The organism is Yersinia intermedia (assembly GCF_900635455.1).
In the GTDB taxonomy this organism is placed as follows: Bacteria; Pseudomonadota; Gammaproteobacteria; order Enterobacterales; family Enterobacteriaceae; genus Yersinia; species Yersinia intermedia.
Window position 1 is genome coordinate 2,076,045 of record NZ_LR134116.1, and the last position, 230,686, is coordinate 2,306,730.

A 230,686-nucleotide genomic window follows, 5' to 3' on the forward strand; every position below is an offset into this window, starting at 1 on the left:
AAAAAAAACAAATCTGAAGAAAATCAAGCGGCTTAATTTGCCAACTTTCAGCAGAAAGTGAAAAAGGGATCTAAAATGAATCGTGAAATCACCTTCTTTCGCCGATTTGAGGCGGATATCCTGGCAGATCGTAAGACGATCACCATCCGGGATAGCAGTGAATCCGATTTCCGCCCAGGGGAAACCCTGCGCGTATGTCGCAATGAAGATGGCGTATTCTTCTGCCACATTATGGTCAAATCAGTCACGCCAATCACTCTGGAGGCACTGTCTGACCGTCACGCTGAGCAAGAAAATATGTCATTGGATGAGCTGAAAAAGGTGATTAAGGAGATCTATCCTGGGCTGGAACAGTTTTATGTGATTGAATTTACGCGGTGTTAATTAAACGGCGTTACCATTATTACCCTGCAACGCTGTTCACTCTGTAACCTACCTTTCAATCATCGTTCCTACCAAGGATAGAAATAATAATATTTGGAGGAATGATGAGAAAGACAGGATTAGCCTTGGTATTGGTTACGGCATTGGCCGGTATCACTGTGGGTGTACAGGCCCAAGAGCCACGAGTCGCGAAATTACCTGCTTGCTCCGGTTTAAATCAATCTCAGGTAGCAACGCAGGTTAAGCGAGACTTTCTGCAAAACAGAATTACACGCTGGGAAGCGGATAAGAAACAATTAGGCACTGATAAGCCGATCGTTTGGATTAGCGCGGTAGACATTACAGGCAAAGATGATGTGTGGCAGGTGCCAATGACTGTTCGTGGCAACAAGGGCGACAAAACCTATCAAGTGTTACTTGACTGCAAAGCTGGCACCATTACCTATAATGGCCCTAAATAGTTATGAGTGGAATAACGTCAGCGTAAAGCTAATCGCTACCAATCAGGTGTTTGAGGCAACGTATCAGGCACCTGCTTATCCCTCCAAGTCAAAACTCTCTCGGGTATCTTTTATAATTATATTTATCATTTAATTAGATCCCCTTCGCTAAATTATAAGCATATGCTGATACTTGGCATCCACAGGTAATCGTGTCACTCTCGCGGTAACGAACACAGATGGATAATTCAAATAATGACCATACCTCCAAAGGCGAATAAACGCCCTTATCCAATAACTATGCACGGTGATACCCGTGTAGATGATTATTATTGGCTGCGTGATGATGAGCGTACTGACGCTGATGTTCTGAACTATTTGCAAGCTGAAAATGACTTCACTAACGCGGTGTTACAACCGCAACAAACCTTGCGTGAAACCCTGTATCAAGAGATGGTTTCCCGCGTCCCGCCACAAGAAGAATCCGTTCCCTATATTCGCAACGGCTATCGCTACCAAACGCGTTTTGAGCCGGGTAATGAATATGCTATTTATGTGCGTCAACCCGTTTGGGCTGATAGCAGTTGGGAGACGTTACTGGATGGCAACCAACGAGCGGCAGATAGTGAGTTTTATACCTTGGGCGGGTTAGATGTTAGCCCGGATAATCATCTATTGGCAGTTACAGAGGATTTCTTATCGCGTCGCCAATATGATATTCGGGTAAAACATTTACAGAGTGATGTTTGGCACGAGGAGGTTATCAGCAATACCTCAGGTAACTTTGAATGGGCCAATGATTCGAAAACGCTCTATTACGTGCGCAAACATGAAAAAACATTACTGCCTTATCAAGTGTATCGCCATGTAGTAGGAACCGATCCTCAGTTGGACCAACTTATCTATCAGGAAACTGACGATACATTTTACGTGAGTTTAGAAAAAACCACGTCTGAACGTTTCATTGTTATCCATCTGAGCAGTACCACAACATCTGAAGTATTGTTACTGGATGCTGATAAGCCTGAACCACTACCACAGATGTTCGCACCACGTCGTAAAGACCATGAATACGGTTTGGACCACTATAAGCAACATTTTTATTTACGCTCGAATAAAGATGGTAAGAATTTTGGTTTGTACCAAATCGCTGAGGCAGGTAAAGAACAAAGTGATTTTGCCGATGAATCTCAGTGGGTACCATTAATTGCACCAAAAACAGATGTTATGTTGGAGGGGTTCAGCTTATTCCGTGATTGGTTGGTAGTAGAAGAGCGCAGTGGCGGGTTGACGCTTTTACGGCAAATTCACTGGACCACTGCCGAAGAGAAATTCATTACTTTTGATGATCCTACCTACGTTACCTGGCTGGCATATAACCCAGAACCAGAAACAGAATTGTTGCGCTATGGCTACTCCTCGATGACCACACCAAGTTCAATGTTTGAACTTAATATGGATACCGGCGCACGCGAGTTGCTTAAGCAGCAGGAAGTGAAGAACTTCACCCCGGAAAAGTATCGCAGCGAACGCATATGGGTCACTGCAACCGATGGCGTAAAAGTGCCGGTTTCATTGGTTTATCACCGTGACCATTTTGTTTCAGGTAATAATCCACTGTTGGTTTATGGTTATGGTTCATATGGCAGCAGTATGGATCCTGCATTCAGTGGTAGCCGATTAAGCCTATTGGATCGCGGTTTTGTCTTTGCTCTGGCACATATTCGGGGCGGTGGGGAGTTGGGCCAGCAATGGTATGAAGATGGTAAATTGCTCAATAAATTAAATACATTCAACGACTTTATCGATGTCACCAAAACGCTGATAACCGAGGGCTATGGCGATGCTAACCGTGTGTTTGCCATGGGGGGCAGTGCTGGTGGTTTATTGATGGGAGCGGTCATCAATCAGGAACCCGCGTTATATAAAGGTGTTGTGGCGCAGGTGCCGTTTGTTGATGTGGTAACCACGATGTTGGATGAATCGATACCTCTTACTACTGGCGAGTATGACGAATGGGGCAACCCGAACGATAAGGCGTATTACGATTATATTAAGCAATACAGCCCTTATGATCAGATCAAGGCTCAGGATTACCCGCACATGCTGGTGACTACCGGCTTACATGATTCACAGGTTCAATACTGGGAACCGGCAAAGTGGGTCGCCAAGTTGCGTGAAATGAAGACAGATGACCACCAATTACTGCTTTATACCGACATGGATTCAGGTCACGGCGGTAAATCAGGGCGCTTCAAAGCGTATGAAGACATCGCTTTGGAATACGCATTCATACTGGCTCTGGCTTAACCTAGTCAGGGATCTTACGTCAGGTAATGGGCTAGGGTATAGCGCATATCTGGCGTAAGATCAGATATTGAAGCTAACATCCAGCGCAGATAATCTGGGTCTTGCCGGGCTATTTGCTCAATACTTTTGCCTCGATATTTTCCGAATTTAAATGTCTGTAACAGCAGCGGTTGCTGCGTTATTTCGGCCATTTGTTCGGCATTCCAACCTGAGTCTTGCATAATGCGCTGTAATAACGCGGCCGTGACATAACAATCGTATAAAGCACGGTGCGGGTATAGATTATCCGGTACTGAAACATTCAGTCTCAAGGCGTAACGCAGATATTGATTACTGTGTTTGATGTCAGGATAGAGCATTCTGGCTAGCTTGAGGGTGCAAATCCATTGGCCACCCATCTCCGGTAATACTCCACGATCAAAAGGCGCATTATGGGCAACATAATATGGGCTGCCTTGATATCTTCTAATCGCAACCGCAATCCGTGGTTTGCCTTCTACCATTTCTTCAGTGATATGATGAATCACCATTGCATCAATACTGATTGGCCGGTCTGGGCTAATCAAATCACTCATCGGGTTAGCTAATGCCCCATCAACCAGGTCAATCGAAGCGACCTCAACAATACCACCGGCTAAACCGCAGGTTTCGGTATCGATAATACGAAAATACATTTTTATCTCCCACCGACTATTGCTAAATAATAGCAACAAAAAACCCGCCTAATATGGCGGGTTGACTGACGAGACGAAAAGCCCGTTTATTCTGCGCTGGTAGAAGATGACTTCTTAGCGCGTTTCTCAGCTTTTTTCTCAGCCGGAGTTTTTAGTGGCTTTTTCTTCGCGTTCTTTTTGCTGTCCATTCCCTTACTCATGGCTTGCCTCTCTTTACCTTCGGTTAGGTTGGTACGCCCACCTATTAACCACCTTATGAGGGTAAGTTGCAAGGAGATAAAGCATCGATGCCGTTAATGTATTGTTTAACAACAGCATTATTAAATCTTAATCTATATAGTTACCGTTTAAATCGTACCATCTCGCGATATAACGGCGGATAATCTATTGAGATATGGCGTAATTATCACCAGTTGGAGTAATTAATTGGCTGATTGATGTAAATGTGATGTTTTATCGTTGACCCTGCGTGCTGTATAGGCTTTGATAACTTTAATGTCTAATAACAAACATGGAAAAATAATGGAACAATTACGTGGGCTTTATCCCGCATATGAACCCTACGACAGTGGTTTATTAGACACCGGCGACGGGCATCAGATTTATTGGGAACTTTGTGGTAACCCAGAAGGTAAACCCGCCGTGTTTATACATGGTGGCCCTGGAGGTGGTATTGCGCCTTATCACCGGCAACTATTCAACCCCAAAAAATATAAAGTGCTGCTGTTTGATCAACGTGGATGTGGCCGCTCAAAACCCCATGCCAGTTTGGACAACAATACAACCTGGCATTTGGTTGATGATATTGAACGGCTACGCCAAATGGCGGGTATAGATAAATGGCTGGTATTTGGTGGGTCATGGGGCTCAACACTCGCACTGGCTTATGGTGAAACGCACCCCGATCGGGTCAGTGAAATGGTGCTACGTGGTATTTTCACGCTGCGCAAAAAAGAATTGCATTGGTACTATCAGGATGGCGCTTCACGTTTTTTCCCAGAGAAATGGCAACGTATACTCTCCATTTTATCACCAGAAGAGCAGGGGGATGTTACCGCCGCTTACCGTAAGCGACTGACTTCACCTGACAAGGCTGTGCAACTGGAGGCTGCCAAGATTTGGAGTTTATGGGAAGGTGAAACCGTTACTTTATTACCGGCCAAAAGCTCGGCATCCTTTGGAGAGGATGATTTTGCTCTGGCCTTTGCTCGTATTGAAAATCACTATTTCACTCATTTAGGTTTTTTGGACAGTGATAACCAACTGTTGGATAACGTGACTCGTATTCGCCATATCCCAGCAGTTATTATTCATGGCCGATATGATATGGCTTGCCAGCCACAGAATGCGTGGGACTTAGCGCAAGCCTGGCCAGAGGCTGAATTACATATTGTCGAAGGTGCTGGTCATTCCTTTGATGAACCGGGCATTTTGCACCAGTTGATTCTGGCTACAGATAGATTTGCTCGTAAGCCATAACTGTTTTATTCGCACACTCCCGCAACTTGATACCTGCGGGAGCTTTTTGTTGCTTATTTTATCTTAGGTTCATACGGTAAACGTGAGAATTTAATTGATTCAGTACGGTAGTGAGCCAAGCGTTGCAAAAAGTACTCACGCAGCTCATCAGGCTGTTCTCTGGCGATCATTTCTGCAATCACCGGCATATTGTAGCGCTCTTTAAATGCTACGCCTGAAGCGGCTAGGTCAACATTCATTTTTGCTGTTTCTTCTTCAGAAAGCTCCGTCAGATTATATCCCATAGTTTTCTCCTTCTTGGGCCGTGGGAGGTTATGGGGCAAAAGGTAATGCAGACAATGGGTATTGGCAAGCCGCTAATGTGATCGAACCAGCACATTAATGAGCTATTTGCTTGGCATAATATCAGTATCCAGTGTGAGCAGTAATTATATCTGGTGGAAATTAAAATAAGAATCATTCCTTTTAGTATTTAGTTTGCAATATTAATGATTTTTATAATAATTAATTCAGTGCCTATCGGATTTTATTTATACAATAAAATCAATGTGTTGAATTATTTTATCTTTGTCACAATATTATTGTGAATAGAGTGTTCTTATTTTGTTTTTATCTTGGCATAATACACCAAGATAATCGTTACTTACCTGCATTATAAAAATAAGGGAATTATTATGTTAAAAACCGAAATGGCTCAAAAGCTCAATGAGCAACTGAACCTGGAGTTTTACTCTGCGAATCTTTACTTGCAGATGAGTGCCTGGTGTAGCGATAAAGGTTTTGAAGGTGCTGCGGCATTCTTAAAATTGCATTCTCAAGAAGAGATGCAACATATGCAGCGTTTGTTCGAATACCTCAGCGGGACAGGCTCTATGCCGGTCTTGGGTACCATCACCGCACCACCAATTGATTTTGCTTCTCTGGCAGATGTATTCAAACTGACTTACGAACATGAGCAGCTTATTACTACTCAAATTAATGAACTGGCTCATGCAGCAATGGAAAATCACGATTATTCCACCTTCAATTTCCTGCAATGGTATGTAGCTGAGCAACATGAAGAAGAAAAACTGTTCAAATCCATTCTTGATAAGCTGGCGCTGGTGGGTAACAGCGGTAATTCATTGTTCTTCGTTGATAAAGATCTGAAGACAATGGCAGCTCAAAGCCATATTTAGGCTTAATTTGTATTACTAGTGTGTTTTCCGCAGTTTTTGATTCCCGATCAACGGAACCAAAAACTGCGGTTTCTGTTATTTCCTCGCAAGCTTATCTGTACCACTTTCCTTCATCTTGTTGTTTTCGTGCTAATTACATGCTGTTTGGCTATGGTTTCTCGACTTGCCATATTCAAATCGTTATCATTTGCACTACCGACATGGCAGTGAGTTGAATTGCTGCTCAATTATTGGTGATATTTCAATCGCCACTCAGAATTTGGCGTTTTGTTTTGTGTGCTATCTCACAGGTAGTGCAATTGACTGGAAGTGATAGGGGTTCGCGCTGCCAATATAGGATATGGTTGGTAGCAGATTGATTCTTCACCCCCATTGATTAAGGGATACTATGTTTATTCGCAAAGTACGTTCTTCTTGCCGCATGCTTTCGGCGCTTATTGTGTTGTTTGTTGGGTTATCCAGTCAGCAAGCTCTGGCTCACGCACACCTGAAGATAGAGTCACCGGCTGCCGATACTACTATCGGTTCAGCGCCAGAAGCACTGACGCTGGGGTTCTCTGAAGGTATCGAGCTAAACTTCAGTGGTGTGAAAGTGACTGGTCCAGATAACAATATAGTGAAAACCGGTGCGTTAACATTGGACCCGGTGAATAATACACAGCTGATTCTGCCGATTGACCATGCATTAACTGCTGGGAAATATAACGTTTCATGGCATGTCGTGTCTGTTGATGGTCATAAAACCAAAGGCACATACAGCTTCACAGTGAAATAATATGTCTCTGGCGACTCTATTCGTTCTGTGTCGCTTCTTGCATTTTTGGGCGGTGATGCTGATGTTCGGCATCAGTATATTCACCGCCTTGTTAGCACCAGATCGATTCTCTTTAATACTGAAAAACCGTCTGTCCCCGCTACTTATCTTCAGTACTTCCCTGGGGCTTATCTCTGCTGTCGGGCTTTTAGCCGTTCAGGCAGGAATGATGGGGAATGGTTGGGCTGATACCTACAGAATGACCGTTTGGTGGTCGGTATTTGGTACTCGTTTCGGTCAGGTGTGGCAATGGCATCTTGGCTTATCCATTTTGATTATGTGGATAGTGTTGCTGGGTTCAACCCGTAGCAACTACCGGCTGATTGCAGGTTGCTCAACGCTGTTACTCGCGAGCCTTGCTTTTACCGGGCATGCGGCGATGCATGCTGGGCTAGTGGGATGGATTCACCAAACCAATCAAATCATACATCTGCTCAGTGCGGGTTATTGGTTGGGTTGCCTACCGGCACTTCTGATTTGCCTTGCTTATGCTCACAATAATGATGTTAAACATGAAGCCATCACTACGCTGATTCGATTCTCAAGCTGGGGACATTTGGCCGTAGCATTGATACTGGCGAGTGGTGTTATTAACAGCATTATTATACTGGGCGATACCGCGCTGACGCTGACATCTACCTATCAGATACTTCTGCTCTGCAAAGTGATATTGGTGATGTTTATGATTATTGTTGCGCTGATTAATCGCTATATCATCGTGCCACTGCTCAGACAATTACCTGCTAAGGCTCACTATTGGCTTGTCATAAATAGTTATGTCGAAATTATCCTTGGCGCGGCGGTATTACTATTAGTCAGTATTTTTGCGACTATGGCTCCGATATAGAATAAGACTATAAACAACAGATATTGCTTCCAAGCTTGCATCGATCCCTTGGGATGCGAGAAAATCTAAGCAATCAGTTAATTGAGGATAATCTAGATGAAAGGTTTTGTGCTGACGTTATCGTTGCTGATGCTATCCGTTAACGCTATTGCTGCCGGGAAGATAGTGACTGTCAGTAAGTTTGAATTTGGCAAGCAATGGGCATTTAATCGGGAAGAAGTGATGCTGGAATGCCGCACGGGTAACGCTTTGTTTGTTATTAACCCGAGTACGTTAGCGCAATATCCCCTAAATGATATTGCAACTGATCAGATGAAGTCTGGTTATGTTTTAGCGAAACCGCTAGATGTTTTGTTGCTAGACGACAGTGACAAGCCCGGTCAGAAGATGAGTTTGGAACCTTTCCAGCAGCGCGCAATGTCACTGTGTCAAAAATAAACTTGGGGTTGTGAGATGCACTGATACTAGCCTTTATTTTTCAAATGGTTACCTTCTTTGCTACCCGTTTGGGTTTTCACCCTTCAGATTAGTTTACAACCGTAATTAATTAGTTCCATTGCCAAGTTGGCTAAACACATGTACTCGACTACGCTTAAGGAGTACGGCTGAATAAGCCTACGTTAATTAATGCCAACTTTTAGCGCACGGCTCTGTCCCAAGAGCCATTTCCCTAGACCGAATATAGGAATCGTATTCGGTCTTTTTTTAATTTGTTGATTTTAAGGGTTTTTTTTTGGCTCTCCCGAAATCCCCCGAAATTTCCCCGAAATCCTATACTCGGCCTAAATCTCAACCCACTCATTTTTACGTGAATCCAGGTATACATTCGTCATTTTCATCGATTTATGTCCAAGCAATTTCTGTGCAAATTCCTTACCGTATTCCGCTTCATACAACCGCGATGCCAGGCTGCGGATCTCGTGAAAGCTGGGAGGGGATATGTCATAAACCAGATCCGTTGCTTTCAATGCTTTAACAAATGCTTTGGTGAGTGAGTCCGCATTTAATGCACCTAGCTCCCGGCCTGATTTTCTACTGGACGAGCAAATGAGATATTCACTTTTGCTGTTATTCAGGCACTTTTCTATAATTTCCCCAACCGTGGTCTTCATTATTTCCAGCCGTAATGATAGCGATATCGCAATCTGCATCTTGGTTTTACTCTGGACTATCCAAAGTTTGCCGTCATGAACATCGCTTCTTTTTAATTGCCGCACATCGTCACGGCGTTGGCCGGTAATCAGTGCCAGAGCCAGGCTGAGTTGAACCCAGTTCCGTTGTTGGCCAGCAGCCTCATAAATTTTGCAAAAGGCGGCATAGTCAAGTCGCTCCCGCTTAACTTTTGGTGATGGCGTGCGTGTTGCTTCCACTGGATTGCTGCTAATTAAACCATCAGCTATTGCTTCGCGAAAAACATCAGACAAAACAGAACGTAGATTTACTGCCATTGAACTTTTACCGCTATCGACATAGGTGTTAATAAAATCAGCGATATGCTTGGTGGTAACGGCCTTGAGCGGCTTATCTTCAAATTCTTGGTTAATATATCCGATTTGCAGGACTCTCATTTTCATGGTGTTCTCAGCCAGCTCGCGATGCTTTAATAGCGCTGAATAACGCTTTAGCCGCAGGAGTTGGGGCAGAACTGGCAGTCGTTCAAGTAGGACTACTGGCTGAAAGTTTGATTCAATATATTGTGAGCCTGAATAGCTTGGGATATGGCATCTCTACGGGTGATTTGTCACAGAGGAATCTCTTTTTCAGTAAGTGGATTTCGCCAGTAATAAGATTTGTAATATCGCTGATATGCCCGATTTTTAGGTAAGACGGCATCATATCGTTTTGGCCTTGATGCCATGATTAATTATCTCTATCAGGGATGAATTTGTACTGGGGGATTTTTAAGTCGGTCCTATCCAATACCCTGCGATTTCAGCAGGGTTTGGGAGGGAACACATTATGCCAGGTTTAACGAACGACAAGAACTGAGCATTCGGCGTGGCGGACTATCGCCGCGGCATTCGAGCCCAGTAGATAAGTCATTATGCCTGGCTGGTGTGACGCGATGACAATCAAGTCGGCTTTAATGTCATTAGCAAGCCTGAGTATCTCATCTTTGGGGGAGCCAGAAGCTATATGTTTTTTTATCCTGTCTTTCGGTATATTAAATTTATCAATGATTTCAGATAATTTTGCTAGCGCTTCATTTTTAATCTGTTCCTGGTCGGGAGCCTCTCCCGCATAAGCTAACCCAAGAGAAGCGTAATAGGGAAATGTCGGAATAACCGTTAGGAAATGAACGTGAGCGACATCAGTCAGATTTGATTGTGTTTCAACGTGGGCAATGACCTGCTGGGTAAACTCAGGATCTGAGATGTCTATGGGGACTAGAATAGAGTGATACATACATCCTCCTATTTGTTTTATTACCTCTTATAATATTATAGCCACTATCTTGAAATGACATTATATGGTGAACATCTAAATTGTATCGGTGTGAATCCGGTATCAAGAAATTCCAGATGTTAGATTGCAGACTACAATTGGTTCCGATTTCCACTGTATAATTTTTAGGCTGAATTCACCGGGGCGTTAGCCCTGTTGGCGTCGTATGGCCGCGATGGCATAGCGCATCAAGCGAAAGGTCATATGATTGCCAGGGGGAACTTTGATATTCGATCCGCGCGTAAACGTATCCGCCCTACGTGTGCGATTTTAGCGAGTAAAGTCCGTCAGAATAGTAGGGGGCGTTATCATCGGACGATGATAATCAGAGTACCCTTGTGAACAATGGCTCAGGGTCATTTTAGGACAAACATTTCAGGCTGCATCTTGATCAAAACATTGAGAGAAGTAAGGCAACCGGGAGGCTCAAGGGCCAGGTTATACCGATAAGAGATGCAGATAACCACCTGACTAATAAGCTCTGATCACGCGTGAGGGGGAAGATGATGAAAGTAGAGACAATAACGCCAACTACGTAAATCCAGAACAGGATAAATCCGGTGTCCATGGGGCAATTTTCCTTTTGTCCATGTAATTTACTTATTATCGCATGAAAGTGCCTACATATTTGCAAGTAATTCAACTATGGGGCTGCGCTATCAATATAGGCTTTTTTATAGCACCCTGCCAAAATCAATCATCCCCTAATAAGTCTTTATCTTAATGGGTCACAGCGGCGAACAATTTCTACACCATAGCGCTTGACCAGGCAGCGAGGAACAATAGGATACGGCGTAGCTGCTGAGTCCTTACTGGACTCAGCCTTTCGATGATGAACCTGCATTGGCGGCTTTTTTGCAGTAAATCTTTGGTGTCACTCGCGTAGTTAACAACACAGTTAATAATGTTGAATCCTAACTATTTGAGGGAGTTGCGAGTGTTAGCATATTACGCATATCGTAGCTACTTGGCGTTTGGTGGATACGCAGATCAAACTCACTTGCGATGGCAAAGATATGATCAAAAATATCTGACTGAATACCTTCATATTCTGCCCAGACAGTCGTATTGGTAAATGCGTAAATCTCCAAGGGCAGGCCCTCTGGAGTGGGGGCCAGTTGGCGCACCATTAGCGTCATTGATTTATGAATACCAGGATGATCGCGTAAATATCCTGTTAAATAAGCGCGTAGCGTACCAAGATTAGTTAGACGTCGGCCATTTAGCGGCGAACTCAGATCGAGAGCAATTTGCTGATTATACTGATTCAGTTCCTGAGATTTTTCGTTAAGGTAACGTTGTAACGATGGATGGCGATTAAGGTTTTGTTGTTCTTTCTCTGAGAGAAAATGCACGCTGGTGGTATCAATATTTATGCAGCGTTTGATACGCCTCCCGCCGGATTCAGACATCGAGCGCCAGTTTTTGAAAGAGTCGGAAATCAGTGCGTAAGTTGGAATAGTAGTGACGGTATTGTCCCAGTTTCTGACTTTTACTGTGGTCAAACCAATGTCTATCACGGCACCGTCCGCACCGTATTTTGGCATTTCCAACCAGTCGCCTACATTTAGCATATTATTGGCTGAGAGCTGAATACCGGCTACCAAGCCTAGAATTGGGTCTTTGAAAACTAACATCAGTATTGCCGTCATGGCACCCAAGCCACTTAGCAACAATAAGGGGGATCGCCCCATCAACAGTGAAACAATCATGATACCGATAAATATCGCTGCGATTAGCTTTAACCCTTGAAAAATACCACGCAAAGGTAGTTGATGAGCGATTGAATTTTGGCGTAGCAGTGCGAGCAACGTATCAAGCAATGAAAATAGGGCTAGTAGTCCGAAGACCATGATCCACACTTGCGCGGCTGTCGCGATAATCACCTGCGCTTGGCTATCGTTTTGTAACCACAGAACTGCCTGAAGATTGATGATAATCCCTTGCAGCAATAATGCCATGCGCTGAAAAAGTTTGTGTTGGGTGACAACCCGTTGCCAGAGGTGTTTCGATTGTTGAGTGTTACGTTGGAGGGATGCCAATACCACGCGGTGTAGTATCAGATGGATGACAACAGAAATTAATAAAATAAGCCCAATAACCATTGTCAGTGACATCAAATCGCTGAATTCCAATCCCAATCTTTCCAACCATTGACTTATTCGTTGTTGCATTACGCTTCCTGCTTAAGTCTAAAAAATATTAGCCTAAAGGCTAAGAGCCATGATGTAAGCTTGTTTACCCTTTTTTACACTTCACAGCGGTAAAGGCCGTTAAAAAAACAGACGATATAGAGATATATAGGCATTTTATCGTGATCATGAGCGGTCACTTGTTGAAGAACGCATCGTTTAGTGGCATAAGAATGGCAAGCCAAAAACGCGATAAATACACGCTAGCAGAAATAATGTCGCTATGACTCTGCTTTATCTCTGTTAAGCTACTCTGCTGGCTCTGTAGCCTAACGTGGTATCGTCTTATTTTTACGGAAGAATTATGCTGACCAACTCATCCACCCGTCTTAACAAATATATTGGCGAGAGCGGCATCTGCTCTCGTCGCGATGCCGATCGTTACATCGAACAAGGGCATGTTTTTATTAACGGCAAGCGTGCTGCTGTTGGCGATCAGGTATATTCTGGGGATGTAGTCAAAGTTAATGGTCAGCTTATTGAACCTCGTAACGAAAATGACTTGGTGCTGATCGCGTTGAATAAACCGGTTGGTATTATTAGCACCACGGAAGAGGGTGAAAGCGATAACATCGTTGATTTCGTTAATCACAGCAAACGTGTATTCCCCATCGGGCGTTTGGATAAAGACTCACAGGGGTTGATTTTTCTGACAAATCACGGCGATTTGGTCAACAAGATCCTGCGAGCAGGGAATGATCACGAAAAAGAATACTTGGTGACGGTCAACAAACCGGTGACTGAAGAGTTTATTCTCGGCCTGGGTGCTGGTGTGCCGATGATGGGTACGGTGACTAAAAAATGCAAAGTGAGTAAAGTCGCGACCTTTGTGTTTAATATCACGCTGGTGCAGGGCTTAAATCGCCAAATTCGCCGGATGTGCAAACACTTTGGCTATGAAGTCACCAAACTTGAACGCACTCGCATCATGAACGTCACCCTGAAAGGGTTGCCAATGGGCGAGTGGCGAGATTTGACTGATGATGAGCTAATCGAATTATTTAAGCTGATTGAAAACTCATCATCAGATGAAAAACCGGTGAAAAAAGTACAAGCTAAGTCTGTTGCAGATAAAAAACCGAGAGTTAATGGGGTGAAAAAACCCGAAAAGTCCGACAGTAATTCGGCTCCCCGCAAGCGCTTTGCCCAGCCTGGGCGTAAGAAAAAAGGGCGCTAAGTTCACATCATTATCATCAGTCTCTGTACTTGAGCATGTAAACTCGGCGGTGGCCGAGTTTTATGTGATGAAACATTCGACGTGAAACCCATCATCAGTCCTTTCCCTCATTTCCGGCCAAACCTGACGTTATGGCTGGGTACGGTATTAGTTTTCAGCATTTAATATAGAGCATTCCTTTTTTGCTTATATTGACGCCGCAATAATAGTAGGTAGACTGGTATACCTACATCCAATCAAAGCAGGAAGAAGTTTGCCATGTCCTCACGCGAATTATCAGAAAGTGCCCGAGATCGGCTGCTGAGTGCTGCAAGGGTGTTGTTCTATAACGATGGAATTGCGGCAACCGGTATTGATGCCATTGTTAAAAGGGCTGGTGTTGCCAAGAAAAGCCTCTACAACAATTTTGCGTCCAAAGCAGAGCTTGTTGCGACTTATTTACAGATTCGCCATGAAGAGTGGCTCGCACTGTACGCTAATCGTTTGCAACAAGCGGCGAGTCCGAAAGAGAGCGTGATGGCTGTTTTTCTTGCTTATGCAGACCATGCTGAATTTGCCTATGAACGTGGATTCAGAGGGTGCGGGCTACTCAATGCTGCGGCTGAACTGCCCGCTGGGGCACCGGGTAGGCAGGCAGTGCGCGGGCACAAAGAGCAGGTAGAGTCGATTTTGACTGAACATCTTTGTGTGCTTCTCTCTGGTGATAAGCAACGTGCCATACGGATGGCCAGGCACTTTTCATTTTTACTTGAGGGGAGTATGTCCCGCGCGGGTTTGGAAGGTAATGGTGAATGCGTTCGTCAAGCAATGGCAATGACCGCCGACATGATGGAGTCGCTATGACGGTTACTCAGAAAGAGCGCATGCTGGGCATGGTGGGGGTGTTGATTGCTGCCATACTGTGGGGAACAACCGGAACAGCGGCAACATTTGCTCCTGCGGTCAGCGCCGTTGCCATAGGCGCTGTTGCGATGGGTTTTGGGGGGCTACTCCAGGCGATGATAGCCGCTGGGAGTATCACCAGATACATCGATAAACTATTTCAACAGTGGCGTTTACTGCTGATAGGGGGCAGCGCCGTTGCCATTTATCCACTGGCGTTCTATGCCTCTATGCATTTAGCGGGTGTTACGGTCGGCACTGTAATCTCCATCGGGTCGGCCCCCTTGTTATCTGCTTTTATTGAGTATGGATTGGAGGGGCAGAAACTGACGGTTCGCTGGATGTTAGGGGCCATCCTTGGTGTTGCGGGTATGATATTGCTCAGTATGGCTGAAAGTACCGGCCACGACACCTTAGTCCAGTCATCCAATGTCATGTTCGGTGTTATTCTCGGTCTTCTCGCTGGTTTTACTTATGCGCTGTATTCGTGGGCTGCTCGCCGCATGATGCAACAAGGCCTTCCTTCTAAAACAGCTATGGGGGCGATTTTTGGTCTTGGCGGTATGTTGCTAATGCCGGTGCTTTTTGTTACTGGCGCGCCGCTATTAGCATCATGGAGTAATGCTGCGGTAGGTATTTATATGGCTTTGGTCCCGATGTTTATTGGCTATATTTGCTATGGATATGGGCTGGCACGAATAACAGCAAGTATGGCCACGACGATCACCCTTATTGAGCCAGTGGTTGCAGCCATATTGGCAGTAATTATAGTGGGAGAAAGGCTGCCTATTATGGGGTGGGTAGGGATCGGGCTGGTGGTAGCTTGCTTGATATTTATTACCGTTCCGCTAAAACATATACCAATCGTTAGGATAAGAGTAAACAATAGCCTGTGTGGAGTTAAAACAATTCAACGAAATAGTAATAGGACTTAATCTGACTGCCAATATCAGAACTGAATTTTATCAATAAATACAGGTTAAATTTAACTCGGCGGGCCATTTAACTATTATAATTAATGGCTGGTGAGTGTGGGTTTTCAAATGTCATACAGAATAGATGTAGAAAATAAACTACATCTTCAGATACCAAAAACTAACGGGGTGAAGCCACTCAATTAGATTGGTCACTATCAGATTGGCGGTATACTTCCCCGCAAAGCAAGATCACATCAGGCCTTCTTGCATGAATGCGAGCGGCTACCTCCATACATTCGTGGCGTGTTGTGTAGACATCATCGGTCACGGGCAGTGCCTCGCAAGCATCCATTCCGCAGGTGCTAACCAATAAAACAAATCCTATGAGCATATATTCTCCTTATTTATAGGATTTATATGAGTATAGCGCGTTTATAGAAGAAGTTGCGCTCTCCTTTTTGAATAAATGACATTCTAATTATCTGGTGAAATATTAGCCAAACTTGGTTACTGCTACACCCAGCATAATAATGGCACTGGCGATAAGGCGTAACATCGAGGGTTTCTCTTTTAGCATCCAGATAGAGATTATCATGGCGAACAAGACACTGGTTTCTCGCAGAGCGGCGACCAGGGCGATGGGCGTGCTTTTCATGGCCCAAATGACAATACCATAAGCCAGTAACTGCATCGCACCGCCGATAACTCCATGTCGCCAGTGCTGGCGTATTTCGCGAAAAACCACATTGCGGTGCATTATCCAAAGTAATACAAACATAGTTATCCCATTGCACATAAACAACCAAAGGATATAACTAAGCGGTTCAATGCTGGCACGGCTACCAGCCCCATCCGATAGGGTATAGCAGGCGGTAAAAGTAGCAGTAATTAATGCATAAATAATAGCTCTGTAACTGATTTTTTTAGGGCCGCAGCGGCCATCAAACGTCATCATAATGACACCGGAAACTAAAATAGCAGCACCAACTAATGATAAAGATCGCGGAATCTCCGACAAAATTAGCCAAGAGAGTAGCGCACTTAGCAGCGGGGCAATCCCTCTAGCGATAGGATAGATTTGACCAAACTCAGCTTGTTCATAAGCTTTACTTAGAAATAGGCAATAACCGGTGTGAAAAGCAACCGATAGCAGCAACCAAGGAAGTGCGCCCAGCGAGGGTAACCCAACAAAGAAAACACCAAACAGTGAAATCACACCGGAGAAAATGGCCATCAATGAGATTGCGACAAACCGATCACGGCCAAATTTGACGAGAGCATTCCAGCAAGCATGTAACAGTGCAGCCCCCAGCACCGCAAAAAATATTTCACTATTCATTCTGTCCCCTTGTTTAGGGGCTTAAGTTTACCTTAATTGCATTTATTTTCACGTCTGTAACCGGTGAAATCTGCACCAGATAGCTGATTTTTTGGGGCGGGCTAAAAGAACTTAATATGCAGATTTATCGCAGGGTGAATATAACTAACCAGTAATCTATTTCTTATACCATTTGGTTTATTAGGTAATAACTAAGCGCTGATTAGTTTTAATCTATTTTAGATGGACGAAAATAAAACCGGCGGACACAATTAAAAAGCAATAGATGATTATAAAAACGAACTGGCTATTATTTCGGCATCGACAATTACGTTTAATATGACTAAGGTTTTAGCTGGAGGTATATGAATGTTAGCAGGGAAACACTATTTCTTTAAAGTTAAAAAATAGTCATTAGTCAGGTCAGTTATTTTTATTGTGTATAAATAGATGGAAAGTAACAAAGCTTACCTGAGTAAGTTGGCACTTTTCTTATTTCCAAATCAACGTTGCCGCATGCAAACGAGAGGGACTGTACGGCTAACGCTTCCTAAAATAGCTATAAATTGGCATCATATAGGCATGTTGTGTTTTTTTAGGATGAGTAATGAAACAGTTCCCTTTCGATAAACGTTATGAGATTGAAGATGCCAGCGGCGTTGTTGAGTATTACATTGATGGTGATGAGTACATCCGTGGCCAAGATGGCGTACCGGGCTATCGAATCGCAGGTTATGAAGTGTATGAGCATGGTGCGGAGGCTAAACTCGTCGGTTTTCTCGAAGGGAAGCATATAACAACCCCGGATGCAGATATTCTGCTGACGATTTTAGATGATCAGCAAGCTGCTGATTAATTGTCGCTGTTTTGATTTTCGGCTGTGGAGTGTTGCGATACAAAGATTATCTATTGTTTTTAAACCGGGGAATATGGCGTTATTGCCCATGATGATTTTTTGCAAAAGTCGCTATTCAATCAGATGAAAACCGATTAACGTCAATCTACTTAGTGATAATCAAGCGGGAGTTTCAATGAGTCAGAAAACTATTACGTTGTATACAGATTCGGATTTTTTCAGTCCTTACGTGATGTCGGTATTCGTCTCATTGGTAGAAAAAGCTCTCCCTTTTTCATTACATACCATCAGTTTGTCTGCTGGGGAGAATTTGCAAGAGGCTTATACTCGGCTGTCGGCGACACGCCGGGTACCGACACTGGTTATTGATGATTTTCAACTATCGGAGTCTTCTGCTATTTCAGAATATTTAGATGAACGTTTCCCTGCACCAGAGTATGCGCGGCTTTATCCGCAAGATAAGCAAGAGCGTGCCAGAGCGCGTGAAATACAGGCGTGGTTGCGCAGTGATTTTATGCCGATCCGCACCGAACGTTCCACTGAAGTGGTCTTCGCCGGGCTCAGGTTGCCTCCTTTGTCTGACAGTGGCCAACAGGCGGCGAATAAGCTTATTTCTGGATTGGAGCGCTTGCTGTCGGATGGCCGGAGATATCTATTCAGTGAATGGTGTATTGCAGATACTGATTTGGCACTGATGATTAATCGGTTAGTTCTGAATGGCGATAACTTACCTGAGTATCTTCGTCAGTATGCAAGTTATCAATGGCAGCGGCCTTCTGTGCAGCAATGGCTGGCATTATCACAGAAGTAGAGGGAATAAAACGGAAGGTGGGGAGCGCGCCCTCACCTTGTGCCAAAGTAGGATGAGCATCGATAGAATGAAAAATGTTATCGAGTTCGAAACTGAGCGTTTGCTGCTACGTCAGTGGCGGCCATCAGACCGGGTACCTTTTGCGGCAATGAACGCGGATCTGCGTGTTATGGCGTGTTTCCCAGCCCCGCTGACCCGTGCTGAAAGCGATGCGATGGCAGATCGTTGTCAATTATTAATAGCGCAGCGCGGCTGGGGGCTGTGGGCTGTTGAACTTAAAGCTACCGGGCAGTTTGTGGGTGCGTTGGGGCTACATATTCCGACAGTTAAGTTGCCTTTTTCACCTTGTGTCGAGATCGGCTGGCGTTTCGCTTTTTCATTTTGGGGGCAGGGGCTGGCAACGGAAGCTGCATTGGCAGTATTGAAGGTTGGTTTCGAGCAATTAAAACTGGCCGAAATTGTCTCTTTTACTGCTTTAATTAACCTGCGTTCACAAGCACTGATGGAGCGCATCGGCATGGTGCGCGTGCCAGGCCATTTCCCCCACCCAAATGTCAGCCCTGACAGCGAGTTAAGCCAGCACTGTCGGTATACTCTCTCTCATCAACAATGGCATAACAGATAGTATTATTTTGTGAAAGTATCATTAAATTAGTCTACGTTTAGTCAGTAACATGTGGCCACATCCGCTAGGAAATAGAATGATAATAAGCTGGAAATTAGGGCGTGCCATGGCGTTGCTAACCGGGTTTTCTTTATTGGTGGCCTGTAGCCAATTACCTAGAAACCCAGTGCCAGTGGAATTAATGCCAGCAGCGGAAATCCCCGGAATGCCGAATATTCGTGCAGGGGCAGGGCACATTAGCCCCATATTTGAAGCAGATCTACTGCAATCTTATAAAGACGAATCTAAAGAGATGTTCCGAGCTGCGGATGGCACATTGGTTTATCCCCACCTGGCATTATCTGGTGGTGGTCCAAATGGTGCCTTTGGTGCCGGTTTTTTGAATGGCTGGACCAAAACAGGCAAGCGCCCAGTTTTTAAAGTGGTTAGCGGGGTTTCTACTGGCGCGCTGATTGCACCTTTTGCCTTTTTAGGTAGCGATCACGATCAGGCATTGCATGACTTTTATACCACCACCACCACGCGTGATATTTTCCATCTGGATAATCTACTATTTCGCCTCTTCTTCCGTGAGTCGTTAGCCGATACCAGCCCGTTATCTAAATTGATTGATGGGCACATTACACCTGAATTAATGAGTGAGATAGCCAAGGCTCATCAGCATGGTCGGCGGTTGTATATGGGGACGGTAGATCTCGATTCGCAAAGATTTATGGTCTGGAATATGGGGCTGATTGCGGCGAAAGGTACTCCTGAGGCCCTAATGCTATTTCGAAAAGTGATGCTGGCTTCTTCTTCCGTCCCGGTCGCATTTTCTCCGGTGTTTTTTGATGTAGTCGCTCAGGGTAAACATTACGACGAAATGCATGTTGACGGCGGTGTGGCGGCGCGGGTCTTCTACAATGGCGGCGTGTACAGCTCAAAAGTTGTTCGTGCCAGAGCAGGGCTGATAGACAGTAAAGAAGATATTTACATCATTCATAACGGCCAACTTGGCCCACAACCAGAACCGACACCACGGCTGGTGCGTAATATTGCCCTGCGTACTCTGGACTCGACCAGTAAAGCGGCATTGGTCGGGGATTTATATCGTATTTATGCATTCTCTTTGGCTGAAAAATCGGGGTTCCACTGGATAACCATTCCATCGAATGTTGATACAAACGGCGCAGAGATTTTTGATCCAATTAAGATGGAGCGTTTGTATCAGGCGGGTTATGCCGAGGCATTACAAGGGCCAAAATGGTCACTGCGTCCACCAGGCGTTATTGAGATGGGCGAGTTATTACAAGATGCTGCTGTTACTCACAGTAACTGAGAGGTGGATTTGGGGCTGAGGATTACGCCAAGGCCTGGCTCGCACACGGTTTACATTAGACTAAACAGTGGGAGCGAACCATCAATGACTGCGGCGGTGATATAGATAATAAATAGTGAGTAGAGAAATAAATTGCTGACCATTTGGCCCCTCAGTTACCCGAACAGGTAAGGTATTTATCATGATAACACCATGACAATATAGCACGAGAATTGACTAAAAAAGGCACTAATTGTGAATAAGTAATGAAACTTGTATTACAGTTTTATACTGATAGGTGCTTTTTAAGCAAGTTCTGAGAGACGGGAGAGAGTTTTAGTATGTGTTAATGACAATGCGAAGGCTGAGTGCCCTGTTAGGTTTGATTTAATCTACTGTGATATCAAAATGTTAACTTCAATTGAAAACAATTTAAGCAGCATATGATCAGAGAGGAGCTAATTGTGCTACACTATGCGACCGATAATCAAGGATAAAACATGAAAAAAGTCTCAATCATTGCTCAGTGCTTAATAAACGCTAAGAGTTTCAGTGAGATGTCTGAAGCTGAATCCTCGATAAAAAAGGTTTTCAACGATAGTTACGCAGAACATTCATTTGATGAATGGAATACCGACGTTTCTACGTTGAGTGCTAACCGTGTTATCAGCTTGGTTGCGGGTGCTTCCAAAGTTCGGGTCAGAGGATTGATCCAAGAATTATGGAATCACTGATCCCAGACCAAAGGTTTCCAACAACCCGCCCACCACGTCACTACGCTAAGCATGCAAGCCATGCTGCGTGGTGAATGTTTTCCCCGTACTTTTCCATTTTCTGCTTGTTTTTTTCCGTTGTCTCCCGCAAAAACCGGCTATTTTCGCGAAAAAAATCTGGCCCGGTAGAGATAATATGAGTAAACGCTGACCACGCCACGGTTTATTGCCGCTGGTTAACGTAGTCTAACGAGGTTGTACAACTGAGAGGCGAGCATATGTCATTTCTTGATAGCGTCAGAAGATTGGTTAGCAGTGCCAAAGTAAATATTAAGTGCCCGGATTGTGGTGCAGCCTCTGAGCAGAGCTCAGAAAAAGTACACAAAAATACGGCATTAGTATGCCCGAAGTGTGGCTGCTTATTTTTACCTAAAGACAAACGCTAGTGGTGGCAATATCAGCCAAAGATCATCGACGCCCACCGCAGCAGCATTAATGCGCCACAGATACAGAGTAACACCACAAACATCTTCCAATGTTTCGTATGCAAGCGTTTGGTCACCATAGGGTCCTTAATATTATGTCTGATTGGGTCAGCTCTGCGGAATTCATTTGTTTACTGCGACGCTGGTTACTTTAGGTATAGTAGCGAAAATTTATGCTGATGCGAGAGTTAGTCAGTTCGTGCCAGTTAAGATAAAGTGTAATATGCGCTGCATCAATAAGATGACGAATAGGAATAATGAAACTATGGCTACAGTCCCACAAAAATATCAAGACGCCGAACGTTGGGCATTTGGTGATACTGAACAAGTGGCAGATGATTTGTTGGCATTAGTACTGAATGGTACAAAAACAGCGACCTGTGCTGCACTGGATGAAGATGGTGTACCGCAGGCGGGGGATATGTTTGTTGTGGTCGATGGCCGCAATGAGCCGGTTTGTGCGGTAGAGTTGACCGATGTAGAATTGAACACGTTTGATCAGGTTGATGAATCCCATGCCCTAGCTGAGGGTGAGGGCGATCGAACGCTGGCGTATTGGCGTAAAACACAGCAGCGCTTTTTTGAAGAATACGAGATGTTTTCCCCAGAGATGATGTTAATCTGTATGAAATTCAAACTATTAGAGAAGTTCTGATGGCTGATTTTAGTAATCAGTAATCTGATTGATTTTGCATGACAGGTATTATCGGATCACGAGAGAAGAAACCGTCACTCATAAATTGTTGCTATGGGTTGACGGATCTTCTTATCGCAGCAATTACGTTACCCTCATCACCCAGGCATCCTGATGTTGATCATAATGCTGTTTGAAAAGCAGCCGGTCTTTACCATCTAACGTTGCGGGAATACTGGTGTGTTCATCCCATCCATCTAACTGCATGCACAAGTCAGGGTCCGATTTACAAGGGATACTGAGTGTGTTTTCGCCTTTTGTCAGTGGTGCAGAGAGCTCTGCGTCATCAACTTCAAAATCTCTGATTTTTACCACGGTTTTTCCCATAAAGACTCCTTACCCACCAAGTGGTATGAGGTATGACCAGATTGGTCGCCTTATTGAGAATAGCCGAGCCAGAAAAAAGTGCCAGAGACGGCATCGAAAAAATATTGTCTTAACGAAACATTTAGCCATATAGGGCGTGGCGGCCATCATTATTTAATACCGGTTATTTTTACTCAGAGTAGCCGGTTCGGCCGCATTAGCAGGGGAGTTCAGCTAAGTTAAATTGGTTACGGCCGTTCTTTTTCGAGTAGTAGAGTGCTTGATCTGCCGCGAGCATTAAATCTGCCTGATCCGTAGTGCCAACATGCTGATTGGCCTGGTAAATGGTTAGACCGAGACTGATGGTAACCTTACGGAATTTACTGTCACTGTGCTTGATACCCATAGCACGGATAGATTGCAAGATATGCTCAGCTACCAGGCTGGCTCCCCGCTGATCGGTATCTGGCAAAATAGCGGCAAACTCTTCCCCGCCATAACGAGCAACAATATCGGTACTGCGTTTTAGTGATTTACGTAATGCTCTGGCGACCAACCGCAGACAGGCATCACCGGAGATATGACCATAACAATCATTGAAATTCTTAAAGTAATCGATATCAATCATTAACACTGCCAGCGGAGAATTTGAGCGTTTAGCTCGCATAAACTCATGAGCCAGTACTTTTTTGAACGCTCTGCGGTTAGGCAATTTAGTCAACGAGTCAGTTCGGGCCTGAATTTCCAGACGCCGATTAGCTTTAACCAGCTTAAGCTCCAGTAATTTTCGTTCATGAATATCTTCAGCGGTTCCGTACCAACACAATACATCGCCATTATCATCTATGCTGGGGACCGCACGGATTCGCATCCAGTTCCATCCCTTTTCTACATGACAAAAGCGAATTTCAACATCGAGTGGCTGCCGTGTTTGTAAGGCTTGTTCCCAACGGATCAACGTAGGGTGGCGATCATCTAAATGGATGGTACGGAGCCACTTATCAGCCAGCGCTTGTTCGCGGGTTAATCCCGTAATTTTTTCAAAGCGTGAACTGACATCGGTAATCATACCGTCCGGCGAGGCAGTCCAAGGAATTTGTGGGTTCAGCTCCACCATGTTGCGGTAATGCTGTTTGCTGCTGCGCAGCTTTTCTTCCATCTCTTTCAGCGGCGAAATGTCGATCATGGCGACTGACAGCCCACTAACCTGACCATTGGGATATCTGGCCGCATTTATCCGCATAAAGAAGACCCGCGTTTTATCGGGCATCTGAAATTCAGCATCGGGGATACTTTCATTGCAATAGGCTTTCAACAAAGCACTTTGCAAAATAGGAATAATGCTAGGTAGGAAATCGGCAATTTTTCGCCCATTGATCTCTAGAGTGTTTTTACCCAAGAGTTCAGCCAGATAATCATTTACCGTAACGTAGCGCAGAGTAGTATCGATAAAACACAGGCCCGCAGGGGCACTGGAATAAATCGACTCCAACTCGAATAAGCGCTTACCTGCATCATTAGACAAATTGCTCAGGTTGCGATCAATTCCGCGATAACCCTTGAATTCACCATTATCATCAAACAGTGGGACACCACTGGTTTCAACTAAAACTTCACTACCATCGGCACGAATATTGCGGTTTTGCAAACCGGAAAAAGGGATACGTGCAGCCGTAATCTCCGCAAATATCTTTCCTACCCGGTGGGCTTCATCCTTCGGCATAAAATCAAACGGTGTTTTACCGATCACTTCATGGGGTAGGCGGCCCAGAAGCTCGATGGATTTTGTGGATGAAAACGTATAACGGCCAGAAGTATCAACTTCCCAGAACCAGTCTGAATTGTTTTCGATGATATCCCGTAAGCTGCTCATTTCTTTTAACAGACCAATGTTAGCTGATTCTTCCCGATTATCGTAGTCAGTCATGATGCCCACTCCTGTTTAATAGCGGCTTTCCTTAGATAGAAATATGTCGGCTATTATTTAAGCCCGCAGATTGTATAACAGGAGCAGATTTAGTACAGCCCAATCGGATTTTTCTTATAAATAAACAATAACTAAAAATTTTAACCCTCAAAAATCCAAAACGAAAAATTGAATATAGTTAATAAAAACAAGTGGTTAATTTAATATCTTCTGTGATATTTCAGCTCCACGCTAGTATTCCAGTACTACACTGACATTATCTTGGGATTTTCTGGCATGAATCCATTCAGCAAAATAAGGATACACTGAGTCTCATATCAAAGAGCCTGGTTATTGATTAGATTTTCTTTTTGAATGTATTGCAGAAATAGCTAAAGCAACCCCGCCTAGTAGGGCGGCTATGCGGTAAGTAAACTGCATTCCCTGAGTGATGTGATCCACAGTTGCTAATTGAATATCTTGTTGGGCGGAGGCAAAGGCGAAAATAGCCCCCATGACAGATGCGCCAGTAATCAGACCGAGATTGCGCGAAAGATTCAGCATGCCGGAGGCAATGCCTCGCTGTTGCGCGCCAACAGATTTAATCACCAAGGTATTATTTGCGGCCTGGAAAATAGCATAGCCCGCTGTAATCAGGCAGACCGGCAGTATATAGCCGGGCAGGCCAGCAACTGGCCCCAGCATCGACAGCGCAATCGCCCCGGTAGTGATCGCCGTTAATCCTATAATCACCATCATTTGAGCACCTAATCTGTCGACCAGATAACCGGCAGGAACCCCGATGAGGGCCGCGACTATTGGGCCGGCGGACATCGACAATCCAACCCATTGTGTACTCATGGCGAAAGCTCGCGAAAGATAGAATGGCCCAACGACTAAGGTTGCCATCATGATCGTGGTGACCAATGCACTGACTATCAATGCGCTACGCAACCGTGAGTGGCGCAACATAGCGGTTTGAATTAATGGGAATGCTGCGTTCTTTTCTACCCTAACGAATAACCCGATACCGATTACTGCACCGAGTAATAACACGACATTAAGTGTGCCGAAGGTGCCGTGGCCAAGCGTCATGGCAAGGGCATACAGTGCCAGAGTCAGGCCCAGTAGCAGCATCCCAAGGGGATCAAAACCGCTATGGGATTGTTGTAACCCATTGTTGTCAATGGCTAATGATTCGGGTGCGGGTAAATAACGTGATAGTAAAAATAGGGCTAACAACCCCAACGGAATGTTAATCAGAAACATCGCTGGCCAACCGAATTCGTTGATTAACATGCCGCCCACTGATGGCCCAAGTGCCGTACCGACAGCCGATACGCTACCGAGTATGCCCATCGTACGCCCGATTTTTTCCTTACAGACAGCTTCACCTACCAGCGCCAGAGTCAGAGTCATCATAGTGGCGGCCCCCAATCCCTGTAACACACGGGCAGCGATTAGCACTCCGATACCAGGAGCTAACGCGCAACCTATAGAGGCTACTGTGAATAAACCAATCCCCGCATTCAACAATCGGCGTTTGTTAGTGATATCCCCCAAACGTCCAATGCTAATGGCCGAGGTGGTAATCGCCAGTAAATAGGCTAAAACGACCCATTGCACCGCTTGAAAAGAGGCACTGAAAGTGAGTGTTAACGTGGGCAAGCCTACATTAGCGATGCTGGTTGCTAATGAGGACAGCAGCATCGGCAGTGAGAGGCTGATAACTATTCTGCTTAGCGCACTGTTGGCGATGATGTCACTATCGATGTTTTCGGTATTGATTTTCATTAATGGGTTAACTCCTGAATGACTTGTTCAGGAGAGACTAGGGCATTACATCATAAGGCGGAAGACGCATGAAATGCAGTTTATCCATGCATATAACGCCATGTCAGCATAAGGTTATGCTAGAGTTAGTGCATGACAAAACCCGATCTCAATTTGTTAATCACACTCAATGTTCTGCTTGCCGAGGGGAGCGTGGCGCGAGCTGCCCAGCGATTAGGGCTGAGCCCATCGGCAATGAGCCGGGCGTTAGCAAGATTACGTAAAACAACCGGTGACCCCTTGCTGGTTAGAGCAGGGCGCGCCTTAGTTCCCACACCAAGAGCGCTTGAGCTGCGTGAACAGGTCAGCCAATTAGTACAAGAAGCAACATCGGTGCTGCGTCCTGCGGCGAAACTGGATCTCGCACAGTTGATGCGTACCTTCACTTTGCGTACCAGCGATGGCTTTGTCGAAAACTTCGGTGGCGCATTGTTGACCCGGATTCATCAACAAGCGCCCAATGTGCAACTGCGTTTCATGCAGAAATTGAATAAAGACAGCGCATTGCTACGCGATGGTATGGTGGATCTGGAAACGGGGGTTGTGGGTTTGGCTGCCAGCCCTGAATTACGCACACGGGCACTTTTCCGCGATCGCTTTATGGGGGTGGTGCGTGTTGGTCACCCGTTATGTGGAGAGGAAATCACCCCCGTGAGCTATGCGGCTCAGGGGCATATTGTGGTTTCACGGCGTCAGGGCCATAAAGGACCGATTGATGAGGCGCTACAATTACTCGGGATTGAACGGAATATTGTCGCCTCGGTTGATGGCATATCCACCGCATTGGCGCTGGTGAGAGAGACGGACTGTGTGGCGACTGTTCCTGAGCGGCATACACAAAATCTGCGTAGAGGGATGTACAGTTTTCCTCTTCCTTTAACATTACCGACTATCACAGTTTCGATGCTGTGGCATCCGCGCATGGATGCCGATCCGGCGCACTGTTGGTTGCGACAATGTGTGCTGGAGGTGGTGGTGGCACCGAGTGAGCCGCAGATTGCACACGAAGATTAATCTTTACGTAGAAATGCAGAAATAACGTAGGGGAATAACCAGGGCAGCCCAATGTGAGCTACCCTGATGACTAGCTAAAAGCGAGGGATTGCTGTCCCCCAATTGCGCCAATCCTTAGGCTCTTCAGCGTTAAGCAAGAAGTGCTGATTCACGCTGGCTTTCGGGGCCAATGGCGTAGTCGGTGGCGTCGCGAAAGCAATACCGCCGCGTATAAATTGCTGGAAGGTGCCGCTTTTCACCACACCACCGGTTAGGCCGAATTCAAGGTTGTAACCTGACGCCAGCCAGAAGACGCTATTTTGCCGCACCAACTGCTGGAATTTCTGACTGATCCGTATCGATACCTGCACGCGATCAGACATTGCACCAAGGTTAAGCCCGGTAACTGTACCCACTTCAAGCCCACGGAACAGCACCGGGGTACCAACCTGCAATGATCCTGCTTCGGCGGTATCCAGAATAATGCTCAGCCCATCAAGGTAGCGGGAATCGGTAATAGTGGCGGTTTGCAACTCAAAAGTACGCAAGGTGTCACCTTTACCCGGCTCGACATTAATGTAAGGTTGGAACAATGTGTCGAGATTATTGACCCCGGCGGCAGAGATCTCCGGCGACACAATGGAGAAGCGGGTACCGGCTCGGGTAAAATTCTGCACATATTCGGGATAGAGCACGGCTTTGGCTAATACTTCGTTGCGCTCGGGTGCCAACTTCAGCGATTCGACCTGACCGATATTGATACCTAAATAGCGAATCGGCATGCCAGTTGCTAGTTTGCTGGCATCAAAGGTACGCAATATGATCTGGCTGCCGACGGCACGGGCAGCAGTTTCATTGCCATACAAGGTTCGTGTGGCCCCTTTATCCAGTGTTACACCTTCCAGATTATCAAAGCTGATAGCGCCTTTTAAGGCGCGGTTCAAAGGCGATGCCTGCACCGTTAGCCCACCGCCGTTCAACTGAACTTTTGCTCCGCCTTCGGCCCAGAAAATGCTCTTATCAGTGAGTAAATTTCGATATTCAGGTTGAATATAGACCTCCACTTCAAACTCATTCGCTTTCGGTTTGATATGGGTGATTTCACCTACTTGAAACTTGCGATATAACACGACAGAGCCGGTTTGCACATCGGGCAAGCTGGCAGCGGTTAAACGTAGTGTTGTGGCGGGGGCGTTACCTAAAATGCCATCGGTGGCTTTGGCTACGCTGCTATACAGCGGATACTTATTCAGGGCTTCACCTTTACTGCCCGGCAGTATCAGAATGCCACCATCAATCCACTCCTGTGCACTGGCGCCCTGAATGTCAATACCATCAATCCCGAGCTTCACATCCAGCCGACTGTTAACCACAAACTTGCTGTCTTTATGCACCAAATCACGGTATTTGGCTTCAATTGCCGCCGTGAAGATAACACCGTCGGCTGATAACTCACGGGTCAAGACTTGGCCAATTTTAATCCCATGTAGGGAGAGCGGCTGGCCGATATCAATGCCATAACTTTGTGGAGCGGTTAATTGCAATTCGAGCACATTGGGCTGCTGCAATAGACTTTTACTGCTTGGTAGCACCGTAAAGTGTTTTTGTGGCGCCCCTTCACCTGGGATTAACTCTAATGTATTGCCAGTCAAGAGTTCACTCAGTTTGGCATCATTAAGGCTGATTCGTGGGCTGTTCATTTCAATGCGGCTGCCTGCACGCATCAAATCGACCACTGATGGATCAATGGTCAGTTCACCGCTCACTTTACTGTCCGGTTGAAGTGTCATTTTGGTCAGGGTACCCACCTGTAACCCCTGATAAATCAGCGGTGTTCGCCCCTCACTTAAACTACTCCCGCTGGGTAAATCCAGCGTAATCGCCACACCACGTTGGCTATGTGCTAAATCGGGGTAGAGTTGGAAGGGTTGATCCGGCTTCGCATGCTGGCTGTCTTTGGGGGAGTCAAAGGCAATAGCACCATTGACCAGAGCGGCCAGACTTTCCATTTGAACCGACGCGCCACTGAGACTGAAATCACCTTTAAAACCAGACACATTCCAGAAGCGGGTATCGTTTTTTACCAATTTGGCGAAACGACGGTCAATCAGTACATCAATGACAACGCCATTATTATCAGGTGCGATATTGTAATCATAGACTTTGCCAACCGGGATTTTACGGTAGTAAACCAGTGAGCCGTTATTGAGTGACCCCAAATCAGGGGCTTGCAAGTGAATCATTAGCTCGCCGGTATTCATACGAAACTTGGGCTGAGTATCTAATGCCGTAAAGTGGCTCTGCGGTTTGCCTTCGCCTGGCATCATCCCGATATAGTTACCACCGACTAGCGCGTCCAAGCCAGAAACCCCAGCCAAAGAGGCTTTTGGCGTCACTAACCAGAACTGTGTCCCTTCTCGCAATGAGTCTTCCATATCATTTTTGATACTGGCGGTGACTTTTATATTGCGCAGGTCATCATCCAGACTGATGGATTGCACCATCCCGACCTCAACGCCCTGATAGCGAATAGGGGTTCGGCCCGCCACAATACCGGCGGCAGACTGAAAATCAATAGTGACTTCGGTACCACGGTCCTGCCAGTTGTTATAAACCAGCCAACCGGCAATCAGCAGGGCAATAAAAGGCAGCAACCAGAAAGGCGATATCCGGCGTTTATGTTTAATTTGTGCCTCAGTCGGTGTACTCGGCGTTTCCTGTTGCATGTGCATCCCAAATCAATCGGCTATCGAGCCATTCAACAGCAAGGATAGTCAAAATGACCGCAGACCCAAAATAGAAGGCTGCCGGTCCCATAGTGAAGGAAAGGAGCTGATCACGATTAATCAGCGACATCATTAACGCAATAACAAAGAGATCTAGCATCGACCAACGGCCAATCCAGGTAATTAGTCGCAGTAATCGCATGCGTGTTTTAAGACTATGTTGTGTCTTCAGATGAATGCTGAGCAACAATGTTAGCAACACAATCACTTTAGTAAATGGGACTAGCACACTGGCGATAAACACCACTGCGGCGATGGGCAGGTTACCCGAAGAAGCCAGAGAAACCACGCCGGAGAAAATAGTATCCTCCATGCGGGTACCATTGGCATAAACAATTGATATCGGTAAAAGATTAGCAGGCAACAGCAGGACTATCGAGGCGATTAACGCCGCCCAGGTTTTTTGGATGCTATGGCGGCGGCGATGGCGCAAAGGGGTATGGCAGCGTGGGCAGCGGCCGCGTGCGTCGCAGTGCCCGGTATAATGGCATGACAGGCAAATGCGCAATGTTTCTCGTGGGCCAGGGGGCTGCTCTTGGGGATAAAATCGCTCCCACAACTGCTCCAGATTCAAATGCACTAGCGTCAGAATACTGAGTAACGTCAGAGCCAGAAACGCTATCAACCCGCCACCGGGCATAACGTCCGCATACTCTTTGACCTTAATACAGGCCACGGCCATACCGATAAGATAGATATCTAGCATGACCCATTCTTTTAGCCGCTCCAGCATCAATAACACCGGGCGCAGGTTCATACCAATCCGGCTGCCGATACGCAGATACAGAATCGATGCGGTGAGTGTAACGGGAGCACCAATAATACAAAATGCCACCATACTGGCAGTAATCGGGCCGCCCTGGCGACTCATCTGCCAAACCCCCTCCAGCAGACTGGCATCAATACGCGTGCCGAGCAGACGAATGGTAATCAGCGGTTCGGTAAAAGCAAATGGCATCAGCAGTAACATGGCAACCGCCATGGCGGTCAGGCGGGTAAGGGACCAATCGCGCCCATTGGCAATTTTTGCGCTGCACCGTGGGCAATAGGCTGTTTGTGTACCATTGAGCGGCGGCAGGGTAAATAGCGCATCGCACTGGCAGCAACGCTGAACCCTTGCAGTGGAGAGTGGCCGTTGAATGGCATGTACCTTCATATTATAAAACCCTGATGCTGACGCCGGTTTATAAAGAATAGCGCGGATGGTAGCAGAGCAATCGGTCAAAACAAGGGGCAAAACGGGCCAAACCCCCGATGTCGACAACTCTTTTACTTCGTTATAGCGGAATAACCTTGTAGCCAAGGGTATTTAATGATTACTTTATATAAGCTAAGCATAACTATCGCCTCTGGCTATTCTTAGGTTTCTAACGGTCATTACATGAAAAAAGCAGAATTCTACGCGGAATTAAAACGTGATTTGAGTGCCCTGATTGCAGGTGAAACGAATTTTATTGCTACTCTGGCTAACACCAGTGCCTTGCTTTATGAGCGCCTTGATGGGTTGAATTGGGCCGGTTTTTACTTGATCGACGGTAATCAATTAGTACTCGGTCCTTTTCAGGGGAAAATCGCCTGTGTACGCATTCCAATTGGGAAAGGTGTATGTGGAACCGCCGTGGCAGAAAACCGCGTTCAGCGGGTGGCAGATGTGCATGCATTCCCCGGCCATATTGCCTGTGACGCCGCAAGTAATGCTGAAATTGTGCTGCCAATCACTGCGAAGGGTAAAATTATCGGCGTTTTGGATATCGACAGCATTGTTTATGATCGCTTTGACGAAACCGATGAATTGGGCTTAATCTCAGTCGTGGCGGGGCTTTGCGAGCATCTTGACCTGTGTGACAGTGATAAATATGTCACACAGACTGCAAGTTGATATACGGATAACGTGGCAATTGCTGATGGCGTCATTATAATGACGCCTGTTCATGCCTGCGCTGGTTGGCAAACCCGTTGTAATCAGGAAATTTCATGGAAAATCAACCTAAGTTGAACAGTAGTAAAGAAGTCATAGCCTTTTTGGCTGAGCGGTTCCCGCTTTGCTTCACCGCCGAAGGCGAAGCACGTCCACTGAAGATCGGTATTTTTCAAGATCTGGTCGAACGTGTTCAGGGGGAAGAGAATTTAAGCAAAACGCAATTGCGTTCTGCGCTGCGTCTCTATACCTCAAGCTGGCGTTATCTTTATGGGGTCAAAGTCGGTGCTGAACGTGTTGATTTAGACGGCAACCCTTGTGGTGTGCTGGAAGAGCAACATGTAGAACATGCCCGCAAACAGCTCGAAGAGGCGAAAGCCCGTGTTCAGGCACAACGTGCTGAACAACAAGCTAAAAAGCGCGAAGCTGCCATTGCTGCGGGTGAAACCCCAGAGCCACGTCGCCCACGTCCGGCAGGTAAAAAACCTGCGCCGCGTCGTGAAGCGGGTGTGGCTTCGGAAAACCGCAAGCCTCGTCAGTCACCTCGCCCACCACAGGCTCGGCCACCTCGCCCACAGGCCGAGGAAAACCAGCCACGCCCTGTGCCGGTCACAGATATCTCTAAACTGCAAATTGGTCAAGAAATCAAAGTCAGAGCAGGTAAGAGCGCGATGGACGCAACCGTATTAGAAATCGCTAAAGATGGCGTACGGGTGCAGCTATCTTCCGGTCTGGCGATGATTGTGCGCGCAGAACACTTGCAGTTCTGATACGGAGGCCAACCTAGGCATGAACAAATTTGTCAGACTAACAGCAATCGCAGGCTTGTTACTGGCGGGGGCGAGTTACGCAGCGGATACGACGTATCGCATTGATCAGCTACCTCAACTACGTCAGGAACCCGAGCATGCAACCGTGAGTGAGCGCGTAACATCGCGCTTCACTCGCTCTCACTATCGCCAATTCGCTCTGGACGATCAGTTTTCCGCCAAAATATTTGATAGATTCCTCAACATGCTGGATTACAGCCATAACGTGTTGTTGGCATCAGATGTGGCACAGTTTGCGGATAAAAAGCAGTCGCTGGATGATGAGTTAAAATCAGGCCAGTTAGACACGCCTTTTGCGTTATTCAATTTGGCGCAAAAACGCCGCTTTGAGCGCTACCAATATGCATTGTCAGTACTGGACAGGCCGATGGTCTTTACCGGTAATGACACCATTGATATTGACCGAGCTAAAGCCCCTTGGCCGACCAGCGAAGCTGAGCTGAACAAGCTCTGGGACGCAAAAGTCAAATATGATCAGCTTAATTTGAAATTAACCGGTAAAACGGATAAAGAGATCAAAGAGACGCTGACTAAACGCTATCAGGCTGCCATTAAGCGTTTGACGCAAAGTAATAGCGAAGATGTTTTCCAGTTAATTATGAATGCGTTTGCGCATGAAATTGACCCTCATACCAACTATCTGTCGCCACGTAATACCGAACAGTTCAATACTGAAATGAGCTTGTCTCTGGAAGGTATTGGTGCTGTCCTGCAAATGGATGATGATTACACTTTAATCAACTCTATGGTTCCTGGTGGCCCCGCGGCGAAAAGTAAAACTATCGCCGTAGGTGATCGGGTAATCGGTGTGGGTCAAACCGGTAAGCCAATGGTGGATGTAATTGGTTGGCGTCTTGATGATGTTGTGGCGTTAATCAAAGGGCCGAAGGGCAGTAAAGTGCGGTTGGAGATTTTACCTGCCGGTAAAGGCACCAAACCACGTACTGTCACCTTGACCCGTGAACGTATTCGCCTCGAAGATCGCGCAGTGAAAATGTCGGTGAAAACTATCGGCAAAGAGCGCGTCGGTGTACTGGATATCCCTGGTTTCTATGTTGGCCTGACAGAAGACGTTAAGGTGCAATTGCAGAAGCTGGAGAAAGAGAATGTCAGTAGCATTATTATTGACTTACGCAGCAATGGTGGTGGTGCTCTGACCGAGGCTGTGTCACTGTCCGGTTTGTTTATTCCTAGTGGGCCAGTGGTTCAAGTGCGGGATAATAACGGCAAAGTGCGTGAAGACAGTGATACTGATGGCGTGGTGTACTACAAAGGCCCGCTGGTGGTGTTGGTTGATCGCTACAGCGCATCCGCTTCTGAAATCTTTGCTGCCGCTATGCAGGACTATGGTCGTGCATTAATTGTCGGTGAGCCAACCTTTGGTAAAGGTACTGTTCAACAGTATCGGTCGCTGAACCGTATTTACGATCAAATGTTGCGCCCGGAATGGCCAGCGTTAGGTTCACTGCAATACACTATCCAGAAATTCTATCGGGTAGATGGTGGCAGTACTCAGCGTAAAGGGGTAACCCCGGATATCGTGATGCCAACAGGTGTCGATCCGGCAGAAACGGGTGAGAGTTTTGAAGATAACGCCTTGCCTTGGGACAGTATCAATGCGGCCAGCTACGTCAAGAGCGGCGATCTGAAGCCACTGGAACCTGAGTTGCTGAAAGCGCATACAACACGTATCGCCGCTGATCCTGAATTCCAGCATATTCAGCAAGATATTGAACGTTATAAAGCGTTGAAAGAGAAACGCAACATTGTCTCTCTTAATTACGCTCAGCGTGAAAAAGAGAACCATGATGATGATGCCACGCGGCTGAATCGCTTGAATGAGCGTTTCAAACGTGAAGGTAAAAAGCCACTGAAGTCATTGGATGATTTGCCAAAAGACTATCAGGAGCCAGACCCTTATTTGGATGAGACTGTTCATATCGCTTTGGATTTAGCACATAAAGAAAAAGCGCAACCGCAGGTTGAATCACCACCGGCGGCAGTACCTGCTGCAAAATAAGTCAGCAGACAATATGAAGGATCCGGGCCTTAACGAGCCCGGATTTTTTTTGCGTTTTTCTTATCACGCAATTTATTAATTGGCGAAAAAATAGCAAAATATGTAATGAAAAGTATCCAAATTTGTAAAGTTATGTTGATTTACTCTGTTAGAACTTAACAAGCCTTGAAAATTTATCAGATGCCCATACGATCAGCGTATCTCAGTAGTAATTTGGCTAAGTCATCATTCAGGATTATGTCAATTTTGACTTAAGAACCATGTGACTCAACACAGTGTCGACTTAAAACAATAAGGAAATAAATTTTTATGATGCGTATCGCTCTGTTCCTTCTCACCAACCTGGCCGTTATGTTGGTGTTCGGGTTGGTACTAAGCCTGACAGGTATTCAGTCCAGCAGTGTACAAGGGCTGATGATCATGGCTGGTCTGTTCGGCTTCGGCGGCGCATTTGTTTCGTTGCTGATGTCCAAATGGATGGCTTTGCGTTCAGTGGGTGGTGAGGTTATCGAACAACCGCGCAATGAAACTGAGCGCTGGTTGCTGGATACGGTACGTCGCCAATCTCAGCAAGCCGGTATTGCCATGCCACAAGTTGCTATCTACCAGGCACCGGATATTAACGCCTTTGCGACCGGGGCTCGTCGTGATGCCTCTTTGGTGGCGGTGAGTACAGGTTTATTGCAGAACATGAGCCGCGATGAAGCGGAAGCCGTTATCGCTCATGAAATTAGCCACGTCGCTAACGGCGATATGGTCACCATGACCTTGATTCAGGGGATTGTGAATACCTTTGTGATCTTCATTTCACGCTTAATTGCGCAAGTCGCTGCCGGTTTCTTATCGGGTGATCGTGATAATGAAAGCAGTAGCGCCGGTAACCCGATGGTCTACTTTGCCGTATCAATGGTCTTGGAATTGGTCTTTGGTATTCTGGCCAGCATTATCACCATGTGGTTCTCGCGCCATCGCGAATTCCACGCTGATGCCGGCTCAGCGAAGCTGGTAGGGCGTGAGAAGATGATAGCCGCCTTGCAACGGCTGAAAACAAGCTATGAGCCACAGGAAGCAGGCAACATGATGGCTTTCTGCATTAATGGTAAGTCCAAGACTTTCAGCGAGCTGTTTATGTCGCATCCGCCGCTGGACAAACGTATTGAAGCGCTGCGTTCAGGCCAGTATCTGAAGTAGCCACAATAAGATCATCTGATTGAAAACCCCGCTCGCCAGCGGGGTTTTTTATGGCAGCCTGAGCCTAGCTACGTTTCTGGCTTATGCGCAGTACACTGACCAATGCGGCGATACTGGCAAAGCAGCCCGCCAGTACGAGTGAAGCATGAGTGCCACTGGTTGAAAACAGATTGAACATTAATGCCACTAATGCCGCTCCAGAGGTTTGCCCCAGTAAACGTGCTGTGCCTAGCATGCCACTGGCCCCACCGCTACGATGCTGCGGTGCAGCAGAAATAATGGTGTGGTTATTCGGTGACTGAAACAGGCCAAAACCGGCACCGCATAGCGCCATCCGCCAGATAATGTTCATATCACTGGGGTTGGCTGGTAACGATGCTAGCAGGAATAAACCACTGGCAAACACCGCCAAACCTATCCCACCTAATAATCCTGCATGATAACGTTCGACTAATCGCCCGGCTATCGGTGCTACCACCATGGTTGCTAACGGCCATGGGGTTAACAGCAGTCCGGTTGCTACTTCATCACGCCCCAACACAGTTTGTAAGAAGAAAGGCAGTGACACCATTGCCAGCATTTGTGCGGCAAAAGAGCAAATAGAGGTGCCGATCGAGAGTGCAAAAATAGGAATGCGCAGTAAATCAACCGGAAGCAGCGGGAAAGGCTGGCTAAGCTGGCGGCGTACAAAGAAGAAACCAATCAACAGCAATGCGATAATTTCGGCAGCAATGAGCGTCGGGCTTTGCCCCTGAGCAAAACCACTGATAGCGATTATCAGTAAACCAAAGGTCAGGGCATTCATAACACAACTGGTAAAATCGAAGCGGTTACCGTTACTTTTCATATTATTGGCGGGTAAATACTTCATACCTAATAACCATGCCAACAAGCCGATGGGGACATTTATAGCGAACAGCCATTGCCATGAGGCGACTGATAGCACTGCAGCGGCAATGGTGGGGCCAGCGGCGGCTGAGACAGCCACAATCAATGAATTAATGCCGATACCTCGGCCTAATTGCGCCCGCGGATAAATAATTCGAATCAATGCAGTATTAACGCTCATTAAGGCTGCTGCGCCAAGCCCTTGCAGCACACGGGCAAATGTTAGCGTCCATAAGGAATCAGACAGGGCGCAGAACAGTGATGTCACACTAAATACCAGTAAACCAGTCTGATAAACCCGCCGATACCCAATAATATCGCCCAGAGATGCCATTGAGAGCAACGACACAGTGATAGCTAACTGGTAAGCATTCACCACCCAAATAGACGTGGCTGGGCTGGCATTGAGGTCACGGGCAATCGTCGGCAAAGCGACGTTGGCGATAGTGCCATCCAACACCGCTATGGTAATACCGAGAGCAATAACCAGTATTGCAGCATAACGTTGAGGAACCGGCATGCCATCGCTTGATGATGGAGTCATAGGTTTTATCTGTAAAAATAAGGAGGTAGGTAAGTGTTTATATGCTAACCAGTATTGTGTTTGAATGCATCCTTGCCAGCCGGCTTATTTGTAAATAGCGATGTGGTGCTGGTATCGTAACCAGATTAACAGGCTGATAAACACAGTAATTTGGCTAAATCAGTAAAAACAGAACCGCGATCACGGAAAAATGAAACATCGTTTCTATAATGTGAGATAGTATTAGCCTAACAGGTTCCCTTGCGGGCAAATTTTAATTCTCTGATGATTTTAAGGACTTTCCTGATGGCCAAAGGTAAACAAATCCCCCTGACATTTCACACATATCAGGATGCCTCTACCGGTGCACAAGTTACGCGGTTAACGCCGCCTGATGTCACTTGCCACCGTAACTATTTCTATCAAAAATGTTTCACCCGTGATGGCAGTAAGTTGTTGTTCGGCGGCGCTTTTGATGGTCCGTGGAACTATTACTTGTTGGATCTCAACACGCAAGTGGCAACACAACTGACAGAAGGGCGTGGCGACAATACCTTTGGTGGTTTCCTGTCACCTGAAGACGACGCACTGTTTTATGTCAAAGATGGCCGTAACTTGATGCGAGTCTGTCTTGCCACATTGGAAGAGACCGTGATTTATCAAGTGCCTGAAGAGTGGGTGGGTTATGGTACCTGGGTCGCCAATTCAGATTGTACCAAATTGGTTGGTATTGAAATTAAACGTGAAGACTGGGTACCCTTGACCGATTGGAAGAAATTCCATGAGTTCTATTTCACTAAACCTTGCTGCCGTTTGATGCGTGTTGACTTGAAAACCGGTGAGTCGGCAGTGATTTTGCAAGAGAATCAATGGTTAGGTCACCCAATCTATCGCCCTTATGATGACAGTACGGTCGCATTCTGCCATGAAGGTCCACACGATCTGGTTGACGCACGTATGTGGCTAATCAATGAAGATGGTAGCAACATGCGTAAAGTGAAAACCCATGCCGAAGGCGAAAGCTGTACCCATGAGTTCTGGGTGCCTGATGGTTCGGCGCTGGTGTATGTCTCCTATTTGAAAGGCAGCCCGGATCGCTTTATCTACAGTGCGGACCCACAGACATTGGAAAACCGCCAATTGACCTCTATGCCGGCGTGTTCTCATCTGATGAGTAACTACGACGGTACGTTGATGGTCGGCGATGGTTCAGATGCACCGGTAGATGTACAAGATGACAGCGGCTATAAGATTGAAAACGATCCTTTCTTGTATGTATTCAACATGAAAAATGGCAGTCAGCATCGTGTTGCTCGCCACGATACCTCATGGCAGGTATTTGAAGGTGATCGGCAGGTGACGCATCCACACCCTTCTTTTACCCCTGATGACAAACAAATTCTGTTTACATCAGATGTTCATGGCAAACCTGCGCTCTATTTGGCCACTTTGCCTGAATCTGTCTGGCAATAGTTAAATTTTGCACTAGCCTCTTTCATGGAAAGAGGCTAATTTGCTGTCTGCAAGGCTAATATCTTATTATTCACATTGGTTTATTGCACAGTCTCGCAACTTCCCTTTATAATAAAACCACTGTTCTATTTTTTTTAAAACATATTGTTTTATGAAACACAGAAAACTGAGTAGGGTAACCAATAAATGGCTATTGCAGATCTAGATAAACAGCCCGACTCTGTGTCGTCGGTTCTGAAGGTTTTTGGCATCTTACAAGCATTGGGTGAAGAGCGGGAGATTGGTATTACCGAGCTTTCTCAACGGGTAATGATGCCAAAAAGTACGGTTTACCGCTTTCTCCAGACCATGAAATCCTTGGGGTATGTTGCCCAGGAAGGCGAATCAGAGAAATACTCCCTTACGCTGAAGTTGTTTGAGCTGGGGGCTAAAGCGTTACAAAATGTTGATTTGATTCGTAGCGCAGATATACAGATGCGTGAATTATCTAATGAAACTCGTGAAACTATTCACTTGGGCGCATTGGATGAAGACAGCATTGTTTATATTCATAAAATTGATTCTATGTATAACCTGCGGATGCATTCCCGTATTGGTCGTCGTAACCCACTGCACAGTACTGCAATTGGTAAAGTGTTATTGGCGTGGCGTGACCGTGGTGAAGTAGAGGAAATCTTGTCTCATATCGAGTTCACCCGTAGCACTAAACACACTCTGGATAGCGCGGCTGCATTATTGCCAGTGCTGGATCTGGTGCGTGAGCAGGGCTTTGGCGAAGATGTCGAGGAGCAAGAAGAAGGTTTACGTTGTATCGCTGTACCTGTTTTTGACCGTTTCGGTGTAGTGATCGCGGGTTTAAGTATTTCATACCCAACACTGCGTTTCTCTGAAGATAGCAAAAGTAATATTGTTAAATCTTTGCATCGCGCGGCACGTAACATCTCAGAACAAATGGGTTATCGCGAATATCCTTTCTGAGGAGAAAGCGAAATAGGGTAAATACTTTATAATTATTGGATATTTTTAATCGGCTGTTAATTATAACTATTTATTCCTTCCCACACCGGACGGCTCCTTTAACCAGGGGCCGTTTTTTTTGGCAAATACCTTGCCGCCAAGGTGTAAGTGATCCGACGGCCAGGTGAGTTGTTAAAACAGCCATAACGGTAATTAATTTCTATGTATAATTATTGATCTAATACTATTTCTTGTGCTTAGTATTATTCCATCTTGTGATTTGTTAATTAAATGTATTGTTGACAGTCCATTTAATTCGGTTGGGTCACTATAACCGTGCTTAATCATATTATAGGGAGAAAAATGATGAGGAAGTTATTAAGCGCGGGTTTGTTACTGCTATTGGCGGGGTGTAGTAGCCCTCACAGTGACCGGCCGCATAAACTGATCGACCGTGGTGAGTATAAAATCGATACTAATAATCCATCAGTGGCTCAAAATGAGCGGGTGCGGTTTTTAGTGCTTCATTATACTGCAACAGATGATGCTGAATCACTACGCATACTGACTCAGGGCGATGTTAGCGCTCATTATTTGGTAAAAACGCATCCTGAGAATGTTGGGGGTAAACCTGTTGTTTTGCAATTGGTGCCTGAAAGCCAAAGAGCCTGGCATGCAGGGGTGAGTTACTGGGAAGGGCGCACGAGTCTCAATGATACCTCTATAGGTATCGAAATCGTCAATAAGGGCTTCACTGAGAGGATGTTGGGTAGAAAGTGGTACCCTTACAATGAATCTCAGATTGAATTGATTGAGCGCCTTAGCAGAGATATTGTCGAGCGTTATAATATCGCGCCGATGAATGTCGTGGCTCACAGCGATATCGCCCCACAGCGAAAGTCTGATCCCGGCCCGTTATTCCCATGGAAACGTTTAGCCGAGCAAGGCATAGGCGCTTGGCCAGATGACGCAACAGTTGCTAAGTATATTAATGGCCGAAATAAGTATGATATCGGCTCTGTTACTGTTATTCAGCAGGCATTGGCCCGTTATGGTTATCAAATCCCACAAAACGGCGTGTTGGATAATGAAACCATTCAGGTTATTAAGGCTTTTCAGATGCATTTCAGGGCGCAAAATATTCGCGGCGTACCGGATATAGAAACTGAAGCTATCGCCTTAGCATTGGTTGAGAAATATCACCCCCAGGGCAGTTAACGATTACCAATTGGCCCGCGGCAATGGCTGTTTAAACGCAGAAAGCCAGTCATTTTACTGACTGGCTTTCTGAATAATGACAATAGAGTGGCTAATTAGCGTTGTTTATTGATGCGCTAAATCGCCATCGTCGTCACTGTTGAGAATTTCTTTATCTGTCTGTTTCATCAATTGGCTGGTAATGGTACCGGCGGTCATTGAACCGCTAACGTTCAGCGCGGTCCGGCCCATATCAATCAATGGCTCAACAGAGATCAATAAAGCAACCAATGTGACTGGCAAGCCCAGTGCAGGCAACACAATCAGTGCGGCGAAGGTTGCACCACCACCAACACCCGCAACACCGGCAGAACTGATGGTTACGATCCCCACCAGTGTGGCAATCCATACTGGATCCAGCGGGTTGATGCCTACCGTTGGCGCAACCATAACGGCCAGCATTGCAGGATAAAGACCAGCACAGCCATTTTGCCCTATGGTGGCACCAAAGGAGGCAGAGAAGCTGGCGATAGACTCAGGGACACCCAAGCGGCGGGTTTGAGCTTCCACATTCAGCGGAATACTGGCCGCGCTGGAACGGCTGGTAAAGGCGAAGGTCAGAACCGGCCAGACTTTGCGGAAGAATTTCAACGGATTGATGCCGGTCAATGACAGCAACACAGCGTGAACCACAAACATAATTGCCAGGCCAAGGTAGGAGGCAACGACAAAGCTACCTAGCTTGATAATGTCTTGAATGTTAGAGCCGGCCACAACTTTGGTCATTAATGCCAATACGCCGTAGGGCGTCAGCTTCATGACCAGACGAACCAGTTTCATTACCCAAGCTTGCAGTGTATCGATAGCCACTAATACGCGTTGGCCTTTCTTAACATCATCTTTCAGCAGTTGCAGTGAGGCAATACCGAGGAAAGTCGCGAAAATAACCACGCTGATAATTGAGGTCGGACTGGCTCCGGTCAAATCGGCAAACGGGTTTTTCGGAATAAATGACAGGATCAACTGCGGTACTGTCAAGTCCGTCACTTTGCTTAAGTAGTTACTTTCAATGGCACTCAAACGTGCCGTTTCTTGCGTACCTTGCACCAGACCTTCTGCGGTTAAACCAAACAGATTGGTAACCAGCACCCCAACCAGGGCAGCAATTAGCGTAGTGAACAGCAAAGTACCGATTGTCAGGACGCTGATTTTGCCTAGCGAAGAGGCATTATGCAGTTTAGCGACAGCGCTCAATATTGAGGCGAATACCAGCGGCATAACAATCATTTGCAATAATTGCACATAACCATTTCCGACAATATTAAACCAGGTGATGGACTCTTTCAGTACCGGGTTATCAGCACCGTATACCCATTGCAAGCCCAGACCAAATAGCACACCCAGTGCCAAGCCAACCAAGACTTTCTTAGCCAGACTCCATTGTTTATGGCGGGTTTGTGCCAATAGTAATAGCAGTGCTACAAATACCAGCACGTTAATCACAAGCGGAAGGTTCATCCCCATATCTCCAAATTATTATTTTAAATACTGGCTACATATTCTATTGCTATTTTTATCTAGAACAGAGCCAAGCACCGTCATGGTGCAATTAGCCGTATATGGTAGCAGTTCCTTTTCAGGCTCACTTATATCCAAAAAGAATGGCATATAAATTTTTCGCCTGATTTGTATGGAATATATTCAGATTGGTGATTATTCACCCATTAAAATGTGATCACAATCGAAAGTTTTTCAATTGTTCCATATAGGATAGCAGGGGAATGGTGGTATCAGTTTGCCAATAGACGGAAAAACAAACTAATAGAACACAGAATACGCGTTCTAATTGATTGCCTTTTTGTGGGCGTAATAGCGGAATACAGAATCGCCAGCGGCAAGGCCATAACAGCGGTACACCAGCAGGTGTGAGCATATCTGCCAGCAAATGGCTGAAATAGCCAATAATCATTGCATGGAACGCATCTGCGGGAATAATCCAATCGCGTGAGATGTCCATTTGAAATAGTGCCACACCACCGATAACTGCCAAGAGGCTATGGGTAAACCCACGATGGCCAAATGCGCGGGCAATGGGGGTAGAGAGCCACTTTAACCGCTGGCCAAGGATTGACTTTGGATGATCAATATCGGGTAGCAGGGAAGTTAGCAGGGCGCCAGGTATAATATGCCACCAGTCACCCTGTGCCAGTTCCGGTGTTAGACCGACTTTTTTGGCAAAGATAGCGCAGGCGACAGAAAAAATAAGGTGTCCTTCCCCTGTCATACTTGAATTCCGAATCTGTAGCTGTTGATTTATCCAGTATATGAGATTTATCTTGGCGTGGATAGCCGTTACGCTGTAACTAAATGTCTCATTTTTCTCTGGCTGAGTGCAGGGAGTTTAGCGTGAGTATTCAGGGGGGAAATATCAGGTCTAGGGCTGAAATGACGTTACATAGATAAAAAAAGGGGAAAAGTGACCGGGAGTCGACTTTTCCCCAAAGTAATACGGTATGGGCATAATTTAACAAATAATGATGAGGGTACTCATAACGACATAATACTTAGAAGCTGTACTGCACACCGACACGGTAGCGAGTTTGACGTTCGTCAGTCGTTTTGCTACCCGCTACGTTGCCGATAGCAACATATGGCTTCCAGTTTTTATCCCATTTGTAAGCAATTTTCAGATCATGACTCCATTCTTCTTTTTCTTTATTTGCCAGAATTTCATCTTCAGATTTCTTGTAGTTTAATTCGTATTCCGCTGAATAGTCTTTCAAGAAGCTATAAGCAAACAGCATGGTGAACTCATGGCCTTTTTCTGTTGCTTTGCTCTGAGCTGGCTGGTTACGCTTGTAATATGGGCGATAACGCAGTGAAGTAGAGAAATCATCAGTGAAGGACACTTTACCGCGCAAGTAAGGGCGATAGTTGTTCGAGTCAGATGATGACTCTAATGAGAAGCCAGGCTCAATCTGGAACGTTTTGTTGAATTGATAAACATAGCTGGCAACCACTTCGGTGCCATTACTGACTTGCTCATTAAACGGTTTATTCGGCGTAGTATCAGAGCTGTGCTGGCCCCATTTCCCTTCTAAAGATAAACCAAAACCATTGGCAAAACGGTTGGAGATCAATAAACGGTCTTTATGATCAGATTTACTGGTATCTTTCATTTCATGCCGATAGTCAATTGTTGTTGCAACAGAACTAAAACTGATAACAGATGCCACTGCCAAAGTAAGTAATTTAAATTTCATTTTTATGTAATCCCAGGGTTATGGTTATTTAAAACAACAATCATTAACAAATTTATAAAAATCAACACACGACTAAAAAACAATTCCACAATCAAAGAAACAACGTTTCACTTTATGTGGATTCATATTCTATTTATATAGATAATTATTTGTGTGATCCAGATCTTTCTTATCGATTAATTTTTTAATCAGATATTAATTTGTGATGGCGATCTAATTGGTTATTATTTTTTATTTATAAAACAAAATAACCCCGCCAAATTAATGGCAGGGTTTAATGACAACTTAAGTTAAATAGAATTACATATTATCTCATGGCGCGTTTCAGGATACGGTCACCTTGTTTATTAAAGTATTCCGCAGATTCTTCAACAGATTTCTGACCATAATCGATATATTGAATTGCATCCCGGAACAATGAAACGATTTGTGGGTCGTCAAAGTATGGTGATGTTTTCATTTCATGTGGTAGTTCTAATGCCATATTTAAACCAGCAACAGATGGATCTTCATCTTTAATCACGCCGCTGGCACGTAGTTGAGTTACAGCAGTCTTACTCAGTGGTACGCCACGCTCTAAGCCCATAGCATCAACACCTTCTTTGCTGTTAAGCAAGAAGTTGATAAGCATGGCACTTTCTTTAGGGTACTTAGTCGATTTACCAATTGAGAGCATTTGAGCTGGTTTAAAGAACAGACCTGCATCTTTGGCTTCTGGCAACATCGGATAAGGGCCAAGTATCAATTTTGCTGGTTTAGTCAGGTTATCGGAATACTTAGTAATGGTGGAGTTCCACATATAAGTACCCCCCCATTCACCATTAATCCACGGCTTCATTTCGTACATATTGCTTTTACCGAATGAGGCATAGTATTTAGTGGAAGGCATCACATGGTTATCAACCATTTTCTTATACATAGTAAAGAACTCAACCCACTGTTCTGGTGTATAAGCAAACTTTTTATTAGCTTCATCGATAGTCGGTGTGTTGTATTTTTGTGTCATGTAAGAGCGAATTAATGCCAGAGTATCCTGATGCTCTAATACCACAGGGTAATATTGGTCACCCAGTTTTTCTTTAAACACTAAACCTGCGTTAAGTAATTCGTCCCACGTTTTTGGATACGCTAAACCAGACTTAGCCCAGGTCGCGTCATTGAAGTAAAAAATACGCGCTGTCACTGAAATCGGGATACCGTTTAATTTGCCATTAACAGTAGTTTGTTGCAGTTCTTTCGGATCGAATTGAGCCAAATCCAACTGCTCTGACACTTTATTTAAGTCATAGAAGCCAGTGCCATCTTTGGAGAAGATTGGCAGCCAGTTCCAGTTTGTTTGCATAACGTCAGGTTCAGTTCCACCCGCAATTTGCGTTGTCAGACGAGAAAGGTGACCGTCCCAGCCTGTGTATTCTGCTTTAACATTAATGTTTGGGTGCTGCTTGTGGAACTCTTCCAGAGCTTTAAGTGTCATTTGATGACGCCCATTGCCCCCCCACCATGACATGCGTAGGTTAACATCATCTTGTGCAAAAGCCTGATGTGATAATAAAGCCAGAGTGGATGCTATCAGCGTGTGTAGGATCGCTTTTTTCATTGGGTACTGCTCCTGTTAAAGAGAGATATTTTTTTCTGTTTTTGCATCAAAGATATGGCATTTATCCATATCAAACTGGAAGTACACGGTACGATGCAGGCCACTTTCAATAATTGGCCGTGCTTCATCAGACGGTAAGCGACAAGTCAATTCAAAGTCGTCAACCTTGATGTACAAGAAGAATTCATGCCCCATGTTTTCCACACGAACTAATTCACCTTGCGAATGGTTATTGGCAAAGGGTTGTTGGGACATGCGAATAAATTCTGGACGTACACCAAAGAACACTTTTTCACCGGCATGGGCGGCCACTTTGGCTTGCTGCTTTTCACTCAATACCAGGGTGTACTGGCCAACTGTCAGGCCAATTTGCCCCTCTTTTTCTACCAGCGTACTCGGTTTGATGTTCATTTCCGGTGCGCCAATAAAACCTGCAACAAACATGTTGGTAGGGTAGTGGTAAAGATTGTCCGGGGTATCAACTTGCATGATATGGCCCAGTTTCATTACACAGATCCTGTCACCCATCGTCATGGCTTCAGTCTGGTCATGGGTAACATAAACTGTTGTTGCTGCTTTCCCGCTTTTTTTCAATTGCTTATGCAAATCTGAGATACGGATACGCATTGATGCACGCAACTTGGCATCGAGGTTCGACAACGGTTCATCGAACAAGAAAACATCAGGTTTTTTCACAATCGCACGGCCTACTGCCACACGTTGTGCCTGGCCACCTGACAACTGGCGTGGCAGCCTGTCCAGCAGATCTTCCAGCTCCAGAATTTTGGCTGCTTCTGCAACTTGTGCTTCAATCTGATCTTTTGGCAGCTTGCTCAGTTTCAGGCCAAAGGCCAGATTCTCTTTCACTGTCATGTGCGGATATAACGCATAGTTTTGGAACACCATGGCAATACCACGTGATTTAGGCGCCAGATTATTAACGACCCGATCACCAATTCTAACTTCGCCATCACTGATGGTTTCCAGACCTGCCAACATGCGCAGGGTGGTGGATTTAGCACAGCCTGATGGACCAACAATGACCATAAACTCGCCATCATGGATTTTCAGATCAATGCCATGAACCGCGCGGAAACCGTTGGAGTAAACTTTGCCTAATTTATTGAAAATGACTTCAGCCATGATAAATCCTCTATTAACCTTTAATTCCGCTGCTGGTTACGCCTTGCACGAAGTAGCGTTGAGCCAGGAAGAAAACAATGATGGACGGCAGAATGGAGATGCTTGCCATTGCCAGAATTTCGTTCCACGGTGCGCCTTCGGTGACGTCGATTGACATCTTCAGAGCCAGCGCTATCGGGTACTTATCTACGCTGTAGACATAAATCAGCGGGCCGATAAAGTCGTTCATTGACCACATAAATTGGAACAGTGCGACGGAGATAATGGCCGGCTTCAAGATTGGCACAACCACATACCACAACACCTGTAGCGAGTTACAACCGTCAATTTGTGCCGCTTCTTCCATATCGCGTGGAACACCACGCAGGAACTGAATCAGCATGAAGACGAAGAACCCTTGGGTGGCGAAGGCCGTCGGCAGATAAAGTGGTAAGTAACTATTCAGCATGCCCATTTCACGGAACATGATGTATTGCGGAATCAATAACACAGTACTTGGTAGCAACATGGTGGTAATCAATGTTGCGAACCAGAATTTCTTCCATGGGATCTCAAAGCGTGCAAAACCGTACGCCACGATAGTGGAAGAGATAATCGTCAGAATGACTTTCGGGATTACAAACTTAAAGGTGTTAAGCATGTAGTGACCGAAGTTATATTCAGTACCGGTTTTCCAACCATTAACGAAACCATCACGAGTTGCGTTTTCTGGCCATAATCCTAATGTGGTGAAAATTTCATTATTAGGTTTAAACGCCGCAGACAACATCCACAGCAGTGGATAAAGCATCATCAAACCGACAATAATCAAAATGATGTAGCGGAAAGCAGCACTGATTTTTGCTTTGCGTTCTGTGCGGCTAATTTCCGCATCAGCAATTTCCTGCGCCAGATCTAATTTCTTCTGGTTGGAAGTTTGTTGTACGTCAGTCATTTTTTCCTCCTTTATCGGCGGAGTAGAAGACCCAATATTTAGATGATTTAAATGCAATTGAGGCGAAGAGGGCGACTACCAGGAATAATACCCAGGCCAGTGCAGCACCGTATCCCATATCAAAGTATTTAAACGCTGTATCATAGATATAGAGCGAGAATAAATACGTATAGTGAGTTGGCCCACCGTCGGTAATAACGTACGGTGCGGTAAACTCTTGGAACGCCTGCGTAGTTTGCATAATAAAGTTAAAGAAAATAACCGGCGTGATCAGTGGCACGGTAACTTTCGTAAACATTTGCCATTTAGAGGCACCATCGATCATGGCTGCTTCATATTGTGACTGCGGTACGTTCTGCAATGCGGCAAGGAAAATAACCATGGCTGAACCGAACTGCCAGACACGCAGTAATGTCACAGATGTCAGTGCCAACGCTGGTTCTCCCAACCAGTTGATGGCGTCAAACCCGAACACACCAATAAAGCTGTTTAGCAGGCCATCAATGGCGAACAGGGCACGCCATAACACGGCAATTGCAACGCTGCTGCCGAGGATTGATGGAATATAGAAAGCAGTACGGAACAAGCCGATACCGCGTAATTTAAAGTTCAGTACAAAAGCGATCCCTAGAGCAAATGCCAGTTTTAAAGGAATAGTCAGAAAAACATAAGCGAATGTCACGCCCATGGATTTCCAGAATAAATCATCTTCAAGAAACATATGACGATAATTCTCGATCCCGTTAAATACAGGAGGGTTCATTAAGTCATACTCAGTAAAACTGAGAAAGAAGGATGATACAAAGGGGAAAGCCGTAAATATTATCAACCCAAGTATATAAGGTGATAAATAGGCTAACCCCAGCATTCTGTTTTCATTCATAATGCTTACCTATTTTTAATAACATGAAAGATAAATAAAATTACTGATTCAAAAGCGTCGGATAAATAAAATCGATATCATACAGAGTACGGTTTTCCCCGTTCACCCGATAATCTCCATGAATGTAACCACCGTTGGTAATAAATTGAGGCACAGCAGCAGACTTATTTTGTTTTGCTGCAATTAAGGTCAATATTGCTAATGCAATCGGATTGTCGATGCGGAAATAACGGTGTTGAGCCGATTCAACAAACAGGCCGCGATGGTAATGTTGTTTAAAGAGTTCATCGCCAACTTGCCAGGCTAACTCAAATAATCGGCTACATTGGCAGTGCTCCGCCAGTTCAATTAAGGCCAACAACAGGTGTGCAGTGGCAGCGGGTTTTTTACCCACCATCAATGATGCCCGGCGTTTTTGTTTATTCAATTCAGCAAACTGCCAACGGTGCAGTAATACACCAATTAGATCCAACAGCTCTTCATCTTCACTCAAGCGCCAGGCGCGAACTAATGGCAGTAAATAATCAACGTCTAATGGGAATGGCGAAATAACGGTACCTTTAGCGCCATAGTAGCCATCACGCTGCAACACATAACCGCTCATGTCTTGCCCATCGTTCCATAATGGGCGCAATGTATTGCTCTCAACGTCATAAGCAAAACGATAGTAATTTTTTAAGCCATCAATAACCCATTGCAGGACCTGGGCATCGGGTTGTTGACGCAAGATATCTAACATCGCCAATGGATTATCAATCAGTAGTGGGCGCATATCACGGAACAGCACATTTGCTTCGCGGGCAATGTCACCAAATTCTGGGCCAAACTGGCGCTTGGCACGATCGCCATACCAAGATTGGGTTTGGTTATCGTCCGCCGGGATAGGGCGACGCTGTTGTGGCGAACTGAACTGATAAACCGGTAAACCTGTTTCCGGGTTACGAGCTAACACATATTGGCGATAGAGGTGTTTCCCCCAAGCCGCTGCGGCGATATCACCCGTATATTCAGCATACTTATACGCGGCATAAATCAGGTCAGTACCCGCATTCACAAAGGTCAGGCCTTTGGTTTCAGGAAGACGTGGCAAGTCAGTAGGGTTAACCACATCGCGGCGTGCATGAGTGAACACATGCGGGTCGCGTAACTTGTCGTAGCTACCGTGGCGGCCCAGATCCAGTGTTTGCCAATCTTCTACATGGGCGTGCCAAAAGCCTTGCAAAAAATTAAGTGTTTTTTCCCGGTCAATAGTGACCAGAAAATCGTAATAAGGTAGATGATGTTTCAGTTCATGTACTTGTGCTTTTGACTCTGGCCCTTCGGTTGTTAACGTATCCAGATTCAGGAAACGATGGCCGCCCCAGTAAAACAGTCCGCTTTGGTCATGAACGCCATGCTGCATGAAATAGCTGCTTTGCACCCGTGCTTGTTGGTGATATTGCGGATCTTGAGTCACCAGACTGAGGGCATCCAATGTCCGCAGCCAGTTTTGCTGGCTGGCAAAGTTAGATATTGGTGTCTTGTGCCCATCAGGGAATTCCCACACTACTGGTTGATGAGTCAGTACATCAAAACCATCAGCTAACAGAGGTGTCGGGTTTTGGCTACTATGGCCAACAGACTGGACCAGATCAACATAGCTGCGAATAGCACAGAGCCAGTTAACCATCATTGCGTCGCTGCCTTTAATGTTGCCTACAAAATCCATCGCCATAACCCCATCATCAACTATCAGCATGGAACCGGTTTAAGGTTCCTTATAAATAGAAACGTCGTTTCACAATCTATTATATTTGTATTTACTGACGAGTCATTGAGCGAATGACAAAAGTGTGATCGAAGTCGGAACGTTGTTTTGAATTTTTTATTTTTGCAGTTTTAGCAGGAATTTATTGGCGAATTTATTTGTTAACTAATTGATAAATAAATAATAAAAAAGGCACAACAGAAGTTGTGCCTCGACGAGCCTTTGAGTCAAAATAGTGCGAATAACACCGCCTGATAGACCTTAACTCAAATTAGTCATGATTATCGGCTTAGCGAGCCAACCAACCGCCGTCCACTGCAATGGTATAGCCGCTGATATAATCAGATGCTTTAGATGCCAGGAAGACCACCGGGCCTTTCAAGTCATCAGGCAAGCCCCAACGGCCCGCAGGGATACGGTCAAGGATCTCTTTGCTGCGTTCTTCATCTTTACGCAACTGTTGGGTATTGTTGGTTGCCATGTAACCCGGTGCGACTGCGTTCACGTTGATGCCGTGTTTAGCCCACTCGTTAGCTAACAGGCGGGTTACACCCATGACTGCGCTTTTCGATGCGGTGTAAGATGGCACACGGATACCACCTTGGTAAGACAGCATTGATGCCACGTTGATAATCTTGCCGCCATGGCCTTGTTTGATGAACTGTTTGGCAACCGCTTGAGACATAAAGAACACGGTTTTGATGTTAACGTTCATGACATCGTCCCAGTCCTTTTCGCTAAAGTTGATCGCATCTTCACGGCGAATGATACCGGCGTTATTGACCAAGATATCGATTTGGCCAAATTCAGCGACTGCTTGTTCCAACAGGGCAGGGATGTGCTCAATTTTACTCAAGTCAGCAGTCAGGCTAAGGAAACGGCGGCCCAAAGCAGTCACTTTATCAATAGTTTCACGCGGCTCAACAATGTTGATGCCAACGATATCACAACCGGCTTCGGCTAAACCGATCGCCATGCCTTGGCCCAAACCAGTATCACAGCCAGTAACCAGTGCAACTTTACCTTTCAACTCAAAGGAATCTAAAATCATAGCTAACATCTCTCTCAAGGCGGTCAAAGATTGCCGCGATTTCAATATTGGGGAGAAAACCGTCCAAAGGACGGATTCGGTTGGTGACGCTTAACGCAATTCGCTAACAGCGATGTGGTCCATATCACCGAAGACTTGGTTTTCACCGACCATGCCCCAGATGAAGGTATAACGCTTAGTGCCCACGCCAGAATGAATCGACCAACTTGGTGAAATCACAGCTTGTTCATTGTGGACTAATAAATGACGTGTTTCCTGCGCCTGGCCCATCATGTGGAACACCGCTGTTTCTTCGTCCATATCAAAGTAGAAATACACTTCCATACGGCGCTCATGGGTATGACAAGGCATGGTATTCCACAGATTGCCCGGAGCCAGTTTGGTCAAACCCATGGTCAGTTGGCAGGTTGGCAACACGTCAGGCACGATGTACTTATTTATAGTGCGACGGTTACTGGTGGCATCATCACCCAATGTCTGCGGTGCCGCCTCTGCCAGCGTGATTTTTTTGTTTGGATAAGTGGTGTGTGCTGGTGCGCTGTTGTAGTAGAACTTGGCAGGTTTTGCGCCGTCGATACTGCTGAATTGCACTTCTTTCGCACCTTTACCCACATACAATGCTTCTTCGTTGCCAATGTCATACCGCTGACCATCAACAACGATAAGTCCTGGGCCACCGATATTGATTACACCCAATTCGCGGCGTTCCAGAAAGTAACTGACACCCAGTTGTTTACCGACATCATCACCAATACTGACCGCTTTGCTGACAGGCAAAATACCCCCGACGATGATGCGGTCGATGTGGCTATAGGTCATGGTGTACTTATCTGCGGTGAATATATTTTCGATCAAAAACTCACGACGCAAACCCGCAGTATCAAGCTGTTTCGCGTGGTCGCTATGGATGCTTTGACGAACTTGCATGTCAGTGCCTCTCTTACAGAACAGTATCTTGGTGGGTAAAACCCAGCGCAGAAAACAAGCCAGACGTGAACCAGCGCATGATGCCGAAATTGTTGCTGACAACCTGTACTGGTCTGACTTCTGACCGAGCGTTTCTTGTAATGCTGAGATGATAGTGTTTGCGGGAAGTTAATTCAATAAAAATGAAATGATGTTTTATTATTTTTTGAGGGATGTCATGATTTTTGGATTATTTATGGCTTGTCTGCCAATTTTGCCCGTAGAATGGGCAGAATTCAGCGTGAAACTGTGATTACGCTACATCAGAAACTTATTCTGCATAATGAGGTGTGACAATGAAGATGTTCTTTATTAATGATGAAACGCCATGGGAAGAGTTGGGCAATGGTATTAAACGCAAAGTAATGACCTGGAGCGATGATCTGATGATGGTCTGCGTTCACTTTGACAAAGGTGCCATTGGTACTGCACACAAACATGACATTCATGACCAGATTGCTTATGTTGCTGCAGGCAGCTTTGAAGTGGAGATTGAAGGGCAAAAACGCATATTGAAAGCGGGTGATGCATATCGTGCCGTGAAAAATGAGATGCACGGCGCGGTATCTCTGGAAGATAACAGTATTTTAATCGACACCTTTAACCCTAAGCGAGATGATTTCCTCTAAGGGTATTCGGGCGGTTGAGTCAGTGGCTCCACCGCCCTCTACGATCAACATGGTAATATTACGTTATATCTTTCTTACTCAATTGCTCTAATGATTCCAACTTAATATCAGACAATACCCAGCGCGGGTCTGCGCGATATTCGGGCGATGGGATCACGATAGAGCGCATTCGTGCCGCTTTCGTCGCAATCATACCGTTCACCGAATCTTCCAGCGTGACGCATTGTAACGGGTCGATACCAAGAGCCGTCGCAGCATTTAGATATACCTCAGGATGCGGTTTACTGTGAGGCAGATATTCGGCCGAAACCAGACAGTCGAACTGATCTCTAACGCCTAGCATGTCCAACACACGCTCTTGCATATGCAAAGGGGATGCTGACGCCAGACCAATTTTCAACCCTTGTTGGCGGCAAAGATCCAGTGCGTACTCAACACCTGGCAGCACTGGGCGAGTTTCTTCTACCAACTCTATTGCCCGGGCGATAATGCGGTTGCACACTTCCGCCTGACTCGGGCCTTGCCATGGCATGGTTTGGAACCAAAGTTTAACCACCAAATCGATGCGTAAACCCAGAGTATCGGGCAATGAATTACGCGAGGACGTGTCCAGACCAAGATTGGTGAAAATATCGAGTTCGGCCTGTAGCCATAATGGTTCCGAATCAATCAGTAAGCCATCCATATCGAAAATTGCGGCTTTAATCGGGTGAGGGGTTGCCATTTATCATCACTCCTGTGGTTTTTTAGCTACCAGTTGAATACTTTATCATTAACTTAATGATAAAGCGCCGCATGAGCCAGGCTTGAATTTGCGTTAAGGGTGAGAGTTAAAGCAAAAATTTTGCACAAAGAACGCATGTAGCGGGTAAACTAAAGCTACATAAGTTGTGGTATTTACAAGGAGAAGTCATGACCTATCAACAGGCTGGGCGCGTCGCTGTTATCAAACGGATTGCAGGGTGGCTCGTTTTTATTCCAGCACTGCTGTCAACATTGATCTCAATTATCAATTTTGCCTATCAATATAGTCAAAAAAGTAGCGGGATTAATGCGGTCATGTTGGATTTTATCCATGTGATGACCGATATGATTCGCTTCAATACCACTTTTCTGGATGTTTTCTGGTTCAACTCACCAGTACCTGATCTTCAGCAGGGCGTAACCGCCGCGAACATTATGTTCTTTATCATCTATATGCTGATTTTTGTCGGTTTGTCATTACAGGCATCCGGTGCTCGCATGTCGCGGCAGGTTCGGCACATTCGTGAGGGTATTGAAGATCAATTGATTTTGGAACAAGCCAAAGGTAGCGAAGGGCGCAGCCGTGAACAGTTGGAAGAGAAGGTGGTTTTGCCGCATCACACTATCTTCTTGCAGTTTTTTACCTTATATATCTTGCCGCTGGTGATTGGTGTGGTGGGGTATTTTGTTCTTAAATTGTTGGGATTGATGGCTCAAGGGTGATTCTGTAGTAAGCAAATTGGAGTAAGCAAGCCTTGCTGAGTGATAAATAGATGCATAAACAGGCCAGCGTGTGGAGCAGCATTTTGGCCTTTTTACTGCCTATTTAGTTGATATATAACGAAATTAATGTATTGAAAGAATTTTTCGAGAAACGGGTGGCGATACCCCTCTTGCACTCACACTATTCCTGATGTGATTCCCTTATGCTGTAGCACTCTTTCCTCTGTCATATCAGTAAAGTAATGAACGTTTTCATTTCCAAGAAAATGCGTAATTTTATTGTATTAGCCCAAACAAATAGCATGGCGAAGGCGGCTGAAAAATTACACATGACGGCATCACCTTTCGGCAAAAGCATTATGGCGCTGGAAGAATTGGTGGGTTATTCCTTATTTACTCGCAATGAGAAAAGTATCAGCCTCAATAAAGCAGGACAAGAGCTTTATCAGGAATTATTTCCTATTTATCAACGACTTTCAGCTATAGATAACAGTATCTTGGCCATGTCACAACGGCAGAAGAATATCGTGATAGGGGTTGATAACACTTATCCAACCATCATTTTTGATCAATTGTTCAGTCTTAGCGATAAATACGATGGGATTACGGCTCAGCCTTTTGAGTTTAACGAAAACAGTGTCATTGATGACTTACTCGATCGCCGGGTGGATTTTATTATCTCTCCTCAGCAAGCGTCACAGCGTGTCACCCATATTGATACCCTGCAAGCCACCGAGCTTCCCTCTTTACGGCTTGGTTTTTTAGTGTCACGTCGTTTTGAAAATATCCAGGCGATAGAGTTGTTGAATACATTACCTTGGTTGCAAATGCGCTTCCAAAATAGGGCAAATTTTGAGTCCCTACTGGGTGCGCATTTTCGTGCGATTGGGATTAACCCCACCATTATCTATCGCCCTTACAGCTTCATGGCAAAAATCAGTGCTGTTGAGCAGGGGCAGTTTCTGACGGTGGTGCCGCAGTTTGCTTATCGGTTAGTTAACCCCGCCAAACTGAAATATTTTGATGCGCCGAATCAGCCCATGTATATGCGAGAGTATCTTTATTCGCTCAAGAATAACCATCACATAGAAAAAGTCATGGGCTATATACATGCAGACCGAGAGGGTGATTAAGGTGCCAACATTGAGCCAAATTCGAACAGATTTTGGTGCAACTGGAATGCTTGCGCCAAATTGTGATGCAAGTGCCCGCCTTTGGCCTGTGCCAGATAACTATGCAGATAGTCACGATACATCGGATGCGCACAGTTATTAATAATCGTAGTGGCACGTTGCATGGGTGATAGCCCGCGTAAGTCAGCCACGCCTTGTTCTGTAACGATAACTTTTACGCTGTGCTCACTATGATCAACATGAGTACACATCGGCACAATGGTGGAGACCTTTCCACCTTTGACGATGGAGGGGGCCATAAAGATCGACAAATAGGCGTTGCGCTCAAAATCTGCACTGCCGCCAATACCGTTGACCAATTCTGTACCGGCAACGTGGGTCGAGTTGGCATGGCCATAGATATCAAATTCAAGCCCGACGTTAAGGGCAATAACCCCTAACCGACGAATGATTTCAGGGTTGTTAGATATCTCCTGTGGCCGCAACACAATGCGAGTAGAGAAAAAATCCATATTGTCATAAATTTTTTTCAGTGAAGCGGGGGAAACAGTCAAGCTGGATGCGCTTACTCCCATGACTTTTTCGGTTTCTAATAATTGAACCACCGACTCTTGCAACACCTCCGAATACATCATAAACGGCGGAATATCTGGGTTTTCCCCCAGACGTTTCATCACGGCGTTATTGATATTGCCTACGCCGCTTTGTAACGGGAGAAACTCTGGTGGAATACGGCCTAGTTTGAGTTCATTAAGTAGGAAACTCACCACATTGTCGGCGATCTTCTCGCACAGCGGGTTTTCGCGATCCAGGCTATTACCGGCATCAGGCAAATGGGTTTCAACGATGCCAACAATTTTGCTGGGGTCCACTTGTACATAGGGTTGGCCCACTTTATCCAGTGTATGGTAGATAGGTAGGGTATTACGCCGTGGTGGGGCACCTAGCATGATGATGTCAGCCAGTTCAGCGACGCGTGGGCTGTGGTAATGATTGAGTTCTATGATGATTTTCTTGGCTTTATGTAAAAAAACCGGCGCATTACCAATGCCGCTGCTGAGATACACCTTGCCATCAGCGGTTATCGCCGAGGCTTCGATAACTGCAACATCAATCTCACCAAAGAAGCCATAGCTGACCATTTGTGCCACTTCACTCAGATGCAGGTCAACAAAACTGACTGCACCCTGATTGATTTTTTCCCGCAATACAGACGCTGTCTGATAGGGCGCGCGCCAGGCGACCGCGTCAGCCTCAGCCATTTCATCATCAGCTTTGGCGCTAATAGATGCGCCGGTCAGTAAACGAATCTGAAACTCTTTTTGCTGCTGGTGATACGCCATGGCGCGTCGCGCAATGGCGGCAGGAAGCGCCTTAGGCGCTCCGGCTGGGGTAAATCCACTGAACACCACCATATGACCATGTTCAATACATTCGGCGGCTTCATCAGCGCTCATCATGCAATATGACCGTTTCATAAAGAGATCCTCTGGTTGAGAAGGTTTAATGCCCCAAAAAGTTAGGCTTACGCTTCTCCATAAATGCGCTCATGCCCTCAAGGTAGTCTTCACTATCGTAGACGGCACGCCGCAGACCTTGAATGCGCTCAAACTCATCTGAATTCATGGTGTGAGCTTCACCTAAAACCCGCAGTTCTTCTTTAATAACGGCGATTGCCAAGGGCGCTTTTTCAGAAATGACGTGGGCCAGTTTTAGGGTGAAATCCTCCAGGTCAGCGGGGTCAACGATATGATTGAGAATGCCAACTGAAAGCGCACGCTGTGCGGTTATTGGCGCGGCGGTGAAAATCAACTCTTTCACAATATGGAAGCCAGCATCGCGAATAAGATTGTGGATACCCACCAAATTGTAGGGAACCCCCAGATTCACTGGTGTCATCGAAAAGGTTGAGGTGTTACAAGCCACAATAATATCTGAGCTCATGATCATCTCGAATGCTCCGCCCCAAACGCTACCTTCGACCATGGAAATGATCGGTTTAGGATACTTTTGGATAGTTCGGGTGATTTGGCGCAGCGGGTCATCATATGACAGTGGATCACGTCGGCCAGTGGGTAATTCGTGGATATCATGGCCGGCGGAGAACACTTTTGAACCTTCGGGCGCGCGGAGAATTATACAGCGGATATCGGTATGATTGAGGTCATGCAATGCTTGCATCAAATCATCAATAAACACCTTACTTAAGGCATTGAGTTTGCGTGTGTGGTTGAACTCAATAATACCCACCCGATTGGCAATCAACACTTTGACATACTGATAAGACATGGTTATTCCCTTTAATTGATGATTTTTTGTGTAATAAAATGGGTTACATCATTAATACCGGCTCGCGGCGAGATTTGATTTTGACGTAGCAGATCTTCAATTTGTTGGTAGTGCTGGCGGACCTCGGGGTGAGAAAACAGCATTGCAAGTGCATTTGCCTCTACCTGATGGCGCACCCAACCAAGATTTTGTTGTTGGCGCAAGGTGGTGAGTTGCCCACTTTGCGTCATGACCGGCCAAAAACTTTGTACTGCCTGCCACACTTCGCGAATACCGCGTTTTTCCAACGCGCTACAGGTGAGAACCCGTGGCTGCCATGCAGGATATTTACGGCGAATGATATGCAGTGCGCTGTGATACATATGGCGGGCGATTTCAACATTGCTGTGGTTGTCGCCGTCATCTTTGTTAATCACAATAAAGTCAGCCATTTCCATAATGCCTTTCTTAATGCCTTGCAGGTCATCGCCAGCGCCGGCAATTTGCAAAGAGATAAAGCAGTCCACCATTTCAGCCACTTCGGTTTCCGATTGCCCAACGCCGACGGTTTCAACGATGATGACGTCGTAACCTGCGGCCTCACAGAGCAAGATCAATTCGCGGGTACTCTGGCTTATCCCGCCGAGGTGGCCCCCTGACGGCACCGGGCGCACAAAAGCATGCTCAGCGCGTGATAGATTCAGCATGCGGGTTTTGTCGCCCAAAATGCTGCCGCCACTGATGGGGCTGCTGGGGTCAACTGCAATCACCGCGACCTTATGCCCTTGTGCCAATAACTCTTCGCCTAGCGCCTCAAGAAAGGTGCTTTTCCCCGCACCGGGTGTGCCGGTAACCCCCAGCCGTTTAGCCTGCCCGGTATAAGGCATAATGCGGTCTAACAGCCGAGCGCTTAATGCCTGATGTCGGGGGAGGCGGCTTTCTGCCAGCGTCATGGCTTGCGCTAATGCGGCCCGGTCTCCCTGACGCAAGCGGTGAACGTAGTCCTCCATATTGTCGATATCAATCATGGCGGCGGCTGATGAGTTGTAGAACGTCACGCACGCTAACGAGCATTGGCGTACCCGGCCCATAAATTGCTGCCACACCCTGCTCACGCAAGAAGGCGTAGTCCTGTGGCGGGATAACTCCCCCTGCCACCACCAGAATATCTGGCCGTGCGTATTGACGCAGCGCTTCAATCAACTCAGGGATCAATGTTTTGTGGCCAGCGGCAAGGGAAGACGCACCGATAACGTGAACGTCATTTTCCACTGCCAGACGGGCGATTTCATCTGGTGTTGAGAACATCGGGCTAAGATCGACATCAAAACCGAGGTCAGAGTATGCGCTGGCAATGACCTTAGCGCCCCGGTCATGGCCATCCTGGCCCATTTTGGCAATCAGAATTCTGGGTCTGCGACCGTTTTCACTGAAGAAAATTTGGGTCTGCGCCACTATTTGATCAAATTCCTGAGCGTCTTTCTCGCTCTGGTGATAGCTGCGCGCAATGACACCGGTAACGCATTCGCTTGGTACCAGATAGCGGTCGAATACCATTTCCATCGCATCGGAAATTTCACCCAAGGTTGCACGCAGTCGTGCAGCTTGAACGGCGGCCTCCAGTAGATTTTCATGGTTTGCAGCCGCATGGCGCAGGTTTAGCAACGCTTGTTGAACCGCGTTGTTATCCCGCTCGGCGCGAATACGTTTAAGTTGTGCAATTTGTTCATTGCGCACTTTAACGTTGTCAATTTCCAACACTTGAGTTTCAGCTTCTGTCGCTAACTTATACTTATTCACACCGACAATAACGCGTTTACCCTGATCGATAAGTGATTGCTGACTGGCGGATGCTTCTTCAATCATGCGTTTGGGTAACCCAACCTCAATGGCTTTTGCCATGCCGCCCACATCATCGATCTGTTTGATAATGGTTCTGGCTTGTTTCACCATTTGATCGGTTAATGACTCAACAAAATAAGAGCCTGCCAGCGGGTCAATGGTGCGGCAAATCGCCGACTCCTCTTGAATGATTATCTGTGTATTACGCGCAATGCGTGCTGAGAAATCAGTTGGCAGGCCGAGAGCTTCATCAAAAGCATTGGTATGTAAAGACTGGGTGCCGCCGAGGGTTGCACCCAGAGCCTCAATGGTCGTGCGAATAATATTGTTGTAGGGATCTTGCTCGGTCAGGCTCCACCCTGAGGTTTGGCAGTGGGTGCGTAGCGCTAATGATTTAGGGTTGGTTGCGCCAAATCCACTGACTGCCTCACTCCAAAGGAAGCGTGCGGCGCGTAACATGGCAATGTTCATAAACAGATCCATGCCAATGCCGAAGAAGAATGAGAGGCGTGGGGCAAAGTCATCAATATTTAAACCGGCATTTAAGGCCGCTTTGATATATTCAATACCATCAGCAAGAGTAAAAGCCACTTGTTGCACGCAGTTGGCACCGGCTTCTCCCATATGGTAGCCACTAATGCTGATGGTATTGAAGCGCGGCATATTTTGCGAACTCCAGGCGATGATGTCGGAGATAATGCGCATGGAGGGTTTGGGGGGGTAAATATAGGTGTTGCGGCACAGATATTCTTTCAGAATGTCATTCTGGATGGTACCGGTCAGTAGCGCTGGAACTACACCTTGCTCTTCGGCCGCGACGATATAAAACGCCAGAATGGGCAGTACCGCACCATTCATCGTCATTGAGACAGACATTTTATCGAGTGGTATTTGGTCGAACAGAACCTTCATATCCTCAACGCTATCAATTGCCACACCTGCTTTACCCACATCACCAGAAACGCGAGGGTTATCTGAGTCATAACCGCGATGGGTGGCAAGATCAAATGCCACAGAAAGACCTTTTTGCCCCGCAGCCAGATTTCTGCGGTAAAAAGCATTTGATTCTTTAGCGGTTGAGAAGCCAGCATATTGGCGAATTGTCCAGGGCTGAGCGGCATACATCGTGGCTCTCGGCCCTCTAACGTAGGGAGCGAGACCAGGGAACGAACCGGTAACTTCTAACCCATCAAGATCACTGGCGGTATAAAGCGCTTTTACCGTAATACCTTCGGGTGTGTTGCTGCTCAAATCCTCTATTTTAATTCCTCGTTTGTTTAACTCTTTATTAGCGAGGTTTTCCCACTCACGAATATCCACCATTTGTCTTGCTCCCAATTACTGGCAATAGAATGCCTATCGAAGGTTATGAGATATTCCTCGACGAAGGCTTTATACCCGTCATACTTCAAACTGCATGTGCGTTGGCTGTCATCATTCACTCAAGTCATTGAGTTATCTCAACTCCTTGGGTTCATTTCGTTGCCGCCTTCCTGCAACTTGAATTATTTAGGGTATAGATTTTATTTAAGTAAGCGCTTTTTGCTGTGGATTGTCGCGGGCAAAAAAGAACAGGGTGTCACGTCATTATTAGACGGTGGGGATGCATCTAATCTGTGGTTTTGCTCATGTTTTTTTAGAAAAAACGTCTTCCGTTATGAGATATTGGTCATAAAAAAAGCACCCTTATTGGCTGACCAATAATGCGGTGCTTTTTATAGCCGGCTGGTTATTAGCACTAGCCGGCGTCTAGCGAGTACCCACTAAAAACGTTCGGGGTGCAACAAGTGCTCAACGGCTTTCTGCGCGTTAATCCAGTGCTGCCCGCCAAATAAATTACTGCGGTTCAATAAATAATAAAGCTGATAAATAGGTTGGCGATCAATAAAGTCGGCAGGGAGCGGCCAAACACTCTGATAACCATCATAAATCTGGGCGGGTAAGGCAGGGTAGAGCGGTAGCATAGCAAGGTCGCACTCGCGATCGCCCCAATAACAGGCGGGATCAAAAATCACTGGCCCCTGGGCACTGGCAGCACAGTTAGCTGGCCATAAATCACCGTGTAAGAGTGAGGGCTGTGGCTGGTGACCTTGTAAACGTTCTTGCACTAAGTCGGTTATCTGGTCGATATCACCAAAAGACATGCCTTTTTCCGCGGCCAACTGCAATTGCCAGCCGATACGCTGCTCAGCAAAAAATTGCCCCCAGCGGCGCTGCCAGCTATTAGGCTGCGGCGTGGTGGCCAGATCATTATCAAAATCCAGCCCGAATTGCAGTTGCTCGCTCCATTGATGCAAATGGGCTAATTGCTGGCCCAGACAATAGGCATTGTGGGCATCCAGTGGCTTCAGAGGGATATATTCAAGTAACAGAAAACTGTAATCGCGATCGCTGCCCACACCATAGACTTCGGGGACCCGGACTGTTTTACTGCGGGACAATAACGAGAGTTGATCAGCTTCAGCGGTAAATATAGGCAGCATCTCGCGGCTATCACATTTCACGAAAACCTCAGATTCACCATAACTGAGACGCCAGGCTTCATGGATATCCCCACCCGGCAATTCGGTTCTTTCCCGAATTTCGGCGGGGCCAAAGTATTCACCTAACAGACGATTCACTGCTTGCCACATGATTCACCCCCTATTAGCTGCCAGTTACACCCTTTGAAATTGAAATCACAGGGTTGTTAGCGACGGTAACTCATCCTAATTATCCGACTGCGTTAGCCATCAGGATTAATGAGCCTCATCCCTGGGACAAGCATAAATACTGTTAAAATGGACTCCTGAATGATTGGTTATTCACTTACAGCCTGCAAGACCTATTACTTTGACTACAGATCATTAGGTTAGCGTCTTTATGGTGTGAAGAACAAGAGCTGGCGCACAGGGATACCCGTGCCTGATCAAACAAAAGACGGATTCTACTGGTAAAGTGTTAGTCGTTTTGCTGTTTTGTTCATATTACGACAAAAATGGCATGTTAGAAAAACTTGCTACTGGTTGAGCCTGAATAATAAACATTGCCGTACAGCATAATTGCTATCCGGCATGTTTATTGGGACTTAATTGATTATAGCAGGTTACCTTTCGGCGTGTTTTTAGCGCTAGCGGCTGTGGACTGAGGGGCCATTTTGCGGCCCTTTACTGGTTTTATATGGCTATAAATTAGGGCTATCACAAAGAACAATGCCTGAATAATGACAATACAGGGGCCGGTGGCACCATCAATATGGAAACTTATCAGGGTACCCAGCACACAAGCGACTACTGACACCAGTGTGGCAACAATCAACATTTGATCAAAACTGCGGCAAACCATAAAGGCAATAATACCGGGTGCGATTAGCATGGCGATAACTAAAATAACCCCCACGGCCTGCAATGACGCCACGATGGTTAATGCCAATAGGCAAAGTAAGCCATAGTGCAGCAATTTGACCGGTAGCCCAATGACTCTGGCATGGTTTGGATCAAAGCAGTAGAGCATGAAGTCTTTACGTTTTAATAGCACCACCAACAGAGTGAAACCGGCAATCCACATGGTTTGTTTCAGTTCCGCCAATGAGATACCCAGCATATTGCCGAATAGAATATGACTGAGGTGTTGGTCTGTATCCATGCGGGAAAATAGCACTAAGCCAAATGCGAACATACCGGAGAACACAATCCCCATGACGGTATCTTCTTTGACCCTGCTATTGTCTTTTAAATAACCGGTGGCAATGGCACAGAATATACCGGAAACAAAGGCCCCGATAACCAGTGGAATACCGAGCCAAAAGGCCAGCACAATACCTGGTAGCACGGCATGAGAGATAGCATCCCCCATCAATGACCAGCCTTTTAATACCAGATAACAAGACAGAATTGCACATACCACACCAGTAATAATCGCGGCCACTATCGCCCGTTGCATAAAGGGATAGGCGAAAGGTTCGCTGACCAGGCTAAACAATGTATTCATACATTATCCTCCGGCTGGTGGGGCGCTGGATGGCGGCGTTTTTGGCGAGAACGGAAACGGGTCGCCAGTAATCCGTGTTTCGGCGCGAAGAAAAAGGCCAAGAGGAAGACCAGCGTTTGTAAGGTCACAATGACCCCGCCCGTTGCGCCGTCCAGATAGAAACTGAGATAGGCACCGAAGGCACTGGTAAAGGCACCAATGGCAATGGCTATCATTAGTAAGCGGCTGAAACGGTCCGTGAGCAGGTAAGCGGTTGCTCCTGGTGTCACCACCATGGCAATAACCAAGATCGCCCCAACGGTCTGCAAGGCCGCGACAGTACAGGCACTTAACAGGGTGAAAAACAGAATTTTCAGGCGTAAGGGGGATAGCCCTATCGACATCGCATGGCTTTCATCGAAAAATACCGCCAGCAAGTCTTTCCAGATCAGGCATAAAATTACAAAAGAAACCAAAATAATGATCTCTACTTGTAATACATCTTCATCTGCTATCCCCAGAATATTACCAAAAATGATTGACTGGACATTGACTGAGGTCGGGTTGAGCGAAACGATGAGTAAGCCAACGGCAAAAAAGGTCGAGAAGATGAAACCAATGATGGCATCTTCTCGCAGACGGGTGACATGGCGCACTAAGGTCATCGCCAATGCCGCGAGCATGCCGGTAAAGAATGCACCAGCAGCATAAGGTAGCCCGAGCGCGTAAGCACCCGCCACCCCTGGAACGACCGAGTGTGATAGTGCATCACCCATCAGCGACCAACCTTTCAGCATCAGATATGCAGATAAGAATGCGCAGACGGCACCGACAATCGCACTGACCCAGATAGCCTTGACCATGTAGTTGTAGTTAAACGGTTGCAGTAACAGTTCCAGCATTAGGGGTTTTTCTCCTTTGACTGGCTCTGTGCTGGTGGGTCATTCTTGGTATGACCATAAAATACCGCAGGGCGTTCATCATCGGTAATGACCGTGACAGTTCGTGGGTCATTATCATCGTGCAGTGCGGTACCGGAGAGATTGATATGGCGCAGAACACCACCGAAAGTCATTTCGAGATTCTTTTGGGTAAAGGTGGTTTCGGTCGGCCCGGCGGCTAGCACGGTTTGGTTAATCAGAATCACGTGGTCACAAAATTCTGGCACGCTACCGAGGTTATGAGTGGAAACCAGAATCAGGTGGCCTTCATCGCGCAGCGCCCGCAATAAATCAATAATGGCATTTTCTGTTTTGACGTCAACGCCGGTGAACGGCTCGTCCAGTAACAATACTGAGCCTTGCTGCGCCAGCGCGCGAGCCAGAAACACCCGCTTCTTTTGCCCCCCCGATAGTTCACCAATCTGGCGTGAACGTAATGCCGTCAAACCGACTCTCTCAATGGCTTTATCGACAATGGTTTTATCTTCACGGCTCGGGATGCGCAGAAAATTCATTTTGCCATAACGGCCCATCATAACTACGTCTTCTACCAATACGGGGAAGTTCCAGTCGACATCTTCGGTCTGCGGCACGTAAGCGATGGTATTTTGTTTTAAGGCATGGCTGATGGGTTTATGGCTCAGCTCTACTTTTCCGACACTGGGTTTAACTAACCCCATGATACTTTTAAACAGTGTCGACTTACCGCTGCCATTAACACCGACTAAGGCGCAAATTGTGCCGCCGGTCAGTGAGAAACTGGCGTCATAGATAGCAGTATGCCCGTTGTTATAAGTGACAGTGACATTATCCACTACCAGCTCTGGGCGGACAAAAACAGCATGACTCATTGACCAAATCCTTTCGCGATAGTTTGTACGGTAGTATTAATCAGATCGATATAAGTGGGGACCGGCCCCTTTTCATTCGACAGAGAATCTACATATAACACACCACCATATTGTGCACCGGTTTCTTTACTAACTTGTTTTGCTGGTTTATCGGAAATGGTACTTTCACTGAATATCACCGGGATTTTATTTGCCCGCATGGTATCGATGACGCGGCGCACCTGTTGTGGGGAGCCTTGCTCTTCAGCATTGATCGGCCACAAGTAAACCTCTTTAAAACCATAATCTTTTGCCAGGTAGCTAAAGGCACCTTCACTGGTCACCAGCCACCGTTGCTGCGCGGGGATGCGAGATAAGCGCTCACGTAACGGGGCATCCAGCGCGGCAATTTTTTCAGCATAAGCTTTGGCATTACGGTTATAGGTTTCAGCATGGGCGGGATCGTGCTCCACCAGTGCTTTCCGAATATTCTCAATATAGATTAAAGCGTTTGATGGTGACATCCAGGCGTGTGGGTTTGGAATACCTTTATAGGGCCCTTCACGGATAGGCAGGGGGGTGATGCCATCCGTAACCACAGCCGAAGGGACATCTTTAATATTTTCAAAGAAACGCTCAAACCAGCGCTCCAGGTTCATCCCATTCCACAGAATCAAATCTGCTGATTGTGCTTTCACGATGTCTCGTGGGGTGGGCTGATAGTCGTGAATTTCTGCGCCGGGTTTGGTGATTGACTCAACAACGGCCGCATCACCGGCGACATTCTGCGCAATATCCTGAATAATTGTGAATGTTGTCACGATTTTGAATTTTTTATCAGCGTCGCTGGGTTTATTTTCAGCCGATGCTGAAATGCTGATCACCGAGGAAAATGCAACGAGAGTGAACAGTGTCATGGCACGTAAAAAACGGGGGGTAACACGGCTAATGGGGTGCAGGTAGGGTATTTTTTGCTTAGTAAACATGGCGATGTTCCCTTTCTTTAAATGAAAATGATTATCAATATCATTAGCGATGAAGTCAAGCCTTGCCATACAATAAACTAAAACTTACCGATAGTTACTGAATATAGCCTGATCATTATGTTGATAATGGTCAAAATAGGCCAAAAAATCTATTTGGACGAGGTGACAACTTGTATATGCTACAAAACGGCTTATCAGCACGGGGAATACTGTGAATCCAAAAGTCGGTTGCCTAATGGCAATTTTATTGCTGGCGGGGTGTGCTAAACAAACTCCGTCACCACAAGCAAATAACGGGTGGCTGAAGAAAGCGCCACAGGGTGGTTTACTTAACGGACCGAAAAGCAGCGGCGGTTCAACTACAGTTGCTTATAGCGATGTAATTAAACAAGCAGCCAGCCATTACGGCGTTGATGAAACCTTGATTAAAGCCATTATTCAGGTGGAGTCTGGTTACAATCCTGATGTGGTGAGTACCTCGAATGCCGTGGGTCTGATGCAGATTAAAGCCTCTACCGCTGGCCGTGATGCTTACCGAATGAAAGGGCGTAATGGTCAACCGAGTTCAGGTGAACTAAAAGATCCGGTGAAGAATATTGATATTGGCGCGGCCTATATCAATATTTTGCAAAACCAGCAGTTAGCGGGGATAAGTGATCCGCAAACATTGCGTTATGCCACCATCGTTTCTTATGCCAATGGTGCGGGTGCGATGCTGCGGACTTTTTCATCCGATAAACGTCTGGCAGTGAATAAAATAAATAGTCTTAGCCCGAACGAGTTTTATCAGCATATACAAAAGAAACATCCGGCCGCACAAGCGCCACGCTATTTGTGGAAAGTAGATACCGCGTACCGGGCGATGTCAGAGTAATATTAAAACGCTAACCGATGTAGTCTTTCAGGCGCTGTAACTGTTATCAGTATAAACATCGGCTAGCGTTTCCCTCTTCAATCTCACTCTTGGTTATGCAAGTGCTGGATGATAGTTAGCAATAATGTCCAGTATGCCATTTATAATAAATTGTACGCCCATACATACCAGCAAGAACCCCATCAACCGTGAAATGGCTTCAATGCCGCTCTTGCCCACCCAGCGCATAATGGCCCCGGAGCTGAGCAGTGAGCCCCATAAAATCAATGAAACACAAAGAAAAATCAGCACCGGTGCGACAGTGACGACCCATGGGCTGAATACGGCATGGTCTTTCACCGATGCGGCAGAACTGATTATCATAGCAATCGTCCCAGGCCCGGCAGTGCTTGGCATCGCCAGCGGTACAAAGGCGATATTAATAGATTTCCGCTTCTTTAAATCCTGCGATTTTGCTTCTAATTGGGTATCTTCAGTCGACTGCTGTGGAAAAAGCATACGAAAACCGATAAATGCCACAATTAGCCCACCGGCAATACGCAAACCGGGAATAGAAATACCGAAGGTATTCATCACAACCTGGCCGGCATAATAAGCGATGGTCATAATAAAGAAGACATAGATTGATGCCATCTTCGATTGCTGATTGCGCTCCTCGCTGGTCATGTTGCCAGATAACCCAAGTAATAGGGCTACCGTTGTCAACGGGTTTGCCAGTGGCAGCAGTAATACCAAGCCTAAACCAATGGCTTTACATAATTCGAAAATATCTTGCATCAGTCTTACTCCGAAAATAACATCAAACGCCCCGATGAAAGTAAAGCATATCAGGCAATTAGTCGTACATTGGGTAAATATATTGCAACAGTGCATTATTCCCTACTTTGCCACTCTACGCGATACGTCAGGCAAAAGGCTATCGGGGATTAACTTGTGGCTGATGAATCACTGGTAAGTGAGCGGGTTGAGTGAATAAATGCTGCCAACGCTACGGTAACTTATATGTGATATAGATCAAATCTCTGGCGAGCAACAGTTGGTTCAATACCGCAGATCCAGAATAATCATGTCAGCATCAATTTCTGCAAGGAACTCGGTTTTGTGCATTTGTGATATCAGTGTTGAAGATGAATATACTCGTCAGCCGCTTTCTGCTTCTGCTGCATGGGTGTTAGATACACAAGCCGCGCGTGCGCGTGGTCGGTTACGTTTTTTAAAACCCAAGCGTGAAGCTCGGCCGCGCTGGCGTTTAGCACCATTAAAAGATACTTACGAGATTCGTTTTTATCCTAACCGTCTGCCAGAGCTATGGTTTTTCAGTGCGGAAAATGCGGCCAGAAAACGGCTTTAATAGTTAAATGTGGAGTAAGCTGATATGGCCTTTAACGCCGACGAACGTAGTGCGCTGTTAGCCGTCAAAGGAGTAGGGCCAACGGTAGTTACTCGGCTGGAGCAACTTGGTTTTACCTCCCTTGCGCAACTCAGTCAGGCTGATATGCGCGAAATAGTCGCCAGTGCGGCGGCCATGGTGGGTTCCACTTGTTGGAAAAATAGCCCACAAGCACGTTCAGCTATTCAGGCCGCCATAGAGTTGGCAAAAACGCACTCATCTGAGTGAATCCGTTTCAGCCACTCTCTTCTTACACCGATTTAATATCAGCATTCTCCCACCCAGCTTAATGCTTGTTCGGTGACTTATCTGGATATGGCAGGAGTAAGTCATCCAGTATTTGCATTCTTTCTGCTACCGGAAGATATAACCAACGCGTAAACCAAGGCGTTTTGGCTGTGCATTGTTGGTGTGTTTGTTGGAAGTAACGTTCGAGAGTTGACAGGTCGTCTGTAATCTTTTGCATCATATTTCTCCCCCTTGTTGACCAATGAACAAATCATAGGCAATAAAATACGGAAGAAAAACGGATGGAAAGCATTATTTTGTTCCGTATTTATCACTGCTGCGGCAAAGGCTAAACAGTGATAAATGAACAATAGGGATAGGTGACGCAGCTTTTGGTGAGAGAAATTGTGGATAGCCACCAAATAAAACGCCCCGATTGCGTGAACAATCGGGGCGGCGTTCCAGTAACCATTGCTACACGGAAACGGAAATTGATTATGAGCATATCCTGTTAAAATAGCAATACACCTAGCGCTACTCAAAAGCAATAGATCATAATGTAAATCATTGTTGGTGATGATAAACACCTTTACACAACCAATGTCAGCCGTATTTGTAGGTTTTTTGTTCCCCATTCATTTCAGCGTCAATGCCGTAATGTAGCCAAAGTCAAATTAGGCAGTGAGCCCCCCTTGCTGCATTCGTTGCTCAATCCAGCGGCGGGCCTGAACAATTTCTGCCACGGGTTCCTCTGCTTTCTCTGTCCACATTTCAATCAGGAATGCGCCGCGATAATTGAGCTGATTGAGGGTTTTAAACACATTGATGAAATCCACACATCCCTCGCCAAAAGGGACATCACGAAATTGCCCTGGTGACTGTTCAGTAACTGGATAGGTATCTTTTAAATGAATGGCTGCAATACGATCAATACCTAGCGATAACTCATTACTGACATCATTACCCCAGGCGCTAAGGTTGCCAACATCAGGATAAACCGTGAACCACGGTGAGGCGAGGCAGTTGTCCCAGACTTTCCATTTACTGATCGAGTTGATAAACGGTGTATCCATAATTTCGACAGCTAACATGACTTGTGCGGCTGCCGCCTGTTGCACCGCCCATTGCAGCCCCTCGGTAAAGCGCGCGACGGTGCCATCATCTTGCTCTTCATAATAGACATCATAGCCGGCTAACTGAATGGTGCGGATACCCACGTCTTTCGCCAGTTGAATCGCTTGTTGCATCAAAAGGTAGGCCTGCTTTCTCAGTTCGTCATCATGGCTACCAAAAGGGAAACGGCGATGGGCCGACAAGCACATTGATGGGATAGCGATCCCGGTTTCTAGCATGGCATCGACCAGGGATAAACGCTGTGCCTTGCTCCAATTGAGCCGCGCTAATCTTTCATCTGTTTCATCGATAGACATTTCTACAAAATCAAAACCACATGCTTTGGCTAAGGCTAAACGCTCAGGCCAGCTCAAGTGCTTGGGCAAGGCTTTTTCATAAATACCTAATGGATGTTGGCGCATATTACTTCCCCCAAATAGCGTCAATGGCGTGGTGGAACGCGGTGGCGGTGGCGACGGGATGCTTGGCTTCAGACAGTGCGCGCCCGACAATAAAGGCACGTACCGCAATGGCGTGGAAGAGGGGTAAATCAGCAGGAGTGATACCGCCGGTAACAGACAGTTCGATTCCTAGATCGGACAACGCTTGCATCCTCTCTAAATCAGCCTGGCTCCAGCTTTGTCCGCTGGCTTGAGCATCACGACCACGATGATAAATGGCTTGTGTTATTCCTAAGTCACGCCAGTTTTTAGCGTCATTTAGCGTCCAGTGGCCAAACAGTTCTATCTGGATATCGCCATCATGTTGCTTTGCCACCTCCAATGCGGCTGACATGGTGGCAAGAGGCGCTGCGCAAATCACCGTCATCCAGTTTGCGCCAGCAGAAAATGCTTGCTGCGCCAGTGTGGCGCCCGCATCAGCCACTTTAAGATCAGCGACCAGCGTATGGTGTGGATAAAGTTGACGTAGAGTTTTGACCGCCTGAATGCCTTCACTGATACACAAGATGGTTCCGGCCTCGATGATATCGACGTGAGGGTGTAGCAACGCGGTGGTCGCCAGTGCGGCATCAAGGCGGGTATGGTCCAGGGCGAGTTGTAATTGCGGCCTGAGGTGCTGAGTTGTCATAGTATCAATGTCCTAAATAGTGTCGATGCCGCAACCTTGCCTGAGCAATAGAAGCTCATTGCAAGGTGCCAAGAGCAGCAACCAATGCCTGATAGCGGAGATATTTATCGTGATATGCCTGTCTGGCATGTTGATCGGGTTGCAGAGTATGCAGTTGCGGGGTTAAGGCCTGCTGAGCATCGCTGAAGTCAGCGAAACGCCCCGTTCCAACCATTGCGGCCAGTGATGCGCCCAGACAACCGGTTTCCTCAATTTGCGGTAGCTCTACCGGTAACCCGCTGATATCGGCAAACATCTGCATCCATTGCGGTGATTGAGCCGGTCCGCCAGTAATCCGCAACGCGCTAACGTTCGGAAAGCGTTTCAGCATACGGTTGAGGTGGGTCATATGGCTGAATACCACACCTTCGTAGATGGCCTGCACCAGATGTTGGCGCTGGTGGAAAGATTGCATACCATAAAATCCGGCACACATTCCTAATCCAGCGTTGGAACCATATAAAAACGGTACAAACAGTAGTTTGCTGCCTGCTTTAGGTAACTGCGCCACCCACTGATTAAGTTCTTGGTAGTCTGCTTTACCACCTTCAGCGCCAATCCATTGCTGGGTAAACCATTCCAGATTAGCCGCAGAGGTCGGGCTGGCTTCATGCACAATATATTTACCCGCTTCGGCATAACGGCCGTAGACAAAGGGATATTCAACGTCAGCGTTAAGCTGGTCGGTAATTCCTGAGGTCACCGACCAGGTTCCCATCACTGCATTTAATCGGGTTTCATCTTTCAGGCCAGCACAGAGGGCGGTGGAGACCACATCAAACAAACCGCCGACAACAGGAAGGCCAACAGTGAGGCCGGTGGCATTAGCTGCGGCCTGAGTGATGGTGCCGACAATTTGTGCGGAACCCACAATTGGTGGCAGGGCCGTTATAACTTCAGGGATACCTAGCAGTTGTGCGAGTGCGGGTTGATAGCCACCTTCGGCCATCGGATAGAGATTAGATTCTGAAATATTGGTCTCTTCGCAACCTAAGTGACCGGTCAGGCAATAACGCAAATAGTCATGGGCCATCAAGATGCAGCCAATCTGATCATAACGGCTGGATTGATGTTCTTTTAACCAACGCAACAAGGATACCGGGTGCCCGGTCCACAACGTTTGGCGGGTGATCGGGTAGAGCATTTGCGGTATGCCATCTCGCTGCCACTGTTTAACCAATGACAGCGCCCGTTGGTCAGAGGACAATATGGCATTGCCCAATGGTTTTCCTTGCTTATCAAGCAAAAACAAACCTTTACCTTGAGCTGAAATACCAACGCCCTGAATGTGACGGGGGGGAACCGGGTGGCTGGCCAGCAGTTGGCGAATCACTGAACTCATTGCTTGCCACAGTACGGTCATATCGCGCTCAGCCCATCCCGGCTGGGGGCTGATAATGGCTAGATTTTGCCGCACGATCCCGCATTCGTTACCGTCTCTGTCATACAGACCCGCTTTAATAAAGGTGCCGCCACAATCGATACCCAACCAATATTCCATTTCAGCCTCCGGTCAGCTTTTTTGTTTATTTTGGGCAGCACAGTGCCAATAAGAAGGCGACAGCTAATGATATAAATATCAAATATATTTATATAAAAAGACGTCTTTCCTATGCGTTATTACGGTTTAAATTTAATGGGAATTAATTTTTCACCTGAGATTATCCCTCTGAATATTTATTTTAACTCTGATGATTAATTCATTAGCTAAATATGTTAAGAACCCATGGCCCTCCAGACCCCCTTCAAGATAAAATAATTATCTCACTGAATTTTATCGCTTTTAATTACAGCGCCAAGATTTTAGCCCAGACATTGTCATTAATAGGAATACCATCGCGTTGGTTTTCTGCTTTAACGCGTGGAAACTTATGCCCCGGTAGGCGAATAGCAACATCAGGGTTATCGCGCTCAGCTTGAGTGACATAATCACAAATACGTTTTAATTTTTCGTCGCGGGTTTTGCCATCAATCAGGCGGTCGATTTCAATAGCAATAAACACTTGTGAGATACAGAATTCATCTGATTTATCTTGCGTAACGTCGGCAACGGATAAACCACCAGAGAGTAGGGTGGCAATCATATCCAGCACAATAGATAAACCAGAACCTTTCCAATAACCCATCGGCAGAATACGCCGGTTTTCCTCAATAATGGCCGGATCCCGCGTGAGATTGCCGTCATTATCGAAACCGCCATCTACGGGCAATGTATTGCCCGCCAATCGGTTAACTTCCAACATGCCATAGGAGAACATCGACATCGACATATCGACCATAGTGATGGTTTCACCAGGAACGGCAATGATCAGAGGATTAGTGCCGATACGGCACTCTTTAGCTCCCCACGGCGGCATGACAGCAATTGAGTTTGTCCAACAGATGCCAATGTAACCTTGTTCTGCCGCTTGCCAACCGTAGGCACCACCACGCATCCAATGGTTAGCATTGCGCAATGCCACCACCCCAATACCATGCTGATCCGCTAATAGCATTGCGCGATCCATCATTTGTTTGGCGGTTAAATTGCCAATAGCCTGGTGAGCATCCCATTGCTCGATAGCCCCGAGTGCTAATGCCTTCGTTGGGATAGCATCAGGTACGATATCACCGGCTTCCAATTGTTGAATAAAACGCGGGAACCGATTTACGCCGTGGGAGTAAACACCGTATTCAGTGGATTGCGCAAACATCTCGGCACAGGCATCGGCGGTAGCCTCACTCACTTTTCGCGCCAATAGTACCCGCTTAAACTCGGCCTTTAACTGCTGGTAACTGACTCTCATCGCGCGCTCCCCTGAATAATTTAAAAATCGAATAGCATACTTTTGATGCTCTAAATTTCAATATGCAAAATCACATTTCAAATTAATGCTATACCTCCATAGAAGTGAAGTCAAAGCACTGCATTAGTTAAATATTATTTAAAAACAATCAGTTATATTGTTTTTCGCTAATATGTGATCACCACCTCGTTTTGTTGATTATTTAGGCACTGGCAGCGCACAAGCACGACGTGACCGTGCGCAGGATAATCCTGTTTTATTATAGAGTTACGAGGGTAAATGCCGGATGAATCCGGCATGGATAAGGGACTAAGCTATGGGATTTTCTCAGCCATAAGTATTCAGCTTGATGCGATACAGTGAAGTACCGGCAGTGATATAAAGCTCATCACCGTTCGGCCCGCCGAACGTGCAATTTGATACCCGCTCAGGAACTGAAATCTTACCCAGTAATACCGCCTGCGGGGTAAAAATCAGGACACCATCCGCACAACTGCAAAATAGATTGCCGATATGGTCGACACAGAATCCATCGGGGAAACCGGGTGTTACTTCTGCAAAAATGCGCCCATCCCCCAGTTGTAACCCTTTTACCGGATACACCCGTAACTGCCGCCGACCGAGGGTGGGGAAATCGACAATTGACATATCCGCCACATACAGCAGTTGTTCATCTGGCGAAAAAGCCAGCCCGTTTGGTCGTTGTAAGTCACAGGCGGCGATACGTAATGAGCTGTCTTTAGGATCAAAACAGTATAAATAACAGCCAATAACCTGACTTTCTGATTTATAGCCCTCATCGTCGCCGGTAATGCCATAAGGCGGATCGGTAAACCATAAAGTACCGTCTGATTTCACCACAATGTCGTTGGGTGAGTTAAAACGCTTGCCGTCGATACGATTAACCAACAGGCTGATATTGCCTTGTATATCAGTCTGGCTGATGCCGCGCCGGCCATGCTCACAACTGACAATACTGCCATTAGCCATACGGGCATTACCATTGGCAAAATTGGACGGCGACCGATAAAGACTGAGTTCGCCGTCGCGACACCAGCGGAACATCCGGTTCCCTTTTACATCACTGAATACCACGGCATTTTCTTGTGGTAACCAGACCGGCCCTTCCGCCCAAAGAGCCGGAGAGCACAGACATTCCAGTTGGCTATCGGCGGCCAACACCGCCGATAATTCACCGATACCTGCCTCAGCCAGCGTTAAAGTTGTCATGGTTGCTGCCTCCGACGCCTGACTTATTTCACGCCCCAGATAGTTTTATAGTGACCCTGATAATCGTTCTGTGGGTCGAACATCTGTTTATCACCACCGTCACTGCCAATATTGTCACGCGTAACCAAATGGGCAGGGGTTACATAGTCAGAAGGGGGCTGTTTAGCGAATGCACGGTTAAATTCATCCAGTAGCTGCCAGCCATGCAATTTCAACGGCTCCGGCACAGTAGCTGACTGGCTGTCGCCAGAGCGAATGCGTTGATAGGCCGAAATAGAGCCATCACCAGCCGAAATATTATAAGGTGCATTCTTGCCACCTTTGCCGGCGGTTTTCAGTGCTGGGGCCATAAAATCAAAGTAGAGATCGTTAATTGCTAAAGCGTACTGGAAGTTATCACCGTATTTTTGTAACAGGCTGAACGTCATCGCTGGCATGCGGTTGGCCGTATCTGCCAGCGGGGTATCAATAAATTCAATCACCTGGCATCCAGTGCATTTCTCAATGGTCTGCTTCATCACATTGGCTTTGTCCAACGCGATTTGATACAGCGAATCAGTGAAAATCAGTACCTTGGCCTGACCTTCTGATTTAGCTACGGCATACAGTGCAGCAATACGGGCTACATCATTGGAGTCGGAGGTAACATTATAAAAAATATTGTAATTCTTCACCGGGCCTGGCTCTGGGACGGCATGCCAGGCGGTCAGCACAATGCCTTGTGCAATGGCTTTTTTGAGTGGTATTTTCGCAACATTAGGGTTCCAGCCACCGATAACAATACCGTCAGGTTTTTGTGCAATCGCCTGATTTAATGACGATAACTGATCTTTAACCGAGCCTCCGCCATCAAGCGTTTCCAGCTTCCAGCCCGCCGCTTTGGCCGCTTGTGATAGCCCTTCTTGTACCCCTTGCACACCGCCGTTCTTCATATCAGAAGCAATAAAAATAATATGCTTATTGGGTTGCAGCGCGGGGCCGCTGGTGGGGCCATCCCATTCAGTTACCGTAGATGTGGCCTTACTGACTGCGGCCTTGGCTTCATCAAGGTAGCTATCAGCCCAGCTTGGTAATGCGGTAGCAAATACTGTGGTAAAAAGTAAGCCCTGTAGTATCAAATTGCGTTTCATATTCTGTTCCTTGATGAGGTTAAGAATTTGTGGCTTTTTTAGTATTGCCCGGCGCTTGGCTGGGCTTGACGGCTTTTTGATTCAATAATCTGCGCCGTTGGGCATAACCGGCTAAGGTGATGGAAAGCAGCAGTGTGGCACCGTTAAACAAAGGCTCAACCCAGAACTCGCCGCCGAATTGCTGAATACCTGCAATACCGATTGCCAGGATTGCGATACCCACAACCGTTCCCCACACATTGACCCGACCTGGGCGAATGGTGGTACTGCCGAGGAAGGCACCTACCAGTGCAGGTAACAGATAGTCCATACCGACACTGGCCTGGCCAACGCCTTGTTCAGAGGCGATGAGGATGCCACTAAATCCGGTCAACACGCTGGAGGCGATAAATGCGCCGACAGTAAAACGGTTGACTGAAATCCCGTTAAGCCGGGCGGCTGCGGGATTCCCACCTACGGCATACATACAGCGGCCAAGCGGGGTATGTTCGGTAATGAGCCACAGCACCACGGCAATAATCAATACATAGAACGCAACAATAGGAATGCCGAATATCTCGGTATGGTGCAGCGCAATAAAAGCATCAGGAAGATCACCGACTATCTGGCGGCCACCTGAGTGCCATAATGCAATGGCGTAAAGCACGGTGCCTGAGCCTAAGGTCGCAACAAAGCTATCAATGTCGGCCAATGCCACTAATATGCCGTTTAACAGCCCATAAAGTGCCGAAATTATCAATACGGTTATAACGGCAGCTTGCCAGGAAAAACCGTATTGCACTTGCAGGGTTATCGCCAGAATGTGCCAGAGCACAATACCGAAACCGACGTTTAAATCGATCTTGCCGACAATCATCGGAATAGTGGCGGCCAGTGCCAGCAAAGCAATTTTTGATTTACTGGACAAAATGGCCTGCAAAGTGAGCATGGAGGCAAACGACGGGGTGGTCAGTGAGAACACCAGCACCAATAAAATACACAATAGCAGTAAGCCGTAACGGGTCATGGCCTGCATGGACCAGGCACCGAAACCGTGTTCGCTCAGGCTGACTCGTTGTTCAAGCGCTGTCGATTTTATGGATGTTTTAGACATAACACTCTCCGAAACCTGAGCACTACAATGACACCGCGCAGGGCGATATCATCGTTAGCACAGGTCGCTGTTTTAAACGGATGTAACTTCCCCGGTGCTGGCAGACGCCAGCTCCAATAAATTAGCGAACGAGACCTGTTGATTACGCAGTTCACCAACCACTTCGCCACGGTTAAACACCAACGCCCGATTACAGATATGCGCGATCTCCTCTAAATCATTGGAAATCACCAAAACCGCCACACCTTCTGCTAATGATTTGTTTAATAAGTGATAAATTTCAGCACGTGCGCCAACATCCACGCCGGCTGTGGGATCTTCAAGAATCAGTAATGGCGCGCCCAGATGCATCCAGCGTGCCATAACCACTTTTTGTTGGTTACCGCCGGAAAGGGCGCTGATATCGATATTGACGTCTTTAGGCCGAACATCGAATAACTGCACCTTCCACCAACTTTCCCCCATTTCGCTACGGGTGCTATAACGAGAAAGTAATTTATGACCGCTGGCAATTGGGTTAATGAATAAGTTTTCGCGCACCGACATCGACATCACCAGACTTTCACCGGTGCGATCACCGGCCACCAATGAAACACCTGCCGCCATAGCTTGCTGCGGCGAAGAGGCGGTATAGGGGCGGTCGCGGAAAATAATTTCACCCTGATCACAATGGCGTAAGCCAAATAGCAGGCGGCCCAACTCCTCCTGGCCTGCCCCTCTTAGCCCCGCCAAGGCCAGCATTTCGCCTGGTTGCAGGCTGAAAGTAACCGGGCCAATCTCACCTACCATCACCTCGTTAAGCTGTAATACGGGTTTGCCTGCTTCCGGTAACGGTTCACGTTGGGAGTCACCCATGGCTTCACCAACAATCATTTGCACCAGATCGCGCAATGAATAGTCGGCGGTATTCCCACCTGCAACATAGCGCCCATCCCGCATCACACATACCCGGTCAGCAATCTCAATCACTTCATCCAAGCGATGAGTCACGTAAATCATGCCAACATGCTTATCTCTCAGGCGATTAATCACTTCAAATAGATGGCGGACATCGTTGGCAGGCAGAGAGGCGGTTGGCTCATCCAACACCAGTAATTCGGCATTAACCGCAACGGCGCGGGCAATGGCCAATAATGACTTTTCAGTACGTGACAGCTCGAACACCCGAGTATCGGGTGAGAGGTCAATGCCGATATCCTGCAAAGCACGACTGGCTTGCTGGCGAATAGCGGACCAATTAATCAAACCGAATCGACGTGGAAACCCCATCACCAGTGCCATATTTTCGGCAACAGTCATCCAGTCAATTAGCCCTAAATCCTGATGAATAAAAGCAATAGGCTGACGGGTATCACTTTTAAGTTCTGCGGCAGAACGTATGGTATTTCCCTGAAACAGAATATCGCCACTGTCCCGTGGGTAGACACCTGCCAATACTTTGATTAGGGTGGACTTTCCTGCGCCGTTTTCGCCGAGCAGTGCCACTACTTCGCCTGGCATGACATCAAGACTGACATCATTGACAGCAATATTACCGCCAAATCCTTTGATGATATGGCGCATCGAGAGAATAGGTTGGCCCAATTCAGTGGTATTCATCAGTGTGACGCCCCTTATCCGGCGAATGTTTTGAGTAAAAGCATTCGCGATTTAGTGGTTATCGAGCATAAACTAGACTTTATATTTCAACATGCGAAATCAGATTTCAAAAATCATATGCTGATATCTTCGCTAAAGCAAAAGAAGTGATGAATTAATTCTTTATAAAAAACAAATGGTTATTTATTTGTTTGTGGAAATGTGACGAACTACGCACTTCTTATGTTGGGTAAATGTTGCGAAACGCGATGCCTGCGATGATACCGAAACACTGTTTCGTGCTTCACACAGACTACGGCTTTGGAGTACCATTTCATGCTAAACAACAAGGATATTGTCTATGGCCCTTACACTCACAGATGACAAGAAAGATAAGCCGTTAGGCAGCCAAAGTCTGTTTCGCGGGCTGCAACTGATTGAGATATTAAGTAATTACCCTAATGGCTGCCCATTGGCGCATCTGTCTGAATTGGCCGGGATGAACAAAAGTACCGTTCATCGGTTATTGCAGGGGCTACATACCTGTGGCTATGTCACTCAGGCACCTTCTCCGGGCAGTTATCGGCTGACAACCAAGTTCATCTCAATCGGCCAAAAAGCACTGTCATCACTGAATATTATTCATGTTGCGGCCCCGCATTTAGAACAACTCAATCTTGAGCTTGGTGAGACAGTCAATTTCTCAACCCGCGAAGATGACCACGTTATCCTGATTTATAAGTTAGAACCCACCACTGGCATGATGCGCACTCGTGCGTATATCGGGCAGCATATGCCGTTGTATTGCTCAGCGATGGGTAAGATATTTATGGCATACGGCAAGAGTGACTATCCAGATGACTATTGGCAGAGCCATCAGCATGAAATTGAGCCGCTGACTCACAATACCATTACCGAATTGCCCAAGATGTACCAGGAGCTGGCGGATATTCGCAAAACAGGGCTGGCTATGGACCGGGAAGAGAATGAGCTCGGTGTCTCTTGTGTGGCAGCTCCCGTTTTTGACATTCAGCAGCGGGTGCCGTACGCCGTTTCCGTTTCTCTGCCTACTGCCAAACTGCAACAGGTGGGGGTGAAAACCCTGATTAAACCTATTTTGGCCACGGCTCAGCGTATCTCACAAGAATTGGGGTTTGTGACACCGTAACGTTTGACTTGCCTATATGGGTTATTCCAATGCAGAGATAACCCTCCTATCGGTTGTTTGTCTTTAGCTATTATCGAAATTCCTAATTCTAAAACAGACACATTTTTATCAGTAGAACGCGTTTTAGCCATTGGGAGCACGGCATGATTGGTCCGTTTATTAATAGTGCAGGTATTATTTTGGGGGGGATTGTTGGCGTATTACTTGCCCGTCATGTCCCTAAGCGGTTGCAGGAAGGGCTACCGGCCACGTTTGCGCTGGCTTCTATCTCCATCGGTATTGTGATGGTGGTAAAAGTCCATTTTATGCCAGCGGTTATTTTGGCGTTGATTGTTGGCACAGCGGTAGGGGAGTTATTATCCCTTGAGCAGGGCGTAAAATGGGGGGCGAACAAAACTCGCATCATGTTGGAGCGGGTTATACCCTCGCGCAGTACACTACCGCCGCAGGAGTTTGCGCAGAGTTTCACTGCGATGATTGTGCTGTTTTGCGCCAGTGGGTTGGGGGTTGTCGGCTCTTTAACTGAAGGTATTACCGGTGATTTTCAACTGCTATTTGTCAAAGCGTTAATGGATTTCTTCACCGCGCTGATATTTTCAATTTCACTGGGTATTGCGCTGGTGGCTATTGCTGTTCCGCAATTGTTGATTCAAATTGCGTTGGTTTTATTGGCCAAACTCATCATGCCGTATATGGATGATATTGCTTTTGCTGATTTTTCCGCTTGCGGTGGGATTATTATGATTGCGGTGGGGCTACGTATTGCACAAATTAAAATATTCGCGGTGGTGAATTTTCTGCCCGCGCTATTGTTTGTGGTACCCATATCCTATTTATGGCGTTACATGATGGGATAATGTGAGGGAAAAGATGACTTCTAAAACGGTAGGCTTCTCTGCACAGATTGATCATTGAAGCGACCGTTTCAGATTTATTTAGTTGACTGTTTTAATTGGTTATTTTTCTAATTAGCCAATTTTTCGGCACAAAAACTTACCCTTAATCACGCCATCAAAAAAACGACCTTTCGAAACCACGGACATAAAATTCTGATAAACACGCTCAGGGACACCAAGATACTGATAAATCCCTTGTTCACGGAACTGTATCTCCAACATGCGATTTTCAGGATCATAACCAATCGACAGAATTCTGGAAGATGTAACAGGTTGTCGCTGCAATAGTTGACCCTCAGTTGTACGGTATTGATATTATAGTGATCGTAGTGCAGTTTTAGCTCGATAACTTTGTCGGTGATCATTATCACCGTTTGGCTGTAGTATTAATAGGTTATTCGGCAGGTATTATTGTATCTGCGCTTACCGACTGCGGTGATGCACTCCTTTTAGTAACAGATACCATCATGAAAATATGAGTGATTGATACTCAATATGGATTTTGTTTTGCCCCTGTTGTTATTGGCGTTGAGTAGATGCTTGTCATTGTATTGAGTAATGATAATATGAGTTTCCTTTGTGGCTAACACTGTGGTGCAAAGGGAACGCTGTACACAGTTGCGTACCAATATAACAAACGTGGGTTAAATTGATGCCGCAACTTTTTGAAGTTAAACAATAATTACGTCTTGCATGTGATCTGTCGTGTGGGTCACCACTGTAGATAAGGAATTAGAATGCCCGTTATTACCCTTCCTGACGGCAGTCAGCGTCATTTCGATCACGCCGTTTCTGCTCTTGATGTTGCCTTAGATATCGGCCCAGGTTTAGCAAAAGCGTGTATTGCTGGCCGAGTTAACGGCGAACTGGTAGATGCCAGTGACCTGATCGAATCTGATGCCCAATTGGCTATTATCACCACCAAAGATGCTGAAGGTCTGGAGATTCTCCGCCATTCTTGTGCACACTTGTTGGGGCACGCAATCAAGCAACTTTGGCCTGATACTAAAATGGCTATCGGGCCGGTTATCGACAACGGTTTCTATTACGATGTTGATATCGACCGCACCTTGACGCAGGAAGACTTGGATCTGCTTGAAAAGCGGATGCATGAACTTGCCGATAAAGATTACGACGTAATCAAGAAGAAAGTCAGTTGGCAAGAAGCCCGTGACACTTTTGCTGCTCGTGGTGAAGATTATAAGGTGGCAATTCTTGATGAGAATATTAGCCACGATGATCGCCCAGGTTTGTATCACCATGAAGAATACGTTGATATGTGCCGTGGCCCGCACGTACCGAATATGCGTTTCTGTCATCATTTCAAATTGCAGAAAACGTCCGGTGCTTATTGGCGTGGCGACAGTAAAAATAAAATGCTGCAACGCATTTACGGCACGGCTTGGGGTGATAAAAAGCAACTAAATGCTTATCTGCAACGTCTGGAAGAAGCGGCCAAACGCGACCATCGTAAGATTGGTAAGCAATTGGACCTTTACCACATGCAGGAAGAAGCACCGGGTATGGTGTTCTGGCATAACGACGGTTGGACTATCTTCCGTGAACTGGAAACTTTTGTGCGTACCAAGCTCAAAGAGTACCAGTATCAGGAAGTGAAAGGGCCGTTTATGATGGACCGTGTACTGTGGGAAAAAACCGGGCATTGGGAAAACTATGCTGAGCATATGTTCACCACATCGTCTGAGAACCGCGAGTACTGCATCAAGCCAATGAACTGCCCAGGGCACGTACAGATTTTCAACCAAGGGTTGAAATCATACCGTGACTTGCCATTGCGTATGGCTGAGTTCGGTAGCTGCCACCGTAATGAGCCTTCAGGCGCACTGCATGGTTTAATGCGCGTCCGTGGTTTCACTCAGGATGACGCACACATTTTCTGTACTGAAGAGCAGGTTCGCGATGAAGTGAATAGCTGCATCAAGATGGTGTACGACATGTACAGCACCTTCGGCTTCGAGAAAATTGTGGTTAAGCTGTCAACTCGCCCTGAAAAACGGATTGGTAGTGATGATTTATGGACCCGTGCCGAAGATGATTTGGCCGCTGCACTGACTGAAAACGATATTCCGTTTGAGTATCAGCCGGGTGAAGGGGCATTCTACGGTCCGAAAATTGAGTTTACCTTACATGATTGTTTGGATCGCGCGTGGCAGTGTGGTACCGTACAGCTCGATTTCTCATTACCGGGCCGCTTAAGTGCGTCTTACATCGGCGAAAATAACGATCGTCAGGTGCCAGTAATGATTCACCGGGCTATTTTGGGGTCAATGGAGCGCTTCATCGGTATTTTAACCGAAGAATATGCAGGCTTCTTCCCTACATGGTTAGCTCCGGTACAAGTCGTGGTGATGAATATCACCGATAGTCAGTCTGATTATGTCCAACAAGTGACCAAAAAACTGCAAGATGCAGGGATTAGGGCAAAAGCGGACTTGAGAAATGAGAAGATTGGCTTTAAAATTCGTGAACATACGTTGCGTCGGGTTCCATATATGTTGGTCTGTGGCGATAAAGAGGTCGAATCAGGCAAAATTGCCGTTCGTACCCGCCGTGGTAAAGACTTGGGAAGCTTGGACGTCAACGTGGTCGTAGACCAGCTGCTAACAGAAATTCGCAGCCGTAGTCTTCATCAACTGGAGGAATAAAGTATTAAAGGCGGAAAACGAGTTCAACCGGCGCGTCCTAATCGCATCAACAAAGAGATTCGCGCCACAGAGGTTCGCTTAACAGGCGTCGATGGTGAGCAGATTGGCATTGTCAGTCTGAATGAAGCTCTTGAAAAAGCTGAGGAAGCTGGTGTTGATTTAGTAGAAATCAGTCCGAATGCCGAGCCGCCGGTTTGCCGTATCATGGATTACGGCAAATTCCTCTATGAGAAGAGCAAGTCGACAAAAGAACAGAAGAAGAAGCAAAAAGTTATACAGGTCAAGGAAATCAAATTCCGTCCTGGTACCGATGATGGCGACTATCAGGTCAAACTACGCAACCTGATTCGCTTTCTGGAAGATGGCGATAAAGCCAAAATCACCCTGCGATTCCGTGGGCGTGAAATGGCGCACCAACAGATCGGCATGGAAGTACTTAACCGTGTCAAAAAAGATCTGACTGAAGATTCTGATTTGGCCGTTGTGGAGTCTTTCCCGACTCGTATCGAAGGCCGTCAGATGATCATGGTGCTCGCACCTAAGAAGAGACAGTAAGGCACTCAAGTAATAGGCCTCTTCCTGCTTGCAGAGTAGGGGTCTGTTCGCCTAGCTAGCTCGTTGTAATTAACAATGCGAAGTGGATATATTCAATGCCAAAAATTAAGACAGTACGCGGCGCCGCTAAGCGCTTTAAAAAAACCGGTGCCGGTGGTTTTAAGCGTAAGCATGCCAACCTGCGTCATATTTTGACCAAAAAAGCTACTAAGCGTAAACGTCATTTACGTCCAAAAGGCATGGTATCTAAGAACGATCTAGGTTTGGTCGTAGCATGTCTGCCATACGCATAAGTAATTTTGGTTTGAATTAAGACGATAGGAGAAGTAAATGGCTCGCGTAAAACGTGGTGTGGTAGCTCGTGCACGTCACAAAAAAATATTAAAGCAGGCGAAAGGTTACTACGGTGCCCGTTCGCGCGTTTATCGTGTTGCTTTCCAGGCAGTAATCAAGGCAGGCCAATACGCCTACCGTGACCGCCGTCAACGGAAGCGTCAATTCCGCCAACTGTGGATTGCACGTATCAACGCAGCTGCTCGTCAGAATGGTCTGTCTTACAGCCGTTTCATCAATGGTCTGAAAAAGGCTTCTGTTGAGATTGACCGTAAGATCCTGGCTGACATCGCAGTATTCGATAAAGTGGCATTCTCTGCACTGGTCGAAAAAGCGAAAGTAGCTCTGGCGTAAGTCAGAATTGAAGAGGGAGCTTGTCTCCCTCTTTTAATCTTTATCTTCTTGGTAAGAAGGTCATTTTTATGATACATGCAGTTACTTTTCGCTTCTTTTTTTACTTTAGCGCCTGATTTCAGGAGGCTTGCGCGTAAGAATAGAAACGAAAAATAGCGCCTAAGCCTCCCATCGTGGAGGCTTTTTTGTTTTTACTCTACGGCACTTACAGTGACTAGAGTGCGGGTATCACAGATATAGTACCTTATTGATTTTGTGTAAAATATTCATTTCAATTATCGATTTTTAACTCATTACATATATCCAACGTTATTGGAGTTGCAGGTAGGTAGCAAGCAAGCGAGTAAATTCCGATAAGCTTACTCCTGTAAGTGATTCGGGTGAGTGAGCGTAGCTAACACCCTTGCCGCTTCAAGAACAAAGGATATAACTACAAGTGGGCCATACGGCCAGAGGAAGAGAAAACAATGCCACATCTCGCAGAGCTGGTTGCCAAAGCTAAAGCAGCCGTAGAAGATGCCCAAGATGTTGCCGCGTTGGATTTGGTACGCGTCGAATATCTGGGTAAGAAAGGCCATTTGACCCTTCAAATGACATCGCTGCGCGAGCTGCCAGCCGAAGAGCGCCCGGCAGCCGGGGCTGTGATTAACCAGGCCAAGCAAGAAGTACAAGAAGCGCTTAATGCTCGCAAGGACAGGCTGGAATCAGCCGTCATGAATGCCCGACTGGCAGCCGAAACCATTGATGTCTCTCTACCGGGGCGTCGTATGGAAAATGGAGGGTTGCATCCAGTTACCCGCACAATCGATCGTATTGAAACATTCTTTGGTGAGTTGGGCTTTTCCGTTGAGTCTGGCCCAGAAATCGAAGACGACTACCATAACTTCGATGCATTAAATATTCCGGCTCATCACCCTGCTCGTGCTGACCACGATACCTTCTGGTTTGATGCTACCCGATTGCTGCGCACGCAGACGTCCGGCGTACAGATTCGCACCATGGAAATCCAGCAACCGCCTATTCGGATTATCGTGCCTGGCCGCGTTTATCGTAATGATTACGACCAAACACACACACCGATGTTCCATCAAATGGAAGGGCTGATTATTGACCGTGATATCAGCTTCACCAATTTGAAAGGCACTTTGCATGACTTCTTGCGTAATTTCTTCGAAGAAGATTTGCAAATTCGTTTTCGTCCTTCCTATTTCCCGTTTACCGAACCGTCTGCTGAAGTGGATGTGATGGGTAAAAATGGTAAATGGCTTGAAGTGCTCGGTTGCGGCATGGTGCACCCAAATGTATTGCGAAACGTCGGTATTGATCCTGATATTTATTCAGGTTTTGCCTTCGGAATGGGGATGGAGCGCTTAACTATGTTGCGTTACGGCGTCACCGATTTGCGTGCATTTTTCGAAAATGATCTGCGTTTCCTCAAACAATTTAAGTAAGGCGGGATATCTCATGAAATTCAGTGAACTTTGGTTACGCGAATGGGTAAACCCAGCCATTAGTAGTGATGACCTGGCCCATCAAATTACTATGGCCGGTTTAGAAGTTGATGGTGTAGATGCGGTTGCAGGCGAATTTAATGGCGTCGTTATCGGTCACGTTGTCGAATGTGGTCAACATCCAAACGCAGATAAACTGCGAGTAACCAAGATCGATGTAGGCGGTGACCGCTTGCTGGATATCGTTTGTGGTGCACCAAATTGTCGTCAGGGCTTGAAAGTCGCGGTTGCAACTGTTGGTGCAGTGTTGCCTGGTGATTTCAAAATCAAAGCTGCCAAATTGCGCGGTGAACCATCAGAAGGCATGCTGTGCTCGTTCTCTGAACTTGCTATTTCAGATGATCACGATGGTATTATCGAGCTGCCTGCTGATGCGCCTATCGGTGTCGATGTGCGTGAATATCTACATTTGGACGATAAAACCATTGAAATCAGTGTCACACCAAATCGTGCCGATTGTTTGGGCATTATCGGTGTAGCACGCGATGTAGCGGTCGTGAATCAATTGCCATTATCTGAACCGGACATGACACCTGTTGCGGCATTGATTCCCGATACATTCCCAATTCACGTAGAGGCGCCACAGGCTTGTCCGCGCTACTTGGGCCGTGTGGTTAAAGGGATTAACGTCAAAGCGGCGACACCATTATGGATGCGTGAGAAACTGCGCCGTTGTGGTATTCGCTCGATTGATCCGGTGGTAGATGTCACTAACTTCGTTTTATTAGAGTTAGGTCAGCCAATGCACGCGTTTGATCTGGACCGTATTGACGGTGGGATTATTGTCCGTCTGGCGGCTGAAGGTGAAGAATTAACACTGCTAGATGGCACAAAAGCCAAATTGAATGCAGATACGCTGGTCATTGCTGACCAACATAAGCCACTAGCAATGGCCGGTATCTTTGGCGGCGAGCACTCTGGCGTTAACGAAGAGACCCGCAATGTTTTGCTGGAATCTGCCTTCTTCAACCCATTATCAATTACTGGTCGTGCACGTCGCCACGGCTTGCATACCGATGCCTCTCACCGCTACGAGCGCGGTGTTGATCCTGCGTTGCAGCATAAAGCGATGGAGCGAGCGACACGTCTGCTAATTGATATCTGTGGTGGTGAAGCAGGCCCGGTGATTGACGTGACTGCGGCGGCAGAATTGCCAAAATGCGCCACAATCACGCTACACCGTGAGAAGCTGGACCGATTGATTGGTCATCACGTTCCTTCTGAGCAGGTGAGTGACATTTTGCGCCGACTAGGCTGCCAGGTGACTGAACTTGGTTCTGATTGGCAGGCGGTGGCACCAAGCTGGCGTTTCGATATGGAAATCGAAGAAGATTTGGTGGAAGAAGTTGCCCGTATCTACGGCTATAACAATATCCCAGATGTGCCAGTTAAAGCTAATTTGGTGATGACTAAACACCGTGAAGCTGATTTGTCACTGAAGCGTGTAAAAATGGCTTTAGTTGATCGAGGTTATCAGGAAGCAATTACTTACAGTTTTGTTGACCCGAAAGTACAGGCACTTCTGCATCCACAACAAGACGCGTTAATCTTGCCAAGCCCTATCTCGGTTGAGATGTCTGCCATGCGTTTGTCATTGTTGACCGGTTTACTGTCGGCGGTAGTTTATAACCAGAATCGCCAGCAATCTCGCTTGCGTTTATTTGAGAGTGGCTTGCGCTTTGTACCTGATAGTACAGCAGATTTAGGCGTTAGACAGGATCTAATGCTGGCTGGTGTTATTGCTGGTCACCGTTACGATGAGCATTGGGATCTGGCGCGTCAGCCAATCGACTTCTATGATTTGAAAGGTGATCTGGAAGCAATTCTGGAACTTACCGGCAAATTATCGGATGTTCAGTTCCGTGCACAAGCGCATCCTGCACTGCATCCTGGGCAGAGTGCTGCAATTTATTTATCAGGGGAACACATTGGTTTCATTGGTGTAGTTCATCCTGAATTGGAACGTAAGCTGGATCTGAATGGTCGAACTGTGGTGTTTGAAGTGCAGTGGAACAGGCTTGCAGACCGCGCTGTGCCTCAGGCCAGCGAGATTTCACGCTTCCCAGCAAACCGCCGCGATATCGCTGTCGTAGTGGCTGAAAACGTTCCCGCAGAAGATATTTTGGCGGAGTGTAAGAAAGTTGGCGCAAATCAGGTAGTTGGCGTAAACTTGTTTGATGTGTACCGTGGCAAGGGCGTAGCAGAGGGCTATAAGAGTCTGGCTATTAGTCTGGTGTTGCAGGATACCGCACGTACACTGGAAGAAGAGGAGATCGCCGCTACCGTTGCAAGATGTGTAGAGGCGTTAAAACAGCGATTCCAAGCATCCTTGAGGGATTGAACCTATGGCGCTTACTAAAGCTGAAATGTCAGAACATCTGTTTGAAAAGCTAGGGCTTAGCAAACGAGATGCCAAAGATCTGGTTGAGTTATTCTTTGAGGAAGTACGTCGTGCTCTCGAGAATGGCGAACAGGTCAAACTGTCTGGCTTTGGCAATTTTGATCTGCGAGACAAGAACCAACGTCCGGGCCGTAATCCGAAGACGGGTGAGGACATTCCTATTACGGCGCGCCGTGTGGTGACTTTCCGTCCAGGGCAAAAGCTAAAAAGCCGGGTAGAAGGTGCTACTCCAAAAGAGTGAGTATCTACTCAAACAAAAGGCCGCGTAAGCGGCCTTTTTCTTATTTGTAATTCATTGAAATATAATTATTTTATTAATGTCCACATGCTGACCGCGATTTAAGGTCTTGTTGTCCTTTTGCCATGTTCTAATAGCGAGCGTGCATTGTTCCAGACAAGAAAAAACCCCGCATTGTAGGGTTCATAGCTGTAGCTAGATCTCATCAGCGTTCTCCCCATTCTGCGTTGGGATGGATGACGCCATCTGAATTCGCCGAGAAATCTGTCGATTGCCAGAATATACAGCTAACCTGAAGCCAGTTATTCCTGATTATGACTGGATCATATTCGGTGTCAGGGTCATTAAGTGTTAGAAAAGTATTAATATATCAACATACTAACAGATAGTCGGTTTTTTGTTTTTGATAAAGTTTGATTGAATAAGATGATTGACTTTAGAACAGTACTTATTAAATTGATAGTAATGGTTCTATTAATTATTAACTAATAATTAGTGTCGATATTTAAATTAGCAAGAGAATGGTTTTTTTATTATGGAAACCTACGCTAGCATTCAATGATTTTTTCTAAATAAATTAGAGTATTCTTATTGAATGCCAGTTTTATATTTATCTTATGGCTGTAATTTAATGATATGGATGGTTATCGTAGTGCATTCTTGGACCGCCACCGCCACCGCCACCGCCACCGCCACCGCCACCGCCACCGCCACCGCCACCGCCATGCGGCGGGAATATACAGCAAGCTGATAATGTGGCGCTTAATATGATTACTGTCACCATTAATGCTATAGACCGCATTTTGTTTGCTCTGCCTTTTATTTACCAGTTAAGTTTATCATAATAATTTAATATGATGATTATTACTGTCAGATAAACGTTAAGACATGTTAGTAATAGTGGTGAATAAAAATATCTGACATGTAAGATATGTATGGTTTTCGTAAGTGATATGAAGTGAAAGTGAAAAGGGTAGGTTGTCTGATAGAGGGTTTTTATTTTCACTGATATAAATTCATTAACTGCTAAATAATATATTTGGATGTGTATGAAAAAATATCTGCTATTACTTGGGGCGTTGGCATTAATGCCACAGTTTGCACAGGCAGAGGTGTCACTTGATATCAATATCCCTGGCGTCAGCGTGCACTTAGGGGATCAGGACAATCGAGGTTATTACTGGGATGGCTACGATTGGCGCCCGCCGCAGTGGTGGCATGAACATCGTGGCGGTCATATTGGTGATCGTAATGAACGTGGCTATTATTGGGACGGTGGTCGTTGGCAGCACCCACAAACACAAGATGGTCGTAATCCGTTCCGTGGGCAGCAGCATGGGGATCAAAACCATAATGAGCGTGGCGAACATGCTAATTCGCCACAGCACAATAATGATAATCGTGGGCGTGGTCAGTCGGCGAATGATGGACGCCAGCGTGCTGCTAAGCAAGGTGGGCCAAATAATGGCGGTGGTCAGCCACTCTATCCACCGCAAAATAGTGGTCAACGCTAACAGCAAATACGTGATGAACGCTAACTTTGCCTCTAAAATCAGCGGCTCAGTTAGCGTTTTCTCCCAGTAAACGTCTTATTCTTCATGCAAAACTTCCCCTTGCCGCGTTAACCCCCTACTATCAGTGCCTGGCGATGGGCATCAGGCCTAATCTTTATGAGACATCTTCAGGTTTATCCTGATACAGCGGCCGAGGATGTAATGCAGACCAGTCAGTTATTTACCTCACTTCAACAGCGGCAACAACAGCGGGATTACCGTTACCTTAAAGGGTTGGTTATTATACTTTTTTTGGCTCTGATAGTCAGTTTGTGTGCTGGCGATACTTGGATTTGGCCTCGCCAGTGGTTCAGCGAGCGTGGGCAGTTGTTCGTCTGGCAGTTGCGCTTGCCCCGGAGCTTAGCCGTGATGATGGTGGGTGCAAGTCTTGCGGTATCGGGTGCTGTAATGCAGGCACTGTTTGAAAATCCATTAGCTGAACCCGGTTTGTTGGGAGTGGCGAATGGGGCCGGCGTTGCATTGGTTATGGCGGTATTGCTAGGGCACGGATTGTTGCCTATCTGGTTTTTAAGTGGCTGTGCCATAGCCGGAGCCTTACTGATGACGGTGCTGCTACTAGGCTTTGCACGCAGGCGCTTATTAACTAATGCTCGTTTGTTACTGGTCGGTGTCGCATTGGGGATCGTGTGCAGTGCGGTGATGACATGGGCTGTCTATTTTAGCACTAGCCTGGATTTACGGCAGTTGATGTATTGGATGATGGGGGGATTTAGCGGCATAGATTGGCGACAGCAGGGATTAGTCGTGGCACTGTTGCCGATAGTTGTATGGCTATGTTGTCAGGGCCGAGTGCTCAACTTTATGTCATTGGGTGAGCAGCAAGCAAGGCAGTTGGGAATCCCTCTCCATTTGTGGCGGAACTTATTAGTGCTGGCTATCGGTTTGCTGGTTGGCATCAGCGTTGCCCTAGCGGGTGTTATCAGTTTTATTGGCTTGGTAATCCCCCATATCTTGCGGTTGACGGGCTTAACCGACCAACGCCGCCTACTAACCGGATGTGCATTGGCTGGCGGCGGAATACTGTTGTTTGCTGATGTTATCGCGCGTATAGCGTTATTCTCGGCGGAACTGCCAATTGGTGTGGTAACAGCAACCTTAGGTTCGCCATTATTTATCTGGTTGCTGACACGAGTGAAAAGTGTAAAGTGATCGGCCTTACACCTATTTTATCTTCTTGTAAGTTCACCTGTATAACATCGCTGAATAAGGATCCTTCCTGATGAGTAATCCAATTTATTCCATCCCTGTTAAAACCATTGAAAGTGAATCTATTCTGCTGGAAAAGTATAAGGGCTCAGTTCTATTGGTCGTTAATGTGGCTTCTCAATGTGGTCTGACTAAGCAGTATGAAGGGCTTGAAAACCTTTATAAAACATATCATCAGCAAGGTTTTGAAGTTTTAGGGTTTCCGAGTAATGAGTTTGCGGGGCAAGAACCGGGCAGTGATGAAGAGATACAAGCCTTCTGCCGAGGCACATTTGGGGTTGAGTTTCCGATGTTTAGTAAAATTGAGGTCAATGGTTCGCAACGACACCCTTTATACCAGCAATTGATTGCGGCTAAATCTGTTGCAGTAAAACCGGCAGGGAGCGAGTTTTATCAACGCTTAGCCAGTAAAGGGCGTGAACCAAAGCAACCAGGTGATATTCTGCGGAATTTTGAGAAATTCTTGATTAGTCGCGAGGGTGTCGTACTTGAACGTTTTGCTCCCGATATGACACCAGAAGATCCGATTCTAATCGGTGCAATGACTCAAGCGTTAGCCAACAACTAATTTCCGACAACAGGTTTATTTTGATGCTATTGCAACTCAGCAATGTCAATGTAGAAACACGCCTTGCCCCTTTTTCTGCTGAAGTGGCTGCCGGGTTGCAAATTCATCTGATAGGCCCAAATGGGGCAGGGAAAAGTACCTTGTTGGCGGCTTTGGCGGGCTTGCTGCCTGCGCATGGGGATATTTTACTGGCAGGGCAGCCGCTGACCCTTTATGCAGGGCATGACTTGGCCCGTTCACGAGGTTATCTAAGTCAACAGCAATCAGCCCTGACTTTAATGCCCGTTTTCCAATATCTCGCGCTTTACCAGCCTGTCGGCGCTGCACCAGATGCGGTAGCTGCAACGATTGGCTATCTCTGTCAAAAATTGCGCTTAACCGACAAATTGCCAAGAATGCTATCACAGCTTTCAGGTGGTGAGTGGCAGCGCGTTCGGTTGGCGGCAGTATTCCTGCAAGTTTGGCCGGATATCAATTCTGACAGCAAACTGTTATTACTCGATGAACCCTATACCGGACTCGATGTGGCGCAAAAAGTGGCGCTAGATGGGCTACTTGCTGAGTTTTGTGCGGCTGGGCGCAGCGCTATCATCAGTGCTCATGACCTTAACCATACTTTACAACAGGCCGATCAGGTTTGGTTGATGTCTAAAGGGAGCGTGCTTGCGCAGGGGGGGGCTAAACAGGTAATGGAGGCAAATATTCTGTCTGACGTATTTGAAGTGGACTTTCAAATTCACAGCTTTGAGCTTCAGAATTGGATTGTTACAAAAAGCATGTGACGCTTACATCTATTTATCAAGTTCTATTGGTAGTTGGAAATTAATTCCCTGCACTTTTAATTCACATTTCTATTATCTGCGGCGTTTACTTCTCACCTTACACGGATAAAGTCAATTAAATCATAAGCTTTGTACATTCTGTAGGGTTTTGTGTCAGTTGTTTTATTTTAAGATAAAAATCACTTCACGCTCGGTGATGGTGACCTTTCTGATGATCTCTGAGATAAAAAAGACAGTCTTAAGGTTTATTTAAGGTTAATGGACTAAAGTTGAGCTAGAAAACCATGCGTTTATCTGATTGACGTTTAGTTTTCGTTAACTTGCGTGGGCATATAGTTGCCGATAGCTCTAGTGTCCTAAGGGATTATTTAATGCAGAATTTTTTACCTTTCTCACGCCCGTCGATTGGTACGGAAGAAATTAATTCGGTCGTAAATGTATTAGGTTCAGGTTGGATAACCACCGGACCGCAGAATCAGCAATTAGAGGCTAATTTTTGTGATGCGTTTGGTTGCAAACATGCCATTGCTGTCTGTTCGGCTACGGCGGGAATGCATATCACCTTGATGGCCTTGGGTATTGGCCCAGGGGATGAAGTTATCACCCCGTCCCAAACGTGGGTTTCTACTCTCAATATGATTGTGTTACTGGGCGCTGAGCCGGTAATGATTGATGTTGATCGCGACACTTTAATGGTAAATGCTGCGGATGTTGAAGCAGCTATCACCGCAAAAACCAAAGCCATTATCCCAGTACATTATGCAGGCGCTCCCTGTGATCTTGATGCTTTGCGTTTAGTTGCTCAGCGTCGAGGTATCCCACTGATTGAAGATGCGGCCCACGCTGCGGGCACCCGCTATGGGAATCAATGGGTCGGAGAGAAGGGCACAGCCATTTTTTCTTTCCATGCCATTAAAAACATGACTTGTGCTGAAGGCGGTTTAATTGCCACCGACGATGATGAGCTAGCCGACAAAGTACGGCAACTTAAGTTTCATGGCTTGGGGGTGGATGCTTTTGATCGACAGCTACAAGGGCGCAGCCCACAGGCCGAAGTCATAGTGCCTGGCTATAAATATAACTTATCTGATATTCACGCAGCGATTGCTGTAGTGCAACTCAAACGTTTACCTGAAATCAATGCTCGCCGCCAAGAATTAGTCACTCAATATTATAAGGCATTGAATGACTCGCCCTTGCAACCCCTTGCTGTTCCCGGCTACGCCCATCAGCACGCATGGCACCTGTTTATGGTGCGCGTTGATGAACAGCGCTGTGGAATTAGTCGAGACTCTCTGATGGAGCGGTTGAAAGCGTTAGGTATTGGTACTGGCCTTCATTTTCGCGCAGCGCACACTCAAAAGTATTATCGCGAGCGTTATCCGAACCTGAACTTACCCAATACCGAGTGGAATTCCGCCAGATTATGCACATTGCCCCTTTTCCCCGACATGCTGGACAGTGATGTTGAGCGGGTGGTTGATGCATTGGCAACTATTATAGGGCCGCACCGTGTTTCAAAATGAAGAAATCAAAAAAGTATCAATAGTTATCCCTGTTTATAACGAGCAAGAGAGCTTGCCAGCATTAATAGAGAGGACATCGGCTGCCTGTAAGTTACTCACCCAAGCTTATGAAATTATTTTGGTTGATGATGGGAGCAGTGATAGTTCTGCTGAAATGCTGACAGCAGCAGCGAACGAACCAGAAAGCTGCATAATCGCAGTTTTGCTGAATCGTAATTATGGTCAGCATTCTGCCATTATGGCTGGATTCAATCAGGCTAGCGGTGATTTGGTTATTACACTTGATGCTGATCTGCAAAACCCGCCAGAGGAAATTCCGCGGCTAGTTAGTGTGGCCGAAGAGGGTTACGACGTCGTCGGTACGGTGCGCGCTAACCGGCAGGATTCACTGTTTCGCAAAACAGCCTCCCGTTTAATTAATTTAATGATTCAGCGGGCTACAGGAAAGTCGATGGGTGATTACGGCTGCATGTTGCGGGCTTATCGTCGCCATATCGTAGAGGCGATGTTACACTGTCACGAACGCAGTACATTTATCCCTATCCTGGCAAATACCTTTGCTCGCCGTACCACTGAAATTACTGTGCACCACGCAGAGCGCGAGTTCGGTGACTCAAAATACAGTCTGATGAAACTCATCAATCTAATGTATGACTTGATAACCTGTCTGACAACGACACCATTACGTCTGTTAAGCCTGGTGGGTAGTGTCATTGCGCTTTCTGGTTTTACTCTTGCAGTGCTGTTAGTCGTTTTACGCTTGGTATTTGGCCCAGAATGGGCTGGCGGCGGTGTCTTTACACTCTTTGCCGTGTTGTTCATGTTCATCGGAGCCCAATTCGTTGGTATGGGGCTACTTGGTGAATACATCGGTCGTATTTATAACGATGTGCGCGCGCGTCCACGTTATTTTATACAAAAAGTAGTCGGCGCAGAGCAGACCGACAATAATCAGGAAGTAGAGAAATGAAAGCGATTGTATTTGCCTATCATGATATTGGCTGTGTAGGCCTAAAAGCATTAGTAGAAGCAGGTTACGATATTCAAGCGGTATTTACCCATACGGATGATCCGAATGAAAATCGCTTTTTCTCTTCAGTTGCGCGTGTTGCTGCTGATTTAGAACTCCCTGTATTTGCGCCAGATGATGTCAATCATCCGTTATGGATTGAGCGTATTAAGCTATTGCAACCTGATGTTATTTTCTCTTTCTATTATCGTAATATGCTGTGTGAGGAAATTTTGTCATCAGCGCCGCAAGGAGGATTTAATTTACACGGGTCCTTGTTGCCTAAATACCGTGGCCGTGCCCCGATTAACTGGGCGCTGGTTAATGGGGAGACCGAAACCGGTGTAACCCTGCACCAAATGGTAAAAAAAGCTGATGCGGGGCCAATTGTGGGCCAGCAGAAAGTTATTATCAGCGATGATGATACTGCATTGACATTACATGCAAAAATGCGCGAAGCATCGCAAGAATTGCTGCGTGATATATTGCCTAAAATGAAGCGTTCTTCGCTGCATCCAACACCACAAAAAGAAGCTGATGCCAGCTATTTTGGTCGTCGGACTGCTGCGGATGGAGAGGTTAATTGGCACAAGTCAGCATCAGATATCAATAATTTGGTTCGCGCAGTGACTGAGCCATACCCTGGCGCATTCAGTTATCTTGGTCAGCGTAAACTTATCATCTGGCGTGCACGACCACTGACGGTAGCACATGGGAAGTTGCCTGGTACCGTACTCTCAATTTCACCTTTGGTTGTTGCTTGTGGTGAAGGTGCGCTGGAGATTGTTACTGGTCAGGGCGATGCTGGTTTGTATGTCCAGGGCAGTCGTTTAGCCCAAGAAATGGGTATTGTCACAGATGTGCGCTTAGCCAATAAGCCAAGTAAAGCTCTGAAAAGACGTACCCGTGTACTTATCCTTGGTGTAAACGGCTTCATTGGTAACCACTTAACTGAGCGTTTGTTGCGCGATAACCGTTACGAAGTATACGGTTTGGATATTGGTTCTGATGCTATTAGTCGTTTCTTGGATAATCCTTTCTTCCATTTCGTGGAGGGGGATATCAGCATTCATTCCGAATGGATTGAATATCACATTAAAAAGTGTGATGTTATTCTGCCGTTGGTGGCTATTGCGACGCCAATTGAATATACCCGTAATCCATTGCGTGTTTTCGAATTAGATTTTGAAGAAAATTTAAAAATTGTTCGCGATTGTGTTAAATACAATAAACGCATTGTCTTCCCATCCACTTCTGAAGTTTATGGTATGTGTGATGACAAAGAGTTTAACGAAGATAGCTCTCGGTTGATTGTGGGGCCAATTAACAAACAGCGCTGGATATATTCAGTATCCAAACAGTTATTGGATCGCGTTATCTGGGCTTATGGTGCCAAAGAGAACCTTAGATTCACACTGTTCCGTCCATTTAACTGGATGGGGCCACGCCTGGATAACCTTGATGCTGCGCGTATTGGCAGTTCCCGCGCCATTACACAACTTATATTAAATCTGGTCGAAGGCTCTCCTATTCAACTGGTTGATGGTGGCGCGCAAAAACGCTGCTTTACTGATATTCATGATGGCATTGAAGCGCTATTTCGCATTATTGAGAACAATGATGGCTGCTGTGATGGGCAGATAATTAATATTGGTAACCCGACCAATGAGGCAAGTATTCGTGAATTGGCAGAAATGCTACTGAGTAGTTTTGAAAAACATGAATTACGCAGTCACTTCCCTCCGTTTGCGGGCTTTAAAGATATTGAAAGCAGCGCATATTATGGCAAAGGCTATCAGGATGTTGAATATCGCACGCCAAGTATCACGAATGCGCGCCGTATTTTACATTGGCAGCCAGAAATTGCCTTGCAGCAAACTGTCACCGAAACATTGGATTTCTTCCTTCGCGGTGCTGTAGTTGAACTGAGTGAAACCCCAAAGGATGAGCATCACCTATGAAGCAAGTTGGACTAAGGATTGATGTGGATACCTACCGTGGAACAAAAGAAGGTGTGCCATCATTACTTGCTGTATTGGAAAAGTATGATATCAGTGCCAGCTTTTTCTTCAGTGTTGGTCCAGATAACATGGGGCGCCACTTGTGGCGCCTTTTCCGTCCCCGTTTCTTGTGGAAGATGCTGCGTTCAAATGCTGCGTCGCTTTATGGTTGGGATATTTTACTGGCAGGAACCGCCTGGCCGGGTAAAAAAATCGCTAAAGACCTTGGCTCATTAATGAAAGCCACATTACAAGCAGAGCATGAGGTTGGTTTACATGCCTGGGATCATCAAGGCTGGCAAGCTAAAGTTGCATCCTGGTCAACGCAACAGCTAACTGAACAGGTACAATTGGGTGTGGATGCATTGCAGCACAGTATTGGGCAGCCAGTTACGTGTTCTGCGGCTGCTGGATGGCGTGCTGACTCTCGGGTATTAGCCATAAAGCAGCCGTTCTCTTTTCGTTATAACAGCGATTGTCGTGGTACTCATCCTTTCCGCCCTCTGTTGCCTGATGGCAACCTTGGCAGCGTACAAATCCCAGTGACGTTGCCAACGTACGATGAAGTCGTCGGCAGTGAGGTTCGTGCCGAGGATTTTAATGATTTCATCATTGAAGCTATTTTGCGTGATAGAGGTGTCTCGGTTTATACCATTCATGCTGAAGTGGAAGGGATGTCTCAGGCGGCGATGTTTGAGCAATTATTAGTCCAGGCGAAAAAACAAGGTATACAGTTTTGCCCACTTCGAGAACTATTACCCGATGACTTGGATTCATTGCCAATAGGGACAGTCGAACGTACAACCTTTCCTGGCCGAGAGGGCTGGTTAGGGTGTCAGTCAGATATTAAGGATGTTGGATGAGATTATTAAAAGGTGGCGGAGCCGCCCTGCTGGCGCTGTTCTTTGCTCTTATTTATTTATTGCCAATCAATAGCCGTTTACTGTGGCAGCCTGACGAAACGCGCTATGCCGAAATTAGCCGGGAAATGTTGCAACGTGGTGATTGGATAGTGCCGCATTTTCTGGGGATTCGTTATTTCGAAAAACCTATCGCGGGTTATTGGTTTAATAATATTAGCCAGTGGATATTTGGTGACACTAATTTTGCCGTCCGATTTGGTTCCATTTTTAGTACCGCCCTGAGTGCAATATTAGTCTATTGGTTGGCGACTTTATTGTGGCGTAATCGCTCTACATCAGTATTGGCGACATTAATTTATCTCTCCATGTTGTTGGTATTTAGTATCGGCTCCTATGCGGTATTGGACCCGATGATTTCATTATGGCTGACCGCTTCAATGGTCTGTTTTTATCTCACATTACGAGCAGAAACCTCGACGCAGAAGGTTGGCGCTTACCTTTTGCTCGGCCTTGCCTGTGGCATGGGCTTTATGACCAAAGGTTTTCTCGCGTTGGCCGTGCCGGTTATTTCAGTATTGCCTATTGTCATACAGCAAAAGCGAATAAAAGATCTCATCATTTTTGGTCCGATCGCGGTATTGGGTGCGGTAATTTTGAGCTTGCCGTGGGCATTGGCAATTGCGCAACGTGAACCTGATTTCTGGCATTACTTCTTCTGGGTTGAACATATTCAGAGGTTCGCTGAAAAAGATGCTCAACATAAAGCGCCTATCTGGTATTACCTGCCTATTCTGTGCATTGGGGTATTGCCGTGGTTGGGGTTATTACCGGGTGCGGTACTTAAAGGATGGCGTGAACGGGTGGCAAAACCTGAACTGTTTTTCTTGCTCAGTTGGGTCATCATGCCGTTGCTATTTTTCAGTGTAGCTAAAGGAAAACTCCCGACATATATCTTGCCATGTATGGCGCCATTATCTTTACTGATGGCTGCATACGCAACAGACTGTGCCAGTAACATGCGTATGCGCGTACTGAAGATAAATGGTGCGATAAATCTTATTTTCGGATTAGTTTGCGCGCTGGCGGTGCTGGTTATTGGTTTGGGGTTAGTGGGGCACATGGTTGCTTATGGGCCGCAAGAGCATCAGAAAGTTATACTGGCGATAGTCGCCTTTGTTGGCTGGGGGTTAGTCGGGTTTATAACCTTGTATAATAACGCTCGTTATTGGCGTTGGGCTGCTGCCTGCCCATTACTGTTGGTTTTGCTGGTGGGTTATCTGATTCCTCAGCAGGTTATTGACTCCAAACAACCGCAAAACTTTATCCAGAATAATTTTGATGCACTGAGCAGTAGCCGTTATGTACTTACCGATAGCGTAGGTGTAGCGGCGGGGTTAGCGTGGCAACTGAAACGTAGCGATATACTCATGTTCAGCGAAAAGGGCGAGCTGTCTTATGGGCTGAACTACGCTGACAGCAAAGATAAATACATTAGCGATAAAGATTTTAGTGAATGGTTGGCTCATGCAAGGCGGCAAGGTGATGTATCGTTAGTTGTACAATTATCTCGCGGTGAGGGCATCCCTACCCATTATCCGGTAGCCGACAAGGTTAATTTAATGAATCGTTTGGCACTTTTGTGGTACCAAAAGACACCATGACAAGTTATCTGCTCTTGATAGTGGTTAGTTTATTGACCTGTGCGGGGCAATTGTGTCAGAAGCAAGCAGCGCAATGCTGGGATCGGCCAAGTGATAAACGGCTAGCCCCAACACTGCGTTGGCTTACCATTGCACTAATACTGCTTGGTTTAGGAATGTTATTCTGGCTGCGTTTATTGCAACATCTGCCTTTGAGTGTGGCTTATCCGCTATTAAGCTTTAATTTTGTGTTGGTGACCTTAGCCGCGCAGCTGTTTTATGGCGAGAAGACAACTTCTCGCCATTGGCTTGGCGTTGCCTCCATTATGTTTGGCATCCTTTTGATTAGTTGGTATTAATGAAAGGTTATCTATGGGGAATAGGCAGTGTAATATTGGTGACCATTGCCCAATTAATGCTTAAATGGGGGATGATGCATACCCCATTAATATCACTGGCAGATATTAATGTTCAATTTTTAGCTCATCATTTAACACAGTTAATAGCGGTAACTTGCGGGTTAACCGGTTATGCCTTATCGATGTTGTGCTGGTTTTTTGCACTAAGGTATCTGCCACTCAGTCGGGCCTATCCATTACTTAGTCTGAGTTATGCGTTAGTCTATTTAGCCGCAGTATGGCTACCTGAGTTCAATGAGTCGGCGACATTACTGAAAACGTTAGGGGCAGGTTTCATTCTATTGGGGATATGGTTGATTCATACAAAACCAATAAAGAATGATTAAATCTATTATCTCATTCATATAACTTGTTTTTTCCAAACTCGATAGCTAAATTAGCCATACTGGTGCCTATCTCTAGCCAGATGTAGCGCCGAATAGCTTGCTGTCTGGCGCATTGGCTAAGCCTTACCTTTGGTGATATCTCGATGCGGATGCGTTGCTGGATCTTTTTGATGAGTATGATTCTTGCTGGTTGTAGCAGCCATGCTCCAACACCAAGTGGTCACTTGTCTGATTCTATTGTGGTAGTTGCTAAACTGAATGAACAACTGCGTCAATGGGAAGGAACGCCATATCGTAATGGTGGGCTGGATCAAAACGGCGTTGATTGCTCTGGGTTTGTTTACCGCACTTTCCGCGATCGTTTTGATATGCAATTACCCCGGACGACTGTAGCGCAAACCACGCTAGGCACTAAAGTGGGTCGTGATGAGCTGATGCCTGGTGACTTGGTGTTCTTCAAAACCGGCAGTGGACAAAATGGATTGCATGTTGGTATTTACGATACGAATGATGAGTTTATTCATGCTTCAACGAGTAAAGGTGTGATCCGCTCATCGCTGGAGAATGTTTACTGGAAACGTGTTTACTGGCAAGCGCGCCGTATTTGATGCTTTTTTGCTTGAATCCTTAGTTAATACAGAATGAATCCTCGAACCTAAAGATATCAGTGTGGGTTATGTTATCTTAATGGCTGCTTATTTTGGTTCGGAGCCGCGTTTATGTCATCCCTTCGCTTACTCATTTCTGATTCTTATGATCCCTGGTTTAATCTGGCTGTAGAAGAGTGTATTTTCCGCCAAATGTCTCCAGATCAGCGAGTGCTCTTTTTGTGGCGGAATGCTGATACCGTGGTGATCGGGCGTGCTCAGAATCCATGGAAAGAGTGCAATACCCGTCGCATGGAGCAAGATGGTGTGAAGCTGGCTCGGCGCAGCAGTGGCGGTGGGGCGGTATTCCATGATTTGGGTAATACCTGTTTTACCTTTATGGCCGGCAAACCTGAATATGATAAAACAGTTTCCACTCAAATTATTCTTAATGCTTTGGCATCGCTTGGAATTCAGGCCACAGCTTCAGGTCGTAATGATTTGGTGGTTAAGAACGGTGATGATGAGCGCAAAGTATCGGGATCGGCTTATAAAGAGACCAAAGATCGTGGTTTTCATCATGGCACATTGTTATTGAGTGCGGACCTGAGCCGTTTGGCCGATTACCTTAATCCTGATCCGAAAAAATTGCAGGCTAAAGGGATTACGTCAGTTCGTTCTCGCGTGACTAATCTGGTAGAGCTGTTACCAGGGATTGACCACCAGCAGATCTCTGTTGCCATTGAACAGGCTTTTTTCGATTATTACGATGAACAGGTATCAGCGGAAATAATATCCCCACAAGTATTGCCCAACCTACCGGGTTTTACTGAGCAATTTGCCAAACAGAGTAGCTGGGAATGGAATTTTGGTCAGGCACCTGCCTTTAGTCACTTAGTTGATACCCGCTTTGTTTGGGGCGGAATTGAACTACATTTCGATGTATTACAGGGTGCCATTGATCGTTGCCAAATTTTTACGGACAGTTTGAATCCTGCCCCGCTGGAGGCGTTGGCTGAGCGCCTACAAGGGGTGATGTATCGTCCTGATACTATTAATGCGGTTTGCCTGCGATTAAGCGATGATTTCCCTGAATCATACGCCGAGTTGTTGCAAGTTCGTCATTGGCTGGCTGAGGTATTACGTTGATGACATCCTTTAAGGGCATTGAGTCTGATAGCAGTTCCAAAGCAGAGAACCCGTCTGAGTTTGAGGATGCTCCTCAATTTAATAATAGCTACGGGCAGCAACTCAGCGGTTTTTATACTTACTTGCAGCCAACACCGTTAAGGGGAGCACACTTGCTGTACCATAGTGCCCCTTTGGCGCAGGAGCTTGGGCTGGATGAGAGTTGGTTTAGTCTGCCGAAAGCCGCCATATGGGCTGGAGAGGCTTTGTTATCAGGTATGGAACCGCTGGCACAAGTATATAGCGGTCACCAGTTTGGTGTATGGGCGGGGCAGCTTGGCGACGGTCGTGGCATTTTGCTGGGGGAACAGCAGCTCAGTGATGGTCGCAGTATGGACTGGCATCTGAAAGGTGCAGGGTTAACACCTTATTCCCGCATGGGGGATGGGCGGGCAGTTTTGCGCTCAGTTGTCCGTGAGTTTTTAGCTTCCGAAGCATTGCATCATTTAGGAATACCTACCAGCCGCGCACTGACCATCGTTACCAGCGAACATCCAGTCTACCGTGAGCAAGCGGAGCGAGGCGCTATGCTATTGCGGGTGGCTGAAAGCCATGTTCGCTTCGGCCATTTTGAACACTTCTATTATCGTCAGCAGCCTGCACAGGTTAAACAGCTAGCGGACTATGTGATTGCCCGCCACTGGCCACAATGCGTCGGGCAAGCAGAATGCTACTTGTTGTGGTTTACTGATGTGGTAAAACGCACGGCGCGTTTAATCGCCCAGTGGCAAACAATCGGTTTTGCTCATGGTGTTATGAATACCGATAATATGTCGATTCTTGGTATTACTATGGACTATGGTCCATTTGGTTTTCTGGATGACTATGTTCCGGGATATATTTGCAATCATTCCGATCATCAAGGGCGCTATGCATTCGATAATCAACCAGCGGTCGCATTATGGAACCTGCATCGGCTAGGGCAGGCGCTGTCCGGCTTAATGTCGGTGGAACAGTTGCAGTTGGCACTGAGCGCTTACGAGCCAGAGTTAATGGCAGCTTACGGCCAACAGATGCGCGCTAAATTAGGTTTCGTCGAAAGCAGCAGTCAAGATAACGAACTACTGACAGAATTATTGAGTTTGATGACCCAAGAGGGCCGAGACTATACCCGCACATTCCGTTTGTTGAGTCAGGTTGAAATGCATTCGGCACAATCGCCGCTACGTGATGATTTTATCGATAGAGCCGGTTTTGACAGTTGGTACAGTCGTTATCGTGCACGTTTGCAACAAGAACCGATTGACGATGCTCAGCGTCAGTATTTGATGAAAGCAGTGAACCCGAAATATATATTGCGTAACTATCTGGCACAGCAAGCGATCGACCACGCCGAAAAGGATGATATTCAGCCATTGCAGCGCCTGCATCAGGCATTGCAGCACCCTTTTGCCGAACAGCCTGAATTTGATGATTTAGCTAAGTTACCTCCAGATTGGGGGAAACATCTGGAGATATCTTGCTCCAGTTAGTCACTATCGATGGCAGGGATATTCCCTGCCATCGTATTCCTCTGGGCACAAAGAGGGTTACAACCCGTGCAAAAACGCTTTCGTATCAATCGGGTTGCGCCGCAGCACGCAATTGTTTCATTACCGCTGGCGTGTGAAGGCCGAAACTCAATAATGCTCTATCATCCAGTATTAACACCTGACGTTGCTGACCCGCTGGGGTAAGCGCAATTCCGGGAATGCGCCAGACGTTATCAACCCCGCCCAGTGATATCACCCCATGAGTGGTCATAATCAGCAAATCTGGCGCACTGGCAATAATCCCCTCCTGTGACAGCGGGCGGTAGCCTGTAAACTCATGTATCGCATTCTTAAGTCCAGTACGACGAAATAAGGTATCGGCAGGGGTGTGCGTACCGGCCGCCAGTGGCGGGATCCCAGCATGACTCATAATAAATAAGACCTTGACCGGCAAAGGCGTAGACATGATCTCTGCCAGTTGTTGCTGATAATGCTGTATCAGTTGCTGGCCTTTTTGTGCTTGATTCAACGTGGCGGCAATCAGTTGTATTTTAGCGGGCACCCCTTCTGGCGTGGTATCCACTGGGATATAGACCACGTTGATTCCGCTTGCCTCAACTTGGCGCAGCGCGCTTGAAGCGGATGCGCGCGTGGTGCTTAACACCAGTGTCGGTTTTAAAGCGAGAATGCCTTCAGTATTGAGTTGCCGCATAAAACCCACATCCGGTAATTCTTTTAGCGCTTCAGGGCTAACACTGGCGCGATCTCTGGCAACAATATAGGCACCTACGCCTAATGCGTAGGTGATTTCAGAGACATCGTTACCGATAGTGATAATCCGTTGACTCGCCTGACAGTTTACCGCGATAACGACAGTAAATATCAACAACCATTTATTCATGTGTTGACTCTATAACCGTTAATTCTGCGAGTTGTTCAATCCACTGACTTTGCTCGGATTGACCTTCATTGCGCTGACCAAACACTTGTAAGATATGCTTACCCTGGTTATCGAGGAGTTCCAGACTTGAGATATAACCGTCCTTGGTGGGTTTGCGTGTTACCCAAATCTCTGCAATGGCATCTTTGTTTAAATACAGATTAAAGCGCTGATTAAGCACATTAATCGACAGTTGTTCGTCGGCATGTGTATTCCGTTCGACTATTAATTGTTCAATTACGCCGGTGAATATCTGTATACACCCACTGTTACCGACAAATAGCATTATCTCGTTCTGACGAGCTTGTGCCGCACGAAGTATTTGACTCAGTGACTGGTTATCAACCTGAAACGCCAAATCGTCGCCGACAGCACGGAAAGCCTGTTTACGGGTAATTTTGTGGCGTTTCAATAGCATAAAGAATTGATGGATATCATTCATTTTGCGCCACTCAGCATCAATAAGGGCGTTATTGAGAGGTGCTGTACCGCTGAGTTCCTGATCCCTGGGGTGTAGGACCAGCGGAGTGTTATCCGTGGCACGATATTTAGTCACTAATGCTTGCCAGGCATTAAGATCTGTCTCACCGATGCAATAGATTTGATGGATTGGATTACCCTGAAGATCAAAGCATTGAATACTATGTTGCTCACCTTGCGGTGTTGTCTCACACAGACTAAAAATGGCATCCCATTGGCGGAAAAACAGCCTTAAATCCAGGGCGCGTGGGTTAAGAATCAAGCCAAGGTGACCATGTAAACGCAAATTCTGATACTCACCGATTATCTCATGTCGCGCGCATTGATTGGCAGTGACCGACTTTGTTACCCCCACATGCGCTAATTCTGCCAACAATACGCTGGCACTGATATTTAAGCGTTCCATATCATGGCCGACACGGGCATATGCCAACTCTGCTTCGCTGACATTCAGGCTTTCTGCTAAATCACAGGTGGGTAATTGAGGGTTGAGCTGCTTTGCGCTCAGGTAACGTTGATACAGTGACATTTCCATTTATTCATTCCTTTAAGATAGTGCCGCAACCCGTGTTATCGGATACGGCAGGTGTCCTTGGAACCACTCAATATGGTTCGTTAAGTATGGTGGCTTTCCAGATCAGGCGCTATATACAGTTTGGGTGAAATATCACCATTGATAGCTGATCAGTAATTTGGCATTACGTCCATCCTGTGGGATTGCTTGTGGTGAGTAATGCACTTTATTGAATGCATTACCCAATACTGCGGTGGTGGTGATGCCATTCAAGGAGCCTTGCCCACGGTAGCTTAGGTAAAAGTCATGAACCGCATAGCCTGCTTGCGGCGCATAGGGGCGGCGTGACGATGTTTTGGCATCATTATTTTTCATAAATTTGGTGTTTTCAGCCATGGTTAATACCCAACCGGCGTTAAAACCGCTGCTCGCAATGGGGACATTAAGCCTGCTGGTGACGGTATCTGGATTGATACTGTTAATGAATTGGCGGGTGTCGAGATTAATAGCACGGGTACGGTTATAGGCCAGCGTCCAGTCAAACCATTGATTTTGGTAGTCCAGCGCTGCATCCCACCCCCAGCTTTTACTGCGCGGGATATTGATGTAGCCGGAGTAATTCTTACCAAAAAATTCGGTGTGGACTTCACTGGTGATACGGTCTTTGGCATCAATACTGAAGTAGCTGGCTTTGAATTCAACCGAATCATCATTGGACAATAATTGATCAAATGTCAAACCAAAACCCGCTTCGCGAGTGACGTTACTTTCGGGTTTTAGATTTGGATTGGGTCTCCAGCGATTGGCAAAAGGCCCCATAGAAAAATGGATTGAATCATTATAAAGCTCAGTCAGCGTTGGCGTACGGAACGCCTGACTGTAGGCACTAAACAACATCAGCCAATCAGTGGGTTTGAGGGTAACGGCTCCTTGAGTTGACCAATTTTTAGCTTCCCTATCAGCAAAACCGTTGCGGCTGTTTTTATAACTGTCGAAGCGGCTGCCTACCAGTAAGGTAATGGGTAAATCACGCAGTGTAACTTCGTCTTGTAACCAACCGGAGGAGAATTTGATTTCAGCGGGGGGGAAACTACGAATAACACCGCTCGGAACTTGCTCTTGATGATAGGTTTCGATGCCATAAGTGAATACATTTGCTGCGGGGCTGTGGGTAAATAGCATGCTGTTATTTTCCAGCTTTAAACCTCGGGTGATCTGTTTTCGGCGGCCATAGCCCTCACGATTGACGTTATCACTAATACTGATTTCGGAATGATAGAGTCGGGTGGTGGCATCCAGCCAGTCAAGGTGTTGTGGTTGCAGGCGGTAGGTTAATTCAGCATCACGTTGAAGGGTGGAACGATTCATCATTGGATTTTTATTAAATCTTAAGTCAGGCGCACTAAGATTAGCCATGCGCGGTTCTAGCGCTTGGTTATTGTAATAACGCAGGGCGGTGGTTAACGACTGGCTGCCAGAAAGAGCGGCGGTGCCTTTAAACATCAGGCTGTTAATCGTTTCATCATTCGGCGCTTCATTACCGTTGCCGTGGTAAGTATTGCCGACCTTACGTTTGCTTAGCGCGATAATGCCGTCAAGATGCTCTGTGCGGCCAAAAACGGACATCCCGGAGCCGATACTATGATAACCCGTGGCCCCATAGCCGCTAACTCGGAAGCCAAGATTTTGGCCATCTGCCAGCAAGTCGGCCGCATCAACAGTTTGGTAAGCAATCACCCCGCCCATGGCGCCACTGCCAAACCTTGATGTTGATGGGCTACGAATGACGCTGATTTGCTTTATCAGGGCCGGCTCAAGGAAGGTACCATTGATATTGGCACCATTAATGCCCTGACGAATACCATCGACCAGCACCATAACGCCATACTGATCATACCCCCTGAGATTTATATTTTGCCCGTTGGTGCGCCCAACACCGCCCACACTCACACCCGGTACGTTTTGCAGCATTTCTGCGGCGGTGGTGGCGGTTTGTTTTTGTGGCAATCTGGCATCAATGACGGTAACTGTGCCAGGGGTGCTAAAACTGTCCGTCACCGCTTGAGTTCCAGTAACCACCAGGGTGTGATTCTTACTCGTAGATGCTGAGTGAGCTGTTGCCAGTGGGGATAGCGCTACGGTTATCGCCACACTGCATAAAGACAAACGAAAAAAACGAAGCATAAGCAACTCTCCATATGTTATTAAACATAATCAATAAGTTGCTGGCTGCCTGAGTATTCAATATAAGGTGGCTGGCGTAGTGGAAATTCTTTCAAAATAGGCGCTAACGACCCAAATCACTTGGTCAGTATCAGTTTACCTGCTTTGGTTTGGCGCAAATAATAGAGCTGCCCTTGGTGATTGATCATCACTACATCATGTTGGCCAAGCAGTTGTCCGCTGTTGATACAGGATAATTGCAAAACAGCAGAGTTTTGCTCTGGTGCGCAGTTTACTGTTTGAATAGGATAGATGGCTTTGTGCATAAGAAGTGTTCTTTAGAGTACATATTTAAGTGATAATGATTATCATCTCCATGGGTGAATGGTTTCAATAACAATCTCTATTACTTTTTATGTTAATTCCTTTATTTTGCTTAGTAATTAATATTTTGGATAGATAGTTTAGAATTGATTTGTAAAAAGGGGGCTTGAGCGGAATGAGGGGGCGTAGACCATTTAATCCAGTGATAGAACAGACTCGCTATAGCGGTTAACCCATTCTATCACTGTGTGTTAATCAAAACCGACTACTGACCGCATCCGCCAGCAAGCTCAATAATTGCTCAGTATCCGCCCAGTTTAGGCACGGATCGGTGATGGACTGCCCGTAGGTCAAGGCTTGGCCTGCAACAATTTTCTGCGTGCCTTCAATCAGGAAGCTTTCAGCCATCACACCTACAATCGCGGTAGATCCGGCACGAATTTGCTGCCCGATATCAGCGGCAACTTCCAATTGGCGGCGGTGCATTTTCTGACAATTACCATGGCTGAAATCAACCACCAGATGTTCAGGTAAATCGAACTCACGCAGGCTGTCACAGGCAGCGGCAATATCTGATGCGCCATAATTAGGTTTTTTGCCTCCACGCATAATAATGTGCCCATGCGGGTTGCCACTGGTTTGGTAAATAGTCATCTGGCCGTTTTTATCTGGCGATAAAAACATATGACTGGCCTGTGCGGCACGGATAGCATCAATTGCAATGCGGGTATTGCCGTCGGTGCCATTTTTGAAACCAACCGGGCAGGAGAGGGCCGATGCCATTTCTCGATGAATCTGGCTTTCCGTGGTACGTGCGCCAATAGCCCCCCAACTGATCAGATCAGCAATGTACTGGCCCGTCACCATATCAAGGAATTCGGTGGCAGTAGGTAGACCTAACTCATTAACTGCCAGTAACAGTTTGCGCGCCATCTCGATCCCAAGATTGACCTGACATGAGCCATCCAACGCAGGGTCAGAAATCAGCCCTTTCCAGCCCACTACGGTGCGCGGTTTCTCGAAATAGGTGCGCATGACAATTTCCAAACGATCCTGATAGCGCTCACGCAATACATTCAGCCGCGTGGCGTAGTCAATGGCGGCATCAAGATCGTGAATCGAGCAAGGGCCAACCACCACCAGCAGGCGTGAGTCTTCACCGGTGAGTATTTTTTCAATTCGCTTACGTGACGCTGTCACGTTATCTGCTATCCCCTCGGATATCGGCAACTTTTCCGCCAGTTGTTGTGGCGTGATTAAGCTATCGATGCGCGCGGTCCGCAGTTCATCTGTTTTATGCATGGAAATTCTCTAAATCTGTTCTTCTCTGCGGCAGGAATACCGGGAAGTGATGGCGATCACAATAAACCAAAACTAAATGAATTCAACCGCCATGGCCTTCATTCATACAATTTATGATGAAATAAACTGTAAATAATATCCCAAGCAAATATTCCATCAAAACATGCGGCGACTCATGCCTAAAATATCCAGGATTTTGGTGGAGATTTCCTCAACGGAGTAGTTAGTGGAGTTCAGATAACGAATCTGATTTTTGCGGAATAATGCTTCCACTTCACCCACCTCCATTCGGCATTGGCGTAACGAGGCATAACGGCTATTTTCACGCCGTTCTTCGCGGATTGCCGCCAGCCGCTCAGGGTTAATCGTCAAACCAAACAGCTTTTGCTGAAAAGGCTTCAGCGCGGCAGGAAGTTGCAAATTGTCCATATCATCGGCGATAAACGGGTAGTTTGCAGCACGAATACCAAACTGCATGGCTAAATAGAGGCTGGTTGGGGTTTTACCACAACGGGAAACCCCCAATAGAATCACCTGTGCTTGGTCCAGATTACGTAGCGAAATACCGTCATCATGGGCCAGGGCATAGTCGATAGCCGCGATTCGCGCATCGTATTTACCCAAATTGCTGGCAGTGAGACCGTGAGTTCGGTTGAGCACCGGTTGGGGGTCGACCCCCAGTTCACTCTGTAGAGGGGCGACCAGTGCTTGCACAATATCCTGACAAAATCCCTCGCTGTGCTGAATGAGTTCACGTACTTCGGCGCTGATTATTGAATAGAAAACCAGCGGTCTAACGCCAGTTTCTTGATATATCTGATTAATCTTCTGGCAAACCTCTTGCGCGCGCGCTGCACTTTCGACAAATGGCAACGTAAAGGTGGTGGCTTTAACTGGGAACTGTGACAGAACCGCATGACCGAGCACTTCTGCGGTGATGGCGGTACCATCCGAAATATAAAACACACTTCTTTCCACGCTGACTCCTGAGTATTTTGCGGCCGGATTCGTTGTACTGCTAAATAAGCGTCTTATGACAAGTTTAACGCAATCAGTGTGCCTGATTCGGCTTATCGGTAAAGCGTTTGCTGTCAGAATCGCCTGAAAATAACTTTTCTTGTTGGGTTGATCGATTCACCTGTCCATGGGCTATGGATCATTGTGCTAGTCTGAAATGGCTGATTCGTCAGCCGTACACGTCCATCTGTACCCTAATGACCGTCCATAACTAATAGACAATGTAAAAAAGGATTGTTTCGATGTCCAACAATGGCCTAAATCTGTGCAATGTGCTTTGGTACAACCAGCTTGGCATGAATGATGTTGAGCGGGTTGGCGGCAAAAATGCCTCCCTGGGTGAAATGATAACTAACCTTTCAGATCTGGGTGTTTCGGTACCTAATGGTTTTGCTACCACCGCTCAAGCATTTAACGAATTTCTGGAGCAAAGCGGTGTTAACCAACGCATTTATCAGTTGTTGGATCAGACCAACGTTGATGATATTGCGGCATTAGCCAAAGCGGGTGCGCAGATTCGTCAATGGGTGGTTGAGACGCCGTTCCATCCGGAGTTTGAACAGGCTATTCATGAAGCCTACGAACAATTAGCGGAAGGTGAGCCAGAGGCTTCTTTTGCCGTGCGTTCATCGGCCACCGCTGAAGATATGCCAGATGCCTCCTTTGCCGGTCAGCAGGAAACCTTCCTGAATGTGCAGGGGATTGATGCGGTGATGGTTGCCATCAAACATGTCTTTGCCTCACTGTTCAATGATCGCGCTATTTCCTATCGTGTACACCAGGGGTATGACCACCGTGGCGTGGCGCTGTCTGCCGGTGTACAACGGATGGTGCGTTCTGATCTCGCGTCTGCGGGCGTGATGTTTACCATTGATACCGAGTCAGGTTTCGATCAGGTGGTATTTATCACCGCAGCCTATGGTTTAGGAGAGATGGTGGTGCAAGGGGCGGTGAACCCGGATGAGTTTTATGTCCATAAACCAACATTGCGTAATGGCAAACCCGCGATTGTGCGCCGCACCATGGGGTCGAAGAAAATTCGCATGATCTATGCTGAAAGCCAGGAACATGGCAAACAGGTGCAGATTGAAGATGTGCCAGAAGAGCAACGCAATCGTTTCGCTCTTAGTGATGACGAAGTGCAAGCGCTGGCGCATCAGGCATTATCAATCGAAAAACATTATGGTCGCCCGATGGACATTGAGTGGGCCAAAGATGGTCATACCGGTAAGCTGTTCATCGTGCAAGCTCGCCCGGAAACGGTGCGTTCCAATCAGCAAGTCATGGAACGTTATCTGCTCAATGCCCAAAGTGAGGTGTTGGTGGAGGGGCGCGCCATTGGTCATCGTATTGGTGCGGGGCCGGTTAAAGTCATTAATGATATTAGCGAGATGGATCGCATTCAGGCGGGTGATGTACTGGTAACCGACATGACTGACCCTGATTGGGAACCGATCATGAAAAAAGCGTCGGCGATTGTGACTAACCGTGGCGGGCGCACCTGCCATGCGGCAATCATCGCTCGTGAGCTGGGGATCCCGGCAGTTGTGGGTTGCGGTAATGCCACTGATATTCTGAAAGAAGGGCAGAATGTAACGGTCTCCTGCGCTGAAGGGGATACGGGCTATGTCTATCAAGAATTGCTCGATTTCTCAATTCAGAGTTCACAGGTTACTGAATTGCCAGATTTGCCGTTAAAAATAATGATGAATGTTGGCAATCCAGACCGAGCCTTCGATTTTGCTCGCTTACCGAATGAAGGCGTTGGCTTGGCGCGCTTGGAATTTATCATCAACCGCATGATTGGCGTGCATCCTAAAGCATTGCTGGAGTTCGATAGCCAGGAGCCGGCAATACAGGCGGAAATCAAAGCGCTGATGAAGGGTTATGACGATCCGGTTGAGTTTTACGTCGGCCGTTTGACCGAAGGGATTTCTACCTTAGGGGCGGCTTTCTGGCCAAAACGTGTGATTGTGCGTTTGTCTGATTTTAAATCCAACGAGTACGCTAATCTGGTTGGCGGAGAGGCTTATGAACCCCATGAAGAGAACCCGATGTTAGGCTTCCGTGGCGCGGGTCGTTATGTCGCAGACAGCTTCCGTGATTGTTTCGCACTGGAGTGTGAGGCGGTTAAGCGGGTGCGTAATGTGATGGGGCTGACTAACGTTGAGGTTATGGTGCCTTTCGTGCGCACGGTGGCTCAGGCAGAGGCGGTGGTGGCTGAACTGGCAAGGCAAGGGCTGAAACGCGGTGAGAATGGCCTGAAACTTATTATGATGTGCGAAATCCCCTCCAATGCGTTGCTGGCGGATCAATTCCTTGAGCATTTTGATGGTTTCTCTATCGGTTCCAATGATATGACTCAGTTAACATTGGGGCTGGATCGCGACTCCGGTGTGGTTTCTGAACTGTTCGATGAGCGCAATGAAGCCGTTAAGGCGCTGCTATCGATGGCCATTACGGCCGCAAAACGCCAAGGCAAGTATGTGGGTATTTGTGGTCAGGGCCCGTCAGACCATGAGGATTTTGCATTATGGCTGATGGAGCAGGGGATCGACAGTTTGTCCCTTAACCCGGACACCGTGGTACAAACCTGGGTCAGTTTGGCGCAACATACCAAGCATTGATCGGTATCGGGTTATACCGATAAAGGAACATTTAATTATCCGCAGCGTAGGTTGCGGATTTTTTTGCAATAATGAGTAAAAAAAAGCCCGTCTTAGATGACAGGCAAAGACTACACACAGCAATACGTATTTCGATTACAGATATTTAAATAACTCACTTGAAAATGAGTTATTTAAATGCCTTGGAGAAAGCACTTTCTAATAGATAATATTAAGTAAATTCCGTGGCTTAGTCATTAAGAATCCTCTGATTATAATAGATTAAATTAATGATTTTATGGAATTGATTTCATTCTGTTATTAATAATCATTCTATTTAATAACTAATGAAATACAGGTTGAGAATAGAGATAGAGGAATTAAACAGGGTTGTTCTTTATTGTTAATAGCGAATATCGCTAAATAATAGGGGTTCGGCAGCATAACCACCAAACCCCATTCAGGCTTAAAGCTCTTCTAAATGTTTGGCAACTTCTTGAATACTCTCTTCAGGTTCCGGTGCTTCGTTGACCCAAGCTGAGGTCAGACGATAGGAAATAGCTAACACCACCGGCCCAATAAACAAGCCAATCATGCCGAATGACAACAAGCCACCAATCACCCCGGACAGGATGAGAATCATCGGCATATCAGCTTCCATTCGGATAAGGTAGGGGCGCAAAACGTTGTCCATGGTGCCAACGATACAGCTCCAAATTAGCAGTGCGGTGCCCCAGGTGGTATCCCCCGTCCAATACAACCAGATAATCGCCGGGACCAGTATCAACAGTGGCCCAAGCTGAGCTACGCAGCAGATAAACATTAAGACAGTAAACAGTGTGGCGTATTGAATGCCGGCAATCGCCAGACCAATACCCCCCAGCACGGCCTGTACCAGCGCGGTAACCACTACGCCTAACGCAACGGCACGGATAGCTTTAGCGGCCAGCACCACGACGCCATCGCCACGTTTGTCGGCAGCGCGCACCGCGAAATGGCGGATACCTAAGCCGACTTGCTCACCATGGAAATAGAGTAAAACACTGAATAGCACCATTAGCGCCAGATGAATCAAAAAGTAACCGACGTGGGCGGCTTGAGCTACCAGCCAGGTCGCCGCCGCACCAATGTAGGGTTGAACTTTGGCGATCATCGCATTGCCACCACCAGCAACCAAAGTATGCCAACTACTGTAGAGTTTGTTCCCCACCATCGGAATCGATTGCAACCAGGTTACATCTGGCATGCGCAAATTAGACGGGCTGGATGCCCACTGGATAAGCGGGCCGCTGTTTTCCACTAAGCTGCTGACCAGCAATGCTATCGGAATGACAAACAGCAATATCAACAACAGAGTCATGACAATAACGGCCAGCCAGCGCTTACCCCAAAGGAGCTTTTGCAACCTAATCAGCAAGGGCCAGGTTGCAATAACGACCATGCCAGCCCAGGCAAAACCCATAATAAAAGGTTGTACCACCCAAAAACTGGCGATAATCATTATCATAATGAATATCACCCCAAACATCAGTTTAGGTAAATCGAAACGGCGCTGTTGTGGGTAATTCATCAGTGGGTTCTCACATCGAAAGTCATGGCAAGGTGGCCATCGCACTGTTTTCTCGGCACTCATTAGCTTTCGGACTAATCAAGTATCTGTAGTAATCATGGTGTATTTCTTAATGTTTTAACAGACAACACCGGATTTTACTGCTGTGATTTATTAAAAAAAAAGCATTAGCTTGGACACAATAAAACGCCAACTGCAACCAAAGCGCTGAAACAATGTTCTTTCGGGCTGATGCGGCTATTATTTGTACAATATATAATTTTGATACTTAATGATTTATTGCCGCATTTATCCTCGGCAGATACGCATCACTTTCTCATCATTCTGAATTGGCATAAATTATTCGACAAAGGTGATTGCTAGCAGATAATCTCTTGGCGGAACCCCAAACATACCTATTAGATAGGGTCACACTAATGATCCCACAGATTTCTCAGGCACCGGGTGTCATTCAGTTGGTGCTGGATTTTTTGGATGCTTTGAAGCAAAACGGATTCACCGGCGATACCGCCACTGGTTATGCCGATCGCCTGACTATGGCGACGGACAACAGTATCTACCAACTGCTACCCGACGCCGTGGTTTTTCCGCGTTCGACTGCGGATGTTGCCTTGATTGGCCGTCTGGCTGGTCTGGAGAATTTTAACTCTCTGGTCTTTACGCCACGCGGCGGCGGAACCGGTACCAATGGTCAGGCTCTTAACAGCGGCATTGTGGTGGATATGTCGCGCTACATGAACCGTATTTTGGAGATTAATCCCGAACAGGGTTGGGTGCGGGTTGAAGCGGGGGTCATTAAAGACCAACTCAACCAATATTTGCGGCCATTCGGCTACTTTTTTGCGCCAGAGTTATCGACCAGTAACCGCGCCACATTGGGTGGCATGATCAATACCGATGCCTCTGGGCAGGGGTCGCTAGTGTATGGCAAAACGTCCGACCATGTGTTGGGGTTACGTGCCATATTGCTGGACGGAACCCTGCTCGATACCCGCGCCATGCCGACGGCACTGGCGGAAACGATTGCGCAGGAAGACTCTGTAACCGGCCGTATTTACCATACTGTGCTGCATCACTGCCGTGAACAGCGCGCGCTGATTGTGGAAAAATTCCCTAAGTTAAACCGTTTCCTTACGGGATATGACTTGCGCCATGTGTTTAGCGATGACCTGCAAACCTTTGACCTGACCCGAATTTTAACCGGTGCAGAGGGCACGTTGGCATTTATCACTGAAGCCACATTGGATATAACGCCGCTGCCTAAAGTTCGCCGTTTGGTGAATGTGAAGTATGACTCGTTTGACTCCGCCCTGCGTAATGCCCCGTTTATGGTGGAAGCCAAAGCGCTGTCAGTGGAAACCGTGGACTCCAAAGTTCTCAATTTGGCCAAAGAAGATATTGTCTGGCACTCGGTTAAAGAACTGATTACTGATATCCCTGATAAAGAGATGTTGGGGTTGAATATCGTTGAGTTTGCCGGTGATGATAAGGCGTTGATCGATAGCCAAATGGAAGCACTTTGCCAGCGCTTGGATGACTTGATGTCTGCTCAGCAAGGCGGCGTTATTGGTTATCAGATTTGCAGTGAATTAGCTGGTATCGAGCGTATCTACGGTATGCGCAAAAAAGCGGTTGGTTTGTTAGGTAACAGTAAAGGCCAAGCTAAACCGATTCCATTTGCCGAAGATACCTGCGTGCCACCACAACATTTGGCTGATTATATTGTCGAGTTCCGCCAACTGCTTGATAGCCATAATCTGAGCTACGGCATGTTTGGTCATGTAGATGCCGGGGTATTACATGTGCGCCCGGCGCTGGATATGTGCGATCCACAGCAAGAAATGCTGATGAAACAGATATCTGACCAAGTGGTGCAACTGACGGCGCGCTATGGCGGCTTGCTATGGGGCGAGCACGGTAAGGGCTTCCGGGCAGAATATAGCCCTGACTTCTTTGGTGAGGTGCTTTACCACGAGTTACGGCGCATTAAATCAGTTTTCGACCCGGATAATCGCTTAAATCCGGGGAAAATATGCTCACCGTTGGGCAGTGATGCACCAATGATGAAAGTGGATACAGCCGATAAACGCGGCACCCTGGACCGGCGTATTCCGCTGGAGGTCAGAACGTCATTTCGTGGTGCGATGGAATGTAATGGTAATGGCTTGTGCTTTAACTTTGATGCACGTAGTCCTATGTGCCCATCAATGAAGATTACCGGTGATCGCATTCATTCACCCAAAGGTCGGGCAACGCTGGTACGCGAATGGTTACGGCTGTTATCCGAGCAAGGGGTTGACCCTGTTGCGTTGGAAAAAGGGCTGGCGACCAAGCGCCCCAGTCTGCGTGGCTTGATTGAGAAGACCCGTAATACCTGGGCTGCTCGCCAGGGGGATTACGATTTCTCACATGAAGTCAAAGAGGCGATGTCAGGTTGCCTGGCATGTAAAGCTTGCTCTACGCAATGCCCGATAAAAATTGATGTACCGGGCTTCCGTTCCCGCTTCCTTCAGTTGTATCACACCCGTTATCATCGCCCACTGCGTGACTATGTGGTGGCTGGGGTAGAGAGTTATGCGCCGTTAATGGCTAAAACACCGAAAGTGTTTAACTTCTTCCTCAAACAGCCGTGGGTCAGGGAGCTAAGCCGGAAAAGTATTGGGATGGTGGATTTACCGATGCTTTCCAGCCCTACGTTGAAGCAGTCGTTATCGGGTCATTATGCCAGCACGATGACCTTGGAACAGTTGGAGAAATTGCCTGAATCAGAACGCCGTCAACATGTGTTGATCGTACAGGATCCCTTTACCAGTTATTACGATGCTCAGGTTGTGGCCGATTTTGTTCGCTTGGTCGAAAAACTGGGCTTCAATCCAGTGCTGTTGCCATTCTCACCTAATGGCAAGGCGCAACACATTAAAGGTTTCCTGCAACGTTTTGCTAAAACGGCGCGTAAGACGGCCGATTTTCTTAACCGTATTTCGTTGCTGGGGATGCCGATGGTTGGGGTTGATCCAGCATTGGTGCTTTGCTATCGCGATGAATATAAAGAGATTCTTGGTGATGCTCGTGGTGATTTTACGGTGCAATTGGTGCACGAATGGCTACAGGTGGCACTGGCTGAACAGCCAGAGCAGCAGATGAGTGGCGAATCCTGGTATCTGTTTGGGCATTGTACCGAAACTACCGCGCTACCTGCCAGCAGCCAGCACTGGGCAGCGATATTCTCCCGTTATGGCGCCAAACTGGAAAACGTCAGTGTCGGGTGTTGTGGCATGGCCGGGACTTATGGTCATGAAGCGAAGAACGTCGATAACTCGCTGGGTATCTATGCGTTATCCTGGCAGCAGGCGTTACAAAAGTTACCGAGTAAACGTTGTTTAGCCACAGGTTACTCTTGTCGTAGTCAGGTTAAGCGTATTGAAGGCGGTGGACTGAGACATCCGTTACAAGCTTTGCTTGAGCTGGTTTAACCTGGCTGCCTAACTATGCTATTAACCTCATGCTACTTATAGCGGCCTAAAGCCCAAGGATGGGCCGAATAACCAGCGCCGCTAACACCGCTGTAATTTCAAGAACGGAAGGGAACAAGATGCTTTGGAAACGTACCGCAACGCTGGAACAGTTAAATCAGCAATGCCAAGACTGCATGGTCGGGCATTTGGGCATTGAGCTTACCCGGCTCTCGGATGATGAAATAGAAGCCACGATGCCGGTAGACCATCGGACAACTCAACCTTTCGGTTTGCTTCATGGTGGGGCTTCTGTGGTGCTGGCGGAGTCGCTCGGTTCGATGGCTGGGTATCTGTGCACCACCGAAGGGCAACAGGTGGTAGGGTTGGAGGTCAATGCTAACCACCTGAAAGCTGTACGTTCCGGGAAAGTGCGGGGTTGCTGTCGGGCCATTCATATTGGCCGCAGCCATCAAGTTTGGCAGATTGAGATTTTTGATGAAGAAAATAATCTGTGTTGTACCTCACGTTTAACCGTCGCCGTATTGTCCCGATAACTCCCGCTAAAGATTCGTGATTAGTCTACTCAGGGTCATTTAATGATCCTGAGTGGCTTCAATCGCTCACAGTGATCCCCCATCCCCTTTAGACTGTTTCATTTAGCCAATAAATGTGGCGAATCTCTATGATAGGTTTCCCCTGTGAGGGTTTTCAGCTAAAGTTAACAGAGAAATAGGTATTTTTTATGAATGTTTTAAATACTCAGAGACTGACTGCGATTAGCCTCTGAGATAGCAAGGGATTCGAGCATCGTCGGGGAATTTATTCATTTATTTCATGGCGATAAAAGTGCACATTTTCCCTCAGACCTCTTCAGGCCATCGCAGCATGCTTATTCGTTGCCGCCTCATTCGAGGTTCAAACGGCACTTTTCTTAATATCCCTGCAAAACAAACGGTTGAAGTGATAATTATTATCACTACCATTGTGAATAATCTGTGTTGGTTCTTCAATAATCAGCCAGCAAATTGTTAACCTGAAAACGATCAACCCAATGGGTGATTGCGAAATAGAAGGTAGGGCATATGCAACAGGAATCAGTCGGGACATTTTCACTCGACGAGAATGTCTGGCAAGGCGTTACGATAACAGATAGCGCGGCCGCGCAAATTACACGGCTCATGCAGCAAGATCCGCAAATTAAAGGGTTGCAGCTTGGGGTGAAACAATCCGGTTGTGCCGGGTTTGCTTATGTGATGGATATGGCTAAAGAGCCAGCCAGCGACGCTCTGGTTTTCGAACAAGGTAGTGCCAAACTCTACGTACCATTAAAAGCGATGCCGTTTATCGATGGCACCGAGGTGGATTATGTCCGCGAAGGGCTAAACCAGATTTTTAAATTTAATAATCCTAAAGCTCAGCATTCCTGCGGGTGTGGCGAGAGTTTTGGCGTTTGAGCGATGTAAACGAAATGACACGAAGCAATGTAGAGGTTCCAGATGATGTGCAAGCTTGGGTCAGTGAGAATCGTTACAAAGAGGGTTTTTTTACCCAGCTTGCGACTGATCAGTTAGCCAAAGGTCTCAACGAAGACGTCATTCGCGCTATTTCAGCGAAACGAAATGAACCTGAATGGATGCTGGAGTTTCGTCTTGGTGCTTATCGCAGTTGGCTCGAAATGGAAGAGCCACATTGGCTGAAAGCCAATTATAAAAGTCTGGATTATCAGGATTACAGTTATTACTCCGCGCCATCCTGTGGCAGTTGTGACGACAGTTGTGATTCGCAACCAGGGGCAGTGCAGCAATCATCGGCAGACAGTGCAGCACCACGTGATTTGTCTGAACAGGCGATGAATGAGTACCTCACCGCAGAGGTGGAGTCTGCGTTTGCCCAGCTAGGGGTTCCGGTGCGCGAGGGGGTTGAGGTAGCGGTAGACGCTATTTTCGACTCAGTTTCTGTTGCAACCACCTACCGTGGGAAACTCGCCGAACAAGGGATTATTTTCTGCTCATTTAGCGAAGCTATTCAGGAATATCCAGATCTGGTACGGAAATATCTGGGATCGGTGGTGCCGGCTAAAGATAACTTTTTTGCCGCGCTAAATGCGGCAGTGGCTTCTGATGGCACTTTTGTTTATGTGCCTAAAGGCGTGCGCTGCCCGATGGAGTTATCTACTTACTTTCGGATTAATGCGGCTAAAACAGGGCAGTTTGAGCGCACTATCTTGATTGCTGACGAAGACAGCTATGTCAGTTATATCGAAGGGTGCTCAGCGCCAGTGCGAGACAGCTACCAGTTACACGCTGCGGTCGTTGAAGTCATTTTGCACAAAAATGCGGAAGTGAAATATTCAACGGTGCAGAACTGGTTTGCAGGTGCCGATAGCACCGGCGGGATCCTTAACTTTGTGACCAAACGTGCTTTGTGTGAAGGGGCGGGTTCAAAAATGTCGTGGACCCAATCTGAGACTGGCTCCGCCATTACCTGGAAATACCCGAGTGTGATTTTGCAGGGCGATAACTCAATCGGTGAGTTCTTTTCGGTGGCGCTAACCAACGGCCACCAGCAAGCCGATACCGGCACCAAGATGATTCATATTGGCAAAAATACCAAATCAACAATTATTGCCAAAGGGATCTCTGCCGGACACAGCCAGAACACCTACCGTGGTCTGGTGAAGATTCTGCCCGGTGCGGATAACGCGCGTAACTTCACGCAATGTGATTCGATGTTGATTGGGCCGGACTCCGGTGCGCATACCTTCCCGTATGTGGAGGTGCGCAATAACTCAGCCCAATTGGAACACGAAGCGACAACATCAAAAATTGGCGATGACCAACTGTTCTATTGCTTGCAGCGTGGCATCAGTGAAGACGATGCCATCTCAATGATTGTCAACGGATTCTGTAAAGATGTGTTCTCCGAGTTGCCACTGGAGTTTGCCGTCGAAGCACAAAAACTGTTGGCTATTAGCCTGGAACACAGTGTCGGTTAAGTGTGAGTTGAAACACGCATTCGCAGAGTTTTGCGCTCTGGCGCACCAAGGAACCCTATGTTAAGCATTAAGAATTTAAAAGTCAGTGTTGAAGGTAATGAGATCCTCAAAGGTTTGGATCTGGAGATCAAACCCGGTGAAGTACACGCCATTATGGGGCCAAACGGCTCAGGGAAAAGTACATTATCCGCGGCATTGGCAGGGCGTGAAGAGTATGAAGTGACTGAGGGCAGTGTGACCTTCAAGGGGAAAAACCTGCTGGCGTTAGACCCAGAAAATCGCGCGGGTGAAGGCATATTTTTGGCATTTCAGTACCCCGTGGAAATCCCCGGAGTCAGTAACCATTTCTTCTTGCAAACTGCGGTCAATGCGGTGCGTAAATATCGCCAGCAGGAGCCATTAGATCGTTTTGATTTTGCTGATTTTATTGAAGAAAAGATTGAGTTACTGAAAATGCCTGCTGACTTATTGACCCGTTCGGTAAATGTGGGTTTTTCTGGCGGCGAAAAGAAACGTAACGATATTCTGCAAATGGCGGCACTGGAACCCTCTTTATGTATTCTGGATGAAACTGACTCTGGGCTGGATATTGATGCGCTAAAAATTGTTGCTAACGGGGTTAACTCGCTGCGCAATGAAAACCGTGCATTCATTATTGTGACTCACTATCAGCGTATCCTTGATTATGTAAAACCCGACTTTGTGCATGTGCTGTATCAGGGGCGGATCATTAAGTCAGGTGATTTCACCTTGGTGAAACAGTTGGAGGAGCAAGGCTATGGCTGGCTTACCGACCAACAGTAAAATGCTGGAACAGCAGCATCTGCAACAGAAACAACGTGCTGATGCTCTCAAGCACTTCGGTCAACTGTTTAATCTGCGCCAGAGTGGTCATTCAACACAGGCCAGTGCACACTGGCAACAGGTGTTGCAGTTGGGTTTCCCGAGCTTTAAACATGAAGACTGGAAATACACGCCGCTGGAGCGTTTGCTGGCCCATCGTTTCAGTTTCGCCAGCCCTGCGCAGGTAACGGCTAGCCAACGCGATGAACTGTCGTTGGTGCAAGATGCTCATCGTTTAGTTTTTATTGATGGCCGATATGCACCTGAACTCAGTGATATTGAGTGTGGCCCTTACCAACTGACCAATCTGAGTGGGAATACGCAGTTTCCTCCGGCGATCCAGTCTGAGGTGTTTTTGCATCTGACGGAAAGCCTGGCGCAGGAAAGTCTGCATATCCGATTGCCGGTGGGGAAACACAGTGAGAAGCCGCTTTATCTGCTGCATATCAGCTCAGGCAATGATTCTGACGTTGTGAATACCAGTCACTACCGCCACCATCTGGTGATTGAAGCTAATGCACAGGCTGAAGTGATCGAACATTTCGTCAGTCTGAATCAACAGCCTCACTTTACTGGCGCACGGCTCACCATTGCAGTAGGTGATAATGCTGAACTGCATCACTGTAAACTGGCATTTGAAGCCCCTCAGAGCTACCACTTTGCCCACAATGACCTGCTGTTAAGCCGTGATTCGCGGGCGCGTAGTTATAGCTTCCTGCTGGGCGCGGGGCTGACTCGTCATAATACCAGCGCCCAATTGAATGGCGAAGGTGCTACGTTGTCCATTAACAGCTTGCTGTTACCGATAGGGCGCGAAATCTGTGACACTCGCAGTTATCTGGAGCACAACAAAGGCTATTGCGAAAGCCGCCAGTTACATAAAACCATCGTGCGTGAGCGCGGCAAAGCTATCTTTAACGGCATGATTAAAGTGGCTAAACATGCGTTGAAAACTGACGGACAGATGACCAACAATAACTTGTTATTGAGTAAATTGGCGGAGGTTGATACCAAACCGCAGTTGGAAATTTATGCCGATGATGTGAAGTGCAGCCATGGCGCGACGGTCGGTCGCATTGATGCGGAACAGCTTTTTTATCTGCAATCGCGCGGGATTAATCAGGCTGATGCGCAACAGATGATTATTTTTGCCTTTGCTGCCGAATTAACTGAAGCCATTCACAGCGACGCCATTCGCAAAGTGGTGCTGGCGCGGATTGCTGAACGTTTGGCCGGAGAATCGCTATGAGTTTCCCTATCGAACAGGTTAGAGCTGACTTTCCATTGCTGAGCCGCCAGGTTAACGGCCAGCCGCTGGCCTATCTGGACAGTGCCGCCAGCGCACAAAAGCCACAAGTGGTCATCGACAGGGAGCTTAATTTTTATCGTGAGGGTTATGCCGCAGTTCATCGTGGGATTCATACCCTAAGTAGCGAAGCGACCCAACAGATGGAGGCGGTGCGCAGTCAGGTTGCTGATTTTATCAATGCAGCTTCTGCCGAAGAGATTGTTTTCGTTAAAGGGACCACCGAGGCCATCAATCTGGTGGCTAACAGTTATGGCCGTCATTTCCTGAGCGCCGGTGACAGCATCATCATCACCGAGATGGAGCATCACGCCAATATTGTGCCGTGGCAGATGTTAGCAACTGACTTGGGTGTTGAGATTCGTATCTGGCCGCTGACGGCAACAGGGGAGCTTGAGCTGGCCGCATTGGCGGGCTTGATTGATGACACCACCCGGTTGCTGGCGATTACTCAGGTTTCCAATGTCTTGGGGACCGTGAATCCCATACAGCAGATTGTTGCTCAGGCTAAAGCGGCTGGGTTGGTGGTGCTGGTGGATGGTGCGCAGGCTATCATGCATCAATCGATAGATGTGCAGGCATTGGATTGTGATTTTTATGCCTTCTCCGGCCATAAGCTTTACGGGCCATCGGGCATTGGTATCTTATACGGCAAGAGTCAACTGTTGCAGCAAATGCCACCATGGGAAGGGGGCGGTTCGATGATCAAAACCGTGAGCCTAACGCAAGGCACCACTTTTGCCGATGCGCCGTGGCGTTTCGAGGCCGGTTCGCCGAACACCGCAGGCATTATGGGGCTGGGTGCGGCAATCCATTATGTTACTGATCTTGGGTTTGCGCAGATCCAGCACTATGAGCAGTCGCTGATGCAGTATGCCTTGGATCAACTGGGTCAGGTAAACAGCCTGACACTTTATGGCCCGCAAGCCCGTGCCGGGGTTATTGCGTTTAATTTAGGGGAGCACCACGCGTATGATGTTGGCAGTTTCCTCGATCAATACGGTATCGCTATTCGTACCGGCCATCACTGTGCTATGCCATTGATGTCGTTCTACCACGTTCCTAGTATGTGTCGTGCCTCATTGGCACTTTATAATACCCATGAGGAAGTAGATCGCTTGGTGGCAGGGCTACAGCGCATTGAAACATTACTGGGTTGAGTGTTATTAATAAGCGCTGTATCTAAAATTCAACGATTACCAATGTCATTGATGTTGCAGCAAGCGAATGACCAATCGGTCGGGATCGATTTGAACGGTATTTATGCTAGCCACAAGGTGAGCCTCAAAGGTGAGGCTCCTTAATCCCATGCGTAATCACGTGATTTTGCGGGTAGGTAGGCGCGGCTAACTGCCCACGACATCAAGTATAAAAGGTATCAGGAAGCATGCTATGGCTGGTTTGCCAGATAAAGAAAAATTGATTCGTAACTTTTCCCGTTGTCTGAATTGGGAAGAAAAATATCTGTATGTGATCGAGTTAGGGGGGCAGCTAGCCCCACTGACAGAGCAACAACGCCAGCCGGAGAATCTGATTTCCGGTTGCCAAAGCCAGGTGTGGATTGCCATGACAGCCTCAGATGAGGGGCAAGTGGTTTTTGCTGGTGACAGTGATGCGGCTATCGTTAAAGGTTTGGTCGCGGTGGTGTTTATCCTTTATCACGGTTTAGCTCCACAGCAGATCATTGAGTTGGATGTTCGGCCATTTTTTGCCGATTTAGCCCTCAGTCAGCACCTGACCCCTTCGCGTTCACAAGGTCTGGAAGCGATGATCCGCGCTATTCGTACTAAAGCGGCAACTTTAAAAAACGGTTAACTCACGCCAACATTTTGTGCTTTATTCCTCAGAAGTTGACCATTTTTGAGTCATGGGTCACAGTCTTAAAATGGTGAAATTTCAGCAGGTTAAATCGGCTGCCATGCCGGATAAAGCATAATAAATTACTTTGTAACACCTTGATTTTTAGAGATATAAATTGCCTTTATAATAAGGGCTGTTACTATATGGTGGCCTTATAATTGGCTGCTAGAATTAACGTAGATATACCCGTCATCTTTCAAACTGCTGGTGTGTTGGCTGCTCTCATTCCCCCGAATCACTTACTTGCGTAAGCTCGCGGGATTCATTTGTTTGCCGCCTTCCTGCAACTTGGAATCTATTGGGTATAGCCGTGTAAACCGAATTTGAAGAAGTGATGTAGGAACTAAGCATGAAACGTGCATTAACCTTGATTGGTATGTTATTCGCAACTTGTATGGCGGGAAGTATTACCGCTGCCAATGCGACCGAGTATCCTCTACCGCCAGCCAATAGCCGTCTGATTGGTGAAAATACTACCTATACCGTTCCAAATGATGGCCGTCCGCTTGAGGCTATTGCTGCTGATTATAAAATCGGCTTGCTGGGGATGCTTGAAGCCAACCCAGGTGCTGACCCGTATCTGCCATTACCGGGTTCAGTGTTAACCATCCCAACCCAGATGCTGCTGCCTGATACCCCACGTGAAGGCATCGTCATCAACCTGGCTGAGCTGCGTCTTTATTACTACCCTAAAGGCCAGAGCAAAGTCATCGTGTATCCTATCGGTATCGGCCAGTTAGGGCGTAATACCCCTACTATGACGACATCTGTTAGTCAGAAGATCCCGAATCCAACCTGGACACCGACTGCAAACATCCGCAAGCACTACCTGGCACAAGGCGTTACCTTGCCATCAGTCGTTCCAGCTGGGCCGGAAAACCCAATGGGCCTGTTTGCTATGCGCTTGTCAGCCGGTGGCGGTGAGTATTTGATCCACGGTACTAATGCCAACTTTGGTATCGGCATGCGTGTTAGCTCCGGGTGTATCCGTTTACGTCCTGATGATATCAAGGCACTGTTCAGCTCAGTACCTAAAGGTACTCGCGTACAGATAGTCAACGAACCGGTTAAATATTCCGTAGAACCTGATGGTAAACGTTATGTTGAGGTTCATCAGCCGTTGTCCCGCGTGGACAGTGATGACCCGCAAACGATGCCAATTGCGATCAGCAGCGGCCTACAGAAATTTATGAGCGACAGCCAGACTGATGCACAAGTGGTCCAGGATGCGATTGTACGCCGCGCTGGCATGCCTGTCATCGTAACGGTAGGTGAGACAGCACCTGTGGAGGCTCCGGCCGCTGTAGCGCCTCAGGGCGAGCAACAGGCGCAACCACAGACTGAAGGGCAGCAACCGGCTAACGAAGCCGCATCTAAGCTGGTTCAGCCAGGTCCGGTCTACTCTGCCGCTAATTAAGTATTAGATACACCTTTGCCATGGCAATGTATCCGTCGTGGCAAAGCCTGTAGCCTCAACCGCAAGATGACAGAGTGAGTGAGTAGCAAAGGAAGGTAGCTATCAAGGAGGGTAACGTCAGGAATGCATTTTGGCGGGGTAAAAAAAATGGCGCACAATGTGCGCCATTTTTCATTTTCAGGAAGTAATATTACTTCTTGTAAGCGTGAGCTTGGTTGTCCAGACGTTGGTTAGCACGTGCTGCATCGTCTTTAGCTGCTTGAACGTCAGAACGGATTGCGTTCACGTCGTTGCTCAGTTGGTCAACTTTAGCGTTCAGAGTCTGAACGTCAGAAGACAGTTGGTCGATTTTAGCATTGCTTGAACAACCAGCCAGCATAGTTGAAGCCAGAATTACCGCGCCCAGTACAAGTTTAGTACGATTCATTATTAACACCCTCTAGATTAAGTTAATCTCCATGTAGCGTTACAAGTATTACACAAAGTTTTTTCGAAAGAGAATAAATTTTTAGTGTTAGAGGGGTTTATTTTGATCGTTCGCTCAAAGAAGCACCTTGTTTTAAAAAAAAGTTAAAAAAACGAGGCAAAACAGCCGGATTCTATGGGATAAGTCCTATTTGAAAAAATGGCTTTAACGCCGTTGTGATAAAGCAGATTTTTCAGAAAGATTATTTGGACGGTTTAAAAAAGAAAACGCCGCTATTGAAAGCGGCGTTTTTAATTATCATCCGAGAGGACGTGTTGGGGTTATAACACGTGTACCGAAGCAGTATTGGTGGTGCCACTTGCTACCAGAGCACCAGAAACCATAACTACAACTTCGCCTTTCAGTGCCAAGCCACTGGCCAGAGCGGCTTCTTTACCGATGCGGTAGAAATCATCAGTGGAAGCGATTTTATCAACCAGTTGAGTGACAACACCTTTGGTCAGGATTAATTGACGGGCGGTGGTTTCGTTGGTGGTCAATGCCAGAATGGTGGCAGTAGGGAAGTATTTACGCACTGATTTTGCTGATTTACCGCCGCCAGTGGCAACGATAATCAGTTTTGCTTCCAGTTTTTCTGCTGTTTCTACCGCGCCACGGCAAACGGCTTCGGTGATACGCATTTTACGATTATCATTCAGCGTATCAATGCGGCTAGGCATAATGCGGTCTGTACGCTCACAGATGGTCGCCATGATGGTGACAGACTCTAATGGGTACTTACCCTTGGCGCTTTCACCAGACAGCATCACGGCGTCTGTACCGTCCAGAATGGCGTTAGCAACGTCGCCAGCTTCTGCACGAGTAGGGCGTGGGTTTTTGATCATTGAATCGAGCATCTGCGTTGCAGTGATAACAACTTTGCGAGCGCGGTTACATTTCTCAATCATCATCTTCTGCGCGAAGATAACTTCTTCAACCGGGATCTCAACACCCAGGTCACCACGGGCAACCATGATACCGTCGGAGGCTTCCAGGATTTCGTCGAAGTTATTCAGACCTTCCTGGTTTTCGATTTTAGAAATGATTTGGATATGTTCGCCACCGTGCGCTTTCAGGTGTTCGCGAATTTCCAGCACGTCTGAACGTTTACGGATAAAGGAGGCAGCAACGAAGTCCACGCCTTGCTCACAACCAAAGATCAGGTCAGCTTTATCTTTTTCAGCCAGTGCGGGTAACTGGATAGAAACGCCTGGCAGGTTAACGCCTTTGTTTTCACCCAAATCACCGTTGTTCAGCACTTTACAGACTACGGCGCTTTCAGTGACTTCAGTCACTTCCATACCGATCAGACCATCGTCAACCAGAACGGTGTTACCAATTTTCAGGTCAGCAGCGAAGCCTGGGTAAGTCACAGCAACGATCTTGTCGTTACCGATAACACTTTGATCCGTGGTAAAGGTGAAAGTCTGACCAGCAACCAGGGCTGCATCTTTGCCGCCTTCCAGTTTCATGGTGCGGATTTCTGGGCCTTTAGTGTCCAACAAGATGCCAGCCTTGTGGCCGGTTTTTGCCATTACAGCACGAATGTTCTTGATACGTTGACCATGTTCTACATAGTCGCCGTGAGAGAAGTTCAAACGCATAACGTTCATGCCGGCATCAAGCAGTTTTGTCAGCATTTCTTCAGATTCGGTTTTGGGACCGATAGTACAAACAATTTTAGTCTTTTTGTCGTTCATGTTCATGAGGATTTTTCTACAAGTTGTGATGGATTAAAAACGAAAGTTCCGTTAATGAGATCAACGGAGTGGGATCTGATTAGTGTCTGGTGTAGCGAAACGTTACAAAGAAGCAAAACATTACTAAGGATAGATGACAGTTGCGGAAGTTGAGCGGAAAACTTTAGCACGAGGCTAAACGCATGATCGGTATACGATGGCGTAAATGTGAGTTGTATTTTTTTAGCGTATCGGCAGATCAAGATGCTGAAACCATTCAACTGAAACGACGGTTCGTATTATAAGCGGTAAGTAACGGGAAATGAAATAGAAAACAGAAACTCATTGCCGTTTTTTATAAAAAGGGGGAATTAGTCGCGCAAGTATTGCGAATATTTCTTAGTTTGTTGCGCAACTGGTGTGATTTTTAACATTTTTAGCCAATCCAGGGCTGATAAACAAGCAGAAGACATCGAAGGATTCGTTGAGCTCTATTGTATTATTGGGGTCATCTCTTGCAGAGAATTAGCTGGAATAGGGGGGCGTAAACAAGTATTGGGAAGATTAAGAAAACACAGAGTGAAGCGGAGTGGTGCGTTCTAATGGACTCGAACCATCGACCCCCACCATGTCAAGGTGGTGCTCTAACCAACTGAGCTAAGAACGCATCTAAAGATGATAAATCTGTGACCAGAGTGGTGCGTCCGAATGGACTCGAACCATCGACCCCCACCATGTCAAGGTGGTGCTCTAACCAACTGAGCTACGGACGCACATTACCCTACTTACTTGAAGTTACAGGACGACCGATTGCAACTCTTACTACTTTGGCTACTGAACTCACAACGTCTTTAACCACTACATCGGTGTAATAAATTTGGTGCGTCCGAATGGACTCGAACCATCGACCCCCACCATGTCAAGGTGGTGCTCTAACCAACTGAGCTACGGACGCATCTTTTTTATTACTCACCATCAATGCTGACAGCGGGGACGAATATTAACGAGCTGCCCGTCTGCTGGCAAGGAGAAAAACACAATATTCACCGCAAACTCACGTAATTGCTGCGCTTTTGCCCATTGCGCTGTTTTTTTCTCCACCTTGGTGTTTTTACGCTGGCGTGACTTGCTAATATGATTTCTGCCGGTCACGCCAGAGATTGCCAGTACTAATGTGCGGCTTTGCCCAAGATAAATGTCGCAGGCTGTTTTTGTAACCAGCGGATGCGTAGCGCCATTAAAATCGCCGCAGAGGTTAAGCCAATAACGAACCCAATCCAGAACCCACTTGGCCCCATGGCGGGCACGATATAATCGGTTAGCCCCAGCAAGTAACCACTGGGTAGCCCCAGTATCCAATAGGCAGTAAAGGTAATAAAGAAGATCGAACGTGTATCTTTATAACCCCGTAACACACCGCTACCGATTACTTGAATCGCATCAGAGAGCTGGTAAATAGCGGCCAGCAACATCAAGTGGGAGGCCATCATCACTACTGCCGGTGTTTTGTTGTACAGCAAAGCAATATGCTCGCGGAAAATAACGGTGAATACCGCAGTAACACAAGCCAGCATTAAACCCACGGCAATACTGGTATAGGCGGCGACCCTCGCTTGGTCAACCGAGCCTTGACCAAGACGGAAGCCAACACGAATGGTGGCCGCGACACTTAGCGACATAGGCAACATAAACATTAGTGAACTAAAGTTGAGCGCAATTTGGTGCCCGGCTACAGCGACAATGCCCAAAGGGGAAACCAGTAAGGCGACAACCGCGAACAACGTTACTTCAAAAAACAGCGCCAAAGCGACTGGCAGACCAAGGCCACCCAGGCGTTTCATTACTTGCCAGTCTGGTGCAGCGAACCCTTTTTCCAGTTTGATATCCTGTTGTGAACGCGCACGCGTGACATACCAGCGCATCATCAGGAACATCACCCAATAGACCGTGCCTGTAGCCACCCCGCAACCTACGCCACCTAATGCCGGAGCACCGAATTTACCGTAGATGAAAATATAGTTAACCGGAATATTAACGAGCAAACCAATAAAGCCGATAACCATCCCCGGTTTGGTTTTGGATAATCCCTCGCATTGATTACGCAGTACCTGGAAGAACAGATAGCCCGGTGCACCCCACATAATGGCATGCAGGAAACCAACGGCTTTATCTGCTAGCACTGGGTCAATATTATGCATTTGCTTAATAACGTGGTCGCTATTATATAGAACAAACATAATTAGCAGGGAAACGCATAAAGCCAGCCAAAAACCTTGCCTGACTTGATGGGCAATCTGATTGCGCCGCCCGGAACCGTTGAGCTGTGCAACTGTTGGGGTAAGTGCCAACAACAAACCATGGCCAAATAAAATAGCCGGTAACCAGATAGACGTCCCCACCGCTACTGCGGCCATATCCGTTGCACTGACAGAACCCGCCATAATAGTGTCAACTACACCCATGGCAGTTTGAGACAATTGCGCGATGACGACGGGAATAGCGAGAGCCAATAAGCTACGCGCTTCGACGATGTACTTCTGCACGTATGCACCTTTCTCTACCCGTCGCCCTTCAATATACAGGGGTGTTGGCTGCCCTTGCTCACTCCCGTCACTTAGTTATCTAAGCTCCTGGAGGTTCACGCGGTTGCCGCCTAGCTGTATCTCGAAGTAACTTGGGTATAACCTAGTTATGATTTCAATAACGACTGTTTATCGCGCAATGGGCGATAAATAAAATAGCGGAAAAACTATAAAGGATTGTACCTGCTCATCGCGCTTAAGCAATCTTTGTCGCTAATTATCAGCTAAATACCGCTTATCTGTTTTTTTAGTCTAAGTGGTTTGGTTTTCCTTATCTTCTGAGGCAAAATCAAGGCAGAGAATCTTTCTTTTTATAGATAACTGATAAGAGGCATGGCGTATGTTTACCGGTATTGTTCAAGGCACCGCGCCGGTGGTTGCCATCGAGGAAAAATCAAATTTCCGTACACATGTAGTAGAAATGCCAACGGAGATGCTGCCTGAATTAGCCTTAGGTGCTTCTGTTGCTCACAATGGTTGCTGTCTGACAGTCACCGCCGTTGAGGGTAATCGGGTTAGCTTTGATCTAATGAAGGAAACACTGCGCATTACCAATTTGGGCGATATCAAGGTTGGTGATACCGTTAATTTGGAACGTGCGGCTAAATTCAGCGATGAAATTGGTGGGCATCTCATGTCTGGCCATATTATTTGTACTGCTGAAATTGTCAAAATATACACATCAGAAAATAATCGTCAGATCTGGTTTCGTATGCCCAGCTTTGATTTAATGAAATATGTATTACACAAAGGCTTTATTGGCATTGATGGTATCAGCCTAACCATTGGTGAGGTCGTCGGGAACCGTTTCTGTGTGCATCTGATACCCGAAACACTGTCGCGTACCACATTAGGTAAAAAGCGTTTGGGGCATCGGGTAAATATCGAAATAGATCCACAAACTCAGGCGGTAGTGGACACAGTCGAGCGGGTATTGGCGCAGCGGGAGATGGTACATGCTACGCCGGTAGTTGATAAGGTCACTCACGGATAAACGTGGTCTTAACCGAGATAAAGTGATTAAGAATAGGACAGGGGAGTCAATATACCTGTCCTATTTTCACTTTTAACGCGGTACGCGAATCCCACCATCCACTCCGTTCGGGCTGAATAACACTTGCCACAGTTGGATATCTCTGGCGCGGAATGCCCCCGCACAGGCATTGAGATAATAACTAAACATCCGCTCAAATCGTGACGAGTAATTCTCCGCCAGGCTTGGCCACGCGGCTTGAAAACGTTCATACCACGCCATCAGGGTGCGATCATAATCAGCGCCAAAATTATGCCAATCTTCCATGATAAAATAAGGCTCACTGGCGTTAGCAATATGTTTTACTGACGGCAGGCAGCCATTGGGGAAGATATATTTATTAATCCACGGATCAATACTCAGATCGGTACGATTAGCGCCGATGGTGTGCAGTAAGAACAGGCCATCTGGCTTCAAATTGCGGTTTACGACATCAAAATAGGTGTGATAGTTCTTTGGCCCGACATGCTCGAACATACCGACAGAAACAATCCGATCGAATTGTTCGTTCAGATCACGGTAGTCTTGCAACAAAATAGTGACGTCCAAACCTTCACCGCGTTTTTGTGCCAGTTTTTGTTGCTCAGCCGAAATGGTAACACCGGAAACGGCAACCCCGTAATGCCTGGCGGCATAAGCGGCGAGGCCCCCCCAACCACAACCGATGTCTAGTAACGTCATGCCCGGAGCCAATTGCAGCTTTTCGCAGATCATCCGCAGTTTATTTTCCTGCGCTTGCTCAAGGGTCGTGGCATCTTTCCAGTAAGCGCAAGAGTATTGCATATTTGAATCAAGCATTAGGCTAAACAGATCATTACCCAAATCGTAATGTTCTTTACCGACAATCCAGGCTCTTTTCTTCGATTGCAAATTAATAATGCGCGCGGCAGCAATACGTAAAGTATCTTTGAAATGGTGTGGAAGTTGATGCTCCAGTCCAGCTCTGAGAACCCGTTGGAAAAAGATATCCAAGCGGTCACATTCCCACCAACCGTCCATGTAACTCTCACCTAATGCCAAAGATCCTTCTTGCAATACCCGCTTAAAAAAATCAGGGTTATTAACTCTAATGTCGAAAGGGCGAGGGCCATTAATTTCAATATCAGCCCGGTTCAGCATTTCTTGTATAATGCGAAACCACGGGGTTTCTTGAATACTCTGGTCTTCTATACAGGATGAACTCATAGCTTCTCCATCACTTTCTTCTGACTTATGACCCGCGATACATGCAGATTCATACCAATAAGGTTGTCGTGACCTTGGTGTCTAATATCCGTAACGGACAGAGGAAGATTAAGAAGAAACCCTAATAAAAATTGGTTTAGGGCAACTCATCCTTAAGAGTAAATGTGACGCAATCCACGCGCCCAGAAGGTACTTAAGTTAATGCTTTTTTTTAATGGTATTGTATCTGGTTAAATCGAGTATAGGCTTGCCGGGGCGCTTTCTCAATAATAAATCGTCCCCGGCTCGCGTGTTCCTTAGTGACTATTTCCATTGGGAATTAATTCACTTCACCTATGGCGCTACCGCTGTGTTAGCGGCGCTTGTTATTCGGCTCATCCTTGGGCCTCGCCTCGTTGAGGCCGCCACAAGCCGCCTTCAAATCGGTTTGCGACCGGTTTATCGCCCGAATTACTTACTTATCTAAGCACATCACGTCTCATCCGCTTGCGGCTTTGCTGTAATGCCGATGACTTTGGTTACCGGATTAGTATGATTTTTTTCTTTTCGCAATGCGTAGCAATGAATGCCATAACCTAAAAATGCCAGAACCACTGTTGATAGCATCACGGTCACTGTTGCCAGCAATGGCTGGCTGATATAGGCCGAGACCACCATACTGGCAACAAAACACAACCCAAGCTGAAGGGTATTTTGCAGCGCGGCTGCTTTACCTGTGTTCGCTGGAAAGGGCATTAATGCATTCGCTACGATAATAGGGTAGCAGGCACCATTAACCAGCGCCATTATGCAGAATGGAATAAGTAAGGTCAGTAGGGTCGGCGTGGTTAACGTTGCTATCAGATAAAGTGCAATCATGCTGACCGCATAGCCTGCCAACAGCCACGGCAGCAAGGTGTTGCCCTTGATCCGGGCAAGAGCACTGCGGCAACCAAACCCGCCTAACAGGAAGGCCAGGGTCTGGGGGACATAACTTAATCCGATGACATTCGGGCTATAACCCATATCACCGAGAATAAAAGGTGAACCGGTTAACCAGGCAAAGAAACCGGCACTACAGGCAGCAAACATCATCACGTTGCCACTGAATGTTGCCGACTTAAGCAACTGCCAGAAACTGATTTTGGTGCTAATTCGTGTCGCATTATCCTGAGCAGTTTTTTTGCGTTCGCTCAATCGTGCCGTCGGGATCAGCAGCAGCAGTGTAACGGCCAGTAATACGACAAAAATTGCACGCCAACTGAAGTGGTTTAATAACCAGGCTCCCAGCAGCGGGGCTAATGCAGGAGAGAGCGCCACTAACGGCATAATGGTAGCGAACACCCGATTGGCCTTGCCGTCGCGATACCGATCTACCACTAACGCCTGCCAACTCACGGCAGCAGAACACACCCCCACTGCCTGAATGAAGCGCAGGATGAGTAATTGTGTCGCATTTTCAACCCACAAAACCCCCAGACAGCCGAGGGCAAATAATCCCAAACCAGCTAGCAGAACCGGTTTGCGGCCTAACTTATCCGATACAGGTCCCCAGATAAGCTGAGCGATTGCGAACCCCGCGAGGAAGATACTTAAACTGGCGCTGATAGCGCCGGCAGATGCTTGTAGCTCTTGTTGCATTGCGCCAAAAGCGGGCAGATACATGTCGGTGGCCAGATAACCCAACATACTCAGACCGGCCAGATAGAACATAAAACCAGACGACGTTTTCATTCTTTATTTCTCTTTATATCCTTCGTCCTTGGAACCGCAGAGGTGCTAGTTGCCGCGCCAATGACGTTGGCTAAATTATAATTTTTGCAGGCAAAACTTCTGTTACTGAAAATTAATTGCGGTGGGCATTCTATCGATGAGAAATTCGGTTGTGAAACGCTAATATTTGCGCCATGCTGTTAAAAATTTTGATAGCAAATTTGTGATGGAAAAGGTGAAAAACAATGTGGTCTGAATATTCACTGGATGTGGTGGACGCAGTAGCCCGTACCGGGAGTTTCAGTGCTGCTGCGCAAGAATTGCACCGCGTGCCGTCTGCGATTAGTTACACGGTGCGTCAGTTGGAAGAGTGGCTGGCCGTCCCGCTGTTTGAACGGCGTCATCGCGATGTGGAATTAACCGAAGCGGGTGTGGTTTTTATTAAAGATGCTCGCGATGTTATCAAAAAAATGAATAACACACGCCGCCAATGCCAACAAGTGGCGAATGGTTGGCGTGGGCAGTTAAATATAGTGATAGATAAAATTGTTAAGCCACAGCGTAGTCGCCGCTTAGTGTTGGATTTTTATCGACATTTTCCTGATATTGAGCTGCGGGTACGCTATGAAGTCTTCAACGGTGTGTGGGATGCGCTGGTGGAGGGGCAGGCGGAAATGGCCATAGGTGCTACCCGCGCGATCCCCGTCGGTGGGCGATTTGTTTTTCGCGATATGGGTTTTTTAAGTTGGCATTGTGTGGTGAGCATCGATCACCCTTTAGCCCGGTTAACTGGGCCACTTAGTGATAATCAGTTACGGCCTTATCCCTCACTCTGTCTGGAGGATACCGCCCGCAACCTACCTAAGCGTGACACCTGGACTTTAGCTAACCAGCAGCGATTGGTGGCTCCAGACTGGGCAACGGGAATCGACTGCCTGTGTGCGGGGTTATGCATTGGAATGGTACCAGCGCACATGGTGTCGCCGTTGATTGAACAAGGGAAGTTAGCGGCATTGACGTTGGTAGAACCGCTGCCCGATAGCCCATGTTGTTTGGCGTGGCAGCAGAACAACCACTCGCCCGCATTGGCCTGGCTACTCGAGTATTTGGGTGACAGTGTCACGCTGAATGCTGAGTGGCTGAAAGATGACGGTGAATTATCATTCAATGAGCAAGAGGTGATTGCGCGAACTTAGCACCGGTAGCGTTGCATGCTACCGGCGAAAGAGCATTAACGGCGGTAGTCGCGGAACGGGCCATCGGCAACGGAGCGGCGCTCAACCAGTTTAGGATGTACCTCAATGGTCTGCGGATCTTCACGTTTGCTGACAATACGATCAAGTAACATGGCAAAGGCGGTTTCACCCAAACGCTCTTTTGGCTGGTGAATCGTGGTCAGTGCTGGCGAGAAATAGCGAGCATTACGCACATTATCATAGCCGATCACCGAAATATCTTGTGGTACCCGTAGGCCCAACTCATCAGCAGCACATATTGCACCCATGGCCATAATATCGCCGCCACAGAATACCGCTGTTGGGCGATGCTTTTGTGTCAGAATTTGATGCATTGCTTTATACCCGGATTCAGGCTCGAAATCCCCTTGCACCACCCATTCATCACGCAGTGTGATATTGGCCTCTTCCAACGCTTTCAGGAAGCCCTGATGGCGACCACCACCGGTATTACGGGCTAACTGACCAGGGATAGCACCAATGTCACGGTGACCGCGCTCAATCAGGTAACGGCCCGCTAAATAGCCACCTTCAAAGGCGTTATCAATAATAGAGTCAGTAAAATCGCCACGAGCCGTACCCCAATCCATAACGACCATTGGGATATTACGATAATCCTCTAACATCCCTAGCAGTTGTTCAGGATATTCTGAACACATCACCAGCAGCCCATCGACACGTTTTTGCGCCAACATCGCCAGATAGGCTTTTTGTTTGTCCAGATTATTATGAGAATTACATAAAATCAGGGTGTAACCCTTGCTGTAACAACTGTTTTCGACGGCTTCAATCACTTCAGCAAAATAAGGTGCTTCACTGGATGTTGCCAGCAAACCAATTGATTTGGTGTGATTGACTTTCAAACTGCGAGCCACAGCGCTGGGCGAATAATGCAGTTCTTTAATGGCAGCCCACACGGCAGCCTTCGTGTTTTCGGCGACGAAACGAGTTTTGTTGATAACGTGCGAAACGGTGGTGGTGGACACACCCGCGTGTTTGGCCACATCTTTAATCGTTGCCATAAAAAGAATGACTCCTAAGCTTACCGGTTACAGTAGGGTAAGTATTATGTTAATCGTTTGCCTGCAATACTCGAAAACCACTCAGACACAAACACGATATTAGGCTGGGAAGTTGAATCAGCGGGTTGTCTGAAAGTATTTATTGGACGTTATTAGTCGGTATGCAGTTATGAACTGCGAATTTTGTCTGATCTGGAGGAAAAGTGAAAGGGGTAATCAAAGTTATAAAGTGCGTAATGAGCACAAGATTTTTTTTCTGAACTGTGGGAAAATAATTTAACACACTAACTATGTGCCTTTATCTTACTACAAACTAACCGGCTAAGGAGTTTTTATGGATACCAATCTGAAAATGTCGCTGATTACGACTGTTGGTGCGCTGGCGATGATTATTGTCTTTAGCTTCGTGGCAGTAATGAATTAATTGAGCCGCTTGCCGGTGTGAAGTGATAAGTAGGGCGGGTAAACCCGCCCTTAATTATTGTTACGAGTAATGCGCCGGTCTGTTGTCGCCGTATCAGGCTAAATTTTTCTCAACGAAAGACCAGTTAACCAGTGCCCAGAAGTTCTCCAGGTATTTTGGTCGCGCATTGCGGTAATCAATGTAGTAAGCATGTTCCCACACATCGACAGTTAACACCGGTTTATCAGTGGTGGTCAGTGGTGTTGCTGCATTAGATGTACTGACAATCGCCAGCGTGCCATCTGCTTTTTTAACCAGCCAGGTCCAGCCAGCGCCAAAGTTTTTTACTGCCGCATCAGTAAACTGTGCTTTAAATTCAGCAAAAGAACCAAATGACTGATTAATAGCATCGGCAACCTTACCCGTAGGTTCGCCACCACCATTAGGTGACAGGCAATGCCAGTAGAAGGTGTGGTTCCAGACTTGGGCCGCATTGTTAAATACCCCACCATTAGAGGTTTTTACAATCTCTTCCAACGTCTTACCCGCAAACTCCGTGCCTTTAATCAGATTATTGAGGTTAACCACATAGGTGTTGTGATGCTTACCGTAATGGTATTCCAGTGTTTCAGCTGAAATGTGGGGTTCTAGCGCATTTTGCGCATAAGGTAATGCCGGTAATTCAAAAGACATAGCTCTCTCCTTTCGGGGTTGCTCAGGGTGTTTGCTCCTCAAATCACATCAATTGCCGTTGGCAGCTATGTGGCGAAGAGCGGTTAAAGCTTAATTGTTGTATTTTTGTTGTGGGTATTAATCTTAACAACTTTCATCAGGAATGACAGAGATAACCTCACTGTTTGATGAGCGATAGCGTGAAAGTCATACAACGGGTTTAACACGTGAAGGGGCTTATTGTGCTATAGGCACCCGGTGGTGCTACCGGGCGCAAACTGAAGTCTTAGCGGATGGTTTTTGGTGTGACCACGCGGCGTGCGCCAACGTAATGATCTTGCCAATAGTCATTGTCCAGCATGCTGATACGAATTTCTTCGCCGGTACGCGGGGACTGAATAAACTTGCCATTACCCAAATAGACGCCCACATGATCGGCGACACCACGGTTAGCAATATTGAAGAATACTAAATCACCGCTTTCCAACTCAGCACGTTTTACGGGGGCGGCGTCACGCAGGTGATACATCTCGTTAGCCGTGCGTGGCATCTTTATTCTGATCACGTCTTTATAGGCGTAATAGATAAGCCCGCTGCAATCAAAACCGGTATTAGGAGAGGTGCCACCCCAGCGATAAGGTTTACCAACTTGTTTCATTAGTTTGCTCATCGCGGTCTGCTTGGCATGTTGATAGCGTTTTTTATGTGCCGGACTGAGCTTAATTTTACTATTAGCGACTAATTCGCTAGCGGCTTTGCCTTGGGTTTTATTTCTGTGCCGGCCGTAAGCGACTTTTTCTGTTTTTTTAACTGTGGTCACTTTTTTATTGGCTGCGGTTTTAATATTGGTTTTTTTTGTCGTGGTTTTACTGACTTCTTGTGCTTTTTTCTTCATCGTTTTAGTGGCGTTGGCAGCAATTTTCTTTTTATCGTTGCTGGCCGCTGTTTTAGCCGTTGTCACTTTGCCCGAGGTGGTTTTAGTGTTGGCGACTTTTACTTTTTTGCTGCTTTTATCGGCTTTACGCTTTTTACGATCATCCGGGCTGGCCTGGCTGACCTGTCCTTTCTTCTGCTCAGCCGAGACGTGAGCCTGCGGTGACGCATGCGCCAAATTTAAAAATAGCTGGGTAAACAGCAGCACAAACAGCGTAAATATTAAACGCATAATAACGCTACCAACCTTGCCCTAAGATGAATATGAAGAGTCACAGTATTGCCGAAACTCACGATATAAAAAAGCGCAGAGCGACATGATTTTAATCGATATTGTGAGAAAACATTAATGAATGAGTAATTGCCGTTTTTTCACACGTCTAATGGCCTTAAATCAACCATACGTCAACGAGTTATGTCCTTCGTACTTGAATTTGCTGGGGGCGTTACTCTCACTCCCTGCGCAGATTAGCATAAATACGAGCCAAATCGGGTATCTACTGATGTGCCATTCACATGTAACTGACTTGCCATGCTAATTACTGTAGTCATAACAGCAAGTATTCTTAAGAGCCCCATAAAGAAGATAATAGTGAATTAGTGGGATCAAAAATGTTATTCTAAATGCATATATTTGTAGCTGACAATATAACCATTCGGCCATAGAGTAAAGCCCCTGCAAAAGATGGCGTTTTATTCCAGTAGTGACAGTCGCTACAATAGGCCGGATGTAATAATTAAATTGAGCAATAAGGGCCTATTCCAGTAGGCGTAATTGTTGTAGCCACTATAGGGCTTGAGGAAGCAAGAAATGACGACGATTGATAAAATTCAGCGCCAGATAGCAGAAAACCCAATCCTGCTTTATATGAAGGGTTCACCTAAGCTGCCAAACTGCGGTTTCTCCGCTCAGGCTGTGCAGGCGCTGTCTGCCTGTGGTGAACGCTTTGCTTATGTTGATATCCTGCAAAACCCGGATATCCGTGCGGAACTGCCAAAATATGCTAACTGGCCAACCTTCCCACAACTGTGGGTTGATGGTGAACTGGTAGGCGGTTGTGACATTCTGATGGAAATGTACCAGCGTGGCGAACTACAGCAGTTATTGAAAGAGACCGCTGACAAATACCGTTCATCAGAAGAAAAACCTGCCGCAGAATAGGGCATGGATGTTTTCAGTGAAAAATAAAAAGGTGGCCTTTGGGCCACCTTTTTTGAAAGTAAAATTGTCGCCTTTTATCTCATGAACAATCTTAGCTCATGAACACTGCGCTATTCGGATTCCCCAGCCGGTATCGGCCAGCCACCCAGTTTCTTCCAGCGATTAACCAGTTCACAGAATAATTTTGCCGTTTGCATGGTGTCATACAATGCGGAATGCGCCTGGCTGCTATCAAACGGAATACCTGCCGTCAGACAGGCTTTTGCCAGAACGGTTTGCCCCAACACCAACCCACTGAGCGCCGCAGTATCAAAGGTCGCAAAGGGGTGGAACGGGTTACGCTTCAAACTGGCGCGTTCAGCCGCAGCCATCACGAAGCTGTGATCAAAGTTGGCGTTGTGTGCCACGATGATGGCCCGGTTACAGCCTTGATCTTTTAGCCCTTTACGTACGGCTTTAAAAATGGCGTGTAAAGCATCATGCTCACTCACTGCACCACGCAAAGGGTTGGTTGGGTCAATGCCATTAAATGCCAGTGCTTCTGGTTGCAGATTGGCGCCTTCAAACGGCTCTACATGGAAATGCAGCGTTTCATCCGGCAGTAACCAACCATCCTTGTTCATCTGCAAGGTTACCGCAGCAATTTCTAATAATGCATCAGTTTGCGCATTAAAACCGGCGGTTTCCACATCAATTACAACGGGGTAATACCCACGAAAACGGCCACTTAGGGCGTTAAGGTCACTTTTATCTACCATCAGTTTCTTATCTTCATCGAATTCAGCGCGCATTATGTCAAATTTTAGCGCGGGATGCAGGGGGGATATCGCGATGAGAAAAAAGGCACCTTAGGTGCCTTGATGCTAATCAGTTGCCAAGGCCGTGTCCGGCGCTCTTATTCTCGATTAACTCGATTTTATAGCCGTCGGGATCTTCGACAAAAGCAATAATGGTATTACCGCCTTTTACCGGGCCAGCTTCACGGGTGACATTACCACCCGCCTGACGAATTTGGTCGCAGGTAGCGGCGACATCATCCACGCCGAGCGCCAGATGACCAAATGCAGTCCCCATATCGTAACTATTTACATCCCAGTTATAGGTCAGCTCAATCACTGAACCTTCACTTTCATCGCTATAACCGACAAAAGCCAGCGAGTATTTATACTCCGTATTTTCGCTGGTACGCAGTAAACGCATCCCTAATACCTTAGTGTAAAAATCGATAGAACGTTGCAGGTCACCAACGCGGATCATGGTATGGAGTAAGCGTTTCATAATACCTCTTTGTAATCAACAGTTTAAAGTTTTAAAATCATTATAAATCAAAACTGATTCATAATCATATAGTAATATCATCCTGCTCACTACCTTCACTCTTCTGATATTTGGCTATGATGTGAAGATCTATTTAGTGCATTCTCCCGTTAGCACTCTTGTGGACAATCATCCGTACCGGATACGATTGCGCCGTTTTCTCGCGTTATCCCACGTGCAGCCAAAAAACAAAACAGCCAGTCAGAGTGTTAATCTAACTGGCTGTTATTTAATGATTTAATTTACGGACAAATTACAGGGTAGGGTAGTCGGTATAACCCTTCGCACCACCGCCATAGAAAGTATCGCCATCTGGCTCATTCAACGGTGCCTGTTGTTGCAGGCGGGCCACCAGGTCTGGGTTAGAAATATAGCTACGGCCAAAGGCAACTGCATCGATAAATCCTTTTTCTATCAAGTCTTCTGCTTTTTCAGCGGTGTATGCACCAGCACCCACAATAACGCCTTGGAAGCGAGCGCGGACGGCATCACGGAATGCGTCAGAATAAGGTTTACCGCCGGCCCAGTCTGGCTCAGAGATGTGCAGATAAGCAATATGACGTTTGTTTAGCTCGTCAATTAGATACAGCGCCGCCTCTTCCTGATCTTCACCATTATCCAAGCCATTGAATGGCCCCAATGGTGAGATACGGATACCAATATGTTCAGCGCCCCATTCGGCTACCGTGGCATCAACCACTTCCAGCGTTAGACGGGTACGGTTTTCAATGCTGCCACCGTATTGGTCGGTACGTTGGTTGGATGCCGGAGACATAAATTGATGCAACAGGTAGCCGTGGGCTGCATGCAGTTCAATATAGTCAAAGCCAGCCTCGCGAGCATTAGCCGTTGCCTGGCGGAAATCATTAATGATGCCAGGGATCTCTTCTGTTTCTAGCGCGCGCGGGGTGGAGCAGGGAACGCGGACCCAGGCTCCTGTTTCATCGCGTACCGTGGTGCGGGTATCTGCGGCAATGGCCGAAGGTGCCACAGGGGCTTGCTGGCCCGGTTGTAACGTGTTGTGTGAGATACGGCCAACATGCCATAACTGCACGGCAATATGTCCACCTTCGTCATGCACCGCCTGCGTGATTTTTTTCCATGCGTTTAACTGTTCCTGAGTGTGTAACCCTGGTGCACCCGCATAGCCTTTCGCCTGGAAAGAAATCTGGGTGGCTTCGGTAACAATCAAACCCGCGCTGGCCCGTTGACGATAATATTCAGCCATCAGAGGGGTTGGTATATCACCCGGTTCAATGCTGCGCAAGCGAGTCAACGGAGCCATAAATACACGGTTCGGCAAAGTGAGCGCGCCAACTTTCAAAGGGGAGAACAGTTTAGCAGTCTTCATGGTGCATCCTATATTAATAGACCAGTCGACTAGCGGCTGGGTAAATTCTGACAAACGAAAGTGTTAGATTCAGAATCATTGGATTATTGGGCTGGTTGTAGAATCAGTTCGATACTTTCTAGCGCACAGGTCAGCGGAGCAACCGATCGTTTCACCTTCGCCCGCAGTGAAGCACCGAGCCACAAGGCATACAGTGTTTCAGCCGTTGCCGCCGGTGAGAGCGTAATGCGCAGTGAGCCTTCGGCAATACCGGCTTCAATGGCATCTTGCAAACGACCAATCACACGGGCTGTGCCAATATCCAACGCATGTCGCATGGGTTCGGATAAGTCACTTACCTCTGCTGAGAGTTTAACCGCCAGACAAGCATTGTGGCATTCACTGCCACAATAGTTAGCAATAGCTTGAGCAAAATAGTGCAGCAGATGATGGCGCATATCACCTTGCGAATGGGTTAGCAGGCTTTCCATTTCAGCGTCGTAACTATCAAAGTAACGCTGTAGCATCGCCTCACCAAAAACTTCCTTCGAACGGAAATAGTGATAAAACGAACCTTTAGGTATGCCCGCCGTGGTCAGTAACAGGCTGAGACCCATACCATTAAAGCCAAGACGCAGGCTAAGGTTCTCACCGGTTGCTAACAGATGTTCACGAGTGTCTATGTGCGCGTGCTGTATTTTGTTCATGTCGAAGAGCGTAATAGACCAATCGGTCTAGGTCAAGAAAAAAATGCCAGCGGAGGGGATCGCTGGCATCAAGGTCACTTTCAGGTATCAACTCTTTACGGACTTTTTTGACTGATTCTTTCGCCCTGGTTTCGGCATTTCTGTAGTAAATCTAGCGCTGACTGATATTCAGTGGTTTGAACATTCATCATGCCTAATAAGGTATGGAAAAGATTATCTTGCGATATTTCATCATGTTGTGCACTGGCAGATAAACACTGACGGTCAATGCTAAAGCTTTTTGTATATTCAGGAGATAACCACATTAAGAATGGTATATGTGTCTGCTGGCTGGGGGCGAACATATAAGGGGTACCATGCAAATACATACCATTTTCGCCTAATGACTCACCGTGGTCAGAGAGATAGACCAGCGCGGTGTTAAAGTTATTACTGTGTTGTTGCAACAACTTAATGGTGTTATCCAGCATCGCATCGGTATAAAGAATAGAGTTATCGTAGGTATTGACCAATTCCTGCGGGCTGCAATCCTGAATTTGGTTGCTATTACAGGTAGGAGAAAATTTACGTATCTCTGGCGTTGAACGGCGATAATAAGCCGGTCCGTGACTGCCCATTTGGTGTAAGACGATAACGCCGTTACCTTGTAGCCCATTGATATAATTATCTAACTTATACAGTAATGCGTTATCTAAGCAGACCCCGTTCTCACAATCAGTGGTGAGTTGCAGTTGGGTAACATCCTGATGTGGAATACGATCGCAGGCACCTTTACAACCACCATCATTTTCGCGCCATAAAACATTCAAACCCGCATGGGCAAGAATATCCATTAAGCCCTCTTGGTGGCTGGCAAGGGTAGCATCATAATTTTCGCGTGCCATATTCGAAAACATACATGGCACTGAAACCGCAGTTTCAGTTCCGCAAGATGATGCTTTACTGAAATAGGTAACATCTTGTTTTTTCAGGCGCGGATTGGTTTCTCGCCCATAGCCACCCAAAGAGAAATTTTCTGCGCGGGCGGTTTCACCTACCACCAAAATGACCAGCGTTTTCTTTGGTTGTCCGCTAATTAATGGGCCTTTATGGGCATCTTCACCAAGGGTGACCAGTGGCATATTACTGGTAAAATATTTGTGTTTGGCGAATTGAAAACTGCCACTGACAAAGTTTGATGGGGTTAACATTTTAACGATACTTTTGTTATTCCGAATCAACGATGCGTAATCTTTATAAAATAGTGTGGCGACCAACAGAATAACAACGGCAGATACCAAAATATTTGCTGCACGTAGCCCCAACATATACCACCATGGGCGGGTGACCCGAATACGGACAAAGCAGACCACAATGGCAGGAATGATACCCGCTACCAGCAGCCAAAGCGCCATACGGGGAGTAAAGAGAGCGGTGGCCTCCTGCGAGTTGGTTTCAAAGGCATTTTGCATCATGTTGGCGTCAATGACGGCACCATAACTGAACATAAAATAGTTTGCTGCTGCGCTGCCCAATAGAAAGAAAATAATGATGGGCTTATGCAGTAAAGGCACTGCTAACAGACTAAATATGATGTTCAGTGCACAGAAGATCACCACCGGAATTGTTGCGGCGAAGAGATAGCTGTCACTGCTGTCAAAATGGATCAGCGACCAGGCTTTTGCAATAAATAATGCGTTATGTGCCAAGGTGAAAAAGAGTGCGCTGGCCAGAATAAAGCTCAGTCCGTTACACTGTAACTTATGTCGAACATTCATTGTGAAAATGGAATCCTACGGTTCACTAATTACCTGAATGGTATCGAATGAAACTTAAGATAACCTTAGCCGTTAATGGCCGCGGCCAGCGTTGACGGAGGATTTTTACAACAGTAAACAAATTGAGCTTGCCAGCCGTGGTGAAGCAGTCTTCAATTAAAGTATCAGCCGCAGGAGGCACAGTGTCTCAGCAACTTGAGTTTTTCGACATTCCTAGCCCGTGCCGTGGTATCTGCCAAACAGATGACCGTGGCTTTTGTCGTGGCTGCCTGCGTAGCAGGGATGAGCGCTTTAATTGGATGAAAATGAGTGATCCGCAAAAACGGGATGTACTGCGTTTATGTCGCCAACGGCTACTGCGTTTGCAGCGTGGCAATAAACAACCGGATGAGCCATTACCGGAACAACCATCCTTGTTCTAATTCACCGCAACCTTGTCTCAAACTTTGACATTTCTGGCTATTTTAGCGCTAAGCCCCCGTTTGGCCTTTAATTGATGGTTCAGGGAGGATTTAACCTTGCCGTCGGTTGTGTATGCTTATAGGCAGATAAACAGATGAGGTAGCTAATAATGGATACACGTAGCCAACTGGCTCCGCTTGGACCTGAATTTTCACGTATGATTTGCGGTTATTGGCGGCTGATGGAATGGGGCATGTCGCCTGAACAATTGTTGGTCTTTATCGAACAGCATATTGAATTGGGTATTACCACGGCAGATCATGCTGACATTTATGGCGGTTATCAGTGTGAACAGGCGTTCGGGCAAGCATTGCGCCTTAAACCGTCCTTGCGTGACCAACTGGAGTTGGTGAGCAAATGTGGTATTGCCACCACGGCTAAACCAGAACATGCGTTGGGGCACTACATCACCGATAGTTCACATATCATTACCAGTGCTGAGCAATCATTGGCCCATTTGCATACTGACTATCTTGATTTGTTGCTGATTCACCGCCCAGATCCGTTGATGGATGCCGATGAGGTGGCAGAAGCCTTCACTCAACTGCACCAAAGTGGCAAAGTAAAATACTTCGGTGTTTCAAACTTTACCTCCGCGCAATTCAGTTTACTTCAATCGCGTCTGCCGTTCTCGCTGGTCACGAATCAGGTAGAAATTTCGCCGCTGCACCAGCCAGCTATTGTTGATGGTACGCTCGATGCCTGCCAAAAACTGCGCATCAAACCTATGGCGTGGTCTTGTCTTGGGGGCGGTAGGTTGTTCAGTGATCCAGAGTTCCAGGTGTTACGTGATGAGTTGCAGGCGGTAGCCGATGAAATGGGTGCTGCAAGCATTGAACAAGTGGTTTATGCCTGGGTTCTACGTTTGCCGTCGGCACCGTTACCGATTATTGGTTCTGGCAAGATAGAACGGGTTAAAACCGCATGGGCATCGCTCTCCTTAACGATGACACGCCAGCAGTGGTTCCGCATTCGCCGTGCCGCATTGGGGTACGACGTGCCTTAAGCCTTATCTTTGCGCCAGCAAAGCTCAGGCTGGCGCAGTTTTGTTTTCCTCGGCAGGTGGTGCCAATTGCAGTTGTGTCAGTGAGCAATATAATCGCCAAATCAGCCCTGCCAGTTCCCGCCCAGAAGCATCGGGGTATTGAGCCAAAATCGCACTCATCCGCTGTAACTCCTGTAACGTCGCGAGCAACGATTGGGGTTGCACACCTTTTTCGGTCATACACCCCTTCAGGCAGTGAATACAAACATCTCGCACCGCTGATAATGGCGCAGAGGTGGTTTGCCAATCACGTAATTGCCAGACCACGTGGCTGCAATTGAGCAATACCATCCCCCAACGCAGCAGCCACAGGCGAGCAGCTTGATCTTTACTGAGATTGAGTTGGCTAACGCGATGGTAAATCAGTGATTCAAATTGATTCTGACTTTGCTGCGGATGGCTACTGATTTGGTCAATAAAATCACGCCGTAGCATCCGAATGATACGTCGACTTTTGCGTTTGTCAGAACTGGGGCGCAATAGCTGAAACGCAACACCTGCTAACATTACACCGACTAATTTACCAATATTGTCATTAAGGAACTCTTGATAATCATAGCTTGGCGGGTTGGTCACACTCAGGAAAGAACCCATAAATACAATTAATTGGCCCCACAATGAAGCATAAGTTGGATGCTGTAGCTTCATCATTTGCATGGTGAGTAAAATGGGGAAGAGCAGCACCGCAAACTGCCAGAAATCATCAATTTGCACCATCACGCCAAATTTAAGAATAAAGCAGCCGATAGAAAGCAAAACAATGGCTTTCATTAGTGTAGCAATGCTGTCTGTTGGTGATGGAGTTGCGGAGTAAAGCACGCAACTCACTGCCGCCAATGCCAGAGCAGCACTGCCAGAACTCCACTGCGTATTTATCCAAAATGCGCAGCCGATAACAATACACACGAAGGTGCGCAGCCCGTTATAAGCCGCCTCATAGCTATCGGTATGGCGAGCCAGTGCGGTTACCGACGGTGGTGGCTGGAGGCCGGTGGTGGGTTCTTTATCTAACTGAGCCAGCCAGCGATTGACTTGCAAATATAACCAACAAAAATGCTGTAATCGTAACCAAAAGGCACGGTGCCGATAGTCAAATTCATCGTGTGGGGCGATTTGTTGCAGTATTTTGGCTAACTGATATTTATCGCAATCGGGCTGCTGTAGTGCCTGGAGCAACTGTGATAGTACCGGCATCAGATTTTCTGGCGGAGTTGGCCAGTTAACTAACATGCGCCGTAGGCTGGTAATCACGCTGGTTATACGCAATTGACGATGCAAAATAAAATTCAATACATTATTTTGTCGCCGCAAACGATAATGGCTCCAAAACGCTTGGATCCGCAATAAATTCATGGTCAGAATCTGGCCAATCAATCCTTCATGTGATGCGCGCAGTTGTGGGTTATGATCGGTTTGCCACAATAACTCGGCATGTTCCAGTAAGCGGGACTGCATGCGGCGCAGTGAGGTCAGTAGCGCTTCGCCGTCGGACGTGCTCGGCAGCAGCATCATCATCAGGCCACCACACAAAATCCCCGTAATCACTTCACAGACTCGCGCCTGTGCAATATCAAAAATCTGTTGTGTGCCCGCGGTGTTGACTGTCGAAAAGGCAATAATAGCAGTGGTATAACCGGCTAACGCAAATGCATAAGAAACATTGTTTTGATAGTGGTTGGAGACAAAAGTACACCAACCAATCCAAGCGGCGATTACCAAGGTAAACAGCCAGGGGTCATTCAGGCAATGGCCAGCAATTATCACTGATGCCGCCGCCCCCAGTAAGCTACCGATGATCCGGCCAATACTCTTGCTGATGACACCGCCGACGGTGGGGAAACTCACCACCGCTGCGGAGGTCATCGCCCAGTACGGCTCATCTAAATTCAACGCAAAGGCAATCCACAGGGATAAGCACATTGCCAGTGAGTTACGCAACGCATAGCGCCACTGACCGGCATTAGCTTTACCCCACGGGGTTTGTTGCCACAAGGGAAAGGAGATGCGCATTACTTAGTCAACCAGTGAAATCGTACAGGTAGTGCCCGCAATAAGCGTGACATCCGCCGGGACATCTAACAGTTTGATTCTCACCGGCACCCGTTGTGCCAGCCGTACCCAAGGAACATTAGGTTTTACATCCACCAATAAGTCGGTGCTGCTATCAACGCTTTGATCATAAATAGCGCGACCAATACTCTCTACCACACCGCGTAAAGGAATGTTGCCATTGTACAAGACGATTTTGGCTTCATTACCTTCTCTAATATGTTTCAGCTTGGTTTCTTCGAAATAACCCATTACATAGAATGAATGGGTATCTATTAGCGCGACTAATGGAATGCCCGCGGTTGCATAGTTGCCCACCCGTGTTTGTAAGTTGGTTATATAGCCATTAGTAGGGGCATAAATACGGGTCTTACTGAGGTTCCATTTTGCTTGCTCGACATTCACCAGCGCTCCCTGATAGGCCGCTTTCATGCTATCTGCAGTTAAGTTAGCAATGTCGAGATCTTCACCAGAAATAATATTTTTGGGTAAATTACGGCGGCGTTCTGCTTCATGATTCGCTTTGGCCAAATCAGCCTGTGCCTTGACCAAAGCGGCTTGGGCGTTATCCAATGCCAGTTGATAGGGCTGTGGGTCAATCACAAATAATAAGTTACCCGAGCTTACCAACTGGTTATCATGAACTACTATTTGAACCAGTCGGCCCGACACTTCTGGGGTAATGCTGACCAATTCAGCCCGAACTTTACCATCGCGGGTCCAGGGTGATTGCATGTAATAGTTCCACATCCACCACCCAGCACAAAGTGCGAGAGCGAATATAATGACAGAGGAGAAATATTTAAGAGACTGATGATTCATATCAATTTACCAACTGGCTAATATCCATAAAGAAACGCTGACCGCAATGACAAAAATTGATAGATCCATTAATATTGGATGCCAGATGTCACCAGAGTAGATCCAATTCCGTAGGACATGATGGATCAATAGCCAAAACACCAAACCTAGCATAACGGCCTTAAACAGCGGTGGAAAATAGATTGAGGCACCTAAAACCAAGTCTGTAAGCGGTGTATTTACGGGTAACACTGATACATACATAAGGTTAATCCTTTATAGGTATTTTTAGCAAAAACATCATTTTTGCTAAACTATTCGCCGTATTTATTGCTATTACCCTAGCATCGACGGTATATATACATTTGTGTTTTTAATGTTAATTACCCAAAATAGACGGGACTCTGGGAGTTATGCTAGCACGCTAATTAAAAGGAGGGGCAATTGGAATCGACATTAGGATCTGATTTAGCACGATTAGTTCGCGTTTGGCGCGCACTTATCGACCATCGGTTGAAGCCGCTGGAGTTGACTCAAACGCATTGGGTTACCTTGCATAACATTAATCGTCTACCGCCAGAACAGTCACAAATTCAACTGGCAAAAGCGATTGGTATCGAACAACCATCATTGGTTAGAACCTTAGATCAACTGGAGGAGAAAGGGTTAATCACACGGCATACCTGCGCAAATGATCGCCGTGCGAAGAGGATAAAACTGACGGAGCAGTCTTCACCGATAATAGAGCAGGTTGATGGAGTCATATGTTCCACCCGCAAAGAAATTCTTGGGGGGATTTCAACAGACGAGATTGAATTACTGTCGGGTCTGATTGATAAGCTTGAGAGAAATATTATCCAATTACAAAGCAAGTAATAATAAAGATTTACGACTCTATTCACAGCAGAAAGACATTTGTAGTAATAAAAAGCCAGAGTTCATCACGAACTCTGGCTTTTACATAAAAACAATAAGTGCAGCGTTATTAACGTGGGCTAACAGTCACTGTGCTGCCGTTGCTGGCTAGCATTACACGCTGGCCGACGCTAAAGCGGGTTGGGCCTTGTTTTTGCACCACCAAGATGGTTGTACCGTCATCTTTACGGACTTCAAGTTGTACGCCGTCGGTACGGTTCATTGCGCCCTGAACACCTTGCCCCGCCATACCACCAGCAACCGCACCTGCGGCTGTCGCCAGACTACGACCGGTACCACCGCCAACAGTATTCCCAAGGAAACCACCCAAGACAGCCCCGCCAATGGCACCCATAACATTGTTCTCATCGCCACCCTGAATAGTTACTGGGCGTACTGACAGTAAGGTACCGTAAGTCACGGTTTGCACTTGTCGGGCTTCAGATGCGCTGAATACATCACCAGACAGGGTGCTATTATTGGCACAACCTGTCAGAGTAACCGCAGCAATAGCAACGGCGATTAGTGGCTTGATCATAAAAACTCCTATTAAAGATGCACAACCGCATTACGGTTCAGTATGCCAGGGATATCCCAATCCAGTCCATTGATGGCCCGTATTTGCTCCGGGCCGGTATTTGTACAAAGTATGGCTTACCCAAATGTTTATTTCACTACTTACTTATTTTTAACTATCTGCTTAATTTTTCGACCGTCATCAATGGGTACGAAGCTTAGCGTTTTATACTTCAACCAATATTAAACGGCAGTTTAATTTTCTTAAAGTAAGAATTATCGTTGCGATAAATTAAAATGTAAGTAGTAGCGACTTTTATGTGACCTTTCCTACAAATAAAAAACCGAGTTTAGGACAGGCTCCTATAGCGGTATACACTTAAAAAAGTATATCTTTTCAGGGTGTTAATTTTTTATTCTGACTTGGCTCGCGGAAAGTCTTATTGCTATGTTGTCCTTTAATGGGGAATAAGGTCATTGCTATGAAATCAGGCCGTTTTATTGGAGTGATGTCAGGAACCAGCCTGGATGGGGTTGATGTCGTATTAGCTGCCATTGATGAGCGCATGGTGGCCCAGCAGGCCAGCTATAGTCACCCAATGCCGTTACAGTTGAAAAAAGATATCCTCGGCATGTGTCAGGGCCAGACTACGACCTTGTCCGCAGTGGGTAAGCTTGATGCCCAATTGGGTATCTTGTTTGCACAAGCGGTGCAGGGGTTACTGGCGAAAGAAGGCCTTAGCGCACAGGACATTACTGCCATCGGTTGCCACGGGCAGACTGTGTGGCATGAACCGCTCGGTGAACCGGCGTTTACAATGCAATTAGGTGATAACAACCGCATTGCTGCACTGACAAAAATTGCTACTGTTGGGGATTTCCGCCGCCGTGATATGGCTTATGGCGGGCAAGGTGCGCCTTTGGTACCTGCGTTCCATCATGCATTGTTAGCCCATGCTACAGAACGGCGCATGATTCTTAACATTGGTGGCATTGCTAATTTATCTATGCTGTTACCCGATTTGCCGGTGCGGGGGTTTGATACCGGGCCGGGGAATATGTTGATGGATGCCTGGATCTGGCGTAACCGTGCCTTACCTTATGATAAAGATGCGTGCTGGGCATTGTCGGGGCAGGTTAATCAGCCGCTACTTGAGCTGATGTTCAGTGATCCCTATTTCGCCAAGCCAGCGCCGAAAAGTACCGGGCGCGAATATTTCAATGCCGGGTGGTTGGATAAACAACTGGCTAAAGTGCCGGGGCTGAAAGCGGAAGATATTCAGGCAACGTTGGCTGAGTTAACCGCGGTATCAATCGCTGAGCAGGTTCAGTTAGCGGGGGGCTGTGAGCGGCTGCTGGTGTGTGGCGGCGGGGCGCGTAACCCTTTGGTGATGTCACGGATGTCAACCTTGCTACCGGGGACGGAGGTGTGTGTGACTGATGATTTTGGCGTGAGTGGCGATGATATGGAAGCACTGGCGTTTGCCTGGCTGGCATTTCGGACGTTGTCAGGTAAACCGGGTAATTTGCCATCAGTGACCGGAGCCAGTTGCGAAACCATTTTAGGAGCAGTCTATCCTGTATCGTCACGCTGAGGGTGTTAAGCTGCCATAGGGTACGGTGCCTTATTCCATCAACGAGGACGACACAATGAAACATTTATTTGTTGCAACTTCAGTATTTGGCGTAACAGCAGTATTGATGTTGGCAGGATGCAGTCTGGTTCAGCCCAAAAGTGAAACGCTGCATTATCAGTGTGGTACCACCCGTCTGACGGTTATGCAGGACAACCGACAAGATAAAGTCAATTTGGTGTTAGATGGCAAACAGTTGACCTTACCTCAGGTGCGTGCGGCTTCCGGTACTAAATATAGCGACGGCCATTATAGCTTCTGGTCGAAAGGAAATAGTGCTTTTGTTGAGCGTGATGAAAAAGTCATTATCAATGACTGTGTTTTGATCAAGTAATCAGGCTGTTGTCCGCTCTGAGTGATTGTGATTCTTGCGCTGCGAGGGCAGAATAATGATCACTGCTTTCCTGCGCGTTACAGAGCTTATATGACTGACAAAAATGAATTTGATGTTGCAGATTTGCGTCGCGAATATATTCGCGGCGGTTTGCGTCGCAGTGATTTAACCGAGAACCCGCTGGATTTATTTGAGCGTTGGTTAAAACAAGCCTGTGAGGCTCGGTTGCCTGACCCGACGGCAATGTGTGTGGCAACGGTGGATGCCAGCGGTCAACCTTATCAGCGCATTGTGCTACTGAAGCATTATGATGATCAGGGCATGGTGTTCTATACCAATTTAGGTAGCCGAAAAGCGCAGCAACTGGCGGAAAATCCACATATCAGCCTGTTATTTCCCTGGCATATGTTAGACCGGCAAGTCATCTTCCTCGGTACCGCAGAGCGGCTTTCAACCCTTGAAGTGCTGAAGTATTTCAGTTCCCGCCCGAAAGATAGCCAGATTGGTGCCTGGGTCTCCCAGCAATCATCGCGTATTTCTGCCCGTGGTGTGTTAGAAAGTAAATTCCTCGAGTTAAAGCAAAAGTTCCAGCATGGTGACGTGCCATTGCCCAGTTTCTGGGGGGGATTCCGCGTTAAATTTGATTCTGTTGAGTTCTGGCAGGGCGGAGAGCATCGCTTGCATGACCGTTTTATTTATCAACGGCAAGCAGATGCATGGAAAATTGACCGTTTAGCCCCTTGAGAACGATGAAATAATTGTGGTTAAGCCTAGCGCTCGTGTGACGGGCGCTTTATTCTATACCCTTCGTACTTGAAGCCGCAGGGGTGTTTGCTATTTTCGCTACTCAGCCCACCCCTGAGCCTCGCATCTGCGAGGCCACTGCAAGCAGATTTTTCACCCGAATCGCTTATTTCTTATTTGATAAGCTCATCGGGATTTATTCGCTTGCTGCCTGGCTGAAACGCCATGTTCTTTGGGTATAAATCCTCTTTTCCTCGTAAAAGATAATTTTTTGTAAAAGACAATTTTTGTGAAAAACAATGGAGTCGTTGATGACCAGCAGCAACCTGATTAAACAATTGCAAGAGCGGGGCCTCGTTGCCCAGGTTACGGATGAAGACGCGTTAGCAGAGAGACTGGCGCAAGGGCCAATTTCACTGTATTGCGGTTTCGATCCTACCGCAGACAGCTTGCATTTGGGTCATCTGGTTCCGTTGTTATGCCTGAAGCGTTTCCAACTGGCAGGGCATCGCCCCGTGGCGCTGGTCGGTGGCGCTACCGGTATGATTGGTGATCCAAGTTTCAAAGCCAGCGAACGCAAGCTGAATACTGAAGATACGGTGAACGAATGGGTTGAGAAAATCCGCCGGCAGGTTTCGCCATTCCTTGATTTTGATTGTGGTGAAAACAGTGCTATTGCGGCCAACAACTACGATTGGTTTGGTGGTATGAATGTGCTGACCTTCCTGCGGGATATTGGCAAGCACTTCTCTGTTAATCAGATGATCAATAAAGAAGCCGTTAAACAGCGCCTCAATCGCGATGACAGCGGTATTTCGTTTACTGAGTTTTCATATAACCTGCTACAGGCTTATGACTTCGCTTGCCTGAATAAAGCTCACGGTGTGGCTCTGCAAATCGGCGGCTCTGATCAATGGGGTAATATTACCTCGGGTATTGATTTAACACGCCGCCTCCATCAGCAGCAAGTTTATGGCCTGACCGTGCCATTAATTACCAAAGCCGACGGTACTAAATTTGGTAAAACCGAAGGTGGCGCGGTATGGCTGGATCCGAAGAAAACCAGCCCTTATAAATTCTACCAGTTCTGGATTAATACCGCAGATGCCGATGTTTATCGCTTCCTGAAATTCTTTACTTTCATGAGCATGGAAGAGATTAACGCGCTGGAAGACGAAGATAAAAATAGTGGTAAAGCGCCACGGGCGCAATACGTTCTGGCCGAAAATGTCACTGGGATGGTACATGGTGCAGAAGGCCTTGCTGCTGCAAAACGTATTACTGCCAGCTTATTCTCCGGTGATCTAAATGAGATGACCGAAGCTGACTTTGCCCAGTTGGCACAAGATGGCATGCCAACAATTGAACTGAGTCGCGATGCTGATTTACAACAGGCATTGGTTAATGCTGAGCTGGTTCCTTCTCGTGGGCAGGCGCGTACTATGATTGGTTCTAATGCTGTCGCCATTAATGGTGAAAAGCAAGCAGACCCAGAATACACCTTTACCGATGCTGATCGTCTGTTTGGGCGCTATACCTTATTGCGTCGTGGCAAAAAACATTATTGCCTGATTAGCTGGTTGTAAGAATGAAATAAAATAAGGGGCAGAAATGTCCCTTATTTTTTGGCTAATGTTTTGTTAGCTGATGCTTTATTCCGGTCAGCACTGTATTACAAAGTGGGCATGGGTGCCCTTAACTTTAGGCCGTTCCAATGAAAAATATACTTTCGATTCAGTCTCACGTTGTTTTTGGCCATGCGGGTAATAGTGCTGCTGAATTTCCTATGCGCCGAATGGGGGTCAATGTTTGGCCATTGAATACTGTCCAGTTTTCGAACCATACGCAATACGGTCACTGGACCGGTTGTGTGATGCCTGCCAACCATTTGACTGAGATTGTACAAGGCATTGCCGATATCGATCGGTTGAAAGATTGTGATGCGGTATTAAGCGGTTATATTGGTTCACCTGAGCAAGGTAGCCATATTCTGGCGGCGGTTGCGCGCGTAAAACAAGCTAACCCTAATGCCTGGTATTTTTGTGATCCCGTCATGGGGCATCCAGAGAAAGGTTGTATCGTCGCTCCTGGGGTCGCTGAGTTCTTTTGTAAAGAAGCCTTACCTGCCAGCGATATCATTGCGCCGAACCTGCTTGAACTGGAGCAGCTTAGTGGTGTGCGGGTTGAAAATGTCGAACAGGCCGTTAAGGTTGCTCGTGAGCTTTGTGCGCAAGGGCCAAAAGTTGTGTTAGTGAAGCACCTAAGCCGCGCCGGGTATCATGCTGACTGCTTTGAAATGTTATTAGTTACGGCGGATGAAGCATGGCATATCAGCCGCCCGCTGGTGGACTTTGGTACCCGCCAACCGGTTGGTGTCGGTGATTTAACCAGTGGTTTATTGCTGGTAAACCTGCTGAAAGGTGAAGTACTGGATAAGGCATTGGAACATGTTACTGCCGCAGTCTATGAAGTGATGCTGAAAACGCAGGCGATGGGTGAGTATGAACTTCAGGTTGTGGCCGCTCAGGATGGAATTGTTAACCCTGTCAGTAAATTCTCTGCCATCAAGTTATAACCCCTGCTATACAGTGCCCCTTAATGCAGGGGCACTCTAATTAATCAACTAGCTTATTTCTTAACGTCTTCTGCTGCTAACGCGGCTTTAACGGCTGGCCGTTCAGCCACGCGTGCCATATATTTATCCAAATTACTGCGCTGCGTAATATCAAGTTTCAGGGCATTAGCCCAGCGAGTGACAGTAAATAAATAGGCATCAGCTACGCTGAATTTCTTACCTAATAGATAATCATGTTGTGCTAATACGCTGTCTACATAACTGAATTGTTTATCCAACCGCTCACGGGCGATCACTTTATATTCATCTGGTGTTTTTGGGTTAAACAGTGGGCTGAAGCCCTTATGCAATTCAGTCGCAACGAAGTTTAACCATTCAATGGCATGATAGCGGGAAAGGGTTCCTGCCGGGGCAATCAGGTGGCGATCAGGCACAAGATCAGCCAGATATTGCACGATAGCAACACCCTCAGTGAGCAGGCTGCCATCATCCAGTACCAACGCGGGGACCTGTCCTTTTGGATTGATGCTTAAATAGTCTTCACCCGTCTCAGTTATCTTGGTCGCCAGATCGACACTTTCAATACTGAAGTCTAACCCCGCTTCACGTAATACGATATGTGGAGACAGAGAGCAGGCACCGGGTTTATAGAACAATTTCATCACAAACTCCTTAATCAAGCACTGAAAGAAAAAAGCTTCCTTAATCCTAAGGCAGACGAGGGAAAAATACAGCTAGCGGTGTAATATAATTGTGCGGGAAATAAAATCAGTTACAAAATAAAAATAGAAATAGAATGTTGTCCTACAGCAGTGAGTATCCACCGCTGTAGGTAATCCCTGCCAATTATTACTAGGCAGTGGAAATCAGTTACCGTGGTGGACGAGTGCTGATCGATGCGGACCAGCTAAAAGTGGTGGTGCTTGGTGCGGTTTTTTTGGTTTTTCTTTCTACGCGGGTTAACTTGGCGACTTGTTCCCGAGCGTTCATGATTTTATCTATTGCTTCTTCTCTTACTTTATTTTGTTCTGAGTTGGTTAAAGCCCTTCCTAAATTTATTCTGGCTCTGTCGAGTTGCGTTTTGACGTCACGTTGCTCACTTTCGGTCATTTCTTTTAATGTCAGCCTTTTCATTTTTTTCGCCTTGTTTGCATCAGTCTTACTCAGTGTACAACCTTATCCTGCGTGTGGATGTAAGAGATTGCGATCTGGACGACATTAATCACTATAAAAGCCTGATAGCGGCATTAGTCAAGCGAGATCCAATGCAGTACAGCCACCGCTCGGCGTAACTGCTACAGCGAGCGGTGTAAACAAGAGGCGGTTTGGGAGTCACAATAGCCGTGAACCGTAACCCCACAACAGTACCGTAAGACCAAGGAGTAATTCTAATACCAATACGCCGATGGCAAAGGTGGAACCTGAGAAGATAAAACCTTCTTGTCGGTCAATATTTAAGAAAGTGGGGATCCCCAGATACATCAGGTAGCCGGCATAGCAGAGTGCAATGATTCCAACCAGTAAGCACAACCAGATAATCGGGTAGAGGGCGACAACGCCAGCTAAAAACATTGGCGTTGCGGCATAACCGGCGAACAGGGTACAACTTTGCCAACTGGGCCGGCTCTCATAGCGGCGGGCCATCCAATAAATTACTCGGCCCATGAGTGCGACGGCGGCCAAAATCAGAACATAGAAAATGATGGCAGAATAGATAGCGGTAAGGGGAGCCAGCTTTATGACCTGACCATCGCCAAAGTTCCAGCCCACTTGAGTGGTGCCGATAAACGCACAAATCACTGGAATAGCAGCCATTAACAGAACGTGGTGGGCATACAGATGGCGGACACTTTCCCCCTCGCGTTTAATTTGCTGCAATTCCTGACTAGGGTGGGTCAGAAGCCCCCAGACATGGTTTATCATAAATCACCTCCTTGCCGGTTATTGACCGCAAATAACAGACGGGTTTCATTCTGATATCGCTCAAAATGGGGTTAACGCTGTGCGGTCTGTTATCAGTATAGTTTATTTTTTGCTCACAAATAATGTGATGAAGTTATCACTGATAAGGCGAGTGATATTCATCATCTCAGTAAATGTTTAAGATGAATCAGTGAATTAATCAGGTATTTTAAACAGGAGCCGTTTATGGGTATTCAGGGAAATGATAGTAGAATCGACAACATAGAATTTGCCGTCAGTGATATTGCTCGCTCGAAGGATTTCTATGGCAAGGTATTCAATTGGCGCTTTACTGACTATGGCCCAGGATATTGTGAGTTTACCGATGGCCGACTGACCGGCGGCTTCACCACCCTGAGTGACGTTCAGCCCAATGGCGGGCCGTTAATCATTCTGTATGCTGATGATCTTGAACAGACGCAAAAACGGTTAACAGAGGCAGGGGCTACCATTGTGCTGGCTACCTTTGCTTTCCCCGGTGGGCGACGTTTTCACTTTACCGACCCGGATGGTTATCAGTTGGCTGTATGGTCTGATAAATAAGTATTGAATTTAGGACTTATTGTATCCAAACGACAGGCTGCCTGAGTTTTACGTGGGAGTTGGCAGGATAAAGCGCCCAGAACGCGAGCTTTATCCTGCCGGGCAATTATGCGGCGGTTACTGGGGTCGCTTTATTACTCTCTGTTGGCGCGAGAGTCATGCGATACAGTTTTGGTGCAGTGAGCATCATCAATACTGCGATAATGGCAGTGACAATACCAATTTGCATAAATACATGGCTATAGATTGCCAGTGATGCATGGGCATCAGTAATATCACTTGGCACAGCGGTTAATGTTGCCACTTTACCGGCAATGAGGGCCGCCGCTGCCGTCGTCAGGAACCATGAACCCATGATGAAGCCCATCAAGCGCTGAGGTACCAACTGCGCAACCATCGCCAGGCCCAGGCCCGAAATCATCAACTCACCGATACTTTGCAATGCGTAGCTCAGGATCAACCAGTTAACGGACACAATGCCATGTTCGTTGGCGAAGCTGGCACCCCATGGTAGCACCAGGAAGGCCGCTGAGCAGAGCACCATACCGAACGCAAACTTGTGTGGCATTGGCAGGCGGTCACCCATCTTATTATAGATAGCCGCCAGTATTGGGCTGGCTACCATGATCCAGAACGGGTTCAGCGCCTGATATTGTTCAGGTTCGAAGGTAATACCAAAGATTGAATGTTCCACGTTATGGATAGCAAAGAAGTTCAGCGACGTTGGCATTTGGCTATACAGTACAAAGAACACCACCGCTTCCAGCATCAGTAAGAATGCAACAATCATTCGGCGGCGGGCAGTGCCATGCAGAGAGAAGGTCTCTTTGGCAAAGATACAGATGATACCCAGAGATACCAACGCCAACGCCCAACGTGCAACTATCTGGTTATGCAGCAACCAACTCGACAGCGTGACCAGTGCAACCACACCCACCAGCACCATCAGCAGTTTTTTAACTTGTAGTGGCGCAAAGTCAGGTTTAGAACCTTGGTTTTTCACCCATTTACGGCAGAACCAGAAGTTCACCAGCGTAATCAACATACCCACTACGCTCAGTGAGAATGCGACGCTCCAGCCATATTTCGCGGCTAACCATGGGGTTGCCAGCATAGAGAAGAATGAACCGATATTGACGGACATATAGTACATGGTGAATGCACCGTCCAAACGCGGATCATCTTTGTTATAGCATGTTGACAGCAGAGAAGATGGGTTGGCTTTGAACAAACCATTACCGACCGCAATGGTTGCCATACCCAGATAGACCCAGAAAATATCATGACCGGAATAAGCAATCATGGCATAACCGACAGCCAGCGTTAATGCGCCGAGCACAATAACACGTTTAGCACCGAGCACTTTATCGCCTAACCAGCCACCGATGGCCACAAAGCCATAGACCAGTGCACTGAAGGATGAGAACAAGGTGATGGAATCGGCTTCGCTCATCCCGAGCATTTTTACCAGATAGACGGCCATGATCCCTTGCAGGCCGTAATAACCAAAGCGCTCCCAAAGCTCTATAGAGAAGATCAGGTAAAACGCTTTCGGTTGCTTGAACGCATTCATACTGATGCTTTCAGGTTGCTCACTATTGGGTGGTTGTTGACTGTTGTTTGCTGTTGACACGGGGACCTCTGTTTTTCACTACCGACCATAAATGGCGGGAGAGACAAAAGTGAATGCGCGAATTGGCATCCTTTTGCGTTGTTATAAGATGTTTAGCGGCGGTTAATGTTCACTATCTTTGTCAACGAGACAAGGGTTTTGTAATAATCTGTTACATATATCTCTGGCAGGGCAATGCAACCATGTTGCAAATGTTATGCAGTATTAACGTTTATGTTTTCGCTGTTTGGCAAACTTTTGTTTTGATTAAAAGCTGAGCTGATTTTGTTTAGTGATATATTCTGCTATTTTTGTCATTTGCAGTTAATCTGATTGGTTGTTAATGAATAACCAAGCCAATATTGTGCTTATTATGAATAACCCGAAACTATCCAAAATGCGCTCAAATGTTAATCAGTGAAATACCTTGGTTGAAAGATGAAATGAGATCTGGATCGGATAGCTGTGTAAATTTTTCGCTCGAAAAAGGCCTCCATGGCAAAACACGCCGCTGAGGGGCGATGATATACTGGATAAAATCATGAAAATCTGAGTATCTGTATGGATATCAAACAACTGGTCTATCTTTGTAATCTGGAGCGTGAGCGTCATTTTGGTCGTGCGGCGGAAGCCAGCTTTGTCAGCCAACCAACATTGTCGATGCGCCTGAAAAACCTGGAGCGAGAACTGGGGGTGGCACTGATAAATCGGGGCAATAATTTCGAAGGATTTACCGCCGAAGGTGAGCGCGTATTGGCCTGGGCCAGAGAGATTGTCTCTGTCTATCAAGGGCTAAAGTTAGAGGTTGAATCCCTTAAACATGGTTTAAACGGCACACTGCGTATTGGTGTCGTACCACAATGCAGTATCTCGTTGGCGCTTTTACTTAAAAGTGCCAGTGAACGCTATCCTCATCTGGATTACCGCGTTTCAGTGTTAAGTGCTGATCAATTGCTAGAGGCTTTAACCGGTCACTCGGTCGATGTGGGCATTGGTTTTTTTGAATTGACCACCTTGAGTGAGTTGCATTTTCAGGTGCAACCGCTGGTTGACGGGGGCATTGACGTGGTGTTTCACCCCGAACATTTCCCCAATTTGACGGGGACTGAGCCACTGACACTGACCCAAGTGGCACAACTGCCGCTCTGCCTGGCTGAACCCAGCCGTTACTTCCGCCGTTATCTGGATAACAGTTTTCGTGAGGCCGGTTTGTCGCTGCATGTGCGGCTGGAAAGCACGTCTATCTTTCAGTTATTACAAGGCATCTTTGTCGGTTTAGGCTGTGGCTTGTTCCCACAAGGGAGTCTACTTGAGGATATGTCACCCGACCTGCAACGGCGGCCGGTGGATATTGGGAAGATGAATCGACATGCCGCTGTCGTAGTGGCTGAACCAGAGCGCGTAACACCGCTGGCCCAGCACTTTTTTGATGTTGCTAAAACGTGGTTGGCGACCCACTAAAACGCTGCAATCCGCAGTTGCTGACGAGTATCAAACGGCTTGCCCCAGCGTTTGTCTTAACCGGTTGGTCCATCCGGCTGCGGCGGTGTCGAAGATGATACGCACTATCTGCTGATTACTGACACCCAAGGCCAACAGTGGGCTGATATGTTGATGGCTAAAGCGTTCCGGTGCACGGGTCAGCTCGGCTACAGCATAGATAAGTGGGTGAGTAGTTGGGTCATCAGATTGAGTCGCTAAAGCATTCTCAATCCCCAACTCAAGTGCCTCAATCAACAAGGCATTATGGCTGACTTGTTGCAATTGGTGTTTGTTGATAGCCAGACAGTAGCGGCTACCATTGATGCGAGCCGTCACCAACGCGACCAATGCCAGCCAATCAGGTTGTTGAGGGCGATGTTGCCGGGTGATTATGCTGCTATAAGCGATCAGGCTTTGTTGATGATATTGCAGCAACGCACTGAGGGTTATCTCTGCTTCATCTGCTGATGGCTCAGGTGAAATGACCCCATGGGTTGCCTTTGAGGGTAACCAACCTTGCCATTGCACCACAGATGGCGCTATCAAGCCTGCGGGTGCATCTTCCATGCGCGGGAAACCGGGCAGTATTACCGTAGGATATCCGGCTAAGGCAGAAAGAGCCGCCACCACTCGGGCTTGATAACCAACAAAACCAATAATCTGCGATAAAACGATAATGTCTGCATCGGTTAACCCCACATCAGCTAACTGTTGCAAAGCATGTTTATCAATTAATGTCGGTTGGCTGGCCAGTTGACGGGCATATTGGGTTATTTGTGTCAGCCGCATATTACTTTCCCGCGATGCGTCCGGGCTGGAAAGAGGGGTAAGTCGGGTGGCATAGTGGCTACATAACCGCTGAACGCCAGTAACCTGAGCCACGGTCAGTGCACTACTTAAACGGTCATATAACGAAAATGTATTGTCTCGGTCCAGCTCGACAGTGAGCGGGAAAAGTGCCTGATACATCGCATCTGAGGCGGAAATAATAGCCGCATGCTGGCGTAAGGGGCCATCTAATCCGGCGGGAATTGTGTCAGCTAAACCGAGCAAAAATATATCCCGTTCAACAATCTTATCGCTATTTAGCAGATTGTCGCTATTACAACCATTAGCACTGTAGTGCTCGTCGGTGACGGGGGCGGCATAGATCTCCGGGTTACCGCTGCGTTGAGTTTCATGATACCAATGGGCATGATCTTGTTGTCGAAATTGCACCATGATGACCTCCGTTAGGGGCAGCAACACGCCCAGGTTAACGATAAAGAGGTTTTAAGCATCATTTGGCTATAAACCGGGAGTGAATCAGCGACAAGGGTAGGTAGTGCGGTATCGGACCGGGAGCATGGCAAGGTAGTAGGTATCAACATCGGCAAGATATCCTGTTGTTTTATGGAATGTACACAGTGGATATCATTGCTGATTGAGTTTGCGAGATAAAATAATGTTAAACCATAATCCATAACAAAAAGTAATAACATATTATTATATATAACAAAAATGTTGTTACGTTAGTGAATTAATGACTAAAGAAGCAGGAAAATCCGCGCTGAGGTGAGCGCGGAGTGGGGTATCGTGAGGAAATGGCTAGGCAGAAAACCCGCTTAGAAATGGCCAGAGTCCCGCCGCCAGGCATCAGCAGTTAAAGCCTCACCAAAGTGGCTGGAAATCAGGCGCTTAGTCAGATCATGCAGCGGGGATGCCAACACCTCGGCCGTGCTGCCACGCTCCACCACTTCCCCTTCATGCATCACAATCACTTGATCACTGATATGTTTCATCATGCCTAAGTGCTGGGTGACATAAATATAAGATATGCCATGTTTTTCCTGTAATTCCAGCATCAGATTAATAATCTGTGAGCGCATGGACATATCCAAAGACGCCAGGGCTTCATCGGCAACAATCACTTTAGGTTGCAGGATAAGTGCGCGTGCCAGTGCGATACGCTGCTTTTGGCCGGACGCCAACATATGCGGATAATAGTTAGCATGATCAGGTAGTAATCCCACCTGCCGCAACGTCTGATAGATACGTTGCTCACGAGCCACTGCGTCTAAATCCGTGTTCAACTTCAGTGGTGCATCCAACAGTTGGCCGATGCGTTGACGAGGGTTAAGCGAGGTGCTCGGATCCTGAAAGATCATACGAATACGCTGGCTGCGATAAGCATAATCACCGTAGGACAGGCGATGATCGTCAATCAGCAATTCGCCATCAGTTGGTTCAATCATACCCGATAGCATTTTTGCCAAGGTGGATTTACCTGAACCGTTCTCGCCAATAACCGCCAGTGTCTGGCCTTCGCGTAAAGTAAAACTGACCGATTTAACCGCTTCCACATGCTGACGGCGAAATAGCCCAGTACGGTAGCGGAAGGTTTTACTCAGATTACGGACTTCGAGCAGAGTCTCTGCCATTATTGTTCCTCCAGATTTAACGGGAAGTGGCAGGCAAAGGCGTGGTTTTTTACCAGCCGCAAGCGCGGTGTTTCAATACAGGTTTTCTGCGCATAAGGGCAGCGAGGCCCAAGGCGACAGCCAACGGGCAAGTGCTCCAGTGATGGAATAGCGCCAGGCAACGTATTTAAGCGACTTTTATGTGGCAGAGAGCGGCCAAAATCAGGCATTGCACGGATCAGCGCCTGAGTATAAGGGTGGTGGGGCGCGGCCAGCAGGTCTTCGCAAACGGCACTTTCCACTGTTTGGCCGCAATAGAGCACATTAACCCGATTTGCCCATTTGCTCATCATCTGCAAGTCATGGCTTATTAACAAAATAGTGGTGTTGTTATTCTGATTAAGTCGCGCCAGCAGACGGAAAATTTGTGCCTGAGTCGTGGGCTCCATGGCATTGGTGGGTTCATCGGCAATGAGCAACCGGGGTTGATTTGCCAGTGCAATGGCAATCATCACCTTTTGGCATTCGCCTTCGGTCAGTTCATAGGGATAACTGCGCATAATATCTGTGTGATCTTTAATCCCCACACGGTGCAGTAATTCTATTGCCCGCCGTTTGCGCCAATGAAAACGCTGCCACCAGCGCCCTTTATACGTCCAGCCCGGTATCGCTTGTATCAATTGCTGACCAATACTTTCTGAGGGATCCAAACAGGACTGCGGTTCCTGAAAAATCATCGAGATATTATGGCCGATCACCTTACGTCGTTCGCGTGGCGTCAATTGCAACAGATCGATATCGTCAAAGCGAAAACGGTCAGCGGTAATACGCCAGTTATCTTTACTGACGCCACAGATAGCTTTGGCGATTAAACTCTTACCGGAACCGGACTCACCCACCAGGCCACGGACTTCACCCTCAGTCAGGGTAATACTGATGCGATCAACCGCTTTGACCATCCCTTCAGAGGTCATAAATTCAATAGTGAGGTTACGAATATCAAGTAACGGCATTATTCCACCCCCGAATTAATTGCCCGGCGCATGCCATCGCCCAACAGGTTAACCAGCAGTACGCTGACTAAAATTGCGCCACCCGGCAACATCACGGTCCACGGGGCGACATAGACTAAATCAAGTGAGTCCCCCAACATCGCACCCCACTCCGGTGAGGGCAATTGCGCACCTAAATCCAAAAAGCCCAATGCGGCAATATCCAGGATTGCCATTGACAGCGCACGGGTAAATTCAGTGACTAGCACAGCCGCAATATTGGGGAAAATAGCATAAGCCAGAATATGAGGGGTGGACGCGCCGTCTAAACGGGCGGCAATAACATATTCTTTATCCAACTCATCATGTACGGCGCTATAAATGGTTCGTACCATTCGAGGTAACAGTGCCAGCCAAACGGCGAACATGGCATGTTCTAAACTCGGCCCGACAAAGGCGACCACAATGATGGCCAGCAGCAGAGACGGGATAGAGAGCAGGGTATCCAGCACATGATTAAGAATAGCGGAACGAAAGCCGTGAGTGATACCGGCAAATACACCGAGCACCACGCCACACAGCGCCGCAGCAAGGGTTACCAACAGCGCAGAACCATAAGTCGATGCGGTTCCTGCCAATAATCGGCTTAAAATATCGCGGCCAAGATCATCAGTGCCAAGGAAGAACGAAACGTTGCCATAGCGTGACCAAGAGGGCGGGAGCAGTTGGTAGCCCAAAAACTGTTGGTCAAGGGCATAGGGGGCAAGTGTATTGCCCAACACACAAAGCACTAATAGGGCGAGGACGCCGTAGAAGCCCACCATTGCCAAGGCATCGCCATAGAAAAGCCGCCAGGTATACAGCAGCGGACTGGGCATTTTCTTCTCACGGTAGACATTATCGAAGGGCATACCATTCCTTATGCTTTAACGGTGTCATCATTGCGCCCAGAATATCTGACAGGACATTAATGACGATAACCAACGACCCAACCACCATCACACCTGCAGAAATCGCAGCGTAATCTTGCTGGCGAATGGCGTTAATCAGCCAACGGCCCAACCCCGGCCAGTTAAATACCACTTCGGTTATCATCGCTAACGTCAGCATGGTGGAGAACTGTAGCCCCAGTTTCGGAATGATCGGGGGCAAGGCATTATGCAACACATGACGGCGAATAATGGTAAAACGCGATAAGCCGCGAGTAGCCGCCGCTTTAATGTAGTTTTGCCCGATAACATCATCGGTACTGGTGCGCATCAGACGAATGACTTCGGTCGTTGGGGCCACCGCCAGTGCGGTGATGGGTAGGATCATATGCTGCACAGCACTGAGCATCATCTCTTTGCGATACGGTGAGGGGGATAGCCATGCATCGACCAGAGCCAGACCAGTGACCGGTTTGACCTGATATAACAGGTCAAACCGACCAGAAACTGGCAACCAACCTAAATGCAGCGAAAAGAACAGCATCAGTAACAGCGCCAACCAGAAAACAGGAATTGAGAAACCGAGTAATGCGATAGAACTGATGGCGATATCAGCCCATTTACCACGCATTACACCGGCAATAATGCCCAACGGAATGCCGACAAATAACGCCAGTGTAAAGGCCAGCACACATAATTCCATGGTGGCAGGGAAGGCTTCACGCAATTGCTCACTAATTGGCTGACTATTGATGCTAGAAACCCCAAAATCCCACTGAAGTAAGCTACTGAAATAGAAGCGGTAAGCATCAGGTAAGGATGCACCATTTAACGGTGCATGAGGGGTAAAATAGCTCAGACTAAAACTGACCAGTGACAACATAAATAATGTTATCACTAACAGTAATAAGCGCCGTAACGTAAAGATAATCATGGTTTTTTGCCCTCATCGCTCTCGCGGAACACGCCAGCAAAAGAAGAATTGCCAAACGGGCTTAATACCAAACCTTTAATGTCATAACGGTATGCCTGCAACCGTAATGAAGATGCTAATGGCAACAGTGGCAATTGTTGCTCTAAAATACGCTGGGCTTGCTGATAATATTCAATACGCGCGGATAATTGCTGTGAACGTAATGCTTTTTGCAGCAGTTCATCAAACGCCGGATCACACCAATGAGCATAGTTTGTTTGCGAACGGATTGCCGCACAGCTTAATAGTGGGCGGAAGAAACTGTCCGGGTCATTACTGTCTGTCGACCAACCCGTCAGCGTCAGATCATGGTTCATCTCCATCAGCCGCGCCTCTTGGAATCGGCCTTCGACCGGCACGATATTGACCGTAATCCCCACCTGGGCCAAATCAGCCTGAATCAGTTCTGCTGTCTTTAATGGGCTGGGATTATAAGATTGCGAGGCAGTTGGTACCCATAGATTGAGTTGCAATTTAGTCAGGCCAAGCTGTTTTAAAATATCTTTAGCTTTTTCTGGATTATATTCGGTTACTTGAGCCTGATTGTCATAAGCCCATGATGCGCGTGGTAAAATAGACGCTGCGGTTTCAGCCGTGCCGTAATAGATTGACTGCATCAATCGTTGGTTGTTAATCGATAATGCAATCGCCTGCCGCACCCGCTGATCGTTGAGCGGCGGTTTACGGGTATTGAACGCCAGATAGGCCACATTCATCCCTGGGCGCAGTGTCAGGCGCAGGCGCGGGTCATCACGTAAGATAGATAACTGGCTAGCAGCCGGATAGGCCAACACATCACATTCGCCGGTCAATAATTTGGATAAACGCCCGGTTCCCCCCACGCCTAAGTCAATGACCACCTGAGGCATGCGTGGTAAGCCTTTCCAATAGTTACTGTTACGGAACAAACGAATATATTGCCCAGAGCGATATTCGTTCAACAAGAAGGGACCAGTCCCGACAGGTTCCCGATCGATCTGTTCCTGGCGGCCTTTTTGGGCCAGCACATCGGCATATTCGGCAGAAAGTACCGGGGCATAATGGGTAGCCAGATGCCAGAGGAATGAGGCATCGGGCGCTTTCAGCTTAAACTCAACTGTATAGTCATCCAGTTTTTTGACACTTTGTACTGAGTCAGCAAATTGCAAACTGTCGAAGTAGGGATACTCGCCACCATTAACATTATGATAGGGGTGCTGTGAGTCAAATACCCGCTGAAAGCTGAATATCACATCATCTGCGTTCATCATCCGGGTTGGGGTAAACCAATGGGTGGTCTGGAAGGGAACGTCTTTTCGTAAATGAAAACGATACGTGGCACCGTTATCCAGCACTTGCCAACTTTCAGCTAATTCAGGAATTAAACGGTAGGTATAAGGGTCAACGTCCAGCAGGCGATCATAAAGTTGTGCTGCCAGAGTATCGATAGTTAACCCGCTACTGGCCATTTGCGGGTTAAAGGTATTTAGTATCCCGCTGACACAATAGACGAAACCGCGTTGGCGGATATCCGGCAGCGGTTGATCGGGCTGGGGCGCTGGGGCGGGTTGCGCCAGCGCTGATGTCGCAAGGCAAGACAACGACAGCAACCAAATAAGTAAAACACGCATAAACGCTTCGCAGTAAGTAAGCAATACTCATAGTGTACCGTAATCTGACACGCCTCCCAATCCATTGAGCAAAACAACTGCACCGTCTGCTGGTTGTTGCAGCAATTGAGGTGAATAAACAGCAAATTGTTGTTTATACGATAGGAAGTTGTGAGGGCAATTGTCTGTGGTAGCCATATTTGACTCGGTAAGTGAACATAATTCCATCAGAATTAGTATGGGAATGAGAAAAATTCTCAACAAAGTGTTTGCAAGTGCTATTGAGAACCATTATCATCATTTTGCTCTTCAGGATAAGGCCAATAGCTTCTGGCTTTAGACAGGAAAGCACGACATTGCTCACATTGCTTCCAGTGTTTTTTAAGCCAGCTCGGGTGCTGGCTTTTTTTTTGCCTGTCGTCGTCTGGTCCTTTCATATGTTATGTGTACTGACGTTCGATCACGATTTAATTATAAATGATAATGATATTTATCCTGTGTGTACTCAGTTTTTTTGGATTATGAAATCAATACATCCATTGCTATATTAATAAATGAAAAATATTAGTACTGAAACTGTATTTATATATTCTGGTGGCGTTATGAAATTATGTCAATTAATGATTTTATTGTTTGTTTCTTGTGTGATAAGTATGAGTGGTTGGGCTAAGCCGCCGGATATTGTTTGGCGTGTTGATACCCGCGATTATCAAGAGATATTCAGTCAGGGTTTTCACTCTTTAGGTGATAATGATTCTGTAGTTGAACACCTTAGTGGCAGAAGTTGCCGTGGTGACCATGCCACATCAGCAGATAGTATATTTATTTCTACTACAGCTGATAAAGTCTTTGCTTATAATTATTTAGAGCGAGTTTTGAAAAAAATACAAACGACAATGGGCAGTGATGCTCTGGTTTATCTTTATCAGATAAGGGCTGATAGTAATATGTATAGCGCAGATTATACATTGGATTTTATATTACGCGTGGGGGCAAGTGGTATGCAACAGGAGCTTCACCATATTTTTCGCTATTCACTGTTCTTATCGGAATGGATGGCGCATAGCAGAATTTTAGGAGAACAAATTATGTCAGCAACTTCATACCTGTTGCGTCAGGGCAGAGTTATAGCTAATGAGTTTATGCCTAACCCGTTGTATCGGCAAACGCGATCGAGTGCCAGTGCGAATCCTTATCGCAATACTTTAATAATACCGTCGAGTCTGAATATAATGCGAGTCTGGATGTTAAGAATGGGAATAAGACCGATGGTCAGGGCGTGTTTTGGCAGTATGAAGTCAACGAACCACAAGCGGAGTATAGATTCAATTTATCGAGGTCATGGCAGAATGTTTAAGTTAATCGCCATTTTATAAAGTTAATATTGCTAATATGTAGAGGTTATATTATGAAAGTGGTTATTTATGGGGTCGTTGTATTATTTTGCAGTTCGGTATTGGCGACTAAACCTGGTGATTTAAAATCACAATGTGATGCTGATAACAGCATAATGATTTATAATCAGATAATTAAAAAATATAATGCGACTATTATGTGGCGACCGGATGATATGTCGCTTAATGCGATTAATATTAAAATAGATGATACATGGTATGGAACTATAGCAGAAGATAAAGTTAATGGTAATGGAGCGAAAGGGTTATCCAGTTTTGCACAAGCCGCTTATTTAATTAATCTCCCTGTCGATGTCTGTGTTAAAGGTAAATATCTGCGGGGGCTGGAGGGGGTTCATTAGTTTTTCGCTCAGATCAGCCGGTTATTATCCTCTGCACTGAACGAAATGAGAGGCTAATTCTTTTCTACTGACCAATATCACCGCTTAAAATAGCATGCTTCTTTAACATGCCACGTAACTGATGATAGGTTAGCCCGAGTAAACTCGCCGCTTTGCGTTGATTGAACCGCGCCTGTTCCAAAGCGTGTTTCAACATTTGCAGTTCACTGTTATGCAACCACTGCTTTAGGTCGAGAGGCAATTGAGGAAGTTCAGAAACGTGAACGTCTGCCATTTGCGGCGCTTTGTTTTCACGGGGCTGTCGGGGTGCAAAAGGATTAATAATAATATTATCCAGTGGCTGACTGCTGCTGCCATGGCGATAGACTGAGCGCTCAACCACATTTTTTAACTCACGGACATTGCCCGGCCAGCGGTATTGCAGTAATTGCGCTTTTGCTGCAGAGGTGAAGCCCGGGAACAGCGGCAAACCTAACTCTCGGCACATCTGGATGGCAAAGTGTTCAGCGAGTAACATGATATCTTGCTGACGTTCACGTAACGGTGGTAGTTGCACTACATCAAAGGCGAGCCTGTCCAGCAGATCGGCGCGGAATTTACCTGCCTGCGCTAAAGCGGGTAAATTGTCATTGGTAGCACAAACCAGCCGGACATCCACTTGCAGCGGCTGACTGCCGCCAACGCGCTCCAGATGACCATACTCAATCACACGCAGTAATTTTTCCTGCACTAACATCGGCGCTGTTGCCAGTTCATCCAAAAAGAGCGTACCCCCATCCGCGCGTTCAAAACGCCCTAAATGGCGCTTCTGCGCACCGGTAAACGCCCCCGCTTCATGACCAAACAATTCTGAGTCGAGTAAGTTTTCATTCAACGCGGCACAGTTAAGTGAGATGAACGGCCCTTGCCAACGGTTTGATAAATAATGTAACCGGTGCGCAATCAGCTCCTTACCGGTGCCCCGTTCACCAATCACCAATACCGGCTTATTCAACTTTGCCAGCCCGGAAACTTGTTCCAGCACTTCAACAAAAGAGTTTGCTTCGCCTAACAGGTTTTCTAATTGCTCGCTCATGATGAAATTCGCCAATAGTTGGTTAAAATACTCACTTTACATTCTATCTTAATTTAAGCATAAAATATTTTTTTGTTACTTTTCAACTTATTAAAACGCATAAAAAGTTGGCACGACTCTTGATAATAGTTATTCCAACAGAGTTAGGCGAATGGGTGCAATCAGACGCCACTATTTCAGAAAGCCATTAAGTCAAAGAGGATATAAATTATGGGTATTTTTTCACGCTTTGCCGATATCGTGAATGCCAACATCAATACATTGCTGGATAAAGCAGAAGACCCGCAAAAATTAGTGCGCCTGATGATTCAGGAAATGGAAGATACTCTGGTAGAGATTCGCTCAACATCCGCTCGAGCATTAGCGGAGAAAAAACAGTTGTTGCGCCGTATCGATCACAGCGAAAGTCAGCAGCAAGAGTGGCAGGAGAAAGCCGAGCTGGCTCTGCGTAAAGATAAAGAAGATTTAGCCCGCGCGGCACTGATTGAAAAACAAAAAGTTGCTGCATTGATTGATACACTGACCCGCGAAGTGGCCACAGTGGAAGAAACACTGAGCCGTATGAAACATGAGATTAGCGAGTTGGAAAGTAAGTTAACCGAAACCCGTGCCAGACAGCAGGCGCTGACCTTGCGCCATCAGGCGGCTGCGTCATCTCGTGATGTGCGCCGCCAACTCGATAGCGGAAAACTCGACGAAGCTATGGCGCGTTTTGAGCAATTTGAGCGCCGCATTGATCATATGGAAGCTGAGGCTGAAACTGTGGGGATCGGCAAACAAAAGTCGCTGGAAAGCCAATTTGCCGAACTGAAAGCCGATGATGAAATCAGTAACCAGTTGGCCGCGCTGAAAGCGAAAATGAATTCGGCCGAGTAAGGGAGTTGGTCCACGGCCGTAAGCCATGACTTTTACGCTGACTCATCGCGTTAGTAGCGAATATATACCGGGCAGGCCGTTGGGAATAAAGCGGCCTGCCATAATTAAAATGCGAATACCCGCCAGATGATTAAGGGGAACGAATGAGTATCCTGTTTCTTGCCATACCACTGACCATTTTTGTGCTGTTTGTCGCACCTATCTGGTTATGGCTGCATTACAGCAATCGCCAGCAAAGTGGCGCTCAGCTTAGCCATCAGGATATGCAGCGCTTATCACAGTTAACTGATGATGCTCGCCGGATGCGCGAACGTATTCAGACATTAGAAGAAATTCTTGATGCACAACATCCGAACTGGAGACAGTCATAATGGGCGATGTTTTTAAAAATACGATGTTGAGTGGCAAAAAGCTGTATCGGGTACCGGAAGAGGGCATGATTAAGGGCGTATGTGCCGGTCTGGCTCACTATTTTGATATTCCGGTGCGATTGATTCGGGTGATGGTGGTGTTATCTCTGTTCTTTGGTTTGTTTGTTTTTACTATCGCGGCTTATATCGTACTGACTTTTATGTTGGAACCGGCACCCGCAGCCAGTTTTAGTGACCAGCATGAAGCCACGCCCCGCCAGCTTCTGGATCAGCTAGAATTTGAGTTGGGGGCTGGTGAGCAGCGCTTGCGTCAGGTAGAGCGCTATGTCACCTCTGAGACTTTCGGTGTCCAGAGCCGTTTTCGTCAGTTGTAGGGTTAACAGACAGTTATAGTGCTACCAGACAATGATTGATCCCTGGGCGGTTGCCCATAGATCAAGAGATGTTGTTATTTATCAATATGGCCTGCCAGAGGGCAAAAGATGAACAATGATCCCACCCGTTCACGCGCAGGTGTAGTATTAACAACGCTGGTTAAAATGGTGTTTACTGTCGCATTGACCTATGGACCGGCCGGTGCTGCGGGCTTAATAGTAAAGAGTGTGAGCCGTAAGCCCCTGCGTTGGTTGCTGCTGATGCTACTGGAACCGATGTTAAAACGTGCAATGCAGGTAGCCGCGGGCCAATTTGCCAAGGAGAAGCATGAAACGACTGCAAAATGAGATCACGTCTTTGGTTAATCGAGGGATGGATCGCCATCTCCGCTTAGCAGTAACCGGCTTGAGCCGCAGCGGGAAAACCGCCTTTATCACTTCGTTAGTGAATCAGTTACTTCATGTCCACAGCGGTGCGCGTATGCCGCTGTTTTCTGTTGTGCGCGAAGATCGGCTACTGGGCGTAAAGCGGGTGCCGCAGCGCGATTTGGGTATTCAACGTTTTACCTATGATGAAGGGCTGGCGTCGTTATATGGCACTCCGCCAAACTGGCCAACCCCAACCCGTGGTGTCAGTGAAATACGCTTAGCACTGCGTTTTCGATCTGGTGATTCGCTTTTGCGCCATTTTAAAGAGACATCGACACTTTATTTGGAAATCGTCGATTATCCCGGTGAATGGTTACTGGACCTGCCTATGTTGGAACAGGACTATTTAAGCTGGTCTCGCCAGATGGCTGGCTTGCTACAAGGGGATCGCGCACAGTGGGCCAAACCGTGGCTGGCATTATGTCAGCAGTGTGATCCGTTGGCACCCGCAGACGAAAATCAGCTAGCGGCTATCGCGCAGGCCTATACCGATTATCTTATTCGCTGTAAGAATGAAGGCTTGCATTTCATTCAACCGGGGCGGTTTGTCCTGCCTGGGGATATGGCCGGTGCACCTGCATTACAGTTTTTCCCGTGGCCGGAGGTGAATGAACTGAGTGAATCGCGACTGGCTCAGGCGGATAAACACTCCAATTTGGGCATGCTACGTACCCGTTTTAACTACTACTGTAACTCGGTTGTGAAAGGCTTTTATAAAGAGCATTTTGTCCGATTTGATCGGCAAATTGTGCTGGTGGATTGCCTGCAACCCTTGAACAGCGGGCCGCAGGCATTTAATGATATGCGCCTGGCTTTGACACAATTAATGCAAAGTTTTCATTACGGGAAACGCACGTTATTCCGCCGCTTATTCTCGCCGTGTATCGATAAGCTGATGTTTGCGGCAACTAAAGCGGATCACGTGACGGCAGATCAACACGCAAACCTGGTGTCGTTACTCCAGCAATTGGTGCAGGAGGCCTGGCAAAATGCCGCTTTTGAAGGGATCAGCATGGATTGCGTAGGGTTGGCATCGGTACAGGCGACAGAAAGTGGCATGGTTGAACATCAGGGGCAAAAAATCCCGGCATTGCGTGGTCATCGTTTGCTGGATGGTGTACCGCTGACGGTATTCCCAGGGGATGTCCCAGCGCGTTTGCCTGGCCCGGCATTTTGGCAGCAGCAGGGTTTTCATTTCGATGAATTTCGTCCACAAGCGGTGAATGTTGATAGCCCATTGCCCCATATTCGGCTGGATGCAGTGATGGAGTTCTTATTGGGAGATAAGTTGCGATGAGTGAGCCGTTGAAACCACGGATAGATTTTGAACAACCTTTGCAGCCCCTTGATGAACCAGTATTAAAAGCAGCACAGGCTTTTGATCAACAAACCGCAGAGAACTTCTATCCTGCGGCACCTGAACTCGATGCTGAAGATGAAGAGGGGCGGGTGGAAGGGCTGGTGAATGCTGCGCTAAAACCTAAACGCAGTCTGTGGCGCAAAATGGTGACAGCCGGACTGGCACTCTTTGGCGTCAGTGTGATTGCTCAGTCAGTGCAATGGGTTAATCAGGCTTGGCAGCAGCAGGATTGGATTGCGCTGGGAGCAACGACCGCCGGTGGGCTGATTGTCGTGGCCGGTATTGGCTCGGTGTTGACGGAGTGGCGGCGCTTATACCGTTTACGCCAGCGGGCCGAAGAGCGGGATATCGCACGTGAACTCTTGGTGAGTCACGGTATCGGGCAAGGGCGCGCCTTTTGTGAAAAACTGGCGCGTCAGGCCGGACTGGATCAAGGGCATCCGGCACTGCAACGTTGGCAGGCGTCCTTGCATGAGACGCATAACGATCGTGAAGTGGTTGAATTATATGCCAAACTGGTGCAGCCGGCACTGGATAACCAGGCACGGGCAGAAATTAGCCGCTACGCTGCCGAATCCGCATTAATGATTGCGGTCAGCCCTCTGGCGCTGGTGGATATGGCTTTTATCGCCTGGCGTAATATTCGTCTGATTAATCGTATTGCCGCTCTGTATGGTATCGAGTTGGGATATTTCAGCCGAATTCGGTTATTCCGCTTAGTGTTACTGAACATTGCCTTTGCCGGAGCTTCCGAATTGGTACGCGAAGTGGGTATGGACTGGCTATCACAAGACTTGGCCGCGCGTTTATCCACTCGTGCGGCGCAAGGGATTGGGGCGGGGCTACTGACAGCGCGACTGGGTATCAAAGCTATGGAGCTATGCCGCCCGCTCCCGTGGTTGGATGGTGATAAACCTAAGCTGGGAGACTTCCGCCGTCAGTTGATTAGCCAACTGAAAAATGCGTTGCCCAAAAAAGACAAAGCCAATCCATAACGGGTTAAGTTTCAGTGCCGGCCCACTATTTCAATCGGGGATCGAAGGCAAAGGAGAGTGCTTTGGCGGTACTCAAGCAGGCCTGAAAATCTTTGTGGCGCGGATTGACCAGCATATTATGTTCTGAAGGCACCAGTGTGGATGGGACCAGCAATCCAATTGATGATTCTGATTCCAGCCACTCTGTGCCGATATCCATCGTAGCCGCAGGCGCGGGGTCATTGCGCCAGTCCAGTGGCCAATCCTGTGGTTGTAACAGCATGATATTGCTGTCATCAATCTCAATCTGGAATAACTCAAACTCGCTGAGTGTTGAGCTGTCTTGAATATGTACCAGTGTTTCCAGCATCGCCAGTGACACACTACTGGCTAAATAGATGGCGGCGTGGCCTTTATGATTCCAGCGCCCACCATAGATTTCAGCGCCATAACCGGTCCAGGTTGAAGCCAGGTAGCGGCGCATCACGATGCGATAAAGCATCATAAGTATTGCCCTGTCTGGTTGCGCGTGATTGAGTACTTATCCATGTCACCTTCCCTATATCACTTTTATCCTTCCGGGCACTCAGCTATGAAAATACACCGTGTTCCAGCCGCCCAATTAAATCGCAGATTTCTAACGCGCCGGTTTCGGTCTCCAGCAGTGAGTCAGGACTGCGGTGCCCAAGCCCCTTAATGGGTGTCGACATCCAGACGATAGCTTTGCCTTTATCACCACCGAAGAGGTCAACTGCGGCATCCATTACCCGCACGAAGCGCGCGATTCGCTCACTCTCTTCTGGTGTAAAACGGCCATCATGGGTGCGTCGGCGGGTCAGGCTACGGCTGGGAATACCGGTAGCGCGCAATATTTCAGATTTAGGCATAGAGGCCCAAAGATGGATACTGTCGATGACATCGACAGAAAAACCCAGCTTGATGCTGTCGACTAATACCGTGCCACGGCTGGCTGGCAAACCAATTTCTCGCCAGAGTGCCCCTGCTTTCGTTGTGGGGGTAGGTTGATAAGCTCTCATGTAACCTCCTCGGTCATGTGGCTACCTATACTATAGCCACTTGGCCGATGTAATGCAAAGTGTCACCTCACCTTGACGAGGGGCTGATACTGTTAGTCGTTATATTATTCTAAATTATTCATGAAAATAATAATAACCAGCTATATCTTGGGTGTGCAGACGCGGAAAATCTTATCTTGACGGCATCGGCCAGGAAAAAAATCAGTAAAAACCCGATTCCTGTCAACTTTTGCTGACAGACTGCTTCATCAGTAAGGGGGGACAGGGTATTATCATAGGCAGAGACTCCGCACCTGCCATATATAAGGTCGATACTGATGCGTTTGGAAGTTTTTTGTGAAGACCGAATCGGTCTCACCAGAGAGTTACTTGATCTCTTGGTTTTACGCAGCATTGATTTACGGGGGATCGAAATTGATCCAATAGGCCGTATTTACCTGAACTTTTCCCAACTGGATTTCAGTGTATTCAGTGCCCTAATGATGGATATTCGGCGCATCGAGGGGGTCACTGATGTTCGTACCGTCTCCTTTATGCCTTCTGAGCGTGAGCACCGCTCGCTACGGGCGCTACTTGAATCCATGCCAGAACCGGTATTCTCCATTGATTTAAGAGGTAATCTTGAGTTAGCCAACCCTGCGGCCCGTGAGCTTTTCTCCCTTCATGAGGAGCGTATTCGCCACAAAACTGCGGGCAGTTTACTCGTGGGATACAACTTTGCCCGTTGGTTTGAAGAGGGGGCAACCGCACCTCATACCGAACGGGTGTTGATCAACAATCAGGATTACCTGATGGAGGTCACCCCCATTGAACTTGAAGACGAAGATCAGCAGAACCAAACAGTGGGTGCGGTGGTGATGTTAAAATCCACAGCACGCATGGGCAAACAACTGCAAATCTTGTCGGTCAACGATGATACTGAGTTTAAACAGATTGTTGCCACCAGCGTTAAGATGCGCCAAGTGCTTGAGCAAGCCCGTAAGTTGGCGATGCTGGATGCTCCCTTGCTATTGGTCGGTGATACCGGTACCGGTAAAGATCTCTTGGCACACGCCTGTCACTTGCGTAGCCCGCGCGGGAAAATGCCTTTCCTTGGCCTTAATTGTGCGTCAATGCCGGACGATGTGGTAGAAAGCGAGCTATTCGGCTATGCGGCCGGGGCTTACCCGAATGCTATCGAAGGTAAAAAAGGCTTCTTTGAGCAGGCGAATGGTGGCTCGGTGCTACTGGATGAAATCGGCGAAATGTCGCCGCGCATGCAAATCAAACTGTTGCGATTTCTAAACGATGGCACCTTCCGCCGTGTCGGGGAAGAACATGAAGTGCATGTTGATGTTCGGGTTATTTGCGCCACCCAAAAGAATCTGGTGGAGTTGGTTCAGCGCGGCGAATTCCGCGAGGATCTCTATTATCGCCTTAATGTGCTGACTATCACCTTGCCACCATTGCGTGAACGTCAGGCTGATATCATGCCACTGACCGAATTGTTCGTTGCCCGCTTCTCGGACGAACAAGGCGTGCCTCGGCCGAAGTTGGCACCTGAGCTGAGCAGTTTTCTGACTAATTATGGGTGGCCCGGTAATGTGCGACAGTTGAAAAATGCCATTTATCGCGCCCTGACCCAATTGGATGGTTTCGAACTGCGGCCACAGGACATTATCCTGCCGGAGTTTGAAGTTGAAGCCGTGCTAGGTGATGAAGTGCTTGATGGTTCGCTTGATGACATCAGCAAACGCTTTGAGCGCTCAGTGTTGACGCGCCTTTATCGTAATTATCCCAGTACCCGTAAATTGGCTAAGCGCCTTGGTGTCTCTCACACCGCGATTGCCAACAAGTTGCGCGAATATGGTTTAAGTAGCAAACGGCCAGTCAGTGATGAAAGCGAAGAAGAGTAAGCAACACAGCAATTCATTGCTATAAAACGGTTTGTAATGAAAAACGGCTGCACCCAAATGGGCCAGCCGTTTTGAGTTAATGCTCCGGTTGAGTTAACCGAAACTTAACGGGTTACTTCAGTGCTGCCAACGCGGCATCATAGTTTGGTTCAGTGGTGATTTCATTAACCAGCTCACTGTAGATAACGTTATCGTTACCATCCAGAACCACCACCGCACGCGCGGTCAAACCGGCCAACGGGCCTTCAGTAATGGCCACACCGTAAGCTTGTTTGAAATCAGCGCCACGCAGCGTTGATAAGGTAATTACGTTGCTCAGGCCTTCAGCACCGCAAAAGCGTGATTGGGCAAATGGCAGGTCAGAGGAGATACAAAGAACAACAGTGTTCTCAAGTTCGCCAGCCAGTTGATTGAATTTACGTACCGATGCGGCACAAACGCCGGTATCAATACTAGGGAAGATATTCAGGACTTTACGTTTGCCAACGAAGTTGCTCAGGGCAACATCAGATAAATCTTTCGCAACCAAAGTAAAGTCTTTTGCTTTATCGCCAGCTTGTGGCAGTTGACCTGCAACAGTGACTGGATTGCCTTGAAAATGTACGGTCTGTGTCATTATTTGATCCCTTTTACAGATGTGTAACACGAAGTTCAGTTTAAGGTAACAATGGCGGCTTGGATATGAGAAATTTGCTAAATAATTGAGATTTTACTTACGTTAGGTTCTAACGCCTGATGCCAAAGCCCGAATTCTGCCAAGGAGCCATAATTGAGAATAATGCGTTTCTACCCTGAGGCATGGCCTTTACATTCCGCGTTTGTTATTTCCCGTGGTAGCCGTACAGAAGCCAAAGTAGTGGTGGTCGAGATTGAGGAAAACGGCACTCTTGCTTACGGTGAATGTACACCATATCCACATTATGGCGAAAGTGAAGCATCGGTGATGGCACAGCTCGCCTCGGTTGTTAATGCCATAGAAAATGGTATTTCACGACAGGATTTACAGCTGCTATTACCCGCTGGGGCCGCCAGGAATGCGGTGGATTGCGCACTGTGGCAGTTGGAATGTTTACAGAGCCAGCAAAGTTTGTGGCATATGAGCCAGACAACGGCTATTTCCTCTATTTCTATGGCCCAAACGGTCAGTATTGGCACCCCGGAAGCAATGGCCTACAGTGCCAGTGCATTGGCACATCTTGGCGCCAGGTTGTTGAAAATAAAACTTGATGACCATCTCATTGCTGAGCGATTGGTCGCGATCCGCAGTGCCGCACCGGAAGTGACCTTAATCGTTGATGCCAATGAGTCCTGGCAAACTGAAGGGTTGGTCGCCCGCTGCCAGTTATTGGCTGATTTAGGGGTGGCAATGTTGGAACAACCACTGCCCGCTGGTGAGGATGACAGTTTGCAGAATTTTATTCATCCGTTGCCGATTTGTGCTGATGAGAGCTGCCATACGCGGGCGGATTTAGCCGGTCTGGTTGGCCGCTATGACATGGTAAATATTAAACTGGACAAGAGTGGGGGGTTAACCGAAGCGCTGTTGCTAGCCGAGCAGGCAAAATCACTGGGATTTGCCATTATGCTCGGTTGCATGTTGTGTACTTCCCGCGCAATACGTGCGGCATTGCCGCTGGCACCGGGGGCACGGTTTGTTGATCTCGATGGCCCGACATGGTTGGAACAGGATATTGAGGGTGGATTGCACTTCTCAACAGGGGCGATCGATTTATCGGTTTAATCCGCCAACGTGAGTAAATCCACCAATGCAGCCAGATAACATTCACTGGCCGCATCGGCGGAAATTGGCGGTAATTCTGCGGTGATACACGGCAAGTTGCGATCAGCGCACCAGCTACCAAATGACCCCGGAGTGGCGTAACCGACACTGCTAACGAGTGGCAAGGCGAAATTGGCTGCCAGGCGTGATCCTAGTGCGGAGTTATCGGGGTCTTCAATGCAAGCCAGCGGCTCATGGAATGAGACGACCCAACGTGGAGCAAGTTGCTCAATTAAGGCGCATAAAGCCTGCGTTTCCGGCTCTGAGCCTGCGTGTTCGCCCGTCAATAACCGTACATCACGCGCATCAGCGGCACTGTTCCAGCGATAAACCGTCTCGCCTGGCTGCCAGTTTTTTGCCGGGAAATTGCGATTAAGGTCAACACCATTGGCATTAGCACGTAACCCTAATTGGCAACCATCCGGGTTCACTGCCAATATCACATGATGGCGCTGTTGTTCCGGGGCAATAGTGCGTAACGCGCAGGAAAGGGCAACAATGGCCGCACTTTCATCGCCATGGGTGCCGGCGATAATCAACCCGGTGTTAACCGAAGATGTGGGGGCAGGGAAGTAAAGCAGCGGTGCACCTAACAGCGATTGACCGTAGCATTGGCCTGGGGTGAGCAGGTTCCCTCGTGCTGAACGAGGCCGATATTGAGTCATAATGTTCTCTGTTATCCTGAACATATTCATAATACCCTCAACATAACATCTAATATTATTTCTTTGAATCAATAAGTTATTTTTGATTCGGTGGCAATGGTTAAGCGAACCATAAAAGCTAACGTCAGTTGTTGATTGTATTGTTGAATGCAGTTTACTTTTGATGCTGCCGCCGTGAGCTATATTTTATCGTCGTCAGTATAGGGTTTAATCTGCTAGTTTATATCTACAACATGTTGAGTTGATGTTGACGCTTTACTGTTTGATTTACTTTAAATAAATAGATCTAGAAATAATGATGCGCTAAATTTATGAGCACGATAAACCCAAGGTCAGGGCTGAATATTGCCTGCATACCGTATGTCGGCAAGCGCTGCGGGTCATTAACGTTATGAGCAGCCAGAGTCTGCTTTCGCTAATATGGACAACAACGATAAGGTTATCGATTATGCGCTATTTCCGTTATGCATTGTGTGCCGCATTAGTTGGCACTACGCTGGGCGCGGCAAATGCCGCTGATGTCCCTGCGGGTACCATACTGGCTGAAAAACAAGAAATCGTTCGGCATATTAAAGATGAGCCTGCTTCCCTTGATCCGATGAAAGCCGTGGGGCTAATCGAGGCTCAGGTCGCGCGTGACCTGTTTGAGGGGTTAGTCAATCAGGACGCTCGGGGCCAAATAATTCCGGGTGTTGCGCTAAGCTGGCAAACAGCAGATAACCAAACCTATATATTTACCTTACGTAAAGACGCTAAATGGTCTAACGGCGCACCGGTCACTGCGCAGGACTTTGTTTACAGTTGGCGTCGATTGGTTGACCCTAAAAGTTTATCTCCTTTTGCCTGGTTCGCTGAATTAGCGGGGATGGAGAATGCACAGCAGATTATTGCGGGGAAAATGCCAGCCGATACGCTAGGGGTGAGTGCTATTAATAATCACACCTTAAAAGTCAAACTCAGTAAACCCGTACCTTATTTCCCAAGTTTAACGGCGAACTTTAGTCTATTCCCGGTTCCCCAATCTGTTGTTGAAAAATATGGCAATGACTGGACTAAAATCGGTAATTTGGTTGGCAACGGCGCATTTAAATTACAAGATAGAGTCGTTAATGAGAAATTGGTCTTGGTGCCTAATGAGTATTATTGGGACCATGCGCATACGGTGCTGACTAAGGTGACGTTTATTCCAATTAATCAGGAAGCAAATGCCACTAAACGTTATCAAGCGGGTGATATTGATATTACCGAGTCCTTTCCAAAGAATTTATATCAGAAGTTGTTAAAAGATATTCCTGACCAAGTTTATACGCCCGATCAGCTAGGTACCTATTATTATGCTTTTAATACGCAACGCGCACCAACTAATGATATTCGCGTACGTAAAGCATTATCTTATGCGATAGATCGTAAAATAATTGCTGAAAAGGTATTGGGTACTGGGGAGAAACCAGCGTACCACTTTACCCCTGATGTTACTGCCGGCTACCATCCGGTTGCCAATTTATTGCAGCAGCAAGATCAAGATGAATTGAACGCACAAGCCAAAGCATTGCTTCATGCTGCGGGCTATGGGCCTGATAAGCCGTTAACATTATCACTCTTGTATAATACCTCTGATAATAATCAGAAATTAGCCATTGCTATTGCTTCTATGTGGAAGAAAACATTGGGCGTAGATGTCAAAATGATTAACCAGGAATGGAAAACATACATTGACAGCCGTAACACCGGTAATTTTGATGTGGTTCGTGCGTCATGGGTCGGTGATTATAATGAACCATCTACCTTCCTGTCACTGCTGACATCTACGCACAGCGGGAATATCGCGAAATTTAATAGTGTAGATTATGATAATTTACTCAATGAAGCGGGTAAGCAGACCAATGCTAAAGCACTGAGTGAAGACTATAATAAAGCTGAACAGATTATTGCCGAGCAGGTACCTATCGCACCTATATATCAATTTACTAATGGTCGATTAATTAAACCGTGGGTGAAAGGTTATCCAATCACTAACCCTGAGGACGTGGCATACAGCCAGACGATGTATATCATCAAGCATTAAAACGGGTATATTTATGGCCGTTGGGCCGCCAGTGCTAATTGGCGGCTTTTTATTTCATAATCAAATAGTAATGAGATAACTAAATCTATTGGGTAACTTTATATTTAACTGTTTTGGTCATTTTAATTTTACGTTTCCTGAGTCGCAGGTGGCTATGTAATGGCTTGCCAGGTGCTATCCTGGTACATCACCTTTAAAGATCAGGTTGCTAGCGCTACACTGAGCTAAATTGCATGATAAATTCCGAAATAGAGGGTGTTGTTGTGGATGTCGTCGAAGGAAAAGCACTTCAAGTTTCTGATGCAGTTTATGCCTATCAGCTCGATGGCAAAGGCGGAGTGACGTCAATAAGTATTGATGCTGTCGCCACAGCGGAGCAGCCTTGCTGGTTGCATTTGGATTACACCTATCCGCAAAGTGCGGCCTGGTTGCAAAATACACCATTACTGCCTGAAGTGGTCCGTGATGGTCTGGCTGGGGAGAGTGTAAGACCAAAGGTGACCCGGTTGGGTGATGGCACGATGATAACCCTGCGCGGTATTAACTTTAACAACAATGCCCGCCCAGATCAGTTAGTGACAATTCGGGTTTATATAACAGACAAATTGATCGTCTCAACTCGCCATCGTAAAGTTTACTCCATTGACGATGTGCTTAATGATTTGCAAAGCGGTACTGGCCCGACAGACAGTGGCAATTGGCTGGTGGAGATTGTCGATGGTCTGACCGACCATACCAATGAGTTTATCGAGGACTTACACGATAAAATTATCGATCTGGAAGATGATTTACTGGAACAGAAAATTCCTCAGCGCGGGCAAATGGCATTGTTACGCAAACAGTTAATTGTGTTACGCCGCTATATGGCACCGCAGCGCGATGTATTCTCTCGATTGGCCAGCGAGCGTTTGCCGTGGATGAATGATGATGATCGGCGTCGGATGCAGGAAATCTCAGAACGCCTGGGCCGTGGATTAGAGGATTTAGATTCAAGCATCGCACGTACAGCGGTGCTGTCTGATGAAATTAGTTCATTAATGGCTGATGCAATGAACCGGCGGACTTATACCATGTCGCTTCTGGCGATGGTATTTTTACCCACCACTTTTTTGACCGGTTTATTTGGTGTCAACCTCGGAGGGATCCCTGGTAATACCTATTCTTTTGGTTTTGCGACATTCTGTATGATGTTAGTGGCTTTGGTGTTAGGTGTTGCCTGGTGGTTAAAACACAGTAAATGGCTCTAATAGCAAATTGGCAGGCGCGTAAAAGAGTGTGCCAGAAATGGGGTTAATCACTGCAAAATTGAGCCATATCAAGATTTGACGGTAATGACTCAGGCATTATTATTTTGCAGGTGAATGTAACGTCAAGCGATGGGCGTTGCGCTCCATATTTGTAATACTTTTATTTTGAATTACTGCATAGCACATAATTGTTACGATGCCGATGTTGTCTCAACATCGGCATTTTTTTATGCATTTTTTAGTGAAGTATTTAACCCCACAAAACGTGCCCAGGCTCAGCTTCATTTCTACTGTTTCATGGCGGCATAAACTTACGTATAATAACGCTTTACTTTGTCACTCGGAATTAGTTGCTCTGAACGCCATTAGAGACCTGATAAGCATTTATGAATCAAGAAGATACAAGAAAAGAAACCCTTGAGTTCAATAAACTCCAGAAGCGCATTCGGAGAAATGTTGGCAACGCCATCACTGATTACAACATGATTGAAGATAATGATGTTGTAATGGCCTGTATGAGTGGTGGGAAAGACTCGTTTGCAATGTTGGATATCCTACTCGGCCTTCAGAAGGTTGCACCAATAAAGTTTGAAGTTATCGCGGTAAATTTAGATCAAAAGCAACCCGGTTTTCCTGAACACATTCTGCCGGCGTATCTTGAAAGTCTGAATATCCCTTATTACATTGTGGATAAAGATACTTATTCGGTTGTTAAAGAGAAAATACCTGAGGGTAAAACAACCTGCGGATTATGTTCTCGGTTACGTAGAGGAACATTGTATTCATTTGCCGAGAAGATTGGTGCAACAAAAATTGCTCTCGGTCATCATATGGATGACATTGTTGAAACGTTATTTTTGAATATTTTCCATGGCGCGCGGATGAAAGCAATGCCGCCTAAATTACGCTCTGACGATGGGCGTAATATTGTTATCAGGCCGCTGGCGTATTGCCGTGAAAAAGACCTGATTAAATATTCTGAGTATAAAACTTTTCCAATAATTCCCTGTAATCTGTGTGGTTCGCAGGAGAATTTGCAGCGCCAGGCAATTAAAGCAATGTTAGGCGAATGGGATAAGAAAGAACCAGGCCGGGTGGAAAGTGTATTTAAATCAATGCAAAATGTAAGCCCAAGCCAGTTAGCGGATCGCAATCTTTTTGATTTCGTTAATCTACCCCTAGATCGTGAAGGGGATAGGGAAGAGTATGCTTTTAGTGAAGCAACGGTTTCCTCGACGAATATTGATAACTCCCTGTATATAGATGTAACCAATCTCTGATTTTATTTATCTATTAAGCTAACGCGGTAATATCACCTTAAACCTATTCGGCTACTCCCCCATTGATTTATGGGGGTATAGCCGTGCGAGAAAATTATGGAATAAGGGACTCCCAAAATAAAAAACCGCAGTACAACGCCCCGATTGAGGCGTTGTTATCCTGCGGATAAACGATGTCGATGCTGAGTAAATTTACTCCTCAGACACTGTTTTTTCTGTTTTCCCTGCCAGCAAGCTCAGGAAATCGTAGCGTTTTTTCAAGTCTTTCTCTGCCGCTGCGTATAACTGTGCAGCCACTTCAGGCTCTTGGGTATTGAGCCGACGGAAGCGTTGCTCATTGAGCAGCGTGGTGGTCAGGTCACTGCTTGGCGGGCGGGAGTCCAATGCCAAAGCCGCTTTTCCCTCGTCCGTACGGCGCGGGTCAAAGCGGTATAGTGGCCAGAAACCGGTGGTGGTTAATTGTTTCATCTGATCATGGCTGTAGGCCAAATCATACCCGTGCTCCTCACACGGGCTGTAAGCGATAATCAACGATGGGCCAGGATAAGCTTCCGCTTCTTGAATAGCCTTCACCGTTTGATTGAGCTGCGCACCCAGCGAAATCTGTGCGACATAAACATGGCCATACATCATCATACTGACGCCTAAGTCTTTGCGCGCCTTACGTTTGCCATGCTCACCGAATTTAGTTACCGCCCCGAGCGGGGTCGCTTTGGATTGTTGGCCGCCGGTGTTGGAGTAACACTGGGTATCGAGCACCAGCACATTGACGTTTTCTGTCAGGCTCAGCACATGGTCTAGCCCACCAAAACCGATGTCATATGCCCAGCCGTCCCCACCAATCAACCAGATGGATTTGTCGACCAGATAATCTGCATCGGTTGCCAATTGTTGAGCATCATTACCCGGAATGTCACGCAGTAGCTGACGCAATTGGGTGACTTGCTCACGGCGTACTTCTGGCGTGGCATCCTGATGTATTAACTGCTCAACCAGCTCTTGCGGCAACTGTGGTGCCAGTTGGTTGATTAAGCGGGTCACCCGCTGACGATGCTGATCGACAGTCAGGCGAAAGCCCAGGCCGAACTCGGCATTATCTTCGAACAGTGAGTTAGCCCACGCCGGCCCACGGCCATCGGCGTTGGTGGTATAAGGCGTGGTAGGCAGATTGCCGCCATAGATTGATGAGCATCCGGTGGCATTGGCAATTAACAGACGATCGCCATATAACTGGGTCAATAATTTAATATACGGTGTCTCACCACAACCCGAACAGGCTCCAGAGTATTCAAACAGTGGGGAAATCAATTGTGACGTACGGATATCAATACGTTCCATTTGGGCTTTATCGATTTCCGGTAATTTGAGGAAGAAGTCATAGTGCGTTTTTTCTTCCACCAGATGTTCCAGCCGTGGTTGCATGTTTATGGCTTTGACTTCAGGATTCTGGCGATCTTTGGCCGGACAGACCTCATAGCACAGGTTGCATCCGGTGCAATCTTCAGGCGCAACTTGCAACACATACTTCTGCCCACGCATATCACGGGCTTTGACATCGAGCGATTGCAGGCTGTCTGGTGCACCCGACATCGCCTCTGGCTGTACCACTTTGGCACGGATTGCTGAGTGTGGGCAGGCCGCAACACAGTGGTTGCACTGGGTACATAGGTCAGGCTGCCAGATAGGAATATTTTCTGCAATATTGCGTTTTTCCCACTGGGTTGTACCCACAGGCCAGGTTCCATCAGGCGGGAAGGCCGACACCGGTAGCGCGTCACCCAAACCAGCTAACATGGTTGCGGTCACAGTTTTGACAAAATCTGGTGCTTGATCGGAGACGATCGGTGGGCGCATCGGGCTGCTTTCATTAATCGGTTGTAGTGGGATTTCAACCAATGCATCCAGAGTTGCATCCAGTGCCTGCCAGTTGCGCGTGACAATTTCTGGCCCTTTATTGCTGTAACTGCGGTCAATCGCTGCCCGCAACTGCTCTTGCGCCATGGCGGTAGGTAAAATCTGTGTCAAATGGAAGAACGCCATCTGCATTACGGTATTAATACGGGCGCCCAGTTTGCATTCACGGGCGATTTTAGCCGCATTAATCACAAACAGCCGTGCATGGCGCTGATGCAGCAGGGCTTGCACTTCCTGTGGCAGGCGAGGCCACATTTCATCTGCACTGAAGGGGGTATTAATCAGGAAAATACCGCCGGGTTTCAGTCGTTCGGCCATTTGGTAGGTATCAATAAACTGCAACTGGTGGCAACCGACAAAATCGGCATGGCTAACCAGATAGGCGGAATTGATCGGGGTTTCACTGATGCGCAAGTGTGAAACGGTTAGACCGCCTGCTTTTTTCGAGTCATAAACAAAATAACCCTGTGCATACAGCGAGGTGCTGTTGCCGATTATTTTGATGTTGTTTTTAGTGGCAGAGACTGAGCCATCACTGCCCAGGCCATAGAACAGTGCCTCCAGAGTGGCGCGTTGCTCGATTTTCTCGTCAGTCAATGGTAATGACAGGCCGGTGACATCATCAAAAATCCCTACAGTGAAACGTGGGCGAGGCAGGTCCAATGTCAACTCTTTGAAAATGGCCAGAGCGCAATCGGGGCTGAATTCCTTGGAAGATAAACCATAGCGGCCACCAATCACTTTTGGCAATGTGGCGCGCTCGCCACGGCTATAGGCTTCTGCCAATGCGGTCATTACATCAAGATAGAGTGGCTCAGCCAGCGCCCCCGGTTCTTTGGTGCGATCCAACACGGCTATTTTTGTTACTGATTGGGGTAAGACACTCAACAGATGCATCGCAGAGAAAGGACGGTATAAACGCACTTTCAACACACCCACTTTTTCGCCACGCGTTAATAAGGTATCAATCACTTCTTCGCAGGTGCCGATAGCGGAACCCATCAAGACAATGACACGCTCTGCCTGTGGATGACCGTAATATTCAAATGGTTTATATTCGCGCCCCGTAGCCTCGGCAAAAGCCGCCATAGCATCAGCAACATGCTGATAAGTATTGTTATACCAAGGGTTGGTGGCTTCACGCGACTGGAAGTAAGTATCAGGATTGGCTGAAGTACCGCGTACTACCGGATGATCCGGTGAGAGTGCCCGGCTGCGGTGGTCATCTATCCCTTTCTGCGGCAGTAATTGGCGTAGCGTGTCATCACTGAGTGGCACAATTTTATTGATTTCATGTGAGGTGCGGAAACCATCAAAGAAATGAATAAATGGAATGCGGCTATTGAGTGTCGCTACTTGTGAAATCAGGGCGAAATCTTGTGCTTCTTGCACACTGCTGGCGCAGAGCATGGCACAACCGGTCTGGCGCACGGCCATAACATCGGAGTGATCGCCAAAGATGGATAAGGCATGAGTCGCAATGGTTCGGGCTGCAACATGCAGCACGAAAGGGGTCAGTTCACCCGCTAACTTATACAACGTGGGGATCATCAACAGCAATCCCTGCGAAGAGGTAAAGGAGGTCGACAGCGCGCCAGTTTGCAGTGCGCCATGGACGGTGGCAATGGCTCCGCCTTCTGACTGCATTTCAACCACGCGAGGAACATCTCCCCAAATATTAACTTTACCATCCCCAGACCATGCATCAGCAAGTTCTGCCATGGTGGAACTTGGCGTAATAGGGTAGATGGCGATAACTTCACTGGCGCGATAGGCCACAGAAGCTACTGCACTGTTACCGTCAGTAGTAATCATTAATTTATACCTTCACATTGCTTGTCACGCAGAGACCAAAGTAGTAGTGGGTGTCTCTGACGGTTAACGAATTATTTGAACTAATACTGAAATTCTAGCAGAGTGCATTTTTGTCAGTTATCGAATTTGTGTGGCTGGAGAGGGGGCGCTTTCAGTTAAAATGCAGGAAATAAGTAAAGTAGTGCAGGCAACGCTATATAAATGCTATTTGGATAATAATTATTACAATTAGAAAACTATTTATTGTGCTGCTCAGATATCGCTTGGCGACGCAGTACCTATTTGTGCTTTTGTAAAATAATTGTGAAACTGAATTAGATTTAATGAACATTTAATATGGGACGGGCATAATGTCGACCCAATACTGAAATGAGAAAATGATGATGAGCGGTTTCATGTATTTAATGATGGCAATTGTTGCCGAAGTGGTTGCCACCACGATGTTGAAAGCATCTGATGGGTTTACCCGATTGGTACCCTCGATTGTGGTGGTGATTGGCTACGGTATTGCATTTTGGGGACTTTCGCAGGTTGTTAAAACTATGCCATTGGGTATCGCTTACGCCATCTGGTCAGGGTTGGGCATTGTATTAGTGTCGGTCGCCGCCACTTTTATGTATCAGCAAAAGCTTGATTGGGCGGCAATTGCCGGGATGACGCTGATCATTGCGGGTGTTATGGTGATTAATCTGCTGTCCAAGACACCCATGCATTAATCATGTGTATAGGGAGAACGCACCTATTAGCGCGTTATCGTGGTGGGGCGAGATAACACGCTAATGGGGGATGGTCGGTAACACACTGAAACGTAGGCTAGCGCTCTTTGGCGCTATTTAATGTCTAATTGATGTATGCCATCGATAGCCAATAATGTTTCATAAAACTGATCAAGGCTTTTTCTCGGTGACAATGTCACTTCCATGGTCAGTTCACAATCGGTATCCGCCTCATCACGTTTTTGTACTACTGACAGGTTAATTGGCCGCAGTCGCAGTTTTTGCAGCGCGACCAGAATAAGCGGTACACTCTTGGGTAATAGCTTGATAGAGACATAATGGTGCTGACCAAGCAGGCGGTTACTCAGTTGGCGGAAGATCTCCAGCACCACCAATGTCATCAGCGTGCCATAGATGCCAATCTCATACAGGCCGCTACCTATCACCAAACCGATAGCCGCTGTTACCCACATCCCGGCTGCGGTTGTCAGGCCTTTAACCATCTGCTTTTGAATCATGATGGTCCCGGCTCCCAGGAACCCCATCCCGCTGACAACTTGTGCCGCGACTCGACTGGGGTCAAAACTGACGTGCTCCAACGTCAGTAAATCCTCGAAACCGTATTTTGAAACAATCATAAACATGGCGCTGCCAATGCCAACCAAGATATGAGTACGCAATCCTGCTTCTTTTGACCGCAATTGACGTTCAATACCTATTAACCCACCCAGCAATCCGGCAAGGGCTATTCGTAGCAGTAAATCAGTGATCATCGTTATTCCCGTTTTATTTTGTCCAAATCGTAGGTATCTGATTCTCTATCTAATTAGTCTAGGTTTGGTTATTTCGTCAAATTTTTAACAGCAAACTACCTTGATAATTCGGCTATTCACCCTGTACCAGGCTAAATTTAATTACCACATTTGCGCTTATTTATGTTGTGTTTTAATTATAACAGATATTATATAAGCCAATTAGCGTAGACGGAATTGCATTAAACAATAGATTTATGCCTTTCTCATACCGGAGCAGAAGAATGAAAGTATTATCAATATTTGTAGGTGGCGCTGTGCTCTTTTTAGCCGCCTGTAGCAGCAATGAGCCAACAGCTACAGCTTTAAATAACGCTGATGCCTATGAACCCGTGCAACAAGCCACCAGTGCCAGTGTCCATCATAATCTCAATATGGCCAATCCGGCGGCAGTCAATTGTGCCAATGCTGGCGGAGTATTAACTATTGCCAAGCAACTTAATGGCGGCAGTGTGGGGATGTGCCAGTTGCCCGATGGCAAACGTTGTGAAGAGTGGGCGTTGATGCGCGGTGCTTGCCCGGCACGCTGATACCCGCCATCTTTCAAGTTTGCAGGTGTGTCTGGCTACTCTTGTTCGCCGCCTGCCTGCACCTCGAAATCTATTGGGTATCTCATGCTGCCGCTTGTTACTCACGTATAAATAATTAGGCGGTAATAATATTTGGGCAGGGTTCACCCTTTTTCAATTGGGCAATATTCTGCATGGTGGTGGCCGAAATACTGGTCAGCGCCTCTTCGGTCAAAAACGCCTGATGGCCGGTAAATAACACGTTATGACAAGAAGATAAACGGCGGAAAACGTCATCCTGAATCACGTCGTTAGATTTGTCTTCAAAGAACAGGTCACGTTCATTTTCGTAAACATCCATGCCGAGCGAACCTATCTTTTGCTGTTTTAGCGCATCAATAGCTGCAGTAGAATCAATCAAACCACCACGACTGGTATTGATGATCATTACGCCATTCTTCATTTGATCAAAGGATTGTTTATTAAGCAGGTGATGATTTTCCGGTGTCATCGGGCAATGCAGCGAAATAACATCAGATTCAGCATACAGCGTTTTAAGATCGACATATTCAGCGCCCAGTTCCAGAGCTTGCGCACTTGGATAAGGGTCAAAAGCGAGCAAACGCATACCAAAGCCTTTCAAAATGCGCATGGTTGCTACACCAATTTTACCGGTACCGATAATTCCCGCAGTGCGGTTATGCATGTTGAAGCCAATCAGCCCTTCCAGTGAGAAGTTAGCATCACGGGTACGCTGGTAGGCACGATGAATTCGGCGGTTAAGGCTCATCATCATACCTACGGCATGTTCAGCGACAGCCTCAGGTGAATAGGCGGGGACACGAACGACCTGAATGCCCAGTTCTTTCGCCGCCTCCAGATCCACATTATTAAAACCAGCGCAACGCAATGCCAGAATCTCGACACCGACATTTTTCAGCTCTTCCAATGTCGCACGGCAACCATCATCGTTGACGAAAAGACAGACCGCATCACAGCCAGCAGCCATTTTTGCTGTTTTTGGCGTTAACAGAAAATCGAAAAACTCTAATTCAAAGCCAAAATCTTTGTTGACCAATTCGAGGTATTTACGGTCATACTGTTTAGTACTGTAAACGGCTAATTTCATCGCGATATCTCCGCTAAAATATTGTGATCAATCTAACAGATTTGAATAAATCATACAATTTGCCACAGTAATAAGTTAAATAGAGCACTTGTCACTTTCTAATGCCAAAGAGGTAAGGTTTTTATTCCAACGTTCAATGGCAGCAGTTTGGTCTGTGTTGCAAGGGCGCGTTATCTATTATGGTATCTTGCAGTGATTTGATTAAAGCACACCGTAAGTCTGGTTGGGGATAAAACAAGGCGAGTCATGGCTAAATGCGCAAAAATAGTGGGTTGGTTGTTATTAATCAGCGCAATCTCTCTGATGGCATTATGGAAAACCCTGCCACAGTGGTTACCAAAAGTGGCACAGTATTGGCTACCTGTGGGGAGCCAGATAACGCTAGCTACGCCACCGGTGTGGCGTGACGGCGCACTGCGTATCACGCAATTGCGCTATTTGGCGCAAGACTGCCTGCTTGCCAATATGAGTCAATTGAGTGTCGGCTATCATCAGGGGCGCTGGCAAGTTGCGGCCAGTAATGTTGCGTTGGATACCGCCTGTTTGAGCAAATTACCGGCTAATGGCGACAGCGCACCACCGAATTTAGCATACTGGCAGCAGCAGATGTCGGTGCTGGACTTGGATATCAGCAATTTGCAGATTACGCCCTGGCAGCAATATGCCGGTAAACTGACACTTACTTCGCCCGATCAACATAAATTGATTCAAGAGTTGCGTTATCAGGGGCCGCAACTGAGCTTTGCGGCGACACTTGATCAGGACCAGCAACTGAGTTTGCATCAATTCTCTATCGCGGTGCCGGGCGCCCCGCAGCCTTTTGAACTCAGTGGCAAAATCAAAATTCCTCTGTCGCTAGATGATTGGCCGGAACAGGGCGAATTACAGGGGATGCTAACCACCGGTTATCTGTCTAAGCCACTTCTTTTAAACTTAAGCTGGCAACAGCAGCAAGGGATGCTGACGCTCACTGAGCGTGATGACGAAACACCTCTTGCGCGGTTGCCATGGCGCGCCGCAATAAACCAAGTTCAGATAGTTAACGGTCAATGGCAATGGCCGTACGGCCAGCAACCATTAAGTGGCGGTATAAACCTGACGTTACATGACTGGGACCAAGGGTTGGATCAGACCTCGGTTGACGCGCGGATTAACGTGCTTACCTCTGGGCAGAGTGGTAAGGGGAATGCGGTATTGACTCTCGGGCCGGGTAATCTGAGCATGATAAACAGCGATTTGAAGTTCCAGCTCAGTGGGCAGGCCAATCTGGAGAATATGATACTCAACGCTACCATTCCAGGAGTACTCAGTGGCTCAGTGTTGAACCCTACCTGGGTATTGCACCCAGGGGCTTTACTGCGCGCGCATGGCAATGTGACGCCTGAATTGCGGATAAGAGACGCCCGTTGGCCATTGGCTGGCGTCAAAGTAACGGCTGCCGGTGTCAGCGGGCGTCTACAAGCCATCGTTGATGCACAAGACAGTTATTGGGGGAATGTTAATCTGCATCTGGATGGTCAGGCGCAAGAATTTTGGCCGGACAAAGGTTATTGGCAATGGCGCTACTGGGGCAATGGCCACCTGCCGCCACTGGCTGCTCGCTGGGATATGGGGGGTAAGGGGAGTTGGCGCGATACATTAATCACCGTTGACCAGCTCTCGACTGGTTTTGATCGGTTGCAATATGGCCTGGTTAAGGTTGAGGCACCAAGACTGACATTGTTGAAGCCACTCACCTGGCAGCGGGATAACCATCACCCAGCCTTTATTGCCGGTTTTTCGCTGGGGGCGAAAAAAGTATCGTTCAGCGACGGGGGCGGTTATCTACCGCCGGCTGAATTATCTTTGCAACTCAATGGCCGGGAACCGAACAGCTTCCTGTGGCAGGGGCAATTGCAGGCGCAGGCTATCGGGCCGATCTCGCTAGGCGGCCGCTGGGATGGCGAACGGCTACGGGGTGAGGGCTGGTGGCCGAAACAATCGTTAACCGTGTTCCAACCGCTTATCTCATCAGAGTTAGGCATCAAACTGCGTGACGGGGAGCTGTATGCTCAGGCCGCCTTTTCGGCAGCCAGGGAGCAAGGCTTTACCGCCGGTGGTCACTGGGTGGTGAAGAATGGCGGGATGTGGCTCAAAGATGGAGAGATGAGCGGATTAGATTTCGTCATGTCGTATCGCTTGCAGAATCACCACTGGCAGTTGGGTGCGAAAGACCCGGTGATGTTGCGTATTGCCTCAATAAGCAACCTATTTGAAATGCAAAATATCACCGCTGATTTACAAGGCACTTACCCCTATTCTGATGATGCACCGTTAACCTTGAGTAACGTTGGCATGGACATTCTTAACGGCCATCTGAGTTTGTCTGCTTTGCGCTTGCCGCAACACGATGCCGCCGTGCTGAAGTTAACCGCTATCGACTTGAGTGAGCTATTTACCGTGCTACAACCGAAACAGTTTGCCATGTCGGGGAAGGTCAACGGGGAATTACCACTCTATCTTAATAACCCACAGTGGTTGGTACGTAATGGTTGGATTGCTAACGATGGCAAGGTAACGCTGCGCCTCGATCAAGATCTGGCCAATTCAATAGGCGATAGTAATGTTGCCGCTGGTGCTGCGATTGATTGGCTACGTTATATGGAGATTTATCAATCTTATGCCAAAGTGGATTTGGATAATTTGGGCCAATTGACATTACACTCGAAGATTCATGGTGTGAATACGCAAAAAAACTCAAAGCGTGAGATAGTATTGAATTATCAGCATCAGGAAAATGTGTTCCAACTCTGGCGCAGCCTGCGTTTTGGTGACAACTTACAAGAGTGGCTACAACAGACGCTTTCTCTACAACCAACAGTAATACCGGCGAGGACGAAGGAATGAAGATCTTGACAGGGGAACGTGTAGCAATAGCGTTGGGTATTTTGATGCTCAGTGGCTGTTTACGCCTTGAGGTAGCGACACCGGAAAAACCGATCACTATCAATATGAACGTCAAGATTGAGCATGAAATCCAGATAAAAGTTGATAAAGATGTGGAAAGTTTGCTCAAAAATCAATCCAATCTATTCTAAGGAGCCACGATGAAAAAGCAAAATTCAGGCTGGATTGGTGGCAGGCTAAGGCTGATTCGAGCGATGTTGGGGTGGGCGATATTGAGCAGCAGTTTGCTATTCAGTTCCATGGCTTTTGCCCTGACATTGGAGCAGGCAAAGCAGCAAGGGCGGGTTGGTGAAACCCTCAGTGGTTATTTGGCTCCGGTTAAAAAAGATCCTGAGACGCTGGCGTTGGTAGAGCAAATCAATATCGCCAGAACAGAGAAGTATCAGGAAGTGGCGCAGAAAAACCACATTTCAACCGAGGATGTTGCCAAGCTGGCAGGGCAGAAGTTAGTTAACCGGGCGGCGGCCGGTGAATATGTGCGCGGTATTAATGGCCAGTGGATGCAGCGCTAATTGTTGTGGTAATGGTTTGGTACGGATGAAGTAAGGGCGGTGGTGTTACTGGCGCAATCACAAAGAGAAAAGCGCGCCCAAAGGCGCGCAAGTAACTAATGACACTACTGGGTAAAACGAGGGTAATACAAGGTTATTTTAAGTCGCGCATTGACGGAGACACCCATGTCTGCGCGAAATCATCAATTAAGCACTAACAACCTGAGTCAGTAACTCTTTGGCATCAGCTTGTGCTTTGGTCGCCACTTCAGGACCATAAGCAATACCTTCTGCAAACACGAATTCAACATCGGTAATGCCGATAAAGCCCAGGAACAGACGCAGGTAAGGCACCACCAGATCCGTTGGGGTGTCTTTATGAATGCCCCCACGGCTGGTCAGAATAATGGCACGTTTACCGGTTACCAAACCTTCCGGGCCTTTCTCTGTGTAGCGGAAAGTCACGCCAGCACGGGCAATCAGGTCAAAATAGTTTTTTAACTGAGTCGGGATATTGAAGTTGTACATTGGTGCAGCCATAACTATCACGTCATTGGCTTGCAGTTCAGCAATCAGCTCGTCAGACAGTGCCAAAGCCTCTTGTTGGCGCGGTGTTAACGCTGCGTCTGAAGGGCGCAAAGCACCCACCAGTTCACCATCTAACACAGGAACCGGTTGAGCGGCCAAGTCACGTACGGTGATTTCGTCGCCAGCGTGGGCTGCTTGCCATTGCTCGACAAAAAAGTCAGCTAATTGGTTGGACTGTGAATAAGTTGCCAGAATGCTTGATTTCAGGACCAGTACTTTGCTCATCGTAATTCCTTAACAGGTAACAGAGACTTAGGCGGTTCGCCCTTTCAATGAGATACACTTTATTAATATTTTCCTATTAGTGATAGCGCAATATTTTGCGTTCTTTGTTCGATTTAATTGAACGATGATAAATAGATAGGAAATTTTCGCTGGGTTACTGCGTAATCCGAGGCTGTGTTACCATATCAGGTAAGGGTTTATCTAATAAAAGCTATGGCTCATTCATCTATTGGGTGTCGAAGATGGGTGTGTTGGCAGGTTAAAAATTGATATCGATTAATAAAAAATATCGGCCAATCAAATTCATAGCATAAAATCATTGGGCTGACACCGTAGGTTGCAGCCGCATCGTAACAAGGAACACAGAACGTGAAATCTTCGCTCGCAGCATTATCCACCCAACTCGGTGAGTTGATGCTCCGTGACCAACAACGTCTGCGGCGTCGGCTGCAAGGCGCACGAAAAATTAATAATCCAGAGGCTATAGAAGCGATCACCCACGAGCTTGAGGCTGACATAGCAACCGCCATGCAGCGGGTTATTCGCCGTCGAGCCGCTTGTCCGGCGATCAGTTATCCTGAAAACTTGCCGGTCAGCCAGAAAAAGCAAGATATCTACAACGCTATTCGTGACCATCAGGTGGTGATCGTCGCCGGTGAAACCGGTTCCGGTAAAACCACCCAGTTACCGAAAATTTGCCTGGAATTGGGGCGGGGCGTGAAAGGGGTGATCGGCCATACCCAGCCGCGTCGTCTGGCTGCGCGCACTGTCGCAAACCGTATTGCGGATGAACTGGATACCTCTCTTGGCGGTTGCGTCGGCTATAAAGTCCGTTTTAACGATCAAGTGGGTGAAAACACACTGGTTAAGTTGATGACCGATGGGATCTTGCTGGCTGAAATTCAGCAAGATCGGCTGTTGATGCAATATGACACGTTGATTATCGATGAAGCCCATGAACGTAGCCTGAACATTGATTTCATCTTGGGTTATTTACGTGAATTATTGCCAAAACGCCCTGATCTGAAAGTCATTATTACCTCGGCAACCATTGATCCGCAGCGTTTCTCTCAGCATTTCAATAATGCCCCTATTATCGAGGTTTCTGGCCGTACCTATCCGGTGGACGTTCGCTATCGGCCAATTGTGGATGATGCTGATGATGTTGACCGTGACCAGCTACAGGCTATTTTTGATGCGGTTGATGAGTTAGGGCGAGAAAGCCCTGGTGATATTCTGATCTTTATGAGTGGTGAGCGTGAAATTCGTGACACCGCTGATGCATTGATGAAGCAAAATTTGCCCCATACGGAAGTGCTACCACTCTATGCCCGCTTATCAAACAGTGAGCAGAATAGGGTGTTCCAGTCGCATCATGGGCGGCGAATTGTATTGGCAACTAACGTAGCCGAAACCTCGCTCACGGTGCCAGGCATTAAGTATGTGATTGATCCCGGCACAGCTCGCATCAGCCGTTATAGCTTTCGTACCAAGGTGCAGCGCTTACCGATCGAGCCGGTGTCTCAGGCGTCAGCTAATCAGCGTAAAGGCCGTTGTGGCCGCGTGTCAGATGGTATCTGTATCCGCCTTTATTCTGAACAGGACTTTCTCTCCCGCCCAGAGTTTACCGACCCGGAAATTCTACGTACCAACCTGGCCTCCGTCATTCTGCAAATGACCTCACTCGGTCTGGGTGATATTGCGGCTTTCCCGTTTGTGGAAGCACCAGATAAACGCAATATCCAAGATGGTGTTCGGTTACTGGAAGAGTTGGGGGCGATACAAACCGCCGAGAATGGTCATCAACAACTGACTCCGCTGGGGCGGCAATTAGCGCAATTGCCCGTTGATCCTCGGCTGGCACGGATGGTGCTGGAAGCACAGAAAAGTGGCAGTGTCCGCGAACTGATGATCATTACGTCGGCGTTGTCGATTCAGGACCCGCGTGAACGTCCAATGGATAAGCAGCAGGCTTCTGATGAAAAACATCGCCGTTTTGCAGATAAGGACTCTGATTTCCTGGCGTTTGTTAACTTATGGGATTATCTGAAAGAGCAGCAAAAAGAGTTGTCATCAGCACAATTTCGTAAACTGTGCCGCAGTGACTTTCTCAACTATCTGCGCGTGCGCGAATGGCAGGATATCTACACGCAACTGCGTCAGGTGGTAAAAGAACTGGGTATTCCGGTAAATAGTGTTGCAGCCGACTACCGTAGCGTGCATACCGCGATATTGACCGGTTTGTTATCTCATATCGGCCAAAAAGATGTTGAAAAGCAAGAGTATACCGGTGCGCGTAATGCAAGGTTTGCTATCTTCCCCGGTTCCGGCTTATTTAAAAAACCGCCGAAATGGAGCATGGTGGCTGAGTTGGTCGAAACCAGCCGCTTATGGGGCCGTATTGCTGCCCGCATCGAGCCGGAATGGATCGAACCCTTGGCACAGCATTTGGTGAAACACCATTATAGTGATCCGCATTGGGAGAAAGCGCAGGGTGCGGTGATGGCCAGCGAGAAAGTCACCCTATTCGGTTTACCCATAGTTGCTGAGCGCAAAATCAATTACGGCCCGATTGATCCGCCGCTATGCCGTGAGCTATTTATTCGTCATGGCTTGGTGGAGGGGGATTGGCAAACGCGCCACGCCTTTTTCCGCGCCAATCTCAAATTATTGGCTGAAGTTGAAGAGCTGGAACATAAGTCACGTCGGCGCGATATTCTGGTGGATGATGAGACACTGTTTAATTTCTATGACCAGCGAATTGGTCGTGATGTTATCTCAGCGCGCCATTTTGATAACTGGTGGAAGAAAACCAGCCAGACACAACCAGAGTTGCTGAACTTTGAAAAAACCATGCTTATCAAAGATGGTGCTAACAAAGTTAACCCACTCGACTACCCCAACTTTTGGTATCAGGGGGCTCTTAAGTTACGGCTTTCTTACCAATTTGAGCCTGGCACTGATGCTGATGGCGTGACCGTACATATTCCATTACCTATCCTTAATCAGATTCAAGAGCAGGGTTTTGATTGGCAGATACCGGGGATTCGGCGTGAATTAGTGATAGCACTGATCAAGTCTTTGCCTAAACCGGTGCGGCGTAATTTTGTCCCTGCGCCCAATTATGCCGAGGCGTTTCTGGCCAGAGTTACCCCGATGGAGATGGGGCTGCTCGATGCCTTAGAGCGTGAACTGCGGCGCATGACGGGTGTGACAGTGTCACGTGATAGTTGGCAATGGGACCAAGTTCCTGATCACCTTAAAATCACCTTCCGCGTGCTTGATGATAAAAACCGCATTCTGCGTGAAGGTAAAGACCTTGCCGCCTTGAAGCTACAGCTACAAGAGAAAGTTCAGGAAACGCTATCCGCTGTTGCTGACGACGGTATTGAACAAACTGACTTACATATCTGGAGTTTCGGTGATCTACCGGTGTGCTATGAGCAACGTCGTGGTGGCTATGAAGTCAAAGCATATCCGGCGCTGGTGGATGAAAAAGACAGTGTTGCGATCCGCTTGTTCGATACAGAATCTCAGCAACAACAAGCCATGTGGCAGGGGACAAGGCGTTTATTATTATTGAATATCCCATCCCCTATAAAGTACTTACATGAAAAATTGCCGAACAAATCCAAGCTCGGGCTCTATTTCAATCCTTATGGCAAAGTGTTGGACCTGATTGATGACTGCATTGCTTGTGGTGTGGATAAGCTGGTTGCGCAGTATGGCGGCCCCGCATGGCAAGAGACGGCGTTCGCCCAACTACAGGAAAAGGTTCGTGCTGAGCTGAATGACACGGTGGTTGAGATTGCTAAGCAAGTTGAACAAATCCTGACGACAGTATTCAGTATTAATAAGCGATTGAAAGGGCGAATAGATATCTCAATGGCATTAGCTCTTTCGGATATTAAAGCCCAGCTTGGCGGCCTCATATATCGCGGTTTCGTGACCAATAATGGTTGGAAACGTTTGCCTGATACCTTACGTTATTTACAAGCGATTGAGCGCCGATTGGAAAAACTCGCGATAGACCCTCATCGTGATCGAGCACAAATGCTCCGAATAGAACACGTCCAGCAAATGTGGCAGCAATGGCTGAATAAATTACCGCCAAAACGCCAGCAAGATGAAGAGGTTAAAGAAGTTCGTTGGATGATTGAAGAGCTGCGTGTGAGCTTATTTGCCCAGCAATTGGGAACGGCTTACCCTATTTCTGACAAGCGTATCCTACAAACTATCGAACAGCTTTCCGCCTGATTAGCGATTAAAATTCCTCCGCACGCTAAATATTATTGATTTAGCTGCGGAGTTTCTTACTGACTCTGTCCCTTCTTATATACCGCTATAAATTCATTATCTTTATGATTTATCTATTTTTATCGGCATGCTAACTATGTAATAGATGAAACATGCTGATGTTGATGCGAAGCCTCTCGAGGATTGCAAATTAACTGGGTTGCACGGCTGCGGTGTTATTGCCTCCTATCTTGAACTCCCGCTATATCTGTACTGACAAATCAGGCTACTTGGTCAAAGTTTGTCTGATTTAGGGTCACCATATTTGATTACTTTTGGTGAGTTTGATAGAGTTTTTCCAGCGCAGGGATTGCTTATGTATCAGATTAGTTTGTTGAGGTTGGCACAGCGCGAGTTGTTTAAATTACCTGTAGGTATTCAGGCTGCTCTGATTAAAGCCATGGATGAGTTAGAGGCTTATGGTCATGAGTTGCGGGAGCCAGAGGTGCGAGATATCGGGCGCGGGCTAAAGGAGCTACGGGTTAGTGCAAAAGAGGGGATCGGACGTGGTTTTTTCTTTTACCACGTAGGTCAGCAGGTTTACATCATTCATATTTTACAAAAGAAGACACAAAAAATCCCAAGACGGACACTGATGTTGGCTTATCAGCGTATGAAGGAACTCAAACGGAGATTGCAGCCATGAAAAAACAAGATGATTTCGATATTATTTCTTTCGCTGAGGTTAAAGCGAGTGCTTTAAATCATCCTCAGGTCAACGAAGCCTACACAGACTTGCAAATTCGCGACGCCATGATGACTGAGCTGAAAGCTGCTCGCCAACAATGCAATTTAACACAAGAGGAAGTGGCGCAGCGGGCAGGGTTGAAAAAACAGAATATTTGCCGGATGGAGAAAGGCATCATTTCCCCCAACCTCACTACGCTGAGTCGTTACGCCGCAGCATTAGGTGGGACTTTTGTTTTCAAATTTAACCAAAAGCCTCATTGCGTTAGTAAGGAATAGTCGCGATCTCTGGGCCTCAACCAGAGTATTACTGAATAATATGATCACTTTGTCGCATTTTTAGCGAGCGCTTTTAACCGTTCTCTAATAGCTGTTACCGCTAAGGCGCGGTTATCAGCAAGATAACGGTCTTTGGCGGCGGGGGCGGAACTTTGAATCGCAATTAAAGACCACTCGTCGCCATTCTTTAGTAGCAGCGGTGATCCACTGTCTCCTGGCAAGGTATCGCACTGGTGTGAGAGCACGCCCTGCTGTGCCCATCCTGTAACCAGACAGTCTTCATGGCTGTATAGGGTTTCAAGATGATCTAGCGGGTAGCCTGCTTGAGTTATTTTACGATTAACCAACTTAAGCGCTTGCGTCAACTCACTCGATGTTCCATCCCAAAGGGGTAACGGCTTAATCGGAATAGGCTTTGTGTTAGTTAATCGAATGAGTGCAAAATCATAAGCGGCGGCGGCAGGCGGAACAATCCAGCCATCGCCATCAGGTTTGAGTTTTTTACCTAATTTTGCATCAACCAGGGTTTCCAAGTGAGTAATTTGGTACTTCCAATGGCTATCATGGGAAATAAATCGCAAGGCAACAGCGCGATCAATCTTCCCCGGAGGAGTAAGGACACAATGGCCAGCAGTAAGTGCCAGTCGCGGGGAAATTAACGTTGCGGTACAAAGGTTGCCACTGGCTGTTTCAACTTGCCCAATAGCTTGCCATGGCCACCCAGTGCTATTTGTCAGCGCTGTGCGGTCATCTTTCCCGAAAAACAACGTGGTTTGATCCGCAATGCTGATTTCATCATCCGGTTTGTCAGTGGGGGGAAGGGCTAATGCTGCTGAAATAGAAAGCGGCAACAGACTCAATAATAGTAATGAAGATAAACGCATAAATGATTAGCCTTGCCTTTATTTACTGACCAAAGGTCATCCATTAACACACCTGAGGCCTATCGATTAAATTATTAATCATGGCTCCACTATCGCTAACTATAGACATAATAAGTTGTTTCATGTGTTGTCAGTAATTGATTTTTCGATAATTTCAGAGCGGCATAGGCCGTTGGTACTATAAATAAAAAAATAGTGTGATCAGACCACAAATAACAAATATGGTTAAAATGACTTCAAATAAATAGCGTCGCAGCATTATCAGCACTCCTGATAGAAAACACCCGGTAAACCGGGTGTCGAGTGAATCGCTGTTGCAGGTTAATCGTGAAGAGCCAGCTTCAGCTTCCACCAGTTAAATGCTGCTGCTATTTGGTCACTGGCATTACTGCTGGTGCAGATTTACTGTGTGCTGCTTTTTTATGATGTTTTTTGGCGGCCTGTGCTTTTTGCACTGGGGCTGTTTTATCCATTTTTTTCATCGAATCGGTTTTTTTGGCTTTCTTATGGTGCATGGTTTTAGCCGGTGCACTATGCGCTGCCGGAGCTGTAACCGCTGGAGCTGCAGGTGGCGCTACGGTATCTGCTGCCATTGCTACAGACGATATACCCAAGGTTGCAGCAACAATCAGAGCTAATACTGTTTTCATAATTTATTCCTCAGTGTTCTGTTTGTATATCGGCCCCGTTGGGTCGTTATAATGAGAGTAGAGGAAATATTTAATGGCTTCCGTGAGTCATTGGTTTCGGCTTGTAACCGATTGTACAACACCAATAATTTAGTGTGACGAGTATGCTAATTTGCACATTTTAGTTACAACATACAGTGTGTTGTCTTTAATAAAACCATCGTATTATGTAGCACCAGTGTCGTTTGAATGTAAGGCGATATGTTAGTTAACCAGTGAGAGCTACGCCCAACCCTAATTAAAGGTTAGGCGTAGCAGTAGAACCTATATTAGTCATGTGACCGCCATTAGGTTCCAGCATCGCGGGTAATAATCAAGTGCCACAAATTACAAATAGCGGCGTTCTAAATGTTGGCGGAAGTAGCGTGGGTTAAGTGTTTCACCGGTAGCTTTGGTAATTAATTCTGCTGTTGAGTAACGGCTACCATGCTGCCAGATATTCTGTTGTAACCAGGTGAAGAGGGTACTGAGATCACCATTTGCGATACTCTTATCCAGGTCTGGAATAACATCACGGGCAGTTTGGAACAGTTGAGCTGCATACATTGCACCCAAGGTATACGTTGGGAAATAGCCAAAAGCCCCATCGGTCCAATGGATATCTTGCATACATCCGTTACGGTAATTGCCTTCGGTGTTAATACCGAGGTATTGCTGCATTTTCTCATTCCACAACGCAGGGATATCATCTACTTCGATTTCACCACTGATTAACGCTTTTTCGATTTCATAACGCAATATAACATGGGCAGGATAGCTCACTTCATCGGCATCAACTCGAATAAAGCCAGTTTTAACCCGCTGATTGAGAGCTATGAAATTGTGTTCTGCAAATGCAGGTTGTTCACCAAATTGGTGTACGACCAGTGGGCGGATCACTTGTAAAAATTCATCACTGCGCGCTAATTGCATTTCAAATAGTAAGCTTTGCGACTCATGAATGGCAGTTGATCTTGCATGGGATATGGGTTGCCCTAACCATTCTCGTGGTAGGTTTTGCTCATAACGGGCATGGCCTGTTTCATGCACAATACCCATTAATGAACTGAGAAACTCTTGCTCGTTATAACGGGTAGTAATTCGCACATCTTGAGGAACACCGCCGCAAAATGGGTGCACACTGACATCAACCCGCCCGCCGTCAAAGTCAAAACCGAGTACTTTCATCACTTGTAATCCAAGCTGACGCTGTTTTTCCACGTCAAAAGGGCCCTGTGGGAGCAGGCAGTTTTCATTAGCTTGTTTAGCAGTCACTTTTTGTAATAGTGCAGGTAGCCATTGCTTAAGATCACCAAATATCCGATCCAAATCAGCACTATTAGTCCCTGGTTCGTAGAGGTTAAGCAATGCATCATAACCTGAGGTACCTGCGGCCTGAGCGCGGATTGAGGCTTCTTCGCGGCTAAGTTTGACCACTTCGCGCAGATTTTCTGCAAAGCCATGCCAATCATTAGCGATGCGCTGTTGCCGCCAGGCATGCTCACATTTGGCTCCAGCCAACGACTTGGCTTCAACCAATGCTTCTGGCAGCAGGACTGCATTGTCATAATGACGGCGCATTTCGCGTAAGTTTGCCTGTTCAACGCTATCTAACGTTTCTTGCTCGGCGAGCATCAGCCATTCGCCAACCTGTTTGGCCGTTAATATCTGGTGTTGTAAGACATTTAGCTCCGCCATAGCTTCTGAGCGGGCAAGGTTGCCTTTTGCTGGCATCATGGTCTGCATATCCCATCCGGCGATAGCCGACAGGTGCTCGAAACGAGCCAGGCGGGTGAATGTAGAACGCAGGTGCTGGTAAGCGGTGGACATAAAACACTCCAGAGTGAAAGTTAGTGTTTAATCTTGATCAACGGACAGTGAGTAAGGATTTTGTACCGGCCAACAGAAACGGAAACTGGCACCGCCTAATGAACTGGCATCAACGGAAATATTGCCCTGATAAGCCAGAGCGATGGAGTGTACAATCGCCAGACCCAGGCCACAGCCTCCCGTTGCGCGGTCGCGGCTGGGATCTAGGCGCACAAAAGGCTCGAAAACCCGTGCACGCTCTTCCAGAGGAATGCCAGGGCCATCATCTTCAACTTGCAGGCAAGCGTTGTCACCGTCAAACCATAATCCAATACGTAGTCGTTTAGTGGAATAACGTAGCGCGTTATTAACCAGATTATCTAATACTCGCTCCATCAGGCGCAGGTCGACAGCGCCAAAGTCACCACGGTGGGGGATATCCAGTTCGATTTCCCGTTCACTATGAATTAAGCGTATATCCGCGACTTTTGTTGTTAGCCAGGCGGGTAAGTCGATAGGTTCCAGATTAAGGGAAACCTGCGGGCGATCCAGCCGAGCGTAGGTCAGTAACTCATCAATAAGTGCTTCTAACTGGCCAATATCATGATTTAAAGCTAATTGCTCACTTTCTGTCAGGTTGTCACTCATCGCTAAACGATATCGTAAACGCACGAGTGGGGTGCGAAGTTCATGCGCAATACCATCTATGAGCAGTTTCTTGCTAACAATCAGCGTATTGATATTGTCAGCCATTTGATTAAACGCCACACCTAAACGGTTCAAACTGGAGGTAGGATCAAAATGCGTTCGCTCGTCAAGGTAGCCAGCACCCAGTCGTTGAGCCGCATTCTCCAATTTTAATAGATCTTTCCAGTGCGGGCGCATCCACAAGAATACTGGCAGCGCCAAAGACAGACCAATTAAGATTAATAAGGCCAAGTCGAGCAGGCGCATTTGATGCAAATAAAACAAATAGGGGACTGGGCCGACAGCAAGAGCGTAGTGACTACGAGGGATACGTTGCAGGAAAGTATATTCATCATCTAAGGCAATAATTTCACCCGCCCGTAGGCGTTTATTCAAACGCTCACCGAGATCACGTTTATCAAGAGGCTCTATATGCAACTGAAAGGAAAGGTTTAAATCCAGTGTGGCAATGGTTTTATTCCAATCCTTCAGAGGGATTTCTCGTAATTCACTGCGCATCAATGAAAGCGAACTTTTCATCAGGTCATCTAATGACTGTCGACCGGCACGCTCTGCGGTGACTTTGTAAACTAAGCCGACCAACATGGCCATCACCATAAAACAGACGAACAGTAATAAGAAAAATTGAATGAATAGTTTCCTCATGGATGCACTGACTCCCAGGCATTTGGGGCGAACAAATAGCCTTTATTACGCACGGTTTTGATACGAAATGGTTCGATAGCATTGTCATAGAGTTTGCGGCGTAAACGCGATATGGCAACATCTATACTGCGATCCATACCGTCATAGCTGACACCACGTAAATTTTTCAGCAACGCTTCACGATCCATTATTATTCCTGCATGGGTAGCTAACTCCCATAACAAATCAAAATCTGACGTGGATAACGTTATCTCTTCATCGCTAAGATTGACTTGGCGGTTTACTGGATCAATACACAGCAAGCCGAAATGGATCGCATTATGGCCGGTATGGGGCGGGCTAATGGTCTCTTTGTTTTGTTGCAGATTATGCTGACGCAGATGTAACCGTAGGCGCGCCAACAGTACAGCAGGTGGCGTGGTTTTGAGGATATAGTCGTTTGCCCCCATTTCAAGCGACAGAATATGGTTCATATCACTGTCCAGCGAGGTCAGCAGTACAATCGGCCCCTCATAAACGGGGCGCAAATCACGGCACAGTGTCATACCATCTTTTCCTGGCAACATGATATCAAGTAATACCAAGTCCGGTTGTTGTTGTTCAATAACCGCTTGGGCTGTATCGCCACGTGGTTCTACCAACACATCGATATCATGCTTACCCAGATAGGCAGCAATCAATTTTCCGACTTCTGCGTCGTCTTCCACAAAAACAATTTTGGTCATGTTTTTCAGTTTATAAAGGTGCCGGAATTCAGCATAGCGCGCTGTTGGCAGCAATACTATGCATGTTACTTAGTCTGTTAAGCATAAATGCTGATGACTGATTGCTAGACAACTGGCAAATCATTTCATTATATTAATAAAAGTGATTATATCGTCATCTCTATTTTGTTGCGCCTATCGTTTATATATCAATACTTACGATTAATGAATAGCTGTATCGATCAGCTGAGGACTGAGGGATGAGTGGCGAACACATCGGTGTGCCAGCGCACAGTGAAAAGGTCTGCTTCGATTACACGGTATTTTTAGCCGCATCATGCAAAAAGCGTTGGAGTTTTATTGAGGCGATTTATGGTGTTATGCCCATATTTGGCATGGTGGTAAAATCGCAGACGGAAATGGAAAAAACGCCGCAAGAGCGGCTTAATGCATTGGCCTTACAGGTACTATCTACCCAGCTTAGCGATCAAACCAATATCGTTCGCTTGATTCGGCTAGCAGAACAACAGGGCATTGCCCTATTGGATATCCAGTTGCCTTACCCTTTGGAAACCAGTCAACTCGGCGAGATTAAGCAAAAATTGCCGGAATCAATAAAATTAAGCCAGCAAGGGGAGTGTCTATCCGTGGATTTGGCGGAAACGGCAAGTAAATAGTTATCTCTACGCCATAACTTTCTTTAGGTCATACTCAAACGGGCAAACTGAGCTAAGGCAGCCAGCCCATTTGAGGCCTTCATTTTGCTGTACCTTTCATTTAGCAAAACTCGGGTTTAGTGCATAGCAATCCAGGTGGCCGGAATGGTTGCAATCAGTACCAAGCAGATAGCTGACCGTTCCACTGTATTCAGTAATTTCAGTCCCTCATGCCCTTTACGTGCATAAATAAACACCAATAGCCCAGGGGCATATAACAAAACAGATAACAGTAAATACACCAGCCCGGCGGCATAAATTAGCCACAAACCATACAAACACGCGCCACTGGCAGCAATAATCAAACGCCAATCGTGACGTTTTAAGGCAATTTTAAATAAGAAGGCTCCCACCAGAAAGTAGGGTACCAGAATCATTTCTGATGCGATTGTCAGCAAGGTATTGTAGTTACTGCCCGTCAGCCAAATCAGAATCAGAGCCACTTGAACCGCACAATTGGTTAACCATAGTGATTGTGCTGGCGCATTATTTTTATTCTGATGGCGGAATATTTTGGGGAATGCTCCGTGCCTGGCTGCAACCATCGGCACTTCAGCAGCCATAATGGTCCAGCTAAGATAAGCACCACACACCGAAATAATAAGCCCCGTGGCAATGATGACTTCACCCCAAGGGCCAATCATCTCGACCATAATTCCAGCCATCGACGGATTACGCATACCGGCTAACTCGGCACGGGGCACTACGCCAAGAGACAATAGGGTAATTAACAAATAAACGCACAGAGCAGACAGCACGGCTAACATCGTTGCCCGACCCACATCTTTTTTATTGCGTGCACGGGCCGACACAACTACGGCACCTTCGACACCAATAAAGACCCAGAGCGTTATCAGCATGGTGTCTTTAACTTGCTGCCAAACCGGGGTATGCAGCGCTACGCCACTAAAATCAAAACTGAAAGTATCAAGGCTAAATGCCAGACCGGCTAACACAATAAAGCCACCGATAGGTAACAGTTTTGCTAACGTGGCGGCCAGGTTAATACTGGCGGCGGTTTGAACGCCACGCAGAACCAGCGCATGCACCAACCACAGCAGGAGGGTGGCTCCCAGCAATGCCTGCCAGGTATTACCTTCACCGAAGATAATGTGACCTGATTTATCAGTAAAGAAGCTTAATGCAGCAAAAACAATTACTAAGTAAGAGACATTAGCAATAACGGCGCACAGCCAGTAACCCCAAGCTGAGAAAAAACCGATAAGATCACCAAAGCCTTCTTTGGCATAGGTGAATATTCCGCCATCGAGATCAGGGCGCAAGCGCGTCAGTAATAGCATGGCAAACGCCAGGAAGATGATCCCCACGCCGGTAATACTCCAGCCGATAAGCAGTGCCGCAGGGCTGGCAACTTCCGCCATGTTTTGCGGCAGGCTGAACACACCCGCTCCCAGCATTGAGCTAAGGACCAGCGCGGTTAGCGCAGTCAGGCCGAGTTTTTTTTCCAATTATGGATCCTGGTTTTGATAGTATTAATGAATGGTTACTGACTTGTAAGCAGCATTATATGAGGCAAACTTATCGATAGCTGACAGATAATAGCCCCAAAATTTTCGGGAGATTTTACGGAGTGGGGCGCGATCATGCAATGATTGGTTATGCGATTTGGACAAAAAATTATTCAATCCGTATCAATAAGAAGCAGGACAACAGCAGACACATAAAAAAGGCAGCACGTAGCTGCCCTTACAGTAACAAAATTCACGCAAACTTATTTGAACAAGTCAGCGCTAACACTCAGGTTACCACCACTTTGGTTCTGCCACTGGCGAGTCACATGGTAATACTTCGCACCTTTTGCCGCAGCACGTTTAGCGACTTCATGAGATACGTCAGTCATGCTGTTGTAGTGACCGCTAAAGGTAATAGAATCAAACGGCACCATCTGTGCGGCAGTCGTGTTGTTCAGTTCCTGAATTTGAGTACCATCATTCAGGGTGACAGTGTAACGTTTACCGGTTGATGATTGCGTTTCGAAGAAACGGCCCACATCAGCACTTGGCGTACCTGAAGAGGCAACTCCTGGGATTTCGACGTTGGCAGCAGCAGCGCCACCGGCAGCCAGTGCTGCACGGCCAGCGTCAGAATCGGCTGGAATAACATCAGGGCTTTGAACAACACGTTTTGCCGCATCTGCTTTATAAACATATGCCGTCACAAACTGGTTGCCACCTTGGTTTGCATCAACCTGACGCACGATAAAGAAGGAGTAAGCCCCTTTCTCTTTTGCTGCCTTTGAAATGGCATCGTTGATATCAGGCTGGCTACGGAAGAAGCCACTAACAGAAACGGTATCATAAGGTTGAAGCGCATAGGCTTCTGCTTTTGGCAATTCTTTAACATCATTAAAGACGCGATACTGGGTTTCTTTGCTCACTTCCGGTGCATCTTTATGATAAACATCGGCCGTTACACGCCAGTTGCCGCCATTATTGTTGCTGTTGATATCCTGAATATAGAAAGAGTCTGCGCCCAATTTGTCAGCTCGGCGCGATACCGCATCCGCTGCCTCATTGATTGCATTAAATCGGCCAGTAATAGTAATGCGATCAAATGGCTTAATGGCTGCTGCTTGCTCTGGTGCGAGTTCTTTTGCCGCTTGTGCAGCAGAAAGCGCGGTGAGTGATAGCAATGCCGATGCGATGATCGTGTATTTCAGCTTCATAAAAAATCCTTTCGCCTTGCGCATTAACGTTGATACGTGCGGAACAATTGATGTGTAACAGAATAGCAGATGATTATTACATGTAATAATGGTGGGTGTCTCAGCAATTTATATGTCTTAGTATATCAATTCTGAAGATTAGCCCGTCGCCACTTTACAGCAATAATAGGGATAAGCTTTACGAATAATTGCTTTAACGTCATAAGTGCTGATTATTTACATTTTGCTAACCTGATGCCGCGCCATTGCTGGGCTGTCTCATTATTGCTCGACTTGTTATTTTGGTGCAAAGTTGCAGGACAAGCCTCTGGTAAATATTATTTTTGTAGTGAATTATACAGAGTTCTTTCCGCCTGCCAGTTTTAGTGCAAAAACTGCACCAGAAGCGCACACAGATATGGATCATCAGTCACATTTTCAGTAGGTTATAAGGAGCTGTAGCAAAGCAGGTTTGTCAGTAACCAAAGAGAACTGAAGCATGCCCAAATTAATGGGTGTTGCAGGTAAGCAGCAAGGAAACGAATCCCACATCCCTAATTCGGGTGAATGTGAGTCGCTAACGCTCCAACAACACCGAATAAGATGGATATGGCAATACTCATCATCAAAGACAGGTAAAAGGGAACATTATGCGTATTGGTGTACCAAAAGAGCGGTTGGCCAATGAAGCCCGTGTTGCAGCAACGCCGAAAACGGTGGAACAACTGCTGAAATTAGGCTTCACCGTGGCGATTGAAAGCGGAGCTGGCCACTTAGCCAGTTTCGATGATGCGGCGTACCAAGAAGCGGGTGCCACTATTACGGATACCACCGATGTGTGGCAATCCGATCTTATCCTCAAAGTGAATGCGCCCCTTGAGGAAGAAATCCCCCTGATGCGTGCCGGGAGTACGTTGGCCAGCTTTATTTGGCCAGCACAGAACCCTGAATTGCTACAAAAGTTAGCTGAGCGTCAGGTAACCGTATTGGCCATGGATTCAGTGCCGCGTATATCCCGTGCACAATCTATGGATGCTCTCAGTTCAATGGCAAATATTGCCGGTTATCGTGCCATTGTTGAAGCTGCCCATGAATTTGGTCGCTTCTTCACTGGGCAAATTACGGCTGCGGGTAAAGTTCAACCGGCGAAGGTTGTGATTATCGGGGCCGGGGTTGCAGGTTTGGCAGCCATTGGGGCGGCAGGGAGCATGGGTGCTATCGTGCGTGCTTTCGACACCCGCCCAGAAGTAAAAGAACAAGTCCAGAGTATGGGTGCTGAGTTCCTCGAGTTGGATTTTGAGGAAGAAGCAGGCAGTGGTGACGGCTACGCCAAAGTGATGTCCGAAGCTTTTATCAAAGCCGAAATGGCGCTGTTTGCCGCTCAAGCCGCTGAAGTGGACATCATTGTTACGACGGCACTGATTCCGGGTAAATCTGCTCCACGGCTGATCACCAAAGAGATGGTGGCATCAATGAAGTCAGGCAGTGTGATTGTTGACCTGGCCGCGCAGACCGGTGGTAACTGTGAACTGACCGTTGCCGATCAAGTGACCGTGACAGAGAATGGCGTAAAAATCATCGGTTATACCGACCTACCAAGCCGTTTGCCGACCCAGTCATCCCAGCTTTACGGAACTAACCTGGTTAACTTACTGAAATTACTCTGCAAAGAGAAAAATGGTGAGATAGATATTGATTTCGAAGATACCGTGATTCGCGGTGTTACCGTGGTCAAAACCGGTGAAATAACGTGGCCAGCGCCGCCGATTCAGGTATCAGCACAACCTCAGGTGGCTAAAGCTGAACCTATTGTGAAAGAAGACGCTAAGCCTGGTTCACCATGGCCAAAATACATCATTATGGCTCTGGCTATTGTGTTGTTTGGCTGGTTGGCAAATGTTGCTCCGAAAGAGTTTTTATCTCACTTTACGGTTTTTGCACTGGCGTGCGTGGTGGGTTACTACGTGGTGTGGAACGTCAGCCATGCGCTACATACACCTTTAATGTCAGTCACTAACGCAATTTCAGGCATTATCGTTGTCGGCGCATTATTGCAGATTGGTCATGGCGGTTGGGTGAGTTTCTTATCCTTTATTGCCGTACTGATTGCCAGTATCAACATTTTTGGCGGCTTCACGGTCACCCAACGCATGTTGAAAATGTTCCGTAAAAACTGAGTGGTATAAAAACTCGGCGGGTATAAAAATAATGTCACACAAAAATATAGGGGTAACTGATGTCTAGTGGTCTCGTTACAGCTGCGTACATAGTTGCTGCGATTTTATTTATTTTCAGTTTGGCTGGGCTGTCGCGCCACGAAACATCCAAACAAGGTAACACTTTCGGTGTGACCGGTATGGCCATCGCGCTTATCGCCACCATCCTTGGGCCGGATTCAGGTAATGTTGCCTGGATTATCATTGCCATGGTAATTGGTGGTGCTATTGGTATCTATCTGGCGAAAAAAGTCGAAATGACTGAAATGCCAGAACTGGTCGCTATCTTGCACAGTTTCGTCGGCCTGGCAGCCGTTCTGGTTGGCTTTAACAGCTATCTGGACCACGGCCCGGTGGTGATGGACGCGGTGATGGTGAATATCCATCTGACCGAAGTATTCTTGGGTATCTTTATCGGGGCGGTAACATTCACTGGTTCTATCGTTGCCTTTGGTAAATTACGCGGGATTATCTCATCCAAGCCACTGATGTTGCCACAACGCCATAAGTTGAATCTGGTGGCGCTGGTTGTATCATTCCTGCTGATGATAATGTTCGTCAAAACAGATAGCGTTGGTTTACAAGTGGTCGCGTTGTTATTGATGACAGTGATTGCTCTGGGCTTTGGCTGGCACTTGGTCGCGTCAATCGGTGGTGCTGACATGCCGGTTGTGGTCTCAATGCTGAACTCCTACTCTGGTTGGGCCGCTGCTGCCGCAGGCTTCATGTTGAGCAATGACCTGCTGATTGTAACGGGTGCCTTGGTTGGTTCTTCCGGTGCTATTCTGTCTTACATCATGTGTAAAGCGATGAACCGCTCGTTTATCAGTGTGATCGCCGGTGGTTTTGGTACTGATGGTTCTTCTACCGGTAATGCGGAAGAAATGGGCGAATACCGTGAAACTACAGCAGAAGAAGTGGCTGATCTGTTGAAAAACTCCAGCTCAGTTATCATCACTCCAGGCTATGGCATGGCGGTAGCACAGGCACAATATCCAGTCGCTGAGATTACTGCCAAACTGCAAGCGCGGGGCATCAAAGTGCGCTTTGGTATTCACCCGGTTGCAGGGCGTTTGCCAGGCCATATGAACGTGTTATTGGCTGAAGCCAAAGTCCCTTATGACGTAGTGTTGGAAATGGATGAGATCAATGATGATTTCCCAAGCACTGATGTCGTGTTGGTGATTGGTGCCAACGATACGGTTAACCCAGCCGCACTTGAAGACCCGCGTAGTCCGATTGCAGGTATGCCGGTGTTGGAAGTGTGGAAAGCGCAAAGTGTTATTGCCTTTAAACGTTCAATGAATACCGGCTATGCTGGCGTGCAAAACCCATTGTTCTTTAAAGAAAATACCCAAATGTTGTTTGGGGATGCCAAAGACAGCGTAGAAGCAATTTTACGCGCGTTGTAATCTGTTATAACGAATCAGATCAAGGGCCACTTATGCGGTGGCCCTTCTTTTTGGTTTAATCAATGGATGCCGCCGGAGGGGTTATCCAATTTCTTCCAGATCTTCATTGCCTTCTATCGGACAGGTAAATCCTTCTGGTTTAATGGCCAGTAAGTCACATTTAAGATGGTCGATCACATGTTCTGTGGTGTTACCAATAAAGGCGGCAGATAGCCCAGTACGGCCCAAAGTACCCAGAACAACCACCCCAGCCCGCAAGTGTTCAGCCAAATCAGGAATAACCTCTTCAGGTAGGCCCTTTTCAACATGGGTGAATTTTTCATCAATGCCAAACTGTTGGCGCAATGCTTTCATCGCAACTAAGTGCTGACCACGAATGGCATCGTTATAGACACTCGGGTCAAAATCAGGCAATTCAATGGCGATATTAATCGGTGTTACCGGATAGGCGCTGATCAGATGTACCGGAGTTTGATTAACATTCTCAGCTAACTCTCTGGTCTCTTTGACCAGTCGCAGATTGAGTGGGTCATGAAGTGGGTCTTCACTTGAAAGGTTAACTGCCACCAGCGCTGTGGCACCTTCTGGCCAGGGTTGGTCTTTAACCATCCAGACCGGGCACGGGCATTTACGCAATAAATGCCAGTCCGTTGGCGTAAAGATAATGGACTCAAGACGATCATGCTGATGTGCCATCTTTAATAACAAATCGTGCTTGGCGTTCAGGACTTCCTGAATGATGGCTTCATAAGGCCGATTATGCCACACCACTTTGATTTCAATTGGGATACCCGCATCAAGGTAAAACCGGCACTGCTCGCTTATCCATGCGGACCGTTGGCTGATAACCCCTTTACGCATTGCGGTGCGCTCATCGGGCGACAGCAGGGTAGTCATATCATATGACAGATCATAAATAGCCAAAAATGCTTTGATTGTGCCGCCATTGCGCTGCACAAGGTAAACTGCACGCCTTAATGCAGGTTGATCATCCTGATTGGGGTCAATAGCAACCAGAATATTCTGATACTTTGCCATAGAGTCTCCTTACAACCGTGAATTAACAGTATGTTAGTTAAAGAGTAAACCATGAAAGGAAAACAGGATAGGTGGGAGAGAGGGCGAGGCCAATAAATATACCCGCCAACTTTCAAGTTGCCGGGTATTTTGGATTAGATTACAGGCTTGGTCTTGGATTACCAGCGAGTTGACCTAGCGCCTCGGTATTCTCAATAGTGATGTACTTACCTTTCACACTCAGAATATCGCTTTTCTGAAAACGGCCTAGCAAACGGCTAATGGTTTCAACTGTCAGACCTAAATAGTTGCCAATGTCACCACGGGTCATCGTCAGGCGGAACTCACGTGGAGAGAAACCACGCTGAGCAAAACGACGAGACAGATTATAGATGAAGGCGGCCAGGCGCTCTTCTGCATTCTTCTTCGACAGTAGCAAAATCATGTCTTGATCACCTTTGATCTCACCACTCATCAGGCGCATCATCTGCTGGCGCAGGTTTGGCATTTTTCCTGATAAATCATCCAGTGTATCAAATGGTATTTCACAAACCATGGAGGTTTCCAGAGCTTGTGCGAAACTCGGATGTTGTAAATTACTGATAGCGTCAAAACCGACCAAGTCGCCCGCCAGATGGAAACCGGTGATTTGCTCATCACCCTCTTCAGTAATGGTGTAACTTTTAATGGTCCCGGAACGGATGGCATACAGGGATTTGAGCTCATCACCTGCTTTAAACAGCGCCTGTCCTTTCTGAATAGGTTTTTTCCTTTCAATGATATTGTCGAGCTGATCCAGCTCGTTTTCATTTAAGGTAAAAGGAATACAGAGCTGGCTGATACTGCAATCCTGACAGTGAATTGCACAACCACCAGACTGGATACGTCGGATTACGCGTTTTTCCGGGATCATAGGGTATTCCCATTAATATTGATATGCGTCAATTTTAACATCTTTTCTTGCGTCTGATAAGAGCAAGAATAGTTAGCGTGCTAAAAGATAGCCCTCATGTATTAATAACCAGCGTTTTCGCTCCACTCCACCGGCATATCCGGTCAGTGCACCTTGTTGTCCAATAACGCGATGGCAGGGGACAACAATAGATATTGGGTTCAGTCCATTCGCCATCCCCACAGCCCGCGACGCGGTAGGGCGGTTGATTCGTTTTGCTAACTCACCATAGGTAATCGTTTCACCACAAGGGATTTTACGCAGTTCTTGCCAGACTTGACGCTGAAAATCAGTCCCAGCAGTTTTAACGGGTAAATTATCAATAATGCTCAGATCACCCGCAAAATAGCGTTGCATGGTGTCACTCAGCCCACCAGGATTATTTTTTTCAACCAATGTAAATGCATCCGCGCCATAATGGTTGCGTAGCAACTTCATCAGACGCGCGTAATGGTCGGTCCAATCAATGGCACGTAGCCGGTTTTCTTCGTCTGCAATCAGTAACAGTTCACCTTGTGGGGTTGCCATCCGATCAATAAAAAACGTTTCCATAAGTCTCCGCTATGTTGCTGCCGTTGGCTGTAAACAGTTCCGCCGATAATTATTGCATGGAATATGACATCAAAAGATACCTATTGAGGCGATAATCGCATAACCCAGAAAATTTAGGTATAAATTCGGGGTGGGCGAGCCAGAGATTAGCGGCTACGATGATAGCTTATTGATTACGAAAGCTCTTGATTGTGAGTATTAACTGTTGTGACGACTGATACTTACGATAACCACTTCATGCCAGGGACTAAATTCATGTCAAATATCGCCTTGTATCCTTTATTACGTGATGACGACCCTCCTTCGGCCGCTATCGAGCGCCCACACAGCCAATCACCATTTATCTTATTGGCTGACCATGCGGGTCAACGTATACCGAGTCAACTCGGTGATTTGGGGTTAGCTCCAGGAGAAATTGACCGCCATATTGGTTGGGATATTGGCTCATTGGCAACGGCACGGTTACTTAGCCAATATCTGGATGCGACCTTGATCCATCAGCAGTATTCGCGATTGGTGATTGATTGTAACCGGACACCGGGAATTGCCAGTTCTATCCCTGAAATTTCGGAACATACGCGGATCCCGCGCAATATTGGTGTCACCGTAGCAGAAGCTGAAGCGCGCCGAGGTGAGGTATTCCAGCCGTATCATGATTTGATTACCCAAACCTTAAATCAACGCCGTGATAACGGTCAGATCAGTGTAATCATCTCCATGCACAGTTTTACACCGTCATTTAAAAACATCGCGCGCCCTTGGCAAATTGGTACTTTGTTTCATCGTAATCCTGAATTTGCCTTGCAACTGGTTTCGTTTTTACAGCAAGAAGGCGACCTGCACGTCGGGATTAACGAACCTTATGCCATGACGGATGCAACTGATTTCACGTTACCCTTCCACGCAGAACAGCGGCAATTACCTTATGTGGGCATCGAGATTCGTCAGGATCTTATTACGCATCAAGCGGGGCAGGCGCTATGGGCAAGCCGCCTGGCGCGACTGTTGCCGCAGGTATTAGAAACATTGAATTATTCAAAGTAAGTTGTGATGGCATCTATTTGCATGAAAACTATGTGCTCTGCACCAATTATCAATGCAGCTTCATGACCTACAACTATTAATTAGTTATTATCAACATAATCATCATTTTTTATTCACTGATAATATTAAGGTTGATAATTACGTGGAATCAAAACCTGCGCGCATTCTGATCAGTGCCTGTTTAATGGGGGAACCGGTGCGTTATAACGGCAGTGCCCTGTCTGTTAGCGATGAAATTATTCAACGCTGGCAGGATGAGGGGAGACTGGTCCTTGTTTGCCCTGAATTATCTGCAGGTATGCCGGTACCGCGTCCGCCAGCCGAAATCCAGCAAGGTAACGGCGAGGCAGTGTTGCAAGGGCAGGCGCGGGTGATGGAGCAGTGGGGTAATGATGTTAGCCGGGAGTTTCTGCAAGGGGCTTATCAGGCGCTGGAGTTGGCGCAAAAGCACTGTTGCACAGTGGCAATTTTGACCGAAGGGAGTCCCTCTTGCGGTAGCAGTCGCATCTATGATGGTCATTTTAGCGGCACCCAGCGCACGGGGCAGGGAGTCACTACTGCGTTATTACGCCGACATGGAATAACCGTTTTCAGCCATCATCAACTTGATCAAGCAGATGATTTTTTGCGAAGCTCTTCACAAATCAAGGTTGAAAATTAACCGAATGTCATAAAATCTCGATATACTGTATGAATGTACAGTTGTGGCGTAAGATCGTATTTTTGGTCACTTCATCTTTCTTGAAACCATAAAGTCGAGGTAGCGATATGACATTTAAGATTGTAGAAAAGCAACCGCAGCAATTAATCAGTATTCGGGTCGTCGGCCCTTATCATGAGACTATCCCGCAAGGCTTTAACCAACTTTCTTCACTCTATGCCCAGCACCAAATCCCTGGAAAAGAGTGGTTAGCTCTTTACTGGGACAATCCAGAAACCAATCCTCCTGCGGAGTTACGGGCTGACGTCTCCTTGTCTGTCGCAGACGATTATGTATTGCCCGTAGAACTCAGTGATCAACTACAACTGCAAGTGATTCCCGGCGGTTTGTATGCGGTGTATCACACTAGAGTAACGGATGATGATTACGCGAAAGCCTGGAGCGAATTGTATAACCAGCATCTGCCACAAAGTGGTTATCGCCCAGCAGAAGGTGCGTGCTATGAGGTTTACCTTAATGACGGCATGACTGATGGCTACTTTGATATCGATATCTATCAGTCGGTGGAAAAAGCACAATAATAGGTGGCGGCCGTGCTGGTTGGCGCGGCTGCCTACCTTGGCAACACTGATTCACCGTCCCTGCGTATTATCACTTTATTGTGCTGGCAAGAAATAATTGGCTTAACCAGTCACTGAAAATACGCACTCGTGGGGAAAGCTGGCGGTTATGGGGATACAGGAAAGAGACTGGCATCGGCGGCGGTGCATATTTCGGCAGTATCTCAATCAACGTGCCAGCGGTTAAGTCAGACTCGATATGATAACGAGGCACTTGGATAATACCTAATCCAAGGCGGGCGGCGGCTACAAAGCTTTCAGCGCCACTGACTGACAGAACAGTCGGTAATTTTACTTGCTGAGTTTTAGTGTGTGAATACGCGGTTGATGGCGGATATGACTTTTCGATTGTCACCTCGGCGCTAGGCGTTTCGTTAGTTCGCCATATTTTATTGGTATTAAATGGGGTGTCAGTACCAAATTCCAATGGCATTAAGCTGCCGGTTGCGCTAGAACGAAAACCCACCATTTGGTGCCCCGATAACTGGTCCAACTCAAGGGGGATACCCTGTCGTTGTAAGTATTGCGGTGCAGCACAGGTGACTTGTGGTAACAGCGCTACTCGGCGGGCGACCATATCGCTGTCTTGTAAATTGCCTACACGTAGCACCCCGTCAATACCTTCTCGAATAAGGTCGACCAAGCGGTCACCTTCACTGATAAATAGCTCAATATCAGGGTATTGCTCAATAAAATTAGGTAGTTGTGGTAAGACAAAATGGCGGGCTAACGTGCCTTGTACATCAATTCGTAGCAAGCCACGAGGCTTGGCATTGGCAAAAGCCATTTCAGCATCTTCAATATCAGCAATAATGCGTAAACAGCGCTGGTAGTAAGCTTCACCATCCAATGTAGGGCTAACATGTCGGGTAGTTCGCTGCAATAAACGCACATTTAAACGCTTTTCGAGCTGTTTTATGGCATCGGTCACTGTAGATCGCGGTAGATTTAAATCTTGGGCGGTTTGGGTAAAACTGCGCTGTTCCGCTACCCTGATAAATACTCGCATTGCATCAATTCTGTCCACTTTATTGTTCGCTTTATTCGGATAGTATAAACGAATAATAGATGATTATCCGAAATGGTAAAAGTGGCATTCTCTGTTTGCGGGCTGTTGAATATAACCTGCATCCACTGGATGAATAGCGATCAATACATCATCGCAAACGATAACTACACGTTTAGGAGAATATCATGGTGAATACAACGGGGCAGGTTGCCATTGTAACAGGGGCATCAAGGGGTATTGGCGCAGCCATTGCTGAACGTTTGGCACAGGAAGGTTATACCGTCCTAATCAATTATGCGCGGAGTGACATTGAGGCCGAAACACTGGTGCGCAAAATTCAACAAGCTGGCGGAAATGCAGTGAGTGCGAAGGGGGATATCAGTGATGCTACCGCGGTAGCACAGTTATTTTCTCAAGCAGAAGCTGCGTTTGGCGGGGTTGATGTCTTGGTTAACAATGCTGGAATTTTATCTCTCAGCGCTATTGCTGACAGTGATGATGAACACTTTGACCGCCAGATTGCTATTAATCTGAAAGGGAGCTTTAACGGGATGCGTGAGGCGGCAAAACGGTTGAAAGACGGTGGCCGCATCGTAAACTTTTCAACCAGTGTCGTCGGGCTGAAACTGGAAAAATACGGTGTTTATGCTGCAACCAAAGCCGCGGTTGAAACCATGACTGCAATTCTGGCGAAAGAGTTGCGGGGGCGTAATATCACCGTTAATGCTGTTGCTCCTGGGCCGACGGCAACCTCTCTCTTCCTTGATGGTAAATCACCCGAATTAATTGAAAGAATGGCGAAAATGGCACCACTAGAAAGATTAGGAACACCGGAGGATATAGCAGCCGCCGTAGCTTTTCTGGTTGGCAAAGATGGTGGCTGGATTAATGGTCAAGTTTTACGCGCCAATGGTGGCCTGATTTAGCCCAAAGGCGATCGCGTGGAAACGTCGGGGAGCACCTGCATCGGCAGAAATAATAATTAATCGCGCTTGTCATAAAAGCGTCATTCACCTGTTCTAGTATCCGTTGTAACCAATCAATACAAATTGTATTACTGTTTTACAACAAGGAATTATACCGATGCAAAACCGCGTATCCACTTTGTCCGGCATAGCGTTATCCACCCTGATACTCACCAGCTCATGGTTTACACCGAATGCTATCGCCGCCGCCACTGGTCTCTATGACCGTAGCGCCCAAGGTGATATCACTCAATTTGGTGGGGCACGGCGTTTGACTAATGATCAGACACAGGCTCTTCGTGACTCGCTGTCCAACAAAACAGTAAAAAATGTCATTTTACTGATTGGCGATGGTATGGGGGACTCAGAAATCACCTCAGCACGTAACTATGCCATGGGAGCCGGTGGTTTCTTTAAAGGAATTGATGCTTTGCCACTGACAGGGCAATACACGCACTATTCATTAGATAAGAAAACACAAAAACCGGATTACGTGACTGATTCAGCAGCCTCCGCAACAGCCTGGTCTTCAGGTGTAAAAACGTATAATGGCGCACTGGGTGTTGATGTGTTCGGAAAAGATCACGTCACCTTGTTGGAATTGGCGAAAAAAGCCGGTAAAGCAACAGGTAACGTCTCAACGGCTGAACTACAAGATGCCACTCCTGCGGCACAGTTTGCTCATGTTACTGGGCGAAAATGCTATGGGCCAGAGGAAACCAGCGAGAAATGTGGCAGCAATGCGCTGGAAAATGGTGGGCGCGGATCCATTACCGAGCAAATGATTACTGGGCGGGCGGATGTCACATTGGGTGGTGGCGCTAAATCATTTAGCCAGGTGGCTAAAGCTGGTGAATGGAAAGACAGATCTCTGCGTGAACAAGCCCTGGCGCGAGGCTATGTTATTGTCGAAAACCTTGATGATCTGAATGCAATAAAGCAGGCTGACCAACAAAAACCGCTATTAGGGTTATTTAGCCCAGGTAACATGCCAGTACGTTGGCAGGGGCCGAAAGCGTCTTATCATGGCAATTTGGATAAGCCGCCAGTAGTCTGTGAAAATAATGCCGAGCGTACTAAAGATATTCCGACCTTGGCAGTGATGACCGAAAAAGCGATTGATTTACTGAAAAATAACGAAAAAGGCTTCTTCTTACAGGTTGAAGGCGCATCCATTGATAAACAAGATCATGCGGCGAACCCTTGTGGTCAGTTCGGTGAAACTGTCGATTTGGATGAGGCAGTACAAAAAGCACTCGATTTTGCTCGAGCAGACGGTAATACCTTGGTTATTGTGACAGCAGACCACGCGCATTCCAGTCAAATTATTGAAGCAGATGCTAAAGCGCCAGGTTTAACACAAGCGTTAACCACGAAAGATGGTGCTGTTATGGCTATAAGCTACGGCAACTCTGAAGATGATTCTCAGGGGCACACTGGCTCGCAATTGCGTATAGCAGCTTACGGACCACATGCGGCAAATGTGGTTGGTCTAACAGACCAAACTGATTTGTTCTTTACCATGCGTGATGCGATGGCGATTAAATAAGTTAAGGTTTGCTACGACACACTTGTTACACCACAATTTACTGAATAATCCCGGTGCCGTGATGGCCGGGATTTTTAGTTTCTGCTCCCCTCGCGATTATTTCCCTTCTTCAAATATGACTGATTCACATTATCACTGCTTACCAATTGTTATAATAATAACATTTATTGATCGTAATAAACTGCCTGTTTCAAGCGCGGCACACTTTCATTGCTGAGATCTTTGTCACACACATAACATTTGTCACCTGATAATGTTATTGCAATAACATTGAGTGGTAAAAATTAGAATAAAGGAGTTAATAATGGATATTGCTGTGATTGGTTCCAACATGGTTGATTTGATCACTTATATTGATGAAATGCCGCAAATCGGGGAAACGTTAGAAGCGCCAAACTTTGAAATTGGTTGTGGGGGGAAGGGGGCAAATCAAGCTGTTGCCGCAGCTAAGTTAGGTGCCAATGTGATGATGGTTACTCGGGTCGGTGATGATCTTTTTGCCGAAAATACCATAAGAAATCTGCAAAAAGCGGGGGTTGATACTCAATACGTAAAATCTGTTGCGGGGTCCTCGAGCGGTGTGGCCCCGATTTTCGTAGATAAATCATCACAAAACCGAATTCTGATTATCAAGGGTGCTAACAATCATTTACTACCTGCTGATGTAGAAGCTGCTGCTGATGCTCTCAAAGCTTGCCAATTGATTATTCTGCAACTCGAAATCCCGCTGGAAACTGTCTATGCCGCCATCGACTTTGCCCGCCAGCACCAGATTAAAGTCATTCTTAATCCAGCGCCCGCATCTAAAGCTCTGGATATCGGTTATGCATGTCAGTGCGAGTTTTTTATGCCGAATGAAACTGAATTGGCGATTCTGACTGGGATGCCGGTTGATAGTTTGGATAACATTTACCGTGCGGGGCGCAGCTTATTGGATAAAGGCTTACATAACCTGATTATTACGTTGGGGCATCGCGGCTCATTATGGATGCACGGTGAGCACATTGATCATGTACCGCCGGTTAGCGTACATGCCATTGACACCAGCGGCGCAGGTGATGCTTTCATTGGCTGTTTTGCTCATGAATATGTCCAGCACGGTAATATATTAAAAGCGATGAAAATGGCTTCTGCTTTTGCAGCCTATAGTGTCACCGGAAAAGGAACTCAACGTTCTTATCCTGATGCGCCGCAATTTATTGATTTTTTAAAGACCCTACACCAAGGAAAATAAAATGCGTATTAATACCGTTCAACTGCCAGATGGCTATTTAAATAAAACACCATTATTCCAATTTATTTTGCTTTCCTGCTTATTCCCGCTTTGGGGATGTGCAGCCAGTCTGAATGATATTTTAATTACTCAATTCAAAAGCGTATTTGCGCTTAGTGATTTTGCCAGCGCATTAGTACAAAGCGCCTTTTACGGCGGTTATTTTCTGATTGCTATTCCAGCCTCTTTGGTTATCAAAAAAAGTAGCTACAAAGTTGCTATATTAATCGGGTTAACACTTTATATTGTCGGATGTATGTTGTTTTATCCAGCATCTCATATGGCAACATATACTATGTTTCTGGCCGCTATTTTTGCCATTGCCATTGCCATTGGTTTAAGTTTTCTTGAAACTGCGGCTAACACATACAGCTCCATGATCGGTCATAAAGACTATGCTACTTTACGGCTTAATATCAGCCAAACTTTCTACCCGATCGGCGCATTGATGGGGATAGTCCTCGGCAAGTACCTGGTGTTTCAGGAAGGTGATAGTTTACACAATCAAATGGCCTCGATGACACCAGAGCAGATTCATGCTTTTCGTCTTACGATGTTAGAACATACATTGGAGCCTTATAAGTATCTGATTTTTGTTCTGCTGCTGGTGATGCTGTTATTTGTTATTACTCGTTACCCTCATTGCAAACCACAAGGTGATAGCGGTAAAAAAGTAGTTTCACCGTCATTAAAAGAAACCTTGAAATATTTGGCAGGGAACAGTCGTTTTAAAAAAGGAATTGCGGCGCAGTTCCTCTATGTGGGTATGCAAGTCGCAGTATGGTCTTTTACGATCCGTCTGGCCTTAAACCTGGGCGCATCTAATGAGCGAGATGCATCGAACTTCATGATTTACAGTTTTATTTGCTTCTTTATTGGTAAGTTTGTGGCCAACTTCCTGATGACACGATTTAAAGCTGAAAAAGTGTTAATTGCCTATTCTATTTTAGGCGCACTAACGCTTTTTTATGTCGTAACCGTGCCCAATTTTACTGCGGTATATGCAGCGGTATTTGTCAGCGTCTTATTTGGACCATGCTGGGCGACTATCTATGCTGGCACCCTGGATACAGTGGACAACAAATATACCGAAGTGGCTGGGGCCATTATTGTGATGTCGATAGTAGGGGCCGCAGTGGTTCCGGCATTACAAGGGTTTGTGTCTGATCATCTTGGATCAATGCAACATGCTTTCGTTGTCTCATTATTGTGCTTTGCCTATGTTGGTTTCTATTTTTGGGGTGAACTGCGCAATAAACAACGGACAAGTGCGGCAACATTGGCAAATAATGAGTCCTAATTGAACCGGGAGAAACAATAAATGACCGCCAAAATAACGCTAATCCGTGAACAGTTTAGTCGTCAAGAGCAAGAAATTTACAGCAGCAGTGATTTTACTGTCATCAGTTTTAAATATGCCTCGGGTATTGAAGCGCTGAAAATTGTTAACTCCCGTGGGTATGTGACCGTTTTACCTTATTACGGCCAAATGATTTGGGATGCGGAATTTGATGGGCACAACCTGAAAATGGAGAACATGTTTTCTCAGCCTAAGCGTGGCGAAAACATTGTCGATACCTACGGTTGTTTTGCTTTCCACTCAGGTTTACGCCGTAATGGTTGCCCATCACCTGAGGACGACCATGTATTACACGGTGAAATGCCTTGTGCTGAAATGGACCACGCTTGGCTCCTTATTGATGGTGAGACACTTGCCGTCACAGGCAGTGTGGAGTATGTAAAAGGGTTTGGTGATCATTATTGCGCGCAACCGCTGGTCAGGCTCAGGGCCGCTAGTGCACAGTTCGATATTGAGATGAATGTGACTAACTTATCCAGTATGCCGATGCCTTTGCAGTATATGTGCCATATGAATTACACCTATATCCCTGGAGCCACTTTCCGTCAAAACTTGCCAGGGTCCGCGCTGAAATTGCGTGAGACAGTACCGGCGCATGTTCACCCTACGCCGCAATGGCTGCACTACACCCAGCAATTACGGGAAAGAACCCAAGGGTTAACCGATTTAAATGAATCGGAGTTTTACGATCCAGAGATTGTATTCTTTGCCGATAATCTTGCGCAATATTTTGATAATGCTGAGTTCTTTATGTTGTCACCACAAGGGCATCGTTTTGTGACTCGATTTTCCACTGCACAGTTTAATTATGCTACTCGCTGGATTTTACATAATGGTGATCAGAAAGTGGCTGCATTTATTTTACCCGCAACTTGCCGCCCGGAAGGGTATTTGGCAGCAAAAGAGAAGGGCACTTTACTGATGTTATCTCCTGGAGAGAGTCGCCATTTTAGCGTAACCACTGGGGTGGTTTAATACTGTATGCTGGCAGGGAATTAGTATGTTATTGGCGGGCAAGGACGCCCGCAGGGCAGTTAAGTAAAAACAAAATTACTGAAAACTAAATACGGCCATAAAAAGTCATTCTGGCTGTTTCGGATAACGCAATATCGGGCTGGGCGTTATAGGCTAATACCACTAGCATTCGCGTAATATCCCCCTGTGTCGGCGTGACACGGTGAATAGCATTTCTTCCACGAAATAACACTAAATCCCCAGGTTCAATTTGCAATGTTTTGGGTGTGATCTGCTGGTTTAATAGCCGTTCCACGCCAGAGTAATTCATCTCACCTTTATCGGCATCGCGCATCTCTTCGATATATTCAAAAACGCCGCCAGCGTGTGGTTTTTGTACTAATAAGGTGATGGCGAATGACGAGTTATCAAAATGCCAACCTAACTCTTGGCCTTGACTGGCATAGTGTAAGTTAATTGAAGAGAGTGAATCGGCGTAGGGGTAGAGTTGTTCTTCATCCAATACAGCACACAAGAAATCTTGGAAATTTTGCGCGTTATACAAGGTTCGCAGTGCTGAATCAGTGGGGATTTCTTCGTCGGTAATACAACCCTTTGAAGAAGTAACCAAGCGGTTGCGAGGGTGATCGGTAGAAAAGGCAGAATCTGCTTTGGTCAGGTAAACGTTATGCTGATTAGCCGCATAGTAAGCGCGATGTTGATGACTGACGCCTTCTTGTTTGATACTTCTCAGGGCATGGGGCTGCAAGAAGTTTGATAGCACCAAGGCACCGCATGTTTCTAACGTATTCTTGCACTGTGCTATGAACATGGCATCGTTGATTGGATTGGCTTCCATATTAATAATTTCGGCGAGCTTCTGCATGTATCCTCCCAGTAGTGCTAAATGTTGCTTGGTTTCTATTCCTAACTGTATAGGATTACTTGTAACTGGAATAACAATAAAACGTTACTGTTAGGTTAAGTTTGGCTATCGGTATCAAGATAATGTGTTATGGATAAGGGAGGTTGTTATGAATAGTTTAAAGGCTGTCCGTTTGCCAACGTTAACAGCCATTCTCGCATTTGAAACAGCCGCAAATACTGGCAGTCTGGCCAGCGCGGCTGCGCGACTATCGTTAACCCCAGCGGCTGTTAGCCAGCAAATACGTCAGTTAGAACAACATCTGGGGATTCAATTATTTGCCCGCTCGAAGTCAGGCGTTGAACTGACCCCGCAAGGTAGTGCCTATTTAGCTTATGTACAGCAGGCATTTGAAACATTACGCATGGCACAACAGAGTATGGCGCGGGATAAAGACAATATATCATTAAATATCTCAGCACTGCCCGCCTTGGCTAGCCGATGGCTTAATCCACATCTCAAGCAATGGTTAGCCCAATATCCTGATGTGGATATTCGGATTCATGCTACTCACGGGGTGGTTGATTTCAATCGTACTGCGGCAGATTTCTATCTGGCTTTTGGTGATGAACATTATCCCCAGCAAGAGAAAGAAATACTATTTCAGGATTGGGTTTTTCCGGTTGCGAGTCCACACTTATTAACCGCCCCGTGGCTGGATGGTAAGCACAACATTATCTACCCGATGATACATGTTGATTGGGGCAAAGAAGGGCAGTTCTTACCGGATTGGCATGAATGGTTGCTGTCGGCAAAGCTGGATGAGTGTGTTCCTAATCGGGGGCCAACCTACAATTTAACCTCCATGGCGATTGATTCGGCAGTTGCGGGGAACGGTATTTTACTGGGCCAACAACATTTGATTAAAAAAGAATTAGATGAGGGGAGTTTAATTCAATTATCTGAACATAAATTACCCGTTACCAAACCCTATTATTTAATTTACCCCAAGCGAACCCTGGACAAACCCAAAGCGGTGGAGTTTATCCAATGGTTGCATAGTCTTTGCTAGCTGAATGCATAATCAACTGGCATAATTGATTTATTGCGCATTTTGGCCTGTTTTTATACTGGGCAGATGCATTAAATTAAAATACTGACTTATTATTTCACCTATAAATTGCACTTAAGTTTAATTTGCAGGTTTTCTATACAGTTTTTTATCGTGGTTTATTTGTGTGAAAAACGCGTAAAAAAAAGAATTAATTATTAAAAGTTGCCATTAAGGGCAGAATAAAAATTACTATTTTAAGATAGAGGCAGATAAACCATCGTGGCGAAGAGAAAATCTACCGGTACCGGCTGGGTTATCCTACTGATAGTCGTTTTAGGGCTGATGACAGGTATCTCAAGAGAAGTGTGGATTGCACTGAGTGCGGCTATTTTATGCATGTATTTTGTATGGCAAAATCTTAAAGGGGCGAAGCGCCATGTCGCTTTACCTA

At 46.9% G+C, this 230,686-nt stretch carries 219 protein-coding genes, 3 tRNA genes, 1 other RNA gene and 1 other annotated feature (2 of these 224 only partly in view); of the genes, 115 read left to right on the forward strand and 108 right to left on the reverse strand.

All coding sequences use genetic code 11. The features are described from left to right. The 4 genes from EL015_RS09435 to EL015_RS09450 form a co-directional block, all read left to right on the forward strand. Positions 1-36: the end of a YebG family protein gene (locus tag EL015_RS09435; RefSeq protein ID WP_032905823.1), read on the forward strand. It extends 285 nt beyond the left edge of the window; only the last 36 of its 321 coding nucleotides appear in the window; its start codon lies beyond the left edge, outside the window; it ends in the stop codon at positions 34-36. Between the two features lie 39 nt (positions 37-75). Then, entirely contained in the window at positions 76-384 is a 309-nt protein-coding gene (yqfB, locus tag EL015_RS09440) for a N(4)-acetylcytidine aminohydrolase (protein WP_005183023.1), read from the forward strand. Positions 385-488: 104 nt separating this feature from the next. Further along, positions 489-845, forward strand: coding sequence for a protein YebF (gene yebF / locus EL015_RS09445; RefSeq protein ID WP_032905822.1), 357 nt, complete (start codon positions 489-491; stop codon positions 843-845). Positions 846-1,079: 234 nt separating this feature from the next. Continuing rightward, entirely contained in the window at positions 1,080-3,134 is a 2,055-nt protein-coding gene (locus EL015_RS09450; RefSeq protein WP_032905821.1) for a S9 family peptidase, read from the forward strand. Between the two features lie 14 nt (positions 3,135-3,148). Here EL015_RS09450 and exoX read toward each other — a convergent pair whose 3' ends face one another. Further along, the gene (gene exoX / locus EL015_RS09455; RefSeq protein WP_005183018.1) at positions 3,149-3,808 is read right to left on the reverse strand and encodes an exodeoxyribonuclease X; all 660 of its coding nucleotides are present in this window, start codon (positions 3,806-3,808) and stop codon (positions 3,149-3,151) included. 522 nt (positions 3,809-4,330) lie between these two features. On the opposite strand from exoX, the gene pip reads away from it, so the two are divergent. After that, a complete protein-coding gene (gene pip / locus EL015_RS09460; RefSeq protein WP_032905818.1) occupies positions 4,331-5,287 on the forward strand; it encodes a prolyl aminopeptidase in 957 nt (318 codons plus the stop codon). A 53-nt stretch (positions 5,288-5,340) separates the two neighbouring features. Here pip and EL015_RS09465 read toward each other — a convergent pair whose 3' ends face one another. Beyond that, entirely contained in the window at positions 5,341-5,571 is a 231-nt protein-coding gene (locus EL015_RS09465; RefSeq protein ID WP_005183015.1) for a DNA polymerase III subunit theta, read from the reverse strand. A 390-nt stretch (positions 5,572-5,961) separates the two neighbouring features. On the opposite strand from EL015_RS09465, the gene ftnA reads away from it, so the two are divergent. The 4 genes from ftnA (at position 5,962) to EL015_RS09485 (ending at position 8,564) form a co-directional block, all read left to right on the forward strand. Then, positions 5,962-6,465, forward strand: a complete 504-nt coding sequence (ftnA, locus tag EL015_RS09470; protein ID WP_005183013.1) for a non-heme ferritin — start codon at positions 5,962-5,964, stop codon at positions 6,463-6,465. 388 nt (positions 6,466-6,853) lie between these two features. Next, positions 6,854-7,240, forward strand: coding sequence for a CopC domain-containing protein YobA (gene yobA / locus EL015_RS09475; RefSeq protein ID WP_005183010.1), 387 nt, complete (start codon positions 6,854-6,856; stop codon positions 7,238-7,240). Between the two features lies 1 nt (position 7,241). Beyond that, on the forward strand, positions 7,242-8,126 hold the full coding sequence (gene copD, locus EL015_RS09480; protein WP_005183008.1) for a copper homeostasis membrane protein CopD: 885 nt from the start codon (positions 7,242-7,244) through the stop codon (positions 8,124-8,126). Positions 8,127-8,222: 96 nt separating this feature from the next. Further along, entirely contained in the window at positions 8,223-8,564 is a 342-nt protein-coding gene (locus tag EL015_RS09485; RefSeq protein WP_005183006.1) for a YebY family protein, read from the forward strand. 344 nt (positions 8,565-8,908) lie between these two features. Here the strand turns inward: EL015_RS09485 and EL015_RS09490 are convergent, their stop codons facing one another. From EL015_RS09490 to EL015_RS09505, 4 genes are all read right to left on the reverse strand, one after another. Continuing rightward, positions 8,909-9,700: a tyrosine-type recombinase/integrase gene (locus EL015_RS09490; RefSeq protein ID WP_005183004.1), complete on the reverse strand. Its 792-nt coding sequence runs from the start codon at positions 9,698-9,700 to the stop codon at positions 8,909-8,911. Positions 9,701-10,094: 394 nt separating this feature from the next. Next, complete coding sequence (gene uspF / locus EL015_RS09495; protein ID WP_005183002.1) at positions 10,095-10,532, reverse strand: universal stress protein UspF; 438 nt, start codon at positions 10,530-10,532, stop codon at positions 10,095-10,097. A gap of 430 nt (positions 10,533-10,962) precedes the next feature. Beyond that, positions 10,963-11,139, reverse strand: coding sequence for a GhoT/OrtT family toxin (locus EL015_RS09500; protein WP_032905817.1), 177 nt, complete (start codon positions 11,137-11,139; stop codon positions 10,963-10,965). A 346-nt stretch (positions 11,140-11,485) separates the two neighbouring features. Beyond that, positions 11,486-12,745 carry a mechanosensitive ion channel family protein gene (locus EL015_RS09505; protein WP_005182999.1) on the reverse strand — a complete coding sequence of 420 codons (1,260 nt, stop codon included), beginning with the start codon at positions 12,743-12,745 and terminating at the stop codon, positions 11,486-11,488. Positions 12,746-13,067: 322 nt separating this feature from the next. On the opposite strand from EL015_RS09505, the gene rluF reads away from it, so the two are divergent. The 3 genes from rluF (at position 13,068) to EL015_RS09520 (ending at position 15,757) form a co-directional block, all read left to right on the forward strand. Then, positions 13,068-13,940, forward strand: a complete 873-nt coding sequence (rluF, locus tag EL015_RS09510) for a 23S rRNA pseudouridine(2604) synthase RluF (protein ID WP_005182990.1) — start codon at positions 13,068-13,070, stop codon at positions 13,938-13,940. Between the two features lie 258 nt (positions 13,941-14,198). Next, a complete protein-coding gene (locus EL015_RS09515) occupies positions 14,199-14,783 on the forward strand; it encodes a TetR/AcrR family transcriptional regulator (RefSeq protein WP_005182988.1) in 585 nt (194 codons plus the stop codon). After that, positions 14,780-15,757 carry a DMT family transporter gene (locus EL015_RS09520; protein ID WP_050413733.1) on the forward strand — a complete coding sequence of 326 codons (978 nt, stop codon included), beginning with the start codon at positions 14,780-14,782 and terminating at the stop codon, positions 15,755-15,757. Before EL015_RS09515 ends, EL015_RS09520 begins: the two co-directional genes overlap by 4 nt. Positions 15,758-15,935: 178 nt before the next feature. On the opposite strand, the gene EL015_RS09525 is transcribed toward EL015_RS09520, so the two are convergent. After that, positions 15,936-16,130 (reverse strand): hypothetical protein, encoded by a 195-nt coding sequence (locus tag EL015_RS09525; protein ID WP_032905816.1) that lies wholly within the window; start codon positions 16,128-16,130, stop codon positions 15,936-15,938. Positions 16,131-16,232: 102 nt separating this feature from the next. Next, positions 16,233-17,078: a DMT family transporter gene (locus EL015_RS09530; protein ID WP_005182986.1), complete on the reverse strand. Its 846-nt coding sequence runs from the start codon at positions 17,076-17,078 to the stop codon at positions 16,233-16,235. Positions 17,079-17,664: 586 nt separating this feature from the next. On the opposite strand from EL015_RS09530, the gene EL015_RS09535 reads away from it, so the two are divergent. The 6 genes from EL015_RS09535 (at position 17,665) to EL015_RS21915 (ending at position 21,805) form a co-directional block, all read left to right on the forward strand. Next, positions 17,665-17,913: a hypothetical protein gene (locus tag EL015_RS09535; protein ID WP_005182985.1), complete on the forward strand. Its 249-nt coding sequence runs from the start codon at positions 17,665-17,667 to the stop codon at positions 17,911-17,913. 175 nt (positions 17,914-18,088) lie between these two features. Further along, a complete protein-coding gene (gene yfcF / locus EL015_RS09540) occupies positions 18,089-18,724 on the forward strand; it encodes a glutathione transferase (RefSeq protein ID WP_032905815.1) in 636 nt (211 codons plus the stop codon). Between the two features lie 67 nt (positions 18,725-18,791). Further along, the gene (locus EL015_RS09545; protein ID WP_032905814.1) at positions 18,792-19,349 is read left to right on the forward strand and encodes a GNAT family N-acetyltransferase; all 558 of its coding nucleotides are present in this window, start codon (positions 18,792-18,794) and stop codon (positions 19,347-19,349) included. Between the two features lie 76 nt (positions 19,350-19,425). Then, positions 19,426-20,667 (forward strand): patatin-like phospholipase family protein, encoded by a 1,242-nt coding sequence (locus EL015_RS09550; RefSeq protein WP_032905813.1) that lies wholly within the window; start codon positions 19,426-19,428, stop codon positions 20,665-20,667. Positions 20,668-21,146: 479 nt separating this feature from the next. After that, entirely contained in the window at positions 21,147-21,380 is a 234-nt protein-coding gene (locus tag EL015_RS09555; protein WP_005182969.1) for a hypothetical protein, read from the forward strand. A 257-nt stretch (positions 21,381-21,637) separates the two neighbouring features. Continuing rightward, the gene (locus tag EL015_RS21915; RefSeq protein ID WP_005182967.1) at positions 21,638-21,805 is read left to right on the forward strand and encodes a YnfU family zinc-binding protein; all 168 of its coding nucleotides are present in this window, start codon (positions 21,638-21,640) and stop codon (positions 21,803-21,805) included. An 11-nt stretch (positions 21,806-21,816) separates the two neighbouring features. Here the strand turns inward: EL015_RS21915 and yniD are convergent, their stop codons facing one another. Continuing rightward, a complete protein-coding gene (gene yniD / locus EL015_RS21920; RefSeq protein ID WP_086018937.1) occupies positions 21,817-21,924 on the reverse strand; it encodes a small membrane protein YniD in 108 nt (35 codons plus the stop codon). A gap of 185 nt (positions 21,925-22,109) precedes the next feature. Between yniD and EL015_RS09560 the strand changes: the two genes are divergently transcribed. Further along, the gene (locus EL015_RS09560; RefSeq protein WP_005182966.1) at positions 22,110-22,499 is read left to right on the forward strand and encodes an ASCH domain-containing protein; all 390 of its coding nucleotides are present in this window, start codon (positions 22,110-22,112) and stop codon (positions 22,497-22,499) included. A gap of 123 nt (positions 22,500-22,622) precedes the next feature. On the opposite strand, the gene EL015_RS09565 is transcribed toward EL015_RS09560, so the two are convergent. From EL015_RS09565 to EL015_RS09575, 3 genes are all read right to left on the reverse strand, one after another. Further along, a complete protein-coding gene (locus tag EL015_RS09565) occupies positions 22,623-22,865 on the reverse strand; it encodes a DUF1480 family protein (RefSeq protein ID WP_005182965.1) in 243 nt (80 codons plus the stop codon). A gap of 196 nt (positions 22,866-23,061) precedes the next feature. Continuing rightward, a complete protein-coding gene (locus tag EL015_RS09570) occupies positions 23,062-24,771 on the reverse strand; it encodes a diguanylate cyclase (protein ID WP_032905812.1) in 1,710 nt (569 codons plus the stop codon). Between the two features lie 330 nt (positions 24,772-25,101). Continuing rightward, positions 25,102-26,544, reverse strand: coding sequence for an MFS transporter (locus EL015_RS09575; RefSeq protein ID WP_005182962.1), 1,443 nt, complete (start codon positions 26,542-26,544; stop codon positions 25,102-25,104). Between the two features lie 132 nt (positions 26,545-26,676). Between EL015_RS09575 and EL015_RS09580 the strand changes: the two genes are divergently transcribed. Beyond that, positions 26,677-27,597: a LysR family transcriptional regulator gene (locus tag EL015_RS09580; protein ID WP_005182958.1), complete on the forward strand. Its 921-nt coding sequence runs from the start codon at positions 26,677-26,679 to the stop codon at positions 27,595-27,597. Between the two features lie 74 nt (positions 27,598-27,671). Here EL015_RS09580 and EL015_RS09585 read toward each other — a convergent pair whose 3' ends face one another. Beyond that, on the reverse strand, positions 27,672-30,302 hold the full coding sequence (locus EL015_RS09585) for a PqiB family protein (protein ID WP_032905811.1): 2,631 nt from the start codon (positions 30,300-30,302) through the stop codon (positions 27,672-27,674). Further along, positions 30,271-31,518 (reverse strand): membrane integrity lipid transport subunit YebS, encoded by a 1,248-nt coding sequence (gene yebS / locus EL015_RS09590; protein WP_032905810.1) that lies wholly within the window; start codon positions 31,516-31,518, stop codon positions 30,271-30,273. The genes EL015_RS09585 and yebS overlap by 32 nt, the downstream gene beginning before the upstream one ends. 225 nt (positions 31,519-31,743) lie before the next feature. Between yebS and EL015_RS09595 the strand changes: the two genes are divergently transcribed. From EL015_RS09595 to htpX, 4 genes are all read left to right on the forward strand, one after another. Then, positions 31,744-32,241, forward strand: coding sequence for a GAF domain-containing protein (locus EL015_RS09595; protein WP_005182953.1), 498 nt, complete (start codon positions 31,744-31,746; stop codon positions 32,239-32,241). Between the two features lie 95 nt (positions 32,242-32,336). After that, positions 32,337-33,050 (forward strand): RNA chaperone ProQ, encoded by a 714-nt coding sequence (gene proQ / locus EL015_RS09600; RefSeq protein ID WP_005182952.1) that lies wholly within the window; start codon positions 32,337-32,339, stop codon positions 33,048-33,050. Between the two features lie 19 nt (positions 33,051-33,069). Further along, on the forward strand, positions 33,070-35,130 hold the full coding sequence (gene prc, locus EL015_RS09605; RefSeq protein WP_005182951.1) for a carboxy terminal-processing peptidase: 2,061 nt from the start codon (positions 33,070-33,072) through the stop codon (positions 35,128-35,130). A 309-nt stretch (positions 35,131-35,439) separates the two neighbouring features. Further along, positions 35,440-36,321, forward strand: a complete 882-nt coding sequence (gene htpX / locus EL015_RS09610; protein ID WP_005182949.1) for a protease HtpX — start codon at positions 35,440-35,442, stop codon at positions 36,319-36,321. A gap of 64 nt (positions 36,322-36,385) precedes the next feature. On the opposite strand, the gene EL015_RS09615 is transcribed toward htpX, so the two are convergent. After that, the gene (locus tag EL015_RS09615) at positions 36,386-37,753 is read right to left on the reverse strand and encodes an MFS transporter (protein WP_005182948.1); all 1,368 of its coding nucleotides are present in this window, start codon (positions 37,751-37,753) and stop codon (positions 36,386-36,388) included. Between the two features lie 285 nt (positions 37,754-38,038). Here EL015_RS09615 and ogl point away from each other — a divergent pair, with 285 nt between their 5' ends. From ogl to EL015_RS09630, 3 genes are all read left to right on the forward strand, one after another. After that, positions 38,039-39,205, forward strand: a complete 1,167-nt coding sequence (ogl, locus tag EL015_RS09620) for an oligogalacturonate lyase (protein WP_032905809.1) — start codon at positions 38,039-38,041, stop codon at positions 39,203-39,205. Positions 39,206-39,391: 186 nt separating this feature from the next. Next, the gene (gene kdgR / locus EL015_RS09625; RefSeq protein WP_032905808.1) at positions 39,392-40,183 is read left to right on the forward strand and encodes a DNA-binding transcriptional regulator KdgR; all 792 of its coding nucleotides are present in this window, start codon (positions 39,392-39,394) and stop codon (positions 40,181-40,183) included. 345 nt (positions 40,184-40,528) lie between these two features. Further along, the gene (locus EL015_RS09630) at positions 40,529-41,380 is read left to right on the forward strand and encodes an N-acetylmuramoyl-L-alanine amidase (protein WP_032905807.1); all 852 of its coding nucleotides are present in this window, start codon (positions 40,529-40,531) and stop codon (positions 41,378-41,380) included. A gap of 105 nt (positions 41,381-41,485) precedes the next feature. On the opposite strand, the gene EL015_RS09635 is transcribed toward EL015_RS09630, so the two are convergent. The 10 genes from EL015_RS09635 to kduI all read right to left on the reverse strand — a co-directional run bounded on the left by EL015_RS09635 (position 41,486) and on the right by kduI (position 52,904). Next, positions 41,486-42,877 carry an L-cystine transporter gene (locus EL015_RS09635; RefSeq protein ID WP_032905806.1) on the reverse strand — a complete coding sequence of 464 codons (1,392 nt, stop codon included), beginning with the start codon at positions 42,875-42,877 and terminating at the stop codon, positions 41,486-41,488. A gap of 217 nt (positions 42,878-43,094) precedes the next feature. Beyond that, positions 43,095-43,643, reverse strand: a complete 549-nt coding sequence (locus EL015_RS09640; protein ID WP_005182936.1) for a metal-dependent hydrolase — start codon at positions 43,641-43,643, stop codon at positions 43,095-43,097. A 280-nt stretch (positions 43,644-43,923) separates the two neighbouring features. Next, positions 43,924-44,622: an oligogalacturonate-specific porin KdgM family protein gene (locus tag EL015_RS09645; protein WP_005182935.1), complete on the reverse strand. Its 699-nt coding sequence runs from the start codon at positions 44,620-44,622 to the stop codon at positions 43,924-43,926. Positions 44,623-44,929: 307 nt separating this feature from the next. After that, entirely contained in the window at positions 44,930-46,219 is a 1,290-nt protein-coding gene (locus EL015_RS09650) for an ABC transporter substrate-binding protein (RefSeq protein ID WP_005182934.1), read from the reverse strand. A 15-nt stretch (positions 46,220-46,234) separates the two neighbouring features. Continuing rightward, the gene (locus tag EL015_RS09655; RefSeq protein ID WP_005182933.1) at positions 46,235-47,362 is read right to left on the reverse strand and encodes an ABC transporter ATP-binding protein; all 1,128 of its coding nucleotides are present in this window, start codon (positions 47,360-47,362) and stop codon (positions 46,235-46,237) included. A 13-nt stretch (positions 47,363-47,375) separates the two neighbouring features. Further along, entirely contained in the window at positions 47,376-48,296 is a 921-nt protein-coding gene (locus EL015_RS09660) for a carbohydrate ABC transporter permease (protein ID WP_050413732.1), read from the reverse strand. Continuing rightward, complete coding sequence (locus EL015_RS09665; protein ID WP_005182931.1) at positions 48,289-49,179, reverse strand: carbohydrate ABC transporter permease; 891 nt, start codon at positions 49,177-49,179, stop codon at positions 48,289-48,291. The genes EL015_RS09660 and EL015_RS09665 overlap by 8 nt, the downstream gene beginning before the upstream one ends. A 40-nt stretch (positions 49,180-49,219) precedes the next feature. After that, positions 49,220-50,887, reverse strand: coding sequence for a pectate lyase (locus EL015_RS09670; protein ID WP_032905892.1), 1,668 nt, complete (start codon positions 50,885-50,887; stop codon positions 49,220-49,222). 328 nt (positions 50,888-51,215) lie between these two features. Next, entirely contained in the window at positions 51,216-51,977 is a 762-nt protein-coding gene (gene kduD, locus EL015_RS09675; protein ID WP_005182925.1) for a 2-dehydro-3-deoxy-D-gluconate 5-dehydrogenase KduD, read from the reverse strand. Positions 51,978-52,067: 90 nt separating this feature from the next. Then, entirely contained in the window at positions 52,068-52,904 is an 837-nt protein-coding gene (gene kduI / locus EL015_RS09680; protein ID WP_005182922.1) for a 5-dehydro-4-deoxy-D-glucuronate isomerase, read from the reverse strand. On the opposite strand from kduI, the gene EL015_RS22040 reads away from it, so the two are divergent. Both EL015_RS22040 and EL015_RS09685 read left to right on the forward strand, forming a co-directional pair. Continuing rightward, on the forward strand, positions 52,903-53,028 hold the full coding sequence (locus EL015_RS22040) for a hypothetical protein (RefSeq protein ID WP_005182924.1): 126 nt from the start codon (positions 52,903-52,905) through the stop codon (positions 53,026-53,028). The genes kduI and EL015_RS22040 overlap by 2 nt on opposite strands. A 211-nt stretch (positions 53,029-53,239) precedes the next feature. Beyond that, positions 53,240-53,572, forward strand: coding sequence for a cupin domain-containing protein (locus EL015_RS09685; protein ID WP_032905805.1), 333 nt, complete (start codon positions 53,240-53,242; stop codon positions 53,570-53,572). A gap of 58 nt (positions 53,573-53,630) precedes the next feature. Here the strand turns inward: EL015_RS09685 and hxpB are convergent, their stop codons facing one another. Further along, the gene (gene hxpB / locus EL015_RS09690; protein WP_005182915.1) at positions 53,631-54,296 is read right to left on the reverse strand and encodes a hexitol phosphatase HxpB; all 666 of its coding nucleotides are present in this window, start codon (positions 54,294-54,296) and stop codon (positions 53,631-53,633) included. Between the two features lie 188 nt (positions 54,297-54,484). Here hxpB and EL015_RS09695 point away from each other — a divergent pair, with 188 nt between their 5' ends. Together EL015_RS09695 and srsR are read left to right on the forward strand one after the other, a co-directional pair. Further along, positions 54,485-55,039 (forward strand): YniB family protein, encoded by a 555-nt coding sequence (locus tag EL015_RS09695; RefSeq protein WP_005182907.1) that lies wholly within the window; start codon positions 54,485-54,487, stop codon positions 55,037-55,039. 242 nt (positions 55,040-55,281) lie between these two features. Further along, complete coding sequence (gene srsR, locus EL015_RS09700; protein WP_032905804.1) at positions 55,282-56,172, forward strand: LysR family transcriptional regulator SrsR; 891 nt, start codon at positions 55,282-55,284, stop codon at positions 56,170-56,172. On the opposite strand, the gene EL015_RS09705 is transcribed toward srsR, so the two are convergent. The 9 genes from EL015_RS09705 to yfeA all read right to left on the reverse strand — a co-directional run bounded on the left by EL015_RS09705 (position 56,169) and on the right by yfeA (position 66,987). Further along, entirely contained in the window at positions 56,169-57,650 is a 1,482-nt protein-coding gene (locus EL015_RS09705) for a succinate CoA transferase (RefSeq protein ID WP_032905803.1), read from the reverse strand. The genes srsR and EL015_RS09705 overlap by 4 nt on opposite strands. 25 nt (positions 57,651-57,675) lie before the next feature. Then, positions 57,676-58,461 (reverse strand): methylmalonyl-CoA decarboxylase, encoded by a 786-nt coding sequence (gene scpB / locus EL015_RS09710; RefSeq protein ID WP_005182903.1) that lies wholly within the window; start codon positions 58,459-58,461, stop codon positions 57,676-57,678. An 11-nt stretch (positions 58,462-58,472) separates the two neighbouring features. Then, entirely contained in the window at positions 58,473-59,468 is a 996-nt protein-coding gene (gene meaB / locus EL015_RS09715; protein WP_032905802.1) for a methylmalonyl Co-A mutase-associated GTPase MeaB, read from the reverse strand. Further along, entirely contained in the window at positions 59,461-61,605 is a 2,145-nt protein-coding gene (gene scpA / locus EL015_RS09720; RefSeq protein WP_005182899.1) for a methylmalonyl-CoA mutase, read from the reverse strand. The genes meaB and scpA overlap by 8 nt, the downstream gene beginning before the upstream one ends. 440 nt (positions 61,606-62,045) lie before the next feature. Then, the gene (locus tag EL015_RS09725) at positions 62,046-62,915 is read right to left on the reverse strand and encodes a fructosamine kinase family protein (RefSeq protein WP_005182896.1); all 870 of its coding nucleotides are present in this window, start codon (positions 62,913-62,915) and stop codon (positions 62,046-62,048) included. A 442-nt stretch (positions 62,916-63,357) separates the two neighbouring features. Next, positions 63,358-64,251, reverse strand: a complete 894-nt coding sequence (gene yfeD, locus EL015_RS09730; protein ID WP_032905801.1) for an iron/manganese ABC transporter permease subunit YfeD — start codon at positions 64,249-64,251, stop codon at positions 63,358-63,360. After that, positions 64,248-65,132 (reverse strand): iron/manganese ABC transporter permease subunit YfeC, encoded by an 885-nt coding sequence (gene yfeC / locus EL015_RS09735; RefSeq protein WP_005182891.1) that lies wholly within the window; start codon positions 65,130-65,132, stop codon positions 64,248-64,250. Before yfeC ends, yfeD begins: the two co-directional genes overlap by 4 nt. Beyond that, entirely contained in the window at positions 65,132-66,022 is an 891-nt protein-coding gene (gene yfeB, locus EL015_RS09740; RefSeq protein ID WP_032905800.1) for an iron/manganese ABC transporter ATP-binding protein YfeB, read from the reverse strand. The genes yfeC and yfeB overlap by 1 nt, the downstream gene beginning before the upstream one ends. Further along, positions 66,019-66,987: an iron/manganese ABC transporter substrate-binding protein YfeA gene (yfeA, locus tag EL015_RS09745; RefSeq protein ID WP_032905799.1), complete on the reverse strand. Its 969-nt coding sequence runs from the start codon at positions 66,985-66,987 to the stop codon at positions 66,019-66,021. Before yfeA ends, yfeB begins: the two co-directional genes overlap by 4 nt. Positions 66,988-67,198: 211 nt before the next feature. On the opposite strand from yfeA, the gene EL015_RS09750 reads away from it, so the two are divergent. Further along, positions 67,199-67,861 (forward strand): transglycosylase SLT domain-containing protein, encoded by a 663-nt coding sequence (locus EL015_RS09750; protein WP_005182886.1) that lies wholly within the window; start codon positions 67,199-67,201, stop codon positions 67,859-67,861. Positions 67,862-67,954: 93 nt separating this feature from the next. Here EL015_RS09750 and EL015_RS09755 read toward each other — a convergent pair whose 3' ends face one another. Continuing rightward, positions 67,955-68,638 carry a MarC family NAAT transporter gene (locus EL015_RS09755; protein ID WP_005182884.1) on the reverse strand — a complete coding sequence of 228 codons (684 nt, stop codon included), beginning with the start codon at positions 68,636-68,638 and terminating at the stop codon, positions 67,955-67,957. Between the two features lie 322 nt (positions 68,639-68,960). On the opposite strand from EL015_RS09755, the gene EL015_RS09760 reads away from it, so the two are divergent. Both EL015_RS09760 and EL015_RS09765 read left to right on the forward strand, forming a co-directional pair. After that, entirely contained in the window at positions 68,961-69,212 is a 252-nt protein-coding gene (locus EL015_RS09760) for a hypothetical protein (protein WP_005182880.1), read from the forward strand. A 24-nt stretch (positions 69,213-69,236) separates the two neighbouring features. Beyond that, positions 69,237-69,479, forward strand: coding sequence for a hypothetical protein (locus tag EL015_RS09765; protein ID WP_005182878.1), 243 nt, complete (start codon positions 69,237-69,239; stop codon positions 69,477-69,479). A 101-nt stretch (positions 69,480-69,580) separates the two neighbouring features. On the opposite strand, the gene EL015_RS21925 is transcribed toward EL015_RS09765, so the two are convergent. The 9 genes from EL015_RS21925 to EL015_RS09815 all read right to left on the reverse strand — a co-directional run bounded on the left by EL015_RS21925 (position 69,581) and on the right by EL015_RS09815 (position 79,558). Next, positions 69,581-70,114 (reverse strand): hypothetical protein, encoded by a 534-nt coding sequence (locus EL015_RS21925; protein WP_226718841.1) that lies wholly within the window; start codon positions 70,112-70,114, stop codon positions 69,581-69,583. A gap of 39 nt (positions 70,115-70,153) precedes the next feature. Beyond that, positions 70,154-71,014, reverse strand: a complete 861-nt coding sequence (locus tag EL015_RS09780; RefSeq protein WP_042569898.1) for an L-ribulose-5-phosphate 3-epimerase — start codon at positions 71,012-71,014, stop codon at positions 70,154-70,156. Between the two features lies 1 nt (position 71,015). Then, positions 71,016-71,681: a 3-keto-L-gulonate-6-phosphate decarboxylase UlaD gene (gene ulaD / locus EL015_RS09785; protein ID WP_005182867.1), complete on the reverse strand. Its 666-nt coding sequence runs from the start codon at positions 71,679-71,681 to the stop codon at positions 71,016-71,018. A 55-nt stretch (positions 71,682-71,736) separates the two neighbouring features. Then, positions 71,737-73,221 (reverse strand): FGGY-family carbohydrate kinase, encoded by a 1,485-nt coding sequence (locus tag EL015_RS09790; protein WP_005182866.1) that lies wholly within the window; start codon positions 73,219-73,221, stop codon positions 71,737-71,739. 286 nt (positions 73,222-73,507) lie between these two features. Next, entirely contained in the window at positions 73,508-74,506 is a 999-nt protein-coding gene (yiaK, locus tag EL015_RS09795) for a 3-dehydro-L-gulonate 2-dehydrogenase (protein WP_005182865.1), read from the reverse strand. 327 nt (positions 74,507-74,833) lie between these two features. Then, complete coding sequence (locus tag EL015_RS09800; RefSeq protein WP_005182864.1) at positions 74,834-75,736, reverse strand: SMP-30/gluconolactonase/LRE family protein; 903 nt, start codon at positions 75,734-75,736, stop codon at positions 74,834-74,836. Between the two features lie 23 nt (positions 75,737-75,759). Beyond that, on the reverse strand, positions 75,760-76,866 hold the full coding sequence (locus tag EL015_RS09805) for an ABC transporter substrate-binding protein (protein WP_005182863.1): 1,107 nt from the start codon (positions 76,864-76,866) through the stop codon (positions 75,760-75,762). A gap of 19 nt (positions 76,867-76,885) precedes the next feature. After that, on the reverse strand, positions 76,886-77,959 hold the full coding sequence (locus tag EL015_RS09810) for an ABC transporter permease (protein WP_005182862.1): 1,074 nt from the start codon (positions 77,957-77,959) through the stop codon (positions 76,886-76,888). Between the two features lie 72 nt (positions 77,960-78,031). Beyond that, complete coding sequence (locus EL015_RS09815) at positions 78,032-79,558, reverse strand: sugar ABC transporter ATP-binding protein (protein ID WP_005182852.1); 1,527 nt, start codon at positions 79,556-79,558, stop codon at positions 78,032-78,034. A gap of 340 nt (positions 79,559-79,898) precedes the next feature. On the opposite strand from EL015_RS09815, the gene EL015_RS09820 reads away from it, so the two are divergent. Both EL015_RS09820 and EL015_RS09825 read left to right on the forward strand, forming a co-directional pair. After that, positions 79,899-80,705 carry an IclR family transcriptional regulator gene (locus tag EL015_RS09820; RefSeq protein ID WP_005182850.1) on the forward strand — a complete coding sequence of 269 codons (807 nt, stop codon included), beginning with the start codon at positions 79,899-79,901 and terminating at the stop codon, positions 80,703-80,705. A gap of 143 nt (positions 80,706-80,848) precedes the next feature. Beyond that, positions 80,849-81,562: a DUF554 domain-containing protein gene (locus tag EL015_RS09825; protein WP_005182848.1), complete on the forward strand. Its 714-nt coding sequence runs from the start codon at positions 80,849-80,851 to the stop codon at positions 81,560-81,562. Between the two features lie 111 nt (positions 81,563-81,673). On the opposite strand, the gene EL015_RS09830 is transcribed toward EL015_RS09825, so the two are convergent. Continuing rightward, on the reverse strand, positions 81,674-81,886 hold the full coding sequence (locus EL015_RS09830; protein ID WP_032905797.1) for a KTSC domain-containing protein: 213 nt from the start codon (positions 81,884-81,886) through the stop codon (positions 81,674-81,676). A gap of 452 nt (positions 81,887-82,338) precedes the next feature. Between EL015_RS09830 and thrS the strand changes: the two genes are divergently transcribed. From thrS to ihfA, 7 genes are all read left to right on the forward strand, one after another. Beyond that, positions 82,339-84,267, forward strand: coding sequence for a threonine--tRNA ligase (gene thrS, locus EL015_RS09835; RefSeq protein WP_005182845.1), 1,929 nt, complete (start codon positions 82,339-82,341; stop codon positions 84,265-84,267). 3 nt (positions 84,268-84,270) lie between these two features. Continuing rightward, the gene (gene infC, locus EL015_RS09840; protein WP_011816226.1) at positions 84,271-84,822 is read left to right on the forward strand and encodes a translation initiation factor IF-3; all 552 of its coding nucleotides are present in this window, start codon (positions 84,271-84,273) and stop codon (positions 84,820-84,822) included. Between the two features lie 95 nt (positions 84,823-84,917). After that, complete coding sequence (gene rpmI / locus EL015_RS09845) at positions 84,918-85,115, forward strand: 50S ribosomal protein L35 (RefSeq protein ID WP_004713020.1); 198 nt, start codon at positions 84,918-84,920, stop codon at positions 85,113-85,115. Between the two features lie 37 nt (positions 85,116-85,152). Beyond that, entirely contained in the window at positions 85,153-85,509 is a 357-nt protein-coding gene (gene rplT / locus EL015_RS09850) for a 50S ribosomal protein L20 (protein WP_004706556.1), read from the forward strand. A 67-nt stretch (positions 85,510-85,576) separates the two neighbouring features. Then, positions 85,577-85,699 (forward strand) — a sequence feature (Phe leader region). A gap of 277 nt (positions 85,700-85,976) precedes the next feature. Next, on the forward strand, positions 85,977-86,960 hold the full coding sequence (gene pheS, locus EL015_RS09860) for a phenylalanine--tRNA ligase subunit alpha (protein ID WP_005182843.1): 984 nt from the start codon (positions 85,977-85,979) through the stop codon (positions 86,958-86,960). A 13-nt stretch (positions 86,961-86,973) separates the two neighbouring features. Next, a complete protein-coding gene (gene pheT, locus EL015_RS09865; protein WP_005182841.1) occupies positions 86,974-89,361 on the forward strand; it encodes a phenylalanine--tRNA ligase subunit beta in 2,388 nt (795 codons plus the stop codon). Positions 89,362-89,365: 4 nt separating this feature from the next. After that, positions 89,366-89,662: an integration host factor subunit alpha gene (gene ihfA / locus EL015_RS09870; RefSeq protein WP_004875238.1), complete on the forward strand. Its 297-nt coding sequence runs from the start codon at positions 89,366-89,368 to the stop codon at positions 89,660-89,662. Between the two features lie 625 nt (positions 89,663-90,287). On the opposite strand, the gene EL015_RS21700 is transcribed toward ihfA, so the two are convergent. After that, positions 90,288-90,461 carry a hypothetical protein gene (locus EL015_RS21700; RefSeq protein WP_153802298.1) on the reverse strand — a complete coding sequence of 58 codons (174 nt, stop codon included), beginning with the start codon at positions 90,459-90,461 and terminating at the stop codon, positions 90,288-90,290. Positions 90,462-90,708: 247 nt separating this feature from the next. Between EL015_RS21700 and EL015_RS09875 the strand changes: the two genes are divergently transcribed. From EL015_RS09875 to EL015_RS09940, 14 genes are all read left to right on the forward strand, one after another. Beyond that, positions 90,709-91,173, forward strand: coding sequence for a DUF2502 domain-containing protein (locus EL015_RS09875; protein ID WP_005182839.1), 465 nt, complete (start codon positions 90,709-90,711; stop codon positions 91,171-91,173). 201 nt (positions 91,174-91,374) lie between these two features. Beyond that, the gene (gene btuC / locus EL015_RS09880) at positions 91,375-92,382 is read left to right on the forward strand and encodes a vitamin B12 ABC transporter permease BtuC (RefSeq protein WP_005182838.1); all 1,008 of its coding nucleotides are present in this window, start codon (positions 91,375-91,377) and stop codon (positions 92,380-92,382) included. A 70-nt stretch (positions 92,383-92,452) separates the two neighbouring features. Then, positions 92,453-93,007, forward strand: coding sequence for a glutathione peroxidase (locus tag EL015_RS09885; RefSeq protein WP_005182837.1), 555 nt, complete (start codon positions 92,453-92,455; stop codon positions 93,005-93,007). A 23-nt stretch (positions 93,008-93,030) separates the two neighbouring features. Next, a complete protein-coding gene (btuD, locus tag EL015_RS09890) occupies positions 93,031-93,789 on the forward strand; it encodes a vitamin B12 ABC transporter ATP-binding protein BtuD (protein WP_005182836.1) in 759 nt (252 codons plus the stop codon). 371 nt (positions 93,790-94,160) lie between these two features. Then, complete coding sequence (gene arnB, locus EL015_RS09895; RefSeq protein WP_005182835.1) at positions 94,161-95,315, forward strand: UDP-4-amino-4-deoxy-L-arabinose aminotransferase; 1,155 nt, start codon at positions 94,161-94,163, stop codon at positions 95,313-95,315. Then, positions 95,302-96,285 carry an undecaprenyl-phosphate 4-deoxy-4-formamido-L-arabinose transferase gene (arnC, locus tag EL015_RS09900; protein WP_032905795.1) on the forward strand — a complete coding sequence of 328 codons (984 nt, stop codon included), beginning with the start codon at positions 95,302-95,304 and terminating at the stop codon, positions 96,283-96,285. Before arnB ends, arnC begins: the two co-directional genes overlap by 14 nt. Then, on the forward strand, positions 96,282-98,285 hold the full coding sequence (arnA, locus tag EL015_RS09905) for a bifunctional UDP-4-amino-4-deoxy-L-arabinose formyltransferase/UDP-glucuronic acid oxidase ArnA (RefSeq protein ID WP_032905793.1): 2,004 nt from the start codon (positions 96,282-96,284) through the stop codon (positions 98,283-98,285). The genes arnC and arnA overlap by 4 nt, the downstream gene beginning before the upstream one ends. Continuing rightward, positions 98,282-99,187 (forward strand): 4-deoxy-4-formamido-L-arabinose-phosphoundecaprenol deformylase, encoded by a 906-nt coding sequence (gene arnD, locus EL015_RS09910; protein WP_032905791.1) that lies wholly within the window; start codon positions 98,282-98,284, stop codon positions 99,185-99,187. The genes arnA and arnD overlap by 4 nt, the downstream gene beginning before the upstream one ends. Beyond that, entirely contained in the window at positions 99,184-100,848 is a 1,665-nt protein-coding gene (gene arnT, locus EL015_RS09915) for a lipid IV(A) 4-amino-4-deoxy-L-arabinosyltransferase (RefSeq protein WP_032905789.1), read from the forward strand. The genes arnD and arnT overlap by 4 nt, the downstream gene beginning before the upstream one ends. After that, on the forward strand, positions 100,845-101,186 hold the full coding sequence (arnE, locus tag EL015_RS09920) for a 4-amino-4-deoxy-L-arabinose-phosphoundecaprenol flippase subunit ArnE (RefSeq protein ID WP_032905787.1): 342 nt from the start codon (positions 100,845-100,847) through the stop codon (positions 101,184-101,186). The genes arnT and arnE overlap by 4 nt, the downstream gene beginning before the upstream one ends. Continuing rightward, entirely contained in the window at positions 101,186-101,572 is a 387-nt protein-coding gene (arnF, locus tag EL015_RS09925) for a 4-amino-4-deoxy-L-arabinose-phosphoundecaprenol flippase subunit ArnF (protein ID WP_005182829.1), read from the forward strand. Before arnE ends, arnF begins: the two co-directional genes overlap by 1 nt. A 143-nt stretch (positions 101,573-101,715) precedes the next feature. Then, positions 101,716-102,180, forward strand: a complete 465-nt coding sequence (locus EL015_RS09930) for an NlpC/P60 family protein (protein ID WP_005182828.1) — start codon at positions 101,716-101,718, stop codon at positions 102,178-102,180. A gap of 111 nt (positions 102,181-102,291) precedes the next feature. Then, positions 102,292-103,308 carry a lipoate--protein ligase gene (locus tag EL015_RS09935; protein WP_032905785.1) on the forward strand — a complete coding sequence of 339 codons (1,017 nt, stop codon included), beginning with the start codon at positions 102,292-102,294 and terminating at the stop codon, positions 103,306-103,308. Then, positions 103,308-104,819 carry a protein adenylyltransferase SelO gene (locus tag EL015_RS09940; protein ID WP_005182827.1) on the forward strand — a complete coding sequence of 504 codons (1,512 nt, stop codon included), beginning with the start codon at positions 103,308-103,310 and terminating at the stop codon, positions 104,817-104,819. Before EL015_RS09935 ends, EL015_RS09940 begins: the two co-directional genes overlap by 1 nt. Positions 104,820-104,904: 85 nt before the next feature. Here the strand turns inward: EL015_RS09940 and EL015_RS09945 are convergent, their stop codons facing one another. The 6 genes from EL015_RS09945 to ppsR form a co-directional block, all read right to left on the reverse strand. Continuing rightward, a complete protein-coding gene (locus EL015_RS09945; protein WP_032905783.1) occupies positions 104,905-105,720 on the reverse strand; it encodes a heme/hemin ABC transporter substrate-binding protein in 816 nt (271 codons plus the stop codon). Then, positions 105,713-106,774: a hemin-degrading factor gene (locus EL015_RS09950; protein ID WP_005182815.1), complete on the reverse strand. Its 1,062-nt coding sequence runs from the start codon at positions 106,772-106,774 to the stop codon at positions 105,713-105,715. Before EL015_RS09950 ends, EL015_RS09945 begins: the two co-directional genes overlap by 8 nt. 132 nt (positions 106,775-106,906) lie before the next feature. Further along, entirely contained in the window at positions 106,907-108,937 is a 2,031-nt protein-coding gene (locus EL015_RS09955) for a TonB-dependent hemoglobin/transferrin/lactoferrin family receptor (protein ID WP_032905781.1), read from the reverse strand. 116 nt (positions 108,938-109,053) lie between these two features. Then, entirely contained in the window at positions 109,054-109,242 is a 189-nt protein-coding gene (gene hemP / locus EL015_RS09960) for a hemin uptake protein HemP (RefSeq protein ID WP_005182810.1), read from the reverse strand. A gap of 253 nt (positions 109,243-109,495) precedes the next feature. Continuing rightward, on the reverse strand, positions 109,496-110,542 hold the full coding sequence (locus EL015_RS09965) for a 3-deoxy-7-phosphoheptulonate synthase (protein WP_005182809.1): 1,047 nt from the start codon (positions 110,540-110,542) through the stop codon (positions 109,496-109,498). A 156-nt stretch (positions 110,543-110,698) separates the two neighbouring features. Then, positions 110,699-111,520 (reverse strand): posphoenolpyruvate synthetase regulatory kinase/phosphorylase PpsR, encoded by an 822-nt coding sequence (gene ppsR / locus EL015_RS09970; protein WP_032905779.1) that lies wholly within the window; start codon positions 111,518-111,520, stop codon positions 110,699-110,701. A 281-nt stretch (positions 111,521-111,801) separates the two neighbouring features. Here ppsR and ppsA point away from each other — a divergent pair, with 281 nt between their 5' ends. After that, complete coding sequence (gene ppsA, locus EL015_RS09980; RefSeq protein ID WP_032905778.1) at positions 111,802-114,186, forward strand: phosphoenolpyruvate synthase; 2,385 nt, start codon at positions 111,802-111,804, stop codon at positions 114,184-114,186. 75 nt (positions 114,187-114,261) lie between these two features. Here the strand turns inward: ppsA and rprA are convergent. After that, positions 114,262-114,365, reverse strand: an RNA gene (gene rprA / locus EL015_RS09985) — antisense sRNA RprA. Positions 114,366-114,631: 266 nt separating this feature from the next. Beyond that, a complete protein-coding gene (ydiK, locus tag EL015_RS09990) occupies positions 114,632-115,735 on the reverse strand; it encodes an AI-2E family transporter YdiK (protein ID WP_005182800.1) in 1,104 nt (367 codons plus the stop codon). Positions 115,736-116,151: 416 nt separating this feature from the next. On the opposite strand from ydiK, the gene ydiJ reads away from it, so the two are divergent. From ydiJ to EL015_RS10040, 9 genes are all read left to right on the forward strand, one after another. Further along, positions 116,152-119,208: a D-2-hydroxyglutarate dehydrogenase YdiJ gene (gene ydiJ, locus EL015_RS09995; protein ID WP_005182794.1), complete on the forward strand. Its 3,057-nt coding sequence runs from the start codon at positions 116,152-116,154 to the stop codon at positions 119,206-119,208. A gap of 119 nt (positions 119,209-119,327) precedes the next feature. Further along, the gene (locus tag EL015_RS10000) at positions 119,328-119,744 is read left to right on the forward strand and encodes a hotdog fold thioesterase (protein WP_005182792.1); all 417 of its coding nucleotides are present in this window, start codon (positions 119,328-119,330) and stop codon (positions 119,742-119,744) included. A 528-nt stretch (positions 119,745-120,272) separates the two neighbouring features. Continuing rightward, positions 120,273-120,644: a Fe-S cluster assembly scaffold SufA gene (sufA, locus tag EL015_RS10010; protein ID WP_032905776.1), complete on the forward strand. Its 372-nt coding sequence runs from the start codon at positions 120,273-120,275 to the stop codon at positions 120,642-120,644. Positions 120,645-120,658: 14 nt separating this feature from the next. Continuing rightward, positions 120,659-122,185, forward strand: coding sequence for a Fe-S cluster assembly protein SufB (sufB, locus tag EL015_RS10015; RefSeq protein ID WP_032905774.1), 1,527 nt, complete (start codon positions 120,659-120,661; stop codon positions 122,183-122,185). 57 nt (positions 122,186-122,242) lie between these two features. Continuing rightward, positions 122,243-122,989 (forward strand): Fe-S cluster assembly ATPase SufC, encoded by a 747-nt coding sequence (gene sufC, locus EL015_RS10020; RefSeq protein ID WP_005182784.1) that lies wholly within the window; start codon positions 122,243-122,245, stop codon positions 122,987-122,989. Beyond that, positions 122,964-124,277: a Fe-S cluster assembly protein SufD gene (gene sufD / locus EL015_RS10025; protein ID WP_032905772.1), complete on the forward strand. Its 1,314-nt coding sequence runs from the start codon at positions 122,964-122,966 to the stop codon at positions 124,275-124,277. The genes sufC and sufD overlap by 26 nt, the downstream gene beginning before the upstream one ends. Beyond that, entirely contained in the window at positions 124,274-125,494 is a 1,221-nt protein-coding gene (gene sufS, locus EL015_RS10030) for a cysteine desulfurase SufS (protein ID WP_032905770.1), read from the forward strand. Before sufD ends, sufS begins: the two co-directional genes overlap by 4 nt. 232 nt (positions 125,495-125,726) lie before the next feature. Next, positions 125,727-126,149 carry a cysteine desulfuration protein SufE gene (sufE, locus tag EL015_RS10035; protein WP_005182777.1) on the forward strand — a complete coding sequence of 141 codons (423 nt, stop codon included), beginning with the start codon at positions 125,727-125,729 and terminating at the stop codon, positions 126,147-126,149. Positions 126,150-126,543: 394 nt separating this feature from the next. Beyond that, on the forward strand, positions 126,544-127,611 hold the full coding sequence (locus tag EL015_RS10040; RefSeq protein WP_005182775.1) for a L,D-transpeptidase family protein: 1,068 nt from the start codon (positions 126,544-126,546) through the stop codon (positions 127,609-127,611). Between the two features lie 190 nt (positions 127,612-127,801). Here the strand turns inward: EL015_RS10040 and EL015_RS10045 are convergent, their stop codons facing one another. The 7 genes from EL015_RS10045 to EL015_RS10070 form a co-directional block, all read right to left on the reverse strand. Beyond that, positions 127,802-128,038 (reverse strand): major outer membrane lipoprotein, encoded by a 237-nt coding sequence (locus EL015_RS10045; RefSeq protein ID WP_005165631.1) that lies wholly within the window; start codon positions 128,036-128,038, stop codon positions 127,802-127,804. Between the two features lie 320 nt (positions 128,039-128,358). After that, a complete protein-coding gene (gene pykF / locus EL015_RS10050) occupies positions 128,359-129,777 on the reverse strand; it encodes a pyruvate kinase PykF (protein ID WP_032905889.1) in 1,419 nt (472 codons plus the stop codon). A 569-nt stretch (positions 129,778-130,346) separates the two neighbouring features. Next, positions 130,347-130,423, reverse strand: a tRNA-Val gene (locus EL015_RS10055). Between the two features lie 29 nt (positions 130,424-130,452). Beyond that, a tRNA-Val gene (locus EL015_RS10060) sits at positions 130,453-130,529 on the reverse strand. Between the two features lie 105 nt (positions 130,530-130,634). Beyond that, positions 130,635-130,711, reverse strand: a tRNA-Val gene (locus EL015_RS10065). Positions 130,712-130,731: 20 nt separating this feature from the next. Further along, positions 130,732-130,908 (reverse strand): hypothetical protein, encoded by a 177-nt coding sequence (locus tag EL015_RS21705; RefSeq protein ID WP_005184491.1) that lies wholly within the window; start codon positions 130,906-130,908, stop codon positions 130,732-130,734. A gap of 17 nt (positions 130,909-130,925) precedes the next feature. Continuing rightward, entirely contained in the window at positions 130,926-132,299 is a 1,374-nt protein-coding gene (locus tag EL015_RS10070) for an MATE family efflux transporter (protein WP_005184490.1), read from the reverse strand. Between the two features lie 379 nt (positions 132,300-132,678). On the opposite strand from EL015_RS10070, the gene EL015_RS10075 reads away from it, so the two are divergent. Then, complete coding sequence (locus tag EL015_RS10075) at positions 132,679-133,332, forward strand: riboflavin synthase (RefSeq protein WP_005184489.1); 654 nt, start codon at positions 132,679-132,681, stop codon at positions 133,330-133,332. Between the two features lie 72 nt (positions 133,333-133,404). Here the strand turns inward: EL015_RS10075 and cfa are convergent, their stop codons facing one another. Continuing rightward, positions 133,405-134,556, reverse strand: a complete 1,152-nt coding sequence (gene cfa, locus EL015_RS10080; RefSeq protein WP_005184487.1) for a cyclopropane fatty acyl phospholipid synthase — start codon at positions 134,554-134,556, stop codon at positions 133,405-133,407. Positions 134,557-135,027: 471 nt separating this feature from the next. Beyond that, the gene (punC, locus tag EL015_RS10085; RefSeq protein ID WP_005184486.1) at positions 135,028-136,269 is read right to left on the reverse strand and encodes a purine nucleoside transporter PunC; all 1,242 of its coding nucleotides are present in this window, start codon (positions 136,267-136,269) and stop codon (positions 135,028-135,030) included. A 224-nt stretch (positions 136,270-136,493) separates the two neighbouring features. On the opposite strand from punC, the gene punR reads away from it, so the two are divergent. Further along, on the forward strand, positions 136,494-137,444 hold the full coding sequence (punR, locus tag EL015_RS10090; RefSeq protein ID WP_005184485.1) for a DNA-binding transcriptional activator PunR: 951 nt from the start codon (positions 136,494-136,496) through the stop codon (positions 137,442-137,444). 35 nt (positions 137,445-137,479) lie between these two features. Here the strand turns inward: punR and purR are convergent, their stop codons facing one another. Beyond that, on the reverse strand, positions 137,480-138,505 hold the full coding sequence (purR, locus tag EL015_RS10095) for an HTH-type transcriptional repressor PurR (RefSeq protein ID WP_005184484.1): 1,026 nt from the start codon (positions 138,503-138,505) through the stop codon (positions 137,480-137,482). 334 nt (positions 138,506-138,839) lie between these two features. Between purR and cydH the strand changes: the two genes are divergently transcribed. Further along, on the forward strand, positions 138,840-138,929 hold the full coding sequence (cydH, locus tag EL015_RS10100; protein WP_019079325.1) for a cytochrome bd-I oxidase subunit CydH: 90 nt from the start codon (positions 138,840-138,842) through the stop codon (positions 138,927-138,929). A gap of 93 nt (positions 138,930-139,022) precedes the next feature. Here the strand turns inward: cydH and sodB are convergent, their stop codons facing one another. Both sodB and EL015_RS10110 read right to left on the reverse strand, forming a co-directional pair. Continuing rightward, the gene (gene sodB / locus EL015_RS10105; protein WP_005184483.1) at positions 139,023-139,601 is read right to left on the reverse strand and encodes a superoxide dismutase [Fe]; all 579 of its coding nucleotides are present in this window, start codon (positions 139,599-139,601) and stop codon (positions 139,023-139,025) included. A gap of 265 nt (positions 139,602-139,866) precedes the next feature. Further along, positions 139,867-140,745 (reverse strand): C40 family peptidase, encoded by an 879-nt coding sequence (locus EL015_RS10110; protein ID WP_050073373.1) that lies wholly within the window; start codon positions 140,743-140,745, stop codon positions 139,867-139,869. Positions 140,746-141,324: 579 nt separating this feature from the next. Here EL015_RS10110 and EL015_RS10115 point away from each other — a divergent pair. Then, complete coding sequence (locus EL015_RS10115; protein WP_005184480.1) at positions 141,325-141,675, forward strand: Grx4 family monothiol glutaredoxin; 351 nt, start codon at positions 141,325-141,327, stop codon at positions 141,673-141,675. A gap of 110 nt (positions 141,676-141,785) precedes the next feature. On the opposite strand, the gene rnt is transcribed toward EL015_RS10115, so the two are convergent. The 5 genes from rnt to eptA all read right to left on the reverse strand — a co-directional run bounded on the left by rnt (position 141,786) and on the right by eptA (position 146,786). After that, the gene (gene rnt, locus EL015_RS10120; protein WP_072088709.1) at positions 141,786-142,433 is read right to left on the reverse strand and encodes a ribonuclease T; all 648 of its coding nucleotides are present in this window, start codon (positions 142,431-142,433) and stop codon (positions 141,786-141,788) included. Between the two features lie 109 nt (positions 142,434-142,542). Then, positions 142,543-142,953, reverse strand: a complete 411-nt coding sequence (gloA, locus tag EL015_RS10125) for a lactoylglutathione lyase (protein WP_005184478.1) — start codon at positions 142,951-142,953, stop codon at positions 142,543-142,545. Between the two features lie 292 nt (positions 142,954-143,245). After that, entirely contained in the window at positions 143,246-144,343 is a 1,098-nt protein-coding gene (nemA, locus tag EL015_RS10130) for an alkene reductase (RefSeq protein ID WP_005184477.1), read from the reverse strand. An 83-nt stretch (positions 144,344-144,426) separates the two neighbouring features. Further along, entirely contained in the window at positions 144,427-145,029 is a 603-nt protein-coding gene (locus EL015_RS10135) for a TetR/AcrR family transcriptional regulator (protein WP_005184476.1), read from the reverse strand. A gap of 95 nt (positions 145,030-145,124) precedes the next feature. Next, positions 145,125-146,786, reverse strand: a complete 1,662-nt coding sequence (gene eptA / locus EL015_RS10140; RefSeq protein WP_005184475.1) for a phosphoethanolamine transferase EptA — start codon at positions 146,784-146,786, stop codon at positions 145,125-145,127. A 182-nt stretch (positions 146,787-146,968) separates the two neighbouring features. On the opposite strand from eptA, the gene EL015_RS10145 reads away from it, so the two are divergent. Together EL015_RS10145 and EL015_RS10150 are read left to right on the forward strand one after the other, a co-directional pair. Next, positions 146,969-147,208, forward strand: coding sequence for a DUF1289 domain-containing protein (locus EL015_RS10145; protein WP_005184473.1), 240 nt, complete (start codon positions 146,969-146,971; stop codon positions 147,206-147,208). A gap of 149 nt (positions 147,209-147,357) precedes the next feature. Beyond that, positions 147,358-148,254 (forward strand): aldo/keto reductase, encoded by an 897-nt coding sequence (locus EL015_RS10150; RefSeq protein ID WP_005184472.1) that lies wholly within the window; start codon positions 147,358-147,360, stop codon positions 148,252-148,254. 24 nt (positions 148,255-148,278) lie between these two features. On the opposite strand, the gene EL015_RS10155 is transcribed toward EL015_RS10150, so the two are convergent. The 3 genes from EL015_RS10155 to EL015_RS10165 are packed head-to-tail and all read right to left on the reverse strand — an operon-like array spanning position 148,279 to position 151,407. Then, positions 148,279-150,303 (reverse strand): FUSC family protein, encoded by a 2,025-nt coding sequence (locus EL015_RS10155; RefSeq protein WP_005184471.1) that lies wholly within the window; start codon positions 150,301-150,303, stop codon positions 148,279-148,281. A 3-nt stretch (positions 150,304-150,306) separates the two neighbouring features. Beyond that, positions 150,307-151,164, reverse strand: coding sequence for an efflux RND transporter periplasmic adaptor subunit (locus EL015_RS10160; protein ID WP_032906091.1), 858 nt, complete (start codon positions 151,162-151,164; stop codon positions 150,307-150,309). A 6-nt stretch (positions 151,165-151,170) separates the two neighbouring features. Next, on the reverse strand, positions 151,171-151,407 hold the full coding sequence (locus EL015_RS10165; protein ID WP_032906090.1) for a DUF1656 domain-containing protein: 237 nt from the start codon (positions 151,405-151,407) through the stop codon (positions 151,171-151,173). Positions 151,408-151,587: 180 nt separating this feature from the next. On the opposite strand from EL015_RS10165, the gene rovA reads away from it, so the two are divergent. Continuing rightward, positions 151,588-152,019 carry a virulence master transcriptional regulator RovA gene (gene rovA, locus EL015_RS10170; protein ID WP_032906089.1) on the forward strand — a complete coding sequence of 144 codons (432 nt, stop codon included), beginning with the start codon at positions 151,588-151,590 and terminating at the stop codon, positions 152,017-152,019. Positions 152,020-152,128: 109 nt separating this feature from the next. Here the strand turns inward: rovA and EL015_RS10175 are convergent, their stop codons facing one another. Continuing rightward, entirely contained in the window at positions 152,129-152,596 is a 468-nt protein-coding gene (locus EL015_RS10175; protein WP_005184468.1) for an outer membrane lipoprotein, read from the reverse strand. Positions 152,597-153,056: 460 nt separating this feature from the next. Here EL015_RS10175 and anmK point away from each other — a divergent pair, with 460 nt between their 5' ends. The 5 genes from anmK (at position 153,057) to pdxY (ending at position 157,861) form a co-directional block, all read left to right on the forward strand. After that, the gene (gene anmK / locus EL015_RS10180) at positions 153,057-154,169 is read left to right on the forward strand and encodes an anhydro-N-acetylmuramic acid kinase (RefSeq protein WP_005184467.1); all 1,113 of its coding nucleotides are present in this window, start codon (positions 153,057-153,059) and stop codon (positions 154,167-154,169) included. A 55-nt stretch (positions 154,170-154,224) separates the two neighbouring features. Beyond that, complete coding sequence (locus EL015_RS10185; protein WP_005184466.1) at positions 154,225-154,542, forward strand: MliC family protein; 318 nt, start codon at positions 154,225-154,227, stop codon at positions 154,540-154,542. Positions 154,543-154,632: 90 nt separating this feature from the next. After that, a complete protein-coding gene (pdxH, locus tag EL015_RS10190) occupies positions 154,633-155,286 on the forward strand; it encodes a pyridoxamine 5'-phosphate oxidase (RefSeq protein ID WP_005184465.1) in 654 nt (217 codons plus the stop codon). Positions 155,287-155,597: 311 nt separating this feature from the next. Beyond that, positions 155,598-156,872: a tyrosine--tRNA ligase gene (gene tyrS / locus EL015_RS10195; RefSeq protein WP_032906088.1), complete on the forward strand. Its 1,275-nt coding sequence runs from the start codon at positions 155,598-155,600 to the stop codon at positions 156,870-156,872. A gap of 128 nt (positions 156,873-157,000) precedes the next feature. Beyond that, complete coding sequence (gene pdxY, locus EL015_RS10200) at positions 157,001-157,861, forward strand: pyridoxal kinase PdxY (protein ID WP_005184461.1); 861 nt, start codon at positions 157,001-157,003, stop codon at positions 157,859-157,861. Between the two features lie 53 nt (positions 157,862-157,914). On the opposite strand, the gene gstA is transcribed toward pdxY, so the two are convergent. From gstA to EL015_RS10215, 3 genes are all read right to left on the reverse strand, one after another. Beyond that, positions 157,915-158,523, reverse strand: a complete 609-nt coding sequence (gene gstA / locus EL015_RS10205; protein ID WP_005184459.1) for a glutathione transferase GstA — start codon at positions 158,521-158,523, stop codon at positions 157,915-157,917. Between the two features lie 208 nt (positions 158,524-158,731). Next, entirely contained in the window at positions 158,732-158,995 is a 264-nt protein-coding gene (locus EL015_RS10210) for a YjbD family protein (RefSeq protein WP_005184457.1), read from the reverse strand. Positions 158,996-159,193: 198 nt separating this feature from the next. Next, positions 159,194-159,784, reverse strand: a complete 591-nt coding sequence (locus EL015_RS10215; RefSeq protein ID WP_005184456.1) for a Yip1 family protein — start codon at positions 159,782-159,784, stop codon at positions 159,194-159,196. 225 nt (positions 159,785-160,009) lie between these two features. Here EL015_RS10215 and EL015_RS10220 point away from each other — a divergent pair, with 225 nt between their 5' ends. After that, positions 160,010-160,366 (forward strand): VOC family protein, encoded by a 357-nt coding sequence (locus EL015_RS10220; RefSeq protein ID WP_005184453.1) that lies wholly within the window; start codon positions 160,010-160,012, stop codon positions 160,364-160,366. A gap of 106 nt (positions 160,367-160,472) precedes the next feature. On the opposite strand, the gene dtpA is transcribed toward EL015_RS10220, so the two are convergent. After that, positions 160,473-161,999: a dipeptide/tripeptide permease DtpA gene (gene dtpA / locus EL015_RS10225; protein ID WP_005184450.1), complete on the reverse strand. Its 1,527-nt coding sequence runs from the start codon at positions 161,997-161,999 to the stop codon at positions 160,473-160,475. 540 nt (positions 162,000-162,539) lie between these two features. Here dtpA and EL015_RS10230 point away from each other — a divergent pair. Beyond that, positions 162,540-163,439 carry a LysR family transcriptional regulator gene (locus EL015_RS10230; protein WP_050288183.1) on the forward strand — a complete coding sequence of 300 codons (900 nt, stop codon included), beginning with the start codon at positions 162,540-162,542 and terminating at the stop codon, positions 163,437-163,439. A gap of 30 nt (positions 163,440-163,469) precedes the next feature. Here the strand turns inward: EL015_RS10230 and EL015_RS10235 are convergent, their stop codons facing one another. The 6 genes from EL015_RS10235 to sapA form a co-directional block, all read right to left on the reverse strand. Then, the gene (locus tag EL015_RS10235; protein WP_032906087.1) at positions 163,470-164,681 is read right to left on the reverse strand and encodes a CMD domain-containing protein; all 1,212 of its coding nucleotides are present in this window, start codon (positions 164,679-164,681) and stop codon (positions 163,470-163,472) included. 383 nt (positions 164,682-165,064) lie between these two features. Continuing rightward, on the reverse strand, positions 165,065-165,880 hold the full coding sequence (gene sapF / locus EL015_RS10245; RefSeq protein ID WP_032906086.1) for a putrescine export ABC transporter ATP-binding protein SapF: 816 nt from the start codon (positions 165,878-165,880) through the stop codon (positions 165,065-165,067). Beyond that, positions 165,880-166,872, reverse strand: coding sequence for a putrescine export ABC transporter ATP-binding protein SapD (gene sapD / locus EL015_RS10250; protein ID WP_005184431.1), 993 nt, complete (start codon positions 166,870-166,872; stop codon positions 165,880-165,882). Before sapD ends, sapF begins: the two co-directional genes overlap by 1 nt. Beyond that, positions 166,872-167,762 carry a putrescine export ABC transporter permease SapC gene (sapC, locus tag EL015_RS10255; protein ID WP_032906085.1) on the reverse strand — a complete coding sequence of 297 codons (891 nt, stop codon included), beginning with the start codon at positions 167,760-167,762 and terminating at the stop codon, positions 166,872-166,874. Before sapC ends, sapD begins: the two co-directional genes overlap by 1 nt. Beyond that, positions 167,749-168,714, reverse strand: coding sequence for a putrescine export ABC transporter permease SapB (gene sapB, locus EL015_RS10260; RefSeq protein ID WP_032906084.1), 966 nt, complete (start codon positions 168,712-168,714; stop codon positions 167,749-167,751). Before sapB ends, sapC begins: the two co-directional genes overlap by 14 nt. Next, positions 168,711-170,363: an ABC transporter substrate-binding protein SapA gene (gene sapA, locus EL015_RS10265; RefSeq protein WP_005184427.1), complete on the reverse strand. Its 1,653-nt coding sequence runs from the start codon at positions 170,361-170,363 to the stop codon at positions 168,711-168,713. The genes sapB and sapA overlap by 4 nt, the downstream gene beginning before the upstream one ends. A gap of 581 nt (positions 170,364-170,944) precedes the next feature. Between sapA and ytxA the strand changes: the two genes are divergently transcribed. Both ytxA and ytxB read left to right on the forward strand, forming a co-directional pair. Continuing rightward, positions 170,945-171,718 carry a putative AB5 enterotoxin ADP-ribosylating subunit YtxA gene (gene ytxA / locus EL015_RS10275; RefSeq protein ID WP_032906083.1) on the forward strand — a complete coding sequence of 258 codons (774 nt, stop codon included), beginning with the start codon at positions 170,945-170,947 and terminating at the stop codon, positions 171,716-171,718. Between the two features lie 32 nt (positions 171,719-171,750). Next, positions 171,751-172,098 carry a putative AB5 enterotoxin binding subunit YtxB gene (gene ytxB / locus EL015_RS10280; protein ID WP_005184422.1) on the forward strand — a complete coding sequence of 116 codons (348 nt, stop codon included), beginning with the start codon at positions 171,751-171,753 and terminating at the stop codon, positions 172,096-172,098. Between the two features lie 64 nt (positions 172,099-172,162). Here the strand turns inward: ytxB and pspF are convergent, their stop codons facing one another. Continuing rightward, a complete protein-coding gene (gene pspF, locus EL015_RS10285; protein WP_005184420.1) occupies positions 172,163-173,173 on the reverse strand; it encodes a phage shock protein operon transcriptional activator in 1,011 nt (336 codons plus the stop codon). A gap of 210 nt (positions 173,174-173,383) precedes the next feature. Between pspF and pspA the strand changes: the two genes are divergently transcribed. The 6 genes from pspA (at position 173,384) to EL015_RS10315 (ending at position 177,578) form a co-directional block, all read left to right on the forward strand. Then, on the forward strand, positions 173,384-174,049 hold the full coding sequence (pspA, locus tag EL015_RS10290) for a phage shock protein PspA (protein ID WP_005184417.1): 666 nt from the start codon (positions 173,384-173,386) through the stop codon (positions 174,047-174,049). A gap of 143 nt (positions 174,050-174,192) precedes the next feature. Continuing rightward, on the forward strand, positions 174,193-174,420 hold the full coding sequence (gene pspB / locus EL015_RS10295) for an envelope stress response membrane protein PspB (protein ID WP_032906081.1): 228 nt from the start codon (positions 174,193-174,195) through the stop codon (positions 174,418-174,420). After that, entirely contained in the window at positions 174,420-174,794 is a 375-nt protein-coding gene (gene pspC / locus EL015_RS10300; RefSeq protein WP_005184415.1) for an envelope stress response membrane protein PspC, read from the forward strand. The genes pspB and pspC overlap by 1 nt, the downstream gene beginning before the upstream one ends. Positions 174,795-174,902: 108 nt before the next feature. Next, the gene (gene pspD, locus EL015_RS10305) at positions 174,903-175,142 is read left to right on the forward strand and encodes a phage shock protein PspD (protein WP_005184410.1); all 240 of its coding nucleotides are present in this window, start codon (positions 174,903-174,905) and stop codon (positions 175,140-175,142) included. Continuing rightward, on the forward strand, positions 175,123-176,520 hold the full coding sequence (locus tag EL015_RS10310; protein WP_032906079.1) for a YcjX family GTP-binding protein: 1,398 nt from the start codon (positions 175,123-175,125) through the stop codon (positions 176,518-176,520). The genes pspD and EL015_RS10310 overlap by 20 nt, the downstream gene beginning before the upstream one ends. After that, positions 176,517-177,578: a YcjF family protein gene (locus tag EL015_RS10315; protein ID WP_032906077.1), complete on the forward strand. Its 1,062-nt coding sequence runs from the start codon at positions 176,517-176,519 to the stop codon at positions 177,576-177,578. Before EL015_RS10310 ends, EL015_RS10315 begins: the two co-directional genes overlap by 4 nt. 25 nt (positions 177,579-177,603) lie before the next feature. Here the strand turns inward: EL015_RS10315 and EL015_RS10320 are convergent, their stop codons facing one another. Next, complete coding sequence (locus EL015_RS10320; RefSeq protein WP_005184404.1) at positions 177,604-178,062, reverse strand: RES family NAD+ phosphorylase; 459 nt, start codon at positions 178,060-178,062, stop codon at positions 177,604-177,606. Positions 178,063-178,147: 85 nt separating this feature from the next. Then, positions 178,148-178,594, reverse strand: a complete 447-nt coding sequence (locus EL015_RS10325) for a DUF2384 domain-containing protein (RefSeq protein WP_005184401.1) — start codon at positions 178,592-178,594, stop codon at positions 178,148-178,150. 317 nt (positions 178,595-178,911) lie between these two features. Here EL015_RS10325 and tyrR point away from each other — a divergent pair, with 317 nt between their 5' ends. Further along, entirely contained in the window at positions 178,912-180,489 is a 1,578-nt protein-coding gene (gene tyrR / locus EL015_RS10330) for a transcriptional regulator TyrR (protein ID WP_005184399.1), read from the forward strand. Positions 180,490-180,601: 112 nt separating this feature from the next. On the opposite strand, the gene tpx is transcribed toward tyrR, so the two are convergent. Next, positions 180,602-181,105: a thiol peroxidase gene (gene tpx, locus EL015_RS10335; RefSeq protein WP_005184397.1), complete on the reverse strand. Its 504-nt coding sequence runs from the start codon at positions 181,103-181,105 to the stop codon at positions 180,602-180,604. A 153-nt stretch (positions 181,106-181,258) separates the two neighbouring features. Here tpx and ycjG point away from each other — a divergent pair, with 153 nt between their 5' ends. Further along, positions 181,259-182,230, forward strand: a complete 972-nt coding sequence (gene ycjG / locus EL015_RS10340; RefSeq protein WP_032906075.1) for an L-Ala-D/L-Glu epimerase — start codon at positions 181,259-181,261, stop codon at positions 182,228-182,230. On the opposite strand, the gene mpaA is transcribed toward ycjG, so the two are convergent. After that, a complete protein-coding gene (mpaA, locus tag EL015_RS10345) occupies positions 182,227-182,934 on the reverse strand; it encodes a murein tripeptide amidase MpaA (RefSeq protein ID WP_032906074.1) in 708 nt (235 codons plus the stop codon). The two genes, ycjG and mpaA, sit on opposite strands and share 4 nt — an antisense overlap. 448 nt (positions 182,935-183,382) lie before the next feature. Here mpaA and EL015_RS10350 point away from each other — a divergent pair, with 448 nt between their 5' ends. The 3 genes from EL015_RS10350 to ttcA all read left to right on the forward strand — a co-directional run bounded on the left by EL015_RS10350 (position 183,383) and on the right by ttcA (position 187,526). Next, the gene (locus EL015_RS10350; RefSeq protein ID WP_005184394.1) at positions 183,383-184,999 is read left to right on the forward strand and encodes a peptide ABC transporter substrate-binding protein; all 1,617 of its coding nucleotides are present in this window, start codon (positions 183,383-183,385) and stop codon (positions 184,997-184,999) included. A gap of 263 nt (positions 185,000-185,262) precedes the next feature. Then, a complete protein-coding gene (zntB, locus tag EL015_RS10355) occupies positions 185,263-186,246 on the forward strand; it encodes a zinc transporter ZntB (protein WP_032906073.1) in 984 nt (327 codons plus the stop codon). A 386-nt stretch (positions 186,247-186,632) separates the two neighbouring features. Then, on the forward strand, positions 186,633-187,526 hold the full coding sequence (gene ttcA / locus EL015_RS10360) for a tRNA 2-thiocytidine(32) synthetase TtcA (RefSeq protein WP_005184390.1): 894 nt from the start codon (positions 186,633-186,635) through the stop codon (positions 187,524-187,526). Positions 187,527-187,718: 192 nt separating this feature from the next. On the opposite strand, the gene nifJ is transcribed toward ttcA, so the two are convergent. Next, on the reverse strand, positions 187,719-191,255 hold the full coding sequence (gene nifJ, locus EL015_RS10365; protein ID WP_005184387.1) for a pyruvate:ferredoxin (flavodoxin) oxidoreductase: 3,537 nt from the start codon (positions 191,253-191,255) through the stop codon (positions 187,719-187,721). Positions 191,256-191,638: 383 nt separating this feature from the next. On the opposite strand from nifJ, the gene EL015_RS10370 reads away from it, so the two are divergent. Next, entirely contained in the window at positions 191,639-191,971 is a 333-nt protein-coding gene (locus EL015_RS10370; protein ID WP_032906109.1) for a DMT family transporter, read from the forward strand. A 113-nt stretch (positions 191,972-192,084) separates the two neighbouring features. Here EL015_RS10370 and EL015_RS10375 read toward each other — a convergent pair whose 3' ends face one another. Beyond that, on the reverse strand, positions 192,085-192,744 hold the full coding sequence (locus tag EL015_RS10375) for an MgtC/SapB family protein (protein WP_005184380.1): 660 nt from the start codon (positions 192,742-192,744) through the stop codon (positions 192,085-192,087). 263 nt (positions 192,745-193,007) lie between these two features. On the opposite strand from EL015_RS10375, the gene EL015_RS10380 reads away from it, so the two are divergent. Then, complete coding sequence (locus EL015_RS10380; RefSeq protein WP_005184377.1) at positions 193,008-193,313, forward strand: putative hemolysin; 306 nt, start codon at positions 193,008-193,010, stop codon at positions 193,311-193,313. Between the two features lie 115 nt (positions 193,314-193,428). On the opposite strand, the gene EL015_RS10385 is transcribed toward EL015_RS10380, so the two are convergent. Then, positions 193,429-194,421 (reverse strand): 2-hydroxyacid dehydrogenase, encoded by a 993-nt coding sequence (locus tag EL015_RS10385; protein WP_005184374.1) that lies wholly within the window; start codon positions 194,419-194,421, stop codon positions 193,429-193,431. Positions 194,422-194,667: 246 nt separating this feature from the next. On the opposite strand from EL015_RS10385, the gene EL015_RS10390 reads away from it, so the two are divergent. The 3 genes from EL015_RS10390 to EL015_RS10400 are packed head-to-tail and all read left to right on the forward strand — an operon-like array spanning position 194,668 to position 197,879. Beyond that, positions 194,668-197,307 carry a YdbH family protein gene (locus EL015_RS10390; RefSeq protein WP_032906072.1) on the forward strand — a complete coding sequence of 880 codons (2,640 nt, stop codon included), beginning with the start codon at positions 194,668-194,670 and terminating at the stop codon, positions 197,305-197,307. Next, positions 197,304-197,498, forward strand: a complete 195-nt coding sequence (locus EL015_RS10395) for a YnbE family lipoprotein (protein ID WP_032906071.1) — start codon at positions 197,304-197,306, stop codon at positions 197,496-197,498. Before EL015_RS10390 ends, EL015_RS10395 begins: the two co-directional genes overlap by 4 nt. A gap of 9 nt (positions 197,499-197,507) precedes the next feature. After that, a complete protein-coding gene (locus EL015_RS10400; RefSeq protein WP_032906070.1) occupies positions 197,508-197,879 on the forward strand; it encodes a YdbL family probable chaperone protein in 372 nt (123 codons plus the stop codon). A 186-nt stretch (positions 197,880-198,065) separates the two neighbouring features. Here the strand turns inward: EL015_RS10400 and azoR are convergent, their stop codons facing one another. Next, the gene (gene azoR, locus EL015_RS10405) at positions 198,066-198,671 is read right to left on the reverse strand and encodes an FMN-dependent NADH-azoreductase (RefSeq protein ID WP_005184366.1); all 606 of its coding nucleotides are present in this window, start codon (positions 198,669-198,671) and stop codon (positions 198,066-198,068) included. A gap of 369 nt (positions 198,672-199,040) precedes the next feature. Between azoR and hrpA the strand changes: the two genes are divergently transcribed. The 3 genes from hrpA to EL015_RS10420 all read left to right on the forward strand — a co-directional run bounded on the left by hrpA (position 199,041) and on the right by EL015_RS10420 (position 203,933). Further along, a complete protein-coding gene (hrpA, locus tag EL015_RS10410; RefSeq protein WP_005184364.1) occupies positions 199,041-202,928 on the forward strand; it encodes an ATP-dependent RNA helicase HrpA in 3,888 nt (1,295 codons plus the stop codon). Between the two features lie 355 nt (positions 202,929-203,283). Further along, entirely contained in the window at positions 203,284-203,613 is a 330-nt protein-coding gene (locus tag EL015_RS10415; protein WP_032906069.1) for a type II toxin-antitoxin system RelE/ParE family toxin, read from the forward strand. Beyond that, a complete protein-coding gene (locus EL015_RS10420; protein ID WP_032906068.1) occupies positions 203,610-203,933 on the forward strand; it encodes a helix-turn-helix domain-containing protein in 324 nt (107 codons plus the stop codon). The genes EL015_RS10415 and EL015_RS10420 overlap by 4 nt, the downstream gene beginning before the upstream one ends. A 44-nt stretch (positions 203,934-203,977) precedes the next feature. On the opposite strand, the gene EL015_RS10425 is transcribed toward EL015_RS10420, so the two are convergent. The 6 genes from EL015_RS10425 to rstA form a co-directional block, all read right to left on the reverse strand. After that, positions 203,978-204,817 carry a trypsin-like serine peptidase gene (locus EL015_RS10425; RefSeq protein WP_005184351.1) on the reverse strand — a complete coding sequence of 280 codons (840 nt, stop codon included), beginning with the start codon at positions 204,815-204,817 and terminating at the stop codon, positions 203,978-203,980. A gap of 178 nt (positions 204,818-204,995) precedes the next feature. Continuing rightward, complete coding sequence (gene ydgU / locus EL015_RS22205) at positions 204,996-205,076, reverse strand: small membrane protein YdgU (protein WP_455722208.1); 81 nt, start codon at positions 205,074-205,076, stop codon at positions 204,996-204,998. A gap of 109 nt (positions 205,077-205,185) precedes the next feature. Then, positions 205,186-205,467: an acid resistance repetitive basic protein Asr gene (gene asr / locus EL015_RS10430; RefSeq protein WP_005184347.1), complete on the reverse strand. Its 282-nt coding sequence runs from the start codon at positions 205,465-205,467 to the stop codon at positions 205,186-205,188. A gap of 366 nt (positions 205,468-205,833) precedes the next feature. Beyond that, a complete protein-coding gene (locus EL015_RS10435; protein ID WP_005184343.1) occupies positions 205,834-207,315 on the reverse strand; it encodes a carboxypeptidase M32 in 1,482 nt (493 codons plus the stop codon). A gap of 27 nt (positions 207,316-207,342) precedes the next feature. Further along, positions 207,343-208,647, reverse strand: coding sequence for a two-component system sensor histidine kinase RstB (rstB, locus tag EL015_RS10440; RefSeq protein WP_032906067.1), 1,305 nt, complete (start codon positions 208,645-208,647; stop codon positions 207,343-207,345). Beyond that, positions 208,644-209,372 (reverse strand): two-component system response regulator RstA, encoded by a 729-nt coding sequence (gene rstA, locus EL015_RS10445; RefSeq protein ID WP_032906104.1) that lies wholly within the window; start codon positions 209,370-209,372, stop codon positions 208,644-208,646. Before rstA ends, rstB begins: the two co-directional genes overlap by 4 nt. Before the next feature lie 239 nt (positions 209,373-209,611). On the opposite strand from rstA, the gene EL015_RS10450 reads away from it, so the two are divergent. Then, positions 209,612-210,028 (forward strand): hypothetical protein, encoded by a 417-nt coding sequence (locus EL015_RS10450; RefSeq protein WP_005184334.1) that lies wholly within the window; start codon positions 209,612-209,614, stop codon positions 210,026-210,028. 116 nt (positions 210,029-210,144) lie between these two features. On the opposite strand, the gene EL015_RS10455 is transcribed toward EL015_RS10450, so the two are convergent. Further along, on the reverse strand, positions 210,145-211,536 hold the full coding sequence (locus EL015_RS10455; protein ID WP_005184329.1) for an amino acid permease: 1,392 nt from the start codon (positions 211,534-211,536) through the stop codon (positions 210,145-210,147). Between the two features lie 263 nt (positions 211,537-211,799). Continuing rightward, the gene (gene ydgH / locus EL015_RS10460; protein WP_032906066.1) at positions 211,800-212,753 is read right to left on the reverse strand and encodes a DUF1471 family protein YdgH; all 954 of its coding nucleotides are present in this window, start codon (positions 212,751-212,753) and stop codon (positions 211,800-211,802) included. Between the two features lie 629 nt (positions 212,754-213,382). On the opposite strand from ydgH, the gene pntA reads away from it, so the two are divergent. Further along, positions 213,383-214,909, forward strand: a complete 1,527-nt coding sequence (gene pntA, locus EL015_RS10470; protein ID WP_005184322.1) for a Re/Si-specific NAD(P)(+) transhydrogenase subunit alpha — start codon at positions 213,383-213,385, stop codon at positions 214,907-214,909. A gap of 59 nt (positions 214,910-214,968) precedes the next feature. Next, complete coding sequence (gene pntB / locus EL015_RS10475; RefSeq protein WP_032906064.1) at positions 214,969-216,360, forward strand: Re/Si-specific NAD(P)(+) transhydrogenase subunit beta; 1,392 nt, start codon at positions 214,969-214,971, stop codon at positions 216,358-216,360. Positions 216,361-216,441: 81 nt separating this feature from the next. On the opposite strand, the gene uspE is transcribed toward pntB, so the two are convergent. The 3 genes from uspE to ogt form a co-directional block, all read right to left on the reverse strand. Beyond that, positions 216,442-217,398, reverse strand: coding sequence for a universal stress protein UspE (gene uspE / locus EL015_RS10480; protein WP_005184319.1), 957 nt, complete (start codon positions 217,396-217,398; stop codon positions 216,442-216,444). 139 nt (positions 217,399-217,537) lie between these two features. Then, positions 217,538-218,290: an FNR family transcription factor gene (locus EL015_RS10485; RefSeq protein ID WP_005184317.1), complete on the reverse strand. Its 753-nt coding sequence runs from the start codon at positions 218,288-218,290 to the stop codon at positions 217,538-217,540. Between the two features lie 72 nt (positions 218,291-218,362). Then, complete coding sequence (gene ogt / locus EL015_RS10490) at positions 218,363-218,881, reverse strand: methylated-DNA--[protein]-cysteine S-methyltransferase (RefSeq protein ID WP_005184315.1); 519 nt, start codon at positions 218,879-218,881, stop codon at positions 218,363-218,365. Between the two features lie 255 nt (positions 218,882-219,136). Between ogt and EL015_RS10495 the strand changes: the two genes are divergently transcribed. The 3 genes from EL015_RS10495 to sbmC all read left to right on the forward strand — a co-directional run bounded on the left by EL015_RS10495 (position 219,137) and on the right by sbmC (position 221,167). Further along, entirely contained in the window at positions 219,137-219,925 is a 789-nt protein-coding gene (locus EL015_RS10495) for an N-formylglutamate amidohydrolase (RefSeq protein ID WP_005184313.1), read from the forward strand. Between the two features lie 142 nt (positions 219,926-220,067). Next, the gene (locus EL015_RS10500) at positions 220,068-220,586 is read left to right on the forward strand and encodes a 2-thiouracil desulfurase family protein (protein ID WP_032906101.1); all 519 of its coding nucleotides are present in this window, start codon (positions 220,068-220,070) and stop codon (positions 220,584-220,586) included. Positions 220,587-220,693: 107 nt separating this feature from the next. Next, complete coding sequence (sbmC, locus tag EL015_RS10505; protein WP_005184310.1) at positions 220,694-221,167, forward strand: DNA gyrase inhibitor SbmC; 474 nt, start codon at positions 220,694-220,696, stop codon at positions 221,165-221,167. 70 nt (positions 221,168-221,237) lie between these two features. Here the strand turns inward: sbmC and EL015_RS10510 are convergent, their stop codons facing one another. After that, positions 221,238-222,233, reverse strand: coding sequence for a LysR family transcriptional regulator (locus EL015_RS10510; protein WP_032906063.1), 996 nt, complete (start codon positions 222,231-222,233; stop codon positions 221,238-221,240). A gap of 167 nt (positions 222,234-222,400) precedes the next feature. On the opposite strand from EL015_RS10510, the gene EL015_RS10515 reads away from it, so the two are divergent. The 5 genes from EL015_RS10515 (at position 222,401) to EL015_RS10535 (ending at position 228,337) form a co-directional block, all read left to right on the forward strand. Further along, entirely contained in the window at positions 222,401-223,141 is a 741-nt protein-coding gene (locus EL015_RS10515) for an SDR family oxidoreductase (protein ID WP_005184306.1), read from the forward strand. Between the two features lie 157 nt (positions 223,142-223,298). Continuing rightward, the gene (phoA, locus tag EL015_RS10520; protein ID WP_005184304.1) at positions 223,299-224,729 is read left to right on the forward strand and encodes an alkaline phosphatase; all 1,431 of its coding nucleotides are present in this window, start codon (positions 223,299-223,301) and stop codon (positions 224,727-224,729) included. Between the two features lie 304 nt (positions 224,730-225,033). Beyond that, positions 225,034-225,963 carry a ribokinase gene (gene rbsK, locus EL015_RS10525; RefSeq protein ID WP_005184301.1) on the forward strand — a complete coding sequence of 310 codons (930 nt, stop codon included), beginning with the start codon at positions 225,034-225,036 and terminating at the stop codon, positions 225,961-225,963. A 1-nt stretch (position 225,964) separates the two neighbouring features. After that, the gene (fucP, locus tag EL015_RS10530) at positions 225,965-227,302 is read left to right on the forward strand and encodes an L-fucose:H+ symporter permease (protein WP_005184298.1); all 1,338 of its coding nucleotides are present in this window, start codon (positions 225,965-225,967) and stop codon (positions 227,300-227,302) included. 21 nt (positions 227,303-227,323) lie between these two features. Next, on the forward strand, positions 227,324-228,337 hold the full coding sequence (locus tag EL015_RS10535) for an aldose 1-epimerase family protein (protein ID WP_005184295.1): 1,014 nt from the start codon (positions 227,324-227,326) through the stop codon (positions 228,335-228,337). Positions 228,338-228,422: 85 nt separating this feature from the next. Here EL015_RS10535 and EL015_RS10540 read toward each other — a convergent pair whose 3' ends face one another. Beyond that, positions 228,423-229,202, reverse strand: a complete 780-nt coding sequence (locus EL015_RS10540; protein WP_005184292.1) for a HalD/BesD family halogenase — start codon at positions 229,200-229,202, stop codon at positions 228,423-228,425. Between the two features lie 148 nt (positions 229,203-229,350). Here EL015_RS10540 and EL015_RS10545 point away from each other — a divergent pair, with 148 nt between their 5' ends. Both EL015_RS10545 and EL015_RS10550 read left to right on the forward strand, forming a co-directional pair. After that, the gene (locus tag EL015_RS10545; protein WP_005184290.1) at positions 229,351-230,253 is read left to right on the forward strand and encodes a LysR substrate-binding domain-containing protein; all 903 of its coding nucleotides are present in this window, start codon (positions 229,351-229,353) and stop codon (positions 230,251-230,253) included. Between the two features lie 261 nt (positions 230,254-230,514). Further along, positions 230,515-230,686: the beginning of a tellurite resistance TerB family protein gene (locus tag EL015_RS10550; RefSeq protein ID WP_005184288.1), read on the forward strand. 2,189 nt of this gene lie beyond the right edge of the window; 172 of the gene's 2,361 nt are visible here — the first part of the coding sequence; it begins with the start codon at positions 230,515-230,517; the stop codon falls past the right edge of the window.

What these genes read in the sequence shown, in the direction of transcription:
- yqfB (WP_005183023.1), top strand. Translation starts at nt 76, where the DNA reads ATGAATCGTGAAATCACCTTCTTTCGCCGATTTGAGGCGGATATCCTG.
- yebF (WP_032905822.1), top strand. Translation starts at nt 489, where the DNA reads ATGAGAAAGACAGGATTAGCCTTGGTATTGGTTACGGCATTGGCCGGT.
- EL015_RS09450 (WP_032905821.1), top strand. Translation starts at nt 1,080, where the DNA reads ATGACCATACCTCCAAAGGCGAATAAACGCCCTTATCCAATAACTATG.
- exoX (WP_005183018.1), bottom strand. Translation starts at nt 3,808, where the DNA reads ATGTATTTTCGTATTATCGATACCGAAACCTGCGGTTTAGCCGGTGGT.
- pip (WP_032905818.1), top strand. Translation starts at nt 4,331, where the DNA reads ATGGAACAATTACGTGGGCTTTATCCCGCATATGAACCCTACGACAGT.
- EL015_RS09465 (WP_005183015.1), bottom strand. Translation starts at nt 5,571, where the DNA reads ATGGGATATAATCTGACGGAGCTTTCTGAAGAAGAAACAGCAAAAATG.
- ftnA (WP_005183013.1), top strand. Translation starts at nt 5,962, where the DNA reads ATGTTAAAAACCGAAATGGCTCAAAAGCTCAATGAGCAACTGAACCTG.
- yobA (WP_005183010.1), top strand. Translation starts at nt 6,854, where the DNA reads ATGTTTATTCGCAAAGTACGTTCTTCTTGCCGCATGCTTTCGGCGCTT.
- copD (WP_005183008.1), top strand. Translation starts at nt 7,242, where the DNA reads ATGTCTCTGGCGACTCTATTCGTTCTGTGTCGCTTCTTGCATTTTTGG.
- EL015_RS09485 (WP_005183006.1), top strand. Translation starts at nt 8,223, where the DNA reads ATGAAAGGTTTTGTGCTGACGTTATCGTTGCTGATGCTATCCGTTAAC.
- EL015_RS09490 (WP_005183004.1), bottom strand. Translation starts at nt 9,700, where the DNA reads ATGAAAATGAGAGTCCTGCAAATCGGATATATTAACCAAGAATTTGAA.
- uspF (WP_005183002.1), bottom strand. Translation starts at nt 10,532, where the DNA reads ATGTATCACTCTATTCTAGTCCCCATAGACATCTCAGATCCTGAGTTT.
- EL015_RS09500 (WP_032905817.1), bottom strand. Translation starts at nt 11,139, where the DNA reads ATGGACACCGGATTTATCCTGTTCTGGATTTACGTAGTTGGCGTTATT.
- EL015_RS09505 (WP_005182999.1), bottom strand. Translation starts at nt 12,745, where the DNA reads ATGCAACAACGAATAAGTCAATGGTTGGAAAGATTGGGATTGGAATTC.
- rluF (WP_005182990.1), top strand. Translation starts at nt 13,068, where the DNA reads ATGCTGACCAACTCATCCACCCGTCTTAACAAATATATTGGCGAGAGC.
- EL015_RS09515 (WP_005182988.1), top strand. Translation starts at nt 14,199, where the DNA reads ATGTCCTCACGCGAATTATCAGAAAGTGCCCGAGATCGGCTGCTGAGT.
- EL015_RS09520 (WP_050413733.1), top strand. Translation starts at nt 14,780, where the DNA reads ATGACGGTTACTCAGAAAGAGCGCATGCTGGGCATGGTGGGGGTGTTG.
- EL015_RS09525 (WP_032905816.1), bottom strand. Translation starts at nt 16,130, where the DNA reads ATGCTCATAGGATTTGTTTTATTGGTTAGCACCTGCGGAATGGATGCT.
- EL015_RS09530 (WP_005182986.1), bottom strand. Translation starts at nt 17,078, where the DNA reads ATGAATAGTGAAATATTTTTTGCGGTGCTGGGGGCTGCACTGTTACAT.
- EL015_RS09535 (WP_005182985.1), top strand. Translation starts at nt 17,665, where the DNA reads ATGAAACAGTTCCCTTTCGATAAACGTTATGAGATTGAAGATGCCAGC.
- yfcF (WP_032905815.1), top strand. Translation starts at nt 18,089, where the DNA reads ATGAGTCAGAAAACTATTACGTTGTATACAGATTCGGATTTTTTCAGT.
- EL015_RS09545 (WP_032905814.1), top strand. Translation starts at nt 18,792, where the DNA reads ATGAAAAATGTTATCGAGTTCGAAACTGAGCGTTTGCTGCTACGTCAG.
- EL015_RS09550 (WP_032905813.1), top strand. Translation starts at nt 19,426, where the DNA reads ATGATAATAAGCTGGAAATTAGGGCGTGCCATGGCGTTGCTAACCGGG.
- EL015_RS09555 (WP_005182969.1), top strand. Translation starts at nt 21,147, where the DNA reads ATGAAAAAAGTCTCAATCATTGCTCAGTGCTTAATAAACGCTAAGAGT.
- EL015_RS21915 (WP_005182967.1), top strand. Translation starts at nt 21,638, where the DNA reads ATGTCATTTCTTGATAGCGTCAGAAGATTGGTTAGCAGTGCCAAAGTA.
- yniD (WP_086018937.1), bottom strand. Translation starts at nt 21,924, where the DNA reads ATGGTGACCAAACGCTTGCATACGAAACATTGGAAGATGTTTGTGGTG.
- EL015_RS09560 (WP_005182966.1), top strand. Translation starts at nt 22,110, where the DNA reads ATGGCTACAGTCCCACAAAAATATCAAGACGCCGAACGTTGGGCATTT.
- EL015_RS09565 (WP_005182965.1), bottom strand. Translation starts at nt 22,865, where the DNA reads ATGGGAAAAACCGTGGTAAAAATCAGAGATTTTGAAGTTGATGACGCA.
- EL015_RS09570 (WP_032905812.1), bottom strand. Translation starts at nt 24,771, where the DNA reads ATGACTGACTACGATAATCGGGAAGAATCAGCTAACATTGGTCTGTTA.
- EL015_RS09575 (WP_005182962.1), bottom strand. Translation starts at nt 26,544, where the DNA reads ATGAAAATCAATACCGAAAACATCGATAGTGACATCATCGCCAACAGT.
- EL015_RS09580 (WP_005182958.1), top strand. Translation starts at nt 26,677, where the DNA reads ATGACAAAACCCGATCTCAATTTGTTAATCACACTCAATGTTCTGCTT.
- EL015_RS09585 (WP_032905811.1), bottom strand. Translation starts at nt 30,302, where the DNA reads ATGCAACAGGAAACGCCGAGTACACCGACTGAGGCACAAATTAAACAT.
- yebS (WP_032905810.1), bottom strand. Translation starts at nt 31,518, where the DNA reads ATGAAGGTACATGCCATTCAACGGCCACTCTCCACTGCAAGGGTTCAG.
- EL015_RS09595 (WP_005182953.1), top strand. Translation starts at nt 31,744, where the DNA reads ATGAAAAAAGCAGAATTCTACGCGGAATTAAAACGTGATTTGAGTGCC.
- proQ (WP_005182952.1), top strand. Translation starts at nt 32,337, where the DNA reads ATGGAAAATCAACCTAAGTTGAACAGTAGTAAAGAAGTCATAGCCTTT.
- prc (WP_005182951.1), top strand. Translation starts at nt 33,070, where the DNA reads ATGAACAAATTTGTCAGACTAACAGCAATCGCAGGCTTGTTACTGGCG.
- htpX (WP_005182949.1), top strand. Translation starts at nt 35,440, where the DNA reads ATGATGCGTATCGCTCTGTTCCTTCTCACCAACCTGGCCGTTATGTTG.
- EL015_RS09615 (WP_005182948.1), bottom strand. Translation starts at nt 37,753, where the DNA reads ATGACTCCATCATCAAGCGATGGCATGCCGGTTCCTCAACGTTATGCT.
- ogl (WP_032905809.1), top strand. Translation starts at nt 38,039, where the DNA reads ATGGCCAAAGGTAAACAAATCCCCCTGACATTTCACACATATCAGGAT.
- kdgR (WP_032905808.1), top strand. Translation starts at nt 39,392, where the DNA reads ATGGCTATTGCAGATCTAGATAAACAGCCCGACTCTGTGTCGTCGGTT.
- EL015_RS09630 (WP_032905807.1), top strand. Translation starts at nt 40,529, where the DNA reads ATGAGGAAGTTATTAAGCGCGGGTTTGTTACTGCTATTGGCGGGGTGT.
- EL015_RS09635 (WP_032905806.1), bottom strand. Translation starts at nt 42,877, where the DNA reads ATGAACCTTCCGCTTGTGATTAACGTGCTGGTATTTGTAGCACTGCTA.
- EL015_RS09640 (WP_005182936.1), bottom strand. Translation starts at nt 43,643, where the DNA reads ATGACAGGGGAAGGACACCTTATTTTTTCTGTCGCCTGCGCTATCTTT.
- EL015_RS09645 (WP_005182935.1), bottom strand. Translation starts at nt 44,622, where the DNA reads ATGAAATTTAAATTACTTACTTTGGCAGTGGCATCTGTTATCAGTTTT.
- EL015_RS09650 (WP_005182934.1), bottom strand. Translation starts at nt 46,219, where the DNA reads ATGAAAAAAGCGATCCTACACACGCTGATAGCATCCACTCTGGCTTTA.
- EL015_RS09655 (WP_005182933.1), bottom strand. Translation starts at nt 47,362, where the DNA reads ATGGCTGAAGTCATTTTCAATAAATTAGGCAAAGTTTACTCCAACGGT.
- EL015_RS09660 (WP_050413732.1), bottom strand. Translation starts at nt 48,296, where the DNA reads ATGACTGACGTACAACAAACTTCCAACCAGAAGAAATTAGATCTGGCG.
- EL015_RS09665 (WP_005182931.1), bottom strand. Translation starts at nt 49,179, where the DNA reads ATGAATGAAAACAGAATGCTGGGGTTAGCCTATTTATCACCTTATATA.
- EL015_RS09670 (WP_032905892.1), bottom strand. Translation starts at nt 50,887, where the DNA reads ATGGATTTTGTAGGCAACATTAAAGGCAGCGACGCAATGATGGTTAAC.
- kduD (WP_005182925.1), bottom strand. Translation starts at nt 51,977, where the DNA reads ATGATTTTAGATTCCTTTGAGTTGAAAGGTAAAGTTGCACTGGTTACT.
- EL015_RS22040 (WP_005182924.1), top strand. Translation starts at nt 52,903, where the DNA reads ATGTCAGTGCCTCTCTTACAGAACAGTATCTTGGTGGGTAAAACCCAG.
- kduI (WP_005182922.1), bottom strand. Translation starts at nt 52,904, where the DNA reads ATGCAAGTTCGTCAAAGCATCCATAGCGACCACGCGAAACAGCTTGAT.
- EL015_RS09685 (WP_032905805.1), top strand. Translation starts at nt 53,240, where the DNA reads ATGAAGATGTTCTTTATTAATGATGAAACGCCATGGGAAGAGTTGGGC.
- hxpB (WP_005182915.1), bottom strand. Translation starts at nt 54,296, where the DNA reads ATGGCAACCCCTCACCCGATTAAAGCCGCAATTTTCGATATGGATGGC.
- EL015_RS09695 (WP_005182907.1), top strand. Translation starts at nt 54,485, where the DNA reads ATGACCTATCAACAGGCTGGGCGCGTCGCTGTTATCAAACGGATTGCA.
- srsR (WP_032905804.1), top strand. Translation starts at nt 55,282, where the DNA reads ATGAACGTTTTCATTTCCAAGAAAATGCGTAATTTTATTGTATTAGCC.
- EL015_RS09705 (WP_032905803.1), bottom strand. Translation starts at nt 57,650, where the DNA reads ATGAAACGGTCATATTGCATGATGAGCGCTGATGAAGCCGCCGAATGT.
- scpB (WP_005182903.1), bottom strand. Translation starts at nt 58,461, where the DNA reads ATGTCTTATCAGTATGTCAAAGTGTTGATTGCCAATCGGGTGGGTATT.
- meaB (WP_032905802.1), bottom strand. Translation starts at nt 59,468, where the DNA reads ATGATTGATATCGACAATATGGAGGACTACGTTCACCGCTTGCGTCAG.
- scpA (WP_005182899.1), bottom strand. Translation starts at nt 61,605, where the DNA reads ATGGTGGATATTCGTGAGTGGGAAAACCTCGCTAATAAAGAGTTAAAC.
- EL015_RS09725 (WP_005182896.1), bottom strand. Translation starts at nt 62,915, where the DNA reads ATGTGGCAAGCAGTGAATCGTCTGTTAGGTGAATACTTTGGCCCCGCC.
- yfeD (WP_032905801.1), bottom strand. Translation starts at nt 64,251, where the DNA reads ATGAATACATTGTTTAGCCTGGTCAGCGAACCTTTCGCCTATCCCTTT.
- yfeC (WP_005182891.1), bottom strand. Translation starts at nt 65,132, where the DNA reads ATGCTGGAACTGTTACTGCAACCGTTTAACTACAACTACATGGTCAAG.
- yfeB (WP_032905800.1), bottom strand. Translation starts at nt 66,022, where the DNA reads ATGAGTCATGCTGTTTTTGTCCGCCCAGAGCTGGTAGTGGATAATGTC.
- yfeA (WP_032905799.1), bottom strand. Translation starts at nt 66,987, where the DNA reads ATGTTTACTAAGCAAAAAATACCCTACCTGCACCCCATTAGCCGTGTT.
- EL015_RS09755 (WP_005182884.1), bottom strand. Translation starts at nt 68,638, where the DNA reads ATGCAAGATATTTTCGAATTATGTAAAGCCATTGGTTTAGGCTTGGTA.
- EL015_RS09765 (WP_005182878.1), top strand. Translation starts at nt 69,237, where the DNA reads ATGGCCTTTAACGCCGACGAACGTAGTGCGCTGTTAGCCGTCAAAGGA.
- EL015_RS21925 (WP_226718841.1), bottom strand. Translation starts at nt 70,114, where the DNA reads ATGGGGAACAAAAAACCTACAAATACGGCTGACATTGGTTGTGTAAAG.
- EL015_RS09780 (WP_042569898.1), bottom strand. Translation starts at nt 71,014, where the DNA reads ATGCGCCAACATCCATTAGGTATTTATGAAAAAGCCTTGCCCAAGCAC.
- ulaD (WP_005182867.1), bottom strand. Translation starts at nt 71,681, where the DNA reads ATGACAACTCAGCACCTCAGGCCGCAATTACAACTCGCCCTGGACCAT.
- EL015_RS09790 (WP_005182866.1), bottom strand. Translation starts at nt 73,221, where the DNA reads ATGGAATATTGGTTGGGTATCGATTGTGGCGGCACCTTTATTAAAGCG.
- yiaK (WP_005182865.1), bottom strand. Translation starts at nt 74,506, where the DNA reads ATGAGAGTCAGTTACCAGCAGTTAAAGGCCGAGTTTAAGCGGGTACTA.
- EL015_RS09800 (WP_005182864.1), bottom strand. Translation starts at nt 75,736, where the DNA reads ATGACAACTTTAACGCTGGCTGAGGCAGGTATCGGTGAATTATCGGCG.
- EL015_RS09805 (WP_005182863.1), bottom strand. Translation starts at nt 76,866, where the DNA reads ATGAAACGCAATTTGATACTACAGGGCTTACTTTTTACCACAGTATTT.
- EL015_RS09810 (WP_005182862.1), bottom strand. Translation starts at nt 77,959, where the DNA reads ATGTCTAAAACATCCATAAAATCGACAGCGCTTGAACAACGAGTCAGC.
- EL015_RS09815 (WP_005182852.1), bottom strand. Translation starts at nt 79,558, where the DNA reads ATGAATACCACTGAATTGGGCCAACCTATTCTCTCGATGCGCCATATC.
- EL015_RS09820 (WP_005182850.1), top strand. Translation starts at nt 79,899, where the DNA reads ATGGCCCTTACACTCACAGATGACAAGAAAGATAAGCCGTTAGGCAGC.
- EL015_RS09825 (WP_005182848.1), top strand. Translation starts at nt 80,849, where the DNA reads ATGATTGGTCCGTTTATTAATAGTGCAGGTATTATTTTGGGGGGGATT.
- thrS (WP_005182845.1), top strand. Translation starts at nt 82,339, where the DNA reads ATGCCCGTTATTACCCTTCCTGACGGCAGTCAGCGTCATTTCGATCAC.
- rpmI (WP_004713020.1), top strand. Translation starts at nt 84,918, where the DNA reads ATGCCAAAAATTAAGACAGTACGCGGCGCCGCTAAGCGCTTTAAAAAA.
- rplT (WP_004706556.1), top strand. Translation starts at nt 85,153, where the DNA reads ATGGCTCGCGTAAAACGTGGTGTGGTAGCTCGTGCACGTCACAAAAAA.
- pheS (WP_005182843.1), top strand. Translation starts at nt 85,977, where the DNA reads ATGCCACATCTCGCAGAGCTGGTTGCCAAAGCTAAAGCAGCCGTAGAA.
- pheT (WP_005182841.1), top strand. Translation starts at nt 86,974, where the DNA reads ATGAAATTCAGTGAACTTTGGTTACGCGAATGGGTAAACCCAGCCATT.
- ihfA (WP_004875238.1), top strand. Translation starts at nt 89,366, where the DNA reads ATGGCGCTTACTAAAGCTGAAATGTCAGAACATCTGTTTGAAAAGCTA.
- EL015_RS21700 (WP_153802298.1), bottom strand. Translation starts at nt 90,461, where the DNA reads ATGCGGTCTATAGCATTAATGGTGACAGTAATCATATTAAGCGCCACA.
- EL015_RS09875 (WP_005182839.1), top strand. Translation starts at nt 90,709, where the DNA reads ATGAAAAAATATCTGCTATTACTTGGGGCGTTGGCATTAATGCCACAG.
- btuC (WP_005182838.1), top strand. Translation starts at nt 91,375, where the DNA reads ATGCAGACCAGTCAGTTATTTACCTCACTTCAACAGCGGCAACAACAG.
- EL015_RS09885 (WP_005182837.1), top strand. Translation starts at nt 92,453, where the DNA reads ATGAGTAATCCAATTTATTCCATCCCTGTTAAAACCATTGAAAGTGAA.
- btuD (WP_005182836.1), top strand. Translation starts at nt 93,031, where the DNA reads ATGCTATTGCAACTCAGCAATGTCAATGTAGAAACACGCCTTGCCCCT.
- arnB (WP_005182835.1), top strand. Translation starts at nt 94,161, where the DNA reads ATGCAGAATTTTTTACCTTTCTCACGCCCGTCGATTGGTACGGAAGAA.
- arnA (WP_032905793.1), top strand. Translation starts at nt 96,282, where the DNA reads ATGAAAGCGATTGTATTTGCCTATCATGATATTGGCTGTGTAGGCCTA.
- arnD (WP_032905791.1), top strand. Translation starts at nt 98,282, where the DNA reads ATGAAGCAAGTTGGACTAAGGATTGATGTGGATACCTACCGTGGAACA.
- arnT (WP_032905789.1), top strand. Translation starts at nt 99,184, where the DNA reads ATGAGATTATTAAAAGGTGGCGGAGCCGCCCTGCTGGCGCTGTTCTTT.
- arnE (WP_032905787.1), top strand. Translation starts at nt 100,845, where the DNA reads ATGACAAGTTATCTGCTCTTGATAGTGGTTAGTTTATTGACCTGTGCG.
- arnF (WP_005182829.1), top strand. Translation starts at nt 101,186, where the DNA reads ATGAAAGGTTATCTATGGGGAATAGGCAGTGTAATATTGGTGACCATT.
- EL015_RS09930 (WP_005182828.1), top strand. Translation starts at nt 101,716, where the DNA reads ATGCGGATGCGTTGCTGGATCTTTTTGATGAGTATGATTCTTGCTGGT.
- EL015_RS09935 (WP_032905785.1), top strand. Translation starts at nt 102,292, where the DNA reads ATGTCATCCCTTCGCTTACTCATTTCTGATTCTTATGATCCCTGGTTT.
- EL015_RS09940 (WP_005182827.1), top strand. Translation starts at nt 103,308, where the DNA reads ATGACATCCTTTAAGGGCATTGAGTCTGATAGCAGTTCCAAAGCAGAG.
- EL015_RS09945 (WP_032905783.1), bottom strand. Translation starts at nt 105,720, where the DNA reads ATGAATAAATGGTTGTTGATATTTACTGTCGTTATCGCGGTAAACTGT.
- EL015_RS09950 (WP_005182815.1), bottom strand. Translation starts at nt 106,774, where the DNA reads ATGGAAATGTCACTGTATCAACGTTACCTGAGCGCAAAGCAGCTCAAC.
- EL015_RS09955 (WP_032905781.1), bottom strand. Translation starts at nt 108,937, where the DNA reads ATGCTTCGTTTTTTTCGTTTGTCTTTATGCAGTGTGGCGATAACCGTA.
- hemP (WP_005182810.1), bottom strand. Translation starts at nt 109,242, where the DNA reads ATGCACAAAGCCATCTATCCTATTCAAACAGTAAACTGCGCACCAGAG.
- EL015_RS09965 (WP_005182809.1), bottom strand. Translation starts at nt 110,542, where the DNA reads ATGCATAAAACAGATGAACTGCGGACCGCGCGCATCGATAGCTTAATC.
- ppsA (WP_032905778.1), top strand. Translation starts at nt 111,802, where the DNA reads ATGTCCAACAATGGCCTAAATCTGTGCAATGTGCTTTGGTACAACCAG.
- ydiK (WP_005182800.1), bottom strand. Translation starts at nt 115,735, where the DNA reads ATGAATTACCCACAACAGCGCCGTTTCGATTTACCTAAACTGATGTTT.
- ydiJ (WP_005182794.1), top strand. Translation starts at nt 116,152, where the DNA reads ATGATCCCACAGATTTCTCAGGCACCGGGTGTCATTCAGTTGGTGCTG.
- EL015_RS10000 (WP_005182792.1), top strand. Translation starts at nt 119,328, where the DNA reads ATGCTTTGGAAACGTACCGCAACGCTGGAACAGTTAAATCAGCAATGC.
- sufA (WP_032905776.1), top strand. Translation starts at nt 120,273, where the DNA reads ATGCAACAGGAATCAGTCGGGACATTTTCACTCGACGAGAATGTCTGG.
- sufB (WP_032905774.1), top strand. Translation starts at nt 120,659, where the DNA reads ATGACACGAAGCAATGTAGAGGTTCCAGATGATGTGCAAGCTTGGGTC.
- sufC (WP_005182784.1), top strand. Translation starts at nt 122,243, where the DNA reads ATGTTAAGCATTAAGAATTTAAAAGTCAGTGTTGAAGGTAATGAGATC.
- sufD (WP_032905772.1), top strand. Translation starts at nt 122,964, where the DNA reads ATGGCTGGCTTACCGACCAACAGTAAAATGCTGGAACAGCAGCATCTG.
- sufS (WP_032905770.1), top strand. Translation starts at nt 124,274, where the DNA reads ATGAGTTTCCCTATCGAACAGGTTAGAGCTGACTTTCCATTGCTGAGC.
- sufE (WP_005182777.1), top strand. Translation starts at nt 125,727, where the DNA reads ATGGCTGGTTTGCCAGATAAAGAAAAATTGATTCGTAACTTTTCCCGT.
- EL015_RS10040 (WP_005182775.1), top strand. Translation starts at nt 126,544, where the DNA reads ATGAAACGTGCATTAACCTTGATTGGTATGTTATTCGCAACTTGTATG.
- EL015_RS10045 (WP_005165631.1), bottom strand. Translation starts at nt 128,038, where the DNA reads ATGAATCGTACTAAACTTGTACTGGGCGCGGTAATTCTGGCTTCAACT.
- pykF (WP_032905889.1), bottom strand. Translation starts at nt 129,777, where the DNA reads ATGAACGACAAAAAGACTAAAATTGTTTGTACTATCGGTCCCAAAACC.
- EL015_RS10075 (WP_005184489.1), top strand. Translation starts at nt 132,679, where the DNA reads ATGTTTACCGGTATTGTTCAAGGCACCGCGCCGGTGGTTGCCATCGAG.
- cfa (WP_005184487.1), bottom strand. Translation starts at nt 134,556, where the DNA reads ATGAGTTCATCCTGTATAGAAGACCAGAGTATTCAAGAAACCCCGTGG.
- punC (WP_005184486.1), bottom strand. Translation starts at nt 136,269, where the DNA reads ATGAAAACGTCGTCTGGTTTTATGTTCTATCTGGCCGGTCTGAGTATG.
- punR (WP_005184485.1), top strand. Translation starts at nt 136,494, where the DNA reads ATGTGGTCTGAATATTCACTGGATGTGGTGGACGCAGTAGCCCGTACC.
- purR (WP_005184484.1), bottom strand. Translation starts at nt 138,505, where the DNA reads ATGGCAACGATTAAAGATGTGGCCAAACACGCGGGTGTGTCCACCACC.
- cydH (WP_019079325.1), top strand. Translation starts at nt 138,840, where the DNA reads ATGGATACCAATCTGAAAATGTCGCTGATTACGACTGTTGGTGCGCTG.
- sodB (WP_005184483.1), bottom strand. Translation starts at nt 139,601, where the DNA reads ATGTCTTTTGAATTACCGGCATTACCTTATGCGCAAAATGCGCTAGAA.
- EL015_RS10110 (WP_050073373.1), bottom strand. Translation starts at nt 140,745, where the DNA reads ATGCGTTTAATATTTACGCTGTTTGTGCTGCTGTTTACCCAGCTATTT.
- EL015_RS10115 (WP_005184480.1), top strand. Translation starts at nt 141,325, where the DNA reads ATGACGACGATTGATAAAATTCAGCGCCAGATAGCAGAAAACCCAATC.
- rnt (WP_072088709.1), bottom strand. Translation starts at nt 142,433, where the DNA reads ATGGTAGATAAAAGTGACCTTAACGCCCTAAGTGGCCGTTTTCGTGGG.
- gloA (WP_005184478.1), bottom strand. Translation starts at nt 142,953, where the DNA reads ATGAAACGCTTACTCCATACCATGATCCGCGTTGGTGACCTGCAACGT.
- nemA (WP_005184477.1), bottom strand. Translation starts at nt 144,343, where the DNA reads ATGAAGACTGCTAAACTGTTCTCCCCTTTGAAAGTTGGCGCGCTCACT.
- EL015_RS10135 (WP_005184476.1), bottom strand. Translation starts at nt 145,029, where the DNA reads ATGAACAAAATACAGCACGCGCACATAGACACTCGTGAACATCTGTTA.
- eptA (WP_005184475.1), bottom strand. Translation starts at nt 146,786, where the DNA reads ATGAATGTTCGACATAAGTTACAGTGTAACGGACTGAGCTTTATTCTG.
- EL015_RS10150 (WP_005184472.1), top strand. Translation starts at nt 147,358, where the DNA reads ATGGATACACGTAGCCAACTGGCTCCGCTTGGACCTGAATTTTCACGT.
- EL015_RS10155 (WP_005184471.1), bottom strand. Translation starts at nt 150,303, where the DNA reads ATGCGCATCTCCTTTCCCTTGTGGCAACAAACCCCGTGGGGTAAAGCT.
- EL015_RS10160 (WP_032906091.1), bottom strand. Translation starts at nt 151,164, where the DNA reads ATGAATCATCAGTCTCTTAAATATTTCTCCTCTGTCATTATATTCGCT.
- EL015_RS10165 (WP_032906090.1), bottom strand. Translation starts at nt 151,407, where the DNA reads ATGTATGTATCAGTGTTACCCGTAAATACACCGCTTACAGACTTGGTT.
- EL015_RS10175 (WP_005184468.1), bottom strand. Translation starts at nt 152,596, where the DNA reads ATGATCAAGCCACTAATCGCCGTTGCTATTGCTGCGGTTACTCTGACA.
- anmK (WP_005184467.1), top strand. Translation starts at nt 153,057, where the DNA reads ATGAAATCAGGCCGTTTTATTGGAGTGATGTCAGGAACCAGCCTGGAT.
- EL015_RS10185 (WP_005184466.1), top strand. Translation starts at nt 154,225, where the DNA reads ATGAAACATTTATTTGTTGCAACTTCAGTATTTGGCGTAACAGCAGTA.
- pdxH (WP_005184465.1), top strand. Translation starts at nt 154,633, where the DNA reads ATGACTGACAAAAATGAATTTGATGTTGCAGATTTGCGTCGCGAATAT.
- tyrS (WP_032906088.1), top strand. Translation starts at nt 155,598, where the DNA reads ATGACCAGCAGCAACCTGATTAAACAATTGCAAGAGCGGGGCCTCGTT.
- pdxY (WP_005184461.1), top strand. Translation starts at nt 157,001, where the DNA reads ATGAAAAATATACTTTCGATTCAGTCTCACGTTGTTTTTGGCCATGCG.
- gstA (WP_005184459.1), bottom strand. Translation starts at nt 158,523, where the DNA reads ATGAAATTGTTCTATAAACCCGGTGCCTGCTCTCTGTCTCCACATATC.
- EL015_RS10210 (WP_005184457.1), bottom strand. Translation starts at nt 158,995, where the DNA reads ATGAAAAGGCTGACATTAAAAGAAATGACCGAAAGTGAGCAACGTGAC.
- EL015_RS10215 (WP_005184456.1), bottom strand. Translation starts at nt 159,784, where the DNA reads ATGATAAACCATGTCTGGGGGCTTCTGACCCACCCTAGTCAGGAATTG.
- EL015_RS10220 (WP_005184453.1), top strand. Translation starts at nt 160,010, where the DNA reads ATGGGTATTCAGGGAAATGATAGTAGAATCGACAACATAGAATTTGCC.
- EL015_RS10230 (WP_050288183.1), top strand. Translation starts at nt 162,540, where the DNA reads ATGGATATCAAACAACTGGTCTATCTTTGTAATCTGGAGCGTGAGCGT.
- EL015_RS10235 (WP_032906087.1), bottom strand. Translation starts at nt 164,681, where the DNA reads ATGGTGCAATTTCGACAACAAGATCATGCCCATTGGTATCATGAAACT.
- sapF (WP_032906086.1), bottom strand. Translation starts at nt 165,880, where the DNA reads ATGGCAGAGACTCTGCTCGAAGTCCGTAATCTGAGTAAAACCTTCCGC.
- sapD (WP_005184431.1), bottom strand. Translation starts at nt 166,872, where the DNA reads ATGCCGTTACTTGATATTCGTAACCTCACTATTGAATTTATGACCTCT.
- sapC (WP_032906085.1), bottom strand. Translation starts at nt 167,762, where the DNA reads ATGCCCTTCGATAATGTCTACCGTGAGAAGAAAATGCCCAGTCCGCTG.
- sapB (WP_032906084.1), bottom strand. Translation starts at nt 168,714, where the DNA reads ATGATTATCTTTACGTTACGGCGCTTATTACTGTTAGTGATAACATTA.
- sapA (WP_005184427.1), bottom strand. Translation starts at nt 170,363, where the DNA reads ATGCGTGTTTTACTTATTTGGTTGCTGTCGTTGTCTTGCCTTGCGACA.
- ytxA (WP_032906083.1), top strand. Translation starts at nt 170,945, where the DNA reads ATGAAATTATGTCAATTAATGATTTTATTGTTTGTTTCTTGTGTGATA.
- ytxB (WP_005184422.1), top strand. Translation starts at nt 171,751, where the DNA reads ATGAAAGTGGTTATTTATGGGGTCGTTGTATTATTTTGCAGTTCGGTA.
- pspF (WP_005184420.1), bottom strand. Translation starts at nt 173,173, where the DNA reads ATGAGCGAGCAATTAGAAAACCTGTTAGGCGAAGCAAACTCTTTTGTT.
- pspA (WP_005184417.1), top strand. Translation starts at nt 173,384, where the DNA reads ATGGGTATTTTTTCACGCTTTGCCGATATCGTGAATGCCAACATCAAT.
- pspB (WP_032906081.1), top strand. Translation starts at nt 174,193, where the DNA reads ATGAGTATCCTGTTTCTTGCCATACCACTGACCATTTTTGTGCTGTTT.
- pspC (WP_005184415.1), top strand. Translation starts at nt 174,420, where the DNA reads ATGGGCGATGTTTTTAAAAATACGATGTTGAGTGGCAAAAAGCTGTAT.
- pspD (WP_005184410.1), top strand. Translation starts at nt 174,903, where the DNA reads ATGAACAATGATCCCACCCGTTCACGCGCAGGTGTAGTATTAACAACG.
- EL015_RS10310 (WP_032906079.1), top strand. Translation starts at nt 175,123, where the DNA reads ATGAAACGACTGCAAAATGAGATCACGTCTTTGGTTAATCGAGGGATG.
- EL015_RS10315 (WP_032906077.1), top strand. Translation starts at nt 176,517, where the DNA reads ATGAGTGAGCCGTTGAAACCACGGATAGATTTTGAACAACCTTTGCAG.
- EL015_RS10320 (WP_005184404.1), bottom strand. Translation starts at nt 178,062, where the DNA reads ATGATGCTTTATCGCATCGTGATGCGCCGCTACCTGGCTTCAACCTGG.
- EL015_RS10325 (WP_005184401.1), bottom strand. Translation starts at nt 178,594, where the DNA reads ATGAGAGCTTATCAACCTACCCCCACAACGAAAGCAGGGGCACTCTGG.
- tyrR (WP_005184399.1), top strand. Translation starts at nt 178,912, where the DNA reads ATGCGTTTGGAAGTTTTTTGTGAAGACCGAATCGGTCTCACCAGAGAG.
- tpx (WP_005184397.1), bottom strand. Translation starts at nt 181,105, where the DNA reads ATGACACAGACCGTACATTTTCAAGGCAATCCAGTCACTGTTGCAGGT.
- mpaA (WP_032906074.1), bottom strand. Translation starts at nt 182,934, where the DNA reads ATGACTCAATATCGGCCTCGTTCAGCACGAGGGAACCTGCTCACCCCA.
- EL015_RS10350 (WP_005184394.1), top strand. Translation starts at nt 183,383, where the DNA reads ATGCGCTATTTCCGTTATGCATTGTGTGCCGCATTAGTTGGCACTACG.
- ttcA (WP_005184390.1), top strand. Translation starts at nt 186,633, where the DNA reads ATGAATCAAGAAGATACAAGAAAAGAAACCCTTGAGTTCAATAAACTC.
- nifJ (WP_005184387.1), bottom strand. Translation starts at nt 191,255, where the DNA reads ATGATTACTACTGACGGTAACAGTGCAGTAGCTTCTGTGGCCTATCGC.
- EL015_RS10370 (WP_032906109.1), top strand. Translation starts at nt 191,639, where the DNA reads ATGAGCGGTTTCATGTATTTAATGATGGCAATTGTTGCCGAAGTGGTT.
- EL015_RS10375 (WP_005184380.1), bottom strand. Translation starts at nt 192,744, where the DNA reads ATGATCACTGATTTACTGCTACGAATAGCCCTTGCCGGATTGCTGGGT.
- EL015_RS10380 (WP_005184377.1), top strand. Translation starts at nt 193,008, where the DNA reads ATGAAAGTATTATCAATATTTGTAGGTGGCGCTGTGCTCTTTTTAGCC.
- EL015_RS10385 (WP_005184374.1), bottom strand. Translation starts at nt 194,421, where the DNA reads ATGAAATTAGCCGTTTACAGTACTAAACAGTATGACCGTAAATACCTC.
- EL015_RS10390 (WP_032906072.1), top strand. Translation starts at nt 194,668, where the DNA reads ATGGCTAAATGCGCAAAAATAGTGGGTTGGTTGTTATTAATCAGCGCA.
- EL015_RS10395 (WP_032906071.1), top strand. Translation starts at nt 197,304, where the DNA reads ATGAAGATCTTGACAGGGGAACGTGTAGCAATAGCGTTGGGTATTTTG.
- EL015_RS10400 (WP_032906070.1), top strand. Translation starts at nt 197,508, where the DNA reads ATGAAAAAGCAAAATTCAGGCTGGATTGGTGGCAGGCTAAGGCTGATT.
- azoR (WP_005184366.1), bottom strand. Translation starts at nt 198,671, where the DNA reads ATGAGCAAAGTACTGGTCCTGAAATCAAGCATTCTGGCAACTTATTCA.
- EL015_RS10415 (WP_032906069.1), top strand. Translation starts at nt 203,284, where the DNA reads ATGTATCAGATTAGTTTGTTGAGGTTGGCACAGCGCGAGTTGTTTAAA.
- EL015_RS10420 (WP_032906068.1), top strand. Translation starts at nt 203,610, where the DNA reads ATGAAAAAACAAGATGATTTCGATATTATTTCTTTCGCTGAGGTTAAA.
- EL015_RS10425 (WP_005184351.1), bottom strand. Translation starts at nt 204,817, where the DNA reads ATGCGTTTATCTTCATTACTATTATTGAGTCTGTTGCCGCTTTCTATT.
- ydgU (WP_455722208.1), bottom strand. Translation starts at nt 205,076, where the DNA reads ATGCTGCGACGCTATTTATTTGAAGTCATTTTAACCATATTTGTTATT.
- asr (WP_005184347.1), bottom strand. Translation starts at nt 205,467, where the DNA reads ATGAAAACAGTATTAGCTCTGATTGTTGCTGCAACCTTGGGTATATCG.
- EL015_RS10435 (WP_005184343.1), bottom strand. Translation starts at nt 207,315, where the DNA reads ATGTCCACCGCTTACCAGCACCTGCGTTCTACATTCACCCGCCTGGCT.
- rstB (WP_032906067.1), bottom strand. Translation starts at nt 208,647, where the DNA reads ATGAGGAAACTATTCATTCAATTTTTCTTATTACTGTTCGTCTGTTTT.
- rstA (WP_032906104.1), bottom strand. Translation starts at nt 209,372, where the DNA reads ATGACCAAAATTGTTTTTGTGGAAGACGACGCAGAAGTCGGAAAATTG.
- EL015_RS10450 (WP_005184334.1), top strand. Translation starts at nt 209,612, where the DNA reads ATGAGTGGCGAACACATCGGTGTGCCAGCGCACAGTGAAAAGGTCTGC.
- ydgH (WP_032906066.1), bottom strand. Translation starts at nt 212,753, where the DNA reads ATGAAGCTGAAATACACGATCATCGCATCGGCATTGCTATCACTCACC.
- pntA (WP_005184322.1), top strand. Translation starts at nt 213,383, where the DNA reads ATGCGTATTGGTGTACCAAAAGAGCGGTTGGCCAATGAAGCCCGTGTT.
- pntB (WP_032906064.1), top strand. Translation starts at nt 214,969, where the DNA reads ATGTCTAGTGGTCTCGTTACAGCTGCGTACATAGTTGCTGCGATTTTA.
- uspE (WP_005184319.1), bottom strand. Translation starts at nt 217,398, where the DNA reads ATGGCAAAGTATCAGAATATTCTGGTTGCTATTGACCCCAATCAGGAT.
- EL015_RS10485 (WP_005184317.1), bottom strand. Translation starts at nt 218,290, where the DNA reads ATGATCCCGGAAAAACGCGTAATCCGACGTATCCAGTCTGGTGGTTGT.
- ogt (WP_005184315.1), bottom strand. Translation starts at nt 218,881, where the DNA reads ATGGAAACGTTTTTTATTGATCGGATGGCAACCCCACAAGGTGAACTG.
- EL015_RS10495 (WP_005184313.1), top strand. Translation starts at nt 219,137, where the DNA reads ATGTCAAATATCGCCTTGTATCCTTTATTACGTGATGACGACCCTCCT.
- sbmC (WP_005184310.1), top strand. Translation starts at nt 220,694, where the DNA reads ATGACATTTAAGATTGTAGAAAAGCAACCGCAGCAATTAATCAGTATT.
- EL015_RS10515 (WP_005184306.1), top strand. Translation starts at nt 222,401, where the DNA reads ATGGTGAATACAACGGGGCAGGTTGCCATTGTAACAGGGGCATCAAGG.
- phoA (WP_005184304.1), top strand. Translation starts at nt 223,299, where the DNA reads ATGCAAAACCGCGTATCCACTTTGTCCGGCATAGCGTTATCCACCCTG.
- rbsK (WP_005184301.1), top strand. Translation starts at nt 225,034, where the DNA reads ATGGATATTGCTGTGATTGGTTCCAACATGGTTGATTTGATCACTTAT.
- fucP (WP_005184298.1), top strand. Translation starts at nt 225,965, where the DNA reads ATGCGTATTAATACCGTTCAACTGCCAGATGGCTATTTAAATAAAACA.
- EL015_RS10535 (WP_005184295.1), top strand. Translation starts at nt 227,324, where the DNA reads ATGACCGCCAAAATAACGCTAATCCGTGAACAGTTTAGTCGTCAAGAG.
- EL015_RS10540 (WP_005184292.1), bottom strand. Translation starts at nt 229,202, where the DNA reads ATGCAGAAGCTCGCCGAAATTATTAATATGGAAGCCAATCCAATCAAC.
- EL015_RS10545 (WP_005184290.1), top strand. Translation starts at nt 229,351, where the DNA reads ATGAATAGTTTAAAGGCTGTCCGTTTGCCAACGTTAACAGCCATTCTC.